The following is a 230,686-nucleotide window of genomic DNA, read 5'->3' as shown; positions in this document are numbered from 1 at the left end:
GCCGGCGTGCTGCGAATAGCCGATACCGACGCCGCCGCCGTGATGCAGCGAGACCCACGTGGCCCCGCTCGCACAATTGAGCAGCGCATTGAGCAGCGGCCAGTCCGACACCGCATCCGAGCCGTCGCGCATCGCTTCGGTCTCGCGGTTCGGGCTCGCCACCGAGCCGCTGTCGAGATGATCGCGACCGATCACGATCGGCGCCTTCAGTTCGCCGCGCGCCACCATTTCGTTGAACGCCAGGCCCAACCTGTGGCGATCGCCAAGGCCGACCCAACAGATCCGCGCCGGCAGCCCCTGGAACTTGATCCTCGCGCGGGCCATGTCGAGCCAGTTGTGCAGATGCTTGTCGTCAGGCATCAACTCCTTGACCTCGGCATCGGTCCGGAAGATATCTTCCGGATCCCCCGATAGCGCGGCCCACCGGAACGGCCCGACGCCGCGACAGAACAGCGGACGGATATAGGCCGGGACGAAGCCGGGGAAATCGAACGCGTTCTTCAATCCCATGTCCTTCGCCATCTGGCGGATGTTGTTGCCGTAGTCGAGCGTCGGAATGCCCTGGGCGTGGAAATCCAGCATGGCCTGGACGTGGCCGACCATGGAAGTCTTCGCCGCCGTCTCAACCGCTTTCGGATCGGCCTCGCGCCTGGACGTCCACTCGGCAAGCGTCCATCCCTTCGGCAGATAGCCGTTGATCGGATCGTGCGCGCTGGTCTGGTCGGTGACGATGTCGGGCCTGACACCACGGCGCACCAGCTCGGGAAAAATATCGGCGGCGTTGCCGAGCAGGCCGACCGAGACGGGCTTGTTGCTCTGCGCCGCCTCCGCCATGATCGCGAGCGCCTCATCGAGCGTGCTGGCCTGACGGTCGAGGTAACCCGTGCGCAGCCGCATCTCGATGCGGCTCGGCTGGCATTCGACCGCGAGCATCGACGCACCGGCCATCGTCGCGGCAAGCGGTTGCGCGCCGCCCATGCCTCCGAGCCCTGCGGTCAGGATCCACTTGCCCGCGAGGCTGCCGCCGTAATGACGGCGACCCACCTCGACGAACGTTTCGTACGTCCCCTGCACGATGCCCTGGCTGCCGATGTAGATCCACGACCCGGCGGTCATCTGACCGAACATCATCAAGCCCTGCTTGTCGAGCTCATTGAAGTGATCGAGCGTTGCCCAGTGCGGCACGATGTTCGAATTCGCGATCAGCACGCGCGGCGCATCGGCATGGGTGCGGAAAATTCCGACCGGCTTGCCCGACTGAACCACCAGCGTCTGGTCGGCTTCGAGCTTGCGCAGTGACGCAACGATGCGATCGAAACTGTCCCAGTCGCGGGCTGCGCGGCCAATGCCGCCATAGACGACGAGTTCGCTCGGCCGTTCGGCAACATCAGGATCGAGATTGTTCATCAGCATTCGCAGCGGCGCTTCCGTCAGCCAGCTTTTAGCGCTGATCTCGGACCCATGTGGCGATCGGATGATGCGGTCGTTGTCCAGTCGGCGGTTCATGACAGATGACCTTTCTCGGCAAATCTCGTTCAGGCAAGGTTTGGAAACGGGTTGTTCTTGAGCACCGAAATCGCGGCTGATGGCAATGTGCCGGCTGCGACCAGCGCCGTTGCTTTCGCAATGTCGTCGGCCATGTAGCGATCGCCGCCGAGCGCCGGCACTTGCTCACGCAGCGTAGCAATCACCGCAGCAAGTGCCGGGCTGGTCGTATGTGGCGCGCGCAGCCCGATGCCTTGCGCCGCAACCAGCAGCTCGATGCCGAGAATAGTGGCCAGGTTATCCGCCATGTCGGACAACCGGCGCGCAGCGTGCGCGGCCATCGACACATGATCTTCCTGGTTGGCGCTGGTCGGCGTCGAATCGATCGAGCAGGCCGCGGCACGTTGCTTGTTCTCGGCATAGAGCGCGGCCGCCGTCACTTCGGCAATCATGAAGCCGGAATTGATGCCGGGCTCCGGGGTGAGGAATGGCGGCAGACCAAAGTTCAGCGCGGGATCGACCAGTGTCGCAATGCGCCGCTCGCTGATGGCGCCGATCTCGGACAAGGCCAGCGCGATCTGGTCGGCGGCAAAGGCAACCGGCTCGGCGTGAAAATTTCCACCCGAGACGATCTCTCCGGTCTCTACCAGCACCAGCGGATTGTCGGTGACCGCGTTGGCCTCGATCGTCAATGTGCGGGCGGCTTGCGTCAGCAGGTCAAGTACGGCGCCGGCCACCTGCGGCTGGCAACGCAGGCAATAAGGATCCTGCACCCGCTCGTCGCCCTCCAGATGCGAGTTCCTGATGTCACTGCCCTCCAGCAACGCTGTCAGCGCCGCCCCGGCGGCGATCTGCCCGGCATGCCCTCGCAACTGCTGGATCTCGGCGCGAAACGGCGCTGTCGAAGCCATCGCCGCATCGACCGACAAGGCGCCGGTCACCAGCGTCGCGCAGAGCAGGCCGTGCGCGCGCAACAGACCCGAAATCGCATAGGCCGTCGAAAACTGCGTGCCGTTGATCAAGGCGAGCCCTTCCTTCGGCCCGAGCGTCACCGGCGCGAGGCCGGCGGAAGCCAGCGCATCAAGGCCCGGCATGACCTTGCCATCAATCAGCGCCTGCCCCTCACCGATCATGACGGCTGTCATATGCGCCAGCGGCGCCAGATCGCCCGACGCGCCCACCGATCCCTGCTGCGGCACCAGCGGATAAATACCGCGCGCCAGCATGGCCTGCAGTTGCTCGATGATGTCGCGGCGAACACCTGACGCGCCCCGCCCCAGGGAGACGATCTTCAGCGCCATCATCAGGCGCACGATCGGCTCCGGCGTCGGCGGCCCTACGCCACAACAATGCGACACGATCAGGTTTCGTTGCAGCAGCGTCGTCTGGTCCGGTGGAATTCGCTTCGACGCCAGTTTTCCGAACCCCGTATTGATGCCGTAAGCCGGAACATCAGCGCCCGCGGCCTTCGCAACGATGACCGAAGCCGCCTCGACGCGCGGCAGAAAGGATGGATCGAGCGCGACGGCCGCGCCCGCAAGCACCTGCGCCAGTTCATTGAGGCCAACCATTCCCGGCGAAACAACAATGGATGCGACGCGGTCACTCATCGTCCCCTCCACACCCTCGAATGCAACGGGTTGAAGCCGATCCGGTAGACGAGTTCGGCGGGCCGCTCGATATCCCAGATCGCCAGATCGCACCATTTGCCTGTTACGAGCGTGCCGGTCTCGCCGAGAATGCCGAGCGCGCGCGCCCCTTCCCGCGTCACACCGGCCAGGCATTCGGCAACATTCATCCGGAACAGCGTCGCGCCCATATTCATGGCCAGTAGAAGCGACGTCAGCGGCGAACTGCCGGGATTGCAATCGGTCGCGAGCGCCATGTTGACGCCGTGGGCACGGAAAAGGTCGACCGGAGGCTTGGTCGTCTCGCGAATGAAATAGAACGCACCGGGCAACAGTACGGCTACCGTGCCCGACCGCACCATGGCAGCGGCGCCGGCTTCATCCGTGTGCTCCAGATGATCGGCGGACAGGGCAGAGAATTCCGCAGCAAGGGCCGCTCCGCCGAGGTTCGACAGTTGATCGGCATGCAGTTTGACCGGCAGTCCCAGCGCCTTGGCCGCACGAAACACCCGCGCCGTTTGATCGCCTGAAAAGGCGATGCCTTCCATGAAGGCGTCGACGGCGTCCGCAAGCCCGGCCTGCGCCACCGCCGGCAGCATACCGCGGCAAACAAGCTCGATGTAGCGATCCTTGTCGCCATCGGCTTCCGGCGGCAATGCATGCGCGCCAAGAAACGTGGTTCGGATGCTGACCGGTCGATCGCGGCCCACCGCGCGCGCCGCTGACAGCTGTCGTATCTCGGTTTCGGTGTTGAGTCCGTAGCCGGACTTGATCTCGACCGTCGTCACGCCCTCGCCGATCAGCGTATCGAGCCGCGGCAGCGCACCGGCAACGAGGTCAGCCTCGCTGGAAGCCCGCGTCGCGGCAACCGTTGAGACGATGCCGCCGCCCGCCCGCGCGATCTCCTCATAGCTGGCGCCCTGCAGCCGCAGCTCGAACTCGTGCGCGCGGTTTCCGCCGAACACCAGATGGGTATGACAATCGATCAGTCCCGGCGTGATCCACCGCCCCTCGCAATCGATCCGCTCACTCGTGTCGGCGTCAGACGGAAAATCGGAACGGCTGCCGGCGAAGACGATGCGGCCATCCCGCGCGGCGATCACGCCGTGCTCGATCACGCCGAGGTCGGGCAGATCCTCCCTGATGGTGGCGAGTCGGGCATTATGCCAAATTCGATCAAAACGCTCGGCCATGCAGCATTCCCTCAAAGGCAGAAGCTTGACGGGACGATATGTCTATACATATTATCGTGCCGGTGTTCTGTCCAGCCGGTTTGGAAAACATGTCCACTCTGCATTTCGCGTCAGCGCTGCTCCCGTCCGGGTGGGCCGATGACGTGCAGGTGGTTGTGGCCGATGGGACCATCACCAGGATTACCGTCGGCGCGGCGCCGGAAGCCGAAGATGAACGACACCAGCTGGCCATCCCGGGAATAGCGAGCCTGCACAGTCACGCGTTCCAGCGTGGCATGGCGGGGCTTGCCGAAACACGCGGTAATACCGCCGATACCTTCTGGACATGGCGCGAGACGATGTATCGCTTCGCGCTTGATATGACGCCCGAAGACACCGAAGCCGCCGCAACGTTGCTCTATGTCGAGATGCTCGAGCAAGGCTTCACGCGCGTCGGGGAATTCCACTATCTCCATCACGACCACGACGGCACGCCCTATGCCAATCCGGCCGAGATGGCGACGCGAATTGCGCAAGCCGCCGAGGCCACCGGCATCGGGCTAACGCTGCTGCCGAGTTTCTACGCGCACGGCTCCTTTGGTGGCGTCGCGCCCCATGCCGGCCAGCGCCGCTTCATCTGTTCGGTCGACCAGTTTGCCAAACTGATTGACGCCACAAGGCGGGCCGTCCGCGAATTGCCCGGGGCCAATGTCGGTATCGCTCCGCACAGCCTGCGCGCCGTGACGCCGGACGAACTGGCGGCCATCGTGCCGTCGGCCGAAGGCGGGCCGATCCATATCCATGCCGCCGAACAGACCAGGGAAGTCGAGGAGTGCCTCGCATGGTCGGGCCGGCGGCCGGTCGAGTGGCTGCTCGAACAAGCGCCCGTCGATCGGCGCTGGTGCCTGATCCATGCGACGCACACCACCGCGACCGAGATCGCCGCGCTTGCCAAAAGCGGCGCCGTCGCGGGCCTCTGCCCGGTTACCGAAGCAAGCCTTGGCGACGGTACTTTTCCGGCGCGCGAATTCCTCGACGCAGGCGGCCGGTTCGGCGTGGGCACTGATTCCAATGTCCTCATCGGCGCCGCCGATGAACTGCGCCAGCTCGAATACGGCCAGCGGCTCAAACACCGCGAGCGCAATGTGTTGTCCGGCGGTCCCGGTATTTCGACCGGACGGGCGTTGTTCGACGCCGCGCTGGCCGGCGGCACCCAGGCACTCGCGCAGCCGACCACAGGAATCCAGGCAGGCGCACGCGCCGATATCGTCACGCTCGACACCGCGCATCCGTCGCTCGCCGGGCGCCATCGGGATGCGGTCATCGACGGTTGGATTTTTGCGGCCAATGCGGGGGCTATCGACTGCGTCTGGGCAGGCGGCAGCAAGGTCGTTGAAGGCGGGCGGCACCGGCTCCGCCAGAAGGCGCGCGAGACATTCAACGCTGCCGTGCGAAGGCTCGTCGCATGAGCCTCTCGATCGACCGCGACAAACACCAGACAGCCGACAAGCCGACGCTGTACAAGCAGATACGCCTCGACATCGAACGTCGCATCCTGACCGGTGAATGGCCGCCGGGTCACCGCATCCCGTTCGAACACGAACTCATGGCGCACTATGGCTGCGCGCGAATGACCGTGAGCAAGGCGCTGTCGGAACTGGCGCAAGCCGATCTCATCGAGCGGCGGCGGCGGGCCGGCACCTTTGTGCGCCGTCCCAAATTTCTGTCAGCAGTCCTGACAATTCCCGACATCCGCGCGGAGATCACCGCGCTCGGCCGCGGCTATGGCTATCAGCTGATCCAGTGCTCGCGCCGCGCTGCAAATGCTGCCGACCACGCGCGTCTTGGTGTGCGGAAAACCGGGAAAGTGATCGCCATTGCCTGCCGCCACAGCGCCGATGGCGTGCCGTTCGCGATCGAGGACAGGCTGATCGATCTCGACGCGGTGCCCGAAGCCGCCACGGCCGATTTTGCGGTCGAACCGCCCGGCACGTGGTTGCTTCACCATGTCCCATGGACGGAAGCAGAGCATTCGATCAGCGCTATCGTGGCCGACGACAAGGCCGCAGCCGCACTGGACATTGCGATCGGTGCGCCCTGCCTCGTGATCGACCGCCACACCTGGCGCAGTGCACGGACACTGACGGCCGTGAGGCTCGTTTATCCGGGCGAGTCCCACAAACTGGTTGCCCGCTTCAAGGGCGGCTGAGAGGGATATCAATGCGCAGAAGGTCCGGCACAATTTATGCAACGCAAGTTACAAAGCAGAAATTACAAAAGCAGCAACGCTGCCGAGACGTGAACAGGTGAGCAAGACGCAATCCATGAACCAGAAAAGGGATACAGCCATGCTTAGTTTTAGAGTATTCGCCGCAACCGCGGCACTCCTGGTGTCCGCACCAGCCGTCGCACAGGACGTAAAGGTCGGCATCGGTATCTCCGGCTGGACCGGCTTTGCACCGCTCACGCTCGCAAACCAGGCCGGCATCTTCAAGAAGAACGGCCTCGATGTGACGATCAAGAAGATCCCGCAAAAAGATCGCCATCTGGCCATCGCGTCAGGTGACATTCAGTGCGCGGCAACCACGGTGGAGACCTGGATTTCCTGGAATGCCAATGGCGTCGCGACCAAGCAGATCTTCCAGCTTGACAAGAGCTACGGCGCCGACGGCATGGCAACACGAAACGACGTCGCCGCGATCAAGGATCTGAAGGGCAAGACGGTCGCCGCGTCCGCCCCCGGCACCGCCCCCTATTTCACCCTGGCCTGGATGCTCAAGAAGAACGGTCTCACGGTCAAGGACGTGACCGTGGTGAACCTGGAGCCCGCCGCGGCCGCCCAGGCCTTCGTGGCCGGCCAGAACGATGCGGCCATGACGTATGAGCCTTACCTCTCGACGGTGCGTGCCGCGCCGGACAAGGGCAAGATCATCGCCACCACGCTCGACTATCCGATGATCATGGACACGTTCGGCTGCACGCCGAAATTCCTGACCGAGAATCCGAAGGCCGCGCAAGCGCTGGCCGACAGTTATTTCGAGGCGGTGGCCCTGATCGAAAAGGATAAGGCCAAATCTTACGAGATCATGGGATCCGACGTGAAGCAGTCCGGCGAGCAGTTCGGCAATTCGGCAAAGTATCTGCGCTGGCAGGACAAGGCCGCGAACCAGAAATTCTTCGCGGGCGAGTTCCAGGCTTTCACCAAGGAAGCTGGCGAGCTGCTGCTCGAGATCGGCATCATCAAATCGATCCCGAAGACCGAAGACCTGTTCGACGCGAGCTTCATCAAGTAGACCAGGCGACGCCGCGACGGTCCCGCTTCACGAATTTGAAGCGGGACATTTCGCGCTCTGCGCTCCGCCTTGAGGATTAGCCTTTGATAAGACCCCTCGATCCCGTGACGTCGAAGCAGCGCGTGGCCTACGGCTTCGCGTTCTTCGTGCTGTTCGTTGCCCTGTGGGCATGGGCCACGTTTGGCGGCTACGTGTCGAAAACGTTTCTCGCCAACCCGCTGACCATGCTGCAGGAAGGCTGGGAACTGCTGGTCAAGCATGGCTTCCTGTACGATATCGGCATGACGATATGGCGGGTGATCGGCGGCTTCGTGCTGGCGGCCATCATCGCGGTGCCGCTCGGCGTTCTGATGGGGGCTTACAAACCGATCGAGGCTTTTCTCGAACCGTTCGTCTCGTTCGCCCGTTACCTGCCCGCCTCGGCCTTCATCCCGCTGTTGATCCTCTGGGCCGGCATCGGCGAACTGCAAAAGCTGCTGGTGATTTTCATCGGCTCGATATTCCAGATCATCCTGATGATCGCCGTGAACGTCGGCAACACGAGGCGCGATCTCGTTGAAGCCGCCTACACTCTTGGCGCCGGCGACAGCGGTATCATCCGCCGCGTGCTGTTGCCCTCGTCTGCCCCCGAGATCGCGGAAATCCTTCGGCTCGTCCTGGGTTGGGCGTGGACCTATGTCATCGTCGCCGAACTGATCGGCTCATCCTCGGGCATCGGCCACATGATCACCGACAGCCAGGCGCTGCTCAACACCGGGCAGATCATCTTCGGCATCATCGTCATCGGATTGATCGGCCTCGTCTCCGACTTCCTGTTCAAGGCGTTCAACGCCTGGCTGTTTCCATGGAGACTAGCGTGACCACGCTGAAGATCGATCAGGTCTCGCGCACGTTCCCTGCGCGCCAGGGCAATGCGCCGACACGGGCGCTGGAGCCGACCCATCTCGACGTCGGCAACAACGACTTCGTCACCATCCTTGGACCCTCGGGCTGCGGAAAATCCACGCTGCTGCGCATCATCGCCGGTCTCGACCGGCCGACCAGCGGTCGCGTCATTCTCGACGGGCAGGAGGTCACGGGCCCCGGCGCGGATCGCGGCATGGTGTTTCAGTCCTACACGCTGTTCCCGTGGCTGACGGTGCGCGAAAACATCGCGTTCGGGCTGCGCGAGCGCGGAATTTCCGAGGCCGAACGCGACAAGATCGCCGATGGATTTATTCAACGGGTTGGTTTGTCCGGCTTTGAGAATCACTGGCCGAAGCAACTCTCCGGCGGCATGCAGCAGCGTACGGCGATCGCGCGTGCGCTTGCCAACGATCCCAAGATCCTGCTGCTCGACGAGCCGTTCGGCGCACTCGATAATCAGACCCGCGTGCTGATGCAGGAAATGCTGCTCGGCATCTGGGAGCGCGACCAGAAAACCGTGTTGTTCGTCACCCACGATATCGAGGAGGCCATCTTCCTCGGCAGCCGCGTCATCGTCATGAGCGCCCGCCCCGGCCGCATCAAGGCCGAGATCGCGGTCGATCTGCCCCACCCGCGATCCTACAAGATCAAGACCGCGCCCGAATTCGTCCAGCTGAAGGAACGGCTGGTGGAGGAGATCCGTGCCGAGGCCTTGAAGGTGGCGGTTGATGCCTAGTATTCGCACCGTATCGCGTCATCCTGAGGTGCGCTCGGCGGCGCAATTGCGCCGCTGGCTTGCGCGCCTCGAAGAATGAGAAGCGCCCGCAGCCCATCCTTCGAGGCTCGCCCAGCGGTGCAAATGCACCGCAGGGCTCGCACCTCCAGCGACAACGGCGAAGCCGTTGCGCGGGGATGACGTGTACCGGACCGATCCAAAAGTTATTCCACCTCAACTGTCTTGATCCAGCCCAGCGCCGGCGCAACTTTTTCGGCGATCAGCTCGATCGATCGCAGAACGAATGGGTGCGGCGGGTCGACCGAATGCGCCTGAAACACAAGATCGGTCACCCGCTCCAAAATGCTGTCGGCGCGCAGCGAGGCGATGACATCGTCAGTCGTCCCGACATGGGTATCGAATGCGGTGATCATGTCGCTCAACGCTCCCCCCGGCGGGGCATGGCCGCCGGCGATGAAGCTCGCGCTCGCACGCCGCAATCCGATGTCGGCCAGCCGCAGCGCCTCCTTGCGATCGTCGGCGGCGAAGATGCTGCGCGATGCCATGATCCGCGGCTCGCGCCCGGGCGGCAGTGCGGCGAGATAGGCGTCGATGATGGGGTTCTGAATTTCGGCGAGCGTCGCGTGCGGCGCTTCCCTTGATCGTGGCTGTGTTCGCGACAACAGCAAACCGTCGCCCGCTTTGCCGGCCCTCGTCCCGCCGCTGACGGAAAAGGTCGCCTGCCAGATCCGGTCGCACAGTTGCGGCCCCGGTGGATAGAGCCTATCGCCGCCGGCCAGCGGCCCGCCGGTCAAGGCGTTGCGGACGATGTCGAGATTGTCAGCAAAAATCTCCGCGCGTTGTCCACTGTCCAGCCCAAAGGCGGCAAAGGCTGACGGGTTTCCGCCGGTGCCGACACCAAGCTCAAAACGGCCGTTTGATAACAGGTCGAGGACCGCGGCGTCCTCCGCCACTCTTACGGGATTTTCCAGCGGCAGGGTAACAATGCCGGTACCGAGACGAATGCGGGATGTCTGTGCCGCGACGAAGCCGAGAAAAGCGAAGGGCGCCGGAAGCCCGCCCTCGCTTTCATGAAAATGGTGCTGCGCGATCCACGCGGAATCAAGACCTGCTGTTTCCGCGTGGACGATCTGCGCTGCCGCGAGGCGATATCGTTCCGCCGGACCCACGTCGTCGAGCAGCCGCGTGAAAAAACCCAATCGCTTCAAATTTGGCAGATGATTCATGAAGCCCTTCGAAGCGATCAGACCGGCAGCGCGTCGAGATGACACGCGGCCCACTGGTCGTCGGCAACCGCGCGAAGTTTCGGCTCCTCGGTCCGGCAGCGATCGAACACGTAGGGGCACCTGGTGTGGAATCGACAACCGCTCGGCGGATTGATCGGGCTCGGCACGTCGCCCTTCAGGATGATCGGGTTGCGGATCGCCCCGGGCTCCGGCACCGGCACCGCCGACAGCAACGCTCTGGTATAGGGATGCCTGGGCGCGGTGAAGATCTGCTGCCTGGGCGCCATCTCGACGATCTTGCCGAGATACATCACGGCGACACGGTGCGTCATGTGCTCGACGATCGCCAGATCGTGGCTGATGAAGAGCAACGCGAGGCCGAACTCGCGCTGCAGATCCTGCAGCAGGTTGACGATCTGCGCCTTGACCGAGACGTCGAGCGCCGAGACCGCTTCGTCGCAGACGATCAGTTCGGGCTCCGCCGCCAATGCCCGGGCGATACCGATGCGCTGGCGCTGGCCGCCCGAGAATTCGTGCGGCCGGCGGCCCAGCGCGTCACGCGGCAGGCGCACGGTGTCCATCAGCGCTGCAACCTTGGCGTCGAGTTCGGCGGAGGATTTGGCGAGACCAAAATTGCGGATCGGCTCAGCCAGGATGTCGCGCACGCGCATGCGCGGATTGAGGCTGGAGAACGGATCCTGGAACACCACCTGCACACGGCGGCGCATGCTGCGCAGGGCTGCGGGTGAAGCATCGTCGATGCGCTGGCCGTCGAGCACCACCTGGCCTGCCGTGATGTCGAACAGGCGCAGAATCGCGCGACCGACCGTCGACTTGCCGCAACCGGACTCGCCGACCAGCGACAGCGTCTCGCCGCGCGCGACCTCAAAGGACACGCCGTCCACCGCATAGACCCACTTGGATTTGCGGCTGAACAAGCCACCGCGGACCGGAAAATGCTTCTTGAGATCGTTGACCTGCAGCAACGGGACTTGCAGAGGGACTTGGAGCAGTGGCGCGTTCATGCTGCAGCCGCCTCCTTGGCGGCATAGTGGCAGGCAGCGATATGGCGGGGGCCCTTCTCTTCAAGACCTGGCGCGACCTGCCGGCAGAGATCGGTCGCCAGCGCGCACCGCCCCGCGAACACACAGCCCTCGATCCGTCCTTTGAGGCTGGGCACCTGGCCCGGGATTTCGGCGAGACGCCGCGCGGCCCCTGTCAACGAAGAGCCGAGCTTCGGCACCGCGCCGAGCAGACCCTGCGTATAGGGATGACGCGGCGAGCGGAACAGCTCGGCCACCGGCGCCTCCTCGACCTTGCGGCCGGCATACATCACCATGACGCGCTCGGCGATTTCGGCGACCACGCCGAGATCATGGGTGACCAGAATGATCGCCGCACCGACCCGGCGCTTGAGGTCCAGCATCAATTGCAGGATCTGCGCCTGGATCGTGACGTCGAGCGCCGTGGTCGGCTCGTCGGCAATCAGAAGTTTTGGGTTGCAGGCCAGCGCCATCGCGATCATCACGCGCTGGCGCATGCCGCCGGAAAGCTGATGCGGATATTCGCGCACGCGCCGCACCGACTCCGGGATGCCGACCAGATTCAGCATCTCGACGGCGCGGGCCTCGGCGGCCTGCTTGTCGAGCCCCTGATGCATGCGCAGCGTCTCGCCGATCTGGCGGCCGACGGTCAGCACCGGATTGAGGCTCGTCATCGGCTCCTGGAAGATCATCGAAATGTCGTTGCCACGGATGTCGCGCATTTCGCGCTCGGAGAGTTGCAGCAAATTCTTGCCCTGGAAGCGGATCGAGCCTGCGATCTTGCCCGGAGGTTCGGGGATCAAACGCATCAACGACATCGAGGTGACCGACTTGCCGCAACCGGATTCGCCGACGATGGCCAGCGTCTCGCCCTCATTGACATGAAAGGAGACCCCGTCGACGGCGCGGTTGATGCCCTCGGGGGTACGGAAATGGGTTTGCAGATTTTCGACTTCGAGCAATGCCATCAGATTACAAGCTCTTGGCCATGCGCGGATCGAGCGCATCGCGCAGGCCGTCGCCGAGCAGGTTGACGGCGAGCACGGTGACGGACAGGAACGCGGCGGGAAAGAATACGATGTAGGGCTTGATCTGCCACAGCGCCCTGCCCTCGGCCATGATGTTGCCCCAAGACGGAATGGTGGGCGGCGTACCGGCGCCGATAAAGGACAGGATCGACTCCACGATCATGGCGCTGGCGCAGATATAGGTCGCCTGCACCAGCATCGGCGCCAGCGTGTTGGGTAGGATGTGGCGGAGGATGATCATCGGCGTTCGGGTGCCGGAAGCCGTCGCGGCGTCCACATAGGGCTGCTCGCGCAGCGACAGCACGACGCTGCGCACCAGACGGGAAACGCGCGGGATTTCGGCTATCGTGATCGCCAGGATGACGTTGCCGACGCTGGCGCGCGTCAACGCCATCAACGCAACCGCAAGCAGGATCGGCGGGATCGACATCAGCCCGTCCATGAACCGCATGATGATGCCGTCGGCCCATCGCACGAAGCCGGAGACGAGGCCGATGGCGAGACCGGCGAGCGAAGCCAGTACCGCTACCGAAAGGCCGACCGTGAGCGAGACCCGCGCGCCGTAGATCACGCGCGAATAGATGTCACGGCCCAGCAGATCGGTCCCGAACCAGTAATCCGCAGATGGTACGCGCGTGCGTCTGGCCGGCGCGATCGCGATCGGGTCAACGGTCCAGAGCCAGGGCGCGAGGATTCCGACCAGTACAAGCAAGATCAGCAATGCGCCGCCGATCGCCACCGTTGGGTGATTGCGCAGAAAGCCGAGGAAACCACGCCGGATTTTGACCGGCACCATTAAATCCGGCAATTGCGGCGCGACCACGAGGCCCGGCGGTATCCGTACCGTGTTGGTTTCCAGAACGGTCAATAGCGGATCCTCGGGTCAACCAGGGTGTAGGTCACGTCGACCATCAGATTGACGAGCACATAGACGAAGCTGAACACCAGCACGATTCCCTGGATGACCGGATAGTCGCGGCGCAGGATTGCATCGATGGTCAGCCGGCCAAGGCCTGGTATGGCGAACACGCTTTCGGTCACGACAGCGCCGCCGATCAGGAGCGCGATGCCGATGCCGATCACCGTCACGATCGGAACGGCCGCATTTTTCAACGCGTGAACGAACAGGATGCTGCGCTGGTCAAGGCCCTTGGCGCGGGCGGTGCGGACATAATCCTGCTGCAACACCTCGAGCATCGAAGCCCGGGTAATGCGCGCGATCAGCGCGATGTAGACACTGCCGAGCGCAAGCGATGGAAGGATCAAATTCTGGAACCATGGCCAGACGCCATTGGACAGCGGCGTGTAGCCCTGCACCGGAAGCCATTCGAACTGCAACGCGAACACGTAGGCCAGCACGTATCCGACCACAAACACCGGTAGCGAGAACGCGAACACGGCGAAGGCCATGATGGTGCGGTCGATCCAGCTTCCCGCCTTCCATGCTGCCACCACGCCGAGCGGAACCGCGACAAGGATGGTCAGCACCAGCGTAATCGCCATCAGCGAAAGCGTCGGCTCGATCCGCTGCGCAATCATCTTCGAGACCGGGAGATTGGTGAAGATCGAGGTGCCGAGATTCCCGTGCAGAATATCCCATACCCAGCTGCCGAACTGGACCAGGAACGGCCGGTCGAGGCCGAGGCTTTGGCGTATCCGCTCGACGTCGGCTGGACTCGCCTGATCGCCCGCGATCACCGCAGCCGGATCGCCCGGCGCGATGTAAAGCAGACTGAAGACGAACAACGCGACGATCGCCATCACGGGCAAGGTCGAGAGAATACGCCGCAGGATATACGAGAGCATGTCGGATTACCGCGCCGTCATGCGGTCTTCGACACGCCCCAGAAGAACGGCAGCGGCCCCTTGGCGATACCGGAGACGTTCTTGCGCCAGGCCGTATAGGTCAGGAAGAAGCCGGTCGGCGCATACACGACGTCCTCGAGCGCTGCGCGATTGAGACGACCGACCGCAGCCTTCTCGTCGTCGAGACTCTTGGCATCGAACCAGTTCGTGACTTCCTTTTCCACGTTCGGGCTCGTCGGCCAGCCGAACCAGGCCTTTTCGCCATTGGCGCGGATGGCAGTGTAGGCGGAGGGATTGATGCAGTCCGCTCCGGCGTGCCAGGAGTGAAACATCTGCCAACCGCCCTGGCCCGGAGGGGTCTTCTGGGCGCGGCGGGAGCCGACCGTACCCCAATCGGTGGCGACGAAGTCGACATTCATGCCGAGGCGCTTCAACAGATCTGCCGTGACATCGCCTTGTGCCTTGGTGACCGGTTGATCCTGCGCCACGACGCATGTCACTGGCTGGCCGGCATAGCCGCTCTCGGCCAGAAGCTTCTTGGCCGCATCGAAATCGCGCTTGCCCTTCAGGATCTCTCCGCCCTCCTCGGTGTAAAGCGGCGTATCCGGCGTGAAGAAGCCCGGCAACGTCTTCCATAGCGCGGTGTCGTCGCCGACCACCGCACGCATGTAGTCTTCCTGGCTGAGTGCCATCAGCACGGCCCGCCGCGCCTTCACATTGTTGAATGGCGGATGCAAATGGTTCATCCGGAACGAACCGATATTGCCAAGGGGATCAGCGATGTCGACGCCGATGTTGCGGTTCTTCTTGAGCGTCGGCACCAGATCGGAGATCGGATTCTCCCACCAATCGACCTCGCCATTCTGCAGCGCGGCCGCCGCGGTGGCGGGATCCGGAATCACCACCCATTCGACGCGGTCGACCAGCATCTGCTTGCCGCCGGCAAGCCAGGACGCCTTCTCCTGCCGCGGCACGTAGCCGTCGAACTTCTCGAACACTGCCTTGGCGCCGGGCACCCACTCGCCCTTGACGAATTTCATTGGCCCGGAGCCGACATAGTCGCCGATCTGCTTGAACGGATCGGTCTGCGCCAAGCGCTCCGGCATGATGAAAGAGCAAGGCGAGTTGTTCTTGCCCAGCGCCAGCAGCATCTTGGGATAGGGCTGCTTCAGCGACCATTTGAAGGTCCTGTCGTCGACGGCCGTTAACTCGTTCTGGATTGCCTTGAGCATCAGCCCCATGGGATCGCGCGCCGACCAGCGCGTCAGGCTCGCTACGACATCCTTGCTCAGCACCGGCTCGCCGTCGTGGAACTTCAGCCCCGGCCGAAGCTTGAAGGTCCAGACCAGCCCATCATCGGACACCTGCTCGGACTCGACCATCTGACGTTGCGGCTGCAGTTTGGCGTCGACGCCGTAGAGCGTGTCCCACACCATCGCAGCGGCATTGCGCACCACATACTGGGTCCCCCAGATCGGATCGAAATTGGCAAGGTTGGCCTGCGGCACGAAGCGCAAGGTACGCGCCGCAGCGCCCTGGGATAGAGCCGGCATCGAAAGGCCGCCCGTCGCCGCCAGGCTGCCCACCCCGGCCAATCCCTTCAACACAGTCCTGCGATCCATCATGCTCTCCCAGTCTGGCGTTGTTGTGGTTCCGCCCGTTTCAATGGCCGAGGGTTCGGCGCAAAGGAGGTGAAGAAGTGAGGTGAAAGGGGCCGGTCAAACCGATTGTGATCTGTCCCTGTTTTCTTGCAAGTGATGTGCCAGTGCGTCCTGCTCATTCCGTCGCCGGGCCCTCGCCCAGCATGAAGCAGAATGCCTTTTCAAGCGATCATATTTTTGAGCGATTATGTCCATTTATGGCAAGCTCTGGCCCGCGAGCTCCCTGAACTTCTCCGACGGTTTCGGGTGCCACCAGCGACCGCCAATGACGACACCTTCGGACACGATCTTGCGGTCGCCGATCAGATGCTCGCCGATGACGTCGACATAGTCAAACTGGCCTTGCGCGATCGAGATCAAGGTGGCGTCTCCGGCGCTGCCCGGCTTGAGGCTGCCGAGTTCGGGACGCCGCAGCGCCATCGCGGCATTGACTGTTGAAGCGGCAACCACGTCCGGGAGCGGCATTCCCATGCACAGGAACTTGGACATGGTCGTCACCTGATCGAAAGCTGGGCCGTCGATGCACAGCAGATGGACATCCGATGAGATCGTGTCGGGATAGAAACCGTTGGCAAGCATCGCCCGCGCGGTCTTGAAGGCGAAGGAGCCCTTGCCGTGGCCGATGTCGAACAACACGCCGCGTTCGCGCGCCTCCAGCACCGCCCTTTTGACCATGCCCTGGGCCGTGGCCGGCGTATTGGGAAACGGCCGGAATGCATGGGTGAGAACGTCGCCCGGACGCAGCCGCGCGAGCACCTCCTCGTAGCTCGGCGGCGGATGGTCGATATGCGCCATCAGCGGCATGCCGACCTGTTCGGCGACCTCAAGCGCGATGTCGAGCGGCACGATCCCCGACGTACCGGAGGCGTGGAGACCGACCCGCACCTTGATTCCGACAATGAGATCACGGTTTTGATCCGCCACCGTGGCGGCGTCGATCGGATTCATCAGCCGGAGCTCTTCGCTCTCGCCGACCATAACCCGATGCGAGAAGCCAAAAATGCCGGCGTGCGAAACGTGCAGATAAGCGAGAATGCGGACCTGGCTCGGCTCGATCACATGCTTGCGGAAGCCTGCGAAATTCCCCGGGCCGGCGCTGCCGGTATCGACCGCCGTGGTGACGCCCGACGTACGGCAGAATTCTTCGGCGTCGATGCCGAGCGAAGTGCCGCCCCAATAAACATGGGTGTGCAGATCGATCAGACCCGGCGTGACGATGTAACCCGACACGTCGCGCACATCGGTGCCGGGATCGGTCCTGAGCTCGCTTCCTACCATCGCCACCTTGCCGCCGGCGAAGGCGACATCCGTCACCGCGTCGAGTTTTTGCGATGGGTCAATCACCCGGCCGCCGCGCAGGATCAAATCGAAAGGCATGTGATCTCTCAAAACACTGTGAAAGCTTTATCAGCCCTCAACCCCAAAGACTCCGTCGATCAGATTGAGGCCGAGCAGAAACTCTGAACTGAGATGGGTGCGCGTCAGCGGTTCGACGACAATGCCGCGCGCCAGCAACGCGGCCTCGCGGCGTCGCGCTTCGACCGCCTGCCCGATCGTGACATCAGCGAATCTGAACACCGCTCCCGGTCGCGCCTGCGCCAGCCTGCCAAGATCGGGACCGATGATGGTGGCAATCTTCGGATAACCGCCAGTGGACTGGCGATCGGCCATCAGAACGATCGGACGGCCGTCTCCCGGCACCTGGATCGCCCCCATGGCGATCCCGTCGGACACGATGTTGTAGCCACGCGCGTGCGTCAGTTGGGGTCCGTCCAGGTAATACGCCATCCGATCGACCTTGGCGGAGACGGTCCAGGGCCCGGCGAGAAAGGCGGATATCTGGTCGTCGGCGAAAAAGTCGTGTTGGGGGCCGAGGACCACGCGAATGGTGTCGAGGGGACGGTCGAGCCACGGCGCTACGATGGCGCTGATCGATGGCTGCGACGAACCGGACCGCTCGATGCCGAGACGATCGCCCACCGCAAGCGCGCGACCGTTCAAGCCGCCGAAACCGGTGCGCGTGTGGGTGGCGTGAGAGCCCAGCACCTTTGGCACGGCAAAGCGGCCCGCCACCGCCAGATAGCACCATGAGCCGCGACCGCCGGCGCGAACTTTTAACACCGCGCCTTCTTCCAGGTTGAGAACCACCGCCGGCGGCAGCGGCCTGCCGTCGAGGTTGAGCGAGAATTCGCCGCCGGCGACGGCGACACGGAGCGCTCCGGATTCGGCGGTCACTTCTAACCCACCGACGGATACTTCGATCGCCGTTGCGCCCGCAGAATTGCCGACCGCAAGGTTCGCCGTGGCATGCGCCAGCGGATCCATCGGCCCTGCAGCGGTGACACCAAAGCGCAGGTAGCCGTGCCGGCCGGCGTCCTGCAGCGTCGCACCCGGCCCGCCCGACAGGATGCGAAGGCTCGCCTCCGAAGCGTCAGCCCTCATGCGGCACGCTTGCGGGCAACGATTTCGCCGCCCCCGGCGCGTTGCGCCAGATCGCGAAATGTCGAAAGATCGATCGGTTCGAACCGCACGAGATCGCCGGCCCGGATCAGAAAGGCATCTTGGCGTTCCGCGGCATAGAGACGCTCCGGCGTTTGGCCGATGACATACCATCCGGTCGGCATCACGAACGGCACAACGGTGCCAAGACCACCTCCGATCGACACCGCACCGGCCGGATGCGGCGGTCTTGGTGTCGCGCGGCGCGAGATCTTTAGCTGCTCGGGTACGCCGCCGAGATAGATTTGGCCAGGCGTGAAACCACACATATAGACGCGATACGTCGCCTTCGTATGCAAGGCGACAGCGTCATCCCGCGTGAGGCCGAGAATCTGGGCAGCCTCGTCGAGATCCTCGGCCAGCGCGGGATCGTAGCAACAAGGCAACGTCCAAATGGTGCCCTCGCCCCGCCATTCGGCAAGACCCGTCATGAGACGGCGCACAATGGCAACCAGCGTTTCCCTGTCGATCCCAAGCGGATCATAGTGAAGCATCAGCGAGCGATAGGTCGGCACGAATTCACGCGTTCCTGCCGGAGGATCGGCACGCAAGGCCGCGTCGAGGGCGAGCACCCTGTCGTTAATCACGGGATCAACGGTGTCACCGAATTCGACGACGAGGGCGGCTTCCCCCGCGTCGAGAAAGCGCGGATCGATCGGCAGTGTCATGCGGCCATCGGCTTGAACGGCTTCAGCGTAACACCGGCCTTTTCCAATCGCTCGCGCACGAGGCTGGCGGTCGCAACCGCATGATCGGAATCGCCATGAACGCAGATCGAACGGATCGGCGTCGGCAAATGCTTGCCGCTTGCGGTGATCACCGCTCCGGCCTGCACCATCGCGAGCACGCGCGCGGCAGCTTCTTCCGCGCCTTCGATCATTGCGCCGGGCTGGCCGCGCGGGATCAATTGCCCGGTTTCGGTGTAACCGCGGTCGGCATAGATCTCCTGATGGATTTCAAGACCCGCGGCTTCACCGGCCGCGACCAGCTCCGTGACGGCGATGGCCAGCAATGCCAGATTGGGGTCGACCGCCCGAACCGCCCGCGCCACCGCGTCCGCGACGTCGCGTTCCTCGCAGGCGATGTTGCCGAGCGCGCCGTGGGTCTTCACATAGGTGATGCGATGACCGGCGTAAGCCGCAAGCGCCATGGCCGCCCCGATCTGGTAGGCGATGAGCCGCTCGATCTCGCCGTTCGAGAACGGCAGACGGCGGCGACCAAAACCCCACAGATCCGGAAACCCGGGATGGGCGCCGACCGCGACGCCGCGCTGACGCGCAATGGCAAAGGTCCGCGCCATCACTTCGGGATCGCCGGCATGAAGCCCGCAGGCCACGTTGGCCGAGGTGACAATGGAGAGCATGGCCTCGTCATCACCACAGCGATAAGTCCCAAAACCTTCGCCGAGATCGGAATTGAGATCGACTGACGGCATGGTGGTCTCCTGGCCTTGTCCGCGAACGAAGAGCACCTTCGCTGCGAAACACGATATCGTAAAGTCGGGAGGCATCGACCGATGGCGATATCTGCCCTGCAATGCTGCCGGGGCATAAAAACAGGCATCGCGGCACCGCACCCAAAAGGTTAACAGGCCGGAAAGGCCTCCGTGGCGCGTTCTGACCGCCGTTGTATTCGGCCGAAACTTGATTATATTGCTATCTCAGCTGCAACCGCTGCTGATTTTAACGTTGGCGTGACCGGGCCCGTCTTAATCTAGGCGGGCCGTCGCCGTTTCAGGGTTCGTAGCGATGACTCGTTCCAATCGGGTTGACCATATTCGCATCACCTCGCACCCGGCACCGGGTGCCAAACTCAACTTCCCCATCACGTGGGGTGCTGCCGGCGCGCGTGAACGCGGACCAATCATCGGCACCGTGTCGCGCCCGCAGGACCGCAACGTCATCGGCACCCATGGCGGCTCCTATTCAGTCTATCGGGCACTGGCCGTTTCCTCCGGTGCGCTCGACCCGATCCGGCGTCCGGATCTTACCAACACCCATCCCGCCGAGATCATCGGGCCGTTTCCGCAATGGTCGGATCCGCAGAAAATCGTTTCGCTGGATCCGTGGGGGCATCTCGCCGCCGAAAATTTTGCAACCGAAATCGCCGAGGGCATCGACATCCGCCCGAGCATCGCGATCACGCGCGCGCGTCTCGATCTGCCCGAGTTGCAGGACGCGATCAAAGCCGGACGGCTCAAGCACGACGGCGAGTTCGTGCACAAGAATGGCAGCGTCTCCGTGGTCAAGATCGCGATCGACCCGGTCTGGTATCTGCCGGGCCTGGCGGAGCGCTTCGCGACCACCGAAAACAATCTGCGCCGGCAACTATTCGAGCAGACCGCCGGCATGTTTCCGGAGCTGGTGACACGGCCCGATCTGCAGGTCTTTCTGCCGCCGATCGGCGGCACGACGGCCTATCTGTTTGGTGACGTCAGCAAGCTGCCGGACCACCGCACCAAGATCACCTGCCGCGTGCATGACGAGTGCAACGGCTCTGACGTGTTCGGTTCGGATATCTGCACCTGCCGCCCGTACCTCATTCACGGCATCGAGGAATGCGCGCGCGCTGGCCAGACCGGCGGTCTCGGCATCATCATCTACAATCGCAAGGAAGGCCGCGCGCTCGGCGAGGTGACAAAATTTCTGGTCTATAACGCGCGCAAGCGTCAGGAAGGCGGCGATGCCGCGGCGCAGTATTTCGAGCGCACCGAATGCGTCGCCGGCGTGCAGGACGCCCGGTTCCAGCAATTGATGCCGGATGTGGTGCATTGGCTCGGCCTGAAGCGGATTGACCGCTTCGTATCCATGAGCGACATGAAGCACGATGCGCTGACCGGCCAGGGCATCGAAATCGTCGAGCGTGTGCCCATCCCCGACGACATGATCCCGGCCGACGCGCATGTGGAAATCGCGGCAAAGAAAGCCGCCGGCTACTACACGCCCGAGCCGCAGGAAAGTCCGGACAATCCGGTCGGCCGCCCGCTCGAAAAATATTGAGGACGGCAGTGTCCCCTGCAAACCCGGAGACGTCGGCTGCCTTGTCATTGCTGAACGCCAGCGCGGTCCGTGAGCGGGCGAATCGCATGCTCGCAATCGGCCTTGACGACAGGCTGCCGAATTTCCGCGTCGACCTCGATCGCATGGACAGCGCCGTCGATCTGGTGCTGGAGACCACGCGCAAGGCCTATCCCTCCTTCGACGTTCCCTTTCATTCGCGCTGGCGGCACTTCGTCACCGATGGGGACAATCGCTGGGCCGATATCGCCGGCCGGACCAAATGGCCCGGTCGTGCGGCCCGCGCCCGGGCCGAATTCGATCTGGCGATCGTCAGCGTCTTCCTCGATGCCGGCGCCGGGCCGGCATGGCGCTACCACGATCCGAAAACCGGATCTGACATCGGCCGTTCGGAAGGATTGGGGCTCGCCAGCCTCGCGATGTTCGCGGACGGCGCTTTCTCGGCCGATCCGCAGGAACCGCTGCGCGCCGATGGCGAGATCCTTGCACATCTGGCCGTCGCCGATCTCGAGCGTGGCATGCAGGTCTCGGATACCAATCCGCTGGTCGGAATGGACGGACGCGCGGAGCTATTGCGCCGGCTGGGCCGGCTGGTGGTCTCGAAGCCGGATGTGTTCGGCAGCCAGGACACGCCGCGGCCCGGCGGCCTGTTCGATCGATTGGCGAAACTCGCCGCCGGCGGAAAGCTTCCCGCGCCAACCATTCTCGCGGAGTTGCTGCAACAGCTCGGCCCAATCTGGCCATCGCGGCTGACGCTGGGCGGAATCCCGCTCGGCGACTGCTGGACGCATCCAGCATTGACGACAGCGGATGCGACAAATGGACTCGTGCCGCTGCACAAGCTCTCGCAATGGCTGGCTTACTCCCTGATCGAGCCACTGCAAACGGCCGGCATCACCGTGACCGATATCGATGGCCTCACCGGCCTTGCGGAATATCGCAATGGCGGACTGTTCGTCGATATCGGCGTGCTCGTGTTTCGCGATCCGGAATCCGCGCAAAGGGAACACGAGGTCGCGTCACCGCTGGTCGTGGAATGGCGTGCGCTGACGGTGGCGCTGCTTGACCGCATCGCCGATGGTTTACGACACCGGCTTAAAGTCGATGCCACCTCGATGCCATTGGCAAAAATTCTCGAGGGCGGCACCTGGGCGGCAGGCCGACTGCTGGCGCGCGAACGCCGCGCCGACGCTTCGCCGCCGGTGAAAATTATCAGCGACGGCACTGTTTTCTAGATTTGGGATTAGCAACATGGACGGCGTCACGATCGTTAGTCACCCGCTGGTACAGCACAAGCTGACGCTGTTGCGGAGAAAAGACATTTCGACCAAGTCGTTTCGCGAACTCCTCAAGGAGATCGGGATGCTGCTGTGTTACGAAGTCACCCGTGACCTGCCGCTGGCCGACGTCGAAATAGAAACGCCGATTGCGCAGATGAAGTCGCCGCAAATCGCGGGCAAGAAGCTGGTGTTCGCGCCGATCCTGCGCGCCGGCATTACGTTTGCCGACGGCATGCTCGATCTGGTGCCGACCGCGCGCATCGCGCATATCGGTCTTTACCGCGAGCCGGAAACCTTCGTTGCGGTCGAGTATTTCTTCAAGGCCCCGAGCGATCTGCACGAGCGACTGGTGATCGTGATTTCACCGATACTGGCAACGGCGAACTCCGCCGTCGCCGCGATCGACCGGCTGAAAGAGCGCGGCGCCAACGACATCAGACTGGTGTGCCTGATCGGCGCACCGGAAGGCGTCGAGCGCGTGCGCGGCATTCACCCGGACGTTCCGATCTGGCTCGCCGCGATCGACCAGGGGCTAGACGAAAACGCCTACATTGTGCCCGGTCTCGGCGATGCCGGTGACCGTGCCTATGGCACCAAATAGGCTGATAACCGGAAGCTACGCGGCATCGGCCAACAGGGTCCGGACGATCGGATGATTCCGGTCGGCCAGGCCGTCGATGACGTTGAAATGGTGGCGGCCGGGTTCTTCGATCGTGCAGGTCTGCGCGCCGAGCCCGGTCCAGATGTTGGCAAGCAGGGCGTTCTGGCGGACGAATTCCGGGCGCTCCGCGCTGCCGACCCAGCAGGTCACCCGGGCACCGGGCAAAGGCCGCAACAGCGCGGGGCTTTCGGTTTGCGCTTCGGCGTCGTCGATCCGCAGATCGGCATTCATGGCGGTCTTCAGCATCGGGCGAAGGTCATGGACGCCCGAGATCGAGACGGTATTGCGGATGCGCGCGCGGGCGACCTCCGACAGCGGCGAAGTCGCCGAAATCATGCGCGTGACCAGATGACCACCGGCGGAGTGGCCCGTCAGGAAAATCGGGCCTTCCACCATCGCGGCCGCCTGCACGATCGCGGCGGCAATTTCGCGCGTAATATCGGCCACGCGAACCGCCGGACAAAGCGTGTAGGAAGGCATCGCCACCGCATAGCTGCTCTCGACGGCGCCACGCGCGAGGTGTGACCAAAAGCTCTTGTCGAGGGCGCGCCAGAACCCGCCATGGACGAAAACGACGAGGCCCTTTGGTTCGCCCTCGGGACGGAACAGATCGAAGCGGTTTCGCGGCCGCTCGCCGTAGCCGATATCGAGCGTCGCGCGGCCACTGGCCCCGAGTTCATCGCGATAGGTCTGGGCGGGTTGCACCCAGGCCGCCGGCCAGCGCTCACCACCGGGGATGTTGGGGCCATTGGCGTAGGCGTCGTTCCAGTCGGAAATCTGGTGAAAGATCATGCGGGTCGGTTTCCGTTTGGTCTTGAGTAGCCGGAAGAGGCGCCTACGATCAGGATTCAGTTCGACGACATCTACTCACATCGGCCGCCCGCAGGACAAGTCCAAAAGTACTTTAGACATATAACTTATGGGCTTGAAACAATTCGCCGCCATGCGAGTATCCGCCGCCTGCGAACGAGGCCAATGATGACCGATTTCACGCGAACGCGATCCCTGTTCCATATGCCTGATGGCGTCATCTATCTCGACGGCAACTCGCTCGGTCCCCTGCCCGTCGCGGCGACCGATCGCGTCCGCGGCATGATGACCGAAGAATGGGGAAAACAGCTCATCAGGGGCTGGAACAGCGCCGGCTGGATGGCTCAGCCGCGCCGCATCGGCGACCGTGTCGGCCGGCTGATCGGCGCGCCCGAGGGCACTGTGGTGATCGGCGACACCCTGTCGATCAAGGTCTATCAGGCGCTTGCCGCCGCGCTCGAACTCAATTCCAGCAGGCGGGTGATCCTGTCCGACAACGGCAACTTTCCAACCGACCTCTACATGGCAGAGGGTCTGCTCAGATCGCTCGACCGGGGATACCAGCTCAAGATCGTCTCCCCCGAGGAAGTCGAAGACGCCATCGACGCAACGATTGCGGTGCTGATGCTGACCGAGGTCGACTATCGCACCGGCCGCCTGCACGACATGAAGGCACTGACGCAGAAAGCGCACGCCGCCGGCGCATTGACGGTTTGGGACCTCGCCCACTCCGCGGGCGCCATTCCGGTCGACGTGTCAGGCGCCAAAGCCGATTTCGCGGTCGGCTGCACCTACAAATATCTCAATGGCGGTCCCGGCGCGCCGGCCTTCATCTACGTCGCACCTGACCATGCCGACACGGCGCGGCCGGCGCTTTCCGGATGGCTGGGGCATCAGGCGCCGTTCGCCTTCGATCTTGATTACCGGGCCGGCGCCGGGATCGAACGGATGCGGGTTGGAACGCCTCCCGTCATTGCGATGGCCGCGCTCGATGCCGCGCTCGATGTCTGGGAGGGCGTCAGCATGTACGACGTCCGCAAGGCGTCGATCGCGCTGGCCGACCTGTTCATCCGCGAAGTCGAAGCCCGTTGTCCGGAACTGACGCTGGCCTCGCCGCGGGACGGCAACAAACGCGGCAGCCAGGTTTCGTTTCGCCACGCCAACGGCTACGCGATCATGCAGGCGCTGATCGCGCGCGGCGTGATCGGCGATTTTCGGGCTCCCGATGTGATACGCTTCGGCTTTACGCCGCTCTACATCGGCGAGGCCGAAATTCGCGCGGCGGTCGATGCGATCGAGGATGTCGTGAACAATCGCCGCTGGGATGCCGCGGAGTATCGCAAAATGGCTGTCGTGACATGACTGAGAAACCCATGACCGAAAAGCCTTTGGACCCCTCCGGCGAGGGCGCCCAGATGTCGTTCGACGGGCGGATGTCCTACAGCGACTATCTGCATCTGGAACGCGTGTTGGACGCGCAGGAACCGCTTTCGGATGCGCATGACGAACTTCTGTTCATCATCCAGCATCAGACCTCCGAACTCTGGATGAAGCTGGCGATCCACGAGATCCGCTCCGCCATCAAGGCGATCCACAACGACGAGCTTCAGCACGCCTTCAAGGTGCTGTCGCGCATCGCCCGAATCTTCGAACAACTCACGGGCGCCTGGGACGTTTTGCGAACGATGACGCCGAGCGAGTATACCGAATTTCGCGGTCAGCTCGGTCAATCGTCGGGCTTCCAGTCGTACCAGTACCGCGCGATCGAATTCCTCGCCGGCAACCGCAATGTTGCGATGCTCGGTCCTCATGCCCACCGCGGCGACATCGTCGCGAAGCTGGAAGAAATTCTCGGCGAACCCAGTCTCTATGACGAAGCGTTGCTTCTGCTCGCGCGCAATGGCTTCGACATCGGCCAAGATGCGCAACGAACGGATTGGCGCACGACGCGGACCGCGAATGACAAGGTGCTGGCTGCCTGGAAGACCGTCTACGCATCTCCCGACAAACACTGGATGCTGTACGATTTGGCCGAAAAGCTGGTCGATTTCGAAGACTACTTCCGCCGCTGGCGCTTCAACCACGTCACGACGGTCGAGCGCATTATCGGCCTGAAGCGCGGAACCGGCGGCACGTCGGGCGTATCCTATTTGCGCAAGATGCTCGAGGTCGAACTTTTCCCGGAACTTTGGAAAGTGAGAACGGAGCTTTAGGCCCTGGCACGTCATCCTAAGGTGCGAGCCCAGCGGTGCACCTGCACCGCTGGGCGAGCCTCGAAGGATGGGCCACGGGCGCTTTTCATCCTTCGAGGCGCGCAAGAGCGCGCACCTCAGGATGACGCGATAAGGTGGTGCGCTCCTACCCCAGCTTCGGATGCGTCATGAATTCCTCGATGATCTCGGCGGGCGGCTTGACGAATTCTCCGGCACGGCTGACGCCGAGGCCGGTGAGACGGCGAAGTTTGACCGCCATTTCCGCCATCTTCACCACGATCGGGATGCCGTTGATGACAGGCGCGCCGTCGATCGCGTGATTGCGGAGCGCGGCAAACAGCAGCATCGGGATGCCACCGCCCGGGATCAGCACTTCGACGCCCTTGGCCACCAGCGGCCGCGCCTGTTCGGCGAACAGCTCCTCGACCTCGCGCGCCAGCGCTTCCGATTCATACGCCTTCAGGATCTGCCCCGGCTCAAATGTCATGGCGTGGGTGCCCGCAACCCGGCGTTCCAGTCCGTATTTGGTGATCTGGTGGTGAAACCAGGGAATGTAGCGCGGATTGATCGTGATGATGCCGCTGCGCTGCCCGAGCTGGCAGCCATGGAGCATTGACGATTCGCCGAGTGCGAGAACCGGAATATCGACCACGGAGCGCGCTTCGTAGAGACCGGCGTCCTGGAAGTGGCCGATCACGAAGGCATCGTATCCCTCGCGTTCAGCCCGCACGGCATTGCAGATCACTTCCCGCGCGCAACGAAATTCGACGATCGCGTGGGCATAGGAATCGTGCGGCGTAATACCCTTGATGTCGATCGTGGTGCCGGGCTCGACGATGTCATCGAGATGTTTGCGCAACCGATCCCAGTAGGTCTTGCCGTTCTCGTAGTCGACGTAGCTCTGATACCAGATGCGGATCGGCTTCATGGCAGGCGTCTCCTTCCGCGCGCGTCCCTAAGGACGACGCGGCGTTTGATGAATGCGGCGCGATCGTCGGGGCCGTGGCTCAGGCCAGCAGCTTCCACGCCCCCTTCTCGAGCGTGACGATGACGCGTGCGCGTTCGTCGACACCGGAATTGTCGTTCTGGGTATAGTTGTAGACGCCATGCGAGCCCACCACGTCCTTGGTGCGGTAGAGCTCATCGCGCAGCGCCGCGCGGAAGGCAGGCGTGCCGGGCGGTGTCGTTGCTAGCGCGCGCTTGGCCGCGGCGGCGAAGACCAGCCAGCCGTCGAAGGAATAGGCCGAGAAGGCATCGGTCGAGGCGACGTTGTTGGCTTTGAGGTGTGCGGCGCGGAATTCCAGGCCGACCTTCTTCACCGGATTGCTGTCGGGCAATTGTTCGGCGACGATCACCGGCCCGGTTGGCGCCAGAACGCCTTCGACCGCCGCGCCGCCGACCCGGATGAAGTCAGGGTTGATCAGGGCATGCGTGCCATAGATCGGGCCGCGAAAACCGCGCTCGCGCAGCGCCAAAAACGGCAGCGCGCCCGGCGTTCCCGAACCGCCGGTCATGACGGCATCAGGCTGCGCGGCGATGATCTTGAGCGTTTGCGCGGTCACCGTGGTATCGGGACGCGCATAGCGCTCGTCTGTCAGGATCTTGATGCCAATGGGCGCGGCCGTCTTGGACAGCGCGTTGAAGACAAGGTCGCCCCAGGCGTCGCTGAAGCCGATATAGCCGAGGCTCTTGATGCCGGCTTTTTGCATTTGCGCGACCACCGCCGCGACCATCAACGGCGGCGGTTGCGGAATCGAAATCGCCCAGAAGCCGCCGTCGCCCTTGCCCGCTGTCGGCGGAAGCGGCGAGATGGAAACGAACGGCACCTTCTGCTCGCCGGCGACCGCCGCCATCGCAACCGATCCGGGCAGGCCTGATGTCCCGATCAACAGATCGACCTTTTCTTCTTCGACAAGCTTGCGGGCGTTTCGGGTTGACGCCGACGGATCTCCGCCATCGTCCATCTGGACCAGCCGGATCTTATGACCTTCGATCGTGTCGAGGTAAGCCATGGCGGCGGCAATGCCCCTTGAATAGGGAATGCCGATGGAGGCGCCCGGTCCGGTCTGCCCCGTCACGAAACCAACGGAGATGGGAGCGGATTGCGCCCGAAGGATCGCGGGAGCCGCGACGAAACCGGAGAGTGCTGCACCGCCGATGAGAACGTTTCGGCGCGAAATCATCTGTCTGCTCATCGTCGCTACCTCCTGTTGGGCCGCCGGTCAGTCGACGGGGGCCGGACTACTGAAGAAGTGAGAGACCGGAGCGATGGCAGGCCGCCGGCGGCATGGCCGCCGGTTCATCCCCGCGTCGTGGCTTGATTTATTGTTCACAGCCGCGCCATCCGCCATTCCGGACAAAAATTGTTTTAGACATAAAATATAAAAGCGTGCAGTATGGCCTCAGTCAAGAGGCAATTCACATGATCAACTTACCGATTAAAGTTGCAATTCATGCCTTATGGCCGAAGGCCGAGGGTGTCGCCGATCTGGCTCGAAAGGATCGTGCTGGCCTGATCGTAGAGTCCGGTCATCACGTGCAGGATCGAGGTCGCCTGCTGCAAAGCGTCCTGGGTACCGGACATGCTGCCGACCAGACGCACCAGGGTGTCGCGCCGGTGCTGCAGATAAGCGTCGACGATCGCACGGCCGGACTCGGTCGGCACGTAAGTGGTGTTGCGGCGCGAGGCGCCATTGCTCGCTTTCTCGATAAAACCCAGCGAAAGCAGCTTTTTCAGCCCGTATTGCAGATTGGCAAGATCATCGCGATGCAGAAGCCGCGCCACATCGCTCAGGCCCTTCGGCGTGCCATTCAGGTGAAGCACGTGCAGGATCGAGGCCTCGGTGCCGCCCAGCGCGTTCGTTGGCATGGCGCCCAGACAGTCGCGCCGCCAGCGCGCGAACGCCGAACCGAAGTGCCAGGCGGCATATTCGAACGCATTCACGGTCTGCTCGATCGGCGAAATCTCGGCGACCGGCTCGGTGACCACTGCCGCTATTTGCGCCGAAACTGCTTGTTTTTTGGCCACAGAATGCCTCCTCAAATATCAATTTCAAACAGCAATTTAATGTATTAACCTGACTAATCAAGGTGCTGGATCGCATGACGACTGAAATCGCCATCATTCTGCTGCTCGATGGGATCGCCAATGGCGCCATCTATCTGCTGGCTGGCCTCGGCCTCGTGCTGATCTTTTCGGTTACCCGCGTCGTGTTCGTGCCGTTCGGCGATATCACGGCGTTTTGCGTGCTCTCGATCGCCGCGTTCGAACTTGGCCGGGTGCCGGGCACGATCTGGGTGGTCGCGATCCTGGCCGTCATCGCAACCGTTGTCGATGCCGCCGGTCATTACCGATCCGGCGAACACGCGCGGATTCCACGTTCAATCTTCTTGTATGGCCTGCTGCCGCTTATTCCCTGCGTGCTGGCCTGGGTCGCCGCATCCTACGCCCTGCCGCAAGTGGTGCAGATCGTCCTTGCGCTGGTGCTCGTGCTGCCGATCGCGCCGCTGCTCGACCGCATTGCGTTCCGGCCCGCCGCCGATGCTTCCGTGCTGGTCCTGCTCATCATCGCGCTGGCCGTCCATTTCGCGATCAGCGGACTGGGCCTGATGGCCTTCGGCGCCGAGGGTTTCCGCATTCGGCCATTGGTCAATGGCATCTACAGCTTTGGCGGCGTCATCGTATCGGCGCAGGTCCTGCTGATGCTGGTCACCGCCGCCCTGCTCAGCCTGCTGTTCTTCCTGTTCTTCGAGCGCTCGATGTCGGGCCGGGCGCTGCGCGCGACCGCGGTCAACCGCATCGGCGCGCGGCTCGTCGGTATCCGGCCGGCACGTACCGGTACGATCGCCTATTTCATCGCCTCGCTGCTTGCCGGCGTCTCCGCCATCCTAATCGGCCCGACCACGACGATCTATTACGATTCCGGCTTCATGATCGGGCTGAAAGCCTTTATCGGCGCCATCATTGGCGGCTTCACCAGCTATCCGATCGCAGCGCTCGGCGCCGTGTTCGTCGGCATCATGGAGAGTTTCGCCTCGTTCTGGAGCAGTTCGTACAAGGAAGTGATCGTGTTCGGCCTCCTGATCCCGGTGCTGCTCTGGCAGTCCTGGAAGTCGGCCGGGCATGCCGATGAAGAAGGCGAGGAAATGGAAATGCCCGATGCGATCGCGCTGAGCGCGCCGCTTCGCATCGGCCTGATCAGCGCCACCGTCGTCGCCCTGCTGATCGCCCCTGCACTGCTCGGCAGCTTCGCCATTACGCTCCTCAACTATATCGGCATCTCCGCGTTGGTCGCGCTCGGGCTGGTGTTGCTGACCGGCATCGGCGGCATGACGTCTTTCGGGCAAGCCGCCTTTGTCGGCATCGCGGCCTATGCGACGGCCTGGGCGACCGTGACGCTCGATTTGTCGCCGTGGCTAGGATTGCTGCTGGCGCTGGCAATGACCGGGCTTGCGGCGCTGGCGATCGGCGCGCTGACGCTGCGGCTCGGCGGGCATTTTCTCTCGCTCAGCACGATCGCCTGGGGCATCTCGATCTATTTCCTGTTCGGCAATGTCCCGGGCCTCGGGCAGAACACCGGCATGGCCGGCATCCCACCGATCACCATCGCCTCGATCTCACTGATTTCCTCGCAAACCATCTTCTATCTGATCTGGCTGATGGTCGGGCTCGCCATGCTCGCGAGTGCCAACCTGCTCAATTCCCGCGAGGGCCGTGCGATCCGAAGCCTTCGTGGCGGCGGCGTTCTGCTGGCAAGCATGGGCGTCAACATCTTTCGAATCCGCCTTGTCACCTTCGTGATCGCGGCGCTGCTCGCCGGGCTGGCCGGCTGGCTCTATGCGCACATGAACCGGTTCATCAGCCCGGCCCCGTTCGACGTCAAACCCGGCATCGAGTATCTGCTGATGGCGATGGCGGGCGGTGCCGGCCATATCGCGGGCGCGGTTGCCGGTTCCGCCTTGATCACGCTGCTCAAGAACTGGTTGCAGGATGTGCTGCCGCTGGTGACGAAGAACCCGGCGCAATTCGAGATCATCGCTTTCAGCATCCTCCTTGTCCTGCTGCTGCAGAATGCCCGCGGCGGCCTCATTGCGTTCATCGCCAAACGCCTGCCCAAGGGCACGCGCCCGCCGCCCGCGGCCGCCGAGGCGATGCCGCGCCGCGCACTGCCGGAAAATGGCACGCTGATTCTGAACGTCGAAAACGCCGTGAGGACGTTCGGCGGACTGACCGCCGTCAACAAGGTCAGTTTTGATCTCAAGGCCGGCGAGATCCTCGGCCTGATTGGTCCGAACGGCGCCGGCAAGAGCACGATGTTCAACCTGTTGACCGGGGCGTTGCAGGCCAACGCCGGCCGGATCAGTTTCCTGGGCCAGGACATCACGTATCGTCCGCAGATGGAAATCGCGCGCATGGGCATCGCGCGCACATTCCAGCATGTGAAGCTCCGGCCGAACATGAGCCTGATCGACAACGTCGCGCTCGGCGCCTATGCGCGCACCGCGACCGGCTTCCTGAAGAGCGCGCTTCGCCTCGATCGCACTGAGGAGCGGCGGACGCTGCACGAGGCCCAGCGCCAATTGCAGCGCGTCGGCCTCGGCGACAAATCCTACGAACTCGCCGGCAACCTTCCGCTCGGCGGCCAGCGTATCCTGGAAGTCGCCCGCGCGCTGGCGGCCGATCCCGTGCTGGTGGTGCTGGACGAGCCGGCCGCAGGCCTGCGACCGCCCGAGAAAGAGGCGCTGGCCAAGGTGTTGCGCCAGATTCGCGACGAAGGCGTCACGATCCTGATCGTCGAGCATGACATGGATTTCGTCATGGGGCTGGTCGACCGGTTGGTGGTCATGGAGTTCGGCTGCAAACTGGTCGAGGGAAATCCGGCAGCGGTTCGCGCCGATCCGAAGGTGCAGGAAGCCTATCTCGGAGGCGTATTATGAGCGCGATGCTTGAGATTTCAGATCTTCATGTCGCTTACGGCAAGGTCGAAGCCGTGCGCGGCGTGTCGCTGTCACTGCAGAGAGGCCAGATCGTCACGGTGATCGGGCCGAACGGCGCGGGCAAGACTACCCTCCTTGCAGCCACCATTGGCCTGCTGCCATCGCGCGGCCGGCTCATCTTCGAAGGCCAGGATCTGTTGAAGCTCGACGTCGAGGCGCGCGTCGAGCACGGCTTCTGCCTGGTGCCCGAGACGCGGGAGTTGTTTGGAGAGTTGACGGTCTACGACAATCTCGTGCTCGGGGCCTACCCGCGCCGTTCGGATCGTGCCTTCGTCGCCCGCGCGCTCGACGAGACCTATGGGCGTTTCCCGCGCCTCGCCGAACGGCGCGCGCAACGCGCCGACACGCTGTCCGGCGGCGAGCGCCAGATGCTCGCGCTTGGCCGCGCTCTGATGTCGGCGCCGCGGCTGCTGATGCTCGACGAGCCCAGCCTCGGCCTCGCACCGCTGATCGTGCGTGACATCCTGCGCATCGTGTCTGGCCTGCGCGATGCCGGGGTCTCGATCCTGCTCGTTGAGCAGAATGCGAAGGCGGCGCTCGAAATCGCCGACTACGGCTACGTGCTGGAAACCGGCGAGATCGTGCTCGACGGTGAAGCCGCCAGCCTGCTCGGCGATGCCCGTGTGCAGGCAACTTATCTCGGCGGAGGGCATTGACCGCCATGGCAAACCGCATTGCAAGTTATGATGGGGTCGCCGTCGCGGTCCCCGTCACTGTGCCCTATGAGCGCTTCTCCATCCGTGGCGCGCACTGGTTCATCGCCCGCGCGCTGAAGGCCCTGGTCGATGGCGCCGGGATTTCCAAGGATGAAATCGACGGCCTGTGCGTGGGGAGTTTTACATTGGCGCCCGACAGCGCCGTCGGCCTGACCCAGCATCTCGGCCTCTCGCCGCGCTGGCTCGATCACGTGCCGATGGGCGGCGCGTCCGGCATTGTCAGCCTCCGTCGCGCGGCGCGCGCGGTTCAGGCTGGTGACGCCGAGATCGTTGCCTGCATCGCCGGCGACACCAACCACGTCGACAGTTTCCGGCTAAGCACCGCGACCTTCAGCATGTTCGCGCAGGATGCGGTCTATCCCTATGGCGCAGGCGGACCGAACACCAGTTTTGCCTTCCTCACCGCCTATTACATGCGCACCTATGGCGCGAAGCCTGAGGATTTCGGCAAGCTCTGCGTCGCGCAGCGCTCGAACGCGTTGCAATTTCCGCATGCGCTGTTCAAGAAGCCGCTGACGCTGGACGAGTATCTTAACGCCCGGCCGGTGGCCGACCCGCTTCGGCTGTTCGATTGCGTGATGCCTTGCGCCGGCGCCGAAGCATTTCTTGTCATGAGCGAGGACCGCGCACGGCGCCTCGGATTGCCGCACGCGCGGCTGCGAGGTGCCATCGAACGGCACAATGCCTTCCCTGACGATCCCGTGCAGCACCGCGGCGGCTGGGCAATGGACCGCGATCGCCTGTACGAAAGCGCAGGCGTCGGGCCTCAAGACATCGACCTGCTCGAGGCCTATGACGATTATCCTGTCATCTGCGTGCTACAGATCGAGGATCTCGGCTTCTGCGGCAAGGGCGAAGGGCCCGACTTCATTCGGCGCAACACGTTCGAGGCGAACGGCAGCTTTCCCTTCAACACCTCGGGTGGCCAATTATCTGTCGGCCAGGCCGGGGCCGCCGGCGGCACGCTCGGGATCGTCGAAGCGCTCCGGCAGGTCACGGGACAGCCGCTCGGCGCGAAGGTCGATAACGCCCGTCATGCGCTCGTCTCCGGATTCGGCATGATCAACTTCGACCGGGGACTATGCACCGGCGCCGCCATTCTCGCCGCAACATGATTGGAACTTGATGATGAGTGAAACAATCAAACGGCCGAAGCGCAAGAATCCAATTCTAAAGACGCGCGCGCCGACGCTGCCGCCGGATCGCCGCAGCCGCATTGCGCTCGGCCTCGTTCGCGGCGCAGCCCTTGGCAACCTCGAACTGCAATGCTGCGCGGCTTGCGGCGCCGTGCAATACCCGCCACGCGAGGCCTGCGTGCGCTGCCTGTCGGCCGAACTCGAATGGACCGTGATGAGCGGACGCGGCGAACTCGTCAGCGAGACCACGTTGCATCATTCCCAAGAGTTGTTCTTTCGCGAACGCATGCCCTGGCGGCTTGGACTGGTCCGTCTCGCCGAAGGTGTCAGCCTCGTCGTCCATCTCGACGCGCGCTGCGGCCCGGCGCCGTCGCCGGTCATCGTGGAGGCCGTGCTCGACCGCGCCGGCCAGGCCGCGCTTGTCGCCAAGCCGGATGGCGGCAATACCGCACTTGCCGACGAGCCAAAACTGCGCAACTTCACGTCGGATCCAAGATTCCGCAAAGTGCTGGTCACCGACGCCAAATCGCCGGTCGGCCAAGCTGTCGTGAAAGCGGTGCTGGAGGCCGGCGCCGATCTCGTCTGGGCCGGCCATTGCGAGCCCTGGAAGAATCCGCCGGGCTGGCCAGCGATTGCGGAGCTGCCAAAGGTGACGCTGGTCCCCCTCGATGTCACCGACACCAAATCGGTCAATGAACTTGCCGCCGAACTCGGCTTCAAGGTCGATATCGTGATCAACACATCAGAGCATCATCGCACGTTTGGCATTTTCGGCCGCGCCGGTGTCGAAACCGCACGGGCGGAGATGGAGACTAATTGCTTCGGCCTGTTGCGGCTGGCCCAGGCGTTCGGTCCGGTCATGCAGGCGCGTGGCGCCGATGGCGAAACCAGCGCGGTGGCCTGGGTTAATCTGCTGTCGATCTATGCGCTGTCCAATTTTCCGCAGCACGCGACCTATTCGGCGTCGATGGCCGCGGCGCTCTCGGTCGCGCAGGCGCTGCGCGCCGAAATGCGCGTCGCCGGCATCAGGGTCGTCAACATCTTTCCGGGACCTATCGACGACGAATGGAATCAGCTGCTGCTGCCGCCAAAATTGGCGCCATCGGCGGTCGCCCGCGCCATCGTCGGCGCGCTCAAAGGATCGGTTGAGGACGTCTATCCCGGCGACATCGCGCAGGACTGGCTCGCCCGTTTCCGCGACAATCCCAAGGCACTGGAACGGGAGCTTGGCCGATGAAATCGAACGATCCAGCGCCCGGCCCTGAAATCCTGGCGGACTTCACCGCAGCACTCGCGACCGGCGCGATTCGCATCATCGATCTCACGCAGGCGTTGGGTCCGGATTTTCCGAGCATCGTGATGCCGCCCGAAATTGGCCAAAGCCGCGCCTTCCGCATGGAAGAGATTTCGCGGTACGACGAACGCGGCGGCGCCTGGTACTGGAATAATCTGTCCTTTGGCGAACATACTGGCACGCATTTCGACGCCCCGATCCACTGGGTCTCGGGCCGCGACCTTCCCAACAGCTCTACCGATACAATCCCGGTTGCCGATTTCATTGCGCCCGCCGTGGTGATCGACTGCTCGAAGGAATCCGCACAGGATGCCGACTTCCTGCTGACGCCGGATTTCATCAAGGCCTGGGAAGCTGTGCACGGCAAAATCCCGCCGCGATGCTGGGTGCTGATGCGCACCGACTGGTCGAAGAAGACCGATCCGGCGGCCTATCAGAATTTCGACGAGACCGGGCAGCACACGCCCGGCCCCGATCCCGACGCCGTGCGCTTTCTGCTCAACGAGCGCGATGTTCTCGGCTTCGGCACCGAAACCATCGGCACCGACGCGGGCCAGGCGGCGCATTTCCTGCCACCCTATCCGTGCCACTACTACATGCACGGTGCCGGACGCTATGGTCTGCAATGCCTGACCAATCTCGACCTGCTGCCGCCAACAGGAGCCTCGCTGATCGCGCCGCCGCTGAAGATCCAGCAGGGCAGCGGCAGCCCATTGCGCGTGCTGGCGCTGGTGCCTTCAAATCCTGCGGGAGCGCCCCGCCCATGAGCCTCCGTGCGCCTGGCATGATTGAGCTGCCACCGGAAGATCGGACGCTGCCGCGCATGCTCGAAATTCAAGCCGGCCGCCACGGTGACCGGACGTTGCTGTCGTGCGCAAACGATTCATGGACCTTTCGCGAGGCGCGCTACATCGCTGCCGGCCGGGGCGCGACATTGCGCGCGGCGGGCATTGCAGCCGGTGACCGAGTGGCGATCCTCTGCTCCAATCGCCTTGAGATGCTGGAGATCGTTTTGGGCTGCGGCTGGATCGGCGCCATCGCGGTCCCAATCAACACCGCGGCGATGGGACCGCAGATCGGTTATTACCTGTCGAATAGCGGCGCGCGGCTGTTCGCGATCGAGGCGCAATTCGTCGAACGCCTGGTCCATGTCTCCGAAGGCATGGCCTCGCTTGGTTCGCTCTGGGTGATCGGCGGCGATGCCCCGCCCAAGGGTGCAGCGCCGTTGATGGAGGTCATGCCGCCGCGCGCCGCCGCGATTGCGGCCGCGCCCGTCAGCCCCGGCGACACCCTTGCGATCATCTATACCAGTGGCACCACCGGCCCATCCAAAGGCGTGATGTGCCCGCATGCGCAATATTACTGGTGGGGCATCCACTCCGGCCGCATTTTTGGCCTGACGGCAGACGACGTGCTTTGCACCACCCTGCCGCTGTTCCATATCAATGCCCTCAATACGTTTGCGCAGGCGCTCCTCAGCGGCGCGCGGATGGTCCTCGAACCGCGCTTCTCGGCCTCCGGCTTCTGGCCGGCTATGATCCAGAGCGAACCAACCGTGATCTATCTGCTCGGCGCCATGGTGCCGATCCTGCTGGCGGGTGAACCGCGCGCGGACGAGCGCGGACACCAAATCCGCACCGGGCTCGGACCAGGGGTTCCTGCTAACCTTGGCGCGACGTTCACCGCGCGCACCGGGGTTACGCTGCTCGAAGGCTACGGTTCGACCGAAACCAATTTCGTCATCGGCGCATCGGCGGAAACACAGAAGCCGGGAACCATGGGCCGTATCGTCGACGGTTTTCAGGCGCGCGTCGTCGATGTCAACGATGTTGAACTGCCGGATGGCGAGGCCGGTGAACTGGTGCTGCGCGCCGACGAGCCGTTTGCGTTCGCGAGTGGCTATTTCGGCATGGCCGAGAAGACCGTGGAAGCCTGGCGGAATCTCTGGTTCCATACCGGCGATCGGGTCATCCGTGACGAGAACGGCTATTTCCGGTTCGTCGACCGGCTCAAGGATGCGATCCGCCGGCGCGGCGAGAACATCTCGTCCTACGAGGTTGAGCAGGTGCTGCTGGCTCACCCTGATATCGAAATGACGGCGGTCTTTCCCGTGTGCTCGGAACTTGCCGAGGATGAAGTGATGGCCGCGATCGTGGTGCGGCCGGGAGCCGCGATCCCGCCCGTCGAACTGATGCAATTTTGTGCGCCGCGGCTGCCCCGTTTCGCAGTGCCCCGCTTCATCGATTTTGTCGCGGACCTGCCGCGGACGGAGAACGGCAAGATCCGGAAATACGAGCTGCGCGAACGCGGCGTGACCGCGTCGACCTGGGATCGCGAAGCGGTCGGCTACCGGCTGAAGCGGGGAGCCACGTAAATGGATAGTTATTTGACACTTAAAATATGTCGGCTTAGCATTTTGACCGATCTGCCGCCGTCGCTTGAGCCGAAGGAAATGCGTCATGGCTGAACGCTCTTTCGCCCGAGAGGTCCAGGACCTCAAACTGGGCAACGGGGAAATCTTCCATGGCGAAGGCATTCTGGCCATCACCAAGGCGCTGCTGCAGTCCGGCGTCGGCTATGTCGGCGGCTACCAGGGCGCGCCGATCTCGCATCTGATGGACGTTTTGGCGGATGCGCAGGACATTCTCGGCGATCTCGGCGTGCACTTCGAAACCTCGGCGAACGAGGCGGCTGCGGCCGCAATGCTTTCCGCCTCCGTGATGTATCCGATCCGCGGCGCGGTGACCTGGAAATCGACCGCCGGCACCAACGTCGCCTCCGACGCGCTGTCCAATCTCGCCTCCGGCGGCGTCACCGGCGGCGCGTTGATCGTGATCGGCGAAGATTACGGCGAAGGCTCCTCCATCATGCAGGAGCGCAGCCACGCCTTTGCGATGAAATCCCAGATCTGGCTGCTCGATCCCCGCCCCAACCTCGAATCTATCGTCAAGGCCGTCGAGGACGGATTTGAGCTGTCGGAAGCGACCAACACGCCCGTGATGCTGGAAGTGCGCATCCGATCCTGCCATGTCCACGGCCGCTTTGCCGCCAAGGACAACAAGCGCCCGGCATTCACGATGGCGCAGGCGCTGGAAAGCCCGCGGCGTGATACCAACCGCATCGTGCTGCCGCCGGCCTCCTACATGCACGAGAAGGAAAAGATAGAGCAGCGCTGGCCGGCCGCGGTTTCCTTCATCAAGGCGCGCAAGCTCAACGAAGTCTTCGCGGGCGATATCGATGACGTCGGCATCATCCTGCAGGGCGGCATGTATAATGGCGTGATCCGCGCGCTGCAGGGGTTTGGCCTGGCGGACGTGTGGGGTAACACCCGCATTCCGCTCTACGTCATGAACGTGACCTATCCCTTGATCGACGATGAGCTGATCGCCTTCTGCCAATCGAAGCGCGCGGTGCTGATGGTCGAGGAAGGACAGCCTGACTACATCGAACAGGCCCTGCATAAGGTCCTGCGCAAGGCCGATGTCCCGACCAAGATCTACGGCAAGGGCGAGTTGCCGATCGGCGGCGAGTATACCGCAGCCGTAATGGCGGCGGGTGTTCGTAAATTCCTCACCGCTGCCGCGCCCGAAGTGCTGCCGGACCATATCCGCGCGCCAAACGATCCATCGATCCTGGCCCATGACAAGATCAAGGCGCTGGCTGAAGTGGTGCCGGCGCGCCCGCCCGGCTTCTGCACCGGTTGCCCGGAGCGACCGATCTTCGCCGCGATGAAGCTCGTCGAAAAGGACCTCGGCCCGCATCATGTCGCGGCCGATATCGGCTGCCATTTGTTCTCGATCCTCCCGCCGTTCAACATCGGCGCGACGACGATGGGCTATGGGCTTGGACCGGCCTCGGCATCCGCGTTCAATGTGAAGGCGGACAAGCGCTCGATTTCGATCATGGGTGATGGCGGTTTCTGGCACAACGGCCTGAGCAGCGGCATCGGCAATGCCGTCTACAACCAGCATGACGGCGTTATCCTGGTGGTCGACAACCATTATACCTCGGCCACCGGCGGCCAGGACATCCTGTCGTCCCGCGCCGACAACAAGTCGCGCTCGACCAACCACCCGATCACCGAGGCAGTCAAAGGCATCGGCGCCAAATGGGTGCGCCAGATCGACCGCACCTATGACGTCGGCAAAATGCGCGACACGCTGAAGGAAGCGCTCACCAGCACCGACAAGGGACCGAAGGTGATCGTCGCCTCCTCCGAATGCATGCTGAACAAGCAGCGCCGGATCAAGCCGCTGTTCAACAAGGCGGTGAAGGGTGGCGAGCGCGTCGTGCGCGAGCGCTTTGGCGTCGACGAGGACGTCTGCACCGGCGACCATGCCTGCATCCGGCTGTCCGGCTGCCCCTCGCTTTCGGTCAAGCACACCAGCGATCCGCTGAAGGACGATCCGGTCGCCGCGATCGACAATAGCTGCGTCGGCTGCGGCAATTGCGGCGAGGTGGCCGAGGCCGCCGTGCTGTGCCCGTCATTCTACCGCGCCGACATCATCCACAACCCGACCGGCTTCGATCAGTTCATGGCGAAGCTGCGCGGCGGCGTCATCGGATTCCTGCAGCGACGCCGCGACCGTCGCCGTCTCGCGCTGGTTTGAGGGCATGGCCGGATGAACATCATGCTGCAGCCCCCCGCCATCGACCTGACCCGACCGCTTTCGATCGCCGTGCTCGCGATGGGCGGCCAGGGCGGCGGCGTGCTGGTCGACTGGATGGTGGCGCTGGCGGAAAGCCAGAACTGGATCGCGCAATCCACCTCGGTGCCGGGTGTCGCCCAGCGCACCGGTGCGACCATCTATTATCTCGAGATGATCCCTGCCCGCGCGGACGCCGCCTACCCGGTGCTGTCGCTGATGCCGGTGCCCGGCGAAGTCGACGTCGTGGTCGGCGCCGAGCTGATGGAAGCCGGCCGCGCCATCCAGCGCGGTCTCGTCACACCAGACAAGACGACATTGATCGCCTCGTCGCACCGTTCGTTCGCGATCCAGGAAAAGCTGGTGCCCGGCGACGGCATCAGCGATTCCAGCAAGGTTTATGAGGCCGCAGAGGCCGCCGCGAAACGCTTTATCGCCTTCGACATGGCCGTGCTCGCAGACAGCACCGGCAGCGCCATCTCCGCGGTGCTGTTCGGTGCGCTTGCCGGCAGCGGCGCGCTGCCGTTCGGCCGCGAGGCTTATGAAGCAACCATCCGCGCCGCCGGCATCGGCATCGAACCGAGCCTGCGCGCGTTCGCGGCGGGTTTTGAGCGCACGCAGGCGGATGCCGCATCCGCGACACCGCCCGCGCCGCCCAAGCCTGCTTCAGCGGGCAAGCTCTATCCAACGCTCGCATCGGTCGGCGATGCCGCTTTCGATGCACTCGTCGCCGACGCCCGGACGACTTTCCCGGCGTCCCTGCACGGCATGATCGCCGCAGGCTTGCGCAAGGTCGTCGATTTTCAGGACGTCGGCTATGGCCGGGAATACCTCGACCTCGTCGCAGCCTTTATGCGCCTGGAACGCGGTAGCGACCCTGCGCTGACGCGGGCGGCGGCAAAACATGTCGCCGTGGCGATGGCCTATGATGACGTCATCCGAGTCGCCGACCTCAAGACCCGCGCGAGCCGTTTCGAACGCGTCCGCAGCGAGGTTCTCGCAAAGCCCGATCAGCTCGTCTACACTACCGAGTTCATGCATCCGCGCATGGAAGAGGTCTTGGGCACGCTTCCCGCGGGACTCGGCCTCTGGCTCGAAGGCAAGCCTGGCCTGTGCAAGACGCTCGATCGCGTGGTCAATCGCGGACGGCGCGTGCAGACCGGGACGGTGCGCTGGTTCCTGCCGCTCTACGTGCTGGGTGGCCTGAAGCGTTTTCGTCGCCGCACGCTGCGTCATAAGCGCGAAGTCACCCATCGTGATGCCTGGCTCGATCTCGCCCGCAACACCGCCGCAAAGGATTACGAGCTTGCCGTCGCCATCCTCGAGGCGCGCCGGCTGGTGAAGGGCTATTCCGACACCCATGCGCGCGGCGCCTCGAAATTTGACAGGGTGATTGCGGTTGCACCGCGTCTCGCCGGTCGCGCTGATGGTGCGCAATGGCTGCAGCGCCTTTGCAAGGCCGCGCTATCAGATGAAGAGGGTAAGGCGCTCGACGGCGCGCTTGCCACGGTTGAAACATTCCTGTGATTGATACGATGGACCAGTTCGACCTCACCGTGACCGATATCCACGCGGAAACCGCATTGATCCGCGCGATCAAGATCGCCCGTCCGCACGGCGAGCCGCTGCCCTCCTGGGAGGCCGGCGCGCATGTCAAAGTACGCCTGCCCGATGGCAGCGAACGCTCCTACTCGCTGATCAACACCTCGCTCGATCCGGCAGCGACCACGCGCCCGCACGCCTACCGGCTCGGCGTGCGGCTGGAACAGCCGAGCCAGGGCGGTTCTCGATTCATGCATGCGCTCAAGGTCGGCGACGTCCTCTCGGTCGCCGCGCCCCGGAATAATTTTCCGCTGGAGCCGGCGTCGAAGCCGGTCGTGCTGCTTGCCGGCGGCATCGGGGTGACGCCCGTGCTCTCGATGGCAACGACGCTCACCGCCAGCAAGCATCCCTACCGCTTCATCTATGCCGGCCGCTCGCGCGACCAGCTCGCCTTTCTCGGCGAGGCCGAAGCGCTGTGCGGCGAACATTTGACCGTTCACGCCGATGACGCCAGCGGCATCTTTGACGTAAAAGCCCTGATGACCTCGCTGACCTCTGATGAACCGCTGTACGTCTGCGGACCCAAACCGATGATCGATACCGCGATCCAGAGCGCCAAGGACCTCGGCTGGGCCGATGGTCGCCTGCGGTTCGAGATTTTTGCCACCGCCGTCCCCCTCGCTGGTGACCAGCCCTTCGAGGTAGTTCTGAACAGTTCCGGCAAGACCTTCCTTATTCCGCCCGACAAGACCATTCTCGCGGTGCTGATCGAAGCGGGCGAAGATCCCATGCACGACTGCCAGCGCGGCGATTGCGGCATCTGCCAGGTCAGCGTGATCGAAGGCACGCCGGACCATCGCGACTATATCCTGACCGATGCCGAGAAAGCGGCCGGCAAACTCATGCAAATCTGCGTCTCGCGGTCGAGAAGCCCGCGGCTCGTGCTCGATCTTTGATTCCGAAGGAGGTGTTGATGGCCAGATATCGCGGAAATCTCGAAGCAATCAAAGGCCTCGTGCGCGAGACCGAGGTGCATCGCGACGTCTATATCGACGAAGAGGTGTTCCAGCTCGAAATGGAGCATGTTTTCGCCAACACCTGGGCCTATGTCGGCCATGACAGCCAGGTGGCGAAACCGGGCGACTATTACGGCACCACCATCGGCACCCAGCCGATCCTGATGGTGCGCCACATCGACAACACCGTGAAGGTGCTGCACAACCGCTGCCCGCACAAGGGCACCCGCATCACCACCGAATCCTGCGGCAACACCGGAAAGTTCTTCCGCTGCCCCTATCACGCCTGGAGTTTCAAGACCGACGGTTCGCTGCTCGCGATTCCCCTGAAGAAGGGCTACGAGAACACCGGCGTCGAACAGAGTCATGCCGGCCGCGGCATGAGCCCGGTCAAACACGTGCACAATTATCGCGGCTTCGTATTTGCAAAACTCAGGGATGTCGGCCCCGGCTTCGAGGAGTTTTTCGGCGACAGCCTGTCGAGCTTCGACAACATGGTCGACCGTTCCCCGGCCGGCCGGCTCGAAGTCGCCGGCGGCGTGCTGCGATACATGCACAATTGCAATTGGAAAATGCTGGTCGAGAACCAGACCGACACCTGCCATCCCATGGTGGCGCATGAATCTTCAGCCGGCACCGCGATCGAGGTCTGGAAGAATGCCCCGCCCGGCGCCAAGAAGCCGATGGCAGTGGAGATCTACGCACCGTTCATGGCGCCCTACGAGTTCTTCGAAAACATGGGCATCCGCGTCTGGCCCAACGGCCACGGCCATACCGGCGTGCACCACTCGATCCATTCCGACTATTCGGCGGTGCCCGGCTATTTCGAGAAGATGGCGGCGGCCCATGGCGAGGAACGCGCCAAGGCGATCCTGGGCGAGAACCGCCACAACACGGTGTACTTCCCCAACATCATGATCAAGGGGCCGATCCAGCTGGTCCGTGTGTTCAAGCCGATCGCGGCCAACAAGACGCTGGTGGAGAGCTGGACCTTCCGCCTCGTCGATGCACCCGACATGCTGCTGGAACGTACCTTGATGTACAACCGGCTGATCAACGCGCCGACTTCCGTGGTCGGCCACGATGATCTCGAAATGTACGAGCGCGCCCAGGAAGGCCTGCATGTCGACGCCAACCAATGGGTCAATCTGCAGCGGCTCTACGACCCCTCCGAAATCCCGGACACGACGGCCGTCACCAACGGCACCACCGAATGGCAGATGCGGAACCAGTTCCGCGCCTGGTCGAAATTCATGACGATGTCGATGTGAGTGCTGCCATGACCGCGCCCACCGACCAGCAATTGATCGATTTCGTCATCCGCGAAACCCGCTTGATCGACCAGCACCGGTTTGAGGAATGGCTCGACCTGTTCGCCGAGGACGGTTTTTACTGGATGCCGCTCGAATGGGGCCAGACCGATCCACGGCTGACGACGTCGCTGATGTACGAGGACAAGCTGCTGCTCAAGATCCGCGTCGAGCGGCTCAAGGGCAACCGCACCTTTTCGCAGAAGCCCAAGAGCCGCTGTCATCATGTTTTGCAAACGCCGCAGGTCGACAGCCGCAACGAGGCAGCCAACGAATATGTCACGTGGACGCCAATGCATTATGTCGAAACGCGCCTCGACCAGCAGGATCTTTACGCGGTCTGGGCCACGCACACCTTGGCCGTGGTGGACGGCGCGCTCAAGATCAAGCTGAAGCGGGTCGACATCGTCAATTGCGATGCCGCATTCGGCAACATCCAGCTGTTCATGTGAGACGGTGATGCAGCTCCCGATCGAGTCTCCGGCAACCGTCTTCGCGGCTTTCGCGCGCGCCGCCGCGAGCCACGGCGACAAGCCATTTCTCGTCGTGCTGCCCGAGACGGCGCAGGCCTATGGCATTGCGGCCGGCGAGATCAGCTATGGCGAGGCGTTCGCAGGGATTGCGGCGCTGACCGACGCCTATCGGGCCAAGGGCTATGGCCGCGGTCATCGGGTCGGCATCCTGATGGAGAATCGACCCGGCTTCTTCCTGCATTGGTTTGCGCTCAATGCGCTCGGCGTGTCGCTGGTGCCGATCAATCCGGACATGCGCGCAGCCGAACTGGAATATCTGATCGGCCATTCCGAGATCGTCGCGGCGGTCGTGATTCCCCAGCGTCACGACGACGTCGCGGCCGCAGCCAAGGCGATCGACCGCGACATTCCTGTCGTCGGGCCGGATGATGAACCGGCGGCGATCCACGCCTCGGCGCCGCAGCCCGGCGCACCCGATCGCGACACCGAGTGCGCCCTGCTCTACACGTCCGGCACCACCGGCCGGCCCAAGGGTTGCGTGCTGCCGAACGAATATTTTCTCTATGCCGGTCATTGGTACGCCACGGTCGGCGGCTTGATCGCGCTGAACAACGGCTCCGAGCGGATGCTGACGCCGCTGCCGGTGTTCCACATGAACGCGATGGCCTATTCCGCGATGGCGATGGTGACTAACGGCGGCTGCCTGATCGTGCTCGACCGCTTCCACCCCAAGAGCTGGTGGGCCAGCGTCAGGGACAGCCGCGCCACCATCGTGCATTATCTCGGCGTGATGCCGCCGATGCTCATGAGCGCGCCCGAAAGCGCCGACGACAAGCGCCATGGCGTGCGCTTCGGTTTTGGCGCCGGCGTCGACAAGGCGCTGCACGATCCCTTTGAGGCGCGGTTCGGCTTTCCGCTGGTCGAGGCCTGGGCCATGACCGAGACCGGCGCCGGCGCCGTGGTCGTCGCCTCCACGGAACCGCGCCACACCGGCACAAGCTGCTTCGGCCGCCTCGGCGCCGAACTCGAGGCCCGCATCGTTGTTGAAGGCGGCGCGGACGCCGGTGTCGACGAGCCCGGTGAACTTCTCGTGCGCCACGCCGGCGCAGCACCGCGCTACGGCTTCTTCCGCGAATATCTCAAGGACGCGGAAGCCACCGCGGAGGCCTGGGATGGCGGTTGGTTTCACACCGGCGACGTGGTGCGGCGCGGTCCGGATGGGGCGTTTCATTTCGTCGACCGCAAGAAGAACGTCATCCGCCGCTCCGGCGAAAATATCTCGGCGGTCGAAGTCGAGAGCGTGCTGATGCAGCACCCGGCTGTGAGGCAGGTTGCGGTGGCACCTGCCCCGGACCCGGTGCGGGGCGACGAGGTCTTCGCCTGCGTGGTGAGCGAGGGATCCTCCCCGGACGCCGCGGCACGCAAGCAGATCGCGGCCGATCTCGTCGCCTGGAGCCTGAGCCGCCTCGCCTATTACAAGGCGCCCGGCTATGTCGCGTTTGTGTCGGCGCTGCCGCTGACCTCGACGCAAAAAATCCAGCGCGGCGCGCTCAAGGAGTTGGTTGCGGCGACGATCGGTTCTGATCGGTGCATCGACACCCGATCGCTGAAGAAGCGGCCGGTGCAGAAGGCGGGATGAGGAAATCATGAGTGAGAGCAACGTCGCCATCGTCACCGGCGCCAGCGGCGGCATCGGCCGGGCCATCGCCGAGGCGATGCTGGCTGCGGGTTACCGCATCATCTCGCTCGACCGACGCCTGCCGGATTGGTCGCATGCACGGCTGGAGCCGGTTGTGGTGGATCTGTTCGATCCGAAGGCGACAGCGGACACTGCCCGGGATGTAGCTGCACGGCATGAAGTTTCACATATCGTCCACAATGCCGGGATCATCCGGCCCAATCTGATTGAGCAAGTGACGGTGGACGACATCGCAGCGCTCAGCCAGCTTCATCTCGGCGCGGCGCTGACGCTGGTCCAGGCCGCCTTGCCTGGCATGAAACAACGGCATTTCGGACGCATCGTCCTGATCGCCTCGCGCGCCGCGCTTGGCGCTGCCACCCGCACCGCCTATTCGGCGACGAAATCCGGCATGTTCGGCATGGCGCGGACCTGGGCGCTGGAGACGGCGGCTCACGGCATCACGGTCAATGTGGTGGCTCCTGGACCGGTCGAGACCGACATGTTCCACGAGGTCATTCCGCAGGGCAGCCCGAAGGTCGATCAACTCGCCCGCTCGATCCCGGTCGGCCGCATCGGCCGGCCGAACGATGTGGCGCGCGCCGTGATGTTCTTTGCGAGCCGCGATGCCGATTTCATCACCGGCCAGTCGCTTTATGTATGCGGCGGCGCCAGCATCGGATCGATCGCGCTCTAGATTTTTTTTACGCGCGGGGAATGGTCAAGGGCCGCGACTCCCGCGTCTGCGCCGCGAGGCGAACCGCGGCATTGGCGGCGCCAAATCCTTGATAAGCCCGCCGCTGGACGATCTCGAAGAAAAACCGGTCATCGAAGGTGTGGGTGTAGACCTGGAAGAACTCGCCGTCGCCTTCGCGATCGTACAAAATCTGATTGTCGCGTAGCGCTGTCATCGTCGCGGCATCGAGATCGTATTTGGCTTCGATATCGTCGTAATAATTGTCCGGAATCTTCAGGAAATCCGCGCCGCGCGCGCGCATATCCGCGACAGCCGTGAAAATGTCGCTGCATGAAAATGCAATGTGCTGGACCCCGGAGCCGAAAAATTCGTTGATGAATCGGGCCGACAATGTCCGCGTGGCCGATGAGCCGTTCAGGATCACCCGCAGGCCCTGATTGCCGTTGATCAGCGCCTGGCTCTGCACCAGCCCGACCGGATCGGCGATCTCCATCTGCGGCAGGCGCTGCAGATCGAGTATGCCGGTGTAGAACAACAGCCAGGACAGCATCTCGTCATACGGCATCGACTGCGAGATATGGTCGACCACCTCGAGACGGTCGCTCGCGGCATCGCTGCGCAACGCTTCGAAATCGGTGTCCCAGTTCTTGCCCGCCGCCTCCAGAAAATACAGCAGGCTGCCGCCGACGCCCCGGATCGCGGGGATCTCGAGCTCACCTGGCCCAACCGGCTGATAGAACGTGTGGGCCTTCAGCGCTTCCGCGCGGGCCATGGTTTTCCCGGCGTCATCGATGTCGATCGCGATGGCGCAGACGCCCGGGCCGTGCGTGACGTAGTGCGAATGAGCAAAACCGTCCGGTTCGCAATTGATGACCAGCTCGATATGACCTTGCGACCAGCGTTCGACATCCTTGCTGCGGTGGGAACCGGTTTTGCGAAAGCCGAGCTGGCCGAACAACGCCGAAAGGCTCCTTGCCTTGGCTTCATCGACGGCGAATTCGACGAAGCCGACGCCACGGCTCTGCGCTTTGGGCTGCAACCTCTTCGTCGAGACCCTGGACGAGCCCTTGGCCAGCTCATCCTCCAGCAAAATGAGCGAACGCAGCCCGTCGGTCGCGGTGCGGACCGGCGAGCCGGAGCGAAACTGATCGTTGAATATCTCCAGCGATAGCGGGCCGGCGTACCCGGTCGCGGCCACAGCGTCCATGAAGGCCCCCACCGGCAGATCGCCCTGCCCGGGAAAGCATCGGAAGTGCCGGCTCCAGGACAATACGTCGAGACCAAGCTTCGGCGCGTCGGCAAGCTGAACCAGGAAGATCCTGTCCGCCGGAATCGAGTGGATCGCGCTGACCGGAAATCCCGGCGCCAGCGCGTGGAAACTGTCGAGAATGATCCCGATCGACTTGTGATCGGCGCGGCGCACGATTTCCCAGGCGTCGCGATAATCATTGACGTGCCGTCCCCAGGCCAGCGCCTCGAAACCGACGCGCAGGCCGTGCGAGGCCGCGAGTTCGCCAAGGGCGCGGAAATCCGCGGCGGCGCGGTCGATACCTCCAAGCGATGCCGGTGAAACATTGCTGCAGATCAGCAGCAAGTCGGTCCCCAGTTCCTGCATCAGATCGAACTTGTGTGCGGCGCGCGCGAAGTTGCGGGCACGCTGCGGTTCGGGCATGCCCTCGAAATCCCGGAACGGCTGGAATGCGCAAATTGAAAGGCCGAGGTCGCGGCAGAGCTGCCCGACGTCGCGGGGACTGCCGTTGAATGTCAGCAAATCATTCTCGAAAATCTCGACGGCATCGAAGCCGGCGCCAGCAATCGCGCGCAACTTTTCGTCGAGCGAGCCGCTCAACGAAACCGTGGCAATCGAGCGTTTGGTCATGCGATTAGCTCCGGAAGGTCCCAGGCGCGTCCCGAGGGCCGCACGATAGAGCTAAAGCATCTTCTTTTTCAACCATTTGGACCAATTGTTAGCTCTGGTCTCCGATAACTTTCACTGATTCTCAGCGGACCTATGGCGAAAGCGCCGCATACCGGTCCCGCAAGTCGATGCGCCGCCCGGCGGTAGCAGCCTCGGCGATCGCAAGCGTTGCGAGCAGGGACCGCGCGCCATCCTCGACCGGCTGCAACGAGGAAGCGGTGCCGCGGATAATGTCGCGGAAATGATCGAGCTGCGCGACATAGGGATCGATCGTTGGCGCGTGGAGGCGCTGGGCCTGGATCGGCTTGTTCCAGTCCTGTGCGTCGCCCGCCTGCGTCCATTGCACGAGTGCGGGAAACTCGATCGCACCGCGACGGCCCATGAAGCGGTAGCTGCTTTCGCCGCTGAACGGGAATTCCGGCGCCTCACCCAGCCCCTGCTCCGTCGTCCAGGGGGAGACGGCGCTGTCGCTGATGAAAAAGGTGCCGAGCGCGCCATTGTCGAATTCTATCAGCGCGGCGGCGCTATCCTCGACCGCAAAGCCGCGCTGGCGATTAGACGCAATGGCTTCGACGGCAACGATTTCGCCGACGGTGTAGCGCAGGAAATCGATCTCGTGGATCAGGTTGATCAGGATCGGGCCGCCGCCGGCCTCACGCCGCCACGGCGCGATCTTGAAGTAGTCCGCCGGCTTGTGCGTCGCCCAGATCGCCGAGACCCCGACGACATCGCCGATCCGTCCGTCCCGCAGCAGCGCTTGCAGCGTCTTGACCGGAAGATGATGGCGGCGGTGGTGCCCGGCCAGCGATTTGACACCGCCCTTTCGCACTTCCGTGATCAAGGTGGCCGCGGTCTCGAGCGTATCGGTGACCGGCTTCTCGATCAGGATGTGAATGCCCCGCCGCGCGCATTCGATGCCGTTCTCGGCATGAAGCTGGTTGGGCGAGGCGATTATCACGGCTTCCGGCCGCGCCTCGTCCAGCAACTGGCGGTAATCCGCGAAGACTCGCGTGTTGGGGTGCTCGGCGGAGACCGCATCGGCATTCACGTCCGCGATGCCGACCAGCTCGTAATCTTGCCGCTCGGCGATCTTGCGCAGATGCTTGCGCCCGATCAGCCCCGCGCCGATCACGCCGATCGTGATGTTCTTCATCTCGCTATAATCCCAGACGATCGCGGATCCGGCCCGTCATCACCACGCTCTTGACCGCCACCGGCCACAATGCGTGAAAACGAATGGGTTTCAAGCCCGTGATCGGCATGTCGATCTCGGCCATCTCGCCGCCGATCAGCCGTTTTGCCAGTTGTTGCCCCATCGCGGTTGCGAGCGCAACACCGCGGCCATTGCAGCCGAGATAGGCCAGCGCGCCCGCGCCCGGTTCGTGCACATGCGGGTAGTGATCCGGCGTCATGGCGAGGCGGCTGTTCCAGCCGTGCGTCCAGTGCACGCCGCGGATTGCAGGCCACAGCCGTTCCGCGTAACGCATGAGGTATGAGACCGGCGCCGGATCCTTGATCCACTGCATCGGACCGCGGCCGCCCATCAGCAGGCGGTTCGACGCATCGATGCGATAATAGACGGTGATATGCCCGCTTTCGTACAGCACCGACCGCGTCGGCATGATTTTTCGCGCGACATCGTCAGGCAAGGGCTCGGTCGCGGCGATCGAGCTGAACACCGGCACGATGGTGCGGCGCAGGTCGGGCCAGAGATCATCGGTAAAGCCGTTGGTGGCGATCAGGACCTTTTCGGCGCGGACCACCGCGCGCGGGGTTTCGATGCGCCATCGTCCGCCCTCGCGCCTAAGCGACGTCGCCAGTGTCTGGCCGTGAACGGCAGCACCGGCAGCCATCGCCGCCCGCGCGAGACCGCGCGCGTAGCTCAGCGGCTGTACGTCGCCGCCGCGTGCGTCCTTCATTGCCAGCAGATACCGATCCGTCCCAGTCGCGTCGCGGACGGCGTCGCGGCCGAGCAGCGTGACCGGCATGCCGCGTCCGATGCATTGCTCGGCTATTGTCTCGACACCCGCGGTACTGGACGGATGATAGGCCGCGCGCAGCGTGCCGTTCTGCCGTGCCTCGCATTCAATGCCGAGGCGGCGGATCAGGTCGAGCGTGAATACCGGCGTGTTGTAGCTGAACGCGATCATGCGCCGGCCGAGATCCGTGCCAAACGTCGCCTCGACCGTATCGGGATCGAGCTTCAGTCCCGGATTGAGCTGGCCGCCATTATTGCCCGATGCGCCCCAGCCGGGCTGCTGGGCTTCGAGCACGATCGCATCGGTTCCCGCTTCAGCAAGATGCAGCGCGGTCGATAATCCGGCGAAGCCGCCGCCGATGATCGCCACCGACACGTTTTTATCGACATCGAGCGGCGGCGTCGGGACCGGCGCAACGGCGGTGTCTGCGTAGAGGCTCGGCGGCAGGGCAAGGGGATGGTGGGTCACGGTCATCAGGTCCGGCAGGTCTGAGTCAGAGAGGATGCAGCACGCGGTGCAGGAAATCCTGGGTCCGCGCGTGCTGCGGCGCGTTAAGCACGGACTTCGCCGCCCCCTGCTCGACGATGACGCCGCCGTCAATGAACAGCACGCGATCGGCGACGTCCCGGGCAAAGCCCATCTCATGGGTGACCACGACCATGGTCATGCCGTCATCGGCGAGCTTGCGCATGACGCCGAGCACCTCGCCGACCAGTTCAGGATCAAGGGCGGAGGTCGGCTCGTCGAACAGGATCGCCTTGGGCTGCATCGCCAGCGCGCGGGCAATGGCGACGCGCTGTTGCTGACCGCCGGAAAGCTGACCCGGATGGGCGTCGGCTTTCTCGGCAAGGCCGACCTGCGCCAACAGCGCCCGGCCGCGCTCGAGCGCCTCGGCCGGCGGTTCCTTTTTCACATAGATCGGTCCTTCGACCACGTTCTCCAGCGCGGTGCGATGCGGAAACAGGTTGAAGCGCTGGAACACCATCGACACCTGGGTTCGGATCGCCACGATCGACGGCGCCTTGTTGTCGACCTTTGCCCCCTCCACCAGGATCTCGCCGGAATCGTAGCTTTCCAGGCCATTGATGCAGCGCAAGATGGTCGACTTGCCTGAGCCTGACGGACCGATGATGCAGACCACCTCGCTCTTCTCAACCGAAGCTGTAATGCCCTTGAGTACCTCGTTGGAACCAAAGCTCTTATGAACGTTGCTGAGCTCGATCATTTGCGCTTCGCCTTGTTCTCGAAATGGCGAACCAGCAGGATCAGCGGGATGCTCATGGTCAGGTACATCAGCGCGACCAGCGTGAACACGCTGGTGTTCTTGAAGGTCGAGGAAGCGATCAATTTGCCCTGCAACGCCAGTTCAGCGACCGTGATGGTGGAGGCCTGCGAGGAGTCCTTCAGCATCATGATCATGACGTTGCCATAGGGCGGCAGCACGATCCTGACCGCCTGCGGCAGCACCACGCGGCGCATGGTCAGCCACCAGCCCATCCCGATGGTCTGCGCCGCCTCGATCTGCCCCTTGTCGATCGCCTCGATGCCGGCGCGGAAATTCTCGGCCTGGTAGGCCGAATAGGCAATGCCGAGCCCGATGATCGAGGCCTGCAGCGCCGTCAGCGCGACGCCGAAGTCGGGCATCACAAAATAGAGGTAGAACAGCAGCACGATGATCGGGATGCCGCGGATCACGTTGATCAGGCCGGCGCTCAATCCGGTCAGGACGCGGATGCCGGAGACCCGCATCAGGGCCCATAGCAGGCCGAGGACGGTCGACAGCAGCAGCGAGCCGATGGTGACAACGACCGTCAGCCAGACGCCCTGCAGCAGGATCGGTATGAACTCGACGGCATCGCGCAGGAAATTTTGCATCAGTTCATCACGCGTTGCCGGCTAAGCCTGTCAGGACGCCTCAATCAGGACGCTTTGGGCTTGAGACCCCATTTGTCGAGAATCTTGTCGAGGGCGCCATTGGCCTTGAGCTTGGCGAGCGAGGCGTTGATCTTGCCGAGCAGTTCCTGGTCGGTCTTGCGGACACCGATCGAGACCGTGCCGACGGTGACCGGCTTGTAGGAATCCACCAGCCGGACTTCGCCAAACGCGCCCTGCTTCAGATTGTAGGCGAGGATCGGGAAGTCGGCGAAGCCGGCCTTGAGGCGGCCCGCATTCACATCACGCAAAATATCCGGAATGGTGTCGTAGACCTTGACCTCGCTGAACAATCCCGTCTTCTTCAACGCATCGACGAAGGCCGTTCCGACCTGCGCGCCGACCACCTCGCCCTTCAGATCCTCCTGCGAGGCATAGTTCTTGGCGTCGGTCTTCGGCACCACGAGACCCTCGCCATAGGTGTAGACGGCCTCCGAGAAATCGATCACTTCCTTGCGCGCGGCGGTGGCGAACATCGCCGCCGAGATGATGTCGATCTTGTTCGACGTCAGCGACGGCACCAGCGCGGAGAATTGCATCGGTTCGATCTGGACCTGGAAGCCGGCGTCCTTGCCGATCTCCGTGATCAGATCGACCATCACGCCCTGAATGCTGTTGGACTTGGTTTCGAGGAAGGTGAAGGGCACGCCGGTCGGGGTCGAGCCCACCTTGAGCACCTGCTGCGCCGACAAAGGCGTGGCGGCGGCAAGGACGAGCGCCGCGGTCGCGGCCTGAACGAGACGTTTGAAAAGCATCGTACCCCTCAACTGTTTGGGCACCGGGCGGCGATGTGCCTCATCTCAACAAGCCAGTTGCAGGTTTCGCCGTCCAAGCCTATTTTCACAACCATGAAATTATGGACACATTGCCCGGAATTGCGCAAGCGGGATTTTCATACACATGAAGGACACGGTTTGACGTGAGCGGCGGCAAGCGCATGAGCAAGAAGGCCGTCAAGGCCGAGCCGGCGGTGGACGTCGCGGTCGGGCAGCGCATCCGTGAGTTGCGGCGAAGCCGCAAGCTGTCGCTCGAGACGATCGCCGCCCGCACCGATCTGTCGATCGGCTTTCTCAGCCAGATCGAACGCGGCCTCTCCTCGCCTTCGCTGCGGGTGCTGGCGACCATCGCCGACGTGCTGGGCGTCGGCATCGCCGGCCTATTCGGCGCCAAGGACGCCGCCGGAAGCGGCTCGGAAGCCATCGTCACCCGCGAACCGCAGCGCGCCGAGCTAAATTTGTGGCGCACCGGCATCTCCAAGCAGTTGCTCAGCCCGTCGGGTTCGGAAGGCCGTCTCAATCTGTTTCTGGTCCACATGGAGCCCGCCGGCAGCACCGGCGACGAATTGTATACCCATGACGGCGAGGAAGCCGGTCTGGTGCTCGAGGGTGAAATGAAACTCACCGTCGATGCCGAAAGCTGGACGCTCAAGACCGGCGACAGTTTCCGTTTCGCCAGCCGCCGCCCGCACCGCTTCAGTAATCCGTCCAGCAAGGCCAAGGCGGTGGTGCTGTGGGTGAATTGCGTCTCGGCGGTGTGATAGATCCGCCGTCATTGCGAGGAGCAAAGCGACCAAGCAATCCATTCTTCGTGCGCCGCAAGATGGATTGCTTCGCTTCGCTCGCAATGACGGGGATAGTGCGCCTTCACACAACGCTGTCATACCCCGCGCATGCGGGGTATCCAGTACGCCGCGGCCTCTCGGTTCTATCATCACCGTCTCTGGAATACTGGGTCGCCCGGTCAAGCCGGGCGATGACAGCTGGGTGTGCGTTTACGATCTCGCGACGCAAGGCGCCCGAGTCTTGCTGAAAATCTCCCGCCCTCCTTCAATTCAGAGGGCGCAGGGAATGCCGGATGCGCGCTGCACCCGCGGTCTCGTGTGCGATTGTGCTAAGAAAGCTGCACACGAGCATACAGGGCAGCGGAGAACATCCGACATTCCCTGCGCAGTGGCTTTACGGCTTATGACGCGCTCTCCCCGGTGAGACGGCCTCTATTGCCACCGTCGCCCCCCGGAAGCGTTGGCTCCCGAAAGGCTTGACGCCGTTACGGGCGCCAGGACCACACGCTTTCGCCGTACGCTTCAGCCGCGACCGTCAATCGCAACCTCGGCGTCCACCGCAACCCGCCCCTCGTTGTGACGATGGCCAACGCCCTCTGAGTGGGACGGGATGGCGATAGATGCGCACTGATTTGGGTCAGATGGAAAGAAAAATATTTTTGATTTGCAGAAATTTTGCACTTGACACGACTTCCGTAAATCGGAAGTGATTTGCCCGTCGGGTTGTTTTGTCGCACCCCGCTGTCATTGCGAGCCACCGAGTCGCAATGACGGGATGGACGGCTTTAAGCCCGCAGCCCGCAAATATCCGACGATCGAAAAATCCGGCGTGAGAGTCAGAAAGCGAACGGAAGCCCCGGCGTTAGTCAGTCATATCTTGATCAGGCAGGCGCGAGGCGGACATCCGCCGCAGCACCTTCGGGAAGCCGCCTCGAAGCTCCAAACGCAAATCCGATTGCTGTTGACGACCGTTCCGTTTGAAAGGATGAAAACACGTGAAAAATACCACTATGAAAGCCGAAGCAAACACCGATACGCCGAATGCGAAGGTCGAAACGAACGAAAAGAAAAACTTTGACGGCTCGCTTTTCACGATGCCGGGAATTTTCCGCGGGATCGCCGAGCAGAGCATGTCGCGGACAAAGGAAAGCTACGAGAAGTTACAGGCTGCCTCGGGGGAGATAGTCGACATTCTCAGCGAAACCTATTCGACCCACGCCAGGACCACCGCAGATTGCGGGATCAAGGTGATCGAGATCGCGGGCGCCAACACCAACTCCGCTTTCGATTTTCTCTCCAAACTCATGGACACGAAGTCGCTCTCGGAAATCGTGCAGTTGTCAGCCACGCAGAGCCGCAAGAACTTCGAAGCCACGTCCACGCAGAACAAGGAACTTTGGCAGCTCGCACAGAAAGTCGCGACCGAAACGGCCGAGCCGATCAAAAAGCGCCTCACCAGGGTCCTGCAGAAAGCCTCCTAAGACGAACTTCCCAGGCCGCCGGATCGGCTGGAACAAGCGCCTCCGCTGAGAAGGGGTGCGCCCAGCCGACGGCGAACGGACACGTTGCTGCGACACAACAGCCAAGGGAGAAACAAGATGGGTATCATCATGATCAAGTGCCCTCAAACGGGACGCGAGATCCCGACGGGCATCAAAGCGGATCGCGAAAAATTTCGATGCAGCGTGGTGTTCTTTGCGCGCACCTTCTGCTCACTCTGCAAAGCCAATCACGAATGGTTCGCTAGGGATGCCTGGGTCAAGGAAGCCTTGGTGTACGAGCCATGCGAGGTGGCTGACATCAATGGCCTCTTGGCCGCGGGCTAGTCCCATGCGTTCGCGGGTGCCGCTGGGCGACATCCACCTTGGCCAAAAGCGGATCTTGCGCGCGGACGATCTTGTGTAACGGCGGGATGCGAGGCTCCATTCCTTCAGGCGAAACGATGCTATCGATTCTGCGGCGCATGACCTCGTAGCACTCGCATGCCGCAGCTTCGAGCCGCGGTCTGTCAATCTCGATCAAGCCCCGCTGATTGGATCGGATGGCATGCGACTTCCGGAGCTTCTGCACGACATGCGTCACAGTCGTTCGACGTACGCCAAGCAACTCCGCAAGCGCCTCCTGCGTCAGCGGCAGGAAATCACCGTCGACCCGATCGTGGATGTGGAGCAACCACCGGGCCAGGCGGGCCTCGACCGAGTGCAGTGCGTTGCAGGCGGCCACATGCTGCAATTGCGCCAATAGCACCCTGGTGTAGATCTGGACCGCGTCTCTGATCGCGCCGCTGCGGCTGAGCGCCGCCTGAAATCTTGCCGGAGAAATTTGCAACGAGGTTCCGGCCACCCGGACGACCGCGGTGATCGGAGAGCGGGTAGGTCCCAGTGCGGACAGGATGCCCACGGCGCCCTCATTCCCGACGAGCGCGGTTGCCACCGTTTGTCCGTTTGGCATGTCCATGATGAACGCGATCGTCCCGCTGAGGGGGAAATAGATCTGTTCAACCTGGTCCCCCGATCGAAGCAGCACGACGTCACGCTCAGACGACACTTTGCGGAGGTAGGGCGCGAGCAAATCAAAATCTGCCGCCGGCAACGCGGCTAACAGTCGATTACCTACCCTGGTAGTGGGCTCCATCACGGGAAAACTCCTCCCTCGACGGACCGCGTCTCTGCGCAGACTACTCCTGGCACCAGCCTGCGCAAGTAGCAGATTGGGCCTAGGTTACCAGAACCTGCTGTGCCACATAAGGTTCCAGTAACCCGAATGCGCAGACCGATATCTCCATTTTCCCACACGGCCCCCGCATGTGCGGGCTACGCGCTAAGGGCGGCTTTTCCTGTCGTCATTGCGAGCCAAACGAAGCAATCCATAGCGCGGTTGGCGGAGGCATGGACGCAATGACGGCGAAGAGCACCGTCCCCTCACCCAAACCGGTGATCGTATCTCGTGAGCGCCAGCTCCTTCACATCGATATCCGGCTTGCGGCCCGAGAGCATGTCCGCGAGCACCCTCCCCGAACCGCACGCCATGGTCCAGCCGAGCGTGCCGTGGCCGGTGTTGAGATGCAGGTTAGCGTAGCGCGTCGGGCCGATCACCGGCGGACCGTCGGGGGTCATCGGCCGCAGGCCGCTCCAGAAGGTTGCCTTGCCGATGTCGCCGCCGCGCGGGAACAGATCGGTCAGCGAGTGATCGAGCGTCGCCCGCCGCGCCGCGTCGAGCTTATTGGAATAGCCTGAAATCTCCGCGGTGCCGCCGACGCGGATGCGGTCTCCCAGCCGCGTGACCGCGACCTTGTAGCTCTCGTCCATCACGGTCGACACCGGCGCACCGTCGGCATCGACCACCGGCACCGTGATCGAATAGCCTTTGACGGGATAGACCGGGACGGAAACACCGAGCGGTTTGAGCATCCGCGTCGACCAGCTTCCGAGGGCGGCGACATAGGTGTCGGCCTGCAACAAGCCTGCGCTGGTGACGACGCCGGTGATCCTGCCGCCGTCGGCGACCAGCCGCTCGATGGTGGTGTTGAATTTGAACTGCACGCCGAGCTTTGCGGCCTCCACGGCGAGCGCCTGCGTGAACATGTGGCAGTCGCCGGTCTCGTCCTGCGGCAGCCGCAAGCCACCGACAAACTTGTCCTTGACGGCCGACAGCGCCGGCTCCGCACCGATGCAGCCGTTGCGATCCAGCACCTCGTAGGGAACGCCGTATTGCTTGAGCACCGCGATATCGCCACCGGTGCTGTCGAGTTGCTTCTGCTTACGGAACAGTTGCAGCGTGCCGAGGCTACGCTCGTCATATTTGATGCCGATCTCGGCGCGCAGCGCGCGCAGGCAGTCGCGGCTGTATTCGGCGATCGGGATCATCCGGCGCTTGTTGATGGCGTACCGCTCTTCGGTGCAATTGCGCAGCATCTTCAGGCCCCAGATCCACATGACAGGATCGAGCTTGGGCCAGATCACCAGCGGGCCATGCCGCATCAGGAGCCATTTGATCGCCTTGACCGGCACGCCCGGCCCCGCCCATGGCGAGGAATAGCCGGGCGAGACCTCGCCTGCATTGGCAAAGCTGGTTTCAAGCGCGGGATGCGGCTGACGGTCGACGACCGTGACCTCATGGCCGGCTTTGGCGAGATAATAGGCTGACGTGACGCCGATGACGCCACTGCCGAGAATCAAAACTTTCACGATCCCTCATGCTTCTGCCGCGGCATCGTTCGATCACCGCACGATAGTCGATGCCGCAGTTGGAGCAAGGATCAGGCCACGCGCTTGATCGCGTCGCCGAGGATCGACACCATTTCGTCGATGTGGCTCTTCTCGACGATCAAAGGCGGTGACACCGCAAGGGAGTCGCCGCTCTGGCGCAGATAGAGGCCGTTGTTGAAGCAATCGACCATCAGATCATAGCCGCGCGCGCCCGGCGCGTCCTTGCGCGGCGCGACTTCGATGGCGCCCATCAGGCCGACATTGCGGATGTCGATCATGTTCGGCAGGCCCTTGAGCGAATGCAGACCTTCCTGCCAGTAATCGGCCATCGAGGCGCCGCGCGTCAGCAGCCCCTCGTCCTTGTAGATGTCGAGCGTCGCGATACCGGCCGCGCAGGCCACCGGATGCGCCGAATAGGTGTAGCCGTGGAACAGCTCGATCTGGGCCTGCGGCCCCGTCATCAGCGTGTCGTGAATCTTGCGGCTGGCGAACACCGCGCCGCAGGGAACGGTGCCGTTGGTGATGCCCTTGGCGGTCGTCATCATGTCAGGCGTGACGCCGAAATAATTGGCGGCGAACGGGGTGCCGAGGCGGCCGAAGCCGGTGATGACTTCGTCGAAGATCAGCAGGATGCCGTGCTTGTCGCACAGGGTGCGCAGCCGCTGCAGGTAGTTCTTCGGCGGCGGCAAAACTGCGGTCGAGCCGGGTACCGGCTCGACGATGACGGCGGCGATGGTCTCGGCGCCATGGAGCGCCACCAGCCGCTCGACATCGTCGGCAAGTTCGGCGCCGTGCTCGGGCTGGCCCTTGGCGAAGGCGTTGCGGGCGAGATCATGGGTGTGGCTGATATGGTCGACACCCGGCAGATGGGTCGCGAACGCGCGGCGGTTGTTCACCATGCCGCCGACCGACATGCCGCCGAAGCCGACGCCGTGGTAGCCGCGCTCGCGGCCGATCAGGCGCGTACGCGTCGGCTGGCCGGCCGCGCGCTGATAGGCCAGCGCGATCTTCAGCGCGGTATCGACCGATTCAGAGCCTGAATTGGTAAAAAAGATTCGATCGAGCCCGGTCGGCGCGATCTCGGCGAGGCGCTCGGCGAAGTCGAACGCCAAGGGATGGCCCATATTGAACGAGGGCGCGAAATCGAGGTTCATCAGCTGGCGCTCGACGGCAGCTGCGATTTCCTTGCGGCCGTGGCCGGCGTTGACGCACCAGAGGCCGGCGGAACCGTCGATCACCTTGCGGCCGTCGATGGTGGTGTAATGCATGCCCGAGGCGGAAGCGAACAGCCGCGGCTCGGCCTTGAACTGGCGGTTGGCCGTGAACGGCATCCAGAACGATTCGAGCTTCACGGTGTTGGGAATCTGGTGAATCGTCATGCGGCGCTCCTGTGCGGTTTCCCTACCCGACATCATGTTGATGATGTGCAGCAAGTCCTTTTCTGATACCATCCAAGCCATTGAATTTGCTGGGGGCGTTGGGTAGCATTCGTTCGATCCGCAACACACTCAACACCCCAAACCACTCCTTGAGGCTGCGATGAGCATAGATGTCGGCGAACGGTTACGCTTCGTCCGCGCCCGCAACAAGATATCGCAACGTGAACTCGCCAAGCGTTCGGGGGTGACCAACTCGACGATCTCGCTGATTGAATCCAACCAGATGAACCCGTCCGTCGGCGCGCTCAAGCGCATCCTCGACGGCATACCGATGGGGATGGCTGAATTCTTCGCGCTGGAGCCTGACCAGCCGCGCAAGGCGTTTTACCGCGCCGACGAATTGAGCGAGATCGGCAAGGGCAAGATTTCCTTTCGCCAGGTCGGCGACAATCTGTTCGGCCGGAGCTTGCAGATCCTGAAAGAGCGCTATGAGCCCGGCGGCGACACCGGACGCATTCCGCTGGTGCACGATGGGGAGGAAGGCGGCATCGTTCTGTCGGGCCGGCTGGAAGTGACTGTCGATAGCGAGCGCCGCATCCTCGGGCCCGGCGACGCCTATTATTTCGAGAGCCGCCGGCCGCACCGGTTTCGCTGCGTCGGCGCCAAGCCGTGCGAAGTGATCAGCGCCTGCACGCCGCCGACATTCTGAGAGAGCAACATCAATAGCTGGCGGCCATCAGCTTCAGGCGCGGGTAGAGTTTGTCGATCGCGACGATGTCGCTGCGCATTTGCGCAATGATCCAGTCCCTGATCTCGACGGCAACGGGGCGGATCGGCCGGTTGCGCGGCGTGACGAGTTCGCAGACCCGGCGCGTGCTGACGAGTTTCGCGGACGCCGGCACCAGCGCGCCGGTCAACAGCCAATGCGCGACGACCGTGATCCAGCCGAGCGTCACGCCCTGCCCGAGCAGCGCCGCCTGCACCACGACCGCGTAATCCGAAAAACTCAGCGCCTTGGCGGGACCGGATGCGCCGGTGAGCGCGCCCGGATATTGCCGCACCCAGTCTTCCGGCGTGTCGGCCAGCTTGATGATGGTGCGCCCTTCGGCAGCCTTGCGCGCAACATTGGTGTCGCGGTAGCCGGGGCTGCAGATCGGCAGCATGACTTCGTTCATCACAAGCGCCCCGTTGGTCTCGGGATCGTCCTGGTCGCGAAACCGCATGCCGACATCGACGTTCTCGACAGCGCCGCGCAGCGAGCCCGAGATCAGCTGGAACCGGAGGTCGACGTTCGGAAACGCGCGCTGCAGCTTGTCGATACGCGGCATCAGCCAATGGTTGGTGAAAGCCGAGGAGACCGACAGCGTGACGGTTTCGGTGCCCCGGCGCCGCCGCTCGATCTCGACCAGGCCGCTCTCGATGCTGCGAAAACCATCCGTTACGCGACGATACAGCAGCTCGCCCTCTTCCGTCAGGGTCGCGCCCCCGGCAGTGCGGTCGAACAGGCGGACCCCGAGATAGTCCTCGAACCGTCCCAGCATGCGGCTCACCGCCGGCTGGGTCACGTTCAGCTCGGCCGCGGCCGCCGTGAAGCTGCCGTTGCGCGCGGCGGCGTCGAAGACGAACAGCGCATTGCTGGAGGGCAGCATCCGGCGAAGCTCAGGCATAACCTCAGATTATGACGCAAGTGATAATTTGGCAATTGCCCGGCCGCCCTATTTTTGATTGCCTTGCCGATCAAGGAGGCCTGCCGGGAAGCGGAGCATTCCGAGCAAACCGCTGGGGGAGATTTGCCCCTGTCGCGCGGGAAGCGTCCGCCTATAAATTGAGATCATGCCAGTTCAACCCCCTTGGCCTTGCGGCAGGGGCGCCGGGAAGCCGCATTCATGCGGCCAGCGGCGAAGCGCAACAGGAAGGTCGTTCATTGGGCAGCGGTGGCGAAAGCGTCGAAATCAAATCCGCGAGTAAGCACTATGGCGCCGTCGTGGCGCTCGACAATGTCACGCTGAGCGTCGCGCCGCGCGAATTCGTCTCGCTGCTCGGGCCATCCGGATCCGGCAAGACCACGCTCCTGGGCCTGCTCGGCGGCTTCATCCAGCCGACTTCTGGTTCGATCCATTTCGGCGAGCGCGACGTCACGCTGGAGCCGCCGCACAAGCGCAACATCGGCGTCGTGTTCCAGAATTACGCGCTGTTTCCGCATATGAGCGTCGGCGAGAACGTCGCCTTCCCGCTGCGCGCGCGGCGGCTGCCGAAGGCCGATTGGCCGGCGAAAGTCCGCGGCGCGCTCGCCATGGTCGGCCTCGCCGGTTACGAGGAACGCGGCGTGGCGCAGCTCTCCGGCGGCCAGCGCCAGCGCGTGGCGCTGGCACGCGCGATGATCTTCGAGCCGCGTTTGATCCTGATGGACGAGCCCCTTTCCGCGCTCGACAAGCAGTTGCGGGAATCGATGCAGATCGAGCTGCGCCAGCTCCACAAGCGCATCGGCGCCACCATCATCTACGTCACCCACGACCAGCGCGAGGCGCTGACGATGAGCGACCGCGTCGCCATTCTCAGGGATGGCCGCCTGATCCAGATCGACCAGCCCGCGCGGCTGCACGATCATCCGGCGGATTCCTTTGTCGCCAGTTTCATCGGCGAGGCCAGCCTGCTGCCGGTCCGCCGCATCGATGCCGGCAGCGTTGCGCTCGGTCCCGCCACCCTGCGCAGCGCGAGGGCGATCCCGAATGGCGATGCGCTGATGCTGGCGGTGCACAGTGAAAAGCTCCTGATCGCCGACGGCGTTGATGACGCCGCGCTCAACCGCCTGACCGGCACCGTCACCGACGTCGTCTACCAGGGCGAAAGCCTGCGCATTTTCATCGCCCTGCCCGACGGCACCGCGCTCAGCCTGCGCCAGCCCAGCCATCACGAAGCCTATCGCCGCATCCCGCCGGTCGGCGGCCCCCTCACCGTGACCCTCCATCCGGAGGACACCATCATCGTACCGAAGGCCGCGGAATGAACGTCCACCAGCAACGCAGTCCCAACACCAGAGAAGAAACGCCCATGTCGTTCAGCAATTTCAAGGTTCTCACTTTCGATGTCGTCGGCACCCTGATCGACTTCGAAACCGGCGTGCTCGACGCCGTCCGCAAGATATCCGGAAGGAGCGCCGCTGAACTCAGCGACGACAAGATCTTTGCCTCCTACAAGCGCGGGCGCGATGCGCATCCGGAGCGCTCCAGCGAAGTGATGTTCGACGTCTACCGCTATCTCGCCAAGGAACTCGGCCTCCCCGCTGACGATGCGGCCTGCGATTCCTTCCAGCTCGCGGTGCTGCGCTGGCAGCCGTTTTCGGATTCGGTCGAGGCGCTGAAGCGCCTGCGCACCAAATTCCGGCTGGTGGCGATGACCAATGCCGATCGTGTCGCGCTGTCCTGCTACGCCCACGCGCTCGGCGACCCCTTCGATGACACCGTCTGCGCCGACGAGACCGGCGTCGCCAAGCCGAACCCGGAATTCTTCGCCTACAACAAAGGCCGGCAATCGGCCTTCGGCTACAAGCAGTCCGACATCCTGCATGTCGCGCAGAGCCAGCACCACGACATCGGGATCGCGCGAAAACTCGGCTATAAAGTGTGCTGGATCGAGCGCCGCCAGGGCATGGCGGGATTCGGCGGCACGCCCGAAGTGCCCGTGCTGACAAAACCCGATTTTCATTTCGCCACCATGAAAGCCTTCGCCGACGCGGCGGTCGGGCACTGAGGGGCACGCGGCGATGGCTGAGGTCTGGACCCCAATGGCATCGGCGAACTCGCTATGGGCGAGCACGGCGACGCCGTTGCGGACCTTTCCCGTGCTGTCGGGCGAGGTTCAGGCCGACGTCGTGATCATCGGCGCCGGCTATACCGGGCTCTCCGCCGCGCATCATATCGCCAAGAGCGGCTTCGTGCCTGTCGTGCTGGAGGCCAACCGTCCCGGCTGGGGCGCCAGCGGACGCAATGGCGGCGTCATCACCGCAAAATTCCGGCAATCGTTCCGCGGCATCGATGCGGCCCACGGCCGCGCGATGGCCAAGCGCATGTACGAGATCGCGTATGAATCGACCGAGATCGTCGAGGAACTGGTTTCGGAATTCGGCATCACCGCCGCGCGGCTGACGCGAACCGGACAGGTCAAGGCCGCGCACAACCACGCGACACTTAAGGCTGCGATCGACGAAGCCGAATGGATGAAGCGCGAGATGGGCGATGCGGAGGTCCGGATCCTCAACGCCGATGAAGTGCGCGAGGAAACCGGCTCGCAGGCGTTCGTCGGCGGCGTGCTCAATCCGGGTTCCGGCGGCATCCATCCGCTGAATTATCTGCATGGCCTGGCCGAAGGGATCGCGGCGCGCGGTGTCGCGATCTATCAGGAAAGCCCGGCGCTGCGGATACGGCGCGAGAACGGGCTTTCCATTGTCGAAACACCCGAAGGCGCGGTGCGCGCGCGGCAAGTCATCATCGCCACCAACAGCTATTCCGACCTGACCGACGCGACGCGCCATATGCAGCACACCCTGGTGCCGTTCCGCAGCGCCATTATCGCTACAGACCGGTTGCCGCATAACCTCGCCGGCAGCCTGATGCCATCAGGGCGAACCTATACCGAGACCAAGCGGATGATGCGCTGGTTCCGCATGGTCGACGATCGCGTGATCTTCGGCGGCCGCGGCGCCTTCGGCAAACAGGATTCGGAAGCTGCGTTCGACGCGCTGCGCAAGGCCATGGTCGGCATCTTCCCGGAACTGAACGACACGCCGCTGGCATTCAAATGGTCGGGCCTCGTCGGCATGACGCTGGATTCGATGCCGCATATCGGCCGGCTCGACGACTACACCCTGTTCTCGATGGGCTACAACGGCGTCGGGGTCGCGATGTCCAGCCTGATGGGGCGTTATCTCGCGGCCTTCGTGCGCGGCGAACAGCCTGAGGTCGGCCTGCTCGATGCCAGCCGCCTCAAGGTCATTCCATTTTATCCGCTGCGTGAACCGGCCGTCCGAATGGTCGCCGGCTGGTACCAGTTTTTGGACGCGATCGGGCAATAGCAACGCAAAGGCCCGGTCATAACAGGAGGGAACGGAAGATGGCAGTTGCATCCAACACAGGACTACGCGCGCTGTTCGGCGCAGCGCTCGGGCTTTTGGCGTCAACCAGCATTGCGGCCAACGCCGCCGAGCAGATCACCTTCGTGTCGCAGGGCGGCGCCTATCAGAAGGCGCAGACGGTTGCGATCCTCGATCCCTCGGCCAAGAAGCTCGGCATCACCATCAACCAGGACAGCATTCCCGATGCCTGGCCGGTGATCAAATCGCAGGTCGCCAGCGGCAAGCCGATCTGGGACGTGGTCGACGTGCCGACCGGCTATTGCCTGCGCGGCGGCGAACAGGGACTGATCGAAAAACTCGATTTCTCGAAGATCCCCAACGCGGCCGCGATGCCGGAAGCCTATCGCAACGCCTATTCGGTGGCGTACGAGTTCTATTCGAGCGTGCTGGCCTACAGCCAGAAGAAATATCCTGATGGAGCTGCGCCCAATAGCTGGGCCGACTTCTGGGACGTGAAGAAATTCCCCGGCCGCCGCGCGCTGCGCAACCACCCCATTGCGACGCTGGAAGCAGCGCTGATGGCCGATGGCGTCGCGCCCGACAAGCTCTATCCGCTCGACGTCGACCGCGCCTTCAAGAAGCTCGAGGAGATCAAGCCCAACATCACGGTGTGGTGGACCTCGGGCGCGCAATCGGCGCAGCTCTTGAACGACGGCGAGGTCGACATGGTGATGGCCTGGAACGGCCGCGTCAGCGCGCTGACCAAGGAAGGCGCCAAGGTCGCCTATACCTATAATCAGGGCATCCTGCAGAGCACCTCGCTGTGCATCCTCAAGGGCGCGCCGAACCTGGCGACGGCGGTCAAGTTCCTCAACGAGGCGGTCGATCCCGTGCATCAGGCCAATCTGCCGCTGCACATCGATTACGGCCCGGCGAACCCGAAGGCGTTCGATACCGGCGTGGTCAAGCCGGAGCGCGTCGCGCAGCTGCCGAGCGCACCCGACAACGCCAAGAAGCAGGCGCTGATGTCCTATGCGTGGTGGGCGTCGCCGGACGGCGAAGCCGCCGAGAAGCGCTGGGTCTCGTTCGTGCAGAAATAGGCGAAAATGATCCGGAGCGGGGTTCGGCACCCCGCTCCAGCCATCCGGCCATGACAGGAAAACCGCATTGATCCATTCCACACCAGACCTCTCGTTGCGCCACCATCGCCGCGAACAGGGCCTGATGCTGGCATTGGCGTCGCCGGCGCTGCTGGTGATCCTGCTCTTGATCGTACTCCCGGTAGGCTGGCTCGCCTGGCAGTCGATCTATCATGACGGCTTCACGCTGGAGAACTACCGCCGCATCTTCAGCGAAGCCATCTACTGGCGCAGCTTCTCGCTGACCTTCCAGATCAGCCTGCTGGTAACCGTGCTGGCGCTGCTGCTCGGCTATCCCATCGCCTATGCCGCGAGCGTGGTGCCGAAGGGATGGAGCGTATTGATTCTCGCGCTGGTGATCCTGCCGTTCTGGACCAGCGTCCTGGTGCGCGCCTATGCCTGGCTGGCGCTGCTGCAGCGCACCGGGGTGGTCAATCAGTTCCTGCAATATCTCGGGATTATCGACGAGCCGCTGGCGCTGGTGCACAACACGTTCGGCACCGTCGTGGCCACCGTGCATATCCTGCTGCCGTTCATGGTGCTGCCGCTCTACGCCACCATGCAGAAGATCCCGCACGATTTGATGCAGGCGGGCGCCAGCCTCGGCGGCAGTCCGTCGCATACATTCTGGCGGATCTTCCTGCCGCTGTCGCTGCCCGGCGTGCTCGCCGGCACCACGCTGGTGTTCGTGCTGTGCCTCGGTTTCTACATCACGCCGGAACTGCTCGGCGGCGGCCGCACCGTGATGGTGTCGCTGCTGGTCAGCCGCAACGTCGAGCTCTACGACCAATGGGGCGCCGCAAGCGCCGTCGGCGTGGTGCTGCTGGTCAGCGTTCTCGTCATTTTCCTCATCGTCGGCCGGTTCATCCCGCTCGACCGCATCCTGGGGCAAAAATGAAGACGTTCTCGCTCCCCCGCATCGTCTTCGTCGTGTTCTGCGCACTGGTGCTGCTGTACCTGATCCTGCCGGTGCTGATCATCGTGCCGATGTCGTTTTCGAGCACCCGCTTCCTGACCTTCCCGCCGCCATCGCTGTCGCTGCGCTGGTACGAGGAGTATATCGGCAATGCGGCCTGGATGCAGGCGACCCGCGTCACGTTTGCTGTGGCCGCCCTCACCGTCCTGATTGCAACGCCGCTCGGCGTCGCCGCGGCCTACGCCATCAGCAATTCGAAAATGCGCCTCATGCGCATTGTCCACATGATGCTGATGCTGCCACTGGTGGTGCCGATCATCATCACGGCGGTCGGCATCTTCTTCGTCTATGCCAAAGTTGGACTGGTGGCGACGATGTCGGGACTGGTGCTCGCCAATGTCATGCTCGGCCTGCCCTATGTCATCACGTCGGTGGTGGCGGGGCTGCAGAGTTTCGATCCGGCGCAAGAGATGGTGGCGCGCAGCCTCGGCATGAACCGATTGCGCAGCTTTTTCGCCGTCACGCTGCCGCAGATCAAGGCGAGCGTGCTGACCGGCGCGATCTTCGCCTTCATCTCGGCGATGGACGAGACGGTGGTCGGCCTGTTCATATCAGGCGGCCAATACCAGCCGCTGACAAAACGGATGTTCACCGCGCTGCGCGACGAGATTGATCCGACGATAGCCGCGATCAGCACGCTGATGACCGCGGCCTCGTTCCTGCTGGTGCTGATCGCCAGCACCCGGCAGAAGAAGAGCGGCTGACTGCGTGAGGTCGGCCGTCGCCGTTAGCGTTTCGGCGGGTGCGAGAAGACCATCGACATATCCTCGAACTCCTCGATCGGGAGCTTGTTCGCGGCGGTCGAAGAGGAATGTTGCGGCGATGACACCAGACCGGTTGTCCCGGTGGCGCGATGGCCCCATAGCGAATGCGAGGGCAGCATGGTGATCGCGGCGGCAAGAATGGCGACTGCAATGAATCCAGAAAGCATCAAACGGTTCATGGCAAACCTCCGTTAGGAGAAGCCCACCCCACGTGTCCCTTAGCGTGAAGCCCGACGCGCGGATGTGAACTGCGTCACAGACGGCGTTCACGCTTTCTCTAGCGCACCCTGACGCGCTCGGGGAATTGTACCAAGACGGCACGGTCGTGTTCGAAGCCGATGGACTGCACTGGGCCCCGTTACCGTCAGCGCCATGGCAGATTTCACTGAGGGACGAGATCAAGGTTCCGGCCTTGTTGCCAAACAAGGATCTAGGAGGATGTGATCGGCATCGCGCCGTCGGTATCCGCCCATCACGATAATCCTGTCACCGGTCTCCATGCCATTGGACTGGTAGGTCACGCACATAATCCGGACATCGGGTGGAGAACACAGCACGAGATACCACAACACTCCATCTGTCTTTACCGCCGTGAGACTGCCGGCTACGGAAAGATCGATCCGGTAGTCGAGCTCCGGAACGCCATCCGACATCGGCCTCACCTCTCTGCACTCGGCGGCCATCCGCGCAGGCTGGTCCGCCTCCGAGAATGCGGGCCGCCTGGTGAACATCCGGTCCGACGCAAGCGATGGAACCGAACTCGGCATCACAAGGCATATGGCGACGACGGCTATCGATAGTGCGCCGGTCGTTTTCGCGGAGAGATTTGCCGGCATTCCGCACCTAGCCCGGTCTCATCGCCGCGACGGCGCGCGCGATCGAAGCTATGGTGGCGTTTTGTTGCGCGCTGGGAACGTTGGCGCCTGTCAGATAGGCCGCGACGATGATAGGGGCGCCGTCGGGAGGCCACACCACGGCAACGTCATTGTTCGTGCCGTGGTCGCCGGCGCCGGTCTTGTCGCCGACACGCCAGCCTTTCGCAAACCCTGCGCGCAATCGTGTTTCGCCGGTCTTGTTGGCAACCAGCCATGCCGTCAGTTGCTCGCGCGACGCAGCCGATAGCGCCCCGGTCCCAAGGACAAGTTTCTCGAAATTCGAGGCCATCGCATTCGGTGTCGTGGTATCGCGGGGATCGTCGGGCAGCGCCTGGTTGAGCGAAGGTTCGTCCCGGTCCAGCCGCGTGACCTGATCGCCGAGCCCGCGCGCGAAGGCCGTCAGCCCCGGAGGTCCGCCGATGCTGGCGAGCAGCAGGTTGCCGGCCGTGTTGTCGCTCCGTGTCATCGCCGCGTCGCAGATTTCAGCGAGCGTCATGCCGTCGCCCCCGACGTGCTTTTCGGTCACCGGTGAGTACACCACGATTGCGGATGCGTCGAAGGTTATGCGCCGCGTCAATTGCTCCTTCCCGGCATCCACCCGCGCCAGCACTGCCGCGGCCGCCAGCGCCTTGAAGGTGCTGCACATCGGGAAACGCTCGTCGCCCCGGTGGACATGACGCGCACCGGTTGCCGTTTCCAGCACACAAACACCGAGCCGGCCACCGCTCTCGCTCTCCAGACGCTTGATCTCGGCGATCAGTCGTTGATCCGCGGCCGCTGCGCGTGCCGCTTTTGGTAAGCCGCCCAGATCAGCGGCTATCAGTGCTGCGCCGAAGCCAAGGTGAAACTGTCTCCTGCTGATCATTTCGAATCCCTCCGGGTTGCGGCAGGAACGTGCCCAGAAGGCCCTGTCTTGACAAACGATCAGTTTTGAATGCAGGCATTAGAAAAACTAGGGTCGAACGAATGCGCCGCAGGACGAAGCTTTCACACCTTCCGCTGAATGCGTTACGAGCCTTTGAGGCGACGGCGCGCAACCTGAGTTTCACCCGTGCCGGCCTTGAACTCCGCGTAACGCAGGCCGCCGTCAGTCAGCAGGTGAAAGCGCTGGAGGACAGGCTTGGCGCCCAGCTGTTTCGCCGGTTACCGCGCGGCGTCGCGCTGACCGACGAAGGACAAGCACTGCTGCCCAGCATCGTCGAGGCTTTCGGGCGGCTAAACGAAGCGGTCAATCGTTTTGAAGACGGTCGCTACCAGGATGTCATCACGATCGGCGTCGTCGGCACCTTCGCGTCGGGATGGCTGCTGCCGCGGCTCGACACTTTCAGGAAGGCGTATCCGCGGATCGACTTGCGTCTATTCGCCAATAATAATCGCGTCGACATAGCGGGCGAAGGCCTCGATTACGCCATCAGGTTTGGCGACGGCCTCTGGCACGGTACGGACGCGGCCCACCTGATGGGGGCGTCGTTTACTCCGTTCTGCGCGCCGGCACTGGCCCGCAGGCTGAGCCGGCCGGCCGATCTCAAACGCGAGGTGCTGCTGCGTTCCTATCGGCAGGACGAATGGTCGCGCTGGTTTGCCGCGGCGGGACTGCTTAGTCCCGTCATCAAGGGAATGGTGTTCGATTCATCGATCACGATCGCAAGCGTTGCAGCGCGCGGTACCGGCGTTGCGTTGTTGCCGGCGGAGATGTTTCGGGACGAGGTCCGTCAGCGGCGGCTGGTACGTCCGTTCAAGACCGAAGTGACACTCGGCGACTACTGGATTACGTCGCTGCATTCGCGGCAACCATCATCTGCGATGCTCTCGTTCAAGAACTGGTTGCTTGAAACGATTGCAGCGAAAGCGGAAGCTCCAGCCCGGAGTACCCGTAGCCGGTAGTCGTGCGCACGCCGCTTGTTGGCCCTGCGGCTGCGCTCGGCGGGCAAGGCGCGCTATAGTGTTCTCTACCGCTTCGTGGCGCGCTCCAGGAACTGCACCAAAGCGGCACGGTCCTGTTCGGAGCCGATGCGCTGCTCGGGCATCTTGGTGCCCGGCGTGTAGGCCGCAGGCCCGATCTCGAACAATTTCGAAACCGTCTCCGGCGTCCAGACGATATCGAGCCGCTTGAGCGCGTCGGAGAAATCATAACCCGGCAAGGTCGCGATGCGCCGGCCGAACAGACCGGCCAGCGTCGGCCCTGCCCGGTTGGCCTGATCGGCGCCGAGCGTGTGGCAGGCTATGCAGGCACGAAAAATATCCGCGCCGCGGTCGCCGGCATACGCGGCCAGCGGGTCTGCGGTGTGTTCAAACAGCAAGGGATCGACGGGTTCTCCGGTCACCGCGTTCCAGCGGCGGATGGTGTTGTCAGCACCGCCGGTAAGCAGCGTTCGACTGTCAGGCAGAAACGCCACCGACCAGACCGGCAGCCCCGGACCTACCAATGTGCGCGCGAGATTGCGCGTCTTGCGATCGATCACCGCGACCGCGCCACCAATGCCGGCGGCTGCGACCCACGCGCCGTCGAGCGAGATCGTCATCGAGATCACGGGCCTCGGGCCGGCTTCAACGTCACCGGCGCGCGCACCGTCGCTGCCCAGAAAATACAGTCTGCCGTCGGCGCCTCCGACCGCGATTTCGCCATCACGGCCGATCGCTACCGCATTCAGCGGGGTCGGCATCGTAATGACTGATGGCGGCGACGTGCCCGCCAGCGGCCAGATGCGAACGCTCTGATCGTAGCTGACGCTGACCAGGGTGCGGCCGTCGGGCGCGAAGGCGACGCCGTTGACGTTCTGGGTATGCCCTTCCAGCACGCGCGGCGCGCCGCCCGCGAGCGGCCACAGGCGCACCGTTTGATCCCACGACACGGAGGCCAATGTTGCGCCGTCAGGCGAAACCGCAAGGGCTGCGATCGGCGCGATGTGGCCTTCCAGCACCGCATCGGGGCGGGTTTTGCCAGCGGTCCAGATCGCAATGCGGCCATCGGCGCCCGCGGTCGCGGCCCGACCATCCCGGAGCAACGCCACCGCATTGACGGCGTCGGCGTGGAAACGGAGCACCTGCTCAGCCGCATTCGATGTCAGCGACCATCGGATCGCGGTTGAATCGAAGCTGCCTGAAATGGCGCTCGCACCGTCAGGTGAAATCGCCAAGGCCCGCACCGGCCCGCCATGGCCGCGCAACTGCGCGTGGGCGGCGCTGGTTCCAAGCGCCGGCAGGACCAGCAAAGCGGTCCAGGTCAGCGCTACGAGGCGGCGGATGGTATGAGCACGAAGCATTCGCGGCGATCGTTTCGTCCGTTCGTGTCGCCGTCAAGGCAGCGAGAGAGGATCAGCGCATGCCCGGTCTGTCGCGGTCGAGGGCCTTGGCCTGGAGCTCGTCGAGATAATCCTGAAAACGCCGCTCGGCGTTGATGCCGAGATCGTGCAGGAACGCCCAGGAGTAGATGCCGGTATTGTGCATGTCGTCGAAGCCGAGCCGCACGGCGTAATTGCCGACGGGATCGACGGAGAGAATGGTCACGTTGCGCTTGCCGCCGACTGTCTTGCGCTGCGCTTCGGAATGCCCCTGCACCTCGGCGGACGGACTGGTCACCCGGAGCAGTTCGGCCGACAGGTTGAAATCGGCACCGTCGTCAAAGCTGACATGAAGGGCGCGGCGGTCCTTCACCAGCCGGATTTCCACCGGCCACGCCGCAGCTGCCTTGGCTTCGTTGGGCGCGTTCAACATCCGATCCAAAAATCAGTTCGGCCCGATCAGATTCTTGCCGGGATCACCGACCCTCGCCCCGCTGGTGGTGTAGGCAACCGAACTCGACTGCTGAATGGTGTCGAGCACGGACGACACACCGAACGCGGCGATCGCCGCAAACGCCAAAGCCGCCAGAAAGCTCTTCATCGTATTTCCCTCGAACTGCCCTGTACTCGCATCGTCATTCGGCCGGCACGGCGTGCGTGCCATCCTTCGACGGCGCGCGGCCCTTGGCCTGCTCCTCCGCGACCCAGAGCGCGTGATGCTCCTTGGCCCAGTTGAGATCGACCTCGCCGGTGCCCATCGCATCGAACGCGCCCTCCATCCCGACCGAACCGATATAGATGTGGGCCAGCATGGCCGCGATGAAAAGCATCGCAACCACGGCATGGATCACGGTCCAGAACTGCAACGCCGTGACATTACCCGGGAGATACGGGAACAGCAGGTACCAGCCCGACACCGACATCAGCACGCCGCCGATGATCACGATCCAGAAAATGCCTTTCTGTCCGGCATTGAATCGTTTGGCCGGCGGATGCTTGCCGTTGGCCAGAATGCCACCGCCCTGTTTCAGCCATTGCCAGTCGAGCTTCCCGGGAATGTTATCCTTGATCCAGATCAGGAACATGATCGCGAGGCCAAGCATGAACGGAAACGCCAGATAGTCGTGCGCGATCTTGGCCCAGCCCGACATGGTCGCAAACGCCTCGGCACCGAACAGCGGCATGACCAGCACCCGCCCGAAGCTGATGTTGAGGCCCGACAGCGCCAGCACGATGAAGCAGCTCGCCGTCAGCCAATGGGTAAAGCGTTCGAAGCTCGCAAAACGAAGGATCTTGGTGCCGGAAAAACCGTGATCGACGCGAATCCGGCCGCGCACCATCAGGAAGATCGCCAGCAGCACGATCATGCCAAGGATGGCGACGCCGCCGATGATCGGCAGCTTGCTGCGCTGGAAATCGCGCCAGTCGCGGCCCGCGGGCTGGATCAGGCTGGAGGCCATGGTATCCGGGATCGATATCCGCCCGGTGATCTTGTCGCCCTCCTTCAGCGCGTTCAGGAGTTTGTCTTCCTGAACCGCTTCGGCAGTCGGCTTGAACGTCAGCTGCGCGGCTGCAGGATGCGCGAACACAAAGAGCAACCCGATGGCAGCGCATAGCGCCCGGATGTGTGAAAGAGAGCTTGGCATAGGCCCGTGACCTTCCCGTTTCTCGTGACATGTGCGCCGCCGCGCGCCGCGCGACGGCCAAGGCATCAGCCGGTCGGTGAATCCGCGTAAGCCGTTTTCCAGCCCCACATGCCCGAACCGTAACCGCGCTTCATCACGCGCTCCTTGTAGATTTCGGCGATGATGGCGCCGTCGCCGGCGAGCAGCGACTTGGTCGAGCACATCTCGGCGCAGATCGGCAGCTTGCCTTCGGCCAGACGATTGGTGCCGTATTTGGCGTATTCGGCCGGGGTGGAGTCCGCTTCCGGGCCGCCCGCGCAATAGGTGCACTTGTCCATCTTGCCGCGCGAGCCGAAATTGCCGACTTTCGGGTATTGCGGCGCGCCGAACGGGCACGCGTAGAAGCAATAGCCGCAGCCGATGCACAGGTCCTTGGAGTGGAGCACCACGCCGTCGGCGGTGGTGTAGAAGCACGACACCGGACAGACCGCGGCGCATGGCGCATCGGTGCAATGCATGCAGGCCATCGACACCGAGCGTTCGCCGGGCTTGCCGTCATTGATGGTGACGACGCGGCGGCGATTGATGCCCCACGGCACTTCATGTTCGTTCTTGCAGGCCGTCACGCAAGCGTTGCATTCAATGCAACGATCGGCATCACAGAGAAATTTGACGCGAGCCATGATCTATTCTCCCCTCACGCCGATTGAATCTGGCACAGGGTCACCTTGCCCTCGTGCATGCCGGTGACCGGATCGTAACCGTAGCTCGTGATCGAGTTCACGCTTTCGCCGAGCACGATCGGATCGGCGCCCTTCGGATATTTGCTGCGCTGGTCGACACCCTGGAACCAGCCGGAGAAGTGGAACGGCATGAAGGCTACGCCCTTGCCGACGCGGTCGGTGACCAGCGCCTTGACGCGAGCCTTCGATGAGTTCTCCGGGCCGTAGACCCAGACCCAACCGCCATCCTTGATGCCGCGTTCCGCAGCATCTGATGTGTTGACCTCGACGAACATGTCCTGCTGCAACTCGGCAAGCCATTTGTTCGACCGGGTTTCCTCGCCGCCGCCTTCATATTCGACCAGACGTCCGGACGTGAGGATGATCGGGAATTGCTTGGCAAGCCCCTTGTCCACCGCGGCCTTCTGAACCGAAAAGCCGAGATTGGCCATCCGGAACTGACGGCCGTCCGGGCGCGTCGGGTATTTGGCGACGAGTTCGGGGCGAGAGGTGTAGATCGGCTCGCGATGAACCGGCACCGGATCCGGCAGATTCCACGCCACCGCGCGGGCCTTGCCGTTGCCATAGGCCATCACGCCGTGTTCAAGCGTGACGCGGATGATGCCGCCCGACAGGTCGACGGCCCAGCCGACACCGTCGGGGTTGTTGCCGCCGATCTTGTTGATCGTCGCCAGTTCGGCCGCGGTGAGATCCTTGTCCCAGCCGAGCTTCTTCAGCACGCCGTAGGTAAACTCCGGATAGCCGTCGGTGAGTTCCGAACCCTTGCTGTAGGAGCCTTCCGACAGCATGTTGACGTTCTTCACCGAACCGTCCGGCTGCTTCTCTTCATAGACGACGCCGAACCGCGCCCGGAACGTGCCGCCGCCGTCCTTGGCGTGCAGGTTGGTGTTGTAGAGCGTATGCGTTCCCGGATGCTTGATCTCCGGCGTGCCCCAGCACGGCCACGGCAGGCCGTAATAGTCGCCGCCGATTTCGGGCTCGTCGGCCTTGGCGCGCAGGGTCACCAGGTCGAACTTGCCCTGGTTCTTCATGTGCGCCTTCAGCCGCTCCGGCGACTGGCCGGAATAGCCGGTCGAGAATCCGCCGCGGTTGATTTCGCGCAGCAGCTCTTCCGGCGATGGACGGTTGTTCTCCACCTTGAGGTTCTTGAACATCGGATCGGCGAAGCCGAGCTTCTTGGAAAGCAGGTAGATGATCTCGTAATCGTCCTTGGATTCGAAGATCGGCTTGACGATCTGCTCGCCCCATTGCAGCGAGCGGTTGGAAGCGGTGCGCGAGCCCGAGGTTTCGAACTGGGTGCAGGCGGGCAATAGATAGGTGCCGTTCTTGCGCTCCGAGATCGCCGCGAACGTGGTCGGATGCGGATCGGCAACCACAAGCAGTTCGAGCTTCTCGAGGCCCTTCACCATCTCGGTCATGCGCGGGATGGTATTGCCGCCATGCCCCATGATGACCACGCCCTTGATGGCATCGCGTTGATCGACATCATCAGGATTGGCCAGCGTCGCATCGAACCAGCGGGTCCACGGGATGCCCGGCAGTTCCATGTTCTGCTTGCGGGTGCGGGCCGGACGGCCCGCCTTGGCCGGCACTTCGTCGAAGCGCGCCTGCAGATAATCGTATTCGACCTCCCAGACCCGCGCCCAGTGCTTCCAGGCGCCCTCGACCAGGCCGTAATAGAGCGGCAGCGTCACGATATCGAGGCCGATATCGGTGGCGCCCTGCACGTTGCAGTGGCCGCGGAAGATGTTGGCGCCGCCGCCGAAGGTGCCGACATTGCCGGTCGCCAGCAGCAGGTTGCAATAAGCCCGGACGTTGGCGGTGCCGACGGTGTGCTGGGTGCCGCCCATGCACCAGACAAAGGCCGACGGCTTTTGCTTCGCAAAGGTCTCGGCGACTTTCTTGACCTGATCGCCGGGTATGCCGGTGACGCGCTCGACCTCTTCCGGCGTCCACTTGGCGACTTCCGCGCGGATCTGCTCCATGCCGTAGACGCGCTGCTTGATGTATTCCTTGTCTTCCCAGCCATTGGCGAAGATGTGGTGCAGCATGCCCCAGATGACAGCGATGTCGGTGCCGCTGCGGAAGCGCACATATTCGGTGGCGTGGGCTGCGGTCCGGGTAAAGCGCGGATCGAGCACGAAGACGTTGGCGCGGTTGATCTCCTTGCCGGTCAGGATGTGCTGCAGCGACACCGGATGAGCTTCGGCGGCATTCGAGCCCATGAAGACGATGGTCTTCGAGTTGCGCATGTCGTTGTAGGAATTGGTCATCGCGCCGTAGCCCCAGGTATTGGCGACGCCGGCGACGGTGGTTGAATGGCAGATGCGGGCCTGATGGTCGATGGAGTTGGTGCCCCAGAACGCCGCGAATTTGCGGAACAGATAGCCGCCTTCATTGGAGAATTTCGCGGAGCCGAGCAGATAGACGGAATCGGCGCCGGACTTGGCGCGGATTTCCATCATCTTGTCGCCGATCTCGTTGATGGCGACGTCCCACGATATTTTCTGCCACTCGCCGTTGACGAGCTTCATCGGGTATTTCAGGCGGCGATCGCCGTGCACGAGTTCGCGCACTGAGGCACCCTTGGCGCAATGCGAGCCGCGGTTGATCGGGCTGTCCCAGGCCGGCTCCTGGCCGACCCAGACGCCGTTCTGCACTTCGGCGATCACGGTGCAGCCGACCGAACAATGCGTGCAGATGTTCTTTCTGATTTCCGTCGGCTTGCCCACGATCTTTGGACCGGCCTCTGCCTTGCGCACCGAACCGAGCGGCATCAAGCCGAGCGCGGCGCCGGCGCCTGCAGCCAGACCGGACCGGCGCAGGAACGTGCGGCGGTCGAGAACCCCCGAAGCCAGGCCGGCGGCGACACCCTGCAAACGCGCCTTGCCTGCGGATCCGTCTTTTCGCTTCATCAACATGTGCGTGGTCCCATCAATAGCGGTTGACGCGGTAGAAATTCTTGACGTGATCGGTTTCCTTGTAGCGGGCCTTGACGCGCTCGCCCTGCGCCTCGTCCGCGACCGCCTCGCCGCCCGCCAGCGGCACCACGGCCGCTGCAGCGACTGCCGATCCGCCCATCATGAACAAGCGGCGACGATCGAGCCCCTTGGCATCGAGCAGCTTGTCGGCCGGCGCCTTGTCGGATGGTTTGCTCATCGCGGTCTCCTCCACTTCGAACGTTCGATTGCCTTTGCGCGTCATTCGGACAGCGTGAAGGCCTCGGCTTCCAGTTCCATAAACACGCGGCCGACACGGCCGACGGCACGGTAGAATTTGGCGGTCCCGGACATCTCCAGATCGACGAACATCCGCGCCGCCCACGGCTTGAGATGCCGGTCGAAGAAGCGCGCCTGTTCGGAGAACTCCGCCTCGAAGTCGCCGCGCGCCAGGCCTGCCATCACCTCAAGCAGAATCGCGATGTGGTCTTCCGGCTCGCGCGAGGGGCCGGCACGCTCGATGCCGAGCAGGTCCAGGTCTTCGCGGACGCGCGCCAGCGGGCGCTCGTGCAGGAAGCCGGTCAGGTAATAGGAGGCATAGGGCAGCAGTTCGCCGCGCCCGAGCCCGATGAACAGGTCGAAGAATTCCTTGCTGGCGGCGCGGTCGTCCACAGCTGACGCGGCCACGGCGAGTTCGACATGCGCCATGCCGAGATCGGAGGCGTCGCCCTTCAATTGCGCGACCCGCGCCAGCGTGCCGACGTCCGGCGCCTTGCCCAGCAGCAGCGACAGCAAGCCGTATTCCGCGGCGCGCAGCTGATCGATCTCGTCGATTTCCGGTTTCGCTGACACGTTGGATAATCCGTTGACGGACACTTGGGCCTCGGATGATCCGTAGAGATCGGGGCGAAGCACGGAACGCTCGACGCGCGTCAAGGCCTCGACCGCGAGAACCCGCTCAGCGGGAATCCGCGACCATGATGAAACCGAAGGCTGCGCAATGCCGATCGCTCGCGCTAACGATGCGACGCCACCCGCTGCCCTGATTGCCTGTTCCAGTCCGGCGTCACGCATGGTGAACCCGACTTCTCCCCAGCCTCACGCCCAGTGTCCCGTGTCCCGTGTCCCGTGTCCCGTGTCGAGTGCCTCTTAATCGGGCATACAATTTAGAACTGGAATTATTCCAGTCCTAAATTTGTATCATAGGCTTGGCCTATGTCTCGAAAACTTTTGTCTAAACAACAGGTTTTGCCGAGCCATGGCGTCGCACCGGCTGTTGCGGTGCAACAGAACCGGAGGCCACGGAGACCGGTTCCTGCACTGGTTCGAGGCCGACTGGCTCGTCGGCGCTCGAATGATTCGGCTCCGCGGGCTCCGGCTGACCGCTCAATCTCAGCGGTTGATCTGGCAGATCAGGCTTTGGCTGGCCGGAAGATTCAGTTTCCTTGGCAATCTCCGCCGGGGCCTCGGCGGCAGCCGGCGGCGGCTCGACGGGCGCTTTGCCGGTGCCCATGATCTGGGTGACCATCCGGGCGATATCGATGCCCGCGCCGAGTTCGCTGTTGCCCGGCACGCCGCCTGGCGTGTTCCAGTCATAGGCGTATTCGAGCGCGGGATTGACGTAGTTGCGGATCGCGGGATCCAGCGCCCAGGATTTTCTCAAAGCCGCATTGCGCAGATGTTCGGGAACGCCCTTGCGCAGAAACGCGGTGATATCGGTTTCCGCCGTCAGTTCATCGAGCGATGGCAGGCTGGAGAGATCGAACTCTTCGGGAGCCGCCTCGGCCTCGGTCGCCGGAGCAGCAGCGACTTCGGCATCGGCAACCGGCGTTTCGCGCTCGGGCTGCTTTATCTCTTCCTTGGCCTCCTGCTTGCGCTGCGACCATCGCGCCAAAAAGCCCTTGTCGTCGCCCTGGTCCGGAGCACTCATGCGCGCCCTGTCCCTTCGTCCGGCCCGCGATTTGAACCACGATTCTCCGGCCCGCGCGGGCGGTCGCCGCCGGCCCGATCGCGCTTGCGTTTGTGGAACACCCGCTCGACATGAAACTCATCGACAAAGGCGGCGATCCAGGCCGCGATCTCCGCAGGCATCGGAACCGTGCCGATGACGTCGCAACCGCTTTCGAAGATCGCCTCCCCTTCGGTCGGATCGGCCGTCACCTTGGTCAGTTCGAGTTCGGATCCGCCGGCCTGTCGCCGCAGCGCGATCCAGATGCGCGGTTCGCCGTCGGCGAGATTGTCGCGGTAATTGGCGGTGTCGGAACTGAACAGGTCGATGCTGGCGGCGCCCGCGTAATACATCGTCGCATCCGGTTCAGTGGACAGCACGGTCCATGGCGCGGTTGCCGGCACCTCGTCGAGCACCATCGCCGGCGACCACATATGATCGATCCATGGATTATCGACGGCGCGGCGCCGCACCACCACACCCACTTCGCGGGATGCGGTCATCGCCATGCGCGATCCTCCGTGCACCAGCCGATCATGCCACATTCGCCTTTGGCGCAAGCGGCAGCCCGGCGACCAGATTTTGCGGCTTCAGCCGGACGACCTTGTCCGCCCCCATCGCCAGGATGAGGTAAACCGGTTTGCTGCCGACGCGTTCATCCACCAGCCGCGTATCCGCAATGGTCAGGCGCATCAGCGCGACGATGCGCTCGGCGGCATTGGCGTCCACCGACGTGCCGTTCCACAGCGCATTGCCGATTTTAGTGCCTTCGCTGTCGAGACCGACAAACCAGCGCCAGTCGCGGTCTTCGATCGAAGGAACCGTCTCGACGCTGACGGCAACGCCGAGCAGATGGGCGATCCATCGCTCGATCACCCGGCAAAGCCCGGCGCGCGCCCTCGGATTGCCGCCGATGTTCATGACCATCGCATGCGCATCCGAACGCGACCAATATGTCCAGGCGTTCTCGTCGTCCATCACATCCATCTCGCCGAACGCCTTTGGCGGCGCCAGCATCGCCGTGAGCGGCGACGCATGCAGGTCATGTTCTGCCTGTTGCTGCGCCTCGACGATTTCGGCGTCCGCAAGCAACAGCGTGCCCTCATGAAACGCCGCCTGCTGGCTGCGATAGAACAGTTCGGCCGCGCGCAGCATGTAGGGATCGTCGCAGCCTTCGAGCGCGTTGCGCAGGATCAGATGGCAGAGCTGCGAGACAAAAATCGGCGGCAGGTCGCCGGCGCCATTGCGGGCCAGGTTGATATAGACCGCCTCGAGTGACGGAGCCGCGACCAGCCGGTCGCGAAAATTCATCATAAAGGTCCAGTTCTCGCGCGCATCGGGATCGGCGAGCGCGGCGATATCGGCTTTCGAAACCGAACGGAGCGGATCGGCCAACAGGCCCGCGTGCAGGTTCCGCTCGGCTTCGCAGGCGTCCTCCGGCGGCATCAATTCCGGCCGCGCCAGATAGGCCATGATCAGTTCAGGCGTCGCGATCAACCCGCCGTGATCGGCGCGCCGCGTCAGATGATGGCCGGACGCTACCCAGAATTCTCTCATTTGCGATTTCCGGTTTTCTGTTCAGTTCCCATCAATCCCAGCAGATCGACCTCCTCGGCGGGTTCATCGTCGCCTTCCACCTCATGAAAAGTAAAGGCACGGGCATGCGCGTGCAACCGGTCGGCATCGCCTGTGGCTTCGCGCGGCTTGAGGGTGCGAAAGCGCTCGCGGATTTCACCATCCTCGATGCTGCGTTGCACGGCGAGCAAGGTCTGCGCCGGGTGATCGCACAGCGAAGCCGCAAACGCGACCTCTTCTTCGGCGGCGCCGCGCGCGACTTTCAGATCCGGCGCGCCGAACTTCTCCAGCAATTGCGCCGCAAGCCGATCGACCACGGCTTGCCGCTCCGCTTCCGTCGCCTCGGTCACGATCGCCAGCGTCGACCATCCCAGACTTTCGATCCCGAGAAATCCGGAGCGCAGCGCCACGCGCTGCTTCTGGGCGAGATCAGCCGGATCCTGGTTCCAGAACACGAACGCGCCGGAAACCGCCCATTCCCCGGGTTCCGCAGCACGCTCGAATACGAACGTATCCGATGGGTCGAGCCTGATGGTTCGCGGCAGCTTCAGCATGTCAGCCTCATCCGAACTTCGGACCGCGCAATTGCGGATCATACCAGTCCGCTTTCGCCAGCGCATCCACGAGGCTGGATCGATCGGGCGACCCACTGGCGGCCGGCAGTTTGACCAGCAGATCGCCATTGACGTCGATGGCCCTGATCTCGCCGGCTTTGCGCCTCGGAAGCCGCTCCAGATAATCCCTGGCGATGGCGTCAAAACCGCGCTCGTTCCAGCGGTCGAACGCGGTCATCAGATGGCGGGCGAAGCTGCCGATGATCGCGTCGGCATCGACCATCTCAAAGCCTGCGCCCAGCATCGAAACGCCGGCCGCGGCCTGCACCTCGTCGAGATGCACCATGTCGGCGGCGCGCAGGATCACGCCGAAAACCAGCCAGTTTGGCACGTCGGTTTCCGCGCAATCGGCGGGCCAGCCGAGCCGCGCGCCGCCCAGCAATCCCGCGTCGAACCGGATTGCATCGGGCCAGTCGAAGCTTACATCCCGTTCGGGCGGGCAATGCGCCGCGATGGCGTCCGCCAGCGCGTTCATGCCGGCGAACAACGCCCGGCGCGCCGATTTCAAGGGTTCGTCGGGTTCGAGTACCACGGCGAATTCGACCAGGTCGTAGCGCCGCACCCAGACCAGTGTTCCGGCGCCCGCTTCGGCCGCGATTTCGCATCCATGGGCAAAGGCGTCGCCGAGTTCGCGTAACGCGACCAAAGTATAACCGGGGGGCAGATCGGGTGCCTGATCCACTTCCCCGCGCCGCGACATCATCGAAAAGCTCATCCTGCGTTGCTGTGCTAAATTGCTTTGCAATCCGCCGGTGTATGCTATCCCCCTTGGGCTCGCAACACGAGCGGAACCAGAAAACGAACCGTGCGATGCGCGCCGGTTCAGGAAGTTAACGATGGCTACCGTGGCGTCTCATCTTCTGATTTGCAGTTGCGAGAAGACCATGCCGCTCGACGTGCCGGCGATCAACCGTGGCTGCGCCGGGAAGATCACGCAAGCCAACCAGCTCTGCGGCCTCGAACTCGAACGGTTCAAGCAAGCGCTTGCCGACGGCGCCCCGATCACGGTGGCCTGCACGCAGGAAGCGCCGCTGTTCCGCGAAGTCGCCGAGGATTTCCCGCAAGCACAACTCACCTTTGCCAACATCCGCGAAGCCGGCGGCTGGTCGAATGATGCGGCGGCGGCCGGTCCGAAAGCTGCGGCGCTGATTGCGGCCGCGCAGGAAGAAATGCCGCCGATCTCAATGGTGACGCTGGAGAGCAGCGGCGTCGCGCTGATCTATGGCCGCGACGAAGTCGCCATCGACGCCGCGCAGCGCCTCGCCGACCGTCTCGACATCACCGTGCTTCTGTCAAAACCCGGCGACGTCACCCCGCGCCGGAGCAACGAGTTTCCGGTTCTCAAGGGCACGATCCGCAATGCGCGCGGTCATCTCGGCGCATTTGAGCTCGGGATCGACGATTACGCGCTGCCGCTGCCATCTTCGCGCGCCAAGCTCGTATTCGGCCCGGCACGCAATGGCGCGACGTCGACCTGCGATTTGATCCTCGACCTCAGCGGCGGCACGCCGCTGTTTCCCGCGCATGACCTGCGTCCGGGATATCTGCGCGCCGATCCGCGCGACCGCGCCGCCGTCGAGCGCGCGATTGCGGATGCGGGCAATCTGGTCGGCACCTTCGACAAGCCGCGCTTCATTCAGTTCGAGGAAGCGCTGTGCGCGCATTCGCGCTCGGGCATTACCGGATGCACCCGCTGCCTCGATCTCTGCCCGACCGGAGCGATTACGCCGAACGGAAAGGCGGTCGCGATCGACGCCAATGTGTGCGCCGGCTGCGGCGCCTGCGCCTCGGTGTGTCCGACCGGTGCGGCTTCATATGCACTGCCCAGTGCAGATGCGCTGATGCGGCGATTGCGCACGCTGTTGCAGACCTATCGCAAGGCCGGCGGCAGCAACGCGATCGTGCTGTTCCACGACGGCGAGCATGGCGACGCGCTGATCGACGCGTTGGCAAGGTTCGGCGCCGGACTGCCGGCCCATGTGCTGCCGCTGCGCGTCAATGAAGTGACGCAGCTCGGACCGGAGAGTATCGCCGCGGTGTTCGCCTATGGCGGCTGCGGTGTCGCGATCCTGACGCGCGGCAAACCCAGGCATGATATTGCCGGACTGCACCGGACCGCCGGAACATCCGACACCGTGGTTGCCGCACTCGGCTTCGGCGCGGGCCTCGTGCGTATCCTCGAGACCGACGACCCGGACCAGCTGCGCGCGATGCTCGATGCGGCGCCAGGCGGCGTTGCGACGCCAAAGCCGGCCGGCTTCGTGCCGCGCGGCGCCAAGCGCGGCGTGCTCGAAACGACGTTTCGCGAACTTCACCTCGCGGCACCCGCGCCGGTGGATAGCGTCCCGCTTGCGCCGGGCGCGCCGTTCGGCGGCGTCAATCTCAATGTCGAAGGTTGCACGCTCTGTCACGCCTGCGTCACCGCCTGCCCGACCGGCGCGCTGTCGGACAACCCCGACCGCGCCATGCTGCGCTTCACCGAGAGCCTGTGCGTGCAGTGCGGGCTTTGCGAAGCGACCTGCCCCGAAAAAGTCATCACGCTCGAGCCGCGGCTGGATTTTGCGGCATGGAACGCGCCGCTGCGCGTTCTGAAGGAAGAAGAACCCTTCAACTGCATCGCCTGCGGCAAACCGTTCGGGACCAAAAGTTCGATAGAACGCGTACTGGCAAAACTCGGCGAGAAGCACTGGATGTTCCAGGGCGCCAACGCCAAGCGGATCGATGTCATCAAGATGTGCGCGGATTGCCGCGTCGAAGCCGTGGTCAATGAGGGTTTTGACCCGCACGGGGCGCCGCAACGGCCGCCGGTGATGTCGACGGAAGACTATTTGCGCGCGCGCGATGGCAAGAAGGGCGATCCCGTTGGATCGTAAGGAGCCCGCCGTGTCCGCCACCCAGCCAGCCCCTGCAGCACGCGCAACCTCGCGCGCGTCAGGCATTCCCGGCGTGAAGCACGTCATCGCGGTCGCGTCCGGCAAGGGCGGCGTCGGCAAATCCACCACCGCCTGCAATCTCGCACTCGGTTTTGCCGCCATCGGGCTGAAAGCCGGCATTCTCGACGCGGACATTTATGGTCCATCGCAGCCAAAACTGTTCGGGCTGCGCGGCAAGCCGCGCCAGGTCGGCCCGCGCATGCTGGAGCCGCTGGAGCGGTTTGGCGTCAAGGTGATGTCGATCGGCTTTCTAGTCGAGGAAGACCTCGCCATGATCTGGCGCGGGGCGATGGTGATCTCGGCGATCACGCAATTGCTGCGCGAGGTGGCGTGGGGCGATCTCGATATTCTGGTCATCGACCTGCCGCCGGGCACCGGCGACGCGCAGCTCACCATGGCGCAGCAGGCGCCGCTGGCGGGCGCAGTCATTGTCTCCACACCGCAGGACATCGCGCTGATCGACGCGCGGCGCGGCATCGCGATGTTCGAGAAGGTCAACATCCCGATCCTGGGTCTGATCGAAAACATGTCGGCGTTCTGCTGCCCGGCCTGCCAGAAGCTCACGCCGATCTTCGGCCATGGCGGCGCACGGCAGGACGCCGAACGGCGCGGGATTCCGTATCTCGGCGAGATACCCCTCGATATCAAAATTCGCGAGACGTCTGACGATGGCCGCCCGGTGGTCGCGACCGAACCGGACGGCGTTCATGCGCGCCACTACATCGCGATCGCCCGCGATGTCTGGAGCACGATCACGTCAGGCGCAGCAAGCCGGCCGCCGCCTCGCATTATCATTGAGTGAACGAAACGGCGCTTGATCGCATCGCAGCGCGAATGCTGGCGGCGCCGCGATTGTGCCGCGCAGATTTTCGAGATACGAAAGCGTTATATTTTCTTCGAGATATTTAAGGGAGAAATATCGTGCGCTTATTGAGAAATTTTTGGATTGATGACCGCGATCCTCTTGTTAGCTCTCACCGCCAACGGACCCGCAGCCCATGCCGACAGCTTGAAGGAAGCCACGGCCGCGTTTGCAAAAAAGCAATATGCGGCGGCGATCAAACTGTTTCGTCCGCTCGCGGAAAAGGGCAACGCCATCGCGCAATACAAGGTCGCGGTTATGCACCGGATGGGCCTCGGCGTTCCCAAGAGCGAAAAGGAAGCGCGGAAGTGGAGCCGGCTCGCCGCCAAGCAAGGCAACCCCCAGGCCCAGACGTTGCTCGGCAGCCTCTACTACAAGGCCAGCGGCGAGGAATCGCCCGACACCGTCCGCGCCTACATGTGGTATGAAGTGGCGGCTGCGCAGGGCAATGCCGAGGCCAAGAAGGATCTCGCTTTGCTCACCAAGGAGCTGACCCCGCAGCAGGTCAGCGAAGCGCGCGACAAGGCGCAGAAATGCAAGTCGTCCGGCTACGAGCAGTGCGATTGAGCGAACGTACTTCTCACGACAGGTAGGCCGGCATCATCCTCGCGCTCGCCGCTAGCGAAGGCAGCAAGAGCATTCGCGAAGCGTCGATGCGCTCATCCCTTCGGTTTGGAATCCGGCGGGCAATCCTTTCGGACCACCATGGGCTTGTCGCCGCTTTGCACCGTCGGTGCGGCCGAATTGGCGCCGCCGGCGTCGGGAAGGATCGCGCTCTTTCCAACTGCCATTGAATTCGACGTCTTTTCGTCGCCGTGTCCCGAGGTCGCGGAGCCCGTTGTCGAGCAACTGGTCTCCGGCTTTTCGCTTGACGGCGTCGTCGATTGCGCGGCCGCAGGTCCGATGACCAACGATCCCACGAGAATTGCTGCGGCAGCACGAATCATTTTGCTCTCCCATAACCAAAAGGTTCTCGAAATTCGGAAGACAAACGTTCAGCGACAGCGATAGTTCCCCGGCGCCAGCCCCTTTCAGAATGGCAGCGCGACGTCGCACTTGATCTCCTTGAGGATGACATTGGTGCGGACGTGACGGATGCCCGGAATCTTGAACATGAACTCGTCGAGAAACCGGTTATAGGCGGCCATGTCGGCGACGACGACACGCAGGTGATAGTCGGCATCCCCCGTCGTCGCAAAGCACTCGAGCACCTCGGGGCGCCGTTTCACGCGCGCGACGAACTGGGTGACGAAGTTCGTGTCGTGGCGATCGAGCGACACATGCAGAATGGCTGAAGTCAGGAAGCCGGCCCGCTCGCGGTCGACCAGCGCCGCATAGCCGGTGATGACGCCGGACTCTTCGAGCGCCCGCACCCGGCGCCAGCACGCCGACGGCGACATGCCGACGTCGTCGGCGAGATCCTGGTTGCTGCGGCGGCCGTCTTTCTGGAGATGGTTCAGCAGCCGTCGATCATGTCCTTCAATCATGCTGGGCTCTCCTTTGGACTGCGGTGACAAAGTATACCGAATGACAGGTCGTTTCTGGTAGTTTCTACCATAATAGACGGAAATTTCGAACAATCAGGACAATTCTTCCGCCTGATCGGGTCGACACTTTCACCGACCTGACACGGCGGGAGGCCGACATGACCCAGACCCTGACGACAGGCAGAGACCTCGACGATTACGCCTTGATGGACCGATACACGCGCCAGAGCGGGCGTGTGCTGCTGACGGGCACGCAGGCGCTGGTGCGCATCCTGCTCGACCAGCGCGACCGCGATTCTGCCGACGGCATCAACTCGGCCGGATTCGTCTCCGGTTATCGCGGTTCGCCGCTCGGCGGCGTCGATCTGGAACTCTGGCGCGCGAAAAAACTCCTGAGCGAACGGCGCATCGAATTCCTGCCCGCCGTCAACGAAGACTTGGCCGCCACCGCCGTGCTGGGATCGCAGCAGGTCGAAACCAACCCGGCGCGCGAAGTCGATGGCGTGTTCGGCCTCTGGTACGGCAAGGGCCCCGGCGTCGACCGATCCGGCGATGCGTTGAAGCACGGCAATGCCTACGGCTCCTCGCCGCATGGCGGCGTGCTGGTCGTCGCCGGCGACGATCATGGCTGCGTGTCGTCATCGATGCCGCACCAGTCGGACGTCGCCTTCATGGCGTGGTTCATGCCGACGCTTAGCCCGTCGAGCGTGGCGGAATATCTTGCCTTTGGTGAGTACGGTTACGCGCTGAGCCGGTTTTCCGGCATGTGGGTCGGCTTCAAGGCGATCTCGGAAACGGTCGAGTCCTGCGCCTCGGTCGAATTGCCGGCGCGCCGCCTGTTCAACCCGCCGGCATTCGAACCGCCCGCCGGCGGCCTGCACTACCGCTGGCCGGACCTTCCCGGTCCGCAGATCGAGCAGCGGCTGGAAGCCAAGAAGAACGCGGTGCTGGCATTTGCCGCCGCTAACCCGATCGACCGCAGGATCTACGACATCCCCGACGCCACCTACGGCATCGTCACGACAGGCAAGGCTCATCTCGACCTGATGGAAGCGTTGCAACTCCTGGGGCTCACCGAATCCGAATGCCGGCGGCTTGGCATCGACATCTACAAGGTCGGGATGGTGTGGCCGCTCGCACATCACGACGCGCTGGAATTCGTCCGGGAGAAACGCGAGATCCTCGTGATCGAGGAAAAGCGCGGCATCATCGAAAGCCAGTTCAAGGAATATTTCTACGACTATCCCGGCCACAAGCCCGAACACATGGCCGGCAAGAGCGATGAAAACAATGACCCGCTGGTGCCCTGGGTCGGCGAATTGTCGCCGCGGCTGCTGGCGCCGATCGTCGCCAAGCGGCTTGACCTGATCTTTCCGGGCCTCAACCTCGCATCGCGCGCCGAACGCCTGCTGCGCCCAAGTGCTGACATCATCAACATATCAGGCGCGACCCGCACGCCCTATTTTTGTTCGGGCTGTCCGCACAACACGTCGACGAAGGTGCCTGCGGGATCGCAGGCGCTGGCCGGCATCGGCTGTCATTTCATGGCGAGCTGGATGGGTCGCGATACGAGTTCGTTGATCCAGATGGGCGGCGAAGGCGTCAACTGGATCGCCTCCTCGCGCTTTACCGGCGGCAAGCACGTGTTCCAGAATCTCGGCGAAGGCACCTACTATCATTCCGGATCGATGGCGATCCGCCAGGCGATCGCCGCCAAGACCAACATCACCTACAAGATCCTGTTCAACGATGCGGTCGCGATGACCGGCGGCCAGCCCGTCGACGGACCGATCAGCATTCACTCCATCGCCCACGAAGTTCGTGCCAACGGCGTGGCGCGGATTGCGATCGTGTCCGATGCGCCCGAACAATTGCATGCGAGCGATTTTCCCAACGGCGTAACCATCCATCCCCGCGCGCAGCTGGACGCCGTGCAGCGCGAACTGCGACAGATCGCCGGCGTATCCGTGCTGATCTATGAGCAGGAATGCGCCACCGAGCGGCGGCGCAAACGCAAGCGCGGCCAGGCGCCCGAGCTGAAAAAGTTCGCCGTCATCAACGATCTCGTCTGCGAGGGCTGCGGCGATTGTTCCGTCGAGTCCAACTGTCTCAGCGTCGAGCCCAAGGAGACGCCGTTCGGCCGCAAGCGCCAGATCAATCTCTCGACCTGCAACCAGGACTTTTCCTGCGTCAACGGCTTTTGCCCGAGCTTTGTCACGGTCGAAGGCGCGACCCGCCGCAAGAAACAGGGAGCGGGCATCGACGCGATGGCCCGCACGACGGCGCTTCCTGAACCAAGCCTCCCCTCCCTCGAGAAACCGTTCAACCTGCTGGTGACCGGCGTCGGCGGCACCGGCGTCATCACCGTCGGCGCGTTGATCACGATGGCGGTGCATCTGGAGGGCAAGGGCGCATCGGTACTGGATTTTACCGGATTCGCGCAGAAATTCGGTCCGGTGCTGAGTTTCATCCGGCTCTCAAACAAACCTGAAGATATCCACCAGGTCCGGATCGATCAGGGCGCCGCCAACGCGTTGATCGGATGCGACATCGTGGTGAGTTCATCGCCGAAGGCGTCCGGCACTTACGGACCTGACATGCGGGCGATCGTCAACACCGCCGAGATGCCGACCGGCGACATCGTGCGCAATCGCGATGCCAGCCTGGAGGCAGCGGCGAGACTTCGGCACCTCGAGCGCGTCGTCGGATCGGACAATTTCAGGAGTCTTGACGCGAACCGGCTATCCGACGCGCTGTTCGGCGACACGGTCTTTGCCAATGTGATCATGCTCGGAGCGGCGTGGCAGCAGGGCCTGGTGCCGGTGAGTTCGGCAGCGCTGATGCGCGCGATCGAGTTGAATGGCGTTGCGATCGAACAGAACAAGCAGGCTTTTGCCAGCGGGCGCCTCGCCGCGGCGGATCGTGATTTTGTGACGTCGCTATTTGGGCAGGCCAAAAAGGAAGAGACGCTGGACGAAATCATCTCTCGCCGTGTCGAGTTCCTCACCGCCTATCAGGATGCAAACTATGCCGATCGTTACCTCAAATTCGTCGGTCAAGTCCGCGCCGCCGAGGAACGTCACGTAGCCGGCTCGCAGGCGCTAGCGACCGCCGTCGCGCGGTCCCTCTTCAAGCTGATGGCCTACAAGGACGAGTACGAGGTGGCGCGGCTGCACATGGAGACCGGTTTCGAGGACAAGCTGCGGCAGGAGTTCGAGGGCGACTTCGCGATCAAGTATCATCTGGCGCCGCCGGTCCTGTCGTCCGGAAAGGACGCCCGCGGCCGGCCGCTCAAGCGTCAGTTCGGGCAATGGATCCAGACACCATTCCGGATTCTGGCGCGGCTCAAATTCCTGCGTGGCACGCCGTTGGACGTGTTCGGCTATACGCACGAGCGCCAGATGGAGCGCGGCCTGATCGACTGGTACGAAAGGCTCGTGACCGATCTCACACCCTGGATTTCACCTGACACCATCGAACGCCTGGCCAGGATCGCAGCGGCACCGATGGACATTCGCGGCTATGGCCCCGTGAAGCTGGAAGCGGTGGCGAAAGTACAAAAGGAGACGGAAGATCTGGTCCGTCTCCTGAAGTCGTCGCCACCTGAACGTCGCGCGGCCTAGCGGGCTTCTTCGAAGCCGGTGAGGACGGAAGTCAGGTTGGCACCGAGAATGTCGGAGAGGTACCCGCCCTCCTGGACGAACACGGTCGGAAGCCCGAGCCGCGCGATGGCGGCGCCGATGCGCCGGAATCCGGCCGTCGTCACAGCAAGCCCCGCGAGCGGATCGTGCTCCGACGCATCGAGACCGAGTGCGACTACCAATGCACCTGGTGCGAAGGCATCGATGGCTTTCTTTGCAATGCCAAGCGACGCCATGTAGCCGTCATCGCCGGTGCCGATCGGCAAGGGAATATTGAGGTTGGTGCCAAGGCCGGGACCCGCACCGCGCTCGTGCGCGTAACCCCAGACGAACGGATAGTAGGAAGTGGGATCGGCATGGATCGACACGGTAAACACGTCCGGCTGTTCGTAGAAAATGCCCTGCGTGCCGTTGCCGTGATGGACGTCGACATCGAGGATGACAACACGCTCATGCCGCTGGCGCAGATGCGCCGCCGCAATCGCGCTGTTGTTGAAAAAGCAGAAGCCGCCGGCCATATCGCGGTAGGCGTGATGGCCGGGCGGACGGCACAGCGCGTAGGTCGCGTCCTCGCCGTCCATGACAAGCTGCGCCGCCGTCGTCGCCACATCCGTTGCCGCGCAGGCGGCTGCAAAGGTGCCGGGACCAATCGGAGCGGCGGTGTCGGCGGTATGCCAGCCGAGCCGGCCGACGATATGGGTCGGATAGGTTGCGGCATGGCGCACCGGATGGATGTTGGCGATCATTTCCGGACCGGCATTGCCAAGCGCGGACCAGGCCTCCCAGGCTTCGGCGAGAAAGCCGAGATATTCCGGACTGTGAATCCGTGCGCGCGGGCCCTGCCCGAATAGTGTGGGCGCAACCAGTTCGTGCTTGCCGGCCTTCAATCCCGCGAGCAGCCGGTCGGCGCGTTCGGGCTGTTCGGTGGTGCGCTGGACGACGCCGCGCACCAGAAAGAATTGCGGATCGTGGCTGCGGTGCAGTTCAGTGTAGACGGCCTTCACGCGGATACTCCTGTTTCCTGTCAATGAAATCTGGCGCGCACCAGCGTGCGCCGCCGGCTAAGCGGGAATCTCCCGCACGAGTTTTCCGACTTCGCGCCACGCATGACCGATGTGATAGTCGATATGCGCCACGATGCGTTCGGGATGGCCTTGTTCGATGGCAGCTAACACGGGTTCGTGTGTCCGGGCGATTTCATGCGGATCGTCGTACAGCCGGCCGATCAGGCCGATCACCATGCGCATTTCCGAGGCGAGATCGTCGAACAACCGCAACAGCCGCCGGTTCGCCGCGATCTCGCAGATCAGGCGGTGAAAGCGGTAGTCCTCCTCGACCTGCCTTGCGGGATCTTCCAGATCAGCGGTCTGATGCAGCACGTCGATCTGCCGCCGTAACATGTCGCGCGTCTCCGGCGTGAGGTTGCGCGCGGCGAGCACGGCCGCGTGCCGCTCGACGCACAGCCGCAAGTCATAGATGTCGTCGATATCGTCAGCGGCGAATTTGCGCACGAAGAAGCCGCGGCGCGGACTGGCCACCAGCAGTCCCTGCTGTTCCAGCAGCCGCGCGGCCTCACGCACCGGCGCCCGACTCACGCCAAGCTCCCTCGCGATCCCCGCTTCAACGACTTTGGAACCCGGCGCCAGCCGGCCTTCGACCACCGCCTGGGTCAAAAGACGGGCGACCTGACCGACGAGATCGGTGTCGGCGAGGGCTGGCAATCCGACCGGCGGGGACAATGTGCGCATCAAAATGGGTCCATTTTGGCCGGTTCTTATCCGATTTTGGTCGGTTTTACCACTTGTACATAATTTAAGCGTCGATTGTCGACAGTTTAGTCTTGTCATGAGCCTAGTTGCGATGCAACCCTTGGACCTGTTCAAAAAGGGTGCATTCCAATAATGACAGCGCACGTACCGCCCCCGGCCATCAAGGACGGAACCCGGCAAGCCCGAATCGATCTCGCCGCCGCCTACCGGCTGATTCACCGGCTCGGCCTCGACGACAGCATCTACACCCATATCTCGGCCCGGCTGCCGGGCAGCCATGACCGCTTTCTGATCAATCCCTACGGCCTGCGGTTTGAAGAGGTCACCGCGTCCAATCTGGTCACCGTCGATATCGACGGCAACGTCATCGACGACCCGCTGGACCTCGGCATCAACCCGGCCGGATTCACCATTCACAGCGCCGTGCATGCGGCGCGCACGGATGCGGCCTGTGTGCTGCACACCCACACCGTCGCCGGCGTCGCGGTGTCCTGCCAGAAGCAGGGACTGCTGCCGCTCAATCAATGGTCGATGCAATTCACCGACCGCCTCGCCTATCACGATTATGAAGGCATCGCGCTCGATCTGGATGAGCGCGAGCGCCTGGTCGCCGATCTCGGCGACAAGTTCGTCATGGTTTTGCGCAACCACGGCATGCTCACCTGCGGCCGTTCCGTCGCCGAAGCCTTCAAGCTGATGCACAATCTGGAGCGCTCGTGCCGCGCCCAGCTCGCGGTCCAGGGCGCCGGCGCCGAGATCGTGCCGCTCTCGGAAAGCGTCGCCCGCAAGACCGCCGGGCAATACGCGACGTTCTACGACAGCATCGAAGTCCAGGGTTTGCCGGACATCGAATGGACCGCCTTCAAGCGGATGCTGGAACGGTCAGATCCGGATTTCACGAACTAGCTCCCACTCAAACTTCAACGCAACGCGCGCCGCTCAGGCGATCAAGAGAGAGATGTCATGCTGAAGCAATTTGTTATGGGTCTCGCTGTGGTAGGCGGCCTTTCCGGAGGCGCCCTTGTGCTCTCCAGCACAGCCCTTTCCAGTAAAGCCTTTGCGCAAGAGCCGAAGGCCGGCGGCATCGTCAATGCCGTGATCCAGCCCGAACCGCCGGGCCTGATGATGGGCATCGTGCAGAACGGCCCGACCCAGATGGTATCAGGTAACATCTACGAAGGCCTGCTTCGCTACGGTCCGAAGCTGGAGCCGCTGCCGGGTCTCGCCGAAAGCTGGAGCGTCAGCGAAGACGGCAAGATCTACTCGTTCAAGCTCCGTAAGGGCGTCACCTGGCATGACGGCAAGCCGTTCACGGCGGCCGATGTCGTCTTCTCGATCGAATTCCTCAAACAGACCCATGCTCGCGCGCGCGGCAATCTGGCTCAGCTCGACAAGGTGGAAACACCAGACGATTCCACCGTCGTGTTCACGCTGAAGCAGCCGTTCGGACCGTTCCTCGGCATCTTCGAAGTCGGCTCGATGCCGATGATTCCAAAACACATCTATGAAGGAACCGACTTCAAGACCAACCCGGCCAACAATACGCCAATTGGCACCGGCCCCTTCATGTTCAAGGAATGGCAGAAGGGCTCGTTCATCCGGCTGGTCAAGAACCCGAGCTACTACATCAAGGGCAAACCCAACCTCGACGAGATCTACTGGCACGTCATTCCCGACGCCGCGGCGCGGTCGGTGGCGTTCGAGACCGGCAAGGTCGACGTGCTGCCGGGCGGTTCGGTCGAGAATTTCGACGTTCCGCGTCTGAGCAAGCTCAAGAACGTGTGCGTCACCGGCGCAGGGTGGGAATTCTTCAGCCCGCATTCCTGGCTGTGGCTCAACAACCGCTCCGGCCCCACGGCCAACAAAAAATTCCGTCAAGCCGTGATGTTCGCGATCGACCGCAACTTTGCAAAGGACGTGATCTGGAACGGCCTCGGCAAGGTCGCGACCGGTCCGTCCGGCTCCTCGATCAAATACTACACCGACGCGGTGTCGAAATACGATTTCAACCCGGCGAAGGCGAAGGCCCTGCTGAAGGAGGCCGGCTACAATGGCGAGAAGGTTCGGCTGCTGCCGCTGCCCTATGGCGAAACCTGGCAGCGTTGGGCCGAAGCCGTGAAGCAGAATCTGCAGGATGTCGGCATCAATATCGAAATGGTGGCGACCGATGTCCCCGGCTGGAACCAGAAAACTGCCGACTGGGACTATGATATGGCCTTCACCTATCTCTACCAGTACGGCGATCCCGCGCTCGGCGTCGGCCGCAACTACGTCTCGAGCCAGATAACGAAGGGCTCGCCGTTCAACAACGTCGAGGGCTATTCGAATCCGGAGATCGATCAGCTGTTCGCGGACGGCGCCGTCGCCTTCCCGGATTCCAAGCGGGCGGAGATCTACACCAAGGCGCAGAAGATCCTGACCGACGACGTGCCGGTGGCATGGCTGCTCGAACTGCAGTTCCCCACCATCACCCGCTGCAACGTCAAGAACCTCGTCACGACCGCGATCGGCGTCAATGACGGTTTCCGCGACGCGTGGATCGAAAAATAATCTCGTAACCACCCGGCCACGGCGGCGCTCCAGCGCTTCGCCGCGGCCGGATACTCCAACACCATGCCTTTAACGCAGCGGAAATCCACACGATGCTCGCATTCATTGCCCAGCGCATTGGCAAGGCCGTCATCGTCCTCTTGGCAATCGTCGTCCTCAACTTTTTCCTGATCCGGCTGGCGCCGGGCGATCCGGCGCTGGTGATGGCCGGCGAAGCCGGCGCCGGCGACCAGATCTTCCTGGCCCAGCTCCGCGAAAAGTTCGGCCTCGACCAGCCTTTGCCGGTGCAACTGTTTCTCTACGTCAAGGGCATCATCAGCCTCGATCTCGGCTTTTCGTTCCGGCAGCAAATGCCGGTTTCAAAGCTGATCCTCGACCGGCTTCCGGCCACCCTGCTGCTGACAGGCACGGCGTTCGCGATCTCGCTCGCCTTCGGCGTCCTGTTCGGAACGCTGGCGGCGCGCCGCGCCGGCAGCTGGACCGATACCGCGATCACGGTGTTGGCGCTGATCTTCTACGCCACGCCGCTGTTCTGGGTCGCGCTGATGGCGATCCTGCTGTTCTCGGTCACGATGGATTGGCTGCCGAGCTTTGGCTACGAAACCGTCGGCGCGAATTACACTGGCCTCGCCCACGTGCTGGATGTCGGCGCCCATCTCATCATGCCGGCAACAACGATCGGCCTGTTCTTCATGGCCACCTACGCCCGCATGACCCGCGCCTCGATGCTCGAGGTCAAGCGTCTCGACTTCGTCAAGACCGCGCGCGCCAAGGGTTTGCGCGATGCCGTGATCCAGCGCCGCCATGTGCTGCGCAACGCGCTGCTGCCGGTGGTGACGCTGGCGGGATTGCAAGCGGGCACCCTGGTCGGCGGCGCCGTGCTGACCGAAACCGTGTTCGCCTGGCCCGGCATCGGCCGCCTGATGTACGAGGCGCTGCTGCAGCGCGATTACAACCTTTTGCTCGGCGTCTTCGTCGTTTGCTCGGCGATGGTGCTGGCCTTCAACCTGATCACCGACCTGATTTATCGTTCGGTCGATCCCCGCATCGAGTTTGCCGCATGAGACAGTTTTGGCGAATGATGCTCCGCAATCCCGGCGGGCTGATCGGCCTCGTGATCCTGACGATTGCGATCGCGGTCGCGGTGTTCGGTCCCCTGCTGTTCCCCACCTCGCCCTGGCGAATGGTGCAGCGGCCGTTCCTGCCGCCGTTCACGCTGGCCGGCCTGCCGCTCGGCACCGACGCGCTCGGCCGCGACGTGATGGCGGGCATTATCTACGGCGCCCGCGTCTCGCTGCTGGTCGGGCTCGTCTCGACGCTGGCGGCGCTCGCGATCGGCGTTCCCGTCGGCGCGGCGGCCGGCTATTTCGGCGGCCGGATCGGCGACGCCCTGATGCGCTTCACCGAATTCTTTCAGACCGTGCCGAGCTTTGCGCTTGCGATCGTGCTGGTTGCGGTGCTGCAGCCGTCGATCGTCTCGATCGTGATTGCGATCGCCATCGTCAGCTGGCCGCCGGTGGCGCGGCTGGTGCGCGGCGAGGTGCTGTCGCTGCGCACCCGTGAATATGTCCAGGCGGCGATCGTGACCGGGCAGACCAACAGCTGGATCATCTGGCGCGAGATCCTGCCCAACGCGCTCTCCCCGGTGATCGTATTGGCGTCGCTGATGGTCGCCACCGCGATCCTGCTCGAATCCTCGCTGTCTTTTCTCGGCCTTGGCGATCCCAATCTGATGTCGTGGGGTTACATGGTCGGCGCCGGCCGCACCGTCATTCGCCAGGCCTGGTGGATCACGGTGTTTCCCGGCGTCGCCATCCTGATCTCGGTGCTGGCGCTGAACCTAATCGGCGAAGGTCTCAACGATGCGCTCAACCCGCGTCTCAACAAGGACGGGCGCTGAGCATGTCTGACGCCGCCGTAGTCATCAAAGACCTCAAACTGGCACTGCCGCCTGGCAGTGACCGCGCTTACGCCGTGGACGGCGTGTCGTTCGAACTCACCGCCGGCAAGATCCTTTGCGTCGTCGGCGAATCCGGCTCCGGCAAGTCGATGTGCGCGCATGCGCTGATGGGCCTCTTGCCCGACACCGTGATCGCCGAGGCCGGCGAGATTACCTTTGGCGGACAAAACCTGCTGACCCTCGACCCGGATGGCTGGCTGGGCTTGCGCGGCCGCCGGGTGGCCATGGTGTTTCAGGAGCCGATGACGGCGCTCAACCCCTTGATGCGGATCGGCGACCAGATCGCCGAGATGTTCGAGGCGCACGGTCTGTTGACGCCGAAAGAGCGACGGCAGAAAGCCCTCGGTCTGCTGCGCGAAGTCGGCCTGCCCGACCCCGAACGTAGCGTGCGCGCCTATCCGCACCAGCTCTCGGGCGGCCAGCGGCAGCGCGCGATGATCGCGATGGCGCTGGCGCTCGAACCGGCGGTACTGGTAGCCGACGAGCCGACGACGGCGCTCGACGTCACCACGCAGGCGCAAATCCTGAAACTCATCCGCGACCTGCAACGCAGCCGCAACATGGCGGTGATGTTCATCACCCATGATTTCGGCGTCGTCACCGATATCGCCGATCGCGTCGTCGTGCTCCAGCACGGCAAGGTGGTCGAACAGGGCGCAGCCGACGACGTGCTGCAGCGGCCGCAACATCCGTATACAAGGGCACTGCTCGCCGCTGTCCCAAAACTGCAGCCGCCGGCGCGCGCTTCCCGGCTCGACCGGCCGAAGGTGGTCGAGGTGATCGGTATCGAAAAAACCTATGTCAGCGGCGGCGGCTGGTTTCAGCCGACGCGCAGCGTCCAGGCCGCCAAGGAAGTCAGTTTTGAGATTTTTCAGGGCGAGACGCTCGGCCTAGTCGGCGAATCCGGTTCCGGCAAATCCTCCATCGCTCGCCTGATCATGCGCCTGATCGAGCCGGATGCCGGCACCGTGCGGCTCGGTGAAACCGACCTGACGCGCATCAACGGCAAGGCGCTGCGCGAGCAGCGCAAGCGCATCCAGATGGTGTTTCAGGATCCGTTCGCCTCGCTCAATCCGCGCCGCAAGGTCGGCAACATCATTACCGATGGCCCGATCGCGCACGGCGCGGAGCCTGCGGCGGCGCGAGCGCGCGCCCACGATCTGCTGGGTCTGGTCGGCCTCAATGCCAGCGCCATGGAACGTTTTCCGCACGAATTCTCCGGCGGCCAGCGGCAGCGGATCGGGATCGCACGGGCGCTCGCGCTCGACCCGGAAATCCTGGTGGCGGATGAAGCCGTCTCCGCGCTCGACGTCTCCGTGCAGGCGCAGGTTCTGAACCTGCTCGAAGACCTCAAGACGCGGCTTGGGCTGTCGATGCTGTTCATCACCCATGATTTACGGGTGGCAGCGCAGATCTGCGACCGCATTGCGGTGATGCAGCGCGGATCGATCGTCGAACTGAGATCAGCCGCAGCGCTGTTCTCCTCTCCCGAGCACCCCTATACGCGCGAACTTCTTGCCGCGGTGCCCGGCCAGATATCATCTTCCAAGGCGGCGTGAACGATGCGTTGTGCGCTTGTCAGCAGCAGCCTGGATATTCGCGGTTACCTCGGCACAGAATTCGCTCGCATCGCCGATCGCATCGAAATCGTCGATCATCGCCGCAACGGGTCCGACGCGGACATCAGCCTTGCGATCGCATGGCACCCGCCAGCCGATGCCTTCGAGCGTTATCCGAACCTGAAGGCGGTCTGTTCGATCGGCGCGGGCGTCGACAATATAGTCGCCTGCCCGAGCCTGCGGCCGGATATCGACGTCGTTCGCATCGTCGATCCCCTGCAGGCGCAGACGATGTCAGGCTTTGTCATCTGGCATGCGATCTCGCATCAGCGGCGTTTCGCAACTTATCTGGCCCAGCAGCGTGACGGAATCTGGAAGCGCCTCCCGCAGCGTGCCGCGCAGGACGTGCCGGTCGGCATCCTCGGCTACGGCGAAATCGGCCAGCGCGTTGCCGCCGACCTTGCGCAGCTCGGTTTTCCCGTCATGGCGTGGAGCCGGACGGCGAAGCCGACGCCCGCCTCCGTCCGGGGATTCCACGGCCCCGCCGGCCTCTCCGCCATGCTTGGTGAAAGCGAGGTGCTGGTGAACCTGCTGCCGTTGACGCAGGAGACCCAAGGCATTCTCAGCGCAAAACTGTTCGCCCGCATGCGCCGCGGCGGCTATCTCATCCAGGTCGGTCGCGGCGAACATCTGGTCGAAGCGGACCTGCTGGCCGCCTTGGAAAGCGGTCAACTCGACGGCGCCGCACTCGACGTGTTCGCGGCCGAACCGCTGGCGCCGGCGCACCCGTTCTGGCATCATCCCAAAATCGTCGTGACGCCACACGACGCCTGCGAAGTCCGGGTCGAGGCCGTTGCGACCACGGTCGTCGCAACCGCCGACGCAATACAAACCGGCCGACGGCCGCCGAATGCCATCGACCGCCAACGCGGCTATTGACCGGTCGCGCGCCCCAAAGGATCACGGCCTAAAGGACACTGCGGTGCCAGACTCCTCTCCCGCGATTGACGCGGCACATCCGATCGATGGCCTGCGCGCCGCATCAAGCATTCCGGAATCGCTTGCCACGGAACTGGCGGCCGAACATTACGGTCTGCCGGTCACGGTGCGTCGCCTCGACAGCGAGCGCGATCAGAATTTCCGGCTGCGGGCGCCGGACGGACGCGAATATGTGCTGAAGATCGCGAACCCCACAGAGGATCGCGCGGTCACGAATCTGCAGACCGAAGCCCTGGTTCACCTGGCCGCCGCCGACCCCGGACTGCCGGTGCCGCGCATCTTCCCGGCGTCGAACGGCGCAACGGAACTCGAGGTCGGCTTCGACGACGGCTCGACGCGGATCGTGCGTCTCCTGTCGTTTCTTGCCGGAACGCCCTTCCACACCGTCGAGAGTTCGGCGGCACTGCGGCGCGACCTCGGCCAGTGCGCCGCACGGATGACGCGGGGGCTTCGCGACTTCCGGCATCCCGGCGCCAATCACAAGCTGCTGTGGGACCTTCAGCACGCCGCCGAATTGCGTCCATTGATTGACGCCGTCCCGGCCGACCGACGCACTCTCGTCGAGCGCACCCTGGATCGGTTCGAGACGCACGCCCTTCCCGTGCTGTCCGGCCTGCCCAAACAGCCGCTTCACAACGATCTCAACCCGCACAACATCGTCGTCGATTCCGCCAACAGCGAGCGGATCGCCGGAATCATCGACTTTGGCGACATGACGTCGACCGCCCGGGTCGTCGACCTCGCCGTGACAGCGGCGTACCAGGTCGTCGATGGCAGCGATCCGCTCGCGCCTGCCTGCGACATGATCGCGGCCTACGATGCGGTCACGCCGCTCGAGCCCATCGAATTCGAGATATTGTTCGACCTGATCGCGACGCGCATGGTGATGACCATCGTGATCAGCAGCTGGCGGGCCATCCGCTATCCCGGGAATCGGGACTATATTCTGCGCAACAATCCGGCGGCCTGGGGCAGACTGCAGCGAATCGCTGGTATTCCCCGGGCCCAGGCCCGGCAGCAAATTCAGTCTGCCTGCAATTCGGAGTAAGACAGATGTCTATCGACGAGACCGCTTCGACAAATGATCTGATCGCGAGGCGCAAGCGGCTGCTCGGACCGGCCTACCGGCTGTTCTACGAACAGCCCGTGCAATTCGTCCGCGGCGAAGGCGTGTGGCTCTACGATCCCGCCGGCAATGCCTATCTGGACGCCTATAACAATGTCGCGTCGGTCGGACACTCGCATCCCCACGTCGTGCAGGCGATCGCGCGGCAGGCCGCGGTGCTGAACACGCACACGCGCTATCTGCACGAGACCGTGCTCGATTATGCCGAAAAACTGCTCGCCACCTTCCCGGCCGGGATCAGCCAGATCATGTTCACCTGCACCGGCAGCGAGGCCAATGATCTCGCGCTGCGCGTGGCCCGCACCTGCACCGGCGGCACCGGCTTCATCGTGACGGAAACCGCCTATCACGGCGTCACCAGCGCGCTGGCCGAGTTGTCGCCTTCGCTTGGGCTGCCGCTGGCGAAGGACAGCCACGCCCGGCTGGTGCCGGCGCCGCGCTCCGCCGGCGACGACACCGGCGAGATTTTTGCCCGGCACGTGCGCGGCGCGCTCGATGACATGAAGAAAAACGGCATTCGCCCAGCCGGACTGTTGGTCGATACCATCTTCTCCAGCGACGGCGTGTTCGCGGACCCCGCAGGCTTCCTGCGCCCCGCGGTCGAAGCGGTGCGTGCGGCCGGCGGCATCTTTATCGCCGACGAGGTGCAGCCCGGTTTCGGCCGCACCGGCGAGCAGATGTGGGGCTTTGCCCGCCACGGCCTCATTCCCGATCTGGTCACGATGGGCAAGCCGATGGGCAACGGCCATCCGGTCGCCGGCATGGCGGCGCGTCCGGAAGTGCTGGCCGAATTCGGCGCGCGGTCGCGCTACTTCAACACTTTTGGCGGCAATCCCGTCTCGGCGGCCGCCGGCATAGCCGTGCTCGAAGTGATCGAGTCCGAAGGCTTGCTGGCGAATGCGCAGCGCGTCGGCGGCTATCTGCGTGATCAGTTTCGGCAGCTGCAGGCGCGCCATCCATTGATATCAGAGGTACGCGGCGCCGGATTGTTCTTCGGCGTGGAGCTGCGGCATGGCGGACCGGCCGGCACGCCGGCCGCGAGCGAAACCGCCGCCATCGTCAACGCGCTGCGCGAGCGGCGCGTACTGATCAGTGCGGCGGGACCGCAAGCCAATGTCCTCAAGATCCGGCCGCAGCTGGTGTTCAGCACCGAGCACGCCGACATACTGATCGAGCGGCTCGATCAATCCTTGCAGGCACTCGACAAAACCTGACGCTAGAATCCGGCCGCGCTGCCATCCTTGCGGCAGTCGGAGCCGGCGATCAGCGAACCCGTTGCCCGGTCGCGCCAGATGATCTGCCCGCTGCCGAGCGGAACGATCGGCCGGCTGATCTTGTGCCCACGCTTCTGCAACTCAGCCTCGATGACCGGCGAGATACTCTGTTCGAGATCCAGTACGTCGTCGTGGCCAAAACTGCGGGGCACATCGAGCGCTTCCTGCACGTCAAAGCCGCGGTCGATGATCCCGGTTAATAGTTCGACGTGCCCCATCGACTGGTAGTGCCCGCCCATCACGCCGAACGGCGCCACCGCCTCGCCGTCCCGCATCAGCATGCCCGGGATGATCGTGTTCATCGGCCGCTTGCGCGGAGCGACGCAATTGGGATGCCCCTGTTCGGTGTTGAACGTGAAACCGCGGTTGTTGAGCATCACACCGCTTCCCGGCGCCAGGATGCCGCTGCCGAACGCCTCGAACAGCGAATTGATCAGCGACAGCGAATTGCCATCGCGGTCGACCACGCAGAGATAGATGGTATCCTTGTGCGGCCGCGCCGGAAACAGCACCGGCGGCTTTGCCCTGTTCGGATCGATACGGCGGCGCGCCTGATCGCGCCATTCCGCCGACAGCAGATACTCGACCGGCGTCTCGACTTGCGCTGGGTCGCCGAACAGCGCATCGCGGTGCAGATAGACCTGCTTGCTGGCCTCGGCAAAGATGTGGATGCGGTCGACATCGGACATGTTGCCGATGTCGTAGCTCGAGAGCACGTTGAGCATCATCAGGGCGGCAAGTCCCTGCCCGTTCGGCGGACATTCATAGACCTGATAGCCGCGATAGTCCGTCGACACCGGCGTGACGTATTCCGGCTGCGCGCTGGCAAAATCGTCGAGCGTATGCAGACCGCCGATCGAGCGCAGTTTTTTCACGATGTCTTCGGCCACCGCGCCCTGGTAGAAACCAGCCTCTCCCTTTTCCGCAACCAGCCGCAACGTCGCCGCAAGCTGCGGATTACGCATGCGCGCGCCGGCGACCGGCGCCTTGCCATCGACCAGGAAGGATTTCGCGGTGTCGGGATCCCTGGCCGCGATGCCGGCGTTGCGCGCCCAGTCCCAGGCGACGCGGGACTGCACGATGTAGCCTTCTTCGGCGAGCTTGATCGCCGGCTGGAGGATTTCACCAAGGCTGCGCGTGCCGTGGTCCTTCACCAGTTGCGCCCAGGCGCCGATCGCGCCGGGCACCATCACCGCATGCGGCGAATGCTGGGTGATCGAGATCTTGCGCTCGCGATACCATGCGGCCTCCGCCGCCGCCGGCGAGCGGCCGGAGCCGTTGAGCGCAATCGGCGTCGCACGTCCCTTCGGGGCATAGAGCGCGAAACAATCGCCGCCGACGCCTGTCATCATCGGATCGACCACGCATTGCACGGCGACCGCCGCGATCCCGGCATCAACAGCATTGCCGCCAGAGCGAAGCATTTCCAATGCCACCAAGGTCGACATCGGGTGCGACGTGGCGGCGGCCGCCTGCGCGGCATAGACCGGCGAGCGGCCGGGGAAGAAAAAATTACGCAATTGAGAAACTCCTTCAGGGCATGATCCCGAAAAGTGGAATCCGGTTTTCGGAAAAGATCATGCCCTCTTATCTTGAGAGGTTAAAGAGACCGGACGGCTCTAAAACCGTGCGAGGCCGCTTCCAGCGCCGCATCGATATCAACGGCCTGGTGGGCTGCGGACAGGAACATGTTGTGCACGGGATGGAAGAATGCGCCATGGCGCAAGGCCGCCGAACAGAACGCCCGCCCCTTTTTCACATCCGGATCGGCGTCGAACAGCATCAGCGGCATTTGCGGCGGACCGCTCTGACGGATCGCGATGCCGTGCTGATTTGCCAGCGACGCCAGCCCCTCACGCAGCCGCAGGCCCATAGCGCGGATATGGCCGGGGACATCGGTTTCCCGTGCGATACGCAGCGTGGTTCGCGCCGCCGCCATCGCCACCGTGCCGCACCAGAATGATCCCGTGACAAACACTTTTGATGCCGCCTCGCGGAATTTATCATTGCCGGTCACCGCCGCCAGCGCGTAGCCATTGGCGATGGCCTTGCTCCAGGCGGCGAGATCAGGGCGCACGCCGAGCGCCTCCCAGCTTCCCCTGACATCGAGCCGCAGCCCGGTGCGCACCTCGTCGAGAACGAGCGCGGCACCGGTGGCGTCGCACGCGGCACGTGCAGCGGCGGCGAATTCGCGCGTCGGCAATTCGAGATCGCGGGCGATATCGTGTCGAAAACCGGTGACCAGGATCGCGGCAAGATCCTTGCCCGCTTCATCGACCGCCGCCTGCAGGCTCGCGACGTCGTTGTATTCAAAGTGCAGCAGATGCGCACGGTCTTCGCTGGTGACGCCGGCCACGCTCGGCGAACACCATGGCAACGCGCCGTGATAGCTTCCCTTGGCGACCAGCACCTTGCGCCGACCGGTGCCGGCCCGTGCGATCGTCACGCAAGCCGTGGTCGCGTCACCGCCGTTCTTCTGGAACATCGCCCAGTCAGCATGCGGCACCATCGCGACGAAATCTTCGGCCAGGTCCACCATCACCTCGCCCGGGCCGTTCAAACAATCGCCCAGGGCCGCCTGCGCCTCGGCCGCGGCCTGCACCTCGGGGTGACGATGGCCGAGCAGCACCGGCCCCCAGCTGCACATGAAGTCGATATATTCGCGCCCGTCGACGTCGCGCACCCGGCATCCCTCGGCGGAGGCGAAGAACTGCGGATAGCCTTCCGGCAGCCGCGCGGCGTTGAGATGTCCCCACATGCCGCCGGGCACCACGCGCTGGGCTCGCGCCCGCAACATCGCATCCGCGCTCTGTGTTTCGCTCAATACCGCTGCTGGCTTGTTCATGGCGTCCTCTTGGTGTGCGCTTGTTGTTTTTCTCGGCGGCCGCAGACGTGGCGCCTCCCCGCTTCGATGAAGGGAGAGACTCCATCCCGCCATCAAAGCATCGCACGCGAACAACGGCAAGATGCCGGCGAAATGCGTGCCCGTCGGGCATGGCTTTGCATGCACGCATGCGTATGATGCGTCCGCCGCAAGAACAACAAATCAGAAAAGCTCGGGAGCGCCCTGTGACCGCAACCACCACCCGGATCAACCCGGCCGATCACCTGCCGGACTATGTCAGCCCGGCGCAGGTGAAGGGGCTGCTCGGCCCTGTCGACATCTGGCGCGATGCGTGGGGCATCCCGCATGTCCGCGGCAGCACCTTTCAGGATGCATTCGCCGGGCTCGGGTTTGCGCAGGCGCAGGACCGGCTCTGGCAGATGGAGGCATTGTTGCGGCGTGGCACCGGTCGATATGCCGAATGGCTCGGCGCCCGCGCGGTTGCCGGCGATGTGATTGCCCGGCAGATGAATGGCGACGCCGCCTCGCGCCGTGACTATGCCCTGCTCGGCGACGAGGCCAAGGCAATGCTGGTGGCGTACGCGCGCGGCGTCAACGCCTTCATCGCGCTGCGCCGATGGCCGGTCGAATACAAAATCCTCGGCTGCGAACCTGTCGCCTGGGAGCCCTGGCATTCCATCGCTGTCATGCGGCAGATCGGGTTCCTGATGGGATCGGTGTGGTGGAAGCTGTGGCGCGCCGCGGCGCTGCCGATCGTCGGCGCCGACAACATCGCAAAACTGCGCTTCGATGATGGCGGCAGCGATCTGCTGTGCGTGCCGCCAGGCGTCGAAGGCAAAAGGCTGGCGGCTGCGCTTGCCGATCTCAAGCCCGGCATCTCAGCGCTGCTGGCGACCGCCCAGGAGCAGATGGGCGCCGAGCTCGATGGTGGCAGCAACAATTGGGCGATCTCGGCCGAGCGCACCGCGACCGGCCGGGCGATCGTCGCCGGCGATCCGCATCGAATATTGGAGATGCCGAACATGTACGCGCAGGCGCATCTCGCCTGCGACGAGTTCGACGTCATCGGCCTCACCGTCCCCGGCGTGCCCGGTTTCCCGCATTTTGGTCACACAGCCAACGTCGCCTGGTGCGTGACGCATGCCTTTGTCGACATCCACGATCTCTATGTCGAACAATTCGACGCCGACGCCCGCCACTATCGCTTCAAAGGAGAGATGCTGCCCGCGACGCAGCGCCCTGAAACCATCAAGGTGCGAGGCGGCAATGACGTTACGATCAACGTGGTCGAAACCCAACATGGGCCGGTGATCGCGGGCGACCCGACAAAGGGCACCGCGCTGGCGCTGAAATCCGTGCAGTTCGCGGTGCCCGACGCCTCATTCGATTGCATGATGCGGATGCTGCGCGCCAAATCGGTCGAGCAACTATACGAAGCGACGCGCGGCTTTGCGCTGTTGGACCATAATGTCGTTGCCGGCGACACGTCAGGCGAAATCGGCCATCGCGTGCGCGCCTTGGTGCCGAAGCGGCCGCGCTCCAATGGCTGGCTGCCGGTGCCGGGCTGGACCGGCGAGCACGAATGGGACGGCATGGTGCCGTTCGAAGACATGCCGCATACGATTGCGCCGGATAAAGGAATGATCGTGACCGCCAATAATCGCGTGGTGGAGCCCGAGCGCGAACCTTATCTCTCGACCGACCCGATGCCGCCGCACCGCACCCGCCGCATCTGGCTGCGGCTCAAGGAATTGAAGCGGCCCTCGCCCGAGCAGATGCCGGCCATTCACCGCGACCTCCTGAGCATTCCCGCCATCGAAATCCGCGAACGCCTTCGCGCGATCGGGCTGCCGGCGCAGACGAAGCAATTGTGCGACCTGATCCTCGGCTGGGATGGCGAGATGCGCGGCGACTCGGTCGCGGCCGCGGCGTATTCCGCCGTCCGGCTGGAGTTGACAAAGCTCGCGCTTCGCCGATCGGGCCTCGACAAGACCACTGAGAGCGATTTCACCAAGGTGGCACCGGGCCTGTTTCCGGAAGTCCAGTTCTGGTGGACGCTGCCGCAACTGCTGCGCAGCAATGACGAGAGTCTATTGAAGGGCGCGACCTGGAATGAGCTGCTGCGCGAGGCTGTTGTCACGGTGTCGAAGAATGCGCCGACCGCCGATTGGGGCACGCTGCATACGCCAAAGCTCAAGCACGCACTCTCGGTCGCTTTCCCCGACTATGCCGGTCAGCTCGACAAGGATTGCGCCAAGATATCCGGCGACAATGATTGCGTATTCATGGCGGGATATTCGATGAAATTGGACTTCCAGGCCACATCGTCCGCACTGTCCCGCTACGTCTTCGACGTCGGCGCATGGAACAACTGCCGGTGGATCGTCTTCCATGGCGCGTCGGGCCATCCGGCCAGTCCGCATTACGCGAACCAGAACGCGACATGGGCGAAAGGCGAGATGGTGCCGATGCTCTACGATTGGGAAGCGATCAAGCGCGGGGCGAGTTCGCACCAGATGCTCAGCAGGAGTTGAAGGCTTGCTCAGCAAACTTCGTCATGCCCGGGCTTGACCCGGGCATCCACGTCTTGGCTCTCACGAAGCAAGAAAGACGTGGATGGCCGGGCATAGCGAGCGGAAGCGACGCCGTCCTTCAGACGGCTATGCCCGGCCATGACGAAGGAGAAAGTTACCGCGGCACCACGGCCGTCGCCTCGATCTCGACACGTGCGGCTTTCTCGACAAGCCGCACCACCTGCACCAGCGCCATCGCCGGGTAATGCGCGCCGAAGATTTCGCGATACACTTTTCCGAGCGCTTTCAGGTTCGCCAGATACTCCTCGATGTCGACGACATACCAGGTCAGGCGCACGAGGTGTTCGGGCTTCGCGCCGCCCTCCGCCAGGATCGCGAGTATGTTCTCCAGCGTCTGGCGCACCTGTGCGATGAAGCCATCGGCCAGTACGTTGCTGGCGTCCCAGCCAATCACGCCACCGGTCACGATCAGGCGTCCGTCGGCCGCCATGCCGTTGGCGTATCCCTTCGGCACCGGCCAGCCGTTCGGCTGCAGGATCTGCAGGCCTGAAGCCGGCCCCTCGCCCTTCGCTACCGGCAACACCGCCAGCGTGGGCCCTTTTTGCGTGCTCACAAGAATCTCTCCATCACTTCCAGATTGTTGTTTGACGCATTTTCTTTACGCGAACCGGTATCCACTTCGCTCGAAAACGCTATGCTATTCACTCCGCGGCCATGCCCGCCGAGGCGGGATTGGCCTGCGCCATCTGCCGCAGCGCGAACCGCTGTAATTTTCCGGTCCCGGTCTTGGGCAATTGCGCGACGAACTCGATCGCGCGCGGATATTTGTACGGCGCGATCGCGCGCTTGACGTGCTCTTGCAGCTCCGTCACCAGCGCCATATCGGCTTCGACGCCGGAGGCGACCACGATGTAGGCCTTGACGATCATGCCGCGTGCCTCGTCGGGCGCGCCCACGACGCCACATTCCACGACCGCCGGATGCGTCAGCAGCGCGGCCTCGATTTCGGGACCCGCGATGTTGTAGCCGGAGGAAACGATCATGTCATCCGAACGGGCGACGAACGACAAGCGTCCCGTCTCGTCGCGCACGAAGGAATCGCCAGTCAGATTCCAGCCGTCGCGCACGTAATTCGATTGCCGCGAATCCGCCAGATAGCGGCATCCGGTCGGGCCGCGAACCGCCAGCTTGCCGACCGTGCCTGCCGGCAACTCCTTCATGTCATCGTCAACGATCTTGGCCTCGTATCCCGACACCGGGCGTCCCGTCGTTCCCGCGACGGCCTCGCCGATCCGGTTGGTGATGAAGATGTGCAGCAATTCGGTGCTGCCGATGCCGTCGAGAATCGGCTTTCCGGTCTTGCAGGTCCAGCTGTCGAACACCGGCGCCGGCAAGGTCTCGCCGGCCGATACCGCCAGCCGCAGCGACGACAGATCCGCACCGTTGTCCATTGCGGCCATCATCGCGCGATATGCCGTCGGCGACGTAAAGCAGATCGTGGCCTTGTAGGTCTCGATGATCTTGACCATCTCGGGCGGCGAGGCGTTTTCCAGCAAGGTCGCTGTCGCGCCGAACCGCAGCGGGAAGATCGCAAGGCCGCCGAGGCCGAACGTAAAGGCCAGCGGCGGCGAACCGACGAACACATCGTCTTCGGTGACGTTGAGGACTTCCCGCGCATAACCATCGGCCACGATCAGAAGATCGCGGTGGAAATGCATCGTCGCCTTCGGCTCGCCCGTGGTGCCCGAGGTAAATCCCAGCAGCGCGACGTCGTCCCGGCCGGTCTTGACGGCGTCGAAACGGACCGGCTTGTTCAGCGCCACCCGGTCGAGCTCGGCGTCATGGTTCGATGTGCCGTCGAAATTCACAACCTGCTTGAGAAACTTGCTGGTCTTGGCGCATGCGACCAGTTCATCGGCGATGCGGCTGTCGGTCAGTGCCAGCGCGATCTCGGCCTTGTCGACGATTTTTGTCAACTCGCCGGCGCGCAGCATCGGCATGGTGTTGACGACGACGGCGCCGGCTTTGGTCGCCGCGAGCCAAGCCGCCACCAGCGCGGGATTGTTGCCGGAGCGGATCAGCACGCGGTGGCCGGGCTTGACGCCGTAATTCTCCACCAACGCATGCGCCAGGCGGTTCGACCAATCGGCAAGTTCCTTGTAGGTGCGCTGGCGGCCATTGCCGATCAGCGCGGTGCGATCACCGAAGCCTTTCTCGACGATCCGGTCGGTTAGTTCGACCGCGGCATTGAGATATTCGGGGTATTGGAATTCCGGCCGGTCAAGAACCAATTCCGGCCATTGGTCCGGCGGCGGCAGGTTTCGCCGCGCGAAATCATCGACGTGCCCCGATGGGCCAAGTTCTAAATCTCTACCTGACATTTCCATCGCCCTCGCGTTCGGGATGAAAGGCTTGTGAAGACCGTCCGGCAGTGCTCCATTGGCAATCATTTTATACTTAAAGTAATTTGGCGCAAGGGCCCAGATCAAGGCCGTTCCACTGTTTTTGGAAGCCGGCGCGCCGCCAGTTCCGGCTGCGCCTACGCCGACCGCGCCTTCGCGGATTTCTGCGCCGAGGTCTTGGTCTTGGCGAGCAGCCGCATCAATTCGCGGACATCCTTCGGCGTCAGATCCCGGAAGATGTCGGCGATCCATAGTTCATGCTCGGCCGCCATCTTGCGGAACTCGGCACGGCCGGCCTTGGTCAGGCGGATCACCTGGACGCGGCGATCGGCATCGGAGGTGCGACGGTCGAGGTGACCGGATTCGACGAGCCGTTCGACCAGCCCGGTGACGTTGCCGTTCGACACCATCATCCGCTTCGAGACGTCTGACAGCGTCATGCCGTCGGGCACCTTGTCGAGCTGGGCCATCAAATCGAAGCGCGGCAGCGTCACATCGAAGCGCTCGCGCAGACGGCTGCGAACCTCGCCTTCGATCAGGGTGGTACAGGTCAGAAGGCGGAGCCACAGCCTGATTTCATCCCCGTGATCCTCGGGGAGTTCGACCGCCTTGGTCTCTGAATCAAGCATCATGACGCCATCTTGTCCGATTTGCGTGTGCGGGGGAAAAGCGCAGCTTGCTATCATGGTCCAGATTTCTTTAGGGTTCAAGCATTTGGCGCGTAGCTTGCATGGCTTTCTTACATGGATTCTTATTTGCGGGCTTGTTGCTTGCGGCGGCCGTCATCCTCAGAATAAGCTGCTTTGCAAGAAGCGATTTGTGGTGGTTTCGGCTGCGGCCGAATGAAGGAGCAGTCATGATGCAGCCGTTGAAATTGGCGGGACCCAAGTTAGCCTTGCTTGCGGTCTTGCTGAGTGTCGCCGCAGGACAAGCCGCGGCGCAGGAGAAGATCAAGATCGGCGTGATCGTGACGTTATCCGGCCCTCCGGCGGCGCTCGGCCAGCAGGTCCGCGACGGCTTTGCGCTCGCGGTAAAGGACCTCGGCGGCAAGATGGGCGGCAAGGACGTCGAAGTCGTCGTGGTCGACGATGAACTGAAGCCGGACGCGGCGGTGACCAAGGTCAAGGGCCTCCTGGAACGCGAAAAGGTCGATTTCGTCGTCGGCCCGATCTTCTCCAACATCCTCCAGGCCATTCACAAGCCGGTCACCGACAACAAGACGTTTCTGATCAGCCCGAACGCGGGTACTTCGACCTATGCCGGCAAGGAGTGCAGCCCGTTCTTCTACGTCACCTCCTACCAGAATGATCAGGTCCATCAGATCCTCGGCAAGGTCGCTCAGGATCGCGGCTACAAGCGCGTCTATGTGCTGGTGCCGAACTATCAGGCGGGCAAGGATTCTGCCGCCGGATTCAAGATCGACTACAAGGGCGAGATCGTCGAGGAAAGCTATCTGCCGCTGAACACCTCCGATTTCCAGGTCGAGCTGACCAAGATATCCTCCTCGAAGCCCGACGCGCTGTTCACGTTCATGCCGGGTGGCCTCGGTGTCGGCCTCGTCAAGCAATACCGGCAGGCCGGTCTCGCCGATCGCATTCCGGTCCTCTCCGCCTTCACCGTCGATGAATCGACGCTGCCGGCGCAGCAGGACGCCGCCGTCGGCATGTTCGGCGGCTCGAACTGGGCACCCAATCTGGACAATCCGCAGAACAAGAAATTCGTGGCCGGCTATGAGGCGGCCTACAACATCGTGCCCGGCACCTACGCCTTCCAGGCCTATGATGCCGCGATGCTGATCGACAGTGCCGTCAAGGCGACGAAGGGCGATCTCGCCAACAAGGACGCGGTATCGGCGGCACTGAAGAAGGCCGACTTCACCTCGCTGCGCGGCGACTTCAAGTTCAACGTCAACGGCTATCCGATCCAGAACTTCTACCTCACCAAAGTGGCAAAGCGCCCGGACGGCAAGTTCCAGACCGAGATTGTCGAAAAGGTGTTTTCGAACTACGGCGACCGCTACGCCAAGGATTGCACGGCGGCTAAATAAGCGGTGACCAACAAGCTGGAAGGAAACAATATGATGAAAACCGAAATCGCCGGCATCACCCGCGCCAACGAAGGCATCCAGGGAATTTCCTGGAACATCCTTGGCCAGACCTATGTACCCAAAAGCGTCACCGAGCATTCCTTCTCATGGCATGCGACGTTCCCGCCCGACACTTTCGTGCCGCCGCACATCCACCCCGATCAGGACGAATATCTCTACATCCTGGAAGGCAAGCTCGACTTCTTCCTCGACGGATCAGAGACGCAGGCCTTGCCGGGCGATCTGGTGCGGCTGCCGATGGGCAAGCCGCACGGCATCTTCAACAAGTCCGGCCGGACCTCGAAGGTGCTGTTTTGGGTCTCGCCGACGCGGCGGCTCTATGACCTGTTCTGGGGCATCCACAACATGAAAGAGCAGACGCCCGACGCCGTCGTGGCGCTGGCGGCCGAGCACAACATCCACTTCCTGCCGCCGCCCCCGGGGGCGTGAGATTGTCGTGCCCCGCCACCGGGTCGGCCGAATGGCCGCCCGATGACAGGCTCCGGCGGGGCACCCAGTACGCCGCGGCTTCTCGGGTCTATCACTAGCGTCACTGGAATACTGGATCGCCCGCTTTCGCGGGCGATGACAGTTGAACGTGTGGGGGCTAGTGAACCTTACCGCACCGCCGCCAGCGACGGCGCGGCAAAGCCCGCCTTTGACGCATAGCCGCGTACGATCGCTTCACGCTGGCCGTAGCTCAGCACCTTCTCGATGTCAGTAAAACCGTCGGGCGCCAGTTGCTCGACCGCGTCGATGACGCCTTCCGGGCCGCCGCGGCGGTTCGCGCGCACGATCTCTGCCGTCATCGGCAGCCGCTTCTGCTCGTAGGCCAGCAGCGCCTGGCGCGGATGCTCGGCATGGGCCAGCGAATCCGCCAGCGCCCGTGCATCGAGGATCGCCTGCGAGGCGCCGTTGGATCCGACCGGATACATCGGATGCGCGGCGTCGCCGAGCAGCGTCACCCGTCCCCAGGTCCAGTATGGCAAGGGATCGCGGTCGCAGCAGGGATACTCATAAAATTCCGGCGTCGCCGAGATCAGGTTGCGGACGTCGACATGCGGCACCGAGAACCGCGCCACATGCGGCATCAATTCCTCGCGCTTGCCCGGCCGCGACCAGTCCTCGCGGCGCGGCGGCGGCGCGTTGCCTTCACCAATCCTGACCATCACGGCCCAATTGGTCAGCCGGCTGGCGGGGCTCGATCCTTCCGCGATCGGATAGACCACGACTTTGGCATTCAATCCGCCGGCCACGATCATCGAACTGCCGGTCAGAAACATCGGCCAGTCGCGTGCGCCGCGCCACAGCATCAGCCCGTTCCAGCACGGCGGCCCCTCGTCCGGAAACAGCATTTCGCGCACGCGCGAATGGATGCCGTCGGCCCCGATCAGAACGTCGCCGCGTGCGGTCTTGATATGCGCGCCGGTACGGTCGAAGAAATGCGCGATCACGCCGCCTTCGTGCTGCGCGAACGCGCCAAGCCGGCAGCCGGTGTGGATCGCCTCCTTGCCGAGCCGCTCCTCGACCGCGCGATGGATGACGCTTTGCAGGCGGCCGCGATGAACCGAGAATTGCGGAACGTCATGACCGGCGCCGAGGCCCCGCGGCTCGCGCCAGACCTCTTGGCCGTGACGGTTCAGATAATACAAATCATCGGTACGAACAGCGGCCGCATCCAGCCGGTCCAGCAGCCCTAAGCCAGCGAGTTCGCGGATCGCATGCGGCAGCGTGTTGATGCCGACGCCGAGCTCGCGAATGCTGTCCGATTGCTCGAACAATTCGCAATCGATGCCGCGGGCGCGCAGCATCAGCGCGGTGGTGAGGCCGCCGATGCCGCCTCCGACGATGATCGCCTTCATCCGCTCAAACTCCACTCAACTCTGTCTTCAACCTCGCCCCGCTTGCGGGGAGAGGGAGTAAGGAGCGTGCCATCCAGCCTATTCGGCCGCAAGCGGCTTTGTCGCCTCGGCCTTGAGCTCGGCGCGGGTTTTCGGCTTACCCTTAATTTTGAGGTCGTCGAAATCCTGCCGGTCGCGGACGGAGTTGCGGAAAATCTGCTCTTTTCCGGGGAGATATTGCGGCGGACAGGCGATATCGGAGGCGCCATACCAGGCCGCCGCCCGCATGGTGAAGGAAGGATCAACCAGATGCGGCCGGCCCAGCGCCACCAAGTCGGCGCGACCGGCGGCGAGGATGGTGTTGACCTGATCCGACGTCGTGATGTTCCCGACGCACATGGTCGCAACCCTTGCCTCGTTGCGGACCTGTTCGGAGAACGGCGTCTGGAACATGCGGCCGTAAATCGGCTGCGCGTCGCGCACGGTCTGTCCGGTGGAGACGTCCACGAGATCGACGCCGGCCTCGCCGAACGCGCGCGCAATCGCCACCGCGTCGTCGCCGGTGACGCCGCCCTCCGCCCAGTCGGTGGCGGAGATGCGCACCGACATCGGCTTGTGCACTGGCCACGCTGCGCGCATCGCCTCGAATATTTCGAGCGGATAGCGCAGCCGGTTTTCCAGCGTACCGCCATACTCATCCGTGCGCTGGTTGGTCAGCGGCGAGATGAAGCTCGCGAGCAGATATCCGTGCGCGCAATGCAGTTCCAGCATGTCGAACCCGCAGGCCTCGCCGCGCAGCGCGGCGGCCACGAACTCCGCCTTGACGCGATCCATCGCTGATCGGTCCATCTCGCGCGGCACCTGGCTGTCCGGGAAATAAGGGATCGGCGACGCCGACAGCGTGTCCCAGCCGCCCTGCTCGAGCGGCCGGTCCATGCCCTCCCACATCAGCTTGGTGGCGCCCTTGCGGCCGGCATGGCCGAGCTGCAGGCAGATCCTGGCGGCTGAATTGGCATGAACGAAATCGACGATCCGCGTCCAGGCGGCTTGCTGCTCGTCGTTCCACAGCCCGGTGCAACCCGGCGTGATCCGGGCGTCGCGGCCGACGCAGGTCATCTCGGTGAAGATCAAACCCGCGCCGCCGATCGCGCGCGAGCCGTAATGCACCAGATGGAAATCGCCTGGCACGCCCTCCTCGGCCGAATACATGCACATCGGCGACACCACCGCGCGGTTGGCCACCTCCATCTCGCGCAGTTTGAACGGCTGGAACATCGGCGCGACAGGTTTTTCGATGTCGACATCAAACCCTTTGGCGCGGACGGTCTTTGCAAACGCCTTGTCAACCTCGCTGACGAAGCCCGGCGCACGCAGCGTGAGATTATCGTAGGTGATTGCCTTGGCGCGGGTCATGACGCCGAACGCGAACTGCACGGGATCGAAATCCCAGAAACGGTCGACATGTTCGAACCAGACCAGCGACACGTCGGCGGCGTGCTGGGTCTTCTCGACCTCCTCGCGCCGGCCCCGCTCGTAGGTCTGCAAGGCTGCATCGACCGTCGGCGCCTGCGCCATCGCCTCTGCGAGTGCGATAGCGTCTTCCATTGCAAGCTTGGTCCCGGAGCCGATCGAGAAATGCGCGGTCGCCTTGGCGTCGCCGAGCAGCACCATGTTGTCCTTGACCCAGCGCTCGCTGCGGATCATCGGAAAATTGCGCCACATCGAACGGTTGATCAGCAGCTTGTGGTCGCCGAGGAACCAGCCGAAGATTTCCGCCATGCGATCGGCGGATTGCTGCTCGCTCAGGCCTTCAAGACCGGCACGCGCAAACGTCTCGGAATCGGTCTCGAAGATCCAGGTCGAGCGGCCGGTTTCATATTGGTAGGCGTGGGCGATGAACGGGCCCCACTCGGTCTCCTGGAAAATGAAGGTGAAGGCATCGAGCGGCCGGGTCGATCCCATCCAGGCGAACTTGTTGGAACGCAGGTCGATCTCGGGGCGGAAATGCTCGATGTATTTGTCGCGAAAACGGCTGTTGATGCCGTCGGCGAGCACGATCAAATCGGCATCGACAAAACGGGTCTCGTCGTCGACATCGGTTTCGAACAATAGCGTTACGCCGAGTTCGCGGGCACGTTCCTGCAGGATCAAGAGCAGCATGCGGCGCGAACAGCCGCAAAAGCCGTTGCCCCCCACCCGATGCACGGTGCCGCGGAAATGCACGGCGATGTCATCCCAATAGGCGAATTCCTGGGTGATGCGGCGGTAGCTCGGCGGGTCGTACTTTTCGAAGTTGTCCAGCGTGGCGTCCGAGAACACCACGCCGAAGCCGAACGTGTCGTCGGCGCGGTTGCGCTCGTACACCGTGATCTCGGCCTGCGGCCGCTGCTTCTTCAAAAGGATCGCGGCATAGAGACCCGCCGGCCCCCCGCCGATTATCGCCACCTTCATCAGCGCCTCCGAAGCAAGCTAACGGGCCATCTGGAAATTACTTTAAACCTAAAGCATTTTTCAGGCAAGCCCCTCGCAACGCAAACGACCTCATCCTGAGGAGCGGCCTTTTGGCCGCGTCTCGAAGGATGGGCCGCGGGCTATCATGGTTCGAGACGGCGCGCTGTTGCGCCTCCTCACCATGAGGAAAAAGAGTGGAGCTCAATTCCCCTGGAACACCGGCGACCGCTTGTTGGAAAACGCCTCGAATGCCCGGGCAAAATCCTCCGTGGTCATGCACAGGGCCTGCGCGACGGCTTCCGCCTCGATCGCCTCCTCCACCGACATCGCCCATTCCATCGCCAGCATGCGCTTGGTCATGGTGTTGGCGTAGGTCGGCCCATCCGAAACCTGCTTTGCCAGCGCTTGCGCCTGCGCCAGCACCTGGTCGGGCGCCACGATCCGGCTGAAGAAGCCCCAGCGTTCGCCCTCCTCCGCGGTCATGAAGCGGCCGGTGTAGAGAAGTTCCGACGCCCGCGACTGGCCGATGATACGCGGCAGGATCGCACAGGCGCCCATGTCGCAGCCGGAGAGACCCACCTTGTTGAAGAGGAAGGCGACTTTGGCGCCTGATGTCGCCAGGCGCATGTCCGAGGCCATCGCGATGATTGCGCCGGCCCCGGCGCAGATGCCGTCGACAGCAGCAATGATCGGTTGCGGACAGGCGCGCATCGCCTTGACCAGATCGCCGGTCATCCGGGTGAAGGCCGTGAGGCCCTTGGTATCCATCTGCACCAGCGGGCCGATGATCTCAAAGACGTCGCCGCCCGAAGAGAAGTTCCCGCCGGCGCCTGACACCACGATGGTCTTGACTTCCTCGTCCATCGCACTGGCGCGGAAGAAATCAGTCAGTTCCCGGTAGCTGTCGAAGGTCAGCGGATTTTTCCGCTCCGGACGATTCAGCGTCACGGTGGCGATCTTGCCGTCGACCTCAAGCAGAAAATGCTTCGGCGAATATTCTGATAGTGGCAGCGTGACGGGGTTGGCGGGTCTGCTCATGGGATCTCCCTTGTCTTGCTATTCGTCACTGCGAACCACCGGGTCGCGCGAATGCGCGCCCGATGACAGGCTCCGCGAAGCAATCCATTCTTTCTTTTTGCGGCGAGATGGATTGCTTCGCTTCGCTCGCAATGACGGTTTCAATTTCAAACTTCGCCGCCGGCGACGGCGACCGCCTGTCCGGTGATCGCGCCGGCGCCCGCGCCGCACAGCCACAGCACGGCATCGGCGACTTCCGACGGCGCAACGAGGCGGCCCTGCGGATTGTGCTTCGATAGTTCGGCCACCGCCTGCTCGCGGCTGCGGCCGGTCTTCTTGATGATGTTGTCGATACTGCCCTCGAGCAGATCGGTCTCGGTGAAGCCGGGACAGACGGCATTGACCGTGACGCCGCTCTTGGCCGTTTCCAGCGCCAGCGAACGAACCAGACCGATCACCGCGTGTTTTGCAGCACTGTAGGCGCTGACATAGGCATAGCCCTTCAGGCCGGCGGTCGAAGCGATCGCGACCACCCGCCCCCGGCGGCGCTCCAGCATGCCGGGCAACACGGCCTGCGTGGCATGCACCACGCCCATGAAATTGACGTCCATCATGCGCTGGAACAGCGCCGCATCGGAGCGGCCGAACGGCGCGGATTCAGCCGCGCCCGCATTGGCGATCAGGATGTCGATCGGCTGGCGCGCCGCGGCCTCCGCAATGGCTGATTTCACCGAAGCTGCATCGGCGACATCGGCGGTTACCACGAACTGCGCGGCGCCTGACGCAATCGCTTCATCCAGCGTGGCGCGATTGCGGCCGAGCACGGTGACGACGGCGCCGGCCTCGGACAGGGCTGCGGCGACCGCGCGGCCAATACCCCGCCCGCCGCCGGTGACGAGCGCATGCTGGGAATGCAACGGTTTGGACATCGGTCGGCCTCCCGGAACTGACCCTCGACATTTATTTTAAACTTCAAGCTTTTGCAAGGAAGCAAGTAAGCTGGCACTCCGGCCTCACATCCGCCGCTTGACAGAAGGCCGTCCGAAGGTAGCGTCGCCGCATAGCCACACAGGGGTCAGCAACATGGCGGCGCTCGAAAAAGGCATCACGCAGAACGGCACCGGATATTCCGGCAAGACCTGGAACATTCTCGGGCAGGTGTATTTTCCAAAGGCGGTAACGGACTCCACCTTTGCGTTCGAGACCAACAGCGATCCCGGCCAGTTCGTGCCGGTCCACATCCACCCCACGCAGGACGAATTCATCCTGGTGCAGGACGGCATGCTCGACCTGAAACTCGATGGCCTCTGGGTGCAGGCCAAGGCCGGCGATCTGGTCCGGCTGCCGCGCGGAATTCCGCACGGTTATTTCAACAAATCGGACAGACCGGCGCGGGCACTTTTCTGGGTTTCACCGACCCAGAAGCTGGAAGCACTTTTCAACCAGTTGCACAATCTGAGCGATGTCACCGAAATCGTGCGCATCTCGGCCGAGCATGAAGTGAATTTTCTGCCGCCGGAAGCCAACGACTAAAAATCTGCGCGAACTTTAGCTGGGCCCCCAGGGCGACGTCGAACATCTGCGCCAGACGTGACGCGACGGGTATCCCCGACCCGCAGCTTCGCGCGGGCTCTTAGGTTTTCAGATTGACGTAAGAGGCCTTAAGCCCCGGCAGAAGGCAGGCTGGCAGCGGCGATTGCGACGATCTGGGCCAGCCGACGTCCGATCCGGGACGGCGCGTTGCGCAGAAATTGTTGTACCTGTCGCATCTCAATCTTCCATCGGCGCCCGGCGGAACGGTCGTTCCCAAAACGCGGCGCCTCCTGGAAAATGGTCGTAACGGGCTAACTAGTCGAGATACCTGGGAAAATAGCAACGCCCGCTTCGTGCGGCAGCCGTTTGGCAGTAGAATTATTGCCCTGATCGAGCCGACAGGGGGGGAAATTTTCTCCCCCCTTTTTGTACGGTCATAACCCCGTGATGCCGCTGTCGACCGCCAGGGTCTGCGCATTCACGTAAACGCTCTCTTCGGACATGAAGAACAGCGCGGCATAGGCGATCTCCCATCCAGTCGCCATGCGCCCAAACGGTGCACCGGCAGCGCTCCGCGACGGCCGGCCCGCGCTGGTGTGGCGCCCGAGCGGGGTATCGACGAGACCCGGGCAGATGATATTGGCGCGGATGCCGCGCCTTGCCCCTTCCCGCGCGACATTGCGCATCAGGCCGCCGAGCGCCGCCTTCGACGTATCGTACGCGATCAGCCGCGAGCCCGAGCGAAGCCCTGCGATCGACGAGATGAAAACGATCGATGAGCCCTCGGCGAGATGCTTGAGGGCCTTGCGGCAGCAGAGCATCGGGCCGCTCAGATTGACCGCCAGCGTGTCGTTCCACTCCCTCAAGTCGACGCCGTCGAGGCCGAGCGCACCGACGCCGATTCCGACGTTGAGCACCATGCCATCGAGACCACCGAGGCCGTCGATCGCCTCATCAACCATTCTGTTCACATCGGCCTCACGCGCGATGTCGGCCTCGATTGAAAAGGCGCGGCCGCCGTCGGCGGCGATACGCGTGACCGTGTCATCCGCGCTTGCACGATGGATATCGGCGACCGCGATATGCGCCCCCTCGCGCGCAAACAGCAGCGACATGGCCCGGCCGTTGCCGACCGGATCGGTTGCGGCGTCGAATGTCCGCTGCCCGCCGCCGACCACCAGTATCCTGCGGCCCTGAAGGCGTCCGCGCCCCGGCGCCTCGCCGGATGACTCCGGACTGAGCGGGCGGACGTAGCGCGGTTTCTCGGTCATTGCCTTATCTCACGTCGATTTCAGGGCAGCCCTATTTCGGTGCGAAACCAAACGTCTTCTCGAAGCGTTTGGCATAGGCGGGCCAGACCTCGGGGTTGACGATGCGCGGCGGCCGCTTGCCGTCGAGCGCGTCGAGGATCTGTTCGGCGGCGATCCTGCCCATGTTGACGCGGGCTTCCCTGGTGACACCGGCGGTGTGGGGGCTCGCCAGCACATTGTCGAACTGCAGCAGCGGATGTTCCGGCGGCGGCGGCTCCTTGTCCCAGACGTCGAGCCCGGCACCGGCGATACGCCTGTCGCGCAGCGCGTCGTACAACGCGGCCTCGTCGTGAATGAAGCCGCGCGCGGTGGTGATGAAGAACGCGTGCGGCTGCATCAGCGCAAACTGTTTCGCGCCGATCATGCGGCGATTGTCTTTGGTCAGCGGGCAGGAGATCGAAACGAAGTCCGAACGCCGCATCAGATCGTCGAGCTCGACCTTCTCGGCGCCCCGCGCCGCAACTTCCTCTGCCGTGAGATAGGGATCGTACGCGATCACCTTCATGTGCAGCAGGCCCTTGCAGAGTTCGGCGATGCGGCGTCCGACATTGCCGATCCCGACAACGCCGATGGTCTTGCCCTGCGCTTCGTTGCCGATCAGCGCATTGCGATTGACATTGGCCTCGCGGCGCAGCGCACGGTCGGATTCGAGGATGCGCTTCGACAGCGTCAGCAGCATGCCAAGCGCGTGCTCGGCCACGGAATTGGCGTTGCCGCCGGTCTGGTTGACCACCAGCACGCCGGCCGCGGTGCAGGCATCGACATCGACGGGGTCAAAGCCCGCGCCGTTGCTGGAGACGATGAGCAAATTCGGCGCCCGCTTCAGAAGATCCGCATGGGCATGGAAATGCGGCGCCAGTTCATCGCGCGCCGCCCCGATCTGATAGGCGTGCGCCGCAGCCAGAATCGGCGCCGCGACGGATTCAGGGCTCTCGTTCTCAAGCTTGTCGAGCCGTACATCGGCCCTGGCTTTCAGTATCTCGGTATAGATCTCGTGGGCGAGATATTTGACGTAGAACACGCGCTTGTTGTTGACGGTCATCTTGTTGTGCAACTTTCAGTTCGGGAAGTCATAGAGTTTGGCGGGATTGCTGACGAGGATGCGCTGCTGCGTCGCTTTATCAGGCGTCCACATCTGAAACAATTCGAGAAGGTGTCCGGCGTCGGGCATTTCTCCCTCGACCCGCGGATGCGGCCAGTCGCCGCCCCAGACCAGGCGCTCAGGGTTTGCCTTTACCAGCGCTTCGTGGAACGGCCGCGCGTCGGGATAGTCAGGCGCGTCCTGGCTGAGCCGGTGCGCGCCCGACAATTTGGACCAGCACCAGCCCTCGCCGACCGCACGCAACAGGCTCTGGAAGCCTTCGGTGCCGGTGCCGGCGCGGGCATCGGTGCGGCCCATGTGATCGATCACGACAGGCAGGCCGATCTTTTTCAGGATCGGGATCGTCTGCGGCAGATCCTTGACGTCGATCCAGAGTTGCAGATGCCAACCGAATTCCTTCATGAGAGGCGCGAGTTTCTCGGCCTCCGTCAACGGCACGCCGCCGCGATAGTGCAACTGGCCGTCGCGGAAGAAATGATTGAAACGCAGGCCTCGGACGCCGGCCGTGTGCCAGGCGCGCAATTCGTTCGGCGAAACGTTGGCATCAGCCACCGCCACGCCGCGCAGGCGGTCGGGCTCGCGCTTCAGCGCATCGAGCATCGCCGAGTTGTCGCGGCCGTGTGCACTGCCCTGCACCAGGACGCCACGCGCAAAGCCGAGCATGTCGAGCATGCCGAGGTATTTCTCCAACGGCGCGTCAGGCGGCGTGTAGCTGCGATCATCAGCGTAAGGAAAGCGATCCGGTGGGCCGAATACATGGGCATGGGTATCGCAGGCATCAGGCGGCAGCGGCACCTTGGGACGACTGACGGGACGCGGCGGCAGGCAGGCTGGAATCATCTTGAGCACCACATCGTTATTCCGCCTTCATCCCGGAAGCTTTGATAATCGGCCCCCATTTTTCGTAATCGGCACGGATCCTGGCGTCGAATTGTTGCGGTGAGCTGCCGATCGGCAATGCGCCGAGCTTGCCGAGGCGCTCCTTCACGGCCTCCGTGTTCAGGGCAGCAACGAAATCACGGAACAGTTTTGCCAGCACATCGGGCGGCATGTCTGATGGTCCGAGCAGGCCCCACCACACGCCGGTGTCATAACCCGGCACGGCTTCCGACATGCTGGGCACGTCGGGCAGGAACGGCGCACGCTCGGCGGTGGTGACGGCGAGCGCGCGCAGCGTGCCGGCCTGGAGTTGCCCGACCGATTCCGGGCCGTTGTTGAACGACATCGGAATTTGTCCGCCGAGCAGATCATTGATCGCGGGCGCGCCGCCCTTGTAGGGAATGGCGTTGAGATCGACCTTGGCGAGACTCTTCAGGAGTTCGCCGGCCAGATGCGTCGACGTGCCGGTGCCGGCATGGGCAAATGAAAGACTGCCCGGCTTCGCCTTCGCCGCCTCGATCACATCGGCGAGCGTCTTGAACGGTGAATCGGCGCGCACCAGCAGGATATTGGGCGACGACGCCAGCAGCGAAATCGGCGTGAAGTCCTTGAAGGTGTCGTAGGGAATTTTGGGGTACAGCAACGGATTGGTGGCGTGGCCGCTCGCGACCATGATCAGCGTATAGCCGTCAGCCGGCGAGCTCACGACCGCCTGCGAGGCAATGACGCCGCCGGCGCCGGGACGGTTCTCCACCACGACCGACTGGCCCCATTGCTTGGACACCACCTCGCCCAGCGTGCGCGTCAGCACATCGACGCCGCCGCCCGCGGGATAGGGCACGAGAATACGCACGGGCTTTGAAGGGAACGACTGCGCGGATGCCGCGCCGGCAGCAGTAAGCATCGCTGCGGCAACCACAGCCATCCGGAACCAACTTGCCACGGCAGCCCTCCCGATGTTCCCGTTATCTCACATTGTCGCATGCCGGCGTGCTTGAGCCATCGCCAAGTCTGCAGATCACGGTAACGATGAAGGCATGTTGACAATCCCGTCCACGACGTCAAGTTTCGGCGCGGCAAAAGCTGCGCGACGGCACCATGCCGCGAACGCGAATTTTCGGAAGATCGAGGGAGAAGACAGTATGGCGGTTGCGGAGGAAAAAACCTCGCCCGAGATCTCGCAGGAGAAGAGCTGGCACGGCATCGTGCTGCAATCGCTCAAGCGCAACGATATCAGCCTGGTGCCCTATGTGCCCGATCGTATCCTGACGACGCTGATCAAGAACCTGCATGCCGATCCGTTTTTCACGACCTTTCCGACCGCGCGCGAGGAAGAAGCCGTCGGCATCGTCTCCGGCGCCTGGATGGGCGGCCGGCGCGGCGCGGTGCTGATGCAGACGTCAGGCTTTGCGACCCTCGCCAACGTGCTGGCCTCGCTGGCGATGCCCTACCAGATCCCGCTGATCATGTTCGTGACCGAACGCGGCACGCTCGGCGAATTCAACTACGGCCAGTCGCTGGTGTGCCGCACCATGCGCCCGGTGCTGGATTCGCTAGCGATGGAGCATCACACCTGCACGCGGCTCGACGAGTTCGAGTTCATCTGCGACCGCTCGATCAAGCAGGCCATCACCACACAGGCGCCTGTGGCGCTGATCCTTTCGCCGCTTTTGACCGGCGGCAAGACCTTCGACAAGTGAGCGATCTCATGAACAGCACCCCTTCCCGCAATACCAAGGTCATGAACCGCTTCGATCTCACCTCGCGGCTGGTCGCCAGGCTGAAGAACGAGGAAGCCGTGGTCGGCGGCATCGGCAACACCAATTTCGACCTGTGGGCCGCCGGGCATCGGCCGCAGAATTTTTACATGCTCGGCAGCATGGGCCTCGCCTTTCCGATCGCGCTCGGCGTCGCGCTGGCGCAACCCGAACGCCGCATCTTCGCGCTCGAAGGCGACGGTTCGCTGTTGATGCAACTCGGCGCCCTGTCGACGATCGCAACGCTGGCGCCGAAGAATCTGACGATGGTGGTGATGGACAACGGCGTCTACCAGATCACCGGCGCGCAGCCGACGCCGGGCGCTGTTGTGGCCGACATCGTTGCGATTGCGATCGCCAGCGGCCTCGGCAACAGCGCCTGGGCCGCCGACGAGGACGATTTCGAGCGCCTGATCGATCAATCCATGTCCACCGCGGGGCCGACCCTGATCGGCGTGCGCATCGACGACAAGCCGGGCGTCGGCACCACCCGGCGCGATCCGGTGCAGATCAGGGAGCGCTTCATGCACGGGCTGGGGGTGAGGGAACCGCTTTAGCTTTTTATTTTGACGCGTTTTCTTCACGCGAACCGGGCTCCCTTCGCTCGAAAACGCTCTGGTATTAGGCATTAACCACACGGCATTGTGGCTGTTCGCAGGTGCAATATTCGCGCCTTGATCGTGCTAAGCCGAGGCCATGTCAGTCGCCCTCAAGTTGTTCGCCTGGTGTCTTGCCGCAACCGTAACCTTCGCAACCCTGGGCCCGCCGGGATACCGTCCGCACGCCAGTATTCTTGGACAGGACGGCGAGCATGCACTTGCCTTTGTCCTGATCGGGCTCGCGTTCGGCCTGGCCTACACGCGCAACCGCTTGCTCACGGCGGCCGTCGCCGTCGGGCTGACCGGCCTGATCGAGATCCTGCAATTCTGGGCGCCGGGGCGGCACGCGCGGCTGGAGGATTTTCTGGTCGACGCGCTTGCAGTCTGCGTTGGGCTCGCGGCTGCGGCGGCCTTCGATCTGGTCGTCAAGCGCACGCAACGATCGAGCGCAAGCGCGTCCTGACGGCCGGAGCGTCCTGACGGCCGGAGCGTCCTGACGGCCGGAGCGTCCTGACGGCCGGAGCGTCCTGACGCAACAATCCCCGCGGGAGGAATGCTCCCGCGAGGATCGATTGCAAGCGGCTCGCTTAGTCGATGATCTTGATCACCCGGCGCGTGCGCGGCTCCACGATCACGCGGCGATCATTGACGACCGCATAGCGATATTCGGTGTGGCTCGGCACCGTGCGCAACTCAACGGTCGGCGGCAGCGGCTCGCCGACCACGACGCGCTCACGCACCACGACCGACGGCGCGCGTTCAGCCTGGATCGACGTGATCACGGCATTCGGAATTTCCAATCCGAGGCCTACGGCCGCACCGACCGTGCCGCCAACGACCTCGCCGACCGGACCGCCGACCTGGCCACCCGCCCGGGCGCCGTCCTGCGCGCCCTGAACGGTGGTGGATTGGGCGAACGCGGCGCCCGATGTCAGCAGCGACGCGGCAATGAGCGAAACAGCAAGACGATTAATCATTATATCCTCCAGTGAATTTGATGGTGCGTTTCAACCATTGGAGGCATCAGATGTTCCGGTTCCACGCGCGCCAATAACGGGCACATGGAACAGGAAGTTCCCGGATCAGGTTCCGCGTTCGATCAAGTCTTTCCGATCTCGTGGTTAGCCATCATCTCGAGCGCCTTCACCATGCCCGAATGATCCCACGCCTTGCCGCCATGCGCGGCGCAGGAGCTGAACAATTGCTGCGCGATCGCCGTGTTCGGCAGGGATATGCCGAGCGAGCGCGCGCCTTCGAGGGCGAGGTTGAGATCCTTCTGATGCAGTTCGATGCGGAAACCCGGATCGAAATTGCGCTTGATCATGCGCTCGCCATGCACCTCGAGAATCCGCGACGAGGCAAAGCCGCCCATCAGCGCCTGCCGCACGAGTGCGGGATCGGCGCCGGCGCGCGAGGCGAACAGCAAGGCTTCGCCAACCGCCTCGATCGTCAGCGCGACGATGATCTGGTTGGCGACCTTGGTGGTCTGGCCATCGCCATTGCCGCCGACCAGCGTGACGTTCTTGCCCATCTTGTCGAACACCGGCTTCATGGTGTTGAACGCGCGCTCCGGTCCGCCCACCATGATGGTCAGGCTCGCGGCCTTGGCGCCGACCTCGCCGCCGGAAACCGGGGCATCGAGATAATCGGCGCCGAGCGCCTCGATCTTTTTGGCGAATTCTTTGGTGGCGAGCGGCGAGATCGAACTCATGTCGACCACGATCTGGCCTTTTGAAATCCCCTGGGCGACGCCGCCGTCAGCGAACAACACCGCTTCGACATGCGGCGTGTCCGGCACCATGATGATGACGACATCGGATTTTTCCGCGACCTCCTTGCCCGATTTGCAGCCCACGCCGCCCTCAGCGACCAACTCAGGCGGGAGCGGCGCGACGTCGTGCAGGAACAGGCGATGGCCGGCAGCCTGCAGATGCTTCGCCATCGGGCGACCCATGGTGCCGAGGCCGATAAAGCCGATATCGATCATCTGGATTTTCCCTTGTTATTGACCAATCAGGTATCGAGCGTCAGGGCCGCGTGCCAGCCGAGGCCGTCGACGGTCGTCGTCCTCGGTTTATACTCGCATCCGACCCAGCCGCGATAGCCGATCGAATCGAGATGCCGGAACAGGAACGGATAATTGATTTCACCGGTGCCGGGCTCGTTGCGGCCCGGATTGTCGGCGAGCTGGACATGGGCGATGCGCGGCAGATGCTTCTGCAGGCTGCGCGCGATGTCACCTTCCATGATCTGCATGTGGTAGATGTCGTACTGCACGAACAAATTGCTCGATCGCACGTCTGATATCAGCTGGATCGCCTGTTCGGTACCGTTGAGAAAAAAGCCGGGGATGTCGATCGTGTTGATCGGCTCGACCAGAAGCCTGATCCGTTCCTTGGCCAGCGCGTCGGCGGCAAACCGCAGATTGCCGATCAGCACCTCGTTCAGCTCGCGCGCATCGGCCCCACCAGGCGCGATGCCGACCAGGCAATTGAGCTGACGGCAATCCAGCGCCCTGGCGTAATCGATGGCGCGCGCGACGCCGTCGCGGAATTCCTCGACCCGGTCAGGAAAAATCGCGATGCCGCGCTCGTCCGCCGCCCAATTGCCGGCGGGGAGATTATGCAGCACCTGGGTTAGCCCGTGCTGCTGCAATTGTTCGCTGAGCTCGGCCTTGTCGAAATCATAGGGAAACAGATATTCGACGCCGCTGAAGCCGGCGGCCTTGGCCGCCGCAAAGCGATTTGGGAATGGCAGTTCGCCGAACAGCATGGTGAGGTTGGCGGCAAATTTGGGCATCGTCGATATCCCCCTTAAGCCGGCAACAATGTGCCGGATGTGCTCGACTTCGCCGGCGCATCGTCCAGCGGCAGATCGAGCACTTCCTCGAACTCGATGATGTTGTCGATCTCGGTGCCCATGGAAATGTTGGTGACGCGTTCGAGGATGAACTCGACCACCACAGGCACCTTGTGCTCCGCCATCCATTCGCGCGCGGTCGCGAACGCCGCCTGGGCGTCGTGCGGATCGGTGACGCGGATCGCCTTGCAGCCGAGGCCCTGCGCGACCGCGACGTGGTCGACGCCGTAGACGCCGAGCTCCGGCGCGTTGATGTTCTCGAACGACAACTGCACCTGATAATCCATCTCGAAGCCGCGCTGCGCCTGGCGGATCAGGCCGAGATAGGAATTGTTCACGACGACGTGGATGTAGGGCAGCTTGAACTGCGCGCCGACCGCGAGTTCCTCGATCAGAAACTGGAAGTCATAGTCGCCCGACAGCGCCACGATTTCACGGGTCGGATCGGCGGCGCGCACGCCGAGCGCCGCTGGCAATGTCCAGCCGAGCGGGCCGGCCTGCCCGGCATTGATCCAGTTGCGCGGACCGTAGACGCCGAGGAATTGCGCGCCGGCAATCTGCGACAGGCCGATCACGCTGACGTAACAGGTGTCGCGGCCGAACGCTTTGCTCATCTCCTCATAGACGCGCTGCGGCTTGATCGGGATGTCGTCAAAGCGGCTCCGGCGCAGCATGGTGCGCTTGCGATCCTGGCACGACGCCGGCCACGCCTGACGCTCTCTAAGCTTGCCGGCCTTCCGCCATTCCTTTGCAACCGTGACGAACAATTCCAGCGCCGCCTTGGCGTCGGAGACGATGCCGAAATCAGGATTGAAGACGCGGCCGATCTGCGTCGGCTCGATATCGACATGCACAAAGGTGCGGCCCTTGGTGTAGGTCTCGATCGAGCCGGTGTGGCGGTTGGCCCAGCGGTTGCCGATCCCGAGCACGAAGTCCGATTGCAGCATGGTGGCGTTGCCGTAGCGGTGGCTGGTCTGCAGCCCGACCATGCCCGCCATCAGCACGTGATCGTCGGGGATGGCGCCCCACCCCATCAGCGTCGGCACCACGGGAACGTTGACGGCTTCGGCAAACGCCACCAGCAATTCGGACGCGTCGGCATTGATGACGCCGCCGCCTGCCACGATCAGCGGCCGCTCCGCGGCGTTGAGCATTGCCAGCGCTTTTTCGATCTGCTTGCGCGTGGCTGATGGTTTGTAGACCGGCAGCGGCTCATAGGTCTCGTCGTCGAACTCGATCTCGGCGAGTTGCACGTCGAGCGGCAGGTCGATCAGGACAGGCCCGGGACGGCCCGAGCGCATGATGTGAAACGCCTGGCTGAACACGCGCGGCACCAGCGCAGGCTCGCGCACGGTGACCGCCCATTTCGTCACAGGCTTTGCGATCGACTCGATATCGACGGCCTGAAAGTCTTCCTTGTACAGCCGCGCACGCGGCGCCTGTCCGGTGATGCAGAGAATCGGGATCGAATCCGCGATCGCCGAGTACAGCCCGGTGATCATATCGGTGCCGGCCGGGCCCGAGGTGCCGATGCAGACGCCGATATTGCCGGCCTTGGCACGGGTATAGCCTTCGGCCATGTGGGAGGCGCCCTCGACATGGCGCGCCAGGATGTGGCTGATCGAACCGCGCCGCTTCAGCGCGGAGTAAAGCGGGTTGATCGCCGCACCCGGCACGCCGAAGGCGGTCACCACGCCCTCTTTTTCGAGGATGCGTACCGCGGCATCGATCGCTCGCATCTTCGCCATTTTGCACCTCGCTTGACCGTGTTGCTCTGGCGCGATCATCACGGCTGCTACCGCCGATCTCAACGACATCGCTATTGTTTCCCGCGATGTGGAATGGATGGAGAAATGCACAGTGGATCAGATGGTTGGGGGAGATGCGCGGTGAAATCCCCACGCGCGTATTGTCATCCCCGCGCATGCGGGGATCCAGTACGCCGCGGCTTCTCGATTCAATCATCAGCGTCTCTGGAATACTGGGTCGCCCGGTCAAGCCGGGCGATGACAGCTGGGTGTGTGTTCGCATTCTCGCGACGCATTGCGCCCGAGCTTTGCCAGAAACTTCCCGCCCTTTCATAGAGAGGGCGCAGGGAAGACCGGGTGCGCGCTGCACCCGCGGTCCCGTGTGCGGTTTGTGCTAAAAAAGCTGCACACGAGCATACAGGGCAGCGGAGAACACCCGGCCTTCCCTGCGCAATGGCTTTACGGCTTATGCCGTGATCTCCCCGGAGACGAGTTCTGGGTTGACTCCGTCGCTGCCGTTCAGCTCTCGCCTACCCGACAGCTTGACACCTGCAACGGGTGCCAGGACCACACGGTTTTGCCGTACGCTTATCCACGCCGTCGTCTCAGCGTAAACCAGCGTCCACCGCAACCCGTCCAACGTCCGTGACGACGGCCGACGCCCTTCTTGAGTAGGACGGGATGGCCAAACATATGCACCTGATTTTCGTTCTGGTAAACAGAAATATTTTTTATTTCAGGGCTTGACATCATTTCTGACAATCGGAACTGATTTGCCCGTCGGGCAAACGGTGAGCATTTCTCGGTGCCCTGCGCCTCCTTGCCGTACGCTTCAGCGGTTGTCGAAATTGGCAGGCGCAGCGACGCAGCCACCTTCCACAAGCCGCCAACTGCCGATACACTGCCCCGGCGCTACCTGGAGTGGAAAGGACGTACGATGACCGATGTCCCCGTCAACGCCGGTACCAAGTCAAGCAGCGTCGAACCAAGCCTTCACAGGGTCATGGGCCCCTGGCTGCTCCTCCTGTTTATCGTCGGCGACATTCTCGGAACCGGGATCTACGCGCTGACGGGCCAGGTCGCCAAGCAGGTAGGCGGGGTGGTCTGGCTGCCCTTCGTGGTGGCATTCGTCGTCGCGCTGGTGACCGCATTCAGCTATCTCGAGCTGGTCACGAAATATCCGAAAGCGGCGGGCGCCGCCCTCTATACCCATAAGGCCTTCGGCATCCATTTCATCACGTTCATCGTTGCGTTTGCGGTGATGTGCTCGGGGATCACCTCGGCATCGACGGCTTCCCGGGCGTTCGCCGCGAACATGTCGCACGCGATGGGGCTCGGCCTGACGGGTTTTGGCATCACCGTCACGGGTCTTGCTTTCATGGCGGTCGTTGCCGCGGTCAATTTCCGCGGCGTCGGCGAAAGCGTGAAGGCCAACGTGGTGCTCACCTGCGTCGAGCTGACCGGCCTCTTGATCATTATCGTCATCGGCCTTTGGGCCATCGGCCTCGGCCAGGGCGATGTGTCGCGCGTGATGCAGTTCCGCTCCACCCCTGATGGCGGCATGTTCTGGCCGGTGATCGCGGCGACCACGCTCGCCTTCTTCGCCATGGTGGGCTTTGAAGATTCGGTCAACATGGCCGAGGAATGCAAGGATCCAACGCGTCACTTCCCAAAGGTGCTGCTCGCGGGCCTGGCGATTACCGGTGCCATCTATGTGCTGGTCTCGATTTCCGCGATCACGCTGGTGGCTCCCGAGCAATTGGGCGAAGGCGAGACTCCGCTTCTGCAAGTGGTTCAAAAAGGCGCGCCCAATTTCCCGCTCTGGATTTTCGGCTTCATCACCATGTTCGCGGTGGCGAACAGCGCGCTCATCAACATGCTGATGGCCAGCCGACTTGTGTACGGCATGAGCCGCGAGCATGTGCTGCCGCCCACCCTCGGCAAGGTGCACGCGACGCGGCGCACGCCTTATGTCGCCATCGGCTTCACGACGCTGCTGGCGTTCGGACTGATCACCTTTGTCGGCGGGGTGCCGGCGCTCGGAGGCACCACGGCGCTGCTTTTGTTGTGCGTGTTCACGGTGGTCAATGTTGCGGTGCTGGTGCTTCGCCGCGACCGTGTCGATCATCAGCATTTCCGCACGCCGACCATTCTCCCGATCCTGGGGGCGGTGTTCTGTGCTTTCCTGACCGGTCCCTGGACCGGCCGTGACCCCGTGCAGTACCGCGTCGCCGGCGTCCTGCTCGCAATCGGGGTCGTTCTCTGGTTCGTCACCATCATGGTCAATCGGGCGACCGGGGTGAGGCGAGCGGACCCGGATGCGGTAAATCTGGGTCGCGGCGGACCCGTCAACTGAGCGGGCGCGCCTTCGACGATTGCGGATCCGGCCGCTCCGGCCGGAATCGGCTTCGCCGACCATTCCGAGCATTCACGGCTGGAAAGAAGGCATTCGCACACCTACATTGGCGGTGGCCAGATCGAAATGAAGGATGACCCGATGTCGGCGATGCCGGAAGTGAAATCCGCGGACCCAAGCATCGAGAAAACCGTGATCAGCACCATCGTGCTCGGCTTTGCGGCCGACCCGATGACGCGGTGGGTTTGGCCCGACGCGTCCGAGTATCTCAGGGTGATGCCGCGATTCGTCAAAGCCTTTGGCGGCCGCGCATTCGACCACGGCACAGCCGACATCACCGAACACGCTCGCGCCGCCGCTTTATGGCTGCCGCCGGGCGTCGAGCCCGACGAAACGGCGATGGACGCGGCCATGGAAGGGGCGCTGCGAGCGGAGATCGCCGAGGATGTTGGCGCTGTGATGAAGGCCATGGCCGAGCATCATCCGCACGAGCCGCATTGGTACCTGCCCGTGATCGCCGCCGATCCGAAATGGATCGGGCAAGGGCTCGGCGCGCTATTGATGAAACACGCGCTTCGACGCTGCGACGAGCAGGGCACCGCCGCCTACCTCGAAAGCTCGAACCCGCGCAACATTTCCCTGTACGAACGCCACGGCTTCAAGATTATCGGCAGGATACAAAGCGGCGCTTCTCCCGCATTGACGCCAATGCTGCGGGCGCGGCGCTGAGCCCACAGTGCGGATTGGTTCAACGGATCCGCGTACACCCCGCACAGTTCGTGACGTGGATCACACCCTCGGCTGAGCGCCCGTTCTACCCTCCCCGGCACGGTGGATGAGGCGTCCATCGGTTGAGAGGAGATCAACGGATGCAAAACGATCACGAGTTGAACATCGACGAGTTGTCCGCGGTGTACGGAGGCATGGCTACGTCCAGGGACGGCTCGCTGCCCTATCCAAAACCTTCGCCGGTGGATCAGCTCATCAAGTGGATTCTCGGCATGTTCAAATGACAACGGTCCCGCGGAGCGGACTGACGCAACAGTCCGCTCTGTGGCCCTCGGCCGGGCTTCACGGCGTCATCCCGTCGATCGCTGGTTGGGCTGCCGGTTGCGGCGGCCCATTTCCTGGTTTCCCCCACAACGCTTTTGCAAATTCAGCGCGAACGTGATCACCGCCCCTGTCCACGGTGGCGCGGCAGCATGCTAGCCTTGCTCCGGGATCGCCGGAATCTGTCGGAGGAAACCCTTGATGGGCAAGCGGATCAGTCGCTGCATCGAACTGCTCGAGCAGGATCAGGCGATCTATTATGACGGCCCGCACAGCGGCCATGTGCTGACCCATGCGCAGGGCCGCATCGATGCCGGGACCTGGGCCGACTACATGAATGTCGGCATGGAGCACGGCGCCTTCGATATGGCCGGCCTTGCCGACTACATGCGCGGCATGGTCGATGCCGGGCCGACACGGTCGGGGCACCGCACGCCGACTGTCATCGTTGAGGCGCCGGTGAACGGCATCGACGCCGCGCATGTGCGTTACAACGCCTGGCAGTTCCGCCAGATCCTCGGCCGCGGCGTGCATGGCATCCTGCTGTGCCAGGCGGAAACCGCCGACGCGGTGCGGGCCTTCGTTGAATCCTGTCGCTATCCGCACAACACTGATGGCGTCGATCCCGAGATCCCCTCGCCGCTGGCACGGATGGCGGGAGCGATACGCGCAAGAGACGGCGGCACCGACGCCGCCGGCCGCAAGCTGCTCGGCATCGGCACGCGCGGGCGCGGATCGGAAACCACGGCGGCACCGGTGTGGGGCCTGTCGACCGAAGAATATATGGAACGCTGCGATCCCTGGCCGCTCAATCCGAAAGGTGAACTGCTGCTGGGCGTGAAGCTGGAAAGCCCCGAAGGCGTCGCCAATTGCGAGGAGATCCTTGGCGTGCCCGGACTGGGATTTGCCGAGATCGGCCCGGGCGACCTCAGTCTTTCGCTCGGCTATCGCGAGATTCCTCGCGAACCCTTTCCGCGGGAAATGCAGGCCGCGCGGGACCGCATCCTGGCGGCCTGCCGCAACAACGGCGTCGCATTCCTGCAGGGCTGCACGGCTGATAACATCACGACACGGATCGACGAGGGCGTGCGCGTGATCGCAGGCCATAGCGAGGCCGCCGCCATCAGGGGCCGGGCTCACCAGAAGCGGAAGCTGCCGGTGTAGCGCGTCGAGCGGATTGGAGCGGCGCCAGGATCACGCCGGAGGGCGGGCTTTCGGCAACGGCCCCATGCGGGCAAGCACCTCGTTCGGCACCCCGTAGAGCTTGATCACGTGGTCGATCTTGTTGAGACCGCAGGCCTCGCGCTGCACGACGAAGAGCCAGAGCGCATATCCCGCCTGTTCGACGAGACCATCGCGGATTTTTCGATCGGTGTCGGCGGTCCGCGGACATGCGGCGAGTTCCGTCAGCGCGGCCTCGAGCCGCCGTCCAAGCCGTCCGAGCGCTGACGCCCTCTCCTCGGCGATCTCGTATTGGAGCGTTGCGAATCCGGATTGAAGTAAATTCAACGCCATAGCGGCGCGCTCCGAAAGATGGCCTGCCAACTAGCTCTTATAATATTGGCCGGTACGGGGCCGTTCAAGACAGGCGCGCCCCTAATCCTCGTTCGCCTTGAACCGGCCCAGCCCCTGCATCACGAACGGCGCCACCAGCGCGATCAGCGCGATGCCGAGCAGCGTCGCCGACATCGGGCTCTGCAGCAGCGCCATGGGATCGCCGAGGCTGATCGACATCGCGCGGCGCAACTGGCTTTCGGCGATCGGCCCTAAGATGAGACCGACCACGACAGGCGCGATCGGAAAATCGAACCGGCGCATCAGGAAGCCCATCACGCCGAAACCCGCCAGCATCGACAGTTCGACCACCGACGGTTTTGCCGCGATGGTGCCGGTGGTCGCAAACACCAGAATGCCGGCGTACAGCCACGGCTGCGGGATCGCGAGCAGTTTCACCCACAGGCCGACCAGCGGCAGGTTGAGCACCAGCAGCATGACGTTGGCGATGAACAGGCTGGCGATCAGGCCCCACACCAGATCGGGCCGCTCCGCGAACAGCAGCGGTCCCGGGTTGAGGCCGTATTGCTGAAAGCCCGCCAGCATCATCGCGGCGGTAGCCGAGGTCGGAAGCCCCAGCGTCAAGAGCGGCACGAGGGTGCCGGCGGCGGATGCGTTGTTGGCGGCTTCCGGCCCCGCGACGCCTTCAATCGCGCCCTTGCCGAATTCCTCGGGGTGTTTCGACAGCCTCTTTTCAGTTGAATAAGACAGAAAGGTTGGAATCTCCGCGCCGCCGGCGGGCAGCGCGCCGATCGGAAAACCGAACATGGTGCCGCGCAGCCACGGTTTCCACGACCGTTGCCAGTCCTCTTTGGTCATCCATAGCGAGCCGCGCACCGGCTCGAGCTTTTCTTCGGAGTGATGACGGCGCGAGACGACGTAGAGCGCCTCCCCCACCGCGAACAGGCCGACCGCCAGCGTCGTCACTTCGACGCCGTCGAGCAGTTCGGGGATGCCGAAGGCGAGCCGGGGCTGGCCGGTGAGCTTGTCGATGCCGACGAGCCCGAGCGTCAGCCCGATGAACAGGCTGGTCAGTCCGCGGATCGGCGAACTTCCGAAGGTTGCCGACACTGTGACGAAAGCCACGCACATCAACGCAAAATAATCTTCCGGCCCGAAGTGCACCGCAAAGTCGACCAGCCAAGGCGCCAGAAAGGCGAGACCAATGGTGGCGATGGTGCCGGCGACAAACGAGCCGATTGCGGCGGTCGCCAGTGCAGGCCCGCCGCGGCCGGCCTTGGCCATCTTGTTGCCCTCCAGCGCGGTCGCCATCGATGCGCTCTCGCCGGGCGTGTTGATGAGGATGGCGGTGGTGGATCCGCCATACATGCCGCCATAATAGATGCCGGCGAACATGATCAGCGAACCGCCGGGATCGAGCTTGTAGGTCACCGGCAGCAGCAAGGCGACGGTGAGCGCAGGCCCTATGCCGGGCAACACGCCAACCGCGGTGCCGAGCAGCACGCCGATCAACGCATAGAGCATGTTCATGGGCTGGATAGCGACAGCCATGCCGTTAGCGAGTGCGACGAAGGCGTCCATCAAAAAAGCCTTTCCAGCGGGCCGGCGGGAAGGCTCAACGTCAGCAGGCGACTGAAGGCGACATAGATCAGGGTGGTCATTACGAAGCCGATGGCGAGATCGGCGAGAATGGCGCGCCGCCCGAAGGCCGTCGCCGTGGCGACGAACAATGCCGTGGTCGCCGGGATAAAGCCGCCGCCAAGACCGATGATGGCTATCAGCAGCGCCAACCCGCCGAGAATCAGCCACACCGCTTTGGCATCGGCACTCTCGCGTGCCGGCAGATTGCCGCGCAACGCCTCCACCAGATTGCCGATCGCGAGAATGCCGAGCCCCACGGCGATGACAACAGGCATCACGTGAGGCCCCATGCCGTAGGGATTGTTGGATTGCAGCTGGCTCGCGTCCCACACCAGCACCGCGGCCAACGCCGCGAGCGCAAACGCAATGACAACGCCCGCGGAATCGATGCGCCGCGGCGCCGAACCCTGCGACCCGCTATCCGACGTCATGATTTGACGAGGCCGACCGATTTCAGCACGTCGGTGACGCGCACCGTTTCCTTCTTCAGGAAGTCCGCGAACGCGTCGCCGGAAAGATAAGCGTCATCCCAGCCCTTCTGCTTGAGAACCTCTTTCCAGGCGTCGGACTTGACCATCTTCTCCACCGCATCGCTCAGCGTCTTCTTCTGTGCCGCCGTGATGCCGGGAGGCGCCATCACCGCGCGCCAATTGGCCAGCACGAGGTCGATGCCCTGCTCCTTGAAGGTCGGAATATCGCTGCCGGGGATCCGCTTTTCCGAGGTCACGCCGATCGCGCGCAGTTTGCCGGACTTGATCTGACCGTCATATTCGCTCATTCCCGAAATGCCCGCGGTGACCTTCCCGCCAAGGATGGCCGCCAGCGACTCGCCACCTCCGGAAAACGGAATGTAGTTGACCTTCTTGGCGTCGGCGCCGACGGCGCCCGCGAACAATGCCGCCATCACATGGTCGACGCCGCCGGCCGAGCCGCCGGCGAAGGTGACCTTGGCGATATCGGCCTTGAGCGCGGCAGCCAGATCCTGTGCCGTCTTGATCGGCGAACTCGCCGGCACGACGATGACCTGGATCTCCTCGGTGAGGCGCGCAATCGGCGTCACCTGCTCGAGCGTGACCGGCGATTTGTTCATGGCGAGCGCGCCGACCATGACGAAGCCGTTCACCATCATCTGGTTACCGTCGCCCTTGGCGCCGTTGACGAACTGCGCGATGCCGACGCTGCCGCCCGCACCGGCAACATTGGTGACCTGGACGCTGCGCGCGATACCGGCCGCGACAAGCGCCTGCTGCATCGCCCGGGCGGTCTGATCCCACCCGCCGCCGGGCGCTGCGGGCGCCATCACCTTGAGTTCGAGCTGCTGCGACAGCGCCGGGCTGGCTGCCGCGAGCGTCAGCGCGACCGCCGCGCCGATGAGGCGCGTATAAAACGGGATCATGGGAGTTCCTCCAGGCTGATGCGGATGGCTACGCATTTGCCGCATCGTGTCATTTCGTCGCATATCAGCCGGAAAAGCCGCCGCTGTCCAGACGGACTGTTCGCCGTCGTGATGTTCCGCAGCGAAAACGTCGGGGCGGTATTGTCTGCCGACCGGCCAAGACATCCGGCGGCGTTTTCGCCAAAACTTCCGCTGCTCAGGCCGGTTTCGCCACCGGCATCACGCCCCCGAGCGCCAGCGTCAGTTCGGCCGCCACCTCGCGCACGGTCTGGCCCAGCGACGGCAGGCGATCGTCGGTGAGCCGACTGGTCATGCCGGACACCGAGATTGCGGCCAGCGGCTCGCTGCAATCGTTGTAGACCACGGCGGCGATGCAGCGCAGGCCCATGCAGGCTTCCTCGTCGTCGATGGCAAAACCCTGGCGGCGGACTTTTTCGAGCTCCTTGAACAGATCGCTCGGCCGCACGATCGACTTTTCGGTCAGGCGCGGCATGCCGTGATGGCGGATGATCGCGTTGACGTCCTCGTCGGACCAAGTCGCGAGCACGGCCTTGCCGACGCCGGACGCTACCATCGCGACGCGGCCGCCGACTTGTGTGAGTGACCGCATGATTTCGCGGCTCTCCATCCGCGTCAGCACGACGATGAACTCGTCATCGACGACGGCCAGATTGGCGGTCTCGCGCGTCAGGTCGCGCAATCTGCGCAAGTAAGGCACGGCCTGCGCGGAAAAATTGCGGCGCCGGGCAAAGGTCGCGCCGACCGTAAAGGCGCGCGCGCCGACATGCCATTTCGATTCGGTGCGGTCGAACTGCACGAAGCGCCGGCTTTCCAGCGTCGACAGCAGCCGGTGCACGGTCGAGGTCGACAGTCCGGTGCGGATCGCAAGATCGCTCAGGCGATAGCCCTCGTCGTCTTCGGCAAGCGTTTCGATGATCGAGAGCGCGCGATCGACGGACTGCACGCCGCCGTCCCTCTGTTCGGCCTCACTGTCCGGGCCTGATTTCGGCTCGAGTGGTTTGCGCCGGATCACGTTTCGCTTCATCGCGACCTGCATCCATCCGTAACGTCAGACTGCTAGCGCGTCGGTCGGCAAGTTCCGTAGGCTTCGTTCGTCAAATAGAAATGCCGCTTCGGCGAACCGAAGCGGCATGGATCGTTGCTCTCAGAGCAGGCCCGCGCCGCGCGCCCACTTGTACTTGGCGCCCAGCACTTCGACCGGCAGTTCGGTCGAGTACGCATAGGCCGGGATACCGTTCTGGTAGAGATATTCGGCGGCCTCCTCGACTTCGACATCGCCGGCGAGCGAGGCGACGATCGGCTTCACAAAGCCCTTGGCCTCCATCTCCTTCTTCACCTCGACCATGTTGCGGGCGAACACCATCGGCGGCGTGACGATGGTGTGCCAGTAGCCGAGGATCAGCGAGTGGATGCGCTCATCCGACAGGCCGAGCTTCACCGTGTTGATGTAGGTGATCGGCGGTTCGCCGCCGGTGATATCCACAGGATTTCCTGCCGCGCCGAAGGGCGGGATGAATTTGCGGAACGCCGCGTCGAGATCCGGCGGCATCGCCATCAGCGACAGACCGTTATCCACACAGGAGTCCGACAGCAGCACGCCGGAGCCGCCGGCGCCGGTGATGATGAGTACGTTCTCGCCCTTCGGCGTCGGCAAGACAGGCATGCCGCGCGCGAATTCGAGCAGTTGCCGCAGACTGCGCGCGCGGATCACGCCGGATTGCTTGAAGACGTCCTCATAGATCTTGTCGTTGCCGGCAAGCGCGCCGGTGTGCGACGACGCGGCCTTGGCGCCGGCCGAGGTGCGGCCGGCCTTGAGCACCACGACCGGCTTCTTCTTGGAGACGCGCTTGGCGGCATCCGCAAAGGCGCGGCCGTCCTTCAGGTCTTCGCAGTGCTGGGCGATCAAATTGGTGTTGGGATCCTGCTCGAAGAAGGCGAGCAGATCATCCTCGTCGATGTCGGACTTGTTGCCGAGACCGACGATCGCCGAGACGCCCATTTTCGCCGAGCGCGAAAAGCCGATGATCGCCATGCCGATGCCGCCGGACTGCGACGACAGCGCCGCATGGCCCTTGACGTCGTAAGCGGTGCAGAACGTGGCGCAGAGGTTCGACCAGGTATAGTAGAAGCCGTAGATGTTCGGCCCCATCAGGCGGACGTTGTACTTCTTGCCGACCTCGACGATCTCGGCCTGCAATTCCGGCGCGCCCGCTTCGGCAAAGCCCGACGGGATCAGCACCGCGCCCGGAATTTTCTTCTCGCCGCATTCGACCAATGCGCCAGCGACGAACTTTGCCGGGATCGCGAACACCGCGGTGTCGATCACGCCGGGAACGTCCTTGACGCTCTTGTAGGCCTTGAAGCCCAGGATCTCGGCGGCCTTCGGATGGATCGGATAGATATCGCCTTTATATCCGCCGTTGATCAGGTTCTTCATCACCGAGTTGCCGATCTTGCCGTCCTCGGCGGAAGCGCCGATCACGGCGACCGCCTTCGGCTGCATGATGCGGTTCATCGCGGTGACGATTTCTTCGGTCGGGCGCGGCGCCGGACGCGGCTTGTAGTCGAAGTCGACGACGATACGCACGTCGGCGGCAATAGCGTCGTTCTTGGTGGCGAATACCGGGTTGAGATCGAGTTCGACGATTTCGGGGAAGTCGCTGACGAGCTGCGACACTTTGACGATGACTGCGGCCAGCGCCTCGCGGTTGACCGGATCGCCGCCGCGCACGCCCTTCAGCATCTCATTGGCCTGGATGCCGTCGAGCATCGACAGCGCGTCGTCCTTGGTGGCGGGCGCCAGGCGGAAGGTGATGTCTTTCAAAACTTCGACCAGTACGCCGCCGAGGCCGAAGGCCACCAGCTTGCCGAACGATCCATCGGTGATGGAGCCGACGATGACCTCGGTGCCGCCGGCCAGCATCTGCTGAACCTGGATGCCCTCGATCTTGGCGTCCGCCTTGTACTTCTTGGCGTTGGCCAGAATGGTCTCGTAGTTCTTTTCCGCGTCGGCAGCCGACTTGACGCCGACCATGACGCCGCCGGCCTCGGTCTTGTGGAGAATGTCCGGCGAGACGATCTTCATCACGACCGGAAAACCCATGTCGGACGCGAGCTTGGCAGCCTCGGCCGCGGATTTGGCCACGCCCTCCTTCGGAACCGGAATTCCGTAGGCATCGCAGACCAGTTTGCCCTCCGGGGCCGTCAGGCTGGTGCGCTTATCGGCCTTCACCGCATCGAGAACTTTGCGGACCGCATCTTTGGGATTCGACATGGACTTCCTCCTGGGGCATATTTTATGGCATTTGGTATGCCAGCGACGAGATTGTCAAGCGGTCCGGTGACCTGGAAACGCTGAAAACACGGGCAACTTGACATCCTGGTATTTGGTATGCCAAAAATATTATGGCAATTCCCTGCTACAACACGTCTCCCACTGGAGGAGACGAATCGTGCCCGCACGCAAACAACCCAAGGCGACGCCTGCAATGGCTGAAGCAGATATCGCAATCGTCCGGATTGCACCTGAGACGAGCTTCAAGAACAAGGCCTATGAGGCCTTGAAGGAAGCTATTCTCAAGATGGATATCTATGCGACGCCCGAGCAGGTGATGCTCGACGAACGCGCGTTGTCCGAACGCCTCGGCGTCAGCCGCACCCCTATTCGCGAAGCCATCGCGATGCTGGAGCAGGACGGTTTCGTCAAAACCGTGCCACGCCGCGGCATCGTCGTGGTCCGCCGCACCAAGACCGAGATCGTCGACATGATCCGCGCGTGGGCGGCGCTCGAGAGCATGGCCGCGCGCTTGATCACCACCACCGCGCGCAAGAAAGACATCACGGCGCTGCGCGATTTCTTCAAGAACTTCGGCAAGGACCGCCTGCCGCAGGACCATGTCGAGGAATATTCCAAGGCCAATATCGCCTTCCACCAGGCGCTGATCTCGCTGTCGGAATCGCCGGTGCTGGTCGATATGACCAACGACATCCTGTTGCATGTGCGCGGCTACCGGCAATTGACGATCGGCCGCACCGATCGCACCGCGACCTCGCTGCCCGAGCATCTGGCCATCATCGAAGCGCTGGAAGCGCGCGACACCGAGCTCGCCGAGAAACGCGCGCGCGATCACACGCTGGGCCTCGCCGCTTATGTCGAAGCGCACGGCCAGGAACTGTTTAGTTAGAGAATTACCTAGTTAGAACGACCTCACAGCAGAAGACGATCAACTCGTCCGAACCACAGAGATCAGGGAGAAAGTGGAATGTCCGTAACCGCAGCCAAGAGCATCGATACCAATCAAGCCGAGCGTGAGCTTACCGACGGCTTTAATCTCATGATCGATGCGCTGAAGCTCAACGGCCTGACCACGATCTACGGCGTGCCCGGCATTCCGATCACGGATTTCGGCCGCATGGCGCAGGCCGCGGGCATTCGCGTGATCTCGTTCCGCCACGAACAGAATGCCGGCAATGCCGCCTCGATCGCCGGCTACCTGACCAAGAAGCCCGGCGTCTGCCTCACGGTTTCGGCGCCCGGCTTCCTCAACGGCCTCACCGCCCTCGCCCACGCCACCACCAACTGCTTCCCGATGATCCTGATCTCCGGTTCGTCCGAGCGCGAGATCGTCGACCTGCAGCAGGGCGACTATGAAGAGATGGATCAGCTCGCGATCGCAAAGCCGCTGTGCAAGGCGGCGTTCCGCGTGTTGCATGCCCAGGACATCGGCATTGGCCTGGCACGCGCGATCCGCGCCGCGGTCTCGGGCCGTCCGGGCGGTGTCTATCTCGATCTGCCCGCGAAATTGTTCGGTCAGGTGATGGATGCCGAGGCCGGACAGAAGTCGCTGGTGAAGGTGATCGACGCCGCTCCGGCGCAGATCCCCGCCCCGTCAGCGGTGAAACGCGCGCTCGACGTTCTCAAGGGCGCAAAGCGTCCGCTGATCATCCTCGGCAAGGGTGCGGCCTACGCGCAAGCCGATGATGAGATCAAGAGCTTCGTCGAGAAGAGCGGCATTCCGTTCCTGCCCATGAGCATGGCCAAGGGACTGTTGCCCGACACCCATCCGCAGTGCGCGGGTGCGGCGCGCTCGACCGTTCTGAAAGACGCCGACGTCGTGATGCTGATCGGTGCGCGCCTCAACTGGCTGCTGTCGCACGGCAAGGGCAAGTCCTGGGGCGAAGCGCCGAAGAAGTTCATCCAGATCGACATCGAGCCGAAGGAAATGGATTCCAACGTCGAGATCGTCGCCCCCGTGGTCGGCGACATCGGCTCCTGCGTCTCGGCGCTGCTCGAAGGCATGGGCGCGAACTGGGCGGCGGCGCCTTCCGACTGGACCGGCGCGGTGACCAAGAAGCGCGAAGAGAACGTCGCCAAGATGGCGCCGCGGCTGATGAACAACAACTCGCCGATGGATTATCACGGCGCGCTCGGCGTGCTCCGAACCATCATCAAGGAGCGGCCGGACGCCATCCTCGTCAACGAAGGCGCCAACACGCTCGATCTCGCCCGCGGCGTCATCGACATGTACCAGCCGCGCAAGCGGATCGACGTCGGCACCTGGGGGGTGATGGGCATCGGCATGGGCTATTGCATCGCCGCCGCGATCGAAACCGGCAAGCCGGTGCTCGCGGTCGAGGGCGACTCGGCGTTCGGTTTCTCCGGCATGGAGGTCGAGACCATCTGTCGCTACAATTTGCCGGTCTGCATCGTGATCTTCAACAATGACGGCATCTATCGCGGCACCGACGTGAACTCGGTCGGCTCCGATCCGGCGCCCACGGTGTTCGTCAAGGGCTCGCGCTACGACAAGATGATGGAAGCGTTCGGCGGTGTCGGCGTCCACGCCACCTCGCCGGATGAACTGAAGCGCGCGGTCAACGCCGCGATGGATTCCGGCAAGCCGACGCTGATCAACGCGGTGATCGATCCCGCGGCCGGCTCCGAGAGCGGCCGCATCGGCAACCTCAATCCGCAAAGCGTGCTGAAGAAGAAATAATCCGATTTCCACCAATCCATCCTGCGCGTTGCAGGGCATACAGAGTACGGAGCAAGCAATATGACAAAGGCGCTCGAGGGCGTTCGCATTCTCGATTTCACCCACGTTCAGTCGGGTCCGACCTGCACGCAGTTGCTGGCCTGGTTCGGCGCCGACGTGATCAAGGTCGAGCGTCCCGGCGTCGGCGACATCACGCGCGGCCAGCTGCAGGACATTCCCAATGTGGACAGCCTGTATTTCACCATGCTGAACCACAACAAGCGCTCGATCACGCTCGACACCAAGAACCCGAAGGGCAAGGAAGTCCTGACCGCGCTGATCAAGAGCTGCGACGTGCTGGTGGAGAATTTCGGCCCCGGCGTGCTCGACCGCATGGGCTTCCCCTGGGAGAAGATCCACGCCATCAACCCGAAGATGATCGTGGCCTCGATCAAGGGCTTTGGCCCCGGACCTTACGAAGACTGCAAGGTGTATGAGAACGTCGCGCAGTGCACCGGCGGTGCGGCGTCGACCACCGGCTTCCGCGACGGCTTGCCGCTGGTCACCGGCGCGCAGATCGGCGACAGCGGTACCGGCTTGCATCTGGCACTCGGCATCGTCACCGCGCTCTATCAGCGCACCGTCACCGGCCAGGGCCAGAAGGTCACCGCCGCGATGCAGGACGGCGTGCTCAACCTCGCGCGCGTAAAACTGCGCGACCAGCAGCGCCTCGCCCATGGCCCGCTGAAGGAATACAGCCAGTTCGGCGAAGGCATTCCGTTCGGCGACGCGGTGCCGCGCGCCGGCAACGACTCCGGCGGCGGCCAGCCCGGCCGTATCCTCAAGTGCAAGGGCTGGGAGACCGATCCCAACGCCTACATCTATTTCATCACCCAGGCGCCGGTGTGGGAGAAGATTTGCGACGTGATCGGCGAGCCGAGCTGGAAGACCCACGCCGATTACGCCAAGCCGCCTGCCCGGCTGTCGCGGTTGAATGAGATCTTCGCCCGCATCGAGCAGTGGACGATGACGAAGACAAAATTCGAGGCGATGGAAATCCTCAACAAGGACGACATCCCCTGCGGCCCGATCCTGTCGATGAAGGAGATCATCGAGGACCAGTCGCTGCGCGCGACCGGCACCGTGGTCGAGGTCGATCACCCGACCCGCGGCAAGTATTTTTCGGTCGGCAATCCGATCAAGATGTCCGACAGCCCGAGCGAGGTGACGCGCTCGCCGCTGCTCGGCGAGCACACCGACGAGATCCTGCGCCAGGTGCTCGGCTTCAGCGATCACCAAGTGGCCGAGATCCACGACTCCGGCGCGCTCGATCCGCCGCGCAAGCAGGCGGCCGAATAAGCCGCCCTTTCCTTCCGAAAAAACCAAGGCCGCCGGTTTCCGGCGGCCTTTTCGTTATTCGGAACCTCGATACGTCATTAATGTTGCAATGCAGAAGCCTCTTTGCTGCTATGCAAACAAATGCGTTGTTTCTGGCATCTGGTATACATAAATTCGGTGGAGATCACGAAGCGGAGCCACTCCGCGAAAGAGAAAAGGGGACCAAATGTCCAAGACCGCCTCCATCGGCCTCATGCCCTCCAGCACATTCTTCGGCCGCCTGATGGCCTCCATCGACCGCCTGCTGACCGCGAGCTCCCGCATCGCCATTCGCAACGGCGACCTCCCCCGTTTCGGTCTCTGAGCCGCTAAGGCGCAGTATTGACTGCGTTTTCAGGTTCGACCACTTCAGGTTTCCTCCCAGACTAAAGGCCCCGGTTTTCCGGGGCCTCTTTTTTGACGCCTTATCTGGCGCCCCCGTAAGCATTCCGGGTCAAGACTCCAACTGCGACAAATCGCCCGAGCTATGCTTTGGCGTCACTATTCGTTTGCAGTATTGGCATATCGCATACCAATATGTCTCCCAAGCGTTCCGGCCCAACAACGAACGGAGGCGACAGGAGGATGGCGGCAGGCGCTACGGCGCCAAGGCGGCGACATACGCAGGCGGTGCCGCGGTTCGCAGTTCACACTTATCCGAAAGACGCGGATGCTGCGCCGAGAGGTCAGGCCTACAATTCAGTTTCGCCTGCAACCCTGACCTGCAATGCCATCTGACCAAACCTCATGAGATAACCGAACAAGTGGGGAAATCCGGGCTGGATCAGAAGTGTTGAGTTAAGAGTTGAGTTAAAGACAAAGCCGGCAAAGAACGGCGCTTTTAAATTTTACGGGGAGTACGCCAAATGAAGCATTCTGTCTTGCATACCGCGTTAGCCGCGATCGCCATCTTCGGCGCGGGCAATATGTCCGCCTCCGCCGCATGGGAGCCGGTTCGCCCGGTCGAGTTCATCGTACCCGCCGGCACCGGCGGCGGCGCCGACCAGATGGCCCGCACCATCCAGGGCATCGTGACAAAACACAGCCTGATGAAGCAGCCGATGGTCGTCATCAACAAGTCAGGTGGCGCCGGCGGCGAAGGCTTTCTCGACGTCAAGGGTTCGGGAAACAATCCCCACAAGATCATCATCACCCTGTCCAACCTGTTCACGACACCGCTTGCGACAGGCATCCCCTTCAACTGGAAGGACATGACGCCGGTCGCGATGCTGGCGCTCGACGAGTTCGTGCTGTGGGTCAACGCCGAGAAGCCCTACACCACCGTCAAGGACTACGTCGCTGCCGTGAAGCAGGCGCCTGCCGGCGGCATGAAGATGGGCGGCACCGGATCGAAGCAGGAAGACCAGATCATCACGGTCGCGCTCGAGAAGGCTATCGGCACCAAATTCACCTACATTCCTTACAAGGGCGGCGGAGAGGTCGCGGTCCAACTGGTCGGCAACCACGTCGATTCAACGGTCAACAATCCGATCGAGGCAGTGGCGCAATGGCGCGGCGGCAAACTTCGTCCGCTCTGCGTGTTCGACGGCAAGCAGATGACCTATGACGAAGTCGTCGCGGACGGCAAAGGCTGGAAGGATATTCCGACCTGCAAGTCGCAGGGCCTCGACATCGAATACCTGATGCTGCGCGGCATCTTCATGTCGCCCAAAGCCACCAAGGACCAGGTCGAATATTACGTCGAGCTGTTCAAGAAGGTGCGGGCTACGCCGGAGTGGCAGGACTTCATGAAGAGCGGCGCCTTCAACACCACCTTCCTGACCGGGGCTGAATACGCCAAATGGGTCGAGACGGAAGAGAAGCGCCACGAAGCCTTGATGAAAGAGGCCGGTTTCCTCGCTGCTCCCTGAAACCGAGCTTAGTCACGTCGCGTACGCCGGCCAATGCGCAGCGCATAAAGCGCTGCGAACCCAGAACCGTGATTCCGGATGGAGTTTGAATGACCACGAATAGCCCGCACGCCGGCCCGACCCACAAGGCCGTGGAAGCCGGCGTTACGCTGCTGATCGCGTTGTTCGGCGCGATCGTCGTCTACGGCAGCCTGAAGGCCGGCATCAATTGGGGCGCGGAGGGACCGCGCGCCGGTTTCTTCCCGTTCTACATCGGGATCTTCATTATCGCCTCCAGTGCGATCAATCTCTGGAACGGGCTGCGTGACGGAGACGACGCGCTGTTTGCGGAATGGGGACAGCTGCGCCAGGTCCTGAGCGTCGTCATACCGACCGCGATCTATGTCGGCGTGATGCCGTTCAGCGGCCTCTATCTCGCTTCCATCATCTTCATCGGCTGGTTCATGCGATGGCTCGGCAAGTACAGCTGGCCCATTGTCGCTGCCGTGGCGCTCGGCATGCCGATCGCTACCTACCTGATTTTCGAACGCTGGTTTCTGGTTCCGCTGCCCAAGGGACCGATCGAGGAATGGCTTGGTCTCTAGAGCATGATCCGGAAAAGTGGATACCGGTTTTCCGAAAAGATCATGCTCAAATAAAAGCAGAAATCCCGTGTCGTTGGAATTGTCATTTCATTAGCTCACGCTAGCAGGACTTGAAGCATGGAAGAACTCGTCAATCTTTTTCACGGCTTTGCGGTCGCCCTGCAGCCATTCAACATCATGGTGATGATCCTGGGCATCGTGCTCGGCGTCATCATCGGCGTGCTGCCGGGATTGGGCGGCGCCAACGGCGTCGCGATCCTGCTGCCGCTGACCTTCAGCATGCCGCCGACATCGGCGATCATCATGCTGTCCTGCATCTACTGGGGCGCGTTGTTCGGCGGCGCCATCACATCCATCCTGTTCAACATACCCGGTGAACCCTGGTCGGTGGCGACCACGTTCGACGGCTATCCGATGGCGCAGAAGGGCAAGGCCGGCGAAGCGCTGACCGCCGCCTTCACCTCCTCGTTCGTCGGCGCGCTGTTCGCCGTCGTCATGATCACGCTGGTCGCGCCGCTGGTCGCAAGTTTTGCGTTACGCTTCGGTCCAGCGGAAAAATTCGCGGTCTACTTCCTGGCGTTCTGCAGTTTCGTCGGCTTGAGTAAAGAGCCGCCATTCAAGACCATCGCCGCGATGATGATCGGCTTTGCGCTGGCGGCCGTCGGCCTCGATTCCATCACCGGACAATTGCGGCTGACATTTGGTTCAACCGAGTTGCTCAACGGCTTCGACTTCCTGATCGCCGTCATCGGCCTGTTCGGCATCGGCGAGATCCTGCTGACCATGGAAGAGGGTTTGGCCTTCCGCGGCGGCAAGGCGAAGATCGACCTGCGCGTCGTCCTGCAGACCTGGAAGGAAATGCCGAAGTACTGGGTGACGTCGCTGCGATCCTGCCTGATCGGCTGCTGGATGGGCGTGACGCCCGCAGGTGCCACGCCGGCGTCGTTCATGAGTTACGGCATCGCCAAGCGGGTTTCCAAGAACGGCAAGAATTTCGGCAAGGGCGAGATCGAGGGCGTGGTCGCGCCGGAGACCGCGGCGCATGCGGCCGGTACCGCGGCATTGCTGCCGATGCTTTCGCTCGGCGTGCCGGGATCGCCGACCGCGGCCGTGCTGCTCGGCGGCCTCCTGATCTGGGGCCTGCAGCCCGGCCCGATGCTGTTCGTCGAGCAGAAGGAGTTCGTCTGGGGTCTGATCGCCTCGATGTATCTCGGCAATCTCGTCGGCCTGATCGTCGTGCTGACCTGCGTGCCGATCTTCGCCGCCATCCTGCGCGTGCCGTTCAGCATCATTGCGCCGCTCATTCTGGTGCTGTGCGCGATCGGCGCCTATTCGGTCCACAGCTCGACCTTCGACGTCGTGCTGATGCTGGTGTTCGGCGTAGTCGGCTATCTCCTGAAGAAGTGCAACTATCCCCTCGCCCCGCTCGTGCTTGCCATCGTGCTCGGCGACAAGGCGGAGGAAGCCTTCCGGCAATCGCTGCTGGGCTCGCAAGGTTCGCTCGGCGTGTTCTTCTCGAACTCGCTGGTCGGCACGATCATGGTGCTTGGACTGATCGCGCTGTTCTGGTCCGCGATCCAGGAAGGCTATAGCCGCTTGCGTCCCCATTCGGTCGCCTGACGGCTAAAAATACCAGACACAAAAATTTTCTGACCCTTCAAAGCCGCCGGATCGCAACGCGATCCGGCGGTTAAGTCTTTTTATATGCAGCATTTTCTAAAAGGATTGAGGAAAGAGACATCCACGAAAAAATCGACGAGCCTGCGACATCTCGTCAACATTTCTCTTGCCTACTGGCATATCGTATACCAATCTCCTCCTCAGAGCTGTCGGGCGATAGAACAGCGCACATAGGAGGAATGATGACGGACACGGTTCACGAAGCGGCCCCCGGGGTAACCCGCGTCAGCGATGCCTACCGCTGGTCGCAATTGGCGATCGGCGTCGCCGCCATGGTGATGATCGCGAACTACCAATACGGCTGGACGTTCTTCGTCCCCGACATCCAGCAAAAATTCGGTTGGGATCGCGCGTCGATCCAATGGGCGTTCACCCTCTTTGTTTTGTTCGAAACCTGGCTGGTGCCGGTCGAAGGCTGGTTCGTCGATAAATACGGCCCGCGCATCGTGGTTCTCGTCGGCGGCGTCCTCTGCGCCGTCGGCTGGGCGATCAACGCGCAGGCAGAAACACTCAACGGCTTCTATCTCGGCATGATCATCGCGGGCATCGGCGCCGGTGGCGTCTACGGCACCTGCGTCGGCAACGCGCTGAAATGGTTTCCCGACAAGCGCGGCCTCGCCGCCGGCATCACCGCGGCCGGCTTCGGCGCCGGCTCCGCGCTGACGGTCGCCCCGATCCAGGCGATGATCAAGGATTCCGGCTTCCAGACCACCTTCCTCTATTTCGGTCTCGGACAAGGCATCATCATCGTGCTGCTCGCCTTCCTGATGTTCGCGCCGAAAGCAGGGCAAGTCCCGGCCGTGATCCAGAACGCCAACGTGATCCAGAGCCGCCGCAACTATGCGCCGACCGAGGTGATCCGCCAGCCGATCTTCTGGCTGATGTATTTCATGTTCGTGATCGTGGGCGCCGGCGGATTGATGGTCACCGCCAACCTCAAGCCGATCGCCGTCGACTGGAAGGTCGACAGCGTACCGGTGACGCTGATGGCGGTAACGATGACCGCGGTGACGTTCGCCGCGACCATCGACCGTGTCCTCAACGGTCTGACCCGGCCGTTCTTCGGCTGGATCTCCGACATGATCGGCCGCGAGAACACCATGTTCATCGCCTTCGGCATGGAAGGCGTCGGCATCTGGGCGCTGTACATGTGGGGCCACGATCCGATCTGGTTCGTGCTGCTGTCGGGCTTCGTGTTCTTTGCCTGGGGCGAGATCTACTCGCTGTTCCCCTCGACCTGCACGGACACGTTCGGTGCGAAGTTCGCGACCACCAATGCCGGCCTGCTCTATACGGCGAAGGGCACGGCAGCCCTGCTGGTGCCGATCGCGAACTACATGCAGCAGTCCTCCGGCACCTGGGACAGCGTGTTCATCATCGCGGCGGGCGCCAACATCCTCGCCTCGCTGCTGGCGATCTTCGTGCTCAAGCCGTGGCGCAAGGTGGTGGTCGCGAACGCAAAGGCGTCCACCTAACCTACCCGACCCGACGACAAGCGCGCTCATCCCCCCGGATGGGCGCGCTTTTGTTATTCAGGACATCCGGTCTGGTATACCTGAGGCTATTTCAGTCCACCGAGCCAACCCGTGCCGGCTGTCCGGCGCCGCACCCTGCGCTCTAAAACGTCAACAATACTGCCTATTTCTATTGACATGTCTTGCCAGCCACCTGCCCTTTTCCGTGTTGACTTATGGTATTATGTATACCAGAATTGCGCATAATCCACCCCAAGGAGGTTGCCATGCAAGTCGGAGATATCCTGCGCAAGAAAACCGCCCGTGTCGCGACGGTTCGCATGAACGAGACGGTTGCCATCGCCGCGCAACTGATGCGCTCCAGCAATATCAGCGCGCTGGTGGTCAAGGATGTCGTTCGCACCGAGGGCAATACGGCGGTCGGCATGTTCACCGAACGCGACGTGGTTCGCGCGATCGCCGAGTACGGTGCCGCCGGAGCCAATCTCAAGGTTTCGCAATTCATCTCGGTGCAGCAGCTGGTGTCGTGCAGTTCGCAGGATTCGCTCGAGCACGTTCGCCATCTCATGAACAAGCACCACATCCGCCATGTGCCGGTGCTCGAGAATTACAGCCTGATCGGCGTCGTCAGCATCCGCGACATCTCGACCGCGTTTGACGAGGAAGCCAACGCTCAGCTGGCCATTTCGGCCTGACATTCGCCCTAGGCCTTCGCGGCAACGCGCGGGTCCGAGACGACTTTGCACCGGCGCCCGCTTGACGCCGGAATTGTCAACCATTTGGCTTTTGCGAAAGACCCCATGAAAATCTGTATCTACGGCGCCGGTGCGATCGGCGGCTATCTCGGTGTGCAGCTTGCGCGCGCCGGCGTCGATGTCAGCCTGGTGGCGCGCGGCGCCCACCTTGCCGCGATGCGCGCCAATGGGCTCAAGCTTCTGATCGGCGACGAGGAGCGCGTGGTGCATCCGCGCTGCACCGACAATCCCGCCGATCTCGGGCCGCAGGATTACGTCATCATCTGCCTGAAAGCGCATTCGATCACCGGCGTGCTGGAAGCGATGCAGCCGCTGCTCGGACCGCATACGCGCGTCGTCACCGCGGTCAACGGCATTCCCTACTGGTATTTCCACAAGCATGGCGGCGTCCATGAGGGTTCGACGCTGGAGAGCATCGATCCCGGCGGCCGGCAGTGGCGCGAGCTGACGCCGCAGCGCGCGATCGGCTGCATCGTCTACCCCGCGACCGAGATCGAGGCGCCCGGCGTGATCCGCCACGTCTATGGCGACCGCTTCCCGCTCGGCGAGCCCTCCGGCGAGGCGACCTCCGACGTGCAGCGGCTTTCCGACGCGTTCGTCAAGGCCGGGATGCAGGCGCCGGTGCTGGACCGTATTCGCGACGAGATCTGGCTCAAGCTGTGGGGCAATGTCTGCCTCAACCCGATCAGCGCCCTCACCCACGCCACGCTCGACGTGATCTGCTCCGATCCGGCGACGCGCGCGCTGTCGAAGGCGATCATGATCGAGGCACAGACCATTGCGGAAAGTTTCGGCGTCAATTTCCGCGTCGACGTCGAACGCCGCATCGAAGGCGCCCGCAAGGTCGGCGCGCACAAGACCTCGATGCTGCAGGATCTCGAGCGCGGCCGCCCGATGGAGATCGATCCGCTGGTCACGGTGGTGCAGGAAATGGGACGGCTTACCAGGATCCCGACGCCGGCGCTCGACGCCGTGCTGGCGCTGGTCGGCCAGCGCGCCAATATCGCCGGGCTCTATGACGGCAATGTCCGCCCGGCCGAAACCAATGCTCCGGCCTTCGCATGACGGAACGGGTGAAGCCGCTGTGTGATTGTAATGCCGATGGACTTGCGATAAGCACGGCCGCTCCTCGCCCCGAAGGAGCTGCCCCAAGCTTGAAGGTTTAAGGCCTCCTGCGTTTCCCCGCCGCCAGGCGCGACGGAAATTCTTGAGGCCAGGCGTGGGACGAAACATCAAAGCAAAACCCAGCATAACCGGTGGAAGAGAGAGAGTATGGCGCGCAACATTCTGATCCTTGGAGCTTCCTACGGCTCGTTGCTGGGAACAAAGCTATTGATGGCCGGTCACAACGTGACCCTGGTTTGCCGGAAGAAGACGGCCGAACTGATCAACCGCGAAGGCACCGAGGTTCGCATCAAGCTGCGTGACGAGAAGGCGCACCGGGCGATCTTTTCGCGCGACCTGCCGGGCAAGCTGGACGCAGTCACGCCTGGCGAGGTCGACCTGACCCGTTACGACCTGGTTGGCCTTGCGATGCAGGAGCCGCAATACACCAACCACACCATCCGGGTTCTGATGATCAAGATCGCCGAGGCGAAGCTGCCTTGTCTGTCGATCATGAACATGCCGCCGCTGCCCTATCTCAAGCGGATCCCCGCACTGGCGGACATGGACCTCGAAGAGGCCTACACCAACGCGCTGGTCTGGGAGCGCTTCAAGCCGGGACTGGTGTCGCTGTGCTCGCCCGACCCGCAGGCCTTCCGCCCGCCGGACGAGGCGGCGAACATTCTTCATGTCGGCCTGCCGACAAACTTCAAGGCAGCGGCATTCGAAGACGAGAAACACAATCAGCTGCTGCGCGAACTGGAAGCCGACATCGATGCGGTGAAACTGGATGGCCAGGACGTTCCGGTCAAGCTCAAGGTGTTCGACTCGCTGTTCGTGCCGCTTGCCAAATGGTCGATGCTGCTGACCGGCAATTACCGCTGCATCACGCCGAACGAGCCGCAGTCGATCCGTGACGCGGTGCATGGTGATCTGAAACTGTCGCGATCGATCTATGACCATGTCGACGGCATTGCGCGGCGTCTCGGCGCCGACCCGATCGATCAGGTGCCGTTCGAGAAATATGCCAAGGCGGCGGAAAGCCTGCTCAAGCCGTCATCGGCGGCCCGTGCCGTCGCCGCTGGCGCGCCGTTCATCGAGCGGGTCGACTTGCTGGTGAAGCTGATTTCGCATCAGCTCGGCGCGCCCAATGCCGAGATCGACAACACGGTGCAGGTGGTCGATCAGAAGCTGAGCGAGAAGATCGTAGGGAGCGGATCCGGCTCGGCCTGATCGGCGCCATCACGGTTCGAGAAGAGCGCCGTTGTTTCCTATCGGTGCGGCAAGCGCCATCATGTCGGTGTCGCCCTTGTGATTCAAGAAGCGACTTCGCTCGGTCGGCTTAGGCGACACCGATCAGCGCCGGCCATGCCTTCATGGCGTCGTGGGCGATCCGCATGAGCGTTGCGCGGGTCGCGCCGTCCCGGGCTTGAATAGCCATGCCTTGCTGCACCGTCACGTAGAAAGTCGCCACTGCGCGGGTGTCCATCTCGGCCGGCAGTTGCCCCGCCGATACGGCCAGCTTCAAACGGGATTCCAGATCATCGATGTTGGCGGCGCGGTCGTTGCGCAGCCCCTCACAGAGCCCTTCATTGGCCGCAGCCGGCGTGAGGCCCGACAGCACGACCATGCATCCGCGCGGTTTCCCGCGCCGGGTGAAGGTCGTGGCACTGGTGGTGAGATAGGCCTCCACCGCATCCCGGATTACGGGGGCGGCGTCCATCGCTGCGAGGATTTCCGGACCCTCGGTGGCCTTGTAGTGTGTCACCGCTTCCTGGAAGAGCGCTTCCTTGGAGCCGAACGCCGCATAGAGGCTGGGTGACGCAATGCCCATCGCGCCGGTCAGATCGGAGATCGAACTCCCTTCGTAGCCTCGCGCCCAAAACACTTCCATCGCGCGCGCCAGCGCTTTCTGGCGATCAAAACCCCGAGGCCGGCCACGATCGGCCATGGATGCGATCCTTTTCTGTATCGATCGCTATATATTTCATTTGACAGCGCCCGTCCAGTGAGACAGGCTCCATTTCTGTAACGATCAACACAGAATGGATAACGCATGTCACGTCTTGAAGGAAAGCGCGCGCTTGTCACAGGCGGCAGTCGCGGAATTGGCGCTGCGATCGCCCTGCGCCTGGCCGATGAAGGGGCGGATGTCGCCCTCACCTACGAGAAGTCCCGCGATCGCGCCGAGGCCGTGGTCGCCAAGATCGAGGCGCGCGGCCGAAAGGGCCTCGCCATCGCCGCGGACAGCGCCGATCCGGTGGCGGCGAAGTCCGCCGTCGACCGCGCCGCCGCCGAACTGGGCGGGCTCGACATCCTGGTCAACAGCGCGGGCATCGTCCGAGGATATGGCCCGATCGAGACCTGGACGCTCGAGGATATCGACCGCACCTTGGCGGTGAATGTCCGCGGGGTCATCCTCGCCACCCAGGCGGCCGCGGCCCATCTGTCCAAGGGCGGCCGTGTCATCACCATCGGCAGCAATCTCGCCGAGCGGGTGCCTCAGCCGGGCATCACCCTTTATGCGGCGTCCAAGTCGGCCCTGCTCAGCTTCACCCGTGGCCTCGCCCACGATTTGGGCCCGCGTGGCATCACCGTGAACCTGGTTCATCCCGGCTCGACCGATACCGACATGAATCCTGCGACGGGCGAAGGCGCTGATTTCCAGCGAAGCCGGATGCCCATCCCGGAATACGGCAAGCCGCAGGACATCGCTGGTATTGTCGCGTGGCTCGCCAGCGAGGAAGGCCGGTTCGCCAACGGCGCCGGGTTTACCGTCGACGGCGGAGCCAACGCGTGAGCCGGGCGGCGAGCGATCACAAGGCGCTCCGCCGCACCGTTCCCTTGCTGGCGTTGGTCACCGCGATTGTCGTGGCCATCGAGTTCGTCGTGGTCGGTCTTCTGCCGTCGATGGCGCGTGATCTCAGGATCAGTCTGGCCGCCGCGGGCGGCTTGGTGTCGGCCTTCGCGCTTTCGGCTGCGCTGCTGGGACCGCTGCTCACGCTGGCCGCCACGCGTCTTCAGCCGCGTCGCAGTCTGGCCGCGGTCGCGACGATTTTCGGGGTTGGCAATCTCTTGGCCGCCGCGGTTCCGAGTCACGGGCTCCTGCTGGCAGTCCGGATTGTCGAAGGAGCAATCCTGCCGGTTTTCGTGAGCGTCGGCGCCGGCGTGATCGCAATCCTCGCCAGCCCGGAGCGCCAAGGTCGCGCCATCGCACAGGTGAACATCGGCACCATCGCCGGCCTCGTCTTCGCGGTTCCCGCCGGGGTGGCGCTGGGGACATCGGCGGATTGGCGAAGTGTTTTCGCAGGCCTGGGTGTCCTAGCGCTGGCCGGCGCCGTCGCCCTGGCGATCGGCCTTCCGACCGTCTCCACCTCATGCCGGCCCAACGTCGGAAAGCAGGCGACGATCCTGCGATCGCCGCTCGTCCTCGGTCACCTCGTTCTCTCCGCGACGGTGTTCGCGGCCATGTTCGCATCCTATGCCTATCTGGCTGCGATCCTGGAGATTGAAGCCGGCTACCGCGGCGTGCAGGTTGCGATGCTGTTGATGGGATTCAGCGCCATAGGTCTGATCGGCAATGCCATCGGCGGCCGCGTGGCGGACAGGCGACCGATCGAGGGCACGGTGGCGGCGCTCCTGGTCGTGACCTTCGCCGTGTGCGCCATTTCGGTGGCTGGCGGCCACAGCTGGTTGTTCCTTCCGCTGCTGGCGCTCTGGGGCGCGGGCCACGCCGCCGGCTTCGTCCTCTGCCAGGTCCGCGTGATGTCGGCCGCCGACGAGGCCCCGGCCTTTGCGATGTCGCTCAACATCGCGGCCTGCAATCTTGGGATCGCTGTCGGCGCCGTGACCGGGGGTGCCCTGATCGAGGTTTCTGGCCTGAGAATGTTGGGAGTCGGCACCGCAGTTTTCGCGGCCTTGGCCGTTAGCTCGGCGGTGATCATCCAACGGATCGACCAGTTGCGGCGCGCGGCATCTAAGGTGCAAGCCGGCAGCTAAGTTTCGTCAGCTAGGCGCGGAAAGATCGTCAGCGAAACTCGTCATGCCCGGCCTCAGCGGTCTGCCTTGCGCAGACCGCGTAAACTTGTCTGCGCTGCCGGGCATCCACGTTTTCGCTTCACGCGATCAAGAAAAACGTGGATGGCCGGCATAGGCGAGCGGAAGCGACGCCGTCCTTCAGACGGCTATGCCCGGCCATGACGAAAAGTGGGTCACGCCCTTAAAAGATCGGCGTCGGGTACGGCTGGCCGATCCAGGGATTCCAGGTGACCGTTCCCGGGGGATAGCCGCCGAACGGGGGCTGCGTCGTGCAGCCGATGATGACGACCTTGTCGCCGAAAATGCCGCCGCCGATGCGGCCGCCGCTGACGGCTTCGAGTTGCGTGAGGCTGAGGGTTTCGCAGTCAGCGCCCGTGTTCTGATTCAGGGAATTGCTCATGATCATCCTATCCGTTCGCTAGAGTGGTTGATGTTCCGGGCATAAGCGGCCCGTGATCGCAACTTGCTCCAGCGCTCCCGGACGTACCGTGATTTTGATCACCCAGAAATTGGCAACGCCCGCGCCCCAATCGTCGCAGCGAAAGGATGTCCGAATGTTCCGCTCTGCGGAAACAACAGCGCGCTTTTGCATGCTGGCGATGCCCTGACCCGCGCCCGCCGCCGGTAGACTTTTACACCTGCTGACGGCATCCTGCCGCTCGAAATCCAACAAAACCGCGCGTGGCTCCGCCCGCGCCCGGAAAACAAAGGGCAGGACATGATCAAGACGCGGTTCACCGAAATGTTTGGCGTCGAGCACCCGATCGTCCAGGGCGGGATGCAATGGGTCGGACGGGCCGAACTCGTCGCGGCCGTCGCCAATGCCGGCGCACTCGGCCTGATCACCGCGCTGACGCAGCCCACCCCGGAAGACCTGACCAAAGAAATCGCGCGCTGCCGCGACCTCACTGACAAGCCGTTCGGCGTCAACCTCACCATCCTGCCCGCGATCAAGCCGCCGCCTTACGCGGAATACCGCCAGGCCATCATCGAGGCCGGCATCAAGATCGTGGAAACCGCCGGCAACAAGCCGCAGGAGCACGTCACCGAATTCAAGAAGCATGGCATCAAGATCGTCCATAAATGCACCAGCGTCCGCCACGGGCTGTCGGCGGAGCGGATGGGCGTCGACGCGCTTTCGATCGACGGCTTCGAATGCGCCGGCCATCCCGGCGAGGACGATACCCCGGGCCTGATCCTGATTCCGGCGGCCGCCGACAAGATTAAGATTCCGATGATCGCCTCCGGCGGCTTCGGCGACGGCCGCGGCCTGGTCGCAGCGCTCGCGCTCGGCGCCGAGGGCATCAACATGGGCACGCGCTTCATGTGCACCAAGGAAAGCCCGATCCACCAGCTGGTGAAGGAGCGCATCGTCGCCAATGACGAGCGCGAGACCGAGCTGATCTTCCGCACCATGCGCAACACCTCGCGCGTCGCCAAGAACGTGATCTCGACCAAGGTGGTGCAGATGGAAAGGGAAGGCGCAAAATTCGAGGACGTGCGCGAACTCGTCGCCGGCGCCCGCGGCAAGATGGTCTACGCCAGCGGCGATGCCGATGAGGGCATCTGGTCGGCCGGCCAGGTCCAGGGCCTGATCCACGACATCCCGACCTGCGCCGAGCTGGTGTCGCGCATCATGCGCGATGCGGAAGCCATCATCCGCAGCCGCCTCGAAGGCATGATGTCGGGCGCGTCGCGTCAGGCCGCGGAATAGCGCAGCTGCTCGCGGCGAACTCGGTCACCTCTCCCGCTTGCGGGGGACCAAGGACGGCGGCCGTAGGCCGCCTACGCCTCCCCCGCAAGCGCGGGAGAGGGAGAAGAAAGAAGAGCCCCATGAAAGCCTATGTCTACGGCGCCAACGGCGCTGAAATCACCGACGTCGCAAAACCCTCGCCGAAGGGCACGCAGGTGCTGGTCAAGGTCAGCGCCTGCGGCCTCAACCGCGCCGATCTCGGCATGACCAAGGGCCATGTGCATGGCGCGGCCGGCGGCGTCGGCACGGTGCTGGGCATGGAATGGGCCGGCGAAGTCGCCGAGCTCGGGCCTGACGCGAAAGGCGTCAAGGTGGGCGACAAGATCATGGGCTCGGGCGGCGCGGCGTTCGCCGAATACACGCTGGCCGATCACCGCCGGCTGTTCCGCGCGCCCTCCAACATGAATTTCGAGGAGGCCGCTACGCTTCCCGTCGCGCTCGCCACCATGCACAACGCTGTCGTGACGTCAGGCGCGCTGCAGGCGGGTCAGACCGTGCTGATCCAGGGCGCCTCCTCCGGCGTCGGGCTGATGGCGATGCAGATCGCAAAATACAAGGGCGCCAAACTCGTGATCGGCTCCTCCACGGATGCGATGCGCCGCGGCCGGTTGAAGGAATTCGGCGCCGACCTCGCGGTGGATTCCTCAGATCCTGGCTGGGTCGATGAAGTGCTCAAAGCGACCGGCGGCGAAGGCGTCGACCTGATCGTCGATCAGGTCTCGGGCTCGGTCGCGAACCAGAATCTCAAGGCCACCAAGGTCAAGGGCCGCATCGTCAATGTCGGCCGGCTCGGCGGCACCCATGCCGATTTCAATTTTGACCTCCACGCCGCGCGCCGCATCAACTATATCGGGGTCACCTTCCGCACCCGCACCATCGAGGAAGTTCGCGAGATCTTTGACGAGGTCCGCAAAGACATCTGGCCGGCGGTGGAATCGCGAAAACTGCAGCTGCCGATCGACAAGGTTTTTCCATTCGCCGAGATCGGCGCGGCGTTCGCGCACATGGAAGCCAACAAGTACCTTGGGAAGATCGTGGTGACGCTGTAGTCTCGTGTCCCGGACGCAGTGCAGCACGCAGTGCTGCTCCGCAGAGCCGGGACCCACGCACCAATGGACCCCGGCTCTGCAGCGCATCACCATAGCGCGTCGAAGACGCGCGTAAACGCGCTGGTGGTGCTGCGCAGCGTCCGGGGAACGCAGGCAATCACCCCTCAGGATGAGGGTGGCTTGCTAGACTAAAGCGCCCGAATCAAATCGCCGGAGTGGCGATCCTTTCCTTCAGTTCGGTGCAGGTCTTGCGGACCTCCGCCGTCATCAGCGAACAGTCCTCGATCTGAACGAAGATGCGCTTGGCCTCCTCGCGGTAGCGGGCTGCGGTTTCCCTCATCTCCTGGGTCACGGCGAGCGCATCGCGGGTCATCGCCTCGCATTGCTTGACGCGCTCGATCAGTTCCGCGCCCATCGCCTCGATGTCTTTCGCGGCAGCTTCGTATTCGCGGACAATGGCTTCCGCCGTCAGCTTGCCGATTTCCGTGGCTCCCTCGCGGTGCTCGACATAATGAGGCATCGACGCGTTGTCCGCCATCGACACGGTCGGCTCATGCACCCTTGGCGGCGTGAAAGTGACAGGCCGCCGCTCGTGGACCGGCGGACTTCTTCGAAACTCCGCTTCGATTTCGCCCTCCAGGTCAATGACGCTGGAGACCCTCTCAACTATAGACTGTACCATCACTACTACTCCCTTTGTCCAAAAGTGAGTCTTCGTAATCGAGTTTAATCAGACTCCACCTCTTTGGGCGCTGTGCGCCCGCGCTCTTGCTTGAGGGCGAAGAGATTATCGCCAAAATTCAGGCAGTTCTACTGCAACGGATGTCTTTTGTTCACTAAACGTTCCTACTCCTGAATTGCCACTACGTTGCTCAACTTGGGTTTCGGCGGGACTGGATTTGCAGAAGCGCCTGCGCTCGCCGCGGATGCCTTGCACGCAGGGCGTGACCTCGGCGGCACGCGCTTCCCGGTTGCCGGACACCGCCGACCGGCGGCAAAACCGCGCCCGACGCTGCCGCAGGGAACCACACCACGGGCAAGACATTGACCTTCCATGAAAATGGCCAAGGCAATCCGGCAGCAGGCAGCCACCGCGGAGCGCGTCGCAGCGAACGCCGTTGACGCCTATGTCGCCGACCAGATGAAATCGCTGGCGCACGCCTTTCGAGCCCAGGCCGAGATCATCAAGAGGAAGCAGAAGAAAAAGAAGAAGAAATGAGCTTTTCCATCAAGGCCAAGTGCCAGCACGGCGGACTGATCCATCACAGGAAGACCGCAGAAGCTGCGCTCAAGAAAGCGCGGGAAATGTCGCGTGCCGGCTGTTATGACATCTGCATCACCACGCCCGAAGGACGCGATTACCACTCGTCCGAGTTCGCGGACCTGCCTCGCACGCCCAAAGAGCGAGCCGTTCGGAAATCGCATCCCACTCACAGGCCGGATACGCCGTGATGTGCCCGGGCCTGATTGACTCCGATCCTCAGGCTTGCGCGCGGCGATAAGGAACCAATTGCCGGCGGATCGATTGGCTGAGAATGATCCGGAGTTCAAGACATGACCGATGACGCCCCCACCCAGCCGTTCATTTACGAAGGCCTGGATCCGATCCCTGATCCCAAATCCACAATCGAGGAGGTCTCTGACGCCGTCAAAGGCGCGGCCAGCCGGGTCGGCGACGCGATCGAGTCCGGCCGAAAACCCGGCATGCCGCTAAGCATCCTTAGCAACATTGCACGTGAAGCTCCGCTCGGATCTCTCCTGGTCGCCTTCTTGCTCGGCGTCGCGGTAGCCCGGCGACGGTGAGGAGAAGGTCATGGCCGACAAATCGACCTTTACCGCCGACGAATGGAAAACGCTGTTGGAAAGCGTGATGGCACCCGGCCTTGCCGTAACGGCGGCCGAGCCAAGCGGGCTGTGGGGTCTGCTCCAGGAGAGTTTCGCAAGCGGAAAAATGCTGGCAAAGACGAAGATGGACACGGGCTCCAACCCGCTGATCAAGGCCGTGGTCGATGATTTCGCAACAAGCGAGGGGCGAGCCGTGGCGCGCGACGGCTTGAAGGAAAGTCTCAGCGGCAAAAAACCCTCCGAGGTCAAGACGGCCTGCATCGAAATCCTGCAGAAAGTCGACGGCGTCCTGAGCGCCAAGGCACCCGGCGACGCGGCTGCGTTCAAGAACTGGTTGCGCGAAATCAGCCAAAATGTCGCCGAGGCATCCACCGAGGGTGGATTTCTCGGTATTGGCGGTGTCGTGGTCAGCGATACCGAGAAGGCGACGCTTGCCGAAATCTCCAGCGCGCTCAAATTGGCGAGTTAGGCATCTCAATTGACCCGTTTGACCAACGGGCATTCGCTATTCGCCAGGTCGGAGTAGACCTCGCCGCTCGGAACCTTTTCAAGCACGTTGTAATATTCCCAGGGCGCCTTGACCTCCGACGGATCCTTCACCTGGACAAGGTAGAAGTCGTGCACGAGCTTGCCGTCCTCGCGCACCTTCGCGCCTCTTGCGTAGAAATCGTCAACCGGCATTGAACGCATTTTCTCCAGGACCGGATCCGTTGCATCGCCGCCAACCGCCGCGACGGCTTTCAGATAATGACTAACGCCTGAGTAGACCGCCGCTTGCGGTGCCGTGGGCATTGTGCCGCGCAGCTTGAAGAAGCGTTGGCCGAAGGCTCTGGTCTCGTCGTTGAGCGCCCAATACCACGCCGTGAGAGTCGTCAGGCCTTTTGCGATCTTCGGGCCCATCGCATGAACATCGGTGAGGAACATCAGCTCGGCCACGGGCTTTTGCTTGCCGGTGTTCATGCCGAACTCGTTCCATTGTTTCATCAACGTCACCAGCTGCTCACCGGCATTGGCGAAGGCGATGGCCTTGGCTCCGGACGCCTGGGCCTGCAGGATGAAGGAGCTGTAATCCGCGGTGCCGATCGGGTGATACACGGCGCCGAGCGACTTGCCGCCTGTTGCCGCGAGCACGCGCTGCGACTCCATCACCATGTTCTTGCCGAACGCGTAGTCGGCCGCAATGAAGAACCACGTATCGTAGCCTTGGGCGACCAGCGTACGGATCGGCCCCGACACCAGATTGTAGGAATCGTGCAGCCAGGCCAGGCCGTTTCGCGAACATTGCTTGCCGTTGAGCTCGGTGGTCGCCACGGCCGAATAGACCGCAATCTTGTTCTTGTCGCGGGCCAGTGATTGGATGGCGAGGCCAACGGCCGAGTTGGACACGTCGGCGACCATATCGACGCCATCGACGTCGAACCATTTGCGGACAATGCCGACGCCGATATCAGGTTTGTTCTGGTGGTCGGCGGCTATGATCTCGACCTTGATCGACGGCACCAATTTCCCAAAATCTTCCGCCGCCTTTTTGGCGGCAGCGATCGAACCTGGTCCGCTCAAGTCAGACAAGGGCCCGGTCTGATCATTGATGATACCGATCCGGACGACGCCACCGGAGAGTTCGGCCGCGCGAGCGACGGCCACGGATCCGATCATTGCCCCGCAGAGCAAAGCAGCAGCGGCCTTGAACATCATTCTTCCCGGGTTCACGCGGCCGTTGCAAATCATGCGAGTATCTTTCCCAAAAATGGCGCCAAGTTTCCGGCCGTCCAACCGCTCATGCAGCCGTCATTGCTTTCGATTTGAGCTTCAAGGCAGCCTTCTCGACCGCCGCCGCGCGCTTGCGAAGCCAGGGTTCGGCCTCAAGGCGCATTTGGGAAAGCATCTCGGGCGACGCATTCTGCACGGTGATATCGAACGGCGGCTGCGGTTGGTATTCCAGCATGAGCTGGAGTTTCTTCGCGACTTCTTCGCCGCAGAGCTCCGATGCTACCTGGAAGCCGAAATCAATTCCGGCGGTTACACCACCGCCGGAAATCCGGTTACGGTCGATCACGACGCGTTCGTCGACCGCGATGGCGCCAAAGGCGGCAAGCTGCTCGCTCATCAGCCAATGGCAGGCCGACTTGTATCCGTCGAGCAGGCCGGCGGCGCCGAGGATCAGGCAGCCCGCGCAAACCGAGGTGACGTAGCGCGCCGATCCACCCTTGTCGCGAACGAACGCAATGACCTCATCATCGCCCAGAAAATCAACCAGCCCCGGGCCGCCACCGATGCAGAACACATCCAGATCCGGACAGTCGGCAAAAGTCGTGGTCGGCAGCAGCGGCAGGCCGACGTCGCTGATCACAGGCTCGATGCGTTTCCAGAGCAGATGCATGCGAACGTTCGGAAGGCGGGCAAAGACTTCGAAAGGTCCGGTGACATCCAGCTGGGTCATCCCGGGAAAGAAAAGAAGTCCGATCTCGATCGGCTTGCCAGACATCGTGCACCCCTCTGTTGAACAAGAGGATGTTGACAGGCGAGGCCGTTTGCCGAAATGTCATAATACACGCATTTCCTGCCAAAACCTCACGAAGAGATTGCCTGACAAGACCCGCTCATGGCTTCGACCGCCCGCCGTCTGGTCTTCGTCCTGTTCGAGGATTGCCTGCTGCTCGACTTTGCCGGGCCGCTGCAAGCCTTTGAGCTTGCCTGCGAAACATCAGAGGCCGGCCGTGCGCCCTATGTCTGGCAGATCTGCTCGTTAAAGGGTGGTCCGGTCAAAACCTCGTCCGGCCTGGAGGTGATGACATCAGCCCTCTCCGACTGCGACCACACTGATATCGACACCCTGATCGTCGGTGGCGGCCCGGGCGTTCATCGTGCTTCGGCGGAGGCCGCGCTGGTCGACTGGTTTCGTCTCGCGGCGCCGAACGCTAGGCGTGTCTGCTCGGTCTGTACCGGCACCTTTGTTCTGGCTGCTGCCGGCCTGCTTCACGGGCGGCGCGCGGTCACCCATTGGGGCTCCTGTGAGATGCTGAGCGCGCAATACCCGGACGTTTCGGTGTTGGTCGATCCGGTCTTTGTTCACGACCGCGGAGTCTGGACATCCGCGGGTGTGACGGCAGGCATCGATCTGGCGCTCACCTTGCTGGAGGATGATCTCGGGCACCGCGAAGCCATGCGCATCGCACGCCGCCTGGTCGTGTTCCTGAAGCGGCCCGGCGGGCAGGCGCAGTTCAGCGTGCCGCTGTCACTGCAATCGTCCGAGGACACGGCGTTCGAAAATATCTCGACCTGGATGCAGGACAATCTCCGGCGCGATTTGCGCGTCGAGAGTCTGGCCGAACGCGTGGGCATGAGTCCCCGCACCTTCGCACGCGTGTTTCGGCAAAAGACCGGCCGGACGCCCGGCAAGGCCGTGGAAGAGCTTCGCGTCGAGGCGGCCCGCAGGGCACTGGAAGAATCCGCAGCCTCCATCAAGGAAATCGCCGCGCGCGCGGGATTTCAAAGCGAAGAGCATTTGCGGCGGGCGTTTCGGCGGAGGTTGAACGTGTTGCCACAGGATTATCGGGTGCGGTTTTATCGGGGGCAGAGGCAATAGTGGCGCGTATGGCGGAATAGCGTAGCGTAATCCGCGTTCTTGCTTGAAAATGCAGCGGCGGATTTCGCCTTCGGCTAATCCGTTCTCCACGCTCACCTGTGTGCTCGGCGGCCCCGAGCGCAAAACCCTGTTTTGCCTGAGCGCCGCGACGTCGTACGAAGAATCGCGGCAACGGAAGTCGTCGTCACGGATCGATGTGGTTGCGGTGGAAGTGGCGGGTGCGGGTAGTCCCTGAGCGTCGACGGGACTTCCGCGTCAAGCCATGTGGCGCAATAGCAACACGCCCTGGGAAACGCCCTTCATGACGCCCGTTGGTCGCTCCAGTTGTCCGAATCCATTCGTCGGATGCGCCGCGTCTGCTTAAGGTCGGGATGACGTAAGCTCATCACAGCTTCCGACAAGGGCCGCCATGTCGGAAATCGTTGAAACGCGTGTTACGCTCTGTGCCGATGCCGACCGGCCGCATTGGGCACGGCGCTTCAGGGCGCGCGCGACACGACCGGCCCCGGCACGCGTCAGCATCGTCGGGCTGCTGCTGGCCCTCTTGCTTACCGTCTTCGGCTCGCAGGCCGCACTGGCGCAGGTCGCCGATCTTGCCATGACGAAGACGGTGTCCGATCCGACCCCGAACGTCGGGGATGTGGTGAGCTTCACGGTCACCCTGAGCAATGCGGGACCGGACGCTGCCACCAACGTCAGTGTGCAGGATCTGCTTCCCGCCGGCCTGACCTTCGTGAGCGCCGCTCCGAGCCAGGGAACCTATGCATCGGGTAGCGGTATCTGGGACGTGGGTTCGGTCGCGGCCGGCGCGCCGGCAACACTGCAATTGGTGGCCACCGTTGCCGGCGCCGCTGCGCAAACCAACACGGCGTCGATCGCAGCCTCCGATCAGTCCGACCCCAACGGCGGGAATAATTCCGCGTCCGCGACGGTCACACCGCAGACCGCCGATCTGTCGCTCACCCACACGGTGTCCAATCCGAGCCCGATCGTCGGGGATGTGGTGACGTTCACGGTCACCCTGGGCAATGCGGGACCGAATGTTGCCACCAACGTCAGTGTGCAGGACCTGCTTCCCGCCGGCCTGACCTTCGTGAGTGCCACTCCGAGCCAGGGAACCTACAGCGACCTTACAGGTATCTGGACAGTGGGAACGGTCACGCCCGGCGCACCACAAACACTGGCGTTGCAGGCCACCGTCACCACCACCAATCCGACCACGAACACGGCGACGATCTCGCAAAGCGATCAGTTCGATCCCGCTACCGGCAACGATGCCGCGGGCGCAACGGTCACGGCGCACAATGCCAACGCCGACCTGTCGGTCACCAAGTCCGCCCCGGCGACCATCCAGCCGGGGCAGAACATCACCTACACGATCACGGTGAGCAATGCCGGGCCCGAACCGGCCGCCACCGTTACGGTGAACGACACACTGCCCGCGGGCCTAACCTTCGTGAGCGCCACGCCGAGCCAGGGCACCTTCGCCGCCGGTGTGTGGACGGTGGGAACGGTCGTCACCGGCACCCCGCAAACGCTGACGCTCACGGCGACGGTCAACGGGGCGCTGGCTGTCGGCACCGTCCTGACCAACGTCGCCACGGTGGCGAGCGCCACGCCCGATCTGAACGCCGGCAACAACAGCGCGAGCGTGTCGACGACGGTGACCACCTCCGCAGCGACGACGACGGCATTGACGTCTTCGCTCAATCCGGTCGCGTTCGCTCAAGCCGTGACGTTCACTGCCACGGTTTCGGCAGGCGGCGCGACAGGCAATGTCACGTTCAGGGATGGCGCGACGGTGCTGGCCACCGTGGCGCTCGGCGGAGCGGCGACGGCAACCTTCACCACCTCGTCGCTAGCCGTCGGCGCGCATGCGATCACCGCGACCTATAATGGCGATGTGAATTTCCTCGCCAGCACATCGCCCGTGCTGACGCAGTCGGTCGGCACAGCGGCCACGGCGGCGGCGCTGGCGTCCTCGCTCAACCCGAGCGAATTCGGCAAACCGGTGACGTTCACCGCCACGGTCACCAGCAGCGCGGGGAACGCCGACCGGCACGGTGATGTTCAGCGAGGGTGGCGTCGCGATCGGCACCGCCACGCTGGCGGCCGGCATTGCGTCCCTGACGACCTCGACGCTCACGGTCGGTTCGCACACCATCACGGCGAGTTATGGCGGTGCGGCGACTTTCGGTCCCGCGACGTCACCGGCACTGAGCCAGACCGTCAACACGCCCGCGGACAGCGTGAAGCTGCGCGCGTTGCAGGTTTTGGTGACGCCGATCGTGGCCCAGGTTTCCGGGCAGGCGATCTCCGGCGCCGTCGACAGCGCGATCGGCGAGGCCTTTAGCGGCGGCGGCGCCTTCATCTCACCGAGCGCCAGCGGTGTGCGTTTCAATTTCGCCGCCGATCCCGACGCGCAGCCGGCGAATGGCTCCATCCGTTCCACCGATCCCTTTACCGGCGCCGGCGGGACATTGGCCAACAATGGACGAAGCTCCGAGCCGGGCCAGCCTGCGCGCATCGAGGACGCGTTCAATGCGATCGGCTATGCGCCGTCCACCAAGGCGCCGCCGCTCCGTGTCGCCGAGCCGAAGGAATGGCTGGGCTGGGCCGAAGTGCGCGGCGCGACGCTCGATCGCTGGGGCAGTTCGTCAGCCGTGCCCGGCGCCACCGTCGTCTACGGCAACCAGATCAACCTGCTGGCAGGTCTGACCCGCAAGTTCACACCCAACTTCGTCGCCGGCGTACTCGGCGGCTACGAGACCTTCGACTATCGTTCCGATGCGCTCTCGGGCCGGCTGAAGGGCGACGGCTGGACCGTGGGCTCCTATCTCGGCTGGAAGATAACGCAAGGCATCCGCTTCGACGCCGGCGTCGCCTATTCGGGAATCGGCTTCGACGGCACGGCGGGCACCGCCGCCGGATCCTTCACCGGCCAGCGCTGGCTGGTCACGAGCGGGCTCACCGGCACTTACAGCAGTTACGGTTTCCAGATCGAACCATCGGCGCGCGTCTACGCGTTGTGGGAACATGAAAACGCCTACACCGACACGCTCGGCACCCTGCAAGCCGCGCGCGACTTCTCGACCGGCCGCGCCAGCGCCGGAACCAAGCTGGCCTATCCGGTCGCGTGGTCGGGTGCGACGGTCCTGACGCCTTACGTCGGCCTCTACGGCGACTACTATTTCAAGAGCGACAGCGTCGCGCTGGTCACGCCGGGCGCGCTGCCGTTTGTCGTGCTCGACGGTTGGTCGGCGCGCGCTGTTGGCGGCGTGACGGCGCGGTTCGACAACGGCGCGCAACTCGCCATCGGCGGCGAGCGCAGCGGCCTCGGTGGCAGTTTCGGGCTCTGGACCTATCGCGCGCGGGCATCCCTGCCCTTCGGTGCGCGCTAGAAAAGCGAGTAGCGCGCATGCGGAATCAGCGCGACACAATACCCGGATATCTCGCGTTGCTCATCCGGGTTACAGGCCACTCCAATACTGTTATGCGAGGCCTCGGCAGCCCCGCAGCAATAATTTTCCGTTTTCCAGAAATACCCCTTGACGCCACCCCCAAATCACCTGCACAGCTCATCCATCCCGTCCCAATGAGAGGGGCGCTCGCGAACGTCACGAACGTGGGACGGGGAGCGGTGGACGCGGCAGCGTCGCGCGCGACAGGTGACTGCAGGGTGAGATGAACCTCATGAGCGGCTCACGGCGCGCAAGACGAGCGATGCCACGCCCGAATGGACCTGAAAGCGAAGACGGGCCGTGCCCGGCGAAGCCAAAGGCGAAGACGGGAATGCTGCGTACGGCAAAACCGTGTGGTCCTGGCACCCGTTGCTGGTGTCAAGTTTGCGAAAGGCAAGTCGAACCCGACCGGGTCTCGATGAGCCGTCAATTCGCAGACGACGGTGACAAAAACGAACTCGTCACCGGGGAGAGCACGGCATAAGCCGTAAAGCCATCGCGCAGGGAATGTCGGATCGCCTCCGCTGCCCTGTATGCTCGTGTGCACTTTCCTTTGTGCAAACCGCACACGAGACCGCGGGTGCAGCGCGCATCCGGCATTCCCTGCGCCCTCTCTTTTTGAGAGGGCGGGAAGATTTCAAGCAAGACTCGGGCGCAATGCGTCGCGAGATCGCGGAGCCGTATTTTGCCGTCGTCCCGGCGAAGGCCGGGACCCATAACCACAGGGAGAAGTTTTGCGAAAAGTCTCTGCTACCGAGGCTTCACCGAGAGATCACGCGGTATGGGTCCCGGCCCCCGTGCGCAATTGCGCACTAGGCCGGGACGACAGAACGGATAAGCCTTCGCATGTCAGTTCCTTCAATTCAGAACAATTCGCAACAAACCTGCTTCTGCAAACCAGTTGCGACTAGCGCTGTGGATGGGCGCTTGATGTTGACGGACGCCCTGCTAAACCGCCGCTCATGACATTAACCCACGCCCGCGTTTCCAACCTCAAGACCAACGTCGCCGCGATCTCGATATTCGCCAGCGCCGGCATGGCCGCGGCGAAATTCGCGGTCGGGATTGCGATCGGCAGTCTGGCGCTGATCTCGGAGGCCCTGCACTCCTCGGTCGACGTGATCGCGACCATCATCACCTGGCTGGTGGTGCGCGTCTCCGACCAGCCGGCCGATGCGGAACATCATTACGGCCACGGCAAATTCGAAAGCCTGTCGGCGCTGTTCGTCATCGCGCTGCTCTATGTGCTGGCCGGCGGCATTTTGGTGGAATCCTGGAGCCGGCTGCGCGACGGCGCGCCGCCGCCGACGCTCTCGGCCATTCCCTTCGTGGTGCTGGTGATCGACATCGGCGTCAATTTCTGGCGGGCGCGGGCGCTGCATCGCACCGCGCGCGAAACCAAGAGCCAGGCGCTGGCCGCCGACGCGCTGCATTTTGCCTCCGATGTGCTGGGTTCGACCGCCGTCATCATCGGCCTGGTGCTGACCGGCTTCGGCTATGCCTGGGGCGACACGGCGGCGGCGATCGCGGTCGCCGTGATGATATCGCTGCTGGGCTTGCGGCTGGGACGATCGACCATCGAAACGCTGCTCGACCGCGCGCCGGAAGGCGCGGCGGAAAAAGCCACCGCGGCGATCCGCGCCGTGCCCGGCGTGGTCGGCGTCGAACGGCTGCGCGTGCGCATGGTCGGGCCGACCCATTTCATCGACGCCATCGTCAACGTGCCCCGCACCTACCCGATCGACCGCGTCGAGGCCATCAAGCGGATCGCGCAGGCGGCGGTGAGCCAGGCGCTCGGCGACGCCGATCTGACGTTCACCGCGGTGCCGGTGGCGCGCGACAATGAGAGCGTGCGCGAGCGCATCATGGTGATCGCGCGCAATTCCGGCCTCGCGGTCCACCATGTCACGGTGCACGATCTCGGCGGCCGGCTGACCGTCAGCATCGACCTCGAGGTCGACGGCGACATGGCGCTATCAGCGGCGCACGACATCGCCCATGAACTGGAGCGCAGCATCCGCGAGGATTTTGGCGAGGACGTCGAGGTCGACACCCATATCGAGCCGTTGGAACCGGAACTGCCCCACGGCACCGACGCCTCACCCGAACGGGTGGAAGTCATCAAGGCGGCGCTGACGGGTTTCGCGGCCAATGGCGCCATCCACGACATCCATAATGTGCGGGTGCGCGACACCGACGCCGGCGAAATCGTCAACTTCCATTGCCGCGCCGCGCCCTCGATGAGCGTCATCAAGGTGCATGAGAACGTCGACGAGATCGAGCGCGCGCTGCGCCGCGCCTTCCCGACCATCAAGCGCGTGATCAGCCACGCCGAACCGCCTTATGAGTGAGTTGGGCGTACTAATACGGACGCGTTCCTGTTTCGGACTCTTTTTGGAGTCCCCGATTCCCCGTTGGACAAGATTTATTTGATATTAACGAATCGTTGACTCTCGACAGCCCGGGAAAAACGGATTCAAATCGCTGTGATTCGGAAGTCGAGGGCTCTTCCGAAACGATGTGCAAAAATGAATTTTCGGTGGGGGTCTATTAGCATGGCGCGCGCGCATGCGGCGAACGCGTGTGTCCAATCCGATTCGATCAAGGGATTGGCGCAATCGATCGCTAAACCGGCTTACCACAGGCTGCTGATCGCCGAACCGGCGCTACGACGCGCCGTGCCGACCCTGATCATCGCCTTTCTGATCACGATCTGCCTCGGCGCGGTCGTGCAGGTGATCGACCAGACCCGGCAGAAGCGCGCCGCCATGAAGCGCGACCTCGCCGCCGTCACCGACCTCATGGCCGAACGCATCGATCGCCTCGCCTCGGTCCGGCAGGATCGCGCGCTCACCATCGACCGGCTGCAGAGCCTGCTGCCCGAACTCATTCCCTCCTGGGGCAACGCGGCCGGCCGCCATTTCATCATCACCGGCGTGGAGCATCGCGTGCTGGCGCGGATTCCGGTCGAGGGCCTCAGCGGAAGCGACCGCGTGCTCGACGTGATCTCCACCGCACAACTGCTCGCCGCGCCGGCTCAGCAGGGAATCATCAACGACATGACGCTGCCGAGCGGCAACGGCGCGCTGGCGATTTCGCGGCTGGTCAAGGCGCTGCCCGGCCAGGTCATCGTGATCCAGGAGAAGAACGATCCGCTGTGGGGATCGGACGCGGCGCTGTCGATGACGCTGTCCGCCACCACCGGCTTCGTCGTGCTGATCCTCGGCTTTGCGTTCCACTGGCAATCGACCCGCGCCCGCGAGGGCGACCTGATCAACGACGCGGTGCGCGGCCGGATCGACACCGCGCTCAACCGCGGCCGGTGCGGCCTGTGGGACTGGGACCTGTCGCGCGGCAGGATTTTCTGGTCGCAGTCGATGTTCACGATGCTCGGGCTCGACTCCCGCAACGACCTGCTCACGTTCGGCGAAGTCAACGCGCTGGTGAAATCCGACGACATCGATCTGTTCGCGATCGCCGATCAATTGATCTCCGGCAAGCTCGACCATATCGACCAGACCTTCCGCATGCAGCACACCGGCGGCCACTGGATCTGGCTGCGGGTGCGCTGCGAACTCAGCCAGTCCGCCGCCGACTCAGGCCTGCATCTGATCGGCATCGCGGTCGATATCACCGAGCAGAAGAGCCTCGCCGAGAAGACCGTCGAGGCGGATTTGCGGCTGCGCGACGCGATCGAGACGATTCCGGAAGCCTTCGTGCTGTGGGATGCGGAAGACCGCCTGGTGCTCTGCAACTCGCATTTCCAGCGCCTGCACAAACTGCCGGACTCGGCGGTGACATCAGGCACCTCCTATGAAACCGTGATCGAAGTCGGCAGCATGCCGGAGGTCCGCACCAGACTGCAGGAGACCGGCGCCCAAGCGCCGGGAGCACGTACCTTCGAAGCCCAGCTCGACGACGGCAGCTGGCTGCACATCAGCGAACGCCGCACCAAGGACGGCGGCTACGTCTCCGTCGGCACCGACATTACCCGCATCAAGGAACACGAGCAGAAGCTGGTCGAGAACGACGCCCGGATGCGCGCCAACGTGCTCGATCTGAAGCGCTCGCAATCCGAACTCGCCGACCTCGCCGAAAAGTACTCGCAGGAAAAAACCCGCGCGCAGGAAGCCAACCAGGCCAAATCAAAGTTCCTCGCCAATATGAGCCACGAGCTGCGCACCCCGCTGAACGCCATCATCGGGTTCTCCGAGATCATGGGCAGCGGCATGTTCGGCGTGCTCGGCTCCGACAAATATCAGGAGTACTGCCACGACATCCTGACATCGGGAAAATATCTGCTCGAGGTCATCAACGACATCCTCGACATGTCGAAGATCGAGGCCGGCCGCATGAAGCTCGACCTGGAGCCGCTCGATCTGTCGAACATCCTGGCGGAGTCAATGCGCGTGGTCTCGGGACGCGCCGAAGACAAGCATCTGACACTGGACGCCGACATCGAAAGCACCATCTCGGTCATGGCCGATCGCCGCGCAGTCAAGCAGATCTTCGTCAACCTGCTGTCGAACGCCGTCAAATTCACCCCCGACGACGGCAAGGTCACGGTGCGCGGCCAGGTGCTGAACGACTCCATCGTGCTGATGATCGCCGACACCGGCATCGGCATCGCCCCGGACTCGCTGCGCCGGCTCGGCAAGCCGTTCGAGCAGGTCGAGAGCCAGCTGACAAAAACCTATCAGGGATCGGGCCTCGGGCTTGCCATCGCGAGATCGCTGACCAGCCTGCACGGCGGAACGATGCGGCTGCGCTCCAAGCTCGGCACCGGAACGGTGGTGCGGATCACGCTGCCGCGCGAGCCGCATGCGCCGAAAGCGAAGCTGTCGGTCGCGGCCTAGCCGGCCCTCAAGCCGATTCCAGCGTCGGCGCGACTTCGCGGGCGATCTGCACCAGCGCTGCGATCAGCGGCGTCATCGGATCGCGCTGCGGGATCACCATGCCGATGCTGTAATCGACCACGGGATCGACGATCGGAATGCTGCGGACGGTATCCGCGAGCCCCAGCGTCTCCGCCAGCTTCGCCGGCATCACGCTGGCCCAGCGTCCGGTCTTGACGTGGGTATAGAGCACCAAGAGCGAGTTCGACGTCAGCGTCGGCATCGCCTCGGCGCCGACCGACGTCAGCGCGCGGTCGATGATGCGGCGGTTCTGCATGTCCGGCGTCAACAGGCACAGCGGCACCTGGCCGACTTCTTTCCACGTGACCTGCTTGCGATCGCCGAACATCGCATCGGGCGCCGTCAGCAGGCGGTAGCTCTCGTTGTAGAGCGGGATGGTGCGAACCTTGCCGATCGGCTCGTTCTCGATATAGGTCAGCCCGGCGTCGACCTCGAGATTTTCGAGCAGCCCCAGCACCTCGGCCGACGTGCATGACCGGATCTGGAAACGCACATCGGGATGGCGCGCGCGGAACGGCGTGGTCAGCTGCGCCACCATGCCGAGCACGGTGGGGATGGCAGCCAGCCTGATCTCGCCGGAGAGCTTGTCCTTGAGGCTGTTGATCTCCTGCCGCATGGCGCGGGTATCGCCGACGATCCGCCGCGCCCAGTCGAGCGTGCGTTCGCCCTCGGGCGTGAAACCCTGAAAGCGCGAGCCGCGCTGCACCAGCATGACGCCGAGGATTTCCTCGAGCTGCTTGAGGCTCGTCGACATGGTCGGCTGGGTGACGCCGCACGCCTCGGCGGCGCGTCCGAAATGCCGCTCCTTTGCGAGCGCCAGCAATAGTTCAAGCTTATCGAGCAAGAAGGCCTCAGTGAATCTGGTCGGTTAACCCCATGGTCCGGCGGTGACAAATACCATGGCCGCCGCTGGACCCATACGTCAAAAGCCGAACTCCAATCACGCGGTTTCGGCGCTCATTGGAGACTGATATCGCCCGATTTTCAGGGCTTATTAGGCGAGCGGCATGGAACGGGTTCCCAGAAATCTGGAACAATTCCAATTGCGATCGGGACGGGGGGCTGGCCGTCATTTCGCCTGCCCTCGCCCCTTTCAGCCGGAGTGCGACCCACGGCCTCAGGTCCGGTACCGGACATTGCCTTGCGCCCCCGGCAGGCCGCAACTATTTATGGTCATTGAACTTCGGCCGACCGACTTGGCCTCGCCGCGTTGCGCGCGTGACTGACGAGCCTCTGCCCACTCTCGAACAAACATCGTCGGGCCCCTTAGCGGGTCTTAACCGGTGGATGCGATCATCGCCTCGTCCATCAACCGTGAGTCATGCCCGGCAACGGCCGGCATGCGCCAGGGAGCCAAGTACGCACTTCATGATCGACAAGCCAGACAATGCCGACGCCCAAACCGCCGATGCGCATGACGACATCATGTACCCGTCCGCGCTGCCGTTCATCGTGCTGCACCTCAGCTGCTTTGCCGCGTTCTGGACCGGCATCACCTGGCAGGCCGTCGCGATCTGCGTGACGCTGTACTGGCTGCGCATGTTCGCGATCACGGCGGGATATCACCGCTACTTCTCGCACCGGTCCTATGCGACCAGCCGGCTGTTTCAATTCGTGCTGGCGTTCCTGGCCCAGAGCACCACCCAGAAGAGCGTGCTGTGGTGGGCCGCCAAGCATCGCCACCACCATCTGCATTCCGATACGCAACATGACGTACATTCGCCCCGCCACAAGGGTTTCTTCTACAGCCATGTCGGATGGATTTTTTACCGGCAACACGACCTGACCGATCTGATCAAGGTCGCCGATTTTGCGGCCTTTCCGGAATTGAGGTTCCTGCACCGGTTCGAGCAGCTGCCGAGCGTGATCCTCGCGATCATCTGCTTCCTGATCGGTGGATGGTCCGGCCTCGTGGTCGGTTTCGTCTGGAGCACGGTGCTGCTCTATCACGCGACCTTCTGCATCAATTCGCTGGCGCATGTTCACGGCCGCAAGCGCTACGTCACCGGCGATGATTCCCGCAACAACTGGCTGCTGGCGTTCTTCACCATGGGCGAAGGCTGGCACAACAACCACCACGCCTACCAGAGCAGCGCCCGCCAGGGTTTTCGCTGGTGGGAAATCGACGTCACCTTTTACATGCTGAAAGCGCTGTCCTTCGTTCGCGTCGTCCGGGACCTGAAGACGCCGCCCGCGGAAGTGCTGCGCAACGAGCAGCGGCTCGGTTCGCGCGTCATCAATCGCGCCGCCGATGAACTCGTCGCCTGGTTCAATCCCGAGCGGATTGCGCTCGCCGTTTCGTCGGCGCTGCATTCGTCCGAACTGGTGGCGTTGCAGGAGACGCTGAGCCAGGCCCGGTCGCAAACGGCCGAGATATTGGCATCCTTCCATCCGAGGATTCCGACGCGCGACGAGTTGCTGGCGCAGGCGCAGGCGATGTTTGCGCGCACCCGCTCGCTCGACGAAATCGTCGATCGCGCGCACCAGCTCTTGCTCGGTGCGGTCGGCTCGCAGCTGATTGCGGTGCCGGTGCGGGCGTAGGAAAAAGCGGCGGAATGGCTTCCGCCCTCGCCCGTTGGGCTACGGCGTTACAAGTGCCATTCCGCCTGCGAGCCATTCAAACTATCAGAATTGCAAACTATCAGAATCCAATGGGGCCGAGCGCCCTGATCGAATCCATGGTCAGATAGCCGGGGAACGGTTTCCACCAATCCGGCGCACCGGTGCCGCTTGTGGCGGTGGACGCAGGGACTTTGTCAAACGCCGATTTCAAGCCGCCTCCGCTGATCACACCCAATTCGTCGATGCTCAGTTCATGATTGACCTTGGTCATGGCAAGTCTCCATCCGTTGGCGCAAGCGATCACCGCTCAACCTATGCCGGCTAAGCAAACCTCTTCCGTGACTGTCGTCACGTCGTTGAAAAGCGGCAATCTAAGCGATGGCTGCGCCAGGTCGCTTCGCTTGCCCCTGCGAGTCTGATTTGAATTTCAAATAGCCCGCCACGTCATTGCGTTTCTCAGCTCTCTCAACTCGTCGTCCTGGCCTTGAGCCGGGACCCATAACCACCGGCCAAAGTTATCTCAGAAAATATCAACTCCAACTTTCCAAAATCGAGAAGCCGCGACGTATGGGTCCCCCGATGCGCAATTGCGCATCCGAGCTCAAGGCCGGGACGACGAGGATATAGTTCGCATTCTCGCGACGCATTGCGCCCGAGGTTTACCTAGAAATTCCTTGCTCGAAAATTCAGAGGGCGCAGGGAATGCCGGATGCGCGCTGCACCCGCGGTCTCGTGTGCGAATTGTGCAACAAGATGGTGCACACGAGCATACAGGGCAGCGGAGAACATCCGACATTCCCTGCGCAATGGCTTTACGGCTTATGGCGCGCTCTCCCCGGTGAGACGGTCTCTATTGCCACCGTCACCCCTCGGAAGCGTTGGCTTCTTCGGAAGCTTGACGCCGTTACGGGCGCCAGGACCACACGCTTTCACCGTACGCCTCAGTCACGACCGTCAATCGCAACATCAGCGTCCACCGCGACCCGCCCCTCGTTGTGACGATGGCTAACGCCCCTCTGAGTGGGACGGGATGGCTATTGATGTGCAGGTGATTTGGGGTCGGAGGGAAGAGAAACATTTTTGACTTTCGGAAATTTTCCGCTTGACACGATTTCTGCCAATCAGAAGTCATTTGGACTTCGCCTGAGGCTACACCGGGCACGGCCGGCGGTTGATTGGTCGCCGCTCTCTCCACCGTCATTGCGAGCCAACGGGTCGCGCGAATGCGCGCGCGATGACAGGCTCCGCGAAGCAATCCATACCTCGGCTTGGAGCGATATGGATTGCTTCGCTCCGCTCGCAATGAGAGCGGCGTACAACATCACGCCGTCATTCCGGGTTCGCGCTTGCGCCCGCCCCGGAATGACGGGGCAGTAGCTGCCTGCTACATACCCATGATCGCGATATCCTTCACCGTGCCGCTGACACCGGCGATCTTGGCGGCCTCGGTCGCCTTGCCGGTGGCGAGGTCGACGCTGTAGAGCGTGCCGTCGGCCATCAGCCAGGCTTCGTTCTTGCCCGAACCGTCGGACCAGATGTCGAACGCGACGTTGCTCGGCTTGATGCCGAGCTTTCCGATGGCGCCGAGCACGCCATCGTTCGGCGGCGCCTGCTTGATCAGGCCGCCGATGGTGGCATCGATATTGAACAATGCCGTTTCCTTGGCACCCTTCACCGAATTGGTGTAAGCGCCGGCGACGATGTTCGGCTTCTCGCCCTTGTGCATGTCGGCATCGGCATATTTGTGATCGCCGTCCTTGGTCACCTTGCCGTCATCGACATTGGCGCGCAGGTTCATGCCAACAGCACCCATCACGCGCAGGCGATCCGCCACCGGGTTGAAATCCACCGTCGCGGCCACGCCCTTGGCGAGCGTGGTGTCGAGCTTGGACTTCGTCGTGGCCTTGCCGTCCGCCGCAATGGTCACCACGGTTCCGTCATCGACCAGCCCATAGAGCAGGCCATCGGCCGGGCGCACGTCGATGCCGACCAGCGCGCCGGAAATGCCGGACACCTTGACGGAACCGGTGGCTTTCTTCTGCGCGGTATCGACCATGGCAATGGTGTCACCGCCGATCAGCGCGGCAACCTGAGCTGCATTGGCGGCGGCGGACGACAGCAGGATTGCGGCCGAAGCGGCGAAAATCGAGCGAATAATCATCGAAAACTCCCTGTGTTCTTGACGGCCCTCTCGGGACCAACACAGCGGATACCGGCGGCGCCGGCGAAACGGATGCAGGGTCCTGAAAATAAATTTCTGGCCGTGCATCCAAATGCCGCACGCGCCGGTACAACAACTATGCAAGGGCATAGACATGGCCGGAAATGGCACCATCACCGCAGGCTCGCGCCACCCTGCCCCATCAGATCAGGAGCGCGAGCTGCAGCTTGCCGCGGCATTGGCGCGCTGTGCCGCCGGCGACCGCGCGGCGCTACGGATGATCTACGACAGCGAAGCGCCGCGCATGATCGGCGTCGCCCGCCGCATCCTGTTCCGGCAGGATCTGGCGGAAGAAGCGGTGCACGATGCCTTTATCCGGATCTGGCGCGGCGCCGCCGGGTTCGACCCGCATCGCGGCAGCGCCCGCGGCTGGCTCTATGCGGTCGTGCGCAACCGTGCCCTGAGCATCCATCGCGATGAGCACCACTATGAAACCTCGGATGAAAGCGCTGAGAAGATCGACTGCGAAGCAACCCTGTCGCGCATGCCGGAGACCAGCGCACTGCGCCGCTGCCTCGAGCGGATCGACCGCCCGCGGCGCGACGTGGTGGTTCTGGCCTATGTCCACGGCATGAGTCACGGCGAGTTGGCGGGAAAGCTGCGGGTTCCGCTCGGGACGGTCAAAAGCTGGGTGCGGCGCAGCCTGTTCGCGTTGCAGGAGTGCATGGGATGACCGAGCCCAATGCCGATGACGCAATGGCCGCCGATTATGTGATGGGCCTGCTGGAGGGCCCGGAGCACGCCGCGGCCGAGCGGCGCATCGCAACCGACGACGCCTTTGCCCGGGCCGTCAGCGCGTGGCGCGAACGGCTGGCCGATCTCGATGCCACCGCCGACGAAACTCCGCCGAGCCCCGCCCTGTGGCAGCGGATCGCGGACGCGACAAAGGCCGAACCGATCTACTCACCGCCCTCCGCGCGCGCGGCACTGCGCGGCGCCACGCTCTGGAACAACATCCGGTTCTGGCGCGGGGCCGGCATCGGCGGCGTCTTCGCCGCACTGCTGTTCGCCGCGATCATGGTCGGCGCATTGATCACGTCGCGCCAGCTACGCAACGACATGATCGCGCTGGCGCAGCGCAAGCCGATCTACGTCGCCGTGCTGGTGAATGACGCGACGAAGGAAGCCGGCGCTATCGTCAACACTTTTGCCAATGGCCGCGTCGAGCTCATTCCGCTCCGCCCGATCGATGTTCCCGCCGGCCGCACGCTGCAGGTCTGGACCTTGTGGGATCGTACGATCGGCCCGAAATCGATCGGCCTCACCGGTCAATCGCGCACGCTGCAGCTCGACCTGGGATCGCTGCCGGAAACCGTGCCGGACCAGCTGTTCGAGATCACGCTGGAGCCGGAAGGCGGCTCTCCGATCGGCCGGCCGACGGGGCCGATCCTGTTCAAGGGCAATGCGGCGCGGGCGTTGTAGCGTTTGGAGCCGTCAGCGCGTAACACGGAGGGCAGATTTAAGCCGAAGGCGCAATCCGTCGAAGAGCAAAAGGGCAAAGGCGGCAGAATACGCTACGCTATTCCGCCCTACGAACTCTCGTAAGAAACCCGCTAGCGGCTTTCTTCCTATCGTCGCCGACGGTGCTTGTGTTTCGGAAGGTCTGTTCCGGTCATTGCCCGATACCACGCGGCGTCTGACTGCGCGTGCGCTTTGGCGGCGGCAAAATCCGATTGTCTACGGTAGAACTCACTCAGGCTAAGGTAACAATCCGTGCGCGCCGGTCCGCGCGGCATCGCTTCGCAGTTCGCCTGTGCGTTCGCAACGCCAGAAACGCCCGCCAGCAAGATTGCTATGATACGTGCAGTCCAATTTGCCATGCCTCCTCCAAGCGCTTAGCCGCGTGTGAAGGTTCTGTGTCCGCTTTATCTTTACAGCCCGTACAGGGCGGATTTAAGCCGAAGGCGCAACCGCCGACCAGCAAAAGCGGCGGATTGCGCTACGCTAATCCGCCCTACAAACCGCCACCTACCAACGCCAGAAACACCCGCCTCACCTCGGCCTCCGTCTCCCTTACCCTCGCCTGCAGCGTCGAGAAATCCGGGGTGTCGCCGGCGCGCGCCATCACGCGCTGTAGGTTTTCACCTGCGGTTTCCGGGTTGAACTTGCCGTTCACGCAGAGCCGCAAAATCTGGGTCAGGTCGTGATAGAGCCGCGTCGCGGAGCGCAGCACTTCGGCTTCGGCTTGCGGCAGCACGCCTGAGCGCGCGGCGTTGTCGAGCACCTGCAGCGTCGAGACGCTGAGGATTTCGGGCTTCTCGGCCGCATAAGCCAGCTGCAGATATTGCGCGATGAAGTCGATATCGACGAGACCGCCGGCGGCGAGTTTCAGGTCCCAGATGTCGTCCTCGCCCTTTTCCAGCGCGATCGCGCGGCGCATGTCGGCGACGTCGCCGGCGGTGCTGGCGGGATCGCGCGGCCGGACCAAGACGCCGCGGATGATGTCCTCGATCTTCTTGCGGAACGCGGGCGATGCCGAGATCACCCTCGCGCGTGTCAGCGCCATGTGCTCCCAGGTCCAGGCTTCGCGTTCCTGATAGTCGGCGAATGAATCGATCCGCGACGCCACCGGGCCGGCGCGGCCCGAGGGGCGCAGCCGCATGTCGACGTCATAGAGCACGCCGTAATTGGTCCGCGTCGTGAACGCCGAGATCAGGCGCTGGGTCAGCCGCGCAAAATACTGCGCGCCGTGCAGCGACCGTTCGCCGTCGGAATCCGGATGCTCCTCGTCGAAATCATAGAGCAGGATCAGATCGAGATCGGAGGACGCCGTCATCTCGCGGCTGCCGAGCCGGCCCATCGCGAGGATCGCGGTCTCCTGCCCTTTGATCCTGCCATATTGGGTCGCGAACTGGTCGGTGACGAGGCCATGCACGGTGTGCACGATGCCTTCGGCCACGTCAGCAAAGGCGACGCTGGCCTGCTGCGCCGATACGGTACCTGAAAGAATGCGCGTGCCGATCAGGAATAGGCTTTCCTGGCCGAACAACCTGAGACGGTCGAGAAAGTCCTCGTAGGAATCCGCGTCCTTCAATGTCGTCGCGAGGCGTGCGGACAATTCCTTCTGGTCCGGCATCGCGCCGAAGAAGCGCGGGTCGATCAGCCCGTCCATGATCTGCGGCTGGCGCGCCAGCATGTCGCCGAGCCGGGGCGCCGCGCCGAGGATCAGCGCCACCAGTGCAACGAGATCGCGATTCTGGCTCAAGAGCGAAATCAACCGGCCGCCGCGCTGCAGCGCGCCCAGGAAGCGGTCGAACGCCGTCACGGCATCGTCGGGGTCTTCGGCGTGCGCGAGGCCGTCGATCAGGCCGGGGATGAATTCGATGAACGCGCTCTTGGTGGCCTCGTTACGCAGCCCGCGATAATCGCCCGCGATCCATTGCTGCAGCGTGCCGGCGACCATGACCGGCTTCTTGAAACCGAGCGAGCCGAGATGGTCGAGCAGCCGCTTGTCTTCTGGACCCGCGCCGTAATTGACGTCGGGCAGTTTCACGGTGCCGGTCGGGTCGCCCTCGAACAGCTTGCTGTAGTGCCCCTGCACGATGTTGAGGTGCCCGAGCAGATCTTTCGCGAAGGCGGCGCGGCTTTCATAGCCGAAGAAGTTTGCAAAACGCGCCACGGCATCGGGATCGTCCGGCAGCGCATGGGTCTGCTCGTCGGATATCATCTGCAAGCGGTGTTCGACGCGGCGCAGATATTCGTAGGCGATGGTAAGTTCTTCCAGCGCCTGAAACGTGATCCAGTTGCTGGTCGCCAGCACCTGCAACGCCTGCAGGGTGGGCCGCACCCGCAAATGCGGATGCCGGCCACCGGCAATCAATTGCTGGGTCTGGGCGAAAAATTCGATCTCGCGGATGCCGCCGCGGCCGACCTTGACGTTATGGCCCTCGACCGAGATCTCGCTCTGGCCGCGATAGGTCTGCATCTGCCGTTTCATGTCGTGGACGTCGGCAAGCGCGGCGAAGTCGAGATGCTTGCGCCAGACAAACGGGGCCAGTTCGGCAATCAGCGCCTCGCCGGCCTTGGGATCGCCGGCGCAGGGCCGCGCCTTGATCATCGCGGCGCGTTCCCAGGTGCGCCCTTCCCGCTCGTAATAATGCAGCGCCGCGTCGGTCGACATCGCGACCTGCGTCGAGGCGGGATCGGGCCGCAGCCGCAGATCGACGCGGAACACATAGCCGTCGCCGCTGCGCTGCTGCAGAATTCGTGCGAGCGCCTGCGTGACGCGCACGAAGAACGGCGCCGGTTCGATGTCGCCGACGAGCGAGGTCGCTGCCGGATCGAAGAACACGATCAGGTCGATGTCGCTGGAATAGTTCAGCTCGCCCGCGCCCATCTTGCCCATCGCCAGCACGATCAAGCCGCAGCCTTCCTCGGGCTTGTCAGGGTTGGCCGCATTCATCCGGCCGCGCACGACTTCCTGGCGGAGCAGGAACCGCAACGCCGCCTGCACTGAAGCGACCGCGAGATCGGTCAGCGCAGCCGTCACCCGCATCACCGGCCAGACCCCGCCGATGTCGCACAGCGCGGTCATCAGTGCGGCTTCCGCCTTCATGCGGCGCAGCAGATGCATCACGTCGGCTTCGCTGGCCGCATTGAATACGTCGTCGGTGGTCTTCGCGATCAGCGAGGTAAGGTGCGACTCCGGGTCGCACGCCAAGAGGCGGATCAGCCGCGCGGCGTCGGCGCGGATCAGGTCGAACAGATAGGGCGAGAATTCCGCAGTCCCGAGCAGGATGCGCCGGGCGAACGGCTGCGTCAGCACGGCCTCGAGCGCAGCCGACTGCGCCGGCTCCAGTTCGGAGAGCCAGGCTGAAACGATCTGTTCGGCATTGCTGGAAGCGGAGACATGCGGCCCGTCCACGAAGCGTGCGGCGAGGCCCTGTCCTTCCGCGTTGCCCGGCGCGGATGAGTTCATGCCACCTTCTGTGGCACATCCGGCGTTTGAGCCGCAAGCCTGTCACCGGAGGCCGCGCGCGCCGGAATGGCCAGCGTCGCGACCAATCCCGGATGCGCATCGCCGAGCCGGAGTTCGCCGCCATGCAGGGTTGCCACCGCCGAGGCCAGGCTGAGGCCGAGGCCGGAACCGGGCAGCGTCCGGCTGGCTTCCAACCGCACGAAGCGCTCCACCGCATGCTTGCGGTCGCCCTCGGGAATGCCGGGCCCATGATCGGTGACGCTGAGCAGCACGGAATCGCCCTCGCGCCGCGCCTCGATCAGGATTTCTTTGGAACGTGCCGCCACGGCGGCGTCCAGCGGCTGCACGGTGGGATCCGGCTTGCCGTATTTGATCGCGTTCTCGACCAGATTGGCCAGCGCCTGGCTGATCAGCTCGCGGTTGCCGTGCAGGGCTGAGGGTGCCGCCTTGACGCGCAGGGTCAGGCCGTCGTCTTCGGCCAAGGGCTCATAGAGTTCGTGGATGCCTTTGGCGACGTCGGCGGCGTCGAAATCGTCCATGTTGCCGCGCGCCTGCCCGGACTCGGCGCGCGCGATCATCAACAACGCGTTGAAGGTGCGGATCAGGCCGTCGGATTCCTCGATGGTGCGTTCCAGCGCGGCGCGGTATTCGGCCTCGCTGCCGGAGCTCGCCAACGCCTCCTCGGCGCGGTTGCGAAGCCGCGTCAGCGGCGTCTTCAGGTCATGGGCGATGTTGTCGGAGACTTCCTTCAGGCCCATCATCAGGGCCTCGATCCGCTCCAGCATGGCGTTGAGGTTTTCCGCCAGACGATCGAGTTCGTCGCCGCTGCGCCCGACCGGCAGCCGGCCGGAAAGATCGCCGGCCATGATGCGCCGGGTGGTGCCGGTCATGGCGTCGATGCGGCGCAACACCCGCCGCGCCACGAAGATGCCGCCGCCGAGGCCGAGCACGATGACGACCAGCAGCGACCATTGCGCGGCCTTGGCGACGATGCCGAACAGCCGCCTTCGCTCATCGAGATCGCGGCCGACCAGCAGCCGAAAACCGTTGTTGAGTTGGGTGACGCGAACCAGCGCGCGATGGTGGGCGGTGTCCTGCTCGTCGAGCCTTCGGTACGCCGTCTCGGACCAGCCTGAGGAAGCCATCACGCCCGGAGAGAGCGATTCGACATTGCCGCCGAACGCCGTTCCCGCCGGCGTGGTGACGAGATAGAGGTTGGCGCCGGGCCGCAGCGTGCGGCGACCGAGCGTAAGGGCAAGGCCCTGCAGACCGCGGCGTTCGTAGATGGTCTCGATCTCGGCGATCTCGGCATTGACGGTCGCGGTGATCTGCTCGTTGATCATCCGCCGCGTATTCCAGGCGAAGTAACCCAGCAACGAGGCGGCAAACAGCGCAAACAGAAACAGATAGACCAGCGTCAGGCGAAACGCCGTCGTGCGGATCAGTTTACCGAATGCCGTCACGGATCATGTATCCGGCGCCGCGGATCGTATGCAGCAAGGGCCGCTCAAAACCCTTGTCGATCTTGGAGCGCAGCCGCGAGATATGCACGTCGATCACGTTGGTCTGCGGATCGAAATGATAATCCCAGACGTTTTCCAGGAGCATGGTGCGCGTCACCACCTGCCCCGCATGCTTCATCAGATATTCGAGCAGGCGAAACTCGCGCGGCTGCAGCGTCAGCTCGTCCTTGCCGCGGGCGACGCGGTGCGACAGGCGGTCGAGTTCGAGATCGCCGACCTTGTAGGTGGTCTCTTCCGCTGGACCGCCATGGCGGCGCGACAGCACTTCGACACGCGCCAGCAGTTCGGCGAATGAATAGGGCTTTGGCAGATAATCGTCGCCGCCGGCGCGCAGGCCCTTGATGCGGTCATCGACCTGGCCGAGCGCAGAGAGGATCAGGACCGGCGTGCGGTTGCCCTTTTCGCGCAAGCTGCCGATCAACGACAGGCCGTCGCGCTTCGGCAGCATGCGGTCGACCACCAGCACGTCGTAATCGCCGCTGTCGGCGAGCGACAGCCCTTCCTCGCCATCGCTGGCGAGATCGGCGACATAACCGACTTCGCGGAACGCCTTCACCAGATAGTCGGCGGACTCGCGGTCGTCTTCGATGATCAACAGGCGCATTTGGGAGGCGGTTGCGGTCTGAGAAGCGGTTGTGCTCACGTTGTGGGCCTTTTCTCACCATGGCGCGTGGCGCATGCCGATGCAAGGCAACGGGGAACCCGCGCAATTATTTGTGTTTGAAAGTCAAAAAAGCGGGCGGCGAGGCTGGGGGACCCCGCCGCCCTTTTCCCTTCCGACAGAGGGGGGCGTATTCCATCGAAAGGTAGCTGGAGGGAGCGAGTTTTGCACCCGCTCCCCGGAAGGAGCCGTCGGCGGGGGCGACTGTTGCCGGCGAAACCCTCCATCTCGTATTTAACCCTTCGCTACGGGCACTGCCACGAACCGCGACGAACCGCCGCTCTTCACCCGCATGAGAACGCTGCTCTTGTTGTCGGTGCGCGCGGCGTTGATCGCATCACGCACTTCGCCAGCGGTAGCGACGCTCTTGCCGGCCACTTCGAGGATCACATCGCCTTCCTTGAAGCCGCGCTCGGCCGCCGCACTCTTCGGGTCGACCTCGGTGACCACGACGCCTTCCTTGCCGGCGCCCGCCACGCTGTTGGCGGGGGCAACCGTCATGCCGAGCTTCGGCACGTCAGTTCCGTTGTTCGGCTTGGCCTTGTCGCCATCGTCGATGCTGGCCTTAGCCTCAACGGTGTTCGGCAACTGGCCGAGCGTGAGGTTGACGACCTTGTCCTGGCCCTTATGCAGCACGTTGAGCTTAACCGCGGCACCCGGCGCCAATCCGCCGATGGTGCGGGCGAGTTCGCGCGCATCCTTGACCGTCTCGCCGTTGACCGCGGTGATGACGTCGCCGGATTCGATGCCGGCCTTGGCCGCCGGACCGTTGGCCTGCGGTTCCGCCACCAGCGCGCCTTCCGCCTTTTTCAGGCCGAGGCTGTCGGCGATATCAGCGGTCACCGGCTGGATCTGGACGCCGATCCAGCCGCGCGCGACGGAGCCCTTGTCCTTGAGCTGGGCGACCACGCTTTTTACCGTGGAGGCGGGAATCGAGAACGCGATGCCGACGCTGCCGCCGGACGGCGAATAGATCGCGGTGTTGACGCCCATTACCTCGCCGGCGGTATCGAATGCCGGTCCACCCGAGTTGCCCTTGTTCACGGGCGCGTCGATCTGGATGAAATCGTCATACGGACCGTTGCCGATGTCGCGGCCGGAAGCCGAGACGATGCCGGCGGTCACGGTGCCGCCGAGGCCGAACGGATTACCGACCGCGAGCACCCAATCGCCGATCCGCGGCTTGGAGTCGGACAGTTTAGCGAACGGGAAGTCGGTGCGGCCGGCGACCTTGATCAGCGCGAGGTCGGTGCGCGGATCGGTGCCGATCACCTTGGCGGTGTAGCTCTTGCCGTCGTCCATCGTGACTTCGACCTTGTCGGCGCCGTCGACGACGTGATTGTTGGTCACGGCATAACCGTCAGGCGAGATGAAGAAGCCGGAGCCCTGGCCGGTCACCGGGCCACGGCCGCCACGCGGGTTACCACGCAGGCCGGGCGGCAAACCATCCGGTCCACCGAAGCGGCGGAAGAAGCGCTCCATCGGCGAGCCCGGCTGGAACGGCGTGTCGTCGTCCCGGTTGGCGCTGTCGTCCTTGTCCTTGCTGGCAACCTTCTCGGCGATGTTGATCTTGACCGAAATCACCGACGGCTTCACGCGCTCGACGATGTCGGCAAAGCCGATCGGCCGCTCAACCTTGCGGACTTCATTGTTCACCTGCGCGTGCGCCGCGCTGGTGAACACATCGACCGGGCCCGACGAAGGGCTGAAACCATAAACCGCGGCGCCGAGACCGGCGACGACAGACGCCATCAGCGCGAATTTGCGCGCCGAGAACAGGGAGCGGCGCGGAGCGCCGTAGGACGGAAGCGAGGAAAGATCGACGGGACGTTCAGTCATTTTCAGAAATCTCCAGATCCAGAATTCGACGGTGCGGGGGCGAGCACCTGACAGGACGGAAGATGGGGTCTGGCGCCTTACCGCGCGCTGGCGAGGGAATTAAACTTTTGTAATGGAGGCGGTTATGGCTGCGGCAGTTTAGCGCAGGCAATCCAAGGGCTTAGCGGGGCGGAATGTGGCGTTTTTGGAAGGTGACAGCCCCTGCCCGGTCCGGAAAAAACCGGACCCCGTTCCGCATCTCGGAACTCTAAGTAAATCGCTACCTGCGCACCGCACAAATGAATGCGTTTCTCGCTCCTGCTGGGCCCTCAGGTCTTCAGCTTCAAGCGGCCCATGAAATCGCGTTTGCCGAGCGGAACGCCGTTGGTGCGCAGGATGTCGTAAGCCGTGGTGGCGTGGAAATAGAAGTTCGGCAACGAGAACGACATCAGGAAGCCTTCGGCCGTGAACGGCAATTTGCGATCGCCGAGCGCGAAGATGACGTCGCGGCCAGCGAGCGCATTGACCGCTTCCGGCGTCAGCGCCGACAAGGCGTCGCGGGCCTGCGTCACATGCGCCTGCAAGCCGGCGAAGTTGAACGGGGTTTTGAACGACGGCGGATTGAAGAGGCCCTGCTGCACGCCCTCGATGGCGCCGCGGGAATGCTGGACCACGGAAATGATCTGGAAGCGGAACGGCAGCATGTCCGCCGCCAGCCGCGTCTCGACGATCGCTTCCGGATCGATGTTGTTCTCTTCAAAATGGCTCAGCGCGCGGTCGAGGAAGCCGCTGACCGCGCCGAGGGTTTGCAGATAGTTCGCCACGCTGGCGTCGTAGAGCGAAAGAACCATGTCGGTTTCCCCGGGGCGTTTTTTGTTACCCAGAGGTTTTAGCGGAAACTGCTCCGCTTGCAATCGAGGATGCCCAAGGCCGGCTTTCCGGCGAGGTTTCCGCCGCAATCAGGCGCTCCGGCAGGCGTCTTTATCGGACGTCAGCGTGTGCCGTCGATACCCATGTCATCGAGACGGGACTGAGGCTTCCCGCGCTATCCTGGACGGCGGGCGCGATCAAGTGCGACCTGCAGCAAACGATCTACGCTGCTGAGCTGGTCCAGTCGCAGCAACAGCAACTTGTTCATCAAGTCCAACTGATGCTGAAGCCTCTCACGCGCCTCGCAATCCTTGAGGCCTCCAACGACGCCCGCAAGTGTCTCCAGTCCTCGCTGCATTGTATCGATGCCCTGACGCAGCGTTTCGCACGTACGCTCGGTCCGGGCAATTTCAGCTTTTGCTTCCTTGAAAGGGTCGGCGTCGGCCCCATTGGCATCGGCAGATGTCTCAGCAATGTTGGCTGAGTTATCCAACGGTTGAGTTGCAGATGGCACCACCCTTGCCTTCATTTCCAAGCGGACAATATTCTGATTGTCCGCCCTCGGGGTCGAACGGGTCATCACGCCGCCCGCACCGTGCTGAGGAAATTACCTACCTCGAGCCTGAGGCGGTTGCTTTCGAGGGAAAGCGATTGCGCCGACGCAAGCACCTGCGACGAGGCAGACCCGGTTTCGTTGGCGCCGCGTTGCACGTCGGTCACGTTCGAAGCCACCTGCGTGGTGCCCTGCGCTGCCTGCTGAACGTTGCGGGAGATCTCCTGGGTCGCCGCGCCCTGCTCTTCGACAGCGGACGCAATGGTCGCCGAGATCTCCGAGATCCGGCCAATCGTTCCGCTGATCTCCTGGATCGCCGCCACCGAGTCCTGTGTCGCCGTCTGAATGCCGGCAATCTGGTGACTGATCTCGCCGGTCGCTTTCGCCGTTTGCTCGGCGAGCGCCTTGACCTCGGATGCGACCACCGCAAAGCCGCGTCCCGCCTCGCCGGCCCGCGCCGCTTCGATGGTGGCGTTCAGAGCCAGCAAATTGGTCTGTCCGGCAATGGTATTGATCAGTTCGACGACATCGCCGATCCGGGTAGCGGCCTGGGACAGCGCATGGACGCGATCGTTGGTCGTTTGGGCCTGTTCGACGGCGTCGCCGGCAATCCTGGCGGCTTCCTGCACCTGGCGGCTGATCTCGTTGACCGACGAGGCCATCTCCTCGCTGGCGGACGCCACCGATTGAACGTTCGCCGATGCTTCCTCCGAAGCAGCCGCAACCATGGTCGAAAGCTCCTGGGTATGCTCCGCGGTCCTGGTCAGCGTATTGGCCGCAGCTTCCAGTTCGGTCGACGACGACGACACCGTCTCGATGATCTCGCCGACTGCGTTCTCGAACTGGTCGGCGAGCTTGTACATGTCGGCCTTGCGCTGCTCGACGGCTCGCCTCTCCGCGTCCGCCTGCTCGGAGCGCAGCCGGTCGGCCTCGATCATGTTGTCCTTGAAGACCTGCACCGCGCCCGCCATTTGGCCAATCTCGTCGGTGCGTTCGACCCCCGCCACGCTCACCGATGTGTCGCCGGTTGCGAGCTTTCCCATCGTTCCCGTGATCACCTGGATCGGCGTGGCGATCGAGCGCGCCGTGAAAAGCGCAATGATCGCGCCGGCCGCGAGGCCCACTGCAAGCAGCCCCCACAGCGTCGCCGTCAGGAACGCTATGCTCGCCTGTACCGCGGACGCCTCTTCGGCGAGCATCTTCTTCTGGTTGGTCTTGATGCCGCCTGAGCGGGTACCGTCAGCCCCCTTGGGTCCGTCAAGCAAATCGAGAATCTTGAGCGCGCGAGGCGCCGCCTCCGTGACGAGAATTGCGACGGGCACGTTCCAATGCGCGGACTCCCGGATCCCGAAGATCTTCTCGTAAAGCGGTGCAAATTCCGCTCGCGCCTTGCTGATCTTGTTGAACGAAGCCAGCTGACCGGCGCTCAAGAGGCCTTTCTGGGCACTGACGGCGGCAAAGCCCTTTTCGAACAGTTCCCAAGGCTTGACGAATTTCTCCTTGTCACTTTTGTCGCCCGACAACAGATAGGTGCGAAGCTGGGCCGTGGCGGCCGCGAAATTGCCGCGCGTATCGGCCATCGCCTTGAGCAATTTCTTCCGTTCGGGCGTCGCCTCCAGGGTGTCCTCCTCGTTGATCATCCTGGTGATCTCCGAGAATATGGTCTCGGCACGAGGACCCGCTTCGGTCAGCAGGACCTTGGTCGCCGGCAGCGCGTCGGTGGTGAAGGCGATCGCTTCGGCCTTGTCCTGGGCCGCGCGAAACTCCGCGAGCAATGCCTTGGCCTCGGACCATTTGCGCTGGTTCTCGGGGTTGGTGAAATGCACAGCCTTGTTGTCGAAGGCGGCGACGGTGCTGTCCAGTTCCTTCCACATCGCCATGCGATCGAGCTTGCCCTGCGGGTTGCCCGTCAACAGGTAGCCGCGCAACGTCGCCAGTGTGGAATAAAGATTGCCGACCATCTCGGTGCTTTCGAGTGCCACCGGGGTGCGCAGGTTCACCATGCGATCGACGATCGTGGAGACCCCGCCGACGGCAAATACCGTGTATCCGACAGCCGTGGCGATGATCGCGCAAACGGCTGCAAAGCCAGCGATAAGGCGACCGCGGATGCGAAGTCCTGAAATGAATGGCATTAATGGATATCTCCAAATTTATGCTCAAATCCGACGCCGTGCGGTTTGAAACCAGACTTGCCCGTTCGCGACGAATTCCGTCGTCCTCTGCATGTCCTTTCCCGGGTGCATCGAAGCGCAAGGCGTATCGTTAACGAAAATAATTGGAATGCCGTTAAGCAAAATTTCACCAATGCGGTGGGCGCGTCACAAAAAATGCGCACGCGCTGCGAAACAAAATGCAAAAATTGCAGTTTGGCGAGTGATTTACGCCATGCAACTACAAATTTTTTCCACCCTGGCTATATAGGAAGAAGGCGTCGCAATGCGGCGACGAACTTGAACACTCGAACCCAGGATCGGAACAGCGGTTCCGAACGTCCGCGCGCCAGGCGGCGCGCGCCGCAATGCGAACGTGCACATGCGGACCTTCTGCAATTATCGCGGCCGGACGCCGGGCTTGCCGACTTGCGGAAACAGCAGTTCCACCCCCGCATCCGATAGTGCTTTGCGGAACACTTCCAGCGATTCGTCGGATACCGGCAAAGCGCCGTCATATTCTTCCAGCCGCCGCACCACGCCGGGCGACACGCCCGCCTGCTCGGCAAGCCGCCTCACAGACCAGTTCAGAATTCCCCTCGCTGCGCGCATTTGAGCGCCGGTGAGTCGGGACGGCGGGGCGGTGAGACCCAACACTTTCTGGTCATGCACATCGGTGGACACGCCCATCCACTCCTGAATGCCGCCCTCCGGGTTCAGGATCGGCACAGCGCTGCATCTGAACCACCGGTAAGAACCGCCGGGTTGCAGCAAACGATGCTCAACCTTGTAAGGCCGCCCGGTCTCGACCGCGACCGACCAGCTTTTCAGCGCGGCATCGCGCTCTTCTTCATGCAACAGGTCGACCCAGCCATTCCCGTGAACCAGCCGCGGCCCGTCTTGCCCCGCTGCTTTCCAGTTCGGCAGCGAGGTGATGCGGCCGTCGGAACTCGCGGTCCACACCAGACCTTCTATCGCCTTGATCAACGCATCGTGGCGTTCGATGCCGGCCCGGAGTGGCTGCAACGTTTCGTAGTGCTTGGTAATGTCGAGCGTAACGCCGATTATCCTGGCGGGCTCACCGGCCTCGTTGAGCAACATCTCGGCCTGGTCGTGAACCCAGCGCAGCCGGCCATTCGGCCTGATGATACGAAGGTCGCGATCGAGCGGCAGACCGTCGAGCAGCATGTCGCCGACGTCACGCCTCAAGGAGCGATCGTCGGGGTGAATTCTCTGATTGAATTCCTCAAGCGACGGACTAATCACGCCGGGATTCAGTCCCAGCAATTCATGGAAGCCGCGCGACCAAAGCATCTGCCTCGTTAAAACGTCATAGCGCCAGATCCCCGCACCAAGCTTCTCTTCAAGAAACCGAAAAGTGTCAGTCGCCCCGAGGTCGCCCTCGAACTGGCTCAATCTTAAATTCCTCTGCAACTATTCTAACAGGTATCAGGATAGCACAATCATTCGAACCTCGACACGGTATTTCTACCACTAATTGAACATGGTCGGATTGCAATTTTACCAGTCGGACTTCTTTGCAGTCGAAGTGCGACCTCCCGCCTCACCCATCGGGCGCGCAGGCCGGTCACCACGAAAATGTTGGTGTGATGTGTCGGCTATCGGACAGAGGACACCCGGGAATGGTTGCCGAGGTCCGCTGCGTTCGGGCTCGAGACCAGCAGAGGCACCTCTCGCCGCAATTAAATCGGCTTGTCCGGTGAGGAGTTCGCAGCGATCAGCCGCTCCAGGCGGGCCTCTTCCTCGGCCGTCAGCTTGAGCAAGCCTTGATCTTCCCTGCCCGGGAATCTCGAACGGCGCCGGCTGTAGATCCATAGCGCCAGTCCGCCACCCCCGAGCGCCAGCGGCGGCAACAGCCACAGCACCAGCGTATGCGGGTTGAACCGCGGCCGCAGCAGCACGAATTCGCCGTAGCGCGCTACCAGGAAATCGATCACCTGCGAATTGCTGTCGCCGGCCGCAATCCGCTCGCGTACCAGCAGCCGCAGGTCACGCGCCAGCGGCGCTTCGGAATCGTCGATCGACTGATTCTGACATACCATGCAGCGCAGCTCGCGCGACAGGTCGCGCGCGCGGGCTTCCTTGCCCGGGTCCGCCATGATCTCGTCGGGCTGCACCGCGTAGGCCGCCGGGCATCCGATCAAGAGAAACGCGGCAAATGTGCAGACCAGGAGCGCTTTCAATGGATCACTCCGCGGCCTGCAACGCTCGCGAAGCCTTCGCGGGCTTGGGCGCGCCGACGCGCAAGCGCCGATCCGACAGCGACAGCAGGCCGCCAAACGCCATCAGCACAGGGCCCCACCAGATCAAGAGCACCAGCGGCTTGTGATAAATGCGCACCGCGACCGCGCCTTCGTTCGTGCTCTCGCCGAGCGAGATGTAGAGCTGGCTGGCGCCGCGCGTCAGCAGCGCGGCCTCCGTTGTCGACGATCCCCGCGTCGTGAAATTGCGCTTCGATGGCGACATCACACTGAGCTTCTCGCCGTCGAGGCTGATGGTGAACTGCGCGATCATCTCGCGATAATTCGGTCCCTGCCGCTGCGTGACGCCGTCGAGCTTCAATTCGTAACCGGCAACCCGGGCGACTGCGTTCGGCTTCAAGGTGCCGATATATTCGCTGTTCCAGGTGGTCTCGCAGACGATCCCGATCAGGGCCACGCCGACGCCGGCATGCGCGAACGCGGTGCCCCAGGTCGCCCGTGGCAGGCCGCGCGCGCGTTGCATCGCGGTCGCAAAGCGGGCGCGAAACAAGGCCGTGCGCTCGGCGAGATCGCACATCGCACCGGCGATGACGAAGATCGCAAGCCCGATCGCGAGCGGTGCAAAGGTGCTGCCGCCGTAAGTCCACGCATAGGCCACCGCAATCGCGACCAGCGCGGCGATGCCCGCCGCCGTCAGGCGCTGCGCCGCGCCGAGCAGGTCGCCGCGCTTCCACGCCAGCAGCGGCCCGAACGACATCGCCATCATCAGCGGCACGAACAGCGGCCCGAAGGTCAGATTGAAGAACGGCGCGCCGACCGAAATCTTGTCGCCGGTCAGAACCTCCAGCGCCAGCGGATACAGTGTTCCGACGAACACCGTCGCGCAAGCCGTGGTCAGGAACAGATTGTTGAGCACCAGCGCGCCTTCGCGCGAGATCGGCGCGAACAACCCGCCCTGCTTCAGCGTCGATGCGCGCCAGGCATACAGCGTCAGGCTGCCGCCGATGAAAAAACAGAGGATCAGCAGGATGAAAACGCCGCGCGTCGGATCGGTCGCGAACGCATGCACCGACGTCAGCACGCCCGATCGCACCAGGAAGGTGCCGAGCAGCGACAGCGAGAAGGTCAGGATCGACAGAAGTATGGTCCAGACCTTCAGCGCGTTGCGCTTCTCCATCACGACAGCGGAATGCAGCAGCGCGGTGCCGGCGAGCCACGGCATCAGCGAGGCATTCTCGACCGGATCCCAGAACCACCAGCCGCCCCAGCCGAGTTCGTAATAGGCCCAGTACGAGCCCATCGCGATGCCGAGCGTCAGGAATATCCACGCCACCAGCGTCCAGGGCCGCACCCAGCGCGCCCAGGCCGCATCGATCCGCCCCTCCATCAGGGCCGCGACCGCAAACGAGAACGAAATCGAGAAGCCGACATAGCCGAGATAGAGCATCGGCGGATGCACGGCGAGGCCGATGTCCTGCAGCACCGGATTGAGATCGCGGCCCTCGATCGGCGGCGTGGCGATGCGCAGGAACGGGTTCGAGGTCATCAGGATGAACAGATAGAACGCGGCCGCGACCCAGCCCTGCACCGCCAGCACATGGGCGCGCAGCGACAGCGGAAGATTGTTGCCGAACGCCGCGACGAGACCGCCGAACAGCGCCAGGATCGCCACCCACAGCAGCATCGAGCCTTCGTGATTGCCCCAGACGCCGGTGATCTTGTAGAGCAGCGGTTTGGTCGAGTGCGAATTCTCGAACACGTTGGCGACGGAGAAATCCGATGAGACATGGAGCATCACCAGCGCCGTGAACGACACCGCCACGAACAGCAACTGCGCCAGCGCCGTGGAGCGCGCGACGTTCATCAAGGCGACATCGCCCCAGCGCGCGCCGGCGACCGGCACCGTCGACTGGATCAGCGACAGCGCCAGCGCCAGCACCAGCGCGTAATGTCCGGCTTCCGCGATCACTTAGGCGCCCCCTGCGTCGGCGCCGCCGAAGCGCTCGGCTTGGCGCCATAATCGTCCTTCCAGTGCCCCTGCTTCTTCAGCGCGTCGGCGACATCCTTGGGCATGTAGGTCTCGTCATGCTTGGCGAGCACGGTGTCGGCCCTGAACACGCCCGATGCGTCGATCGCGCCCTCGGCGACGACGCCCTGCCCTTCACGGAACAGGTCGGGCAGGATTCCCTTATAAGCAACCGGCAGCACGGCACTGCCGTCGGCGACGCTGAAATTCACCGCCAGATTGTCGCCGCGCACCAGCGATCCCGGCTGCACCAGGCCGCCGAGGCGGAAGCGCTTGCCGGCCGGAATCTGTTTCTCGGCCGCCATCGAAGGGGTGGAAAAGAACACGATGGAATCGCGCATCGCGTTCAGCACCAGCGCCGCCGCCACCGCGAGCACCGCGAGCGAACCGCCGATCATGGTCAAACGCCGCTGCTTGCGCGTCATGATAATCCTTTGGTTCCCTGCATGATGGGTTCCATCATCCGTCAAGCCCGAGAGTCTTCAGGCCTTCATTGAGCTGGCGCAAGCGTTCGGCATCGTTGGCAACCGCCTGACGTGCATCGCCCAGCGCGCTCACCGCCTTGTCGCGCTCGCCCATCACCATATAGGCCCGCACCAGCCGCAACCACCCCTCGACATCGTCGCCGTTCTCTTTCAGCCTGGTGGCGAGGCGGTCGACCATGCCGCGGATCATCGCGCCGCGGTCGGCCTCGTTCATGTCCTTGGCCGCCGCCATCGCTTCATTCGACAGCGTCGGAGCAGCCGGACCGCCGACCCGCACCAGTGCGGCCTGAACCAGCGGTCGCCACGGCGCATCGGCCGGCGCCTTGGCCAGCATCGCGCGCCAGATCGCGGCGGCGTCGGTACGACGGCCATCCTGCTCGGCGGCAAGCCCGAGGAAATAGCCGGCTTTGGGCTCGTCGGCGTTCAGCGCCGCCGCGCGTTCGAATTCCGCCTTGGCCTGCGAGGTCACGACGCCGCCCGCCGAACCGGTCAGGGCTTCGCCGAGATCGGACCGGCGCTCGGCGCTGTCGCCATTGTAGGTGATCGAATTGCGCAGCGCGCGGATCGCATCGTCGTAGCGGCCGAGCCGCACCAATGCCGGGGCCAGCACGCTCCAGCCGCGGCCGTCGGTCGGATTTTTTTCCAGATGAGCCTCGACCTGCGCGATCAGATTGTCGATCGGCTGGTTGGCGTCGGGGGCGCGGCTGCGGCTGGCGAGCGGGAAATCGCCGAGCTGCGGCGATCCCAACGAAAGGTAGAACGCGACCGCCGCGACCGGCAGCCCCACCAGCGCCAGAACGGTCGAGGACCGGCGTAGTCTGAGGTTCGCCTGTGCCGGCAGGTCATCCCTGCCATCCGCGGCCGCCAGCAGGCGGCGGCTGATCTCGACGCGCGCGGCTTCGGCTTCCGAGGGCCCAATCAGGCCGGCGGCGACATCGCGATCGATCTCGGCAAGCTGGTCCCTGTAGACGGCAGCCTCGCTGCCACCAGCAGGCGCCGCCGAACCGCGGCTCAACGGCCAGAGCACGGCAAAGATCGCCGCGACCGTCATCAGCGCGAACACAAACCACAGCGTCATCAAGCGGTTCCCGGGCGAAAACGGCGCCCACGAAGCAGGCACCGATGCGCCGCTTTACACCACCGGCGGCAAGCCCGGCAATTGACAATTGCGGCAGAAAAACCGGGGAAACCGGACCGATCGCAGCCTCGATCGCGTGGGCGCCGCCGGGTCAGCCGGCGCGACGCACGAACCAGCGAGAAACTTCGCGCAGCTCCTGCAAAATCCGAAGAGCGACGCGTGAGTCACGCCACCCACCCCGAGCGCCGGATTCGTCGCATTATTTCAATCATAGATTGAATACACTCGGCCACGCAGGTGCCTGCCTTTTGATCCTGGCGAACGAAAAATCTGGCAGGTCCGTCAAAACGTTCCGCAGCCGCCGCAGGCTGCGTCAGCAAGCTATAGCATTTGCACCAATACGTAGGCGATGCTACACAATGGGGTGAATACGTTAATTCCCAGCCCCTTAGAGGCAAAACCGATGCCATCCTGGAAAGCTCTTCGACGCGACGCCCTTCCCTTTGGCCTTGTTGGAATTCTGGATGGCCCGAAGGTTCGCCGCGGCGCCGCGTTGCTTGCGCTGCCGTTCTTGTTCCTGTCGCTTCCGGCCTCCGCACAGGATGGAGTGGACAGAACCGCGATCGCGGCCGCGCTGCTGCCGCGGGATCTCAGCCCCTGGGGCATGTTCATGCAGGCCGACATCGTCGTCAAAGCCGTGATGATCGGCCTGGTTTTTGCGACCCTGGTGACCTGGACGGTATGGCTGTCGAAGACGATCGAACTGATCAAGGCGCGCCGTAACGCGAAGAACGCCTTGCGCGAACTCGCGAGCGCCAGGAACGTTGAAGACGCCGTGCGGCACGTGCCCGAGGGTGCGGTTGCCCAATTGCTCGAGGGCGCGATGGCGGAACTGAAACTGAGCACCGATCGAATGGACAAGGAAGGGATCAAGACCAGAGTTGCGTCCCGGCTTCAGCAGATCGAGGCGGCGGCAAGCCGGCGCATCGGGTTCGGCACCGGCGTGCTGGCAACCATCGGATCGACCGGTCCCTTTGTCGGACTGTTCGGAACGGTGTGGGGAATCATGAACAGCTTTATCGGAATCTCGAAGTCGCAAACCACCAACCTCGCGGTGGTCGCGCCGGGGATCGCCGAGGCGCTGCTGGCGACGGCGCTCGGGCTGGTCGCGGCGATACCCGCCGTGATGATCTACAATCTGTTCGCGCGCCAGATCAGCTCGTATCGCGCGCTGCTCGGGGACGGATCATCGGAGATCACTCGCCTCGTTGGCCGTGACCTCGACGGCGGCGCCATACTCGTCCGGCGGCATCTCGCAGCGGCGGAGTAGCGGCGATGGCTGTCAGCGTTAATCAGAGCAATGGCGATCTTGCGGAAGTCCATGAGATCAACGTGACACCGTTCATCGATGTCATTTTGGTCCTGCTCATCATTTTCATGGTCGCCGCCCCCCTCGCAACCGTCGATATCGCGGTCGACCTTCCGGCCTCGAATGCGCAGCCGCAGCCGCGGCCCGACAAGCCGGTCTATCTGACGGTCAAACCGGATCTCTCTTTGTCCGTCGGCAACGAGACCGTCGGCCGGGCCGCCCTGCCCGGCGTGCTCGACGCGAGCACCAACGGCCATAAGGACAGCCGAATTTTCCTGCGCGCCGACAAGCTCGTCCCGTATGGCGAGGTGATGCAGGTGATGAACATGCTGCGCGCCGCCGGCTATCTGAAAGTCGCTCTGGTCGGACTGGAACAAGCCTCGTCGCCATGATGCAGCTTGCGGCCGAAGATCGTTCCGACCTGCAGCGCTGGATGCTGAGCGGCCTTGCGGTGTTGTGCGTCTACGCCGGTGTGACGGCCACGCTGGCGACCTGGCGCTATCCGGACGACACCGCGGCGGCCGAGCCTTCCGGCGCGATTGTGGTCGACCTTGCACCGTTGCCAGCAGCGCCTTCGACCACACCATCCGATGTCGCGCCCGGCCCGGAACAGGTGATGTCGGAGGCGCAGCCGGTGGCAAAGCCCGAGGTCACTCCACCAGATGAAACGCCCGAGCTGCCTCCCGCTCCCAATCCGGATGCAGCGGTGGCGCTGCAGAGCAAACCGCAGCCGGAGGTGACGCCGCAGCAGCAGGCGGCGGCCGCCACAACATCGGCACCCGCGGCAGTCCCTGATCGCATCGCGCCGGTCGCGGTGGCGCCCACACAGGGCGCGCCGAATGTGAAAGACTCGGAAGCCGCGGTGACATGGCGAACCAAAGTCCTCGCCTTGATCGAAAAGAACAAGCGCTATCCGGAAGCCGCGCGGCCGCGGCAAGGGACGGCACGCGTGTCGTTTGCGCTCGATCGCAAGGGAATGGTGGCCAACGCGCGCGTGATCGAAAGTTCGGGCTCCAGCGCGCTCGACGAGGAAGCGGTCGCGCTGCTCAAGCGCGCGGAGCCTTTTCCGGCACCGCCCGCAAATTTTCCGGGCGATTCTGTTGTCGTGAGGCTGCCGATTCGCTTCACCGTGAAATAGCGCGGACAAGAACGGGCTGCAGGGTTGCAGAACCAGACGTCCGCGACGGCGGCGTCAGGAACCAGGCGTCGGTGAAGCCGAGTGGGCCGCCTGCCTTGCTCTAAAATTCAGGCGGCCCCGCCGACCATATCAATTGTCCTGCCCCACGGCAGAGGCCATAGCCAGCTGAACAAAGTATGAGCAGACGTATTTGAAGGTCTTATGACAGAGGCCGCCAACCATGCGGCCTCTGTCAACCGCCATTTCCGCGCGGGCTTGCGCGATAATATCGGGATCAATCCGCAACGATGGCGCCGCCGGCGCCGAACTTGTAGTTCACGCCGACCCTGACGCCATCACTGGTCACCCTGGTGTTGGAGTCGAACGCGACCGCTGTGTTGGCGGCGGTGGCCGGCGTGGAACGCACCGAACCGAAATCCATGTGAAGATATTCGAGCTTGCCGGTCCAGTTGCCCGCGAGGCGGGTCTCCAGACCGCCGCCGACGGCCCAGCCAAACCGGTAGGTGTCGGTATTCAAGGCTGCCGTCGTCGCGGCACCGGCATTGTCGAAGCCTGAGACAGACGTCGAGGTCGTTATCTTGCCGAACGGAACGCCTGCGGTGACGTAAGCAGTCAGGCCCGGTGTAACGAGCATTCCGACGCGCCCGCGAACCGAGGCGACCCATCCCAGATGGTAATCCAGGCTTGCCGTCACGGGTGCGTCGAGCGGAGCCAGCGCCGCGTTGCAGACATTGCCGGGACATGTCGTGGTGTTGCGTCCACGCTGATTGCGGTATTCGAAATCGCCTTCGATGCCGGCTAGCAATCGGCCGGATATCCAGTTGTAACCGGCCTGCCCGCCAATACTCGCAGTGCCGCGCGTGGAGAACAGGCGGCCGCCGTCAAATGGCAGGCCGGTTGCATCCTCGCTGAATACCGCACTGGTAACAGCCCTGCCGCCGACATACCCGACATTGCCGCCAGCATAGATGCCCGCCCAGTTCCAGGCCGCGTCGAGCATTCGCGGCGATTTGTAGTGCATGTCGCCGCCCGGCCCCCGCGCCATCCCGAAGGACGAACCCGGCGCTCCGCTCGGCCGGTCGACACCGTATTTGACGTTGAGGAAGAGCTTGAAACCGCGTCCGGGCTGCAGGATCTCGTCCTTGTGGAATTGAACGGCGTTGCGAATGTTGGCGTTGAGCAGATTGTCGCCAACGATGCCGGTGGCGACCTCGACCGCTCCCCACGGCGAATCCTTCCAGAACTGCCGATTCTCCAGCTGCACCTTGAGCAAATCGTATCCGCCGGTCGTCGTATCGAACTGCGAAATGTCGTTCTGTGCGAAGGCGTGCAGCAGGCCGACACGGGCGAACCAGCTGTCGTTCCGCCAATAGGCGCCGCCGCCGAGCCGCATCGGCGGGATGCGCGGAACATTGCTGCCGTCGGTGAACGTCGCGCGCACGACATCGAATTGTCCGTCCACACCAAATGTGCCGTTGGCGAGCGGTGCGACGTCCCATTGCCAGGCCAGTTCGCCGCCGCGAAACGTCGCGTCGCGCTGATCGTAATTGACCTGGATGTAATCGGTGCCGGCGCCGCATGTTGCAAACGTTTCCTGGCAAAGGATGCCGGTGGCGCGCGAAAAGATGAACTTGTCGTACGACGTGTAGTAGGCATTGGCGGCGAACCTGAAATCGCCGGCGATGCGCTTCAGGCCGATCTCCGCCGTCTGCGCGGTCTCGATTCCCAGGTTCGGATTGCCGATCTTGAAGGTCTTCTCCGAACCGTCAGGACCTTGCGCGAACAATTCAAGCGCGCGCGGCGCGCGTTCGATCCGCTGCAGCGTCAGGCTCGCGACCAGGTAGGACGGAAGATCCTTGATGATGCCGAAACTGACGCTCTTCGGCATGAAGTCGAGCCTGGCCGCGGCCCTGCCCGGTTCATTGGGCGGCGGCAGAAATGTCGGCGGGAAAGTGAACGCCGTTCCCTCGACATCGACGCCCTCGATGCGCCCCGCCAATTGCGTGCGCAGCGTGTCGGTGTGTTTTACTTCATTGAGGAAATACGCCGCCGCGGTTCTGGTCTTGGCGGGAAGCAGGATCGCCTGGCCTTCCGTATCCAGTTGCTGATAGGCGGCCTGCGCACCGACAATGCTGGTCAGCGCACCTATGGGCGTGGCGAATGCCGCAGATTCAAGCTCGATCTTGCCCTCGGTCTGCCTGTTCTTGAATGTGGCTGCAATCCCCTCGTATCCGGGACCGGCGAGCACCGTCTCGTCGTGCCGGTACTCCGAATATCCGGTCCAGTACCTGACGGCGGCAAGCGCGGCCGCGTCCGGCCGATACTCGCCCTTGCTGGTAATCTTGGTCTGCTCGAGATCGTTGTGCTGGCGCGCGGCCGCGGTCGCGATACCCGGAACAAAATAGTCGCTGGTGAAGCGAGAGACGGCGATGCCGGCATAGCCGCCGTCGAACAAATAAGAACCGCCGACCGCCGCTCCCGCACTTTGCGAGGCTGAATTCGGTTGTATGCCGTTGCCGACCGGCGCGGGATTTGGCGGAACGAGGTAGGGATAGCTCGGGATGCTGTAATCGTTGGAGGAGCGCCCGTAGATGTCGGCGTGAACGGCGGCGTTGCGACCGCCGGCATCCAGCAACAGACCGCTTTCCCATCCCTTGTTGACGCTCGTCACGCCCGATCTCAGTTCCGCGGCCACCCCACCCACTGGAGCGGCGGTCGGAATCCGGTTGTTGTTGACGTCGACCACGCCGCCGACGGCCTGCGAGCCGAACCGGAGCGCACCCGGTCCGCGAACCACATCGACCCGCTGGATCGCGAGAGGATCGATCGGTACGGCGTGGTCCTGCGCGATATCCGACACGTCGACCGCACCGACACCGTTCTCCTGAATCCGGACCTTGGCGTCCGACAAGCCACGCAGAATGGGGCGGGCGGATTCGGTGGCGAGGCCCGCGGAAGTCGCGCCGGGCATATTGGAGAACAGGCTGCCGAACCCGCCATTGCTGCTGCCGGTCTGGATTTGATTGCTGCCGATCGTCGACAACGGCGCAAACGGCGGATTGAAGGGCGAGGCAGGCGCGGCCGCCGGGGCGGGACCAGGCAGCGGCGCCGCGACGGTCCGTGAAGGCCGGCCGGGCTCGGCGCGCCCTGCCCGCCGGGCCGGCTTGGGCTGGCGGCCCTCCACGGTCACCTGCGGCATGTCGATTTCCGCCGGGGCGGCGGGCTTGTCTTGCGGTCCAGCCGCGGTTGCCGGTTGCGGCGGTGCCGTCTGCGATTGACCGGCATCCGCCGGGGCTTGCCCCGTTGCCGGGGCTGCCGGCGCCGATGGTTCGGCAGGCGCCTGAGGTGCGGCCGGCGACGCCGATGGCGCAGGCGTGGCCGTCTGCGAGAGCGCCGCAGCCTGGCTCAAACATACCATTGCAAATGCAGACGTGCCCAGAAGGGCCATTCGTGTCGCGCGCATCTCGTCCCCAACCTTCATCGCGCTACAGGAACCGGTCCGGATAAGCTGCGACCGTAAAACGTAGGTAAGGCTACATGTTAATGTTGCCCCGTTAACTGTCAAGACGCCGCGGCCGGTCGTCGCAAGCGCGCGCCGGCCTGTTGCGGATTCGCGACATGCCGCCAACTTGCAATGTGCTCGGCAGCACGCCATGGTCGGCCTCCTCTCGATGGATTCGCCTGGAAAGGTGCCGTGTTGCGCAAGCCCTCGACAGACCGGGCCAAATCGATGCAGCCGCTCCCCACGGAGCAAACGCAGGCGCGTCGCTTTGGCAAAGCGCGCTCGGCGCGCTCGACCGCGGTCCTGGAAGATTATGTCGAACTGATCTCCGATTTGTTGGGCACGACCGGCGAGGCGCGCCCGACCGACATCGCGCGCCGGCTGGGCGTGTCGCACCCGACGGCCATCGACACCATCGCGCGACTAAAGCGGGAAGACCTTGTTACCGCCCGGCCCTATCGCGGGGTTTTCCTGACCGAGAAGGGCGAGACGCTCGCCAAGCGTGTCCGCACGCGTCACCGCCTTGTCGTGGATGTCCTGCTGGCGCTGGGCGTCCCGCAGGAAGCGGCGGAGGGCGATGCCGAGGGCATCGAACATCACGTGTCGGATGTGACGCTGAAGGCGTTCGCCGAATTCCTGCGCGCCAACAAGGATCGCCGCAAGGCGTGAGGGTGCGACGGCCCTGGCGTCCTATCCGTTGCGGGTGGACTTGCGCTCGGCGGATTTGCGCTCGCCCGTGACGGCGTTTTCGGCCGCCCTGCTCATCAGCGACGCATAATCATGGCCGAACAGGACTTCGCAGAAGCGGATCGCCGCCTTGGCCTGCATTTGCCGGTAGGCGCGCGCCTTGGTGTCGCCGCCGCGCAGCGCCTGCACCAACGCCTCAGTCGAGTGCTCGACATAATGCTGCAGGTCGGAATAGGTCCGCAACGTGACCTCGTTGATCGCAAGTTCGCTGGCATAGGTGCGGCAAACCGCGACGAAATCGATCAGGGCCGCGGTTTCCTCGACGTCCGTGGCGTCGATTTTGGGAGCCGACGAAATGTCCTTGTCGGCGCGCTGGCGCAGGATGCGCCGAACCCGGCCGGGCACGCTGTCGATTTCCGACTGCAGCGAATTGGAAATGTCGGCGCGGATCGAGGTCAGCTGCTTGCCCCACGTGGAATCGTTGCGCAGGTCGAGCTCGGTGCGCAGGCCGCGCACGCCGTCATGCAGCGTCTTCAGCTGTTCGCCGACGTTGTCAAACTGGCCGCGCCGGATGTCGGTGCGCAGGCAGGCGGCGAGGAAGGACAGGTCGTGCAGCGCGAGCGTGACGGCGATGCCGTACGGCGTCGCGGCCACGCGGATTTCATCGTCGGACGCCGCCATCTTGATCGCGAGGCGGATGATCTGCCAGGGCGCCGCCAGCCGCTGCATGATCAGCGACAGCGCGAACGGCAGCAGTTGCGGCGTCTGCAGCGAGGGAACATTGAGCGCCGAGGTCACCGACGCGATCTGGGATTCCGACAACGCCCGCAACTGGCTGGCAAGCCGGCTGCCCAGCGTGTCCATCGCCTCGCGGGCGCGCAAGACCGACCCGATCGACAGGAAGTCCTCGACGACGTTGGGCGGGCCGATACGCGCGAGCGAACGCTGCCTGTCGTCGCCCTGCACCGGCGCCGCGACCTTGGCGATCGCTTCCGCGGCGGCGAGCTGGAATTTGCGCGTCTCGGATTCGAGGCCAGCGGTCGAACCGCTCTGCCTGATCTCGGCCAGCGCGGCTTCGAAGGCCCGCGCCTGCTCCGGCGCGCCGTCCCGGGCCAGCCATTGCCAGACCGGCAGCAGCGAGGTGCGGCGGATCTGGCCCTGCCGCATCGGGAAATTGCTTTCGACCAGAAACGGCTCGATCGGGCGAAACAGCAGGCGCGCCGGATCATCGGTCCGCGGCCGCACTTCGTCGTCTTCCTCGGTTCCGCGCACCACCTTGCGCAATTGTTCGAGCACGAGGGTGGCGACCGCGACTTCCTCGCCGCGCTCGATCGCGCGCTCGAACGAGCGCATCAGCAGCGCCTGCGCCTGAGGCGGGAGCTGGGCGAGATAGTCCCTCAGCCGCTCGGTCGATGTCTGGCTCATGCGCCCGGTGTGGATATGCGTGTGTCGTCCGGACGGCAAAGCGCGTCCAACCGCCATCATAAAAGTGCGCGCGTTAAGAAGTCGTTTAGGAATGATGAAATCAAGGGCGGCATGGCCGGGTCCCGGACCGGATTCAATCGCTTTCCGCTCAAACCCCCGGCAGCACCAGCTCAGCCCGCAACCCGCCGATCGGGGCATCACCGAGCGCAAGGCTGCCGCCATAGAGGGCCGCAAGATCGACCACGATCGAGAGCCCGAGACCAGAGCCCGGCTTGGATTCGTCCAGCCGCTGTCCGCGCCGCGAGACCTGCGCGCGCTCGTCGGCCGACAGCCCGCGGCCGTCATCATCGACGATGATCCGCAGCCGCGGCCCGGCGCTTGACTCCGCCGCCGGCTCGACCAGCACCTCGATCAGGACCTGGGTGGCGGTCCATTTGCAGGCGTTGTCGACCAGGTTGCCCGCCATCTCCTCGAGGTCCTGGCGTTCGCCGCGAAACTTCGCGCGAGGATCGGCTTTCAGATTGATCGCGATGGCCCGATCCCGGTGGATCTTTTCCATGGTCCGCCGCAATGCCTCCATCGCGGGCGCGACCTCGGTGACGGTGCCGACCACGGTGACGCGCGCGGCGATGCGCGCGCGCTCCAGGTGGTGGGCCACCTGATCGCGCATCACGTCGGCCTGCTCCAGCACCTTGCTGGCAAAGGCATCGACGGGGTGCGCGGCGGCCTCGTTGACGATCACGGAGAGCGGCGTCTTGATGGCGTGGGCGAGATTGCCGACATGGGTGCGGGCGCGCTCGACGATTTCCCGGTTGGCGTCGATCAGCGCATTGGTCTCGCGCGCCAGCGGAGCGATCTCGACCGGGAACTCGCCCTCCAGCCGTTCGGCACGGCCGGAACGGATATCGGCGATCGATTCCGAGATGCGCTTGAGCGGCGCAAGTCCGAAGCGGACCTGGAAGATCGTGGTCAGCAGCAGCACGATGCCGAGCGCCGCAAAAGTGCCGCCGAGGTAATAGTCGAAGCTGCGCGTCTCGTCGAAGATCTCGGCGGCATCGCCGGCGACGCCGATCAGGAATTTGCCGTCCGCGCCGAGGTCGACCGGCCGCTCCACCATCCGCAAAGTTTGCCCCTCGGGACCGTCGACATAGCCGAGACGGATGCCCGCCGCGGTCAATTCAGCGCCGTGCTCCTCGAGTTTCGGCAGCTTCTTGTCCCACAGCGAACGCGACACCCGCGCTTCGGGCTTGTCGCCGTCGGTGCGCACGACCTGCCAGTACCACCCCGACAGCGGCAGCTCGAACAACGGCTCGCCAAGCGACTGGAACGGGTGGTCGGGCGGCTCGTCCGGGGTTGCGACCTCGGCGATCAGGGTGCGCAGATAAAGATTGAGGCGGCGATCGAAAGCGCGCTCGGTGGCATCGCGATAGACCGACGACAGCACGAACCCGGTGATGACAAGGATCACCACCACCCACGCGGTCGCCGACAGGAACAACCGTGTGGCGAGCGACGAGCCGCGCATCAGGACGCGATCCGGAAAAGTGGCGGCCGGTTTTCAGACAAAAACATGCTCAAACAAAGAAGTAAGCGAGTTGCTTCGTCAACGCCTTTAATCAGGGACCGGCAGAGACCTTTCCGTTCCGATTGCATCGGAACGGGGCTCTAGATTCTTGTTTTGACGCGTTTTCTACCGCAGATAAGTCTACGCAATCTGCGTAAACTTGATTGCTATGCGAACCGGGCGCCACTTCGCTGGAAAACGCTCTGGTCACGTACCCGGGGCCGGCGGCGTCAGGAGATAGCCGAGCCCGCGCACGGTCTGGATGATATCGACGTCGAGCTTCTTGCGGATCCGGCCGACGAACACTTCGATGGTGTTGGAATCGCGGTCAAAATCCTGGTCATAGAGATGTTCGACCAGTTCGGTGCGCGACACCACGCGTCCGGTATGATGCATGAGATAGGCGAGCAGGCGGTATTCGTGCGACGTCATCTTGATCGGATTGCCTGACACGCTGACCCGGCCGGTGCGGGTGTCCAGCGAAACCGGGCCGCAGGTCAGTTCCGACTGGGCGTGACCGGTCGAACGGCGGAGCAGTGCGCGGATCCGCGCCAGCACTTCTTCGAGGTGAAACGGCTTTGCGACATAGTCGTCGGCGCCGGCGTCGAAGCCCTGCACCTTGTCGCTCCAGCGGTCGCGGGCGGTGAGGATCAACACCGGCATCGCCCGTCCGTTGCGGCGCCAGGACTCCAGCACCGAGATGCCGTCCATCTTCGGCAGGCCGATGTCGAGAACGACGGCGTCATAGGGTTCACTGTCACCGAGGTAGTGCCCCTCCTCGCCGTCGAACGCGCGATCGACCACATAACCGGCATCCGTCAGCGCCGTCGTCAGCTGACGGTTGAGATCGGGGTCATCCTCGACGACAAGCAGGCGCACGCTGGCCTCCAATGGTGTGCTTCACGAAACCTGCCACAAGATGAGGCTCATCGGCGTGAACGGCCAATGAACAGGCACTCGGCGCCATGTTACTTTTTCGTCATGACGGCCCGCAACGGCGCGGCCCTCAGTCGCAGGCAGCACCTAAAACCCCGTTCCGATGGAATCGAAACGGGGCTCTAGATCTTCGTTTTGACGCGTCTTCTTCACGCGAACCGGTGTCCACTTCGCTTGAAAACGCTCTAGCCTGCCGAATCGGAGGCCCAAAGCGCCCAAAAAGCGCGGCTAACGGCTGTCTGCCCCGCGGACCACGAGCAAATCGACAGGGCCGCCTGGCCGGCCATCGTCGAACACCCCAACCGTCAACCGCCCGGTTTTCCAGGCGGCGGTGTCGAGATTGGTGCGGCCCGCGTACAACAGCGGGCCTTCGGGATCATTGTCATGGCCGTGCACGACGTGGAGCTCGCCGAACCCGCTCGAATCGTCCTTCGGGTAGCGTTTCCATAACAGGGTCTTTTCGCTCTGCTTCTCCAGCGGCGTCCCTGCCTCGACGCCCGCGTGCACATAGAGGCGGTGCGCATCGACATACAGCAGCCGCAATTGATCGAGCCACGCGATATGGGCCTGCGGCACCGCGGCGGGATCGCCGCCATAGGACGCCAGCGCCGCATCGCCGCCCCGCTCCAGCCAAAAAGCCTGTTTCGCCGGATCGCGCAGCCCTTCGACCATCATCGCGTCGTGATTGCCCTTCAACGCAACAAAGCGCCAGCCGCCGCCGATACCTGGCAGCAGCCGGTCGATCACCTGCCTGCTCTGCGGGCCCTTGTTGACGTAGTCGCCGATGGTGACGATGACGCCGGCTTTGCCGGACGCATGCGCGTCGATCTCCAAAAGCGCGCGGCTCAGAAGATCATCGCGACCATGAATATCCGGAATGACGTAGGTGAAGCTCATCCGCGTACGCATTTCCGGCTAGGGGACTCCACGGTGCTATTCCAACCGCACGCCACCGGCAACCGGCTTGCATTGTCCGGCCGGGCTGCCGGCGACTGTATTTTGCTCCGTCCCTTACGTCCGGAAGAACACGAACCAGACCACGCCCAGGATCAGGATCGCCAGTCCAGTCGAGACGGTCAGGAGCGCCAGCACCGACGGGCCGGGTTCGGCCTGACGTGCCTCGGTCGGAGTTTCGATAATCTGGCCATGTCGACGCGTTGCCATGGGGGACCTCATTTGCCTAAGTGCCTGTAATGCCAGCTATTGCTTCGACACCACCTGTCAAAAGCAACGCATGATGACAAATGATGTTCCGGGGCTTCTCAGAGGGCATTTTGCAGTCAGGTCGTAACAGGTCGCAGTCGAACGCCGGAACATATCGCTCGGTCTCGGTTAACGCCGTTGGCAGATTCCCTCCCCCGCCGTGTTTGAAACCGGGTCTACCGATGGTATTCTTCACGGTCGTCTGTTGCGTCTGTTCGGAGTTTCCCATGGCCCCCCGCGCCAACTGGAAGGGCTTCTTGCGCCTTTCCCTCGTGACCTGCCCGGTCGCCCTGTATCCGGCGACCTCGGATACCGAGAAGGTCTCGTTCAACCAGATCAACCGCAAGACCGGCCATCGCATCAAATATGCCAAGGTCGATGCCGACACCGGCGAGGAAGTCGCCAACGAAGACATCATGAAGGGCTACAAGATCGACACCGACACCTATATCGAGGTGTCGAAGGACGAGCTTGACGATCTCGCGCTGGAATCGACCCGCACCATCGAGATTGATGAGTTCGTACCGCGAGCGGATATCGACAGCCGCTACGTGATCCGTCCCTATTATCTCGTGCCGGACGGCAAGGTCGGCCACGACGCGTTCGCGGTGATCCGCGAAACCATCCGCAGCATGGACAAGGTCGCGATCGGCCGCGTAGTGCTGACCAACCGTGAACACATCATCGCACTGGAGCCGCTCGACAACGGCCTGATGGGAACCCTGCTGCGCTACCCCTACGAGGTCCGCAGCGAGAAGGAATATTTCGACGACATCCAGGACGTGAAGATCACCAAGGATATGCTGGATCTGGCCAAGCATATCGTCGAGCAGAAATCCGGATCGTTCGAACCCGAGCAGTTCGAGGATCGCTACGAGCAGGCGCTGATCGACCTGATCAACCAGAAGCGCAACGGCCTGAAGACATCGCCGAAGGCAGCACCGAAGACCGGTGGCAACGTCATCAATCTGATGGACGCGCTGAAACGCAGCCTCGCCAACGAGAAACAGGCCGCTCCTGCCGCAGCCAAGGAAAGCGGCAAGGAAAACGGCAAAGCCAAAGGCAAGAAGCCGCGCAAGGCAGCCGCCGGCCAGCGCGAAATGCTGCTGCCGATCTCAGGCAGCGGCAAGCGCGCCGCCAAGGAGACGGTCAAGGAAGCGCCGAAGAAGGCCGAGAAGCCGGTTCGCACTTCCGCCCGCACCAAGAAGGCCAGTTGATCGCGCAGGCATTCGGCCGGTAACGCGCGATGCCGTGGTCGACGCCATTCGACGAGCCGATCGCGCTGCGCGGCGGCCGCACGCTCACGACGCTGCAGCAGGCCGCCGACTACGTCATGAAACTGCCAGAAGCCGACCAGCAGGAAGCGCGCTGGCAAACCGCGGTCGAGCATTTGATCAGGGCTGCGGAGACCGGCGGCGGGTGGCTGATGTTCGCGCGGATCGCAATGATGCGTGCGCTATATGCGGATGAAAACGACCGGTAATGCGGTCTTATGGCGCTAGAGCGTTTTCGAGCGAAGTGGATACCGGTTCGCATAGCAATCAAGTTTACGCAGATTGCGTAGACTTATCTGCAGTAGAAAACGCGTCAAACAAGAGTTTAGAGCATTGTCGGTTCTGATTCAATCAGAACCGACAATGCTCTAGTCCCCGCCGCCGCCGTCACCATCTCCTCCGCCAAAATCAAATCCGTCTATTCCGTCGCCCGCTGGTCGATTGCGGAACATCAGATCCGTGAGCAGGGCCATGACCAGCATGGCGGCGAATACGCGCCACGGATGTTGCACGCCGTAGGCGATGACCTGCCGGCCGAAGCTGGCGATCGGTGGACCCCAGGTCCCGAACAGCAGCTCTTGCATGGTGCGCGCTGCCGGCCCGTTCTATTTGAGCGATGTGCTGACGGTGCCGAACTTGGTGCTGAGCGCAGTGCCGACGCCGTTGACGGCACCGACGATCACGATGCTGATGCCCATCGCAATCAGGCAATACTCGATCGCGGTCGCGCCGGACTGATCCTGGAAAAAATTCTTCAACAATCGACGCATAAAAAACTCCTGTCGACGCCGCCGGAATTCTTCCCGCGCCACGCTCCAAATGGAACCCTAGATTGGAATGATTGACGGCGTTTTGACGAACAGGATGAACGACTGATTAAGCCGGAGGCACGACTGCACCGGTATTCCTACGGTACCAAAAATTTACTCTGAATTGTCCAGCGCCCGGCCATGGTCGGCGATCGGCGTCTTCCGGAGCGAGCGCACATGCCCACGCAGAAGCGTGAACCAGGAAAAAACTACATCGGCCTCTTGAACGATGAGCTGGAAGAGCAGCGCACCGCCGAGGTGCGATCCGGCAACGATCGCCGTCTGACCGCGTATGTCCTCGGCCTGATGGCGGCGATGTTCAACCATCGCCGCAACGAGGCGAGATAGTCGCCCTCTTCTCGCCCGCCGCCGCGGCGAAGACGCCCGACACGTTTCTGATCGAGTGGGAACCGCTGGACCTCGGACTCAGGTTTGACGCCGGTATTGGTCTGCAGCAAGCGTTCCGGCGGCAAACGCATATCAGCACTTCCCGGAGCAGGCGCCGCCCGCGCTTTACGGTGAGGAAAATTCCTGTTCCAACTGTGAGAAATCGGCCGAACGAACCGGCCTGCACACAAGGGGGAGACCGTCATGAAGCTCGGCGCCGCGATTGCAGAAATCATGAAGCGCGAGGGGATCGAGATCCTCTGCGGCTATCCCGTCAATCATCTGATCGAATATGCCGCCAATGCCGATATCCGCCCCGTGATGGTGCGCCAGGAGCGCATCGGCGTCCATATGGCGGATGCGATCTCCCGCGTCACCTCGGGCCATTCGATCGGCGCGTTCTGCATGCAGCACGGCCCCGGCGCCGAAAACGCCATGGGCGGTGTGGCGCAGTGTTACGGCGAATCCGTCCCCGTGCTGGTGCTGCCGATGGGCTATGCGCGGCGGCTCGCCAATATCGACCCAAACTTCAACTCCAGCCAGGCGATGCGGGCGTTCTCAAAATCCTCCGAGCCGATCAATATCGCGGCTGAAGTCTGCAACATCTTTCGCCGCGCCTTTACCAAGCTGAAGAACGGCCGCGGTGGGCCTGTCATCGTCGAAATCCCGGCCGACATGTGGAACGAAGACGTGCCGGAGCCGCTGAACTACACGCCGGTGCTGCGTACGCGTTACGGCGCCGACCCCGTCCACATCAAGGAAGCGGCCGCACTATTGGTCGGCGCCAAGCGGCCGGTGATCTACGCCGGCCAGGGCGTGCACTACGCCAGGGCCTGGCCGCAACTGAAGCGGCTGGCCGAGCGCCTCGCGATCCCCGTCACCACGAGCCTTGGCGGAAAATCGTCGTTTCCGGAGACGCATCCGCTGTCGCTGGGCTCGGGCGGCCTTGCCGTGCCCCGCGCGGTGCCAAAATTCCTCGGCGAGGCCGACGTGATCTTCGGCATCGGCTGCTCGTTCACCGAAACCTCGTTCGGCATCGCGATGCCGAAGGGCAAGACCATCATTCATTCGACGCTGGACCCCAACCATCTCAACAAGGATGTCGAGGCCAGGATCGGCCTGGTCGGCGATGCCGGCCTGGTGCTCGATGCGTTGCTGGAAGAAATCGGCAAGAGTGTCACCAGCGATCGTGACGCATCCTCTGTCGCCGCCGAGATCGCGGCCTCGCACAAGGAATGGCTGGCGAAATGGATGCCAAAGCTCACCCACAACGAGGCGCCGCTCAGTCCCTACCGCGTCTTGTGGGACCTGCAGCACACCGTCGACATCAAGAACACCATCATCACCCATGATGCCGGCAGTCCGCGCGACCAGCTCTCGCCGTTCTGGAAATCGGTCGAGCCGTTGTCCTATATCGGCTGGGGCAAGACCACCCAGCTCGGCTACGGGCTTGGGCTCGCCATGGGCGCCAAACTCGCAAAGCCCGACAAGCTCTGCATCAATGTCTGGGGCGATGCCGCGATCGGCTTCACCGGCATGGATTTCGAGACCGCCGTGCGCGAGCGGATTCCGATCATGTCGATCCTGTTGAACAATTTTTCCATGGCGATCGAGCTGAAGGTGATGCCGATCTCGACCGAGAAATACCGCTCGACTGACATTTCCGGCGACTACGCCGCGATGGCGCGCGCCTTCGGGGGCTATGGCGAACGGGTGACCAAGCCGGAAGACATCATTCCCGCGATCCAGCGCGGCATCGCCAAGACCAAGGAAGGCATCCCGGTGCTGCTGGAATTCATCACCAGCAAGGAGACCGAGGTCTCCCGGCCCGGAACCTGATCACAGACTCGGCCGATAACCGATTAGCCTGCTTCACATTTTGCCACCCCGGCCTTAAGAAAAGGCCGGGATGGCGCTGGCCTGGCCACGCCTGGAATGAAATTATCTGCCACATTGGTGCGAGCGCTGATGGCTTGGCGCCATCGGCCTGCAAGGCTTGCTCTGAAATGGCTTGCTCTGAAATGGCTTGCCGTGAAATGGATTGAGTGAATGACCGCGCTCCCCCCGGACGCCGTGGCCGATCTCTACAGACTGGTTGCCGAGCTCGAGCAGAGGCTCGAATCCAGCTTCGCCGCCCACGACGCTGATATCGCCCGTCAGGCAGCGACGGACGCGGAAAACGGCCGGCTGATCCATGAACTGAGCATCGCCCGCGAGCGCCAGAACGCCAGCGCCGATATCCTGCGAACCATTGCCAGCGTATCGGGCGATGCCGAACACGCGCTGCACCAGATCGCCGAAACCTGCGCCCGCCTGTTCGATGCGCCCAGCGCCACCATCCATATTGCCGAGGGCGACGGCTGGGCCAACATCATCCGATTCGGGGAAAGCTCGAAGCGCGTCGGCGCCGGCGTTCCGGAAACGCAGCTCAAGATCGGCGGCCGCAATATGCCCGGAACCATCGTGGGCGAGAACCGCCAGGTTCACGTTCCCGATGTCGACAATGTCGACCCTGAAATCGCCGATTGGCCGGGATTGCCATATGTTCGCGAGGCCGGCACGCGCTCGATGTCCGGGTCACCGCTGCGGTGCGAGGGCAAAGCGATCGGCGCGCTGATCGTTTACCGCGATCAGCTTGCGCCGTTCACCGAGGATGAACTCGCGCTTCAGCAAAGCTTTGCCGACCAGGCCGCCATCGCGATCGAGAATTCGCGGCTGTTCAATGAGACAAGGGAAGCGCTGGAGCGACAGACAGCCACGGCCGAAATCCTCAAGGTCATTGCCGCCTCTCCCTCCGACGCGCAGCCGGTGTTCGAAGCCATCGCTGCCAGCGCCAAGCGATTGCTCGGCGGGTTCTCCGCCACGGTGCTGCGCTTTCTCGGCGACGAACTGCATCTGGTGGCGTACACGCCGACCAGCCCCGCCGCCGATGAAGGCCTGAAGGCCTCTTTTCCGAGATCGATCTCGGAATTCCCGACCTTCGCGCTGGTGCGCAATGGCGAGACCGTTCAGTTTCCCGACAGCGAAGCCGCGCACGTCCCGAAGTTGAACCGGGATCTGGCGCGGCTGCGCGGCTTCCGCAGTGTATTGTTCACACCCCTGATGAACCAGGGGGTGCCGGTCGGCATGATCAGCGTGACCCGCGCGGAGCCGGGCGCCTTTGCCGCCGACCACGTGCAATTGCTGCAGACATTCGCCGACCAGGCGGTGATCGCGATCGAGAACGCACGCCTGTTCAACGAAACCAGGCAGGCCCTGGAGCGACAGACCGCGACGGCTGATGTCCTCAAGGTGATCGCCGGCTCGCCGTCGGACGTGCAGCCGGTGTTCGAGGCCGTCGTGACCAGCGCGAACCGGCTGATCGGCGGATTTTCCACCGCGATGTTTCGCTACGTCGACGACCAGATCCATCTGTCCGCGTTCACTCCGACAGACCCCGCGGGCGACGCGGTGCTACAATCCTCGTTCCCGATGCCGCTTGGCAGCTTCCCGCCCTACCAGCTGGTCCGCGACGGCGCGCCGGCGGAACTCGTCGATACCGAACTCGAGCCGGCCGCACGCGACATCGCGCGTGCACGGGGCTATCGCAGCATGCTGTTCGCGCCGCTCATGAACGAGGGCAAGGCCGTCGGCATCATCACGGTCACGCGCCGGGCACCCGGCTCGTTCGACGAGCCGCACGTCCGGCTGCTGCAAATGTTCGCCGCGCAGTCGGTGATCGCGATGGAAAATGTGCGACTGTTCAACGAGACGCGGGAGGCGCTGGAACAGCAAAAGGCGTCTGCGGACATCCTCCGGGTCGTCAGCAGCTCGGTCGCCGATGCCCAGCCCGTATTCGACGAGATCTTGCGCAGCATCGCGCATCTGTTTGGCGGCGATGACCGGTTCATCTACCTCGCAGGCGACGATGGACTGCTCCATATCGGCGCGGCCCACGGCGTCAACGCCGAGCGCGTGCGCGCGCTGTACCCGGTGCCGCTGGAGGGTACCGCGAGCGAGGTAGCCTTCCGCGAGCGCCGCCTGATCCATTACGCCGACGTATTCAACGATCCCGACGTGCCCTCGCCGCTGCGCGAGATCGCTCGCCGTATCGGCAAGAACTATTCGATGGCGCTCGCGCCCATGCTGTGGGAGGACCGTGCCATTGGCTCGATCTTCGTAGGCCGCACTTCGATGAAGCCGTTCAGCGAAAAGGAGTGCAGCCTGCTGCGCAGCTTCGCCGACCAGGCCGTCATCGCGATCCAGAACGCGCGGCTGTTCAACGAGACGCGGGAAGCGCTGGAGCGGCAGACCGCGACGGCGGAGATCCTCAACGTCATCGCCGGATCGCCGACCGACGTACAGCCGGTGTTCGACGCCATCGCCGAAAGTGCCAAGCGGCTGCTCGGCGGCCAGACGGCGCTGGTCACCCGCGTCGTCGGCGACCAGCTTGATCTGGCGGCCCACACCGCCGGAAGCCATGCCGGCGATGAGGCGATACAGAGTTCGTTCCCGACCCCGCTTGCTTCCTCCGGAATGCACAGCCGGGTGGCGCTGACCGGGAGGATCGCGTTCCGCTCCGATATCGAAACCGAACCGGATGTGTCCGAAGCCGTCAAGGAAACGGCGCGCGCCCGGGGTTACCGAAGCATCATCTCCGTTCCGATGCTGCGCGAAGGCGTTGCGATCGGCACCATTGGCGTCTCGCGTGCGGAACCGGGACGGTTCGCCGACAACCAGATCGACCTTCTCAAGACGTTTGCCGACCAGGCCGTGATCGCGATCGAGAATGTCCGCCTGTTCAATGAGGTCAAGCAGCGCACGGAAGATTTGAGCGAATCCCTGCAGCAGCAGACTGCGACCGCCGACGTACTCAAGGTGATCAGCCGCTCGGCCTTCGATCTGCAGACGGTGCTGGATACGCTTACCGAATCCGCCACCCGACTGTGCGAGGCCGATGCCGGGCTGATCGCCAATCGCGACGCCGACACTTTCCGGGTGGCCGCAACCTTTTCCTTCTCGCCGGAGTATGACGCGTTCATGCGAGGTCGCGCATTGCCCGCAGGGCGCGGGAGCGTTGCGGGGCGGGTCGCGATCGACAGACAGGTCGTCCACATCGCCGACATCGCTGCCGACCCGGAGTACACCATGCGCGAGACGGTGGTGCTTCAAAAGATTCACAGCATGCTCGGCGTGCCTCTGCTGCGCGAGGGGGTCGTGGTCGGCAGCATCATTCTCGGACGGCAGCGGGTGGAGCCCTTTACCGACCGGCAGATTGAGTTGGTTCGGACCTTTGCCGACCAGGCCGTGATCGCGATCGAGAACGTCCGCCTGTTCGAAGAGGTGGAAGCCAAAACCCGCGATCTCTCCGAAGCGCTGACGTACCAGACCGGAAGCGGCAACATTCTGAGGGTGATTGCCTCCTCGCCGACCGACGTCGCTCCCGTCCTTGCTGCCATCGTGGAGAGTGCCTGCGAGCTTTGCGACGCCAATGATGCCATCGTTTACCTGAAGGAAGGCGATCAGCTTAGCTACGAAGCGCATCATGGCCCGATACCCGTGGTCTTCGGCGAGAAGCGCGCCATTAACCGCGACTATGTCGCCGGACGATCGGTTGTCGACAGGATGCCGGTCCATGTGCACGACGTATTTTCGGAGGAAGGCGCGGAATTTCCGGAAGCGCGGGAATTGTCGCGAAGCCTGGGTATTCGCAGCATTTTGTGTGCGCCGATGCTGCGCGAGAACGAAAGCATCGGCGCGATCCTGCTTCGGCGCACCGAAGTGCAGCCGTTCAACGACAAGCAGATCGCGCTGCTGCAGACCTTTGCCAATCAGGCCGTGATCGCTATTGGCAACGTGCGGCTGTTCGAAGAGGTGCAGCAGCGCACCCGCGACCTCTCGGAAGCCCTGCAACAGCAGACTGCGACATCAGATGTTCTCAAGGTCATCAGCCGCTCGGCGTTCGATTTGCAGACGGTCCTCGACACGCTGGTTGAATCTGCCGCACGTCTGTGCGACGCCGACAAGGGCGTCATCTTCAAGCGCGACGGCGATCTCTATCGGTGGTCGGCCAATTTCGGCAACCCGCCCGAGCTCGAAATTTTCGCAAAAGCCAATCCGTTCAAGCCGGGGCGCTACGCCGTGACTTCCCGTGTGGCGCTCGAAGGCAAAACGTTTCACGTTGCCGACGTGCTTGCCGACCCCGAATACGGCGCCAGCCAATATCAAAGGCTGGGAGGCTATCGAACCATCCTCTGCGTTCCCTTGCTAAGAGAGGGCGTGCCCATCGGAGTGTTCGCGCTGACGCGATCGGAGGTTAAGCCGTTTACCGAACGTCAGATCGAACTGGTGCAGACTTTTGCCGACCAGGCCGTGATCGCGATCGAGAACGTGCGGTTGTTCGACGAGGTTCAGGCTCGCACCAAGGAACTGGCTGCTTCGCTCGACGATCTGCGCACCGCGCAGGACCGGCTGATTCAGACCGAAAAGCTGGCTTCGCTCGGCCAGCTCACCGCGGGCATTGCGCATGAGATCAAGAACCCGCTCAACTTCGTCAATAACTTCGCCGCCCTTTCGGCGGAACTGACCGACGAACTGAACGACGTGCTCAAGCCTGCCGAGATCAGCGACAAGATCCGCGAAGAGGTCGATGAACTGACCGGCCTGCTCAAGGACAATCTGCAAAGGGTGGTCCAGCACGGCCAGCGCGCCGATTCCATCGTCAAGAACATGCTGTTGCATTCGCGCGAGGGAGGTGGCGATCACCGGCCCGCCGACATCAACGCGCTGATCGACGAGAGCCTCAACCTCGCCTATCACGGCGCCCGCGCCGAACGAGCCGACTTCAACGTCACACTGCAGCGCGACTTCGACGCCAATGCCGGCATGGTCGAGGTATTTCCGCAGGAAATCACCCGCGTGTTCCTGAACCTGATCTCGAACGGCTTCTATGCCGTGAACCGGCGCCGGATCGAGGCCGGCCAGCCCGGGTTCGATCCCGTGCTGATCGCCGCCACCCGCGATCTCGGCGACGCCGTCGAGATTCGCATCCGCGACAACGGGATAGGCATCCCGTCCGAGGTAAAGGACAAGATGTTCAACCCGTTCTTCACGACCAAGCCCGCGGGCGAAGGCACCGGGCTTGGCCTGTCGATGAGCCACGACATCATCGTGAAACAGCATGGTGGCACCATCGACGTCGATACCGAGCCCGGTCAGTTTACCGAGTTTCGCATTGTTCTGCCGAGGACCAGCAATCCTCTCAACAAGACCCGAGGTTCGACGTGAGTGTTCTGGTGCTTGTGGTCGATGACGAGCCCGACATCGAGGCGCTGTTTCGCCAGCAATTCCGCAAGGATTTGCGCGCGCAACGCTTTGTGATGGATTTCGCCGGCTCGGCGGCCGATGCGCTCGCCCGCATCGGTTCCACCATCGAGCATTCGCTGATCCTGATCCTGTCGGATATCAACATGCCCGGGATGACCGGGATCGAGATGCTGCCCAGGGTCAAGGAGATCCGGCCCGACGTTCCCGTCATCATGATCACCGCCTATGGCGATGCGGAGACCAGGCGCAAGGCGATCGCCGGCGGCGCGATAGGTCTGCTCACCAAGCCGATCGACTTTGCCCTGCTCCGGGACGAAATCGATACGCGGCTGGCACAGGCGGGCTAAGACGTTTTCGAGCGAAGTGGCACAGGTTCGCGCGAAGAAAACGCGTCAAAACAAGAATCTGGAACGCCCTACTCCGCCATCTCCGCCGGCGGCGGCGTCCCCGGCCCAGCCAGCGGGCGCTCTTCCATCAGGATCATGCAAATCGTGGCGCCGGCCATCAGCGCGGCCGCGGCGCCGAATACGTAGCGGAATGCCGTGATCATGTCGGCGACGGGGATCGAATTCAGGGGACCGTGGTGCTCGCCAACCAGCGAAATGTCCGCCCCCAGCACCATCAGCAGGATCGCGGTGAAGGCCGCGACCGTGAACGACGACATCAGCGATCGGAAGAAATTCATCGCACCGGTAACGGTGCCGATCTGCGGCCGCGCCACCGAATTCTGCAGCGAGACCACGCTGACCGGAAACGTCGTTCCGAGCCCGAGCGCGAAGATCGACAGCAGCACCAGCAATCCCCAAAGCGGCAGCGTCGTGAGCGCCAGTGCGCACCCGGAGATCGCGGCGATCGACGTTCCGATAATCGCGACACGCTTGTAGTGTTTGGCGCGCGCCATGGTGCGTCCGGCGATGGCGGCGCCACAGGTCGAGATCGCGGCGAGCGGAATCAGCGCGAGGCCCGCCTCGCTGGCGCTGAGGTGGTAGACCACCTCGTAATAGAGCGGCAGATTGACGGTCAGGCCGGTGATGGCGCCGAGCGCACAGCCGCCGGCGGCCATCGCATAGGGCACCACCGTTCCGCCCATCAGCGGCAGCGGCAGGAACGGCTCGTCGGCCTTGCGCGCGTGCCAGACGAAGCTGAACGCCAGCGCGGCTGACGCGCCGATCATCGCGATGATGGTCGGCGACAGCCACAGATAACGGTTGCCGCCCCAGGTCAGCACCAGCATGAACACGACCGCAGCCGCCATCAGCAAGACGCCGCCGAGCCAGTCGACCTTGCGCCGGCGGTGGAACACCGGGATCTTGCCCATCTTCGGCAGCAGCAGCGCCAGCGCGCCGAGCGCGAGCGGCACGTTGATCCAGAAGATCATCGACCAGTGCAGATGTTCCGCGAACACCCCGCCGACGACCGGCCCGCCGATCCCGGCGGCGACCCACACACCGCTGAAATAGGCCTGGTACTGGCCGCGTTCGCGTGGGCTCACCACGTCGGAGATCACGGTCTGCACGACAGGCATGATGCCGCCGCCGCCGAGGCCCTGCAGGCCGCGCGCGAGGATCAGTATCGGCATGTTCGGCGCCAATGCGCACAGGATCGAGCCAGCGATGAACAGGCTGAGGGCGACAATGATCATGACGCGGCGGCCGTAGATGTCGCTCAGCGTGCCGAACACCGGCGCCACCGCGGTCGATGCCAGGAGGTAGGCCGTGATCACCCAGGAGAGATTGGAAACGTCGCCGAACTGGCGGCCAATGGTCGGCAACGCCGTTGCGACGATGGTCTGGTCGAGCGCGGCCAGAAACATCGTCAGCATCAGGCTGATCAGGATGGTGCGGACCTCGTCCTGGGTCAGCGGCGCGCGCGGCGCAATCGGCGGCGCATCGCTGACATCGATGACCTCGGTCGTGATGTGCGGGATTTCAGCCGAAATTTCGTCGGTTAACGTATCATGGTCGGCAGGTTGACCGCGCTGCCGTTCGAACTTGTTCATTTGAGACGTAATATTTTTCTTCGCGGCTCAAAGCCGCCGAGATGGAATCGCTATATCAGCTGCACTTTAGAGCGCAAACCTCCCTCGCGGCAGGCACCTGCGCGCATGGGAGCATCCCGCGAGCGCAGCTTCGCAATCACGTGATCGGCGGATGGCGCAAAACGCTACGATTTCGGCCACTTTTTGCGCCTGCCCTCCATATCCGGCGCGGTCTCGCAACGGGCGCAAGGCTCGACGCTGTAGTTGTTCCGTGTAACATTTACTACCGCAACGGCGGCTATCGGGCTGACCCCCTTCAGGCGGGATCGCGTGCGGGGTTACCCGTTCGAAAAAGCCCGGCGATATACGGCATCTCATTGCCGGAGCGGCGCGATGGACGAGATTTTGATCAACAAGACGCCGGTTCCGATTGCATCAGAACCGAAAGGCCCGCGATAGATTTCCAATCCTGGCCTAAAGCTTCAACGGCTCAAGCAAATCGATCAAATGCGGCTTCTTTTCATCGACGATCTCGACCTTTAGCTTTGGATTCTTCGCGAAGAAGGAAGCCAGGCCGTGCTTGGCAGGGGACCAGTTTTCCCTGACCTCGATCTTGGGGTTTTTCTTCTTTCGCTTCTTTTCCTTGGCCTGTTCCTTGTTCCAGTCGGCCTTGCGCCCCTTGTCGATCTCTTCGATGGGATAGGTCAGATGAATCGTATAGTCCGTGTCGGCGCCGCGCGCGTCCAGCAGCATTTGCAGCGTATTGCGTTCCGGGTTGCCATGCTCACCGTCGCCGGAAAAGACATAGTGATCGGCGGTCACCTTCTTGAAAAAGCTCGTTTCCATGTTGTTGTCGCTGCCGTGGTGCGGAACCTTCAGGATGTTCACGTGCCGTTTGCCGCTCTTGCCGAGAATACCGGTCAGCTTCAGCCCGTCCAGAGTCTTGTCGCCGCGGGCGTCTCCGGTCAGCAGGATGCTCTTGCCCTTCAGTTCGACGAGCACGACGATGCTGGACAGATTCGAGATCGATTCATCCGAGAAAGCCGCCAGTGCTGCTTCCGATGATTTCTTCTTTTTCTGAGCCTTCAGCCATTTGTCGTGCTCTTTCTGCAGTGCCAGCAATTCCGGCTGCAGCGGCCCAACCACCGTCACCTTCAGGCCATCGAGCGTGACGGGCTTCGAGGCCTTGCTTGCAAGGATCAGCTTACCCTTGAACTTGTGATTCAGTTTCCAGCCGAGCGCCTTGGCGTCGTCGCGCAGCGTCCGGCCCTGCGGAATGCTGGAGAGCACCTCGTACGCATGCATTTTTTCTTCGTCCTCGACGTCATCGTCCAAGGCTGATTTCCCGATACTCGCCAGCACCGTCCCGGAATCGAAAGTCCCGCCCTCGCCGGCCGCTCCGCCTCCCAGCGAGGCGGTCTCGACCATCAGTTCACCGGGTTTCGTATTCAACAGATCGTCGAAACTGTTATGCCAGAGACTGGTTACCTCCAGTCGCAAGGGCGGGTTTTTGCCGCGTTGCTCCTTGGTCAGATCGAGAATTCCCTTGATGTGATCGTCGTCGACATGGCTCACCATCACCACATCAACCGGCAGAGGGTCCTTCTCGTCGAGCCCGCGCGCCTCGTGGACCTGTTCGATCCGCGGCTTGAGGTGCGGCTTGTAGACGTTGGACGGGCCACCATCGATCAGGATCAGACGCGGATCGTCCTCCGGGCCATAATGAAGCATCAGGCAATCGCCTTTGCGCGCGCGCAATACATCCAGCGTGAAAAACATTCATGCCTCCTTAAATGGACTGAAAGGCTCGCAGGACGTCGAGCATGCCGTGCCCCTGAAAACTTCGTTCGCGGCCGAGATCGGTCGCGCTTTCGCACAAAATGCGTTTGACCCGGCGCGGCTGTCCGATCAGCTCTTCGTAGCGCGCCAGCAGCATCGCGGCCGCCCCGCTAACATGCGGCGCCGCCATGCTGGTTCCCGAATCCGGGCCCCATTCGCTGTGGCTGTTGTCGCCGGTAATGGCTGACTGCACACGTTCGCCCGGGGCAACGAGATCCGGCTTGAGGCGGCCGTCGCCGGTTGGACCACGACTGGAGAAAAAACTCACACCATAGGTGTGGGGCCAGTTTCCATGCGTCGATCCCACCGTGATGACGCTGTCTCCGTTCCCAGGATCCGTGATACTGAATGCGGCATAGCTTTCGAACACGCCGCCGTCCGTCAGTTCGAATTTCTGATAGCCGCGGTTGCCCGCTGCAGCGACCACCACCACCCCGCTCTCCACCAACCGCTCACATTCGTTGCAGACCGGCGTGTGCCCGCAGGCGAAATTGCGAACGTTGTGCGGAATGGAAAGGCTGAGATTGGCGCCGTGAATGATCGTATAGGTATGCCGCTCGTTGACATAGCGAATGTATTGCAGAGCCGCAATAATCGCGAACTCGGTGTCATCAAGCGTCTTGCCGAGCACACGGAAATCGTAGATCCGGATGTCCGGGCACATGCCGTCGGGATGACCACTGCTTTTTCCGTTGGCGCCGATGATGCCTGCGACATGGGTACCGTGCGGGCTCGGCGGCGGTGGCGGCGCTTTCAGCGTGATCAATTTCTCGATGGTGGCCCAATTGATCGGACGCTTTTCTCTGGCATCTGCGGCGATTTCCTTCAGATATTTTTTTGCGTCTTGCGGCTTGAGGCCGGCGGCAGCCGCGAGCTTCGCGAGTTCCGGTCCCGCAACATCACCCTCGTCATCGCTTACGATCTCGCGGATCCTGGTAAAGTCGAACGTTTTGCGGATGCGCGATTTGCCGTTGTCCATGAAAGCTTCGTGCTGAGCGTCGATGCCGGAATCCAGCACTGCCCAAACGATGTTCTTGCAATCCACCTTGAACAACGTATTTGCAGCATCGGCCTTTACGGCGGGGACGGATCGATCAAGCGCCGCCGTGGCTGGGCGGTTCAGCGAAACCTGGAAAATGTAACCCTTGCTCCTGGCTTCTTCGGCTTCATCGTGTTTCGTCGATTCCAGTGCATCGGGGTTTGCTTGAATAATCTCGTAGAGCGCGAACATTCCGGCGATGATTTCAGGAATGTACGGTTGATATTTTTTGAACGCATCCTCGAACTTGAGCGGCGGCAACCGCTCGACCGGCGTGGAGGACGCGCGCGAGATTTTCGGGCGCTCTAGCTTGCCCACCCAGTAAATCAATCCGGCCAGCGCGATATATCTTTCAAGCGACGTGAAGTTCTCGGGATCGTTCTGATTGATGGCCCCCGAGTTAGCGAGGCCGCGCTCAAGCAGCCTCTTCAGCTTGACCTGGTCGATTTTTAAGATGCGTTCCTGGAGTTTTGGTTGACTCCACCATTGCGTCAAAGGCACGAGGATTCGCAGCACCTCGTCGAAGTACAATCTGGCGCCCACGATGCCCTGCAGATAGGCGATCTTGGTCCTCTCCTTCTTGCGATCGGAGGGTGCCGGTTTTTCCGCCTGGCGTTCCTTTTCGCGCAGCTTCAGGCCAGGCGGGATTTTCTCGGCCACCACGGCGGCCGTTGTGTTCTTGTGCGGAGTGATGAGGACATCTTGAACGACGCCCGGATCAAGCGCATATGCGGCCCACACGTCCCCCAACAACGGTGAGTCCTGCAATACGCGACGATCATCGGTGGGCCCGAGCAGGATGTGTTCGACCAGTTCGGCAGGAATCGAGAACTGCTCGGGCATTGCTTTCCGTGCCGAGCCTCGCTTGCTTGCCGTCTGCTTCTTCGCCATCGGTGCCTCGCATTAGATCGGCGATTGCGGGTAAGGAAACTCGGCTTTTGGCTGCTTGGCCGCGACATGCTTGCGTATCGCAGCATCGCACACGGCATAACCCCAGTTGATCAGGCGCTCCTGCGTCTCGTCGTCCATCCGCTTCAGGCGCGTCGGTATTTCCGCAAGCTGCAGTGTACGCTCGTGAGGACACGGCAGAGCGTCGGCCAGTTTGTAGTCCGCGATGTTGGTGCGAATGCCCCAATAGGCACCGTTCCGTTCACCCGATTTGTAGGACTCGATCACCTGGCGCTTGCGCAAGGAGCGTACCTGGCTATCGATCAGATTCAGCACACGATAGGAATGCCGCGGCCAGTCGGTCTCGGGTTCTTCTTCGGCTTCGATTTTGCCGCCGGCGTCGCTGACGAACACGGTCTGATGCCGCTTCCATGCAGTCTCCAGTCCAAGATTGTCGTAGACGCCGCCATCGCTGAGAACGACGCGCGTCGTGAACGGCAGCCGCTGCAGGTCCAGCCCGCTTCTCTTGTCGAAATCACTCTCTTTGAGGCGCAATTCGAACGGCGAAAGCACCGGCGGAAATGCCGAGGACGCCGCCACCGCGTGCGCCAGCGGGACCTTCGGCTTCGAAACCTTGCCGACGCGATAGTCCCGCATGTAAGGCTTCATGAAGCGCCAGAGCACGCCGGATTGCACGTTGGTCGCATTGATCACGAAGCGCGGCTCGTCCGGCATGTCCTGCAGGGTTTTGCCGTGGAACAAATGCTCGTCATACGCGCGCGCGATGCGGTCGCCGATGCTGCCCGGCAGCAACGCACCCAGAATGACCGATTCCGCATCGATCGTTACACCGGCAAAGGCGCGCAGCGGTGCAACGAATTTGGGAATGAAATCGGTCTTGACCGAGTTCGGCTTGAAACTGAGCTCACGCCATTTCAGCGCCAGAACGCCGGCCGTGATCGAGCCACCCGAGACGCTCGATATTCGTTTGATATCGCGCAACAACCCCGTTTCATAAAGACGCCAGAGCACGCCGATGTGAAATACCATCGCACGATAGCCGCCGCCTGACAGGCAAAGCGCCATGGTCGGCTCAAGCTGCGCAACCTCGGGATCCGTTGGTATAGCGACGACCGGCGCATCAGGCATGCGGTCACTTCCAGGCGCTAAACTACTTAAAAATGCAATCCAGAGAAAAACTATCTTCGCATGCTAGCGCTTCGACCTTGGGTTGTGAAGCCCCAGCGCGTGCGTCATTTGGTGACGGGGCGTTTTTTGAGCCGCGCCCGCTTCGGCAACAGCGCCGGCCATTGCACGATGTGATCTTCGAGATCCACATCGGCAATCTCGTTCTCCGTTCCCTGCACCCGCCCGCGCACGGAAACGCCGGCCTCATGCACGGTATTGGGATCACCTGATAGCAGCGGGTGCCACCAGTAGAGGTCACGGCCCTCGGCGACCAGCTTGTAGCCGCAGCTCGGCGGCAGCCAGTTCAGGGTGCGGACGTTTTCCGGGGTCAGCCGGACGCAGTCGGGAACCTGGGCGGAGCGATTCGGGTAGTCCTTGCAGGCGCAGGAGCCCGAGTCGAGCAGCTTGCAGGAGACGTGGGTGAAATAGATCTTGCCGGTATCCTCGTCTTCGAGCTTTTCCAGGCAGCAGCGCGCGCAGCCGTCGCACAGGCTTTCCCATTCGGCGCTGGACATCTCTTCCAACGTCTTGGTTTTCCAGAAGAATCCCTCCTGGCCGGAAACGGGCTTGGGCGGTGCGGTCATAAATTCAGGGTTTTCCGGATCGGATCGGTCTTGCGCCCTTCTAGGAGGTGCGGTGGCAGCCTTGCAAGTGAGACCGCTCCAGCCGGTATAAAAAGCCGGGGGCAGCGTTAGTCCTGACCATCAAAATGGTGAGCCAGACCATTGGTTTATGGCCCCCGCTCGGATAGAACAATCGCGAGTCCCCAACGTGCTTGAAGGCCGCCTGGCGAGCCGCAAAAGCGCCTTGGGTTTGCCGCAACATCGAAGCAAGACGTCTCGATAGCGCCAAGCGTGCGCAGAGCGCCTACGAACCGACCAAGGGCCCCGGTGCGCCAGTTCATTCCAGCGCGATGGAAGACAAAGATCCAGCACGTCATGCTGGACCTCGACGCGCGCATCGACTCGACGTTGTTCTCGTCCGGCAAGGGCGCGCGCGAACTCTATGAGCGCTTTTCGACCTTCATGGACCGCTTCTATGTCGGCGGCTGGAAGCGCTGGGTGTTCATCGAGCCGGCTTCAGAAGCCGCCACCATCGGTCTCGGCGGCCTGATCCTGATGCTGGCGCTCGCGGTTCCTGCGTTTCGCGAAACCGCCGACGACGACTGGCTGAAAAAATCCGACCTCGCGGTGTCGTTCCTCGACCGCTACGGCAATCCGATCGGCAACCGCGGCATCAAGCACAACGACTCGATCCCGCTGGAGGACTTTCCGGACAATCTGATCAAGGCGACCCTCGCCACCGAAGACCGCCGCTTCTACGACCATTTCGGCATCGACATCGCCGGCACCGCGCGCGCCCTCGTCACCAACGCGCAGGCCGGCGGCGTGCGCCAAGGTGGTTCGTCGATCTCTCAGCAGCTGGCGAAGAACCTGTTCCTGAACAACGAGCGCACCATCGAACGCAAGGTGAAGGAAGCCTTCCTTGCGATATGGCTGGAGACGCGGCTCACCAAGAACGAGATCCTGAAACTCTATCTCGACCGCGCCTATATGGGCGGCGGCACCTTCGGCGTCGACGGTGCGGCGCATTTCTATTTCAACAAGTCGGCGCGCGACGTCACGCTTGCCGAATCCGCGATGCTGGCCGGCCTGTTCAAGGCGCCGACCAAATACGCGCCGCACATCAACCTGCCCGCCGCCCGCGCCCGCGCCAACGTGGTGCTGGACAACCTGGTCGATGCCGGCTTCATGACCGAAGGTCAGGTGTTCGGCGCGCGGCGTAATCCGGCTGTCGCCGTCGACCGCCGCGACGAGAATTCGCCGAACTACTATCTCGACTGGGCGTTCGAGGAGATGCGCAAGCTGGTCGACACGTTCCCGAAATCCTACACCGAGCGCGTCTTCGTGGTCCGCACCGCGATCGACATGACCGTTCAGCGCGCCGCGGAAGCAACCGTCGAGAACCAGCTCCGCCAGTTCGGCCGCGACTATCATGCGACCCAGGCGGCCCTTGCCGTCGCCGACCTCGATGGCGGCGTGCGCGCCATGGTCGGCGGACGCGACTATGGCGCCAGCCAGTTCAACCGCGCGACCGACGCGATGCGCCAACCCGGTTCGTCGTTCAAACCCTACGTTTACGCCACCGCGCTGATGAACGGCTACAAGCCGTCCTCGATCGTGGTCGACGGCCCGGTCTGCATCGGCAACTGGTGTCCGCAGAACTACAGCCACTCCTATTCCGGACCGATGACGCTGACGCAGGCAATCACGCGTTCGATCAACGTCATACCGGTGAAGCTCTCGATCGCGCTCGGCGGCAAGTCGCCCAATCCGGCCAAGGCCGGCCGCGTCAAGATCACCGAAGTGGCGCGCAGGTTCGGCATCAAGGCGCCCCTGCCCGATACGCCGTCGATGCCGATCGGCTCCGACGAGGTCAACGTGCTCGAACATGCGGTGGCCTATGCGACCTTCCCGAACAAGGGCAAGGCGCCGATCCCGCATGCGGTGCTGGAAGTGCGCACCGGCGCCGGCGATCTGGTCTGGCGCTTCGATCGCGACGGCAAGAAGCAGCTGCAAGCCATTCCCGTCAACGTCGCCGCCGAGATGTCGGAAATGATGAGCCACGTCGTGAGCGAAGGCACCGCCCGCCGCGCGATCATCGACGGCATTCCGACCGCCGGCAAGACCGGCACCACCAACGCCTATCGCGACGCCTGGTTTGTCGGCTTCACCGGAAACTTCACCTGCGCGGTCTGGTACGGCAATGACGACTATTCCCCGACCAACCGCATGACCGGCGGTTCGCTGCCGGCGCAGACCTGGCGCGAGGTCATGGTGGTCGCTCACCAGGGCGTCGAGATCAAGGAAGTGCCGGGCATCGGCATGGGCACGAAACTGCCGCAGGCCGCGCAGCCCGCCAACGTCGCCGCCAATGGCGCGCCGAAGATCCTCGATACCAAACCGGGCCCGCCGCCGGTGCTCACCAAGCGCGGCGCCGACATCCTGGTGCGCGTCGAGAAGCTGCTCGACGAGGCCGGCAAGACCGCGGGCAAGACGTCGGCCAGCGAACCGGCCAAGCCGGGCAAGACGACATCGTCGAGCGCGCTGGCCTTCCCCGACAATTACGTCGCAGCCGCCGGCGACCAGGCTCCGCCGGCGCAGCGGAAGAACTAGTGCGGTGATTTTGCGGAGCACTGGCCTGTGCGGCTGATCTTCATCACGTTGCTCGCGTTGGCGCTCGCCACCGTCGTCGGTCTGGGCTCGACCTATTTGACGGCGACGCGCGGCACTGATCTGGGCACGCTCACGATCGGCTCATGGACGGCGCGGCCCAAGAGCGGCACCGCCGAAGTCGATCCCTATTCGCGCGCCTCGATTGCACGCAGCGGTGAATTGCCGATCGGCACCGGCGACGGCATCGCCTTCTCGGCCACCACAGACGACAAGAAGAAACCGCTCGACGGACGCTGCGACGTGGTGGTCAGCGGCGTGACGCCGGCGGCACGGTTCTGGACGCTGACGCTGTTCGACCGCAAGGGACATCTGGTGGCGAATTCGTTGCAGCGCTACGGCTTCACCAGCCAGGAAATCATCCGCGGCTCCGACGGCGCGTTCGAGATCCGCATCGCCTCGCGCTCGCGCGCCGGAAACTGGCTGCCGACCGGCGGGATCGAGCGTTACGCGCTGATGCTGCGGTTGTACGATACGCCGGTCGGGGTCGCGACGCGCACGCAGCGCGACGCGCCGATGCCCTCCATCACCACGGTGGGCTGCCCATGATCCGGCTCTTGTTCACGATCATCGCAGGCGTGCTGCTCGGCGGCGTGGTGCATCTCGTCAGCGTGCTGGCGCTGCCGCGCATCGCAACCCAGGACGCCTATTCGCGGCTGACACCGATGACCAGGACCAACGCCGTGACGCCGCTCGCGCTCGCCGATCCCAACAACGCGCCGATGCCGTTCATGGACCCGGCGTTCGCGGTCGCGATCTGCCGCTACGATTTGTCGACTGGCCCGCTCAAGCTCACGGTCCCGGTCAGCCAGGCCTATACGTCGGTGTCGTTCTACACCCGCAACGAGGTTGCTTACTACGCCATCAACGACCGCTCCGCTGGCCGCAAGGTGATCGAACTCGACCTGATGACCGAGGAGCAACACGGCCAGTTGCCGGAGGACGAGGAAGTCACCGCCGCCGACCGGCTGATCATCGACTCCCCGACCATCACCGGATTGATCGTGCTGAAGGCGTTGGCGCCGGAGCCCGGCCTGATGCCGCAGGCCCAGGCTTCGCTGGCGGCATCGCGCTGCACGCTGCAGACCGAAGTCGCGCCGCCCAAGCAGCCCGAACCGCCGGCCCCCGCACCGGCGCCCGCGCCCGCGCCCGCGCCGAAGGGCAAGCGATAGCCACCGCGCATCACGCGGGACGGCAAGCTCAAGTGTGAGGCATCAGCCCTTCACCGTGACCGCACGCCCGATCACGGGGTTGACGGCGACCGGCGGATTGGCGGTTTGGGCGGCGAGTTCGCCGATCAGGCGGTCGGCATCGGCAGCGATGCCATCAGGCGCATGGATCACCAGCCGCTCCAGCGCCCAGCGATAGGACGAGATCCTCCGCTCCAGGCATTGCTGCACCCATTGCACGATCAGCGTGTTCTCTTCCATGCGGGCGACCGCGTCGGCCCGTTCGCTCGGCGACAGCTCCGAGACCATCTTCAGGCTGGCGCTGCGCTTGCGGTCGAGTTCGATCACGCGGATGGCGGAGGCAAAGAACGGCTCGAACCGCGTGATGTCGTTGCGCACGTCCTCGATCAATTGCTGATAGCGCGAGGTATGCGAGCGGTGCGGCTCGTCGATCAGGGCGCGTCCATAGGTGGTGCGATCGAACACCACCTTCTGCCGCCATGGCGAAGGCAACGGCTGGTAGTCGCCGAACACGCTCTTCCAGGCAGGCCGCGAAAGCGGCGGCTCGATCAGGGGATAGGCGAGATCGCGGAGCTGGCGCTCGTTTTCGGTGAGCTGGAAATGCGACGGCTTGAGCCCGACGCTGCCGGTGGCCTCGGCGCCCAGCCAGCGATGCATATCGTCGTTGCGGAAATCCGCGCGGGTGCGGCCGAAATCGCCGCCGCTGCAGCCGCCGAGGGCCGAGCCCATCAGGATGAGTATAAGAGCCGGGAGTGACCGAAGCCCGGCGGTCCGGATCGGATGGCGCAGCTCCGGCATTTCAAATGTCCGTTGTCAGGGGCGCCGACGGCGACGGCGGCTGGGAGCTGTACCTTCTTCCGGTCCGCGTCCGCCGCTCTCGTCGGTTGGACGCTCGATCCGGATAACCGGAAGGATCAGTACGGTCCCCATGCCCTCGCCCGAAGCGCCATCCGGGGCGGGCCGCCGCGAAGCTGCATCCGCCGGAAATTCAATGATGGTGCCCATGTTCCGTTCTCTCTCGTTGCCGCACGGACATGATTTGGCCGGCGACATGCGATCATTCAGAACAGAACGTGGTTAACGGCATCTTAATTACCGCTTGGGGGCGAGCCGCCGGATCGGCCGCCGTGGTTTACGCAACAGCCGCAAAAGTCCGGCATTTTTTCAGGGGTTGTTTTCCTTAACCAACTCTTAAAGCGCCCCAAGTAGGCTCACCCAAGGGGATCTCCAAGTCGCGTTTACCTGACATGACCGCAGCACCATTATTTCCGGGCTTCGACGGGCTGATGTCGCTCTCGCGCCGCGAGGGCGTCGACATCCGCCCCACCTTGCTGCGCGTGCTGACCGACCTTTATGTCCAGACCAGCGCGCATTCCGCCGACGAGGAACGGCAGTTCGTCGAGTTAACTTCAAGGCTGATCGACCAGGTCGACGACGCCACCCGCGCGGCCGTGCGGGCCCGGCTTGCTATCTATCCGGCGACCCCCCTCGAGATCATGAACAAGCTCGGATTGCGGCGCGCCCATCCCGGCCAGACGGTGCCGCTCGCGCCTTCGATTGCGCCCACCCCGCCTGAAGCGGCCCCCCGGGTGCCGACCGAAGCGGAACTGCGGATGGCCTCCAGCCTGGCGATGCGGCCCAACGATGCCGCCGAAATCAGCGACATGTTCTTCGCGGCCAATGCCAGCGAACGGACGCAGATCCTGCACAATCTCAACGACACGCCGCTGAAGGCCTCTGCGCGAATTCCGGCGGCGCGCGCCAAGCGTGCGATCGAGACGCTGGAGATGGCCGCGTTTGCCGAGGACGCCGACAGTTTCGCGCTGGAGATCGGCGAGGCGCTGATCCTGCCGGCGCGGATCGCCACCCAGGTGGTGAATGACCCCGGCGGCGAGCCGCTCGCCTGCGCGGCCCGTGCGCTCGACATGCCGAGCGCGGCGTTCCAGCGGATATTGATGTTCCTCAATCCCGAATCCGGCGTCTCCGTGCACCATGTCTACCGGCTGTCGCGGCTCTACGACCGGCTGACCGAACGCTCCGCGCTGGTCATGCTGGCGGCGTGGCGCGGCTCGACCATGGCGGTCACGCGCGCCAAATATCGCGCCGCGCTCTACGACGACGAGCGCAACCGCGCCCGCTCCGCGCCATCCCAGACGCGGCCGGCCGTACAGCCCGGAAGCGCGCCAATCGTGCGCACCGGCACCGACGGGACGAAGCGCTAGACGACGGCCTAACGATCCTGTGCCCGGGCACTAAATCTCGAAAACAACCCCATGATAGAATAGGCCGGCCTCAGGCCTTCGCCAGCTCCAGAAAATGCCGCCCTGCCCGGTCCTCGGTCTCAACGATCCAGGTGTCGGGATCGAACTTGATTTCCTTGGCGAGACGTTCTTCCACCGACTGCTCGGGCACCGGCTGCGGCGACGCCGGCACGAACAGGCGCTCGGTCGGCCGGCTCTCGTCATAGACGGTCTGCGGCGCCGGCCCGTACAGCATGGCGTTGCCGTCGAGGTGAGCCACCTTGACGAACACAGCACCGGCTTCTTCCGCGCCGCGCCGGCGCACGGCGCCGAAG

At 63.4% G+C, this 230,686-nt stretch carries 203 protein-coding genes and 3 pseudogenes (2 of these 206 only partly in view); 99 read left to right on the top strand and 107 right to left on the bottom strand.

Going from position 1 to position 230,686, the window contains the following annotated elements; translation table 11 throughout:
- The 3 genes in view from hutU to hutI are tightly spaced (at most 29 nt apart) and all read right to left on the bottom strand, a layout consistent with a single transcriptional unit that may run on beyond the window.
- A protein-coding gene (hutU, locus tag JQ558_RS03225; RefSeq protein WP_212292812.1) for a urocanate hydratase crosses the window boundary here: on the bottom strand, nt 1-1,506 show its 5' portion. The gene continues 165 nt to the left of window position 1, outside the view; the window shows 1,506 of its 1,671 coding nt (coding positions 1-1,506); its start codon is at nt 1,504-1,506; the stop codon falls past the left edge of the window.
- Nucleotides 1,507-1,535: 29 nt separating this feature from the next.
- Entirely contained in the window at nt 1,536-3,095 is a 1,560-nt protein-coding gene (hutH, locus tag JQ558_RS03220) for a histidine ammonia-lyase (protein ID WP_212292811.1), read from the bottom strand.
- Nucleotides 3,092-4,306 carry an imidazolonepropionase gene (gene hutI, locus JQ558_RS03215; protein ID WP_212292810.1) on the bottom strand — a complete coding sequence of 405 codons (1,215 nt, stop codon included), beginning with the start codon at nt 4,304-4,306 and terminating at the stop codon, nt 3,092-3,094. Before hutI ends, hutH begins: the two co-directional genes overlap by 4 nt.
- 89 nt (nt 4,307-4,395) lie before the next feature.
- Between hutI and JQ558_RS03210 the strand changes: the two genes are divergently transcribed.
- From JQ558_RS03210 to JQ558_RS03190, 5 genes are all read left to right on the top strand, one after another.
- Complete coding sequence (locus tag JQ558_RS03210; RefSeq protein WP_212292809.1) at nt 4,396-5,754, top strand: formimidoylglutamate deiminase; 1,359 nt, start codon at nt 4,396-4,398, stop codon at nt 5,752-5,754.
- On the top strand, nt 5,751-6,494 hold the full coding sequence (gene hutC, locus JQ558_RS03205) for a histidine utilization repressor (protein WP_212292808.1): 744 nt from the start codon (nt 5,751-5,753) through the stop codon (nt 6,492-6,494). Before JQ558_RS03210 ends, hutC begins: the two co-directional genes overlap by 4 nt.
- Nucleotides 6,495-6,633: 139 nt before the next feature.
- A complete protein-coding gene (locus tag JQ558_RS03200) occupies nt 6,634-7,578 on the top strand; it encodes an ABC transporter substrate-binding protein (RefSeq protein ID WP_212205809.1) in 945 nt (314 codons plus the stop codon).
- A gap of 86 nt (nt 7,579-7,664) precedes the next feature.
- Nucleotides 7,665-8,438 (top strand): ABC transporter permease, encoded by a 774-nt coding sequence (locus JQ558_RS03195; protein WP_212276054.1) that lies wholly within the window; start codon nt 7,665-7,667, stop codon nt 8,436-8,438.
- Nucleotides 8,435-9,220 carry an ABC transporter ATP-binding protein gene (locus JQ558_RS03190; protein ID WP_212276029.1) on the top strand — a complete coding sequence of 262 codons (786 nt, stop codon included), beginning with the start codon at nt 8,435-8,437 and terminating at the stop codon, nt 9,218-9,220. Before JQ558_RS03195 ends, JQ558_RS03190 begins: the two co-directional genes overlap by 4 nt.
- Nucleotides 9,221-9,423: 203 nt before the next feature.
- Here JQ558_RS03190 and JQ558_RS03185 read toward each other — a convergent pair whose 3' ends face one another.
- The 10 genes from JQ558_RS03185 to JQ558_RS03140 form a co-directional block, all read right to left on the bottom strand.
- A complete protein-coding gene (locus JQ558_RS03185; RefSeq protein ID WP_212292898.1) occupies nt 9,424-10,446 on the bottom strand; it encodes a putative FMN-dependent luciferase-like monooxygenase in 1,023 nt (340 codons plus the stop codon).
- Between the two features lie 17 nt (nt 10,447-10,463).
- The gene (locus tag JQ558_RS03180) at nt 10,464-11,444 is read right to left on the bottom strand and encodes an ABC transporter ATP-binding protein (protein ID WP_212276052.1); all 981 of its coding nucleotides are present in this window, start codon (nt 11,442-11,444) and stop codon (nt 10,464-10,466) included.
- 23 nt (nt 11,445-11,467) lie between these two features.
- Nucleotides 11,468-12,457, bottom strand: coding sequence for an ABC transporter ATP-binding protein (locus JQ558_RS03175; RefSeq protein ID WP_212205802.1), 990 nt, complete (start codon nt 12,455-12,457; stop codon nt 11,468-11,470).
- Between the two features lie 4 nt (nt 12,458-12,461).
- Complete coding sequence (locus tag JQ558_RS03170) at nt 12,462-13,313, bottom strand: ABC transporter permease (protein ID WP_212292897.1); 852 nt, start codon at nt 13,311-13,313, stop codon at nt 12,462-12,464.
- A gap of 68 nt (nt 13,314-13,381) precedes the next feature.
- Nucleotides 13,382-14,323 carry an ABC transporter permease gene (locus JQ558_RS03165; RefSeq protein ID WP_211997072.1) on the bottom strand — a complete coding sequence of 314 codons (942 nt, stop codon included), beginning with the start codon at nt 14,321-14,323 and terminating at the stop codon, nt 13,382-13,384.
- 17 nt (nt 14,324-14,340) lie between these two features.
- A complete protein-coding gene (locus JQ558_RS03160; protein WP_212276027.1) occupies nt 14,341-15,945 on the bottom strand; it encodes an ABC transporter substrate-binding protein in 1,605 nt (534 codons plus the stop codon).
- Nucleotides 15,946-16,179: 234 nt separating this feature from the next.
- Nucleotides 16,180-17,361 carry an amidohydrolase/deacetylase family metallohydrolase gene (locus JQ558_RS03155; RefSeq protein WP_212292807.1) on the bottom strand — a complete coding sequence of 394 codons (1,182 nt, stop codon included), beginning with the start codon at nt 17,359-17,361 and terminating at the stop codon, nt 16,180-16,182.
- Between the two features lie 30 nt (nt 17,362-17,391).
- Nucleotides 17,392-18,426 (bottom strand): biotin-dependent carboxyltransferase family protein, encoded by a 1,035-nt coding sequence (locus JQ558_RS03150; protein ID WP_212292806.1) that lies wholly within the window; start codon nt 18,424-18,426, stop codon nt 17,392-17,394.
- The gene (locus JQ558_RS03145) at nt 18,423-19,151 is read right to left on the bottom strand and encodes an allophanate hydrolase subunit 1 (RefSeq protein WP_212292805.1); all 729 of its coding nucleotides are present in this window, start codon (nt 19,149-19,151) and stop codon (nt 18,423-18,425) included. Before JQ558_RS03145 ends, JQ558_RS03150 begins: the two co-directional genes overlap by 4 nt.
- Complete coding sequence (locus tag JQ558_RS03140) at nt 19,148-19,918, bottom strand: LamB/YcsF family protein (protein ID WP_212292804.1); 771 nt, start codon at nt 19,916-19,918, stop codon at nt 19,148-19,150. The genes JQ558_RS03145 and JQ558_RS03140 overlap by 4 nt, the downstream gene beginning before the upstream one ends.
- Before the next feature lie 313 nt (nt 19,919-20,231).
- Between JQ558_RS03140 and JQ558_RS03135 the strand changes: the two genes are divergently transcribed.
- The 3 genes from JQ558_RS03135 to upp are packed head-to-tail and all read left to right on the top strand — an operon-like array spanning nt 20,232 to nt 23,381.
- Complete coding sequence (locus tag JQ558_RS03135; protein ID WP_212292803.1) at nt 20,232-21,482, top strand: GTP cyclohydrolase II; 1,251 nt, start codon at nt 20,232-20,234, stop codon at nt 21,480-21,482.
- Nucleotides 21,483-21,490: 8 nt separating this feature from the next.
- Nucleotides 21,491-22,735: a URC4/urg3 family protein gene (locus tag JQ558_RS03130; RefSeq protein ID WP_312014948.1), complete on the top strand. Its 1,245-nt coding sequence runs from the start codon at nt 21,491-21,493 to the stop codon at nt 22,733-22,735.
- A gap of 16 nt (nt 22,736-22,751) precedes the next feature.
- Complete coding sequence (upp, locus tag JQ558_RS03125; RefSeq protein WP_212292801.1) at nt 22,752-23,381, top strand: uracil phosphoribosyltransferase; 630 nt, start codon at nt 22,752-22,754, stop codon at nt 23,379-23,381.
- Nucleotides 23,382-23,396: 15 nt separating this feature from the next.
- Here upp and JQ558_RS03120 read toward each other — a convergent pair whose 3' ends face one another.
- A complete protein-coding gene (locus tag JQ558_RS03120; protein ID WP_212292800.1) occupies nt 23,397-24,233 on the bottom strand; it encodes an alpha/beta hydrolase in 837 nt (278 codons plus the stop codon).
- Between the two features lie 186 nt (nt 24,234-24,419).
- On the opposite strand from JQ558_RS03120, the gene kynU reads away from it, so the two are divergent.
- Both kynU and kynA read left to right on the top strand, forming a co-directional pair.
- Nucleotides 24,420-25,613, top strand: a complete 1,194-nt coding sequence (kynU, locus tag JQ558_RS03115) for a kynureninase (RefSeq protein ID WP_212292799.1) — start codon at nt 24,420-24,422, stop codon at nt 25,611-25,613.
- Nucleotides 25,614-25,624: 11 nt separating this feature from the next.
- Nucleotides 25,625-26,464 (top strand): tryptophan 2,3-dioxygenase, encoded by an 840-nt coding sequence (kynA, locus tag JQ558_RS03110; RefSeq protein ID WP_212292896.1) that lies wholly within the window; start codon nt 25,625-25,627, stop codon nt 26,462-26,464.
- Between the two features lie 145 nt (nt 26,465-26,609).
- Here the strand turns inward: kynA and JQ558_RS03105 are convergent, their stop codons facing one another.
- From JQ558_RS03105 to JQ558_RS03095, 3 genes are all read right to left on the bottom strand, one after another.
- The gene (locus JQ558_RS03105) at nt 26,610-27,392 is read right to left on the bottom strand and encodes an aspartate/glutamate racemase family protein (protein WP_249119012.1); all 783 of its coding nucleotides are present in this window, start codon (nt 27,390-27,392) and stop codon (nt 26,610-26,612) included.
- 79 nt (nt 27,393-27,471) lie between these two features.
- Nucleotides 27,472-28,659: an ABC transporter substrate-binding protein gene (locus tag JQ558_RS03100; RefSeq protein WP_249142290.1), complete on the bottom strand. Its 1,188-nt coding sequence runs from the start codon at nt 28,657-28,659 to the stop codon at nt 27,472-27,474.
- Nucleotides 28,660-28,922: 263 nt separating this feature from the next.
- Nucleotides 28,923-29,492 carry a winged helix DNA-binding protein gene (locus JQ558_RS03095; protein ID WP_212205780.1) on the bottom strand — a complete coding sequence of 190 codons (570 nt, stop codon included), beginning with the start codon at nt 29,490-29,492 and terminating at the stop codon, nt 28,923-28,925.
- 74 nt (nt 29,493-29,566) lie between these two features.
- Between JQ558_RS03095 and JQ558_RS37075 the strand changes: the two genes are divergently transcribed.
- The 13 genes from JQ558_RS37075 to JQ558_RS03025 all read left to right on the top strand — a co-directional run bounded on the left by JQ558_RS37075 (nt 29,567) and on the right by JQ558_RS03025 (nt 46,969).
- On the top strand, nt 29,567-32,401 hold the full coding sequence (locus JQ558_RS37075) for an ABC transporter permease subunit (protein ID WP_249142289.1): 2,835 nt from the start codon (nt 29,567-29,569) through the stop codon (nt 32,399-32,401).
- Nucleotides 32,398-33,117 (top strand): ABC transporter ATP-binding protein, encoded by a 720-nt coding sequence (locus JQ558_RS03080; RefSeq protein ID WP_212205778.1) that lies wholly within the window; start codon nt 32,398-32,400, stop codon nt 33,115-33,117. The genes JQ558_RS37075 and JQ558_RS03080 overlap by 4 nt, the downstream gene beginning before the upstream one ends.
- Nucleotides 33,118-33,122: 5 nt before the next feature.
- The gene (locus tag JQ558_RS03075; protein ID WP_212292798.1) at nt 33,123-34,292 is read left to right on the top strand and encodes a thiolase family protein; all 1,170 of its coding nucleotides are present in this window, start codon (nt 33,123-33,125) and stop codon (nt 34,290-34,292) included.
- Between the two features lie 13 nt (nt 34,293-34,305).
- Nucleotides 34,306-35,550 carry an SDR family NAD(P)-dependent oxidoreductase gene (locus tag JQ558_RS03070; RefSeq protein WP_212292797.1) on the top strand — a complete coding sequence of 415 codons (1,245 nt, stop codon included), beginning with the start codon at nt 34,306-34,308 and terminating at the stop codon, nt 35,548-35,550.
- Nucleotides 35,547-36,374: a cyclase family protein gene (locus JQ558_RS03065; RefSeq protein WP_212292796.1), complete on the top strand. Its 828-nt coding sequence runs from the start codon at nt 35,547-35,549 to the stop codon at nt 36,372-36,374. Before JQ558_RS03070 ends, JQ558_RS03065 begins: the two co-directional genes overlap by 4 nt.
- A complete protein-coding gene (locus tag JQ558_RS03060; protein ID WP_212292795.1) occupies nt 36,371-37,981 on the top strand; it encodes an ATP-dependent acyl-CoA ligase in 1,611 nt (536 codons plus the stop codon). The genes JQ558_RS03065 and JQ558_RS03060 overlap by 4 nt, the downstream gene beginning before the upstream one ends.
- 85 nt (nt 37,982-38,066) lie before the next feature.
- Entirely contained in the window at nt 38,067-40,217 is a 2,151-nt protein-coding gene (locus tag JQ558_RS03055) for an indolepyruvate ferredoxin oxidoreductase subunit alpha (RefSeq protein WP_212292794.1), read from the top strand.
- Between the two features lie 21 nt (nt 40,218-40,238).
- Nucleotides 40,239-41,780, top strand: coding sequence for an indolepyruvate oxidoreductase subunit beta family protein (locus JQ558_RS03050; protein WP_249142288.1), 1,542 nt, complete (start codon nt 40,239-40,241; stop codon nt 41,778-41,780).
- 8 nt (nt 41,781-41,788) lie between these two features.
- Nucleotides 41,789-42,751, top strand: coding sequence for a PDR/VanB family oxidoreductase (locus JQ558_RS03045; protein WP_212292792.1), 963 nt, complete (start codon nt 41,789-41,791; stop codon nt 42,749-42,751).
- 17 nt (nt 42,752-42,768) lie between these two features.
- Entirely contained in the window at nt 42,769-44,082 is a 1,314-nt protein-coding gene (locus tag JQ558_RS03040) for an aromatic ring-hydroxylating dioxygenase subunit alpha (RefSeq protein WP_212292791.1), read from the top strand.
- A gap of 8 nt (nt 44,083-44,090) precedes the next feature.
- Nucleotides 44,091-44,573 (top strand): aromatic-ring-hydroxylating dioxygenase subunit beta, encoded by a 483-nt coding sequence (locus JQ558_RS03035; protein ID WP_212292790.1) that lies wholly within the window; start codon nt 44,091-44,093, stop codon nt 44,571-44,573.
- A 7-nt stretch (nt 44,574-44,580) separates the two neighbouring features.
- A complete protein-coding gene (locus JQ558_RS03030) occupies nt 44,581-46,233 on the top strand; it encodes an AMP-binding protein (protein ID WP_212292789.1) in 1,653 nt (550 codons plus the stop codon).
- 7 nt (nt 46,234-46,240) lie between these two features.
- A complete protein-coding gene (locus JQ558_RS03025; RefSeq protein WP_212292788.1) occupies nt 46,241-46,969 on the top strand; it encodes an SDR family oxidoreductase in 729 nt (242 codons plus the stop codon).
- 7 nt (nt 46,970-46,976) lie between these two features.
- On the opposite strand, the gene JQ558_RS03020 is transcribed toward JQ558_RS03025, so the two are convergent.
- The 6 genes from JQ558_RS03020 to JQ558_RS02995 all read right to left on the bottom strand — a co-directional run bounded on the left by JQ558_RS03020 (nt 46,977) and on the right by JQ558_RS02995 (nt 53,553).
- On the bottom strand, nt 46,977-48,848 hold the full coding sequence (locus JQ558_RS03020; RefSeq protein WP_212292787.1) for a bifunctional sugar phosphate isomerase/epimerase/4-hydroxyphenylpyruvate dioxygenase family protein: 1,872 nt from the start codon (nt 48,846-48,848) through the stop codon (nt 46,977-46,979).
- Nucleotides 48,849-48,978: 130 nt separating this feature from the next.
- The gene (locus tag JQ558_RS03015; RefSeq protein ID WP_212292786.1) at nt 48,979-50,040 is read right to left on the bottom strand and encodes a Gfo/Idh/MocA family protein; all 1,062 of its coding nucleotides are present in this window, start codon (nt 50,038-50,040) and stop codon (nt 48,979-48,981) included.
- A 4-nt stretch (nt 50,041-50,044) separates the two neighbouring features.
- Entirely contained in the window at nt 50,045-51,340 is a 1,296-nt protein-coding gene (locus JQ558_RS03010) for an FAD-binding oxidoreductase (RefSeq protein WP_212292785.1), read from the bottom strand.
- A gap of 19 nt (nt 51,341-51,359) precedes the next feature.
- On the bottom strand, nt 51,360-52,091 hold the full coding sequence (locus JQ558_RS03005; RefSeq protein ID WP_192734428.1) for an amino acid ABC transporter ATP-binding protein: 732 nt from the start codon (nt 52,089-52,091) through the stop codon (nt 51,360-51,362).
- The gene (locus JQ558_RS03000) at nt 52,088-52,741 is read right to left on the bottom strand and encodes an amino acid ABC transporter permease (RefSeq protein ID WP_212292784.1); all 654 of its coding nucleotides are present in this window, start codon (nt 52,739-52,741) and stop codon (nt 52,088-52,090) included. The genes JQ558_RS03005 and JQ558_RS03000 overlap by 4 nt, the downstream gene beginning before the upstream one ends.
- A gap of 44 nt (nt 52,742-52,785) precedes the next feature.
- Nucleotides 52,786-53,553 carry an ABC transporter substrate-binding protein gene (locus JQ558_RS02995; protein WP_212276007.1) on the bottom strand — a complete coding sequence of 256 codons (768 nt, stop codon included), beginning with the start codon at nt 53,551-53,553 and terminating at the stop codon, nt 52,786-52,788.
- Nucleotides 53,554-53,735: 182 nt separating this feature from the next.
- Between JQ558_RS02995 and JQ558_RS02990 the strand changes: the two genes are divergently transcribed.
- The 3 genes from JQ558_RS02990 to JQ558_RS02980 all read left to right on the top strand — a co-directional run bounded on the left by JQ558_RS02990 (nt 53,736) and on the right by JQ558_RS02980 (nt 56,185).
- Nucleotides 53,736-54,335 (top strand): cupin domain-containing protein, encoded by a 600-nt coding sequence (locus JQ558_RS02990; protein WP_212292783.1) that lies wholly within the window; start codon nt 53,736-53,738, stop codon nt 54,333-54,335.
- A 1,034-nt stretch (nt 54,336-55,369) separates the two neighbouring features.
- The gene (locus JQ558_RS02985; RefSeq protein WP_249119017.1) at nt 55,370-55,840 is read left to right on the top strand and encodes a phasin; all 471 of its coding nucleotides are present in this window, start codon (nt 55,370-55,372) and stop codon (nt 55,838-55,840) included.
- Between the two features lie 117 nt (nt 55,841-55,957).
- Entirely contained in the window at nt 55,958-56,185 is a 228-nt protein-coding gene (locus JQ558_RS02980; RefSeq protein ID WP_212292782.1) for a hypothetical protein, read from the top strand.
- Here JQ558_RS02980 and JQ558_RS02975 read toward each other — a convergent pair.
- The 3 genes from JQ558_RS02975 to JQ558_RS02965 all read right to left on the bottom strand — a co-directional run bounded on the left by JQ558_RS02975 (nt 56,160) and on the right by JQ558_RS02965 (nt 59,946).
- On the bottom strand, nt 56,160-56,993 hold the full coding sequence (locus JQ558_RS02975) for a Crp/Fnr family transcriptional regulator (RefSeq protein WP_212292893.1): 834 nt from the start codon (nt 56,991-56,993) through the stop codon (nt 56,160-56,162). The two genes, JQ558_RS02980 and JQ558_RS02975, sit on opposite strands and share 26 nt — an antisense overlap.
- 287 nt (nt 56,994-57,280) lie before the next feature.
- Nucleotides 57,281-58,546, bottom strand: coding sequence for a D-amino acid dehydrogenase (locus JQ558_RS02970; protein WP_212276102.1), 1,266 nt, complete (start codon nt 58,544-58,546; stop codon nt 57,281-57,283).
- 71 nt (nt 58,547-58,617) lie between these two features.
- Nucleotides 58,618-59,946: an aspartate aminotransferase family protein gene (locus tag JQ558_RS02965; protein ID WP_212205731.1), complete on the bottom strand. Its 1,329-nt coding sequence runs from the start codon at nt 59,944-59,946 to the stop codon at nt 58,618-58,620.
- 160 nt (nt 59,947-60,106) lie between these two features.
- On the opposite strand from JQ558_RS02965, the gene JQ558_RS02960 reads away from it, so the two are divergent.
- On the top strand, nt 60,107-60,655 hold the full coding sequence (locus tag JQ558_RS02960; protein ID WP_212205729.1) for a cupin domain-containing protein: 549 nt from the start codon (nt 60,107-60,109) through the stop codon (nt 60,653-60,655).
- Between the two features lie 10 nt (nt 60,656-60,665).
- On the opposite strand, the gene JQ558_RS02955 is transcribed toward JQ558_RS02960, so the two are convergent.
- A complete protein-coding gene (locus JQ558_RS02955) occupies nt 60,666-61,613 on the bottom strand; it encodes a LysR family transcriptional regulator (protein WP_212292781.1) in 948 nt (315 codons plus the stop codon).
- A 257-nt stretch (nt 61,614-61,870) separates the two neighbouring features.
- Between JQ558_RS02955 and JQ558_RS02950 the strand changes: the two genes are divergently transcribed.
- The 6 genes from JQ558_RS02950 (at nt 61,871) to JQ558_RS02925 (ending at nt 67,836) form a co-directional block, all read left to right on the top strand.
- The gene (locus tag JQ558_RS02950) at nt 61,871-62,953 is read left to right on the top strand and encodes an ABC transporter ATP-binding protein (protein ID WP_212292780.1); all 1,083 of its coding nucleotides are present in this window, start codon (nt 61,871-61,873) and stop codon (nt 62,951-62,953) included.
- 44 nt (nt 62,954-62,997) lie between these two features.
- Nucleotides 62,998-63,696, top strand: a complete 699-nt coding sequence (locus JQ558_RS02945; RefSeq protein WP_212205723.1) for an HAD family hydrolase — start codon at nt 62,998-63,000, stop codon at nt 63,694-63,696.
- A 13-nt stretch (nt 63,697-63,709) separates the two neighbouring features.
- Nucleotides 63,710-65,017: an FAD-binding oxidoreductase gene (locus tag JQ558_RS02940; RefSeq protein WP_212292779.1), complete on the top strand. Its 1,308-nt coding sequence runs from the start codon at nt 63,710-63,712 to the stop codon at nt 65,015-65,017.
- A 38-nt stretch (nt 65,018-65,055) separates the two neighbouring features.
- The gene (locus JQ558_RS02935; RefSeq protein ID WP_212276106.1) at nt 65,056-66,117 is read left to right on the top strand and encodes an ABC transporter substrate-binding protein; all 1,062 of its coding nucleotides are present in this window, start codon (nt 65,056-65,058) and stop codon (nt 66,115-66,117) included.
- Nucleotides 66,118-66,241: 124 nt separating this feature from the next.
- A complete protein-coding gene (locus JQ558_RS02930; RefSeq protein ID WP_212276141.1) occupies nt 66,242-67,054 on the top strand; it encodes an ABC transporter permease in 813 nt (270 codons plus the stop codon).
- Entirely contained in the window at nt 67,051-67,836 is a 786-nt protein-coding gene (locus tag JQ558_RS02925; RefSeq protein WP_212205717.1) for an ABC transporter permease, read from the top strand. Before JQ558_RS02930 ends, JQ558_RS02925 begins: the two co-directional genes overlap by 4 nt.
- A gap of 23 nt (nt 67,837-67,859) precedes the next feature.
- Here the strand turns inward: JQ558_RS02925 and JQ558_RS02920 are convergent, their stop codons facing one another.
- The 3 genes from JQ558_RS02920 to bla form a co-directional block, all read right to left on the bottom strand.
- Nucleotides 67,860-68,075, bottom strand: a complete 216-nt coding sequence (locus tag JQ558_RS02920) for a hypothetical protein (RefSeq protein ID WP_212205715.1) — start codon at nt 68,073-68,075, stop codon at nt 67,860-67,862.
- Between the two features lie 219 nt (nt 68,076-68,294).
- Nucleotides 68,295-68,549, bottom strand: coding sequence for a hypothetical protein (locus JQ558_RS02915; protein WP_212292778.1), 255 nt, complete (start codon nt 68,547-68,549; stop codon nt 68,295-68,297).
- Nucleotides 68,550-68,739: 190 nt separating this feature from the next.
- Complete coding sequence (gene bla / locus JQ558_RS02910; protein WP_212292777.1) at nt 68,740-69,636, bottom strand: class A beta-lactamase; 897 nt, start codon at nt 69,634-69,636, stop codon at nt 68,740-68,742.
- A 101-nt stretch (nt 69,637-69,737) separates the two neighbouring features.
- Between bla and JQ558_RS02905 the strand changes: the two genes are divergently transcribed.
- On the top strand, nt 69,738-70,655 hold the full coding sequence (locus tag JQ558_RS02905; RefSeq protein WP_212292776.1) for a LysR family transcriptional regulator: 918 nt from the start codon (nt 69,738-69,740) through the stop codon (nt 70,653-70,655).
- A 65-nt stretch (nt 70,656-70,720) separates the two neighbouring features.
- On the opposite strand, the gene JQ558_RS02900 is transcribed toward JQ558_RS02905, so the two are convergent.
- From JQ558_RS02900 to JQ558_RS02840, 13 genes are all read right to left on the bottom strand, one after another.
- A complete protein-coding gene (locus JQ558_RS02900; protein WP_212292775.1) occupies nt 70,721-72,034 on the bottom strand; it encodes a c-type cytochrome in 1,314 nt (437 codons plus the stop codon).
- A gap of 52 nt (nt 72,035-72,086) precedes the next feature.
- Nucleotides 72,087-72,482 (bottom strand): gamma-butyrobetaine hydroxylase-like domain-containing protein, encoded by a 396-nt coding sequence (locus JQ558_RS02895; RefSeq protein WP_249128508.1) that lies wholly within the window; start codon nt 72,480-72,482, stop codon nt 72,087-72,089.
- A gap of 15 nt (nt 72,483-72,497) precedes the next feature.
- A complete protein-coding gene (locus JQ558_RS02890) occupies nt 72,498-72,653 on the bottom strand; it encodes a hypothetical protein (protein WP_212205707.1) in 156 nt (51 codons plus the stop codon).
- A 34-nt stretch (nt 72,654-72,687) separates the two neighbouring features.
- Complete coding sequence (locus JQ558_RS02885) at nt 72,688-73,698, bottom strand: formate dehydrogenase subunit gamma (protein ID WP_212205705.1); 1,011 nt, start codon at nt 73,696-73,698, stop codon at nt 72,688-72,690.
- A gap of 65 nt (nt 73,699-73,763) precedes the next feature.
- Nucleotides 73,764-74,360: a formate dehydrogenase FDH3 subunit beta gene (fdh3B, locus tag JQ558_RS02880; protein WP_212205702.1), complete on the bottom strand. Its 597-nt coding sequence runs from the start codon at nt 74,358-74,360 to the stop codon at nt 73,764-73,766.
- A 14-nt stretch (nt 74,361-74,374) separates the two neighbouring features.
- Nucleotides 74,375-77,341: a formate dehydrogenase subunit alpha gene (locus JQ558_RS02875; RefSeq protein ID WP_212292774.1), complete on the bottom strand. Its 2,967-nt coding sequence runs from the start codon at nt 77,339-77,341 to the stop codon at nt 74,375-74,377.
- A gap of 13 nt (nt 77,342-77,354) precedes the next feature.
- The gene (locus JQ558_RS02870) at nt 77,355-77,579 is read right to left on the bottom strand and encodes a hypothetical protein (protein ID WP_212205698.1); all 225 of its coding nucleotides are present in this window, start codon (nt 77,577-77,579) and stop codon (nt 77,355-77,357) included.
- Nucleotides 77,580-77,620: 41 nt separating this feature from the next.
- Nucleotides 77,621-78,433, bottom strand: a complete 813-nt coding sequence (locus tag JQ558_RS02865) for a Cro/CI family transcriptional regulator (RefSeq protein WP_212276115.1) — start codon at nt 78,431-78,433, stop codon at nt 77,621-77,623.
- A 160-nt stretch (nt 78,434-78,593) separates the two neighbouring features.
- Nucleotides 78,594-79,289: a DUF3306 domain-containing protein gene (locus JQ558_RS02860; protein WP_212292773.1), complete on the bottom strand. Its 696-nt coding sequence runs from the start codon at nt 79,287-79,289 to the stop codon at nt 78,594-78,596.
- Nucleotides 79,286-79,816 (bottom strand): DUF3305 domain-containing protein, encoded by a 531-nt coding sequence (locus JQ558_RS02855; protein ID WP_409410481.1) that lies wholly within the window; start codon nt 79,814-79,816, stop codon nt 79,286-79,288. Before JQ558_RS02855 ends, JQ558_RS02860 begins: the two co-directional genes overlap by 4 nt.
- 25 nt (nt 79,817-79,841) lie before the next feature.
- Nucleotides 79,842-80,864: a DUF6352 family protein gene (locus JQ558_RS02850; protein WP_212276117.1), complete on the bottom strand. Its 1,023-nt coding sequence runs from the start codon at nt 80,862-80,864 to the stop codon at nt 79,842-79,844.
- On the bottom strand, nt 80,861-81,436 hold the full coding sequence (locus tag JQ558_RS02845; protein WP_212292772.1) for a DUF6505 family protein: 576 nt from the start codon (nt 81,434-81,436) through the stop codon (nt 80,861-80,863). Before JQ558_RS02845 ends, JQ558_RS02850 begins: the two co-directional genes overlap by 4 nt.
- 7 nt (nt 81,437-81,443) lie before the next feature.
- On the bottom strand, nt 81,444-82,211 hold the full coding sequence (locus JQ558_RS02840) for a biotin/lipoate--protein ligase family protein (protein ID WP_249142287.1): 768 nt from the start codon (nt 82,209-82,211) through the stop codon (nt 81,444-81,446).
- A 121-nt stretch (nt 82,212-82,332) separates the two neighbouring features.
- On the opposite strand from JQ558_RS02840, the gene JQ558_RS02835 reads away from it, so the two are divergent.
- The 3 genes and pseudogenes from JQ558_RS02835 to JQ558_RS02825 all read left to right on the top strand — a co-directional run bounded on the left by JQ558_RS02835 (nt 82,333) and on the right by JQ558_RS02825 (nt 85,858).
- On the top strand, nt 82,333-84,369 hold the full coding sequence (locus JQ558_RS02835) for a 4Fe-4S binding protein (protein WP_212292771.1): 2,037 nt from the start codon (nt 82,333-82,335) through the stop codon (nt 84,367-84,369).
- Nucleotides 84,370-84,373: 4 nt separating this feature from the next.
- Nucleotides 84,374-85,231, top strand: a pseudogene (locus tag JQ558_RS02830) (Mrp/NBP35 family ATP-binding protein); the annotation flags it as partial.
- 147 nt (nt 85,232-85,378) lie between these two features.
- Nucleotides 85,379-85,858, top strand: a complete 480-nt coding sequence (locus tag JQ558_RS02825) for a tetratricopeptide repeat protein (RefSeq protein ID WP_212205970.1) — start codon at nt 85,379-85,381, stop codon at nt 85,856-85,858.
- A gap of 92 nt (nt 85,859-85,950) precedes the next feature.
- Here JQ558_RS02825 and JQ558_RS02820 read toward each other — a convergent pair whose 3' ends face one another.
- On the bottom strand, nt 85,951-86,238 hold the full coding sequence (locus JQ558_RS02820; protein ID WP_212205675.1) for a hypothetical protein: 288 nt from the start codon (nt 86,236-86,238) through the stop codon (nt 85,951-85,953).
- A gap of 84 nt (nt 86,239-86,322) precedes the next feature.
- A complete protein-coding gene (locus JQ558_RS02815; protein ID WP_212276120.1) occupies nt 86,323-86,778 on the bottom strand; it encodes an Lrp/AsnC family transcriptional regulator in 456 nt (151 codons plus the stop codon).
- 158 nt (nt 86,779-86,936) lie between these two features.
- Between JQ558_RS02815 and JQ558_RS02810 the strand changes: the two genes are divergently transcribed.
- Nucleotides 86,937-90,401, top strand: coding sequence for an indolepyruvate ferredoxin oxidoreductase family protein (locus JQ558_RS02810; protein ID WP_212292770.1), 3,465 nt, complete (start codon nt 86,937-86,939; stop codon nt 90,399-90,401).
- Here JQ558_RS02810 and JQ558_RS02805 read toward each other — a convergent pair.
- Both JQ558_RS02805 and JQ558_RS02800 read right to left on the bottom strand, forming a co-directional pair.
- The gene (locus JQ558_RS02805; protein ID WP_212292769.1) at nt 90,398-91,423 is read right to left on the bottom strand and encodes a histone deacetylase family protein; all 1,026 of its coding nucleotides are present in this window, start codon (nt 91,421-91,423) and stop codon (nt 90,398-90,400) included. The two genes, JQ558_RS02810 and JQ558_RS02805, sit on opposite strands and share 4 nt — an antisense overlap.
- 57 nt (nt 91,424-91,480) lie before the next feature.
- A complete protein-coding gene (locus JQ558_RS02800; RefSeq protein ID WP_212205668.1) occupies nt 91,481-92,167 on the bottom strand; it encodes a GntR family transcriptional regulator in 687 nt (228 codons plus the stop codon).
- 153 nt (nt 92,168-92,320) lie between these two features.
- Between JQ558_RS02800 and JQ558_RS02795 the strand changes: the two genes are divergently transcribed.
- The 8 genes from JQ558_RS02795 to JQ558_RS02760 all read left to right on the top strand — a co-directional run bounded on the left by JQ558_RS02795 (nt 92,321) and on the right by JQ558_RS02760 (nt 101,596).
- Nucleotides 92,321-93,094, top strand: a complete 774-nt coding sequence (locus JQ558_RS02795) for a class II aldolase/adducin family protein (RefSeq protein ID WP_212292768.1) — start codon at nt 92,321-92,323, stop codon at nt 93,092-93,094.
- A 57-nt stretch (nt 93,095-93,151) separates the two neighbouring features.
- Nucleotides 93,152-94,738 carry an ABC transporter substrate-binding protein gene (locus JQ558_RS02790; protein ID WP_212292767.1) on the top strand — a complete coding sequence of 529 codons (1,587 nt, stop codon included), beginning with the start codon at nt 93,152-93,154 and terminating at the stop codon, nt 94,736-94,738.
- A gap of 92 nt (nt 94,739-94,830) precedes the next feature.
- Nucleotides 94,831-95,802 carry an ABC transporter permease gene (locus tag JQ558_RS02785; protein ID WP_212205662.1) on the top strand — a complete coding sequence of 324 codons (972 nt, stop codon included), beginning with the start codon at nt 94,831-94,833 and terminating at the stop codon, nt 95,800-95,802.
- On the top strand, nt 95,799-96,638 hold the full coding sequence (locus JQ558_RS02780) for an ABC transporter permease (protein WP_212205660.1): 840 nt from the start codon (nt 95,799-95,801) through the stop codon (nt 96,636-96,638). The genes JQ558_RS02785 and JQ558_RS02780 overlap by 4 nt, the downstream gene beginning before the upstream one ends.
- A 2-nt stretch (nt 96,639-96,640) precedes the next feature.
- Nucleotides 96,641-98,257: an ABC transporter ATP-binding protein gene (locus JQ558_RS02775; protein ID WP_212292766.1), complete on the top strand. Its 1,617-nt coding sequence runs from the start codon at nt 96,641-96,643 to the stop codon at nt 98,255-98,257.
- Between the two features lie 3 nt (nt 98,258-98,260).
- On the top strand, nt 98,261-99,196 hold the full coding sequence (locus tag JQ558_RS02770) for a glyoxylate/hydroxypyruvate reductase A (RefSeq protein ID WP_212292765.1): 936 nt from the start codon (nt 98,261-98,263) through the stop codon (nt 99,194-99,196).
- On the top strand, nt 99,168-100,304 hold the full coding sequence (locus JQ558_RS02765; protein ID WP_212292764.1) for a phosphotransferase: 1,137 nt from the start codon (nt 99,168-99,170) through the stop codon (nt 100,302-100,304). Before JQ558_RS02770 ends, JQ558_RS02765 begins: the two co-directional genes overlap by 29 nt.
- Nucleotides 100,305-100,309: 5 nt before the next feature.
- Nucleotides 100,310-101,596 (top strand): aspartate aminotransferase family protein, encoded by a 1,287-nt coding sequence (locus JQ558_RS02760; RefSeq protein WP_212292763.1) that lies wholly within the window; start codon nt 100,310-100,312, stop codon nt 101,594-101,596.
- A gap of 2 nt (nt 101,597-101,598) precedes the next feature.
- Here JQ558_RS02760 and JQ558_RS02755 read toward each other — a convergent pair whose 3' ends face one another.
- Both JQ558_RS02755 and JQ558_RS02750 read right to left on the bottom strand, forming a co-directional pair.
- A complete protein-coding gene (locus JQ558_RS02755) occupies nt 101,599-103,176 on the bottom strand; it encodes a gamma-glutamyltransferase family protein (protein WP_212292762.1) in 1,578 nt (525 codons plus the stop codon).
- 80 nt (nt 103,177-103,256) lie between these two features.
- Nucleotides 103,257-104,501 (bottom strand): aminotransferase class III-fold pyridoxal phosphate-dependent enzyme, encoded by a 1,245-nt coding sequence (locus tag JQ558_RS02750; RefSeq protein ID WP_212292761.1) that lies wholly within the window; start codon nt 104,499-104,501, stop codon nt 103,257-103,259.
- 224 nt (nt 104,502-104,725) lie between these two features.
- Here JQ558_RS02750 and JQ558_RS02745 point away from each other — a divergent pair, with 224 nt between their 5' ends.
- The gene (locus JQ558_RS02745) at nt 104,726-107,035 is read left to right on the top strand and encodes a penicillin acylase family protein (RefSeq protein ID WP_312014947.1); all 2,310 of its coding nucleotides are present in this window, start codon (nt 104,726-104,728) and stop codon (nt 107,033-107,035) included.
- A 154-nt stretch (nt 107,036-107,189) separates the two neighbouring features.
- Here the strand turns inward: JQ558_RS02745 and JQ558_RS02740 are convergent, their stop codons facing one another.
- The 3 genes from JQ558_RS02740 to JQ558_RS02730 all read right to left on the bottom strand — a co-directional run bounded on the left by JQ558_RS02740 (nt 107,190) and on the right by JQ558_RS02730 (nt 110,069).
- Nucleotides 107,190-107,648 carry a RidA family protein gene (locus tag JQ558_RS02740; protein ID WP_212292760.1) on the bottom strand — a complete coding sequence of 153 codons (459 nt, stop codon included), beginning with the start codon at nt 107,646-107,648 and terminating at the stop codon, nt 107,190-107,192.
- Nucleotides 107,649-107,736: 88 nt separating this feature from the next.
- Nucleotides 107,737-109,416 (bottom strand): benzoate-CoA ligase family protein, encoded by a 1,680-nt coding sequence (locus JQ558_RS02735; protein WP_212292759.1) that lies wholly within the window; start codon nt 109,414-109,416, stop codon nt 107,737-107,739.
- A gap of 158 nt (nt 109,417-109,574) precedes the next feature.
- Nucleotides 109,575-110,069, bottom strand: coding sequence for a MarR family winged helix-turn-helix transcriptional regulator (locus tag JQ558_RS02730; RefSeq protein ID WP_212292758.1), 495 nt, complete (start codon nt 110,067-110,069; stop codon nt 109,575-109,577).
- Nucleotides 110,070-110,293: 224 nt separating this feature from the next.
- On the opposite strand from JQ558_RS02730, the gene JQ558_RS02725 reads away from it, so the two are divergent.
- Together JQ558_RS02725 and JQ558_RS02720 are read left to right on the top strand one after the other, a co-directional pair.
- Nucleotides 110,294-111,484: an ABC transporter substrate-binding protein gene (locus JQ558_RS02725; protein ID WP_212205641.1), complete on the top strand. Its 1,191-nt coding sequence runs from the start codon at nt 110,294-110,296 to the stop codon at nt 111,482-111,484.
- Between the two features lie 33 nt (nt 111,485-111,517).
- The gene (locus JQ558_RS02720) at nt 111,518-111,973 is read left to right on the top strand and encodes a cupin domain-containing protein (protein ID WP_212292757.1); all 456 of its coding nucleotides are present in this window, start codon (nt 111,518-111,520) and stop codon (nt 111,971-111,973) included.
- A 167-nt stretch (nt 111,974-112,140) separates the two neighbouring features.
- On the opposite strand, the gene JQ558_RS02715 is transcribed toward JQ558_RS02720, so the two are convergent.
- From JQ558_RS02715 to JQ558_RS02700, 4 genes are all read right to left on the bottom strand, one after another.
- Nucleotides 112,141-113,385 carry a flavin-dependent oxidoreductase gene (locus JQ558_RS02715; RefSeq protein WP_212292756.1) on the bottom strand — a complete coding sequence of 415 codons (1,245 nt, stop codon included), beginning with the start codon at nt 113,383-113,385 and terminating at the stop codon, nt 112,141-112,143.
- 78 nt (nt 113,386-113,463) lie between these two features.
- Nucleotides 113,464-115,815, bottom strand: coding sequence for a bifunctional salicylyl-CoA 5-hydroxylase/oxidoreductase (locus JQ558_RS02710; protein WP_212292755.1), 2,352 nt, complete (start codon nt 115,813-115,815; stop codon nt 113,464-113,466).
- 201 nt (nt 115,816-116,016) lie between these two features.
- Nucleotides 116,017-116,853, bottom strand: coding sequence for an enoyl-CoA hydratase family protein (locus JQ558_RS02705; RefSeq protein ID WP_212292754.1), 837 nt, complete (start codon nt 116,851-116,853; stop codon nt 116,017-116,019).
- A 146-nt stretch (nt 116,854-116,999) separates the two neighbouring features.
- Nucleotides 117,000-117,761, bottom strand: coding sequence for an SDR family NAD(P)-dependent oxidoreductase (locus JQ558_RS02700; RefSeq protein ID WP_212292753.1), 762 nt, complete (start codon nt 117,759-117,761; stop codon nt 117,000-117,002).
- 154 nt (nt 117,762-117,915) lie between these two features.
- Between JQ558_RS02700 and JQ558_RS02695 the strand changes: the two genes are divergently transcribed.
- The gene (locus JQ558_RS02695; protein WP_212292752.1) at nt 117,916-118,365 is read left to right on the top strand and encodes a cupin domain-containing protein; all 450 of its coding nucleotides are present in this window, start codon (nt 117,916-117,918) and stop codon (nt 118,363-118,365) included.
- Between the two features lie 434 nt (nt 118,366-118,799).
- On the opposite strand, the gene JQ558_RS02690 is transcribed toward JQ558_RS02695, so the two are convergent.
- From JQ558_RS02690 to JQ558_RS02675, 4 genes are read right to left on the bottom strand one after another with little or no spacing between them, the layout of a single operon-like run.
- Nucleotides 118,800-119,636: an SDR family NAD(P)-dependent oxidoreductase gene (locus JQ558_RS02690; RefSeq protein ID WP_212292751.1), complete on the bottom strand. Its 837-nt coding sequence runs from the start codon at nt 119,634-119,636 to the stop codon at nt 118,800-118,802.
- A gap of 31 nt (nt 119,637-119,667) precedes the next feature.
- Nucleotides 119,668-120,717 carry a hydroxyacid dehydrogenase gene (locus tag JQ558_RS02685; protein ID WP_212205626.1) on the bottom strand — a complete coding sequence of 350 codons (1,050 nt, stop codon included), beginning with the start codon at nt 120,715-120,717 and terminating at the stop codon, nt 119,668-119,670.
- A 15-nt stretch (nt 120,718-120,732) separates the two neighbouring features.
- Complete coding sequence (locus tag JQ558_RS02680; RefSeq protein WP_312014946.1) at nt 120,733-121,629, bottom strand: amidohydrolase family protein; 897 nt, start codon at nt 121,627-121,629, stop codon at nt 120,733-120,735.
- A gap of 4 nt (nt 121,630-121,633) precedes the next feature.
- Complete coding sequence (locus JQ558_RS02675) at nt 121,634-122,599, bottom strand: tripartite tricarboxylate transporter substrate binding protein (RefSeq protein WP_312014945.1); 966 nt, start codon at nt 122,597-122,599, stop codon at nt 121,634-121,636.
- 199 nt (nt 122,600-122,798) lie between these two features.
- Between JQ558_RS02675 and JQ558_RS02670 the strand changes: the two genes are divergently transcribed.
- The 3 genes from JQ558_RS02670 to JQ558_RS02660 all read left to right on the top strand — a co-directional run bounded on the left by JQ558_RS02670 (nt 122,799) and on the right by JQ558_RS02660 (nt 124,475).
- On the top strand, nt 122,799-123,356 hold the full coding sequence (locus JQ558_RS02670) for a thiamine pyrophosphate-binding protein (RefSeq protein ID WP_212292750.1): 558 nt from the start codon (nt 122,799-122,801) through the stop codon (nt 123,354-123,356).
- A gap of 8 nt (nt 123,357-123,364) precedes the next feature.
- Nucleotides 123,365-123,970, top strand: coding sequence for a thiamine pyrophosphate-dependent enzyme (locus tag JQ558_RS02665; protein WP_212292749.1), 606 nt, complete (start codon nt 123,365-123,367; stop codon nt 123,968-123,970).
- A 139-nt stretch (nt 123,971-124,109) separates the two neighbouring features.
- Nucleotides 124,110-124,475, top strand: a complete 366-nt coding sequence (locus JQ558_RS02660; protein WP_212292748.1) for a VanZ family protein — start codon at nt 124,110-124,112, stop codon at nt 124,473-124,475.
- Nucleotides 124,476-124,599: 124 nt separating this feature from the next.
- On the opposite strand, the gene JQ558_RS02655 is transcribed toward JQ558_RS02660, so the two are convergent.
- The 4 genes from JQ558_RS02655 to gcl form a co-directional block, all read right to left on the bottom strand.
- A complete protein-coding gene (locus JQ558_RS02655) occupies nt 124,600-124,989 on the bottom strand; it encodes a DUF1236 domain-containing protein (protein WP_212205618.1) in 390 nt (129 codons plus the stop codon).
- 122 nt (nt 124,990-125,111) lie between these two features.
- Nucleotides 125,112-125,999 carry a 2-hydroxy-3-oxopropionate reductase gene (locus tag JQ558_RS02650; RefSeq protein ID WP_212292747.1) on the bottom strand — a complete coding sequence of 296 codons (888 nt, stop codon included), beginning with the start codon at nt 125,997-125,999 and terminating at the stop codon, nt 125,112-125,114.
- A gap of 26 nt (nt 126,000-126,025) precedes the next feature.
- Nucleotides 126,026-126,811 carry a hydroxypyruvate isomerase gene (gene hyi / locus JQ558_RS02645; RefSeq protein WP_212292746.1) on the bottom strand — a complete coding sequence of 262 codons (786 nt, stop codon included), beginning with the start codon at nt 126,809-126,811 and terminating at the stop codon, nt 126,026-126,028.
- A 14-nt stretch (nt 126,812-126,825) separates the two neighbouring features.
- Nucleotides 126,826-128,619: a glyoxylate carboligase gene (gene gcl, locus JQ558_RS02640; protein WP_212292745.1), complete on the bottom strand. Its 1,794-nt coding sequence runs from the start codon at nt 128,617-128,619 to the stop codon at nt 126,826-126,828.
- Nucleotides 128,620-129,556: 937 nt separating this feature from the next.
- Here gcl and JQ558_RS02635 point away from each other — a divergent pair.
- The 4 genes from JQ558_RS02635 to JQ558_RS02620 all read left to right on the top strand — a co-directional run bounded on the left by JQ558_RS02635 (nt 129,557) and on the right by JQ558_RS02620 (nt 133,189).
- Nucleotides 129,557-130,975 (top strand): APC family permease, encoded by a 1,419-nt coding sequence (locus JQ558_RS02635; protein WP_249119020.1) that lies wholly within the window; start codon nt 129,557-129,559, stop codon nt 130,973-130,975.
- Nucleotides 130,976-131,116: 141 nt separating this feature from the next.
- A complete protein-coding gene (locus JQ558_RS02630) occupies nt 131,117-131,704 on the top strand; it encodes an N-acetyltransferase (protein WP_212205938.1) in 588 nt (195 codons plus the stop codon).
- A gap of 140 nt (nt 131,705-131,844) precedes the next feature.
- Nucleotides 131,845-131,988 carry a bacteriocin gene (locus tag JQ558_RS02625; RefSeq protein WP_212205604.1) on the top strand — a complete coding sequence of 48 codons (144 nt, stop codon included), beginning with the start codon at nt 131,845-131,847 and terminating at the stop codon, nt 131,986-131,988.
- Between the two features lie 238 nt (nt 131,989-132,226).
- Entirely contained in the window at nt 132,227-133,189 is a 963-nt protein-coding gene (locus JQ558_RS02620) for an aldolase/citrate lyase family protein (RefSeq protein ID WP_212292744.1), read from the top strand.
- Between the two features lie 30 nt (nt 133,190-133,219).
- Here the strand turns inward: JQ558_RS02620 and JQ558_RS02615 are convergent, their stop codons facing one another.
- The 6 genes from JQ558_RS02615 to JQ558_RS02590 form a co-directional block, all read right to left on the bottom strand.
- Nucleotides 133,220-133,540: a DUF6665 family protein gene (locus tag JQ558_RS02615; RefSeq protein ID WP_212272035.1), complete on the bottom strand. Its 321-nt coding sequence runs from the start codon at nt 133,538-133,540 to the stop codon at nt 133,220-133,222.
- Between the two features lie 81 nt (nt 133,541-133,621).
- Nucleotides 133,622-135,121, bottom strand: a complete 1,500-nt coding sequence (locus JQ558_RS02610) for a tripartite tricarboxylate transporter permease (RefSeq protein WP_212035298.1) — start codon at nt 135,119-135,121, stop codon at nt 133,622-133,624.
- Nucleotides 135,121-135,612 carry a tripartite tricarboxylate transporter TctB family protein gene (locus tag JQ558_RS02605; RefSeq protein WP_212292743.1) on the bottom strand — a complete coding sequence of 164 codons (492 nt, stop codon included), beginning with the start codon at nt 135,610-135,612 and terminating at the stop codon, nt 135,121-135,123. The genes JQ558_RS02610 and JQ558_RS02605 overlap by 1 nt, the downstream gene beginning before the upstream one ends.
- Nucleotides 135,609-136,577 (bottom strand): tripartite tricarboxylate transporter substrate binding protein, encoded by a 969-nt coding sequence (locus tag JQ558_RS02600; RefSeq protein WP_212292742.1) that lies wholly within the window; start codon nt 136,575-136,577, stop codon nt 135,609-135,611. Before JQ558_RS02600 ends, JQ558_RS02605 begins: the two co-directional genes overlap by 4 nt.
- A 196-nt stretch (nt 136,578-136,773) precedes the next feature.
- The gene (locus tag JQ558_RS02595) at nt 136,774-137,622 is read right to left on the bottom strand and encodes an IclR family transcriptional regulator (RefSeq protein ID WP_212272031.1); all 849 of its coding nucleotides are present in this window, start codon (nt 137,620-137,622) and stop codon (nt 136,774-136,776) included.
- A gap of 120 nt (nt 137,623-137,742) precedes the next feature.
- Nucleotides 137,743-139,872, bottom strand: a complete 2,130-nt coding sequence (locus JQ558_RS02590; RefSeq protein ID WP_212292741.1) for an acetate--CoA ligase family protein — start codon at nt 139,870-139,872, stop codon at nt 137,743-137,745.
- Nucleotides 139,873-140,086: 214 nt separating this feature from the next.
- On the opposite strand from JQ558_RS02590, the gene JQ558_RS02585 reads away from it, so the two are divergent.
- The 11 genes from JQ558_RS02585 to JQ558_RS02535 all read left to right on the top strand — a co-directional run bounded on the left by JQ558_RS02585 (nt 140,087) and on the right by JQ558_RS02535 (nt 152,652).
- Nucleotides 140,087-140,782 carry a GntR family transcriptional regulator gene (locus tag JQ558_RS02585; RefSeq protein ID WP_212292888.1) on the top strand — a complete coding sequence of 232 codons (696 nt, stop codon included), beginning with the start codon at nt 140,087-140,089 and terminating at the stop codon, nt 140,780-140,782.
- Nucleotides 140,783-140,860: 78 nt separating this feature from the next.
- Entirely contained in the window at nt 140,861-142,594 is a 1,734-nt protein-coding gene (gene oxc / locus JQ558_RS02580) for an oxalyl-CoA decarboxylase (RefSeq protein WP_212205590.1), read from the top strand.
- Between the two features lie 60 nt (nt 142,595-142,654).
- Nucleotides 142,655-143,932: a formyl-CoA transferase gene (frc, locus tag JQ558_RS02575; protein ID WP_212205580.1), complete on the top strand. Its 1,278-nt coding sequence runs from the start codon at nt 142,655-142,657 to the stop codon at nt 143,930-143,932.
- Nucleotides 143,933-144,137: 205 nt separating this feature from the next.
- On the top strand, nt 144,138-144,275 hold the full coding sequence (locus tag JQ558_RS02570) for a hypothetical protein (protein ID WP_212272028.1): 138 nt from the start codon (nt 144,138-144,140) through the stop codon (nt 144,273-144,275).
- Between the two features lie 541 nt (nt 144,276-144,816).
- Nucleotides 144,817-145,821 carry a tripartite tricarboxylate transporter substrate binding protein gene (locus tag JQ558_RS02565; RefSeq protein ID WP_212205570.1) on the top strand — a complete coding sequence of 335 codons (1,005 nt, stop codon included), beginning with the start codon at nt 144,817-144,819 and terminating at the stop codon, nt 145,819-145,821.
- 89 nt (nt 145,822-145,910) lie between these two features.
- Nucleotides 145,911-146,405: a tripartite tricarboxylate transporter TctB family protein gene (locus tag JQ558_RS02560; RefSeq protein WP_212205568.1), complete on the top strand. Its 495-nt coding sequence runs from the start codon at nt 145,911-145,913 to the stop codon at nt 146,403-146,405.
- A gap of 117 nt (nt 146,406-146,522) precedes the next feature.
- Nucleotides 146,523-148,025 (top strand): tripartite tricarboxylate transporter permease, encoded by a 1,503-nt coding sequence (locus tag JQ558_RS02555; protein ID WP_212002217.1) that lies wholly within the window; start codon nt 146,523-146,525, stop codon nt 148,023-148,025.
- Between the two features lie 242 nt (nt 148,026-148,267).
- Nucleotides 148,268-149,560: an oxalate/formate MFS antiporter gene (gene oxlT / locus JQ558_RS02550; protein ID WP_212272026.1), complete on the top strand. Its 1,293-nt coding sequence runs from the start codon at nt 148,268-148,270 to the stop codon at nt 149,558-149,560.
- A gap of 266 nt (nt 149,561-149,826) precedes the next feature.
- Complete coding sequence (locus tag JQ558_RS02545; protein ID WP_212205564.1) at nt 149,827-150,255, top strand: CBS domain-containing protein; 429 nt, start codon at nt 149,827-149,829, stop codon at nt 150,253-150,255.
- A gap of 105 nt (nt 150,256-150,360) precedes the next feature.
- Nucleotides 150,361-151,380 (top strand): 2-dehydropantoate 2-reductase, encoded by a 1,020-nt coding sequence (locus tag JQ558_RS02540; RefSeq protein ID WP_212292740.1) that lies wholly within the window; start codon nt 150,361-150,363, stop codon nt 151,378-151,380.
- A 207-nt stretch (nt 151,381-151,587) separates the two neighbouring features.
- Complete coding sequence (locus JQ558_RS02535) at nt 151,588-152,652, top strand: ketopantoate reductase family protein (protein WP_212292739.1); 1,065 nt, start codon at nt 151,588-151,590, stop codon at nt 152,650-152,652.
- Between the two features lie 109 nt (nt 152,653-152,761).
- On the opposite strand, the gene JQ558_RS02530 is transcribed toward JQ558_RS02535, so the two are convergent.
- A complete protein-coding gene (locus JQ558_RS02530; RefSeq protein ID WP_212205558.1) occupies nt 152,762-153,370 on the bottom strand; it encodes a TetR/AcrR family transcriptional regulator in 609 nt (202 codons plus the stop codon).
- A gap of 105 nt (nt 153,371-153,475) precedes the next feature.
- Between JQ558_RS02530 and JQ558_RS02525 the strand changes: the two genes are divergently transcribed.
- Nucleotides 153,476-154,219, top strand: a complete 744-nt coding sequence (locus tag JQ558_RS02525) for a 3-oxoacyl-ACP reductase family protein (RefSeq protein ID WP_212205556.1) — start codon at nt 153,476-153,478, stop codon at nt 154,217-154,219.
- The gene (locus tag JQ558_RS02520; protein WP_312014944.1) at nt 154,147-155,418 is read left to right on the top strand and encodes an MFS transporter; all 1,272 of its coding nucleotides are present in this window, start codon (nt 154,147-154,149) and stop codon (nt 155,416-155,418) included. The genes JQ558_RS02525 and JQ558_RS02520 overlap by 73 nt, the downstream gene beginning before the upstream one ends.
- A 220-nt stretch (nt 155,419-155,638) precedes the next feature.
- On the opposite strand, the gene JQ558_RS02515 is transcribed toward JQ558_RS02520, so the two are convergent.
- A complete protein-coding gene (locus JQ558_RS02515) occupies nt 155,639-155,857 on the bottom strand; it encodes a hypothetical protein (RefSeq protein WP_212272022.1) in 219 nt (72 codons plus the stop codon).
- Nucleotides 155,858-155,875: 18 nt separating this feature from the next.
- Nucleotides 155,876-156,217, bottom strand: coding sequence for a hypothetical protein (locus JQ558_RS02510; protein ID WP_212292737.1), 342 nt, complete (start codon nt 156,215-156,217; stop codon nt 155,876-155,878).
- On the opposite strand from JQ558_RS02510, the gene JQ558_RS02505 reads away from it, so the two are divergent.
- Nucleotides 156,176-157,171, top strand: a complete 996-nt coding sequence (locus JQ558_RS02505) for a nitronate monooxygenase family protein (protein WP_212205552.1) — start codon at nt 156,176-156,178, stop codon at nt 157,169-157,171. The genes JQ558_RS02510 and JQ558_RS02505 overlap by 42 nt on opposite strands.
- 119 nt (nt 157,172-157,290) lie before the next feature.
- Entirely contained in the window at nt 157,291-158,259 is a 969-nt protein-coding gene (locus JQ558_RS02500; protein WP_212292736.1) for a zinc-binding dehydrogenase, read from the top strand.
- A 202-nt stretch (nt 158,260-158,461) separates the two neighbouring features.
- On the opposite strand, the gene JQ558_RS02495 is transcribed toward JQ558_RS02500, so the two are convergent.
- Entirely contained in the window at nt 158,462-158,941 is a 480-nt protein-coding gene (locus JQ558_RS02495; RefSeq protein ID WP_212205548.1) for a hypothetical protein, read from the bottom strand.
- 372 nt (nt 158,942-159,313) lie between these two features.
- On the opposite strand from JQ558_RS02495, the gene JQ558_RS02490 reads away from it, so the two are divergent.
- The 4 genes from JQ558_RS02490 to JQ558_RS02475 all read left to right on the top strand — a co-directional run bounded on the left by JQ558_RS02490 (nt 159,314) and on the right by JQ558_RS02475 (nt 160,573).
- A complete protein-coding gene (locus JQ558_RS02490; RefSeq protein WP_212206015.1) occupies nt 159,314-159,478 on the top strand; it encodes a hypothetical protein in 165 nt (54 codons plus the stop codon).
- Nucleotides 159,475-159,711 (top strand): hypothetical protein, encoded by a 237-nt coding sequence (locus tag JQ558_RS02485; RefSeq protein ID WP_212205546.1) that lies wholly within the window; start codon nt 159,475-159,477, stop codon nt 159,709-159,711. Before JQ558_RS02490 ends, JQ558_RS02485 begins: the two co-directional genes overlap by 4 nt.
- A 102-nt stretch (nt 159,712-159,813) precedes the next feature.
- Nucleotides 159,814-160,062: a hypothetical protein gene (locus tag JQ558_RS02480; RefSeq protein ID WP_212205544.1), complete on the top strand. Its 249-nt coding sequence runs from the start codon at nt 159,814-159,816 to the stop codon at nt 160,060-160,062.
- 10 nt (nt 160,063-160,072) lie between these two features.
- Nucleotides 160,073-160,573 carry a hypothetical protein gene (locus JQ558_RS02475; RefSeq protein WP_212205542.1) on the top strand — a complete coding sequence of 167 codons (501 nt, stop codon included), beginning with the start codon at nt 160,073-160,075 and terminating at the stop codon, nt 160,571-160,573.
- Nucleotides 160,574-160,578: 5 nt separating this feature from the next.
- On the opposite strand, the gene JQ558_RS02470 is transcribed toward JQ558_RS02475, so the two are convergent.
- Together JQ558_RS02470 and JQ558_RS02465 are read right to left on the bottom strand one after the other, a co-directional pair.
- Entirely contained in the window at nt 160,579-161,748 is a 1,170-nt protein-coding gene (locus tag JQ558_RS02470; RefSeq protein ID WP_312014943.1) for an ABC transporter substrate-binding protein, read from the bottom strand.
- Between the two features lie 133 nt (nt 161,749-161,881).
- Nucleotides 161,882-162,589, bottom strand: coding sequence for a DJ-1/PfpI family protein (locus tag JQ558_RS02465; protein WP_212292735.1), 708 nt, complete (start codon nt 162,587-162,589; stop codon nt 161,882-161,884).
- A gap of 117 nt (nt 162,590-162,706) precedes the next feature.
- Here JQ558_RS02465 and JQ558_RS02460 point away from each other — a divergent pair, with 117 nt between their 5' ends.
- The 6 genes and pseudogenes from JQ558_RS02460 to JQ558_RS02445 all read left to right on the top strand — a co-directional run bounded on the left by JQ558_RS02460 (nt 162,707) and on the right by JQ558_RS02445 (nt 172,007).
- Complete coding sequence (locus JQ558_RS02460) at nt 162,707-163,690, top strand: GlxA family transcriptional regulator (protein WP_212292734.1); 984 nt, start codon at nt 162,707-162,709, stop codon at nt 163,688-163,690.
- Nucleotides 163,691-164,099: 409 nt separating this feature from the next.
- Nucleotides 164,100-165,578 (top strand): annotated as a pseudogene (locus JQ558_RS37070) (Ig-like domain repeat protein); the annotation flags it as partial.
- 178 nt (nt 165,579-165,756) lie between these two features.
- Nucleotides 165,757-165,864, top strand: a pseudogene (locus JQ558_RS38065) (hypothetical protein); the annotation flags it as partial.
- A gap of 114 nt (nt 165,865-165,978) precedes the next feature.
- Nucleotides 165,979-167,091 (top strand): autotransporter outer membrane beta-barrel domain-containing protein, encoded by a 1,113-nt coding sequence (locus JQ558_RS37065; protein ID WP_312014956.1) that lies wholly within the window; start codon nt 165,979-165,981, stop codon nt 167,089-167,091.
- Nucleotides 167,092-168,113: 1,022 nt separating this feature from the next.
- The gene (locus JQ558_RS02450; protein WP_212292733.1) at nt 168,114-169,502 is read left to right on the top strand and encodes a cation diffusion facilitator family transporter; all 1,389 of its coding nucleotides are present in this window, start codon (nt 168,114-168,116) and stop codon (nt 169,500-169,502) included.
- A gap of 204 nt (nt 169,503-169,706) precedes the next feature.
- Nucleotides 169,707-172,007 carry a PAS domain-containing sensor histidine kinase gene (locus tag JQ558_RS02445; protein ID WP_212292732.1) on the top strand — a complete coding sequence of 767 codons (2,301 nt, stop codon included), beginning with the start codon at nt 169,707-169,709 and terminating at the stop codon, nt 172,005-172,007.
- A 7-nt stretch (nt 172,008-172,014) separates the two neighbouring features.
- On the opposite strand, the gene JQ558_RS02440 is transcribed toward JQ558_RS02445, so the two are convergent.
- On the bottom strand, nt 172,015-172,911 hold the full coding sequence (locus JQ558_RS02440) for a LysR family transcriptional regulator (protein WP_212205530.1): 897 nt from the start codon (nt 172,909-172,911) through the stop codon (nt 172,015-172,017).
- 524 nt (nt 172,912-173,435) lie between these two features.
- Between JQ558_RS02440 and JQ558_RS02435 the strand changes: the two genes are divergently transcribed.
- Nucleotides 173,436-174,608 (top strand): acyl-CoA desaturase, encoded by a 1,173-nt coding sequence (locus JQ558_RS02435; protein WP_249142283.1) that lies wholly within the window; start codon nt 173,436-173,438, stop codon nt 174,606-174,608.
- Between the two features lie 100 nt (nt 174,609-174,708).
- Here the strand turns inward: JQ558_RS02435 and JQ558_RS02430 are convergent, their stop codons facing one another.
- Nucleotides 174,709-174,900: a hypothetical protein gene (locus JQ558_RS02430; RefSeq protein WP_212292731.1), complete on the bottom strand. Its 192-nt coding sequence runs from the start codon at nt 174,898-174,900 to the stop codon at nt 174,709-174,711.
- 1,113 nt (nt 174,901-176,013) lie between these two features.
- Complete coding sequence (locus JQ558_RS02425; protein ID WP_212292730.1) at nt 176,014-176,790, bottom strand: DUF4394 domain-containing protein; 777 nt, start codon at nt 176,788-176,790, stop codon at nt 176,014-176,016.
- Nucleotides 176,791-176,944: 154 nt separating this feature from the next.
- On the opposite strand from JQ558_RS02425, the gene JQ558_RS02420 reads away from it, so the two are divergent.
- Complete coding sequence (locus JQ558_RS02420) at nt 176,945-177,523, top strand: sigma-70 family RNA polymerase sigma factor (protein WP_212292885.1); 579 nt, start codon at nt 176,945-176,947, stop codon at nt 177,521-177,523.
- Nucleotides 177,520-178,272, top strand: a complete 753-nt coding sequence (locus tag JQ558_RS02415) for an anti-sigma factor domain-containing protein (RefSeq protein WP_212292729.1) — start codon at nt 177,520-177,522, stop codon at nt 178,270-178,272. The genes JQ558_RS02420 and JQ558_RS02415 overlap by 4 nt, the downstream gene beginning before the upstream one ends.
- Before the next feature lie 532 nt (nt 178,273-178,804).
- Here the strand turns inward: JQ558_RS02415 and JQ558_RS02410 are convergent.
- The 12 genes from JQ558_RS02410 to ccmI form a co-directional block, all read right to left on the bottom strand.
- Nucleotides 178,805-181,768, bottom strand: a complete 2,964-nt coding sequence (locus JQ558_RS02410) for a bifunctional [glutamine synthetase] adenylyltransferase/[glutamine synthetase]-adenylyl-L-tyrosine phosphorylase (protein ID WP_212292728.1) — start codon at nt 181,766-181,768, stop codon at nt 178,805-178,807.
- Nucleotides 181,765-183,231 carry a HAMP domain-containing sensor histidine kinase gene (locus tag JQ558_RS02405; RefSeq protein WP_212292727.1) on the bottom strand — a complete coding sequence of 489 codons (1,467 nt, stop codon included), beginning with the start codon at nt 183,229-183,231 and terminating at the stop codon, nt 181,765-181,767. Before JQ558_RS02405 ends, JQ558_RS02410 begins: the two co-directional genes overlap by 4 nt.
- Nucleotides 183,215-183,895, bottom strand: coding sequence for a response regulator transcription factor (locus tag JQ558_RS02400; protein WP_074280906.1), 681 nt, complete (start codon nt 183,893-183,895; stop codon nt 183,215-183,217). The genes JQ558_RS02405 and JQ558_RS02400 overlap by 17 nt, the downstream gene beginning before the upstream one ends.
- 291 nt (nt 183,896-184,186) lie before the next feature.
- Nucleotides 184,187-185,791: a Do family serine endopeptidase gene (locus tag JQ558_RS02395; RefSeq protein WP_212292726.1), complete on the bottom strand. Its 1,605-nt coding sequence runs from the start codon at nt 185,789-185,791 to the stop codon at nt 184,187-184,189.
- Nucleotides 185,792-186,099: 308 nt separating this feature from the next.
- Entirely contained in the window at nt 186,100-186,621 is a 522-nt protein-coding gene (locus JQ558_RS02390) for a DUF1993 family protein (protein WP_212205504.1), read from the bottom strand.
- A gap of 194 nt (nt 186,622-186,815) precedes the next feature.
- Nucleotides 186,816-187,220, bottom strand: a complete 405-nt coding sequence (locus JQ558_RS02385) for a hypothetical protein (protein WP_212205502.1) — start codon at nt 187,218-187,220, stop codon at nt 186,816-186,818.
- On the bottom strand, nt 187,220-189,328 hold the full coding sequence (locus JQ558_RS02380; RefSeq protein ID WP_212292725.1) for a methyl-accepting chemotaxis protein: 2,109 nt from the start codon (nt 189,326-189,328) through the stop codon (nt 187,220-187,222). The genes JQ558_RS02385 and JQ558_RS02380 overlap by 1 nt, the downstream gene beginning before the upstream one ends.
- 417 nt (nt 189,329-189,745) lie before the next feature.
- A complete protein-coding gene (locus tag JQ558_RS02375) occupies nt 189,746-190,762 on the bottom strand; it encodes a PAS domain-containing protein (protein WP_249119023.1) in 1,017 nt (338 codons plus the stop codon).
- A 287-nt stretch (nt 190,763-191,049) separates the two neighbouring features.
- On the bottom strand, nt 191,050-191,550 hold the full coding sequence (locus tag JQ558_RS02370) for a cytochrome c-type biogenesis protein (protein WP_212205490.1): 501 nt from the start codon (nt 191,548-191,550) through the stop codon (nt 191,050-191,052).
- A gap of 4 nt (nt 191,551-191,554) precedes the next feature.
- Nucleotides 191,555-193,537 (bottom strand): heme lyase CcmF/NrfE family subunit, encoded by a 1,983-nt coding sequence (locus tag JQ558_RS02365; RefSeq protein WP_212292724.1) that lies wholly within the window; start codon nt 193,535-193,537, stop codon nt 191,555-191,557.
- Complete coding sequence (gene ccmE, locus JQ558_RS02360) at nt 193,534-194,019, bottom strand: cytochrome c maturation protein CcmE (RefSeq protein WP_192734309.1); 486 nt, start codon at nt 194,017-194,019, stop codon at nt 193,534-193,536. The genes JQ558_RS02365 and ccmE overlap by 4 nt, the downstream gene beginning before the upstream one ends.
- 34 nt (nt 194,020-194,053) lie before the next feature.
- Nucleotides 194,054-195,157: a c-type cytochrome biogenesis protein CcmI gene (ccmI, locus tag JQ558_RS02355; RefSeq protein WP_212205479.1), complete on the bottom strand. Its 1,104-nt coding sequence runs from the start codon at nt 195,155-195,157 to the stop codon at nt 194,054-194,056.
- A 463-nt stretch (nt 195,158-195,620) separates the two neighbouring features.
- Here ccmI and exbB point away from each other — a divergent pair, with 463 nt between their 5' ends.
- The 3 genes from exbB to JQ558_RS02340 are packed head-to-tail and all read left to right on the top strand — an operon-like array spanning nt 195,621 to nt 197,664.
- The gene (exbB, locus tag JQ558_RS02350) at nt 195,621-196,487 is read left to right on the top strand and encodes a tonB-system energizer ExbB (RefSeq protein ID WP_249142282.1); all 867 of its coding nucleotides are present in this window, start codon (nt 195,621-195,623) and stop codon (nt 196,485-196,487) included.
- 5 nt (nt 196,488-196,492) lie between these two features.
- Nucleotides 196,493-196,918: a TonB system transport protein ExbD gene (exbD, locus tag JQ558_RS02345; protein ID WP_192734306.1), complete on the top strand. Its 426-nt coding sequence runs from the start codon at nt 196,493-196,495 to the stop codon at nt 196,916-196,918.
- Nucleotides 196,915-197,664 (top strand): TonB family protein, encoded by a 750-nt coding sequence (locus JQ558_RS02340; RefSeq protein ID WP_212205470.1) that lies wholly within the window; start codon nt 196,915-196,917, stop codon nt 197,662-197,664. The genes exbD and JQ558_RS02340 overlap by 4 nt, the downstream gene beginning before the upstream one ends.
- A 274-nt stretch (nt 197,665-197,938) precedes the next feature.
- Here JQ558_RS02340 and JQ558_RS02335 read toward each other — a convergent pair whose 3' ends face one another.
- Nucleotides 197,939-200,863, bottom strand: a complete 2,925-nt coding sequence (locus JQ558_RS02335; protein ID WP_212292722.1) for a TonB-dependent receptor domain-containing protein — start codon at nt 200,861-200,863, stop codon at nt 197,939-197,941.
- Between the two features lie 435 nt (nt 200,864-201,298).
- Between JQ558_RS02335 and mntR the strand changes: the two genes are divergently transcribed.
- Nucleotides 201,299-201,835, top strand: coding sequence for a manganese-binding transcriptional regulator MntR (gene mntR / locus JQ558_RS02330; RefSeq protein WP_212292721.1), 537 nt, complete (start codon nt 201,299-201,301; stop codon nt 201,833-201,835).
- A gap of 21 nt (nt 201,836-201,856) precedes the next feature.
- On the opposite strand, the gene JQ558_RS02325 is transcribed toward mntR, so the two are convergent.
- From JQ558_RS02325 to JQ558_RS02305, 5 genes are all read right to left on the bottom strand, one after another.
- Nucleotides 201,857-203,278 carry a hypothetical protein gene (locus JQ558_RS02325; protein ID WP_212292720.1) on the bottom strand — a complete coding sequence of 474 codons (1,422 nt, stop codon included), beginning with the start codon at nt 203,276-203,278 and terminating at the stop codon, nt 201,857-201,859.
- A 148-nt stretch (nt 203,279-203,426) separates the two neighbouring features.
- Nucleotides 203,427-204,803, bottom strand: coding sequence for a sensor histidine kinase (locus JQ558_RS02320; protein ID WP_212271998.1), 1,377 nt, complete (start codon nt 204,801-204,803; stop codon nt 203,427-203,429).
- Between the two features lie 246 nt (nt 204,804-205,049).
- On the bottom strand, nt 205,050-205,721 hold the full coding sequence (locus tag JQ558_RS02315) for a response regulator transcription factor (RefSeq protein ID WP_212205458.1): 672 nt from the start codon (nt 205,719-205,721) through the stop codon (nt 205,050-205,052).
- A 285-nt stretch (nt 205,722-206,006) separates the two neighbouring features.
- On the bottom strand, nt 206,007-206,675 hold the full coding sequence (locus JQ558_RS02310; RefSeq protein ID WP_212292719.1) for a metallophosphoesterase: 669 nt from the start codon (nt 206,673-206,675) through the stop codon (nt 206,007-206,009).
- 114 nt (nt 206,676-206,789) lie between these two features.
- Nucleotides 206,790-206,942, bottom strand: coding sequence for a hypothetical protein (locus tag JQ558_RS02305; protein ID WP_192734298.1), 153 nt, complete (start codon nt 206,940-206,942; stop codon nt 206,790-206,792).
- Nucleotides 206,943-207,208: 266 nt separating this feature from the next.
- Between JQ558_RS02305 and JQ558_RS02300 the strand changes: the two genes are divergently transcribed.
- Nucleotides 207,209-208,198, top strand: coding sequence for a Ku protein (locus JQ558_RS02300; RefSeq protein WP_212271997.1), 990 nt, complete (start codon nt 207,209-207,211; stop codon nt 208,196-208,198).
- Between the two features lie 29 nt (nt 208,199-208,227).
- Nucleotides 208,228-208,464, top strand: a complete 237-nt coding sequence (locus JQ558_RS02295) for a hypothetical protein (RefSeq protein WP_212292718.1) — start codon at nt 208,228-208,230, stop codon at nt 208,462-208,464.
- Between the two features lie 159 nt (nt 208,465-208,623).
- On the opposite strand, the gene JQ558_RS02290 is transcribed toward JQ558_RS02295, so the two are convergent.
- Both JQ558_RS02290 and JQ558_RS02285 read right to left on the bottom strand, forming a co-directional pair.
- Nucleotides 208,624-208,839, bottom strand: a complete 216-nt coding sequence (locus tag JQ558_RS02290; RefSeq protein ID WP_212292717.1) for a hypothetical protein — start codon at nt 208,837-208,839, stop codon at nt 208,624-208,626.
- Between the two features lie 21 nt (nt 208,840-208,860).
- Nucleotides 208,861-209,025, bottom strand: coding sequence for a Flp family type IVb pilin (locus JQ558_RS02285; RefSeq protein WP_212205443.1), 165 nt, complete (start codon nt 209,023-209,025; stop codon nt 208,861-208,863).
- A 216-nt stretch (nt 209,026-209,241) separates the two neighbouring features.
- Here JQ558_RS02285 and JQ558_RS02280 point away from each other — a divergent pair, with 216 nt between their 5' ends.
- From JQ558_RS02280 to JQ558_RS02265, 4 genes are all read left to right on the top strand, one after another.
- Nucleotides 209,242-209,412 carry a hypothetical protein gene (locus JQ558_RS02280; RefSeq protein ID WP_212292716.1) on the top strand — a complete coding sequence of 57 codons (171 nt, stop codon included), beginning with the start codon at nt 209,242-209,244 and terminating at the stop codon, nt 209,410-209,412.
- A 243-nt stretch (nt 209,413-209,655) separates the two neighbouring features.
- Nucleotides 209,656-211,290: a thiamine pyrophosphate-requiring protein gene (locus tag JQ558_RS02275; protein ID WP_212205439.1), complete on the top strand. Its 1,635-nt coding sequence runs from the start codon at nt 209,656-209,658 to the stop codon at nt 211,288-211,290.
- Nucleotides 211,291-211,500: 210 nt separating this feature from the next.
- The gene (locus JQ558_RS02270) at nt 211,501-216,717 is read left to right on the top strand and encodes a GAF domain-containing protein (protein ID WP_212292715.1); all 5,217 of its coding nucleotides are present in this window, start codon (nt 211,501-211,503) and stop codon (nt 216,715-216,717) included.
- On the top strand, nt 216,714-217,103 hold the full coding sequence (locus JQ558_RS02265) for a response regulator (protein ID WP_212205435.1): 390 nt from the start codon (nt 216,714-216,716) through the stop codon (nt 217,101-217,103). Before JQ558_RS02270 ends, JQ558_RS02265 begins: the two co-directional genes overlap by 4 nt.
- 68 nt (nt 217,104-217,171) lie before the next feature.
- Here the strand turns inward: JQ558_RS02265 and JQ558_RS02260 are convergent, their stop codons facing one another.
- The 5 genes from JQ558_RS02260 to JQ558_RS02240 form a co-directional block, all read right to left on the bottom strand.
- On the bottom strand, nt 217,172-218,755 hold the full coding sequence (locus JQ558_RS02260; RefSeq protein ID WP_212292714.1) for an MDR family MFS transporter: 1,584 nt from the start codon (nt 218,753-218,755) through the stop codon (nt 217,172-217,174).
- 453 nt (nt 218,756-219,208) lie between these two features.
- Nucleotides 219,209-220,513: an MBL fold metallo-hydrolase gene (locus JQ558_RS02255; RefSeq protein WP_212205426.1), complete on the bottom strand. Its 1,305-nt coding sequence runs from the start codon at nt 220,511-220,513 to the stop codon at nt 219,209-219,211.
- A gap of 10 nt (nt 220,514-220,523) precedes the next feature.
- Nucleotides 220,524-222,503: a S8 family peptidase gene (locus JQ558_RS02250; RefSeq protein WP_249142280.1), complete on the bottom strand. Its 1,980-nt coding sequence runs from the start codon at nt 222,501-222,503 to the stop codon at nt 220,524-220,526.
- Between the two features lie 12 nt (nt 222,504-222,515).
- The gene (locus JQ558_RS02245; protein WP_212292713.1) at nt 222,516-223,649 is read right to left on the bottom strand and encodes a patatin-like phospholipase family protein; all 1,134 of its coding nucleotides are present in this window, start codon (nt 223,647-223,649) and stop codon (nt 222,516-222,518) included.
- Nucleotides 223,650-223,753: 104 nt separating this feature from the next.
- Entirely contained in the window at nt 223,754-224,272 is a 519-nt protein-coding gene (locus JQ558_RS02240) for a YcgN family cysteine cluster protein (protein WP_212292712.1), read from the bottom strand.
- 306 nt (nt 224,273-224,578) lie between these two features.
- On the opposite strand from JQ558_RS02240, the gene JQ558_RS02235 reads away from it, so the two are divergent.
- From JQ558_RS02235 to JQ558_RS02225, 3 genes are read left to right on the top strand one after another with little or no spacing between them, the layout of a single operon-like run.
- Nucleotides 224,579-226,864 carry a transglycosylase domain-containing protein gene (locus JQ558_RS02235; RefSeq protein WP_212205414.1) on the top strand — a complete coding sequence of 762 codons (2,286 nt, stop codon included), beginning with the start codon at nt 224,579-224,581 and terminating at the stop codon, nt 226,862-226,864.
- Nucleotides 226,865-226,891: 27 nt separating this feature from the next.
- Nucleotides 226,892-227,470: a DUF1214 domain-containing protein gene (locus JQ558_RS02230; protein WP_212205411.1), complete on the top strand. Its 579-nt coding sequence runs from the start codon at nt 226,892-226,894 to the stop codon at nt 227,468-227,470.
- Nucleotides 227,467-228,093, top strand: a complete 627-nt coding sequence (locus JQ558_RS02225; RefSeq protein WP_212292711.1) for a DUF1254 domain-containing protein — start codon at nt 227,467-227,469, stop codon at nt 228,091-228,093. The genes JQ558_RS02230 and JQ558_RS02225 overlap by 4 nt, the downstream gene beginning before the upstream one ends.
- A gap of 42 nt (nt 228,094-228,135) precedes the next feature.
- Here the strand turns inward: JQ558_RS02225 and JQ558_RS02220 are convergent, their stop codons facing one another.
- Nucleotides 228,136-228,909, bottom strand: coding sequence for a hypothetical protein (locus JQ558_RS02220; protein WP_212292710.1), 774 nt, complete (start codon nt 228,907-228,909; stop codon nt 228,136-228,138).
- A 15-nt stretch (nt 228,910-228,924) separates the two neighbouring features.
- Complete coding sequence (locus JQ558_RS37060; RefSeq protein ID WP_249119637.1) at nt 228,925-229,116, bottom strand: hypothetical protein; 192 nt, start codon at nt 229,114-229,116, stop codon at nt 228,925-228,927.
- Nucleotides 229,117-229,358: 242 nt separating this feature from the next.
- Between JQ558_RS37060 and JQ558_RS02215 the strand changes: the two genes are divergently transcribed.
- Complete coding sequence (locus tag JQ558_RS02215; RefSeq protein ID WP_212205405.1) at nt 229,359-230,333, top strand: DUF2336 domain-containing protein; 975 nt, start codon at nt 229,359-229,361, stop codon at nt 230,331-230,333.
- Between the two features lie 70 nt (nt 230,334-230,403).
- On the opposite strand, the gene JQ558_RS02210 is transcribed toward JQ558_RS02215, so the two are convergent.
- Nucleotides 230,404-230,686: the 3' portion of a DUF1491 family protein gene (locus tag JQ558_RS02210; protein WP_192737438.1), read on the bottom strand. Its footprint extends 62 nt past the window's final position; the window shows 283 of its 345 coding nt (coding positions 63-345); the start codon falls outside the window, past its right edge; the stop codon is at nt 230,404-230,406.

It is taken from the genome of Bradyrhizobium sp. AUGA SZCCT0160 (genome assembly GCF_018130105.1).
GTDB lineage: Bacteria > Pseudomonadota > Alphaproteobacteria > Rhizobiales > Xanthobacteraceae > Bradyrhizobium.
The sequence above is the reverse complement of the archived record's forward strand: the minus strand, read 5'-3'. Positions and strand labels throughout refer to the sequence as shown.

Coding starts and splice junctions, on each gene's coding strand:
- hutH (WP_212292811.1), bottom strand. CDS start 3,095: ATGAGTGACCGCGTCGCATCCATTGTTGTTTCGCCGGGAATGGTTGGC.
- hutI (WP_212292810.1), bottom strand. CDS start 4,306: ATGGCCGAGCGTTTTGATCGAATTTGGCATAATGCCCGACTCGCCACC.
- JQ558_RS03210 (WP_212292809.1), top strand. CDS start 4,396: ATGTCCACTCTGCATTTCGCGTCAGCGCTGCTCCCGTCCGGGTGGGCC.
- hutC (WP_212292808.1), top strand. CDS start 5,751: ATGAGCCTCTCGATCGACCGCGACAAACACCAGACAGCCGACAAGCCG.
- JQ558_RS03200 (WP_212205809.1), top strand. CDS start 6,634: ATGCTTAGTTTTAGAGTATTCGCCGCAACCGCGGCACTCCTGGTGTCC.
- JQ558_RS03185 (WP_212292898.1), bottom strand. CDS start 10,446: ATGAATCATCTGCCAAATTTGAAGCGATTGGGTTTTTTCACGCGGCTG.
- JQ558_RS03175 (WP_212205802.1), bottom strand. CDS start 12,457: ATGGCATTGCTCGAAGTCGAAAATCTGCAAACCCATTTCCGTACCCCC.
- JQ558_RS03170 (WP_212292897.1), bottom strand. CDS start 13,313: ATGGTGCCGGTCAAAATCCGGCGTGGTTTCCTCGGCTTTCTGCGCAAT.
- JQ558_RS03165 (WP_211997072.1), bottom strand. CDS start 14,323: ATGCTCTCGTATATCCTGCGGCGTATTCTCTCGACCTTGCCCGTGATG.
- JQ558_RS03160 (WP_212276027.1), bottom strand. CDS start 15,945: ATGGATCGCAGGACTGTGTTGAAGGGATTGGCCGGGGTGGGCAGCCTG.
- JQ558_RS03155 (WP_212292807.1), bottom strand. CDS start 17,361: ATGCCTTTCGATTTGATCCTGCGCGGCGGCCGGGTGATTGACCCATCG.
- JQ558_RS03150 (WP_212292806.1), bottom strand. CDS start 18,426: ATGAGGGCTGACGCTTCGGAGGCGAGCCTTCGCATCCTGTCGGGCGGG.
- JQ558_RS03145 (WP_212292805.1), bottom strand. CDS start 19,151: ATGACACTGCCGATCGATCCGCGCTTTCTCGACGCGGGGGAAGCCGCC.
- JQ558_RS03140 (WP_212292804.1), bottom strand. CDS start 19,918: ATGCCGTCAGTCGATCTCAATTCCGATCTCGGCGAAGGTTTTGGGACT.
- JQ558_RS03135 (WP_212292803.1), top strand. CDS start 20,232: ATGACTCGTTCCAATCGGGTTGACCATATTCGCATCACCTCGCACCCG.
- upp (WP_212292801.1), top strand. CDS start 22,752: ATGGACGGCGTCACGATCGTTAGTCACCCGCTGGTACAGCACAAGCTG.
- JQ558_RS03120 (WP_212292800.1), bottom strand. CDS start 24,233: ATGATCTTTCACCAGATTTCCGACTGGAACGACGCCTACGCCAATGGC.
- kynU (WP_212292799.1), top strand. CDS start 24,420: ATGACCGATTTCACGCGAACGCGATCCCTGTTCCATATGCCTGATGGC.
- kynA (WP_212292896.1), top strand. CDS start 25,625: ATGACCGAAAAGCCTTTGGACCCCTCCGGCGAGGGCGCCCAGATGTCG.
- JQ558_RS03105 (WP_249119012.1), bottom strand. CDS start 27,392: ATGAAGCCGATCCGCATCTGGTATCAGAGCTACGTCGACTACGAGAAC.
- JQ558_RS03100 (WP_249142290.1), bottom strand. CDS start 28,659: ATGAGCAGACAGATGATTTCGCGCCGAAACGTTCTCATCGGCGGTGCA.
- JQ558_RS37075 (WP_249142289.1), top strand. CDS start 29,567: ATGACGACTGAAATCGCCATCATTCTGCTGCTCGATGGGATCGCCAAT.
- JQ558_RS03080 (WP_212205778.1), top strand. CDS start 32,398: ATGAGCGCGATGCTTGAGATTTCAGATCTTCATGTCGCTTACGGCAAG.
- JQ558_RS03075 (WP_212292798.1), top strand. CDS start 33,123: ATGGCAAACCGCATTGCAAGTTATGATGGGGTCGCCGTCGCGGTCCCC.
- JQ558_RS03070 (WP_212292797.1), top strand. CDS start 34,306: ATGAGTGAAACAATCAAACGGCCGAAGCGCAAGAATCCAATTCTAAAG.
- JQ558_RS03065 (WP_212292796.1), top strand. CDS start 35,547: ATGAAATCGAACGATCCAGCGCCCGGCCCTGAAATCCTGGCGGACTTC.
- JQ558_RS03060 (WP_212292795.1), top strand. CDS start 36,371: ATGAGCCTCCGTGCGCCTGGCATGATTGAGCTGCCACCGGAAGATCGG.
- JQ558_RS03055 (WP_212292794.1), top strand. CDS start 38,067: ATGGCTGAACGCTCTTTCGCCCGAGAGGTCCAGGACCTCAAACTGGGC.
- JQ558_RS03050 (WP_249142288.1), top strand. CDS start 40,239: ATGCTGCAGCCCCCCGCCATCGACCTGACCCGACCGCTTTCGATCGCC.
- JQ558_RS03045 (WP_212292792.1), top strand. CDS start 41,789: ATGGACCAGTTCGACCTCACCGTGACCGATATCCACGCGGAAACCGCA.
- JQ558_RS03040 (WP_212292791.1), top strand. CDS start 42,769: ATGGCCAGATATCGCGGAAATCTCGAAGCAATCAAAGGCCTCGTGCGC.
- JQ558_RS03035 (WP_212292790.1), top strand. CDS start 44,091: ATGACCGCGCCCACCGACCAGCAATTGATCGATTTCGTCATCCGCGAA.
- JQ558_RS03030 (WP_212292789.1), top strand. CDS start 44,581: ATGCAGCTCCCGATCGAGTCTCCGGCAACCGTCTTCGCGGCTTTCGCG.
- JQ558_RS03025 (WP_212292788.1), top strand. CDS start 46,241: ATGAGTGAGAGCAACGTCGCCATCGTCACCGGCGCCAGCGGCGGCATC.
- JQ558_RS03020 (WP_212292787.1), bottom strand. CDS start 48,848: ATGACCAAACGCTCGATTGCCACGGTTTCGTTGAGCGGCTCGCTCGAC.
- JQ558_RS03015 (WP_212292786.1), bottom strand. CDS start 50,040: ATGAAGAACATCACGATCGGCGTGATCGGCGCGGGGCTGATCGGGCGC.
- JQ558_RS03010 (WP_212292785.1), bottom strand. CDS start 51,340: ATGACCGTGACCCACCATCCCCTTGCCCTGCCGCCGAGCCTCTACGCA.
- JQ558_RS03005 (WP_192734428.1), bottom strand. CDS start 52,091: ATGATCGAGCTCAGCAACGTTCATAAGAGCTTTGGTTCCAACGAGGTA.
- JQ558_RS03000 (WP_212292784.1), bottom strand. CDS start 52,741: ATGCAAAATTTCCTGCGCGATGCCGTCGAGTTCATACCGATCCTGCTG.
- JQ558_RS02995 (WP_212276007.1), bottom strand. CDS start 53,553: ATGCTTTTCAAACGTCTCGTTCAGGCCGCGACCGCGGCGCTCGTCCTT.
- JQ558_RS02990 (WP_212292783.1), top strand. CDS start 53,736: ATGAGCAAGAAGGCCGTCAAGGCCGAGCCGGCGGTGGACGTCGCGGTC.
- JQ558_RS02985 (WP_249119017.1), top strand. CDS start 55,370: ATGAAAGCCGAAGCAAACACCGATACGCCGAATGCGAAGGTCGAAACG.
- JQ558_RS02980 (WP_212292782.1), top strand. CDS start 55,958: ATGGGTATCATCATGATCAAGTGCCCTCAAACGGGACGCGAGATCCCG.
- JQ558_RS02975 (WP_212292893.1), bottom strand. CDS start 56,993: ATGGAGCCCACTACCAGGGTAGGTAATCGACTGTTAGCCGCGTTGCCG.
- JQ558_RS02965 (WP_212205731.1), bottom strand. CDS start 59,946: ATGACGATTCACCAGATTCCCAACACCGTGAAGCTCGAATCGTTCTGG.
- JQ558_RS02960 (WP_212205729.1), top strand. CDS start 60,107: ATGAGCATAGATGTCGGCGAACGGTTACGCTTCGTCCGCGCCCGCAAC.
- JQ558_RS02955 (WP_212292781.1), bottom strand. CDS start 61,613: ATGCCTGAGCTTCGCCGGATGCTGCCCTCCAGCAATGCGCTGTTCGTC.
- JQ558_RS02945 (WP_212205723.1), top strand. CDS start 62,998: ATGTCGTTCAGCAATTTCAAGGTTCTCACTTTCGATGTCGTCGGCACC.
- JQ558_RS02940 (WP_212292779.1), top strand. CDS start 63,710: ATGGCTGAGGTCTGGACCCCAATGGCATCGGCGAACTCGCTATGGGCG.
- JQ558_RS02935 (WP_212276106.1), top strand. CDS start 65,056: ATGGCAGTTGCATCCAACACAGGACTACGCGCGCTGTTCGGCGCAGCG.
- JQ558_RS02930 (WP_212276141.1), top strand. CDS start 66,242: ATGCTGGCATTGGCGTCGCCGGCGCTGCTGGTGATCCTGCTCTTGATC.
- JQ558_RS02925 (WP_212205717.1), top strand. CDS start 67,051: ATGAAGACGTTCTCGCTCCCCCGCATCGTCTTCGTCGTGTTCTGCGCA.
- JQ558_RS02920 (WP_212205715.1), bottom strand. CDS start 68,075: ATGAACCGTTTGATGCTTTCTGGATTCATTGCAGTCGCCATTCTTGCC.
- JQ558_RS02915 (WP_212292778.1), bottom strand. CDS start 68,549: ATGTCGGATGGCGTTCCGGAGCTCGACTACCGGATCGATCTTTCCGTA.
- bla (WP_212292777.1), bottom strand. CDS start 69,636: ATGATCAGCAGGAGACAGTTTCACCTTGGCTTCGGCGCAGCACTGATA.
- JQ558_RS02905 (WP_212292776.1), top strand. CDS start 69,738: ATGCGCCGCAGGACGAAGCTTTCACACCTTCCGCTGAATGCGTTACGA.
- JQ558_RS02900 (WP_212292775.1), bottom strand. CDS start 72,034: ATGCTTCGTGCTCATACCATCCGCCGCCTCGTAGCGCTGACCTGGACC.
- JQ558_RS02890 (WP_212205707.1), bottom strand. CDS start 72,653: ATGAAGAGCTTTCTGGCGGCTTTGGCGTTTGCGGCGATCGCCGCGTTC.
- JQ558_RS02885 (WP_212205705.1), bottom strand. CDS start 73,698: ATGCCAAGCTCTCTTTCACACATCCGGGCGCTATGCGCTGCCATCGGG.
- fdh3B (WP_212205702.1), bottom strand. CDS start 74,360: ATGGCTCGCGTCAAATTTCTCTGTGATGCCGATCGTTGCATTGAATGC.
- JQ558_RS02875 (WP_212292774.1), bottom strand. CDS start 77,341: ATGTTGATGAAGCGAAAAGACGGATCCGCAGGCAAGGCGCGTTTGCAG.
- JQ558_RS02870 (WP_212205698.1), bottom strand. CDS start 77,579: ATGAGCAAACCATCCGACAAGGCGCCGGCCGACAAGCTGCTCGATGCC.
- JQ558_RS02865 (WP_212276115.1), bottom strand. CDS start 78,433: ATGCGTGACGCCGGACTGGAACAGGCAATCAGGGCAGCGGGTGGCGTC.
- JQ558_RS02860 (WP_212292773.1), bottom strand. CDS start 79,289: ATGAGTGCTCCGGACCAGGGCGACGACAAGGGCTTTTTGGCGCGATGG.
- JQ558_RS02855 (WP_409410481.1), bottom strand. CDS start 79,816: ATGGCGATGACCGCATCCCGCGAAGTGGGTGTGGTGGTGCGGCGCCGC.
- JQ558_RS02850 (WP_212276117.1), bottom strand. CDS start 80,864: ATGAGAGAATTCTGGGTAGCGTCCGGCCATCATCTGACGCGGCGCGCC.
- JQ558_RS02845 (WP_212292772.1), bottom strand. CDS start 81,436: ATGCTGAAGCTGCCGCGAACCATCAGGCTCGACCCATCGGATACGTTC.
- JQ558_RS02840 (WP_249142287.1), bottom strand. CDS start 82,211: ATGAGCTTTTCGATGATGTCGCGGCGCGGGGAAGTGGATCAGGCACCC.
- JQ558_RS02835 (WP_212292771.1), top strand. CDS start 82,333: ATGGCTACCGTGGCGTCTCATCTTCTGATTTGCAGTTGCGAGAAGACC.
- JQ558_RS02825 (WP_212205970.1), top strand. CDS start 85,379: ATGACCGCGATCCTCTTGTTAGCTCTCACCGCCAACGGACCCGCAGCC.
- JQ558_RS02820 (WP_212205675.1), bottom strand. CDS start 86,238: ATGATTCGTGCTGCCGCAGCAATTCTCGTGGGATCGTTGGTCATCGGA.
- JQ558_RS02815 (WP_212276120.1), bottom strand. CDS start 86,778: ATGATTGAAGGACATGATCGACGGCTGCTGAACCATCTCCAGAAAGAC.
- JQ558_RS02810 (WP_212292770.1), top strand. CDS start 86,937: ATGACCCAGACCCTGACGACAGGCAGAGACCTCGACGATTACGCCTTG.
- JQ558_RS02800 (WP_212205668.1), bottom strand. CDS start 92,167: ATGCGCACATTGTCCCCGCCGGTCGGATTGCCAGCCCTCGCCGACACC.
- JQ558_RS02795 (WP_212292768.1), top strand. CDS start 92,321: ATGACAGCGCACGTACCGCCCCCGGCCATCAAGGACGGAACCCGGCAA.
- JQ558_RS02790 (WP_212292767.1), top strand. CDS start 93,152: ATGCTGAAGCAATTTGTTATGGGTCTCGCTGTGGTAGGCGGCCTTTCC.
- JQ558_RS02785 (WP_212205662.1), top strand. CDS start 94,831: ATGCTCGCATTCATTGCCCAGCGCATTGGCAAGGCCGTCATCGTCCTC.
- JQ558_RS02780 (WP_212205660.1), top strand. CDS start 95,799: ATGAGACAGTTTTGGCGAATGATGCTCCGCAATCCCGGCGGGCTGATC.
- JQ558_RS02775 (WP_212292766.1), top strand. CDS start 96,641: ATGTCTGACGCCGCCGTAGTCATCAAAGACCTCAAACTGGCACTGCCG.
- JQ558_RS02770 (WP_212292765.1), top strand. CDS start 98,261: ATGCGTTGTGCGCTTGTCAGCAGCAGCCTGGATATTCGCGGTTACCTC.
- JQ558_RS02765 (WP_212292764.1), top strand. CDS start 99,168: ATGCCATCGACCGCCAACGCGGCTATTGACCGGTCGCGCGCCCCAAAG.
- JQ558_RS02760 (WP_212292763.1), top strand. CDS start 100,310: ATGTCTATCGACGAGACCGCTTCGACAAATGATCTGATCGCGAGGCGC.
- JQ558_RS02750 (WP_212292761.1), bottom strand. CDS start 104,501: ATGAACAAGCCAGCAGCGGTATTGAGCGAAACACAGAGCGCGGATGCG.
- JQ558_RS02735 (WP_212292759.1), bottom strand. CDS start 109,416: ATGTCAGGTAGAGATTTAGAACTTGGCCCATCGGGGCACGTCGATGAT.
- JQ558_RS02730 (WP_212292758.1), bottom strand. CDS start 110,069: ATGATGCTTGATTCAGAGACCAAGGCGGTCGAACTCCCCGAGGATCAC.
- JQ558_RS02725 (WP_212205641.1), top strand. CDS start 110,294: ATGATGCAGCCGTTGAAATTGGCGGGACCCAAGTTAGCCTTGCTTGCG.
- JQ558_RS02720 (WP_212292757.1), top strand. CDS start 111,518: ATGAAAACCGAAATCGCCGGCATCACCCGCGCCAACGAAGGCATCCAG.
- JQ558_RS02715 (WP_212292756.1), bottom strand. CDS start 113,385: ATGAAGGCGATCATCGTCGGAGGCGGCATCGGCGGCCTCACCACCGCG.
- JQ558_RS02710 (WP_212292755.1), bottom strand. CDS start 115,815: ATGAAGGTGGCGATAATCGGCGGGGGGCCGGCGGGTCTCTATGCCGCG.
- JQ558_RS02705 (WP_212292754.1), bottom strand. CDS start 116,853: ATGAGCAGACCCGCCAACCCCGTCACGCTGCCACTATCAGAATATTCG.
- JQ558_RS02700 (WP_212292753.1), bottom strand. CDS start 117,761: ATGTCCAAACCGTTGCATTCCCAGCATGCGCTCGTCACCGGCGGCGGG.
- JQ558_RS02695 (WP_212292752.1), top strand. CDS start 117,916: ATGGCGGCGCTCGAAAAAGGCATCACGCAGAACGGCACCGGATATTCC.
- JQ558_RS02690 (WP_212292751.1), bottom strand. CDS start 119,636: ATGACCGAGAAACCGCGCTACGTCCGCCCGCTCAGTCCGGAGTCATCC.
- JQ558_RS02685 (WP_212205626.1), bottom strand. CDS start 120,717: ATGACCGTCAACAACAAGCGCGTGTTCTACGTCAAATATCTCGCCCAC.
- JQ558_RS02670 (WP_212292750.1), top strand. CDS start 122,799: ATGGCGGTTGCGGAGGAAAAAACCTCGCCCGAGATCTCGCAGGAGAAG.
- JQ558_RS02665 (WP_212292749.1), top strand. CDS start 123,365: ATGAACAGCACCCCTTCCCGCAATACCAAGGTCATGAACCGCTTCGAT.
- JQ558_RS02660 (WP_212292748.1), top strand. CDS start 124,110: ATGTCAGTCGCCCTCAAGTTGTTCGCCTGGTGTCTTGCCGCAACCGTA.
- JQ558_RS02655 (WP_212205618.1), bottom strand. CDS start 124,989: ATGATTAATCGTCTTGCTGTTTCGCTCATTGCCGCGTCGCTGCTGACA.
- JQ558_RS02650 (WP_212292747.1), bottom strand. CDS start 125,999: ATGATCGATATCGGCTTTATCGGCCTCGGCACCATGGGTCGCCCGATG.
- hyi (WP_212292746.1), bottom strand. CDS start 126,811: ATGCCCAAATTTGCCGCCAACCTCACCATGCTGTTCGGCGAACTGCCA.
- gcl (WP_212292745.1), bottom strand. CDS start 128,619: ATGGCGAAGATGCGAGCGATCGATGCCGCGGTACGCATCCTCGAAAAA.
- JQ558_RS02635 (WP_249119020.1), top strand. CDS start 129,557: ATGACCGATGTCCCCGTCAACGCCGGTACCAAGTCAAGCAGCGTCGAA.
- JQ558_RS02630 (WP_212205938.1), top strand. CDS start 131,117: ATGTCGGCGATGCCGGAAGTGAAATCCGCGGACCCAAGCATCGAGAAA.
- JQ558_RS02625 (WP_212205604.1), top strand. CDS start 131,845: ATGCAAAACGATCACGAGTTGAACATCGACGAGTTGTCCGCGGTGTAC.
- JQ558_RS02620 (WP_212292744.1), top strand. CDS start 132,227: ATGGGCAAGCGGATCAGTCGCTGCATCGAACTGCTCGAGCAGGATCAG.
- JQ558_RS02615 (WP_212272035.1), bottom strand. CDS start 133,540: ATGGCGTTGAATTTACTTCAATCCGGATTCGCAACGCTCCAATACGAG.
- JQ558_RS02610 (WP_212035298.1), bottom strand. CDS start 135,121: ATGGACGCCTTCGTCGCACTCGCTAACGGCATGGCTGTCGCTATCCAG.
- JQ558_RS02605 (WP_212292743.1), bottom strand. CDS start 135,612: ATGACGTCGGATAGCGGGTCGCAGGGTTCGGCGCCGCGGCGCATCGAT.
- JQ558_RS02600 (WP_212292742.1), bottom strand. CDS start 136,577: ATGATCCCGTTTTATACGCGCCTCATCGGCGCGGCGGTCGCGCTGACG.
- JQ558_RS02595 (WP_212272031.1), bottom strand. CDS start 137,622: ATGAAGCGAAACGTGATCCGGCGCAAACCACTCGAGCCGAAATCAGGC.
- JQ558_RS02590 (WP_212292741.1), bottom strand. CDS start 139,872: ATGTCGAATCCCAAAGATGCGGTCCGCAAAGTTCTCGATGCGGTGAAG.
- JQ558_RS02585 (WP_212292888.1), top strand. CDS start 140,087: ATGGCTGAAGCAGATATCGCAATCGTCCGGATTGCACCTGAGACGAGC.
- oxc (WP_212205590.1), top strand. CDS start 140,861: ATGTCCGTAACCGCAGCCAAGAGCATCGATACCAATCAAGCCGAGCGT.
- frc (WP_212205580.1), top strand. CDS start 142,655: ATGACAAAGGCGCTCGAGGGCGTTCGCATTCTCGATTTCACCCACGTT.
- JQ558_RS02570 (WP_212272028.1), top strand. CDS start 144,138: ATGTCCAAGACCGCCTCCATCGGCCTCATGCCCTCCAGCACATTCTTC.
- JQ558_RS02565 (WP_212205570.1), top strand. CDS start 144,817: ATGAAGCATTCTGTCTTGCATACCGCGTTAGCCGCGATCGCCATCTTC.
- JQ558_RS02560 (WP_212205568.1), top strand. CDS start 145,911: ATGACCACGAATAGCCCGCACGCCGGCCCGACCCACAAGGCCGTGGAA.
- JQ558_RS02555 (WP_212002217.1), top strand. CDS start 146,523: ATGGAAGAACTCGTCAATCTTTTTCACGGCTTTGCGGTCGCCCTGCAG.
- oxlT (WP_212272026.1), top strand. CDS start 148,268: ATGACGGACACGGTTCACGAAGCGGCCCCCGGGGTAACCCGCGTCAGC.
- JQ558_RS02545 (WP_212205564.1), top strand. CDS start 149,827: ATGCAAGTCGGAGATATCCTGCGCAAGAAAACCGCCCGTGTCGCGACG.
- JQ558_RS02540 (WP_212292740.1), top strand. CDS start 150,361: ATGAAAATCTGTATCTACGGCGCCGGTGCGATCGGCGGCTATCTCGGT.
- JQ558_RS02535 (WP_212292739.1), top strand. CDS start 151,588: ATGGCGCGCAACATTCTGATCCTTGGAGCTTCCTACGGCTCGTTGCTG.
- JQ558_RS02530 (WP_212205558.1), bottom strand. CDS start 153,370: ATGGCCGATCGTGGCCGGCCTCGGGGTTTTGATCGCCAGAAAGCGCTG.
- JQ558_RS02525 (WP_212205556.1), top strand. CDS start 153,476: ATGTCACGTCTTGAAGGAAAGCGCGCGCTTGTCACAGGCGGCAGTCGC.
- JQ558_RS02515 (WP_212272022.1), bottom strand. CDS start 155,857: ATGAGCAATTCCCTGAATCAGAACACGGGCGCTGACTGCGAAACCCTC.
- JQ558_RS02505 (WP_212205552.1), top strand. CDS start 156,176: ATGATCAAGACGCGGTTCACCGAAATGTTTGGCGTCGAGCACCCGATC.
- JQ558_RS02500 (WP_212292736.1), top strand. CDS start 157,291: ATGAAAGCCTATGTCTACGGCGCCAACGGCGCTGAAATCACCGACGTC.
- JQ558_RS02495 (WP_212205548.1), bottom strand. CDS start 158,941: ATGGTACAGTCTATAGTTGAGAGGGTCTCCAGCGTCATTGACCTGGAG.
- JQ558_RS02490 (WP_212206015.1), top strand. CDS start 159,314: ATGAAAATGGCCAAGGCAATCCGGCAGCAGGCAGCCACCGCGGAGCGC.
- JQ558_RS02485 (WP_212205546.1), top strand. CDS start 159,475: ATGAGCTTTTCCATCAAGGCCAAGTGCCAGCACGGCGGACTGATCCAT.
- JQ558_RS02480 (WP_212205544.1), top strand. CDS start 159,814: ATGACCGATGACGCCCCCACCCAGCCGTTCATTTACGAAGGCCTGGAT.
- JQ558_RS02475 (WP_212205542.1), top strand. CDS start 160,073: ATGGCCGACAAATCGACCTTTACCGCCGACGAATGGAAAACGCTGTTG.
- JQ558_RS02465 (WP_212292735.1), bottom strand. CDS start 162,589: ATGTCTGGCAAGCCGATCGAGATCGGACTTCTTTTCTTTCCCGGGATG.
- JQ558_RS02460 (WP_212292734.1), top strand. CDS start 162,707: ATGGCTTCGACCGCCCGCCGTCTGGTCTTCGTCCTGTTCGAGGATTGC.
- JQ558_RS02450 (WP_212292733.1), top strand. CDS start 168,114: ATGACATTAACCCACGCCCGCGTTTCCAACCTCAAGACCAACGTCGCC.
- JQ558_RS02445 (WP_212292732.1), top strand. CDS start 169,707: ATGGCGCGCGCGCATGCGGCGAACGCGTGTGTCCAATCCGATTCGATC.
- JQ558_RS02435 (WP_249142283.1), top strand. CDS start 173,436: ATGATCGACAAGCCAGACAATGCCGACGCCCAAACCGCCGATGCGCAT.
- JQ558_RS02430 (WP_212292731.1), bottom strand. CDS start 174,900: ATGACCAAGGTCAATCATGAACTGAGCATCGACGAATTGGGTGTGATC.
- JQ558_RS02425 (WP_212292730.1), bottom strand. CDS start 176,790: ATGATTATTCGCTCGATTTTCGCCGCTTCGGCCGCAATCCTGCTGTCG.
- JQ558_RS02420 (WP_212292885.1), top strand. CDS start 176,945: ATGGCCGGAAATGGCACCATCACCGCAGGCTCGCGCCACCCTGCCCCA.
- JQ558_RS02415 (WP_212292729.1), top strand. CDS start 177,520: ATGACCGAGCCCAATGCCGATGACGCAATGGCCGCCGATTATGTGATG.
- JQ558_RS02410 (WP_212292728.1), bottom strand. CDS start 181,768: ATGAACTCATCCGCGCCGGGCAACGCGGAAGGACAGGGCCTCGCCGCA.
- JQ558_RS02400 (WP_074280906.1), bottom strand. CDS start 183,895: ATGCGCCTGTTGATCATCGAAGACGACCGCGAGTCCGCCGACTATCTG.
- JQ558_RS02395 (WP_212292726.1), bottom strand. CDS start 185,791: ATGACTGAACGTCCCGTCGATCTTTCCTCGCTTCCGTCCTACGGCGCT.
- JQ558_RS02390 (WP_212205504.1), bottom strand. CDS start 186,621: ATGGTTCTTTCGCTCTACGACGCCAGCGTGGCGAACTATCTGCAAACC.
- JQ558_RS02385 (WP_212205502.1), bottom strand. CDS start 187,220: ATGACCCGTTCGACCCCGAGGGCGGACAATCAGAATATTGTCCGCTTG.
- JQ558_RS02380 (WP_212292725.1), bottom strand. CDS start 189,328: ATGCCATTCATTTCAGGACTTCGCATCCGCGGTCGCCTTATCGCTGGC.
- ccmE (WP_192734309.1), bottom strand. CDS start 194,019: ATGACGCGCAAGCAGCGGCGTTTGACCATGATCGGCGGTTCGCTCGCG.
- ccmI (WP_212205479.1), bottom strand. CDS start 195,157: ATGACGCTGTGGTTTGTGTTCGCGCTGATGACGGTCGCGGCGATCTTT.
- exbB (WP_249142282.1), top strand. CDS start 195,621: ATGCCATCCTGGAAAGCTCTTCGACGCGACGCCCTTCCCTTTGGCCTT.
- exbD (WP_192734306.1), top strand. CDS start 196,493: ATGGCTGTCAGCGTTAATCAGAGCAATGGCGATCTTGCGGAAGTCCAT.
- JQ558_RS02340 (WP_212205470.1), top strand. CDS start 196,915: ATGATGCAGCTTGCGGCCGAAGATCGTTCCGACCTGCAGCGCTGGATG.
- JQ558_RS02335 (WP_212292722.1), bottom strand. CDS start 200,863: ATGCCGCAGGTGACCGTGGAGGGCCGCCAGCCCAAGCCGGCCCGGCGG.
- mntR (WP_212292721.1), top strand. CDS start 201,299: ATGTGCTCGGCAGCACGCCATGGTCGGCCTCCTCTCGATGGATTCGCC.
- JQ558_RS02325 (WP_212292720.1), bottom strand. CDS start 203,278: ATGAGCCAGACATCGACCGAGCGGCTGAGGGACTATCTCGCCCAGCTC.
- JQ558_RS02320 (WP_212271998.1), bottom strand. CDS start 204,803: ATGCGCGGCTCGTCGCTCGCCACACGGTTGTTCCTGTCGGCGACCGCG.
- JQ558_RS02310 (WP_212292719.1), bottom strand. CDS start 206,675: ATGAGCTTCACCTACGTCATTCCGGATATTCATGGTCGCGATGATCTT.
- JQ558_RS02305 (WP_192734298.1), bottom strand. CDS start 206,942: ATGGCAACGCGTCGACATGGCCAGATTATCGAAACTCCGACCGAGGCA.
- JQ558_RS02300 (WP_212271997.1), top strand. CDS start 207,209: ATGGCCCCCCGCGCCAACTGGAAGGGCTTCTTGCGCCTTTCCCTCGTG.
- JQ558_RS02295 (WP_212292718.1), top strand. CDS start 208,228: ATGCCGTGGTCGACGCCATTCGACGAGCCGATCGCGCTGCGCGGCGGC.
- JQ558_RS02290 (WP_212292717.1), bottom strand. CDS start 208,839: ATGCAAGAGCTGCTGTTCGGGACCTGGGGTCCACCGATCGCCAGCTTC.
- JQ558_RS02285 (WP_212205443.1), bottom strand. CDS start 209,025: ATGCGTCGATTGTTGAAGAATTTTTTCCAGGATCAGTCCGGCGCGACC.
- JQ558_RS02280 (WP_212292716.1), top strand. CDS start 209,242: ATGCCCACGCAGAAGCGTGAACCAGGAAAAAACTACATCGGCCTCTTG.
- JQ558_RS02275 (WP_212205439.1), top strand. CDS start 209,656: ATGAAGCTCGGCGCCGCGATTGCAGAAATCATGAAGCGCGAGGGGATC.
- JQ558_RS02270 (WP_212292715.1), top strand. CDS start 211,501: ATGACCGCGCTCCCCCCGGACGCCGTGGCCGATCTCTACAGACTGGTT.
- JQ558_RS02260 (WP_212292714.1), bottom strand. CDS start 218,755: ATGAACAAGTTCGAACGGCAGCGCGGTCAACCTGCCGACCATGATACG.
- JQ558_RS02255 (WP_212205426.1), bottom strand. CDS start 220,513: ATGTTTTTCACGCTGGATGTATTGCGCGCGCGCAAAGGCGATTGCCTG.
- JQ558_RS02250 (WP_249142280.1), bottom strand. CDS start 222,503: ATGGCGAAGAAGCAGACGGCAAGCAAGCGAGGCTCGGCACGGAAAGCA.
- JQ558_RS02245 (WP_212292713.1), bottom strand. CDS start 223,649: ATGCCTGATGCGCCGGTCGTCGCTATACCAACGGATCCCGAGGTTGCG.
- JQ558_RS02240 (WP_212292712.1), bottom strand. CDS start 224,272: ATGACCGCACCGCCCAAGCCCGTTTCCGGCCAGGAGGGATTCTTCTGG.
- JQ558_RS02225 (WP_212292711.1), top strand. CDS start 227,467: ATGATCCGGCTCTTGTTCACGATCATCGCAGGCGTGCTGCTCGGCGGC.
- JQ558_RS02220 (WP_212292710.1), bottom strand. CDS start 228,909: ATGCCGGAGCTGCGCCATCCGATCCGGACCGCCGGGCTTCGGTCACTC.
- JQ558_RS37060 (WP_249119637.1), bottom strand. CDS start 229,116: ATGGGCACCATCATTGAATTTCCGGCGGATGCAGCTTCGCGGCGGCCC.
- JQ558_RS02215 (WP_212205405.1), top strand. CDS start 229,359: ATGACCGCAGCACCATTATTTCCGGGCTTCGACGGGCTGATGTCGCTC.